This window comes from Paenibacillus aceris (assembly GCF_017874035.1).
GTDB lineage: Bacteria > Bacillota > Bacilli > Paenibacillales > NBRC-103111 > Paenibacillus_E > Paenibacillus_E aceris.
Map to the genome: position 1 here is coordinate 230,687 of NZ_JAGGKV010000001.1, position 230,686 is coordinate 461,372.

The 230,686-nt window shown below is 45.0% G+C and carries 244 protein-coding genes, 6 pseudogenes and 1 other annotated feature (2 of these 251 cut by a window edge); of the genes and pseudogenes, 23 read left to right on the plus strand and 227 right to left on the minus strand.

Annotated elements, in window-relative coordinates; translation table 11 throughout:
• Both J2Z65_RS01030 and J2Z65_RS01035 read right to left on the minus strand, forming a co-directional pair.
• On the minus strand, positions 1-214 hold the beginning of the coding sequence (locus J2Z65_RS01030; RefSeq protein ID WP_167056371.1) for a 2-oxoacid:acceptor oxidoreductase family protein. The gene continues 797 nt to the left of window position 1, outside the view; the window shows 214 of its 1,011 coding nt (coding positions 1-214); the start codon lies at positions 212-214; the stop codon falls past the left edge of the window.
• A 116-nt stretch (positions 215-330) separates the two neighbouring features.
• Positions 331-513: a hypothetical protein gene (locus J2Z65_RS01035; RefSeq protein WP_167056368.1), complete on the minus strand. Its 183-nt coding sequence runs from the start codon at positions 511-513 to the stop codon at positions 331-333.
• Between the two features lie 215 nt (positions 514-728).
• Here J2Z65_RS01035 and J2Z65_RS01040 point away from each other — a divergent pair, with 215 nt between their 5' ends.
• Both J2Z65_RS01040 and J2Z65_RS01045 read left to right on the plus strand, forming a co-directional pair.
• Positions 729-1,976: a sensor histidine kinase gene (locus tag J2Z65_RS01040; protein ID WP_167056365.1), complete on the plus strand. Its 1,248-nt coding sequence runs from the start codon at positions 729-731 to the stop codon at positions 1,974-1,976.
• An 89-nt stretch (positions 1,977-2,065) separates the two neighbouring features.
• Positions 2,066-2,464 (plus strand): hypothetical protein, encoded by a 399-nt coding sequence (locus tag J2Z65_RS01045; RefSeq protein ID WP_193580868.1) that lies wholly within the window; start codon positions 2,066-2,068, stop codon positions 2,462-2,464.
• Positions 2,465-2,524: 60 nt separating this feature from the next.
• On the opposite strand, the gene J2Z65_RS01050 is transcribed toward J2Z65_RS01045, so the two are convergent.
• The 106 genes and pseudogenes from J2Z65_RS01050 to J2Z65_RS01565 all read right to left on the minus strand — a co-directional run bounded on the left by J2Z65_RS01050 (position 2,525) and on the right by J2Z65_RS01565 (position 106,908).
• Positions 2,525-3,016 carry a low molecular weight protein-tyrosine-phosphatase gene (locus J2Z65_RS01050; protein ID WP_167056362.1) on the minus strand — a complete coding sequence of 164 codons (492 nt, stop codon included), beginning with the start codon at positions 3,014-3,016 and terminating at the stop codon, positions 2,525-2,527.
• Positions 3,013-3,747 carry a phosphonate ABC transporter ATP-binding protein gene (locus J2Z65_RS01055; protein ID WP_167056359.1) on the minus strand — a complete coding sequence of 245 codons (735 nt, stop codon included), beginning with the start codon at positions 3,745-3,747 and terminating at the stop codon, positions 3,013-3,015. Before J2Z65_RS01055 ends, J2Z65_RS01050 begins: the two co-directional genes overlap by 4 nt.
• 109 nt (positions 3,748-3,856) lie before the next feature.
• Complete coding sequence (locus J2Z65_RS01060; protein ID WP_167056893.1) at positions 3,857-4,246, minus strand: YlbF/YmcA family competence regulator; 390 nt, start codon at positions 4,244-4,246, stop codon at positions 3,857-3,859.
• 109 nt (positions 4,247-4,355) lie between these two features.
• Positions 4,356-5,837 (minus strand): tRNA (N6-isopentenyl adenosine(37)-C2)-methylthiotransferase MiaB, encoded by a 1,482-nt coding sequence (gene miaB / locus J2Z65_RS01065; RefSeq protein ID WP_209855650.1) that lies wholly within the window; start codon positions 5,835-5,837, stop codon positions 4,356-4,358.
• Between the two features lie 137 nt (positions 5,838-5,974).
• Positions 5,975-6,544 carry a phosphate propanoyltransferase gene (gene pduL, locus J2Z65_RS01070; RefSeq protein ID WP_209855652.1) on the minus strand — a complete coding sequence of 190 codons (570 nt, stop codon included), beginning with the start codon at positions 6,542-6,544 and terminating at the stop codon, positions 5,975-5,977.
• A 95-nt stretch (positions 6,545-6,639) separates the two neighbouring features.
• On the minus strand, positions 6,640-7,506 hold the full coding sequence (locus J2Z65_RS01075; protein WP_167056357.1) for a 2-oxoacid:ferredoxin oxidoreductase subunit beta: 867 nt from the start codon (positions 7,504-7,506) through the stop codon (positions 6,640-6,642).
• Positions 7,494-9,242, minus strand: a complete 1,749-nt coding sequence (locus J2Z65_RS01080) for a 2-oxoacid:acceptor oxidoreductase subunit alpha (RefSeq protein WP_167056354.1) — start codon at positions 9,240-9,242, stop codon at positions 7,494-7,496. The genes J2Z65_RS01075 and J2Z65_RS01080 overlap by 13 nt, the downstream gene beginning before the upstream one ends.
• A 206-nt stretch (positions 9,243-9,448) precedes the next feature.
• Positions 9,449-10,390 carry a dipeptidase gene (locus J2Z65_RS01085; protein ID WP_167056351.1) on the minus strand — a complete coding sequence of 314 codons (942 nt, stop codon included), beginning with the start codon at positions 10,388-10,390 and terminating at the stop codon, positions 9,449-9,451.
• 124 nt (positions 10,391-10,514) lie between these two features.
• Positions 10,515-10,775: a stage V sporulation protein S gene (locus tag J2Z65_RS01090; RefSeq protein WP_028558349.1), complete on the minus strand. Its 261-nt coding sequence runs from the start codon at positions 10,773-10,775 to the stop codon at positions 10,515-10,517.
• Positions 10,776-10,890: 115 nt separating this feature from the next.
• On the minus strand, positions 10,891-11,685 hold the full coding sequence (locus tag J2Z65_RS01095; protein WP_167056348.1) for a TIGR00282 family metallophosphoesterase: 795 nt from the start codon (positions 11,683-11,685) through the stop codon (positions 10,891-10,893).
• A 117-nt stretch (positions 11,686-11,802) separates the two neighbouring features.
• Positions 11,803-13,344: a ribonuclease Y gene (rny, locus tag J2Z65_RS01100; RefSeq protein WP_127450944.1), complete on the minus strand. Its 1,542-nt coding sequence runs from the start codon at positions 13,342-13,344 to the stop codon at positions 11,803-11,805.
• Positions 13,345-13,732: 388 nt separating this feature from the next.
• Positions 13,733-14,422 carry a regulatory protein RecX gene (locus tag J2Z65_RS01105; protein ID WP_209855654.1) on the minus strand — a complete coding sequence of 230 codons (690 nt, stop codon included), beginning with the start codon at positions 14,420-14,422 and terminating at the stop codon, positions 13,733-13,735.
• 78 nt (positions 14,423-14,500) lie between these two features.
• The gene (gene recA / locus J2Z65_RS01110) at positions 14,501-15,544 is read right to left on the minus strand and encodes a recombinase RecA (RefSeq protein ID WP_209855656.1); all 1,044 of its coding nucleotides are present in this window, start codon (positions 15,542-15,544) and stop codon (positions 14,501-14,503) included.
• Between the two features lie 171 nt (positions 15,545-15,715).
• The gene (locus J2Z65_RS01115) at positions 15,716-16,966 is read right to left on the minus strand and encodes a competence/damage-inducible protein A (protein WP_167056342.1); all 1,251 of its coding nucleotides are present in this window, start codon (positions 16,964-16,966) and stop codon (positions 15,716-15,718) included.
• A gap of 42 nt (positions 16,967-17,008) precedes the next feature.
• On the minus strand, positions 17,009-17,596 hold the full coding sequence (gene pgsA, locus J2Z65_RS01120) for a CDP-diacylglycerol--glycerol-3-phosphate 3-phosphatidyltransferase (RefSeq protein ID WP_167056339.1): 588 nt from the start codon (positions 17,594-17,596) through the stop codon (positions 17,009-17,011).
• On the minus strand, positions 17,593-18,921 hold the full coding sequence (gene rimO / locus J2Z65_RS01125; RefSeq protein ID WP_167056335.1) for a 30S ribosomal protein S12 methylthiotransferase RimO: 1,329 nt from the start codon (positions 18,919-18,921) through the stop codon (positions 17,593-17,595). The genes pgsA and rimO overlap by 4 nt, the downstream gene beginning before the upstream one ends.
• Positions 18,922-19,048: 127 nt before the next feature.
• The gene (locus J2Z65_RS01130) at positions 19,049-19,540 is read right to left on the minus strand and encodes a YajQ family cyclic di-GMP-binding protein (protein ID WP_167056332.1); all 492 of its coding nucleotides are present in this window, start codon (positions 19,538-19,540) and stop codon (positions 19,049-19,051) included.
• A gap of 144 nt (positions 19,541-19,684) precedes the next feature.
• Complete coding sequence (locus J2Z65_RS01135) at positions 19,685-20,569, minus strand: helix-turn-helix domain-containing protein (RefSeq protein WP_167056329.1); 885 nt, start codon at positions 20,567-20,569, stop codon at positions 19,685-19,687.
• Between the two features lie 49 nt (positions 20,570-20,618).
• Positions 20,619-21,362: a DUF3388 domain-containing protein gene (locus J2Z65_RS01140; protein WP_376768421.1), complete on the minus strand. Its 744-nt coding sequence runs from the start codon at positions 21,360-21,362 to the stop codon at positions 20,619-20,621.
• A gap of 120 nt (positions 21,363-21,482) precedes the next feature.
• The gene (locus J2Z65_RS01145) at positions 21,483-22,334 is read right to left on the minus strand and encodes a hypothetical protein (RefSeq protein WP_167056324.1); all 852 of its coding nucleotides are present in this window, start codon (positions 22,332-22,334) and stop codon (positions 21,483-21,485) included.
• A 91-nt stretch (positions 22,335-22,425) separates the two neighbouring features.
• Positions 22,426-22,677, minus strand: a complete 252-nt coding sequence (locus J2Z65_RS01150; protein ID WP_127450964.1) for a DUF3243 domain-containing protein — start codon at positions 22,675-22,677, stop codon at positions 22,426-22,428.
• Between the two features lie 96 nt (positions 22,678-22,773).
• Entirely contained in the window at positions 22,774-23,529 is a 756-nt protein-coding gene (ymfI, locus tag J2Z65_RS01155) for an elongation factor P 5-aminopentanone reductase (protein ID WP_167056321.1), read from the minus strand.
• A complete protein-coding gene (gene yfmH, locus J2Z65_RS01160; RefSeq protein ID WP_167056318.1) occupies positions 23,526-24,815 on the minus strand; it encodes an EF-P 5-aminopentanol modification-associated protein YfmH in 1,290 nt (429 codons plus the stop codon). Before yfmH ends, ymfI begins: the two co-directional genes overlap by 4 nt.
• A gap of 3 nt (positions 24,816-24,818) precedes the next feature.
• Positions 24,819-26,099, minus strand: coding sequence for an EF-P 5-aminopentanol modification-associated protein YfmF (gene yfmF / locus J2Z65_RS01165; protein ID WP_167056316.1), 1,281 nt, complete (start codon positions 26,097-26,099; stop codon positions 24,819-24,821).
• A gap of 99 nt (positions 26,100-26,198) precedes the next feature.
• Complete coding sequence (gene sleB, locus J2Z65_RS01170) at positions 26,199-26,999, minus strand: spore cortex-lytic enzyme (RefSeq protein WP_167056313.1); 801 nt, start codon at positions 26,997-26,999, stop codon at positions 26,199-26,201.
• Between the two features lie 134 nt (positions 27,000-27,133).
• Entirely contained in the window at positions 27,134-29,695 is a 2,562-nt protein-coding gene (locus J2Z65_RS01175; RefSeq protein ID WP_167056309.1) for a DNA translocase FtsK, read from the minus strand.
• Positions 29,696-29,759: 64 nt separating this feature from the next.
• Positions 29,760-29,996 carry a YlzJ-like family protein gene (locus J2Z65_RS01180; protein WP_167056306.1) on the minus strand — a complete coding sequence of 79 codons (237 nt, stop codon included), beginning with the start codon at positions 29,994-29,996 and terminating at the stop codon, positions 29,760-29,762.
• A complete protein-coding gene (locus J2Z65_RS01185; protein WP_167056303.1) occupies positions 29,993-30,727 on the minus strand; it encodes an ATP-dependent Clp protease proteolytic subunit in 735 nt (244 codons plus the stop codon). The genes J2Z65_RS01180 and J2Z65_RS01185 overlap by 4 nt, the downstream gene beginning before the upstream one ends.
• A gap of 181 nt (positions 30,728-30,908) precedes the next feature.
• A complete protein-coding gene (locus tag J2Z65_RS01190; RefSeq protein ID WP_167056299.1) occupies positions 30,909-32,585 on the minus strand; it encodes a ribonuclease J in 1,677 nt (558 codons plus the stop codon).
• Between the two features lie 168 nt (positions 32,586-32,753).
• On the minus strand, positions 32,754-33,617 hold the full coding sequence (gene dapA, locus J2Z65_RS01195) for a 4-hydroxy-tetrahydrodipicolinate synthase (RefSeq protein ID WP_167056297.1): 864 nt from the start codon (positions 33,615-33,617) through the stop codon (positions 32,754-32,756).
• Positions 33,618-33,642: 25 nt separating this feature from the next.
• Complete coding sequence (dapG, locus tag J2Z65_RS01200; RefSeq protein WP_167056295.1) at positions 33,643-34,860, minus strand: aspartate kinase; 1,218 nt, start codon at positions 34,858-34,860, stop codon at positions 33,643-33,645.
• A gap of 43 nt (positions 34,861-34,903) precedes the next feature.
• A complete protein-coding gene (locus J2Z65_RS01205) occupies positions 34,904-35,941 on the minus strand; it encodes an aspartate-semialdehyde dehydrogenase (protein ID WP_167056292.1) in 1,038 nt (345 codons plus the stop codon).
• A gap of 35 nt (positions 35,942-35,976) precedes the next feature.
• Entirely contained in the window at positions 35,977-36,570 is a 594-nt protein-coding gene (locus J2Z65_RS01210; RefSeq protein WP_167056290.1) for a dipicolinate synthase subunit B, read from the minus strand.
• Entirely contained in the window at positions 36,567-37,466 is a 900-nt protein-coding gene (gene dpsA / locus J2Z65_RS01215) for a dipicolinate synthase subunit DpsA (RefSeq protein WP_167056288.1), read from the minus strand. The genes J2Z65_RS01210 and dpsA overlap by 4 nt, the downstream gene beginning before the upstream one ends.
• A gap of 121 nt (positions 37,467-37,587) precedes the next feature.
• Positions 37,588-38,043: a dUTP diphosphatase gene (gene dut / locus J2Z65_RS01220; RefSeq protein ID WP_275691023.1), complete on the minus strand. Its 456-nt coding sequence runs from the start codon at positions 38,041-38,043 to the stop codon at positions 37,588-37,590.
• The gene (locus J2Z65_RS01225) at positions 38,030-39,286 is read right to left on the minus strand and encodes an insulinase family protein (protein WP_167056280.1); all 1,257 of its coding nucleotides are present in this window, start codon (positions 39,284-39,286) and stop codon (positions 38,030-38,032) included. The genes dut and J2Z65_RS01225 overlap by 14 nt, the downstream gene beginning before the upstream one ends.
• 105 nt (positions 39,287-39,391) lie before the next feature.
• Positions 39,392-40,444, minus strand: coding sequence for a polysaccharide deacetylase family protein (locus J2Z65_RS01230; protein WP_240159627.1), 1,053 nt, complete (start codon positions 40,442-40,444; stop codon positions 39,392-39,394).
• Positions 40,445-40,606: 162 nt separating this feature from the next.
• Entirely contained in the window at positions 40,607-42,709 is a 2,103-nt protein-coding gene (locus J2Z65_RS01235) for a polyribonucleotide nucleotidyltransferase (protein WP_167056277.1), read from the minus strand.
• Between the two features lie 262 nt (positions 42,710-42,971).
• A complete protein-coding gene (rpsO, locus tag J2Z65_RS01240) occupies positions 42,972-43,241 on the minus strand; it encodes a 30S ribosomal protein S15 (protein ID WP_029195252.1) in 270 nt (89 codons plus the stop codon).
• A gap of 163 nt (positions 43,242-43,404) precedes the next feature.
• Positions 43,405-44,343, minus strand: a complete 939-nt coding sequence (locus tag J2Z65_RS01245; protein ID WP_167056274.1) for a bifunctional riboflavin kinase/FAD synthetase — start codon at positions 44,341-44,343, stop codon at positions 43,405-43,407.
• 48 nt (positions 44,344-44,391) lie between these two features.
• Positions 44,392-45,306 carry a tRNA pseudouridine(55) synthase TruB gene (gene truB / locus J2Z65_RS01250; RefSeq protein WP_167056271.1) on the minus strand — a complete coding sequence of 305 codons (915 nt, stop codon included), beginning with the start codon at positions 45,304-45,306 and terminating at the stop codon, positions 44,392-44,394.
• Positions 45,303-46,304, minus strand: a complete 1,002-nt coding sequence (locus tag J2Z65_RS01255; RefSeq protein WP_240159626.1) for a DHH family phosphoesterase — start codon at positions 46,302-46,304, stop codon at positions 45,303-45,305. The genes truB and J2Z65_RS01255 overlap by 4 nt, the downstream gene beginning before the upstream one ends.
• Positions 46,301-46,660, minus strand: a complete 360-nt coding sequence (rbfA, locus tag J2Z65_RS01260; protein ID WP_167056268.1) for a 30S ribosome-binding factor RbfA — start codon at positions 46,658-46,660, stop codon at positions 46,301-46,303. Before rbfA ends, J2Z65_RS01255 begins: the two co-directional genes overlap by 4 nt.
• A 6-nt stretch (positions 46,661-46,666) precedes the next feature.
• Positions 46,667-49,621 carry a translation initiation factor IF-2 gene (infB, locus tag J2Z65_RS01265; protein ID WP_209855658.1) on the minus strand — a complete coding sequence of 985 codons (2,955 nt, stop codon included), beginning with the start codon at positions 49,619-49,621 and terminating at the stop codon, positions 46,667-46,669.
• Complete coding sequence (locus J2Z65_RS01270) at positions 49,611-49,940, minus strand: L7Ae/L30e/S12e/Gadd45 family ribosomal protein (RefSeq protein ID WP_167056265.1); 330 nt, start codon at positions 49,938-49,940, stop codon at positions 49,611-49,613. Before J2Z65_RS01270 ends, infB begins: the two co-directional genes overlap by 11 nt.
• A complete protein-coding gene (rnpM, locus tag J2Z65_RS01275) occupies positions 49,930-50,244 on the minus strand; it encodes an RNase P modulator RnpM (RefSeq protein WP_167056262.1) in 315 nt (104 codons plus the stop codon). The genes J2Z65_RS01270 and rnpM overlap by 11 nt, the downstream gene beginning before the upstream one ends.
• A 30-nt stretch (positions 50,245-50,274) precedes the next feature.
• Positions 50,275-51,372, minus strand: a complete 1,098-nt coding sequence (gene nusA / locus J2Z65_RS01280; protein ID WP_167056260.1) for a transcription termination factor NusA — start codon at positions 51,370-51,372, stop codon at positions 50,275-50,277.
• Between the two features lie 36 nt (positions 51,373-51,408).
• Complete coding sequence (gene rimP / locus J2Z65_RS01285; protein ID WP_338111645.1) at positions 51,409-51,873, minus strand: ribosome maturation factor RimP; 465 nt, start codon at positions 51,871-51,873, stop codon at positions 51,409-51,411.
• A 218-nt stretch (positions 51,874-52,091) separates the two neighbouring features.
• A complete protein-coding gene (locus J2Z65_RS01290) occupies positions 52,092-56,399 on the minus strand; it encodes a PolC-type DNA polymerase III (RefSeq protein ID WP_209855661.1) in 4,308 nt (1,435 codons plus the stop codon).
• A 68-nt stretch (positions 56,400-56,467) separates the two neighbouring features.
• Positions 56,468-57,916 carry a proline--tRNA ligase gene (gene proS, locus J2Z65_RS01295; RefSeq protein ID WP_167056257.1) on the minus strand — a complete coding sequence of 483 codons (1,449 nt, stop codon included), beginning with the start codon at positions 57,914-57,916 and terminating at the stop codon, positions 56,468-56,470.
• A gap of 22 nt (positions 57,917-57,938) precedes the next feature.
• On the minus strand, positions 57,939-59,198 hold the full coding sequence (rseP, locus tag J2Z65_RS01300) for an RIP metalloprotease RseP (RefSeq protein WP_209855664.1): 1,260 nt from the start codon (positions 59,196-59,198) through the stop codon (positions 57,939-57,941).
• Positions 59,199-59,370: 172 nt separating this feature from the next.
• Complete coding sequence (locus J2Z65_RS01305) at positions 59,371-60,516, minus strand: 1-deoxy-D-xylulose-5-phosphate reductoisomerase (protein WP_209855667.1); 1,146 nt, start codon at positions 60,514-60,516, stop codon at positions 59,371-59,373.
• A gap of 24 nt (positions 60,517-60,540) precedes the next feature.
• On the minus strand, positions 60,541-61,335 hold the full coding sequence (locus tag J2Z65_RS01310; protein WP_167056254.1) for a phosphatidate cytidylyltransferase: 795 nt from the start codon (positions 61,333-61,335) through the stop codon (positions 60,541-60,543).
• Between the two features lie 78 nt (positions 61,336-61,413).
• A complete protein-coding gene (locus tag J2Z65_RS01315) occupies positions 61,414-62,157 on the minus strand; it encodes an undecaprenyl pyrophosphate synthase (RefSeq protein WP_244999136.1) in 744 nt (247 codons plus the stop codon).
• 94 nt (positions 62,158-62,251) lie between these two features.
• A complete protein-coding gene (frr, locus tag J2Z65_RS01320; protein WP_127451018.1) occupies positions 62,252-62,806 on the minus strand; it encodes a ribosome recycling factor in 555 nt (184 codons plus the stop codon).
• 3 nt (positions 62,807-62,809) lie between these two features.
• A complete protein-coding gene (gene pyrH / locus J2Z65_RS01325) occupies positions 62,810-63,535 on the minus strand; it encodes a UMP kinase (protein ID WP_127451020.1) in 726 nt (241 codons plus the stop codon).
• Positions 63,536-63,576: 41 nt separating this feature from the next.
• Positions 63,577-63,660: pseudogene (locus tag J2Z65_RS36035) on the minus strand (hypothetical protein); the annotation flags it as partial.
• Positions 63,623-64,273: a translation elongation factor Ts gene (tsf, locus tag J2Z65_RS01330; protein ID WP_167056250.1), complete on the minus strand. Its 651-nt coding sequence runs from the start codon at positions 64,271-64,273 to the stop codon at positions 63,623-63,625. The gene tsf and the pseudogene J2Z65_RS36035, both read right to left, overlap by 38 nt.
• A 107-nt stretch (positions 64,274-64,380) precedes the next feature.
• Positions 64,381-65,079 (minus strand): 30S ribosomal protein S2, encoded by a 699-nt coding sequence (rpsB, locus tag J2Z65_RS01335; RefSeq protein ID WP_127451023.1) that lies wholly within the window; start codon positions 65,077-65,079, stop codon positions 64,381-64,383.
• Positions 65,080-65,328: 249 nt separating this feature from the next.
• A complete protein-coding gene (locus J2Z65_RS01340; protein ID WP_167056247.1) occupies positions 65,329-65,835 on the minus strand; it encodes an endolytic transglycosylase MltG in 507 nt (168 codons plus the stop codon).
• Positions 65,828-66,412: a hypothetical protein gene (locus J2Z65_RS01345; RefSeq protein WP_167056244.1), complete on the minus strand. Its 585-nt coding sequence runs from the start codon at positions 66,410-66,412 to the stop codon at positions 65,828-65,830. Before J2Z65_RS01345 ends, J2Z65_RS01340 begins: the two co-directional genes overlap by 8 nt.
• Positions 66,413-66,447: 35 nt before the next feature.
• A complete protein-coding gene (locus J2Z65_RS01350) occupies positions 66,448-66,771 on the minus strand; it encodes a hypothetical protein (protein ID WP_167056242.1) in 324 nt (107 codons plus the stop codon).
• An 18-nt stretch (positions 66,772-66,789) separates the two neighbouring features.
• Positions 66,790-68,199, minus strand: coding sequence for a flagellar assembly protein A (locus tag J2Z65_RS01355; RefSeq protein ID WP_209855670.1), 1,410 nt, complete (start codon positions 68,197-68,199; stop codon positions 66,790-66,792).
• A 33-nt stretch (positions 68,200-68,232) separates the two neighbouring features.
• On the minus strand, positions 68,233-69,021 hold the full coding sequence (locus J2Z65_RS01360) for a FliA/WhiG family RNA polymerase sigma factor (protein WP_209855673.1): 789 nt from the start codon (positions 69,019-69,021) through the stop codon (positions 68,233-68,235).
• A 19-nt stretch (positions 69,022-69,040) separates the two neighbouring features.
• Positions 69,041-69,475, minus strand: a complete 435-nt coding sequence (locus J2Z65_RS01365) for a hypothetical protein (RefSeq protein WP_167056239.1) — start codon at positions 69,473-69,475, stop codon at positions 69,041-69,043.
• Positions 69,475-69,969: a chemotaxis protein CheD gene (locus J2Z65_RS01370; RefSeq protein WP_167056232.1), complete on the minus strand. Its 495-nt coding sequence runs from the start codon at positions 69,967-69,969 to the stop codon at positions 69,475-69,477. Before J2Z65_RS01370 ends, J2Z65_RS01365 begins: the two co-directional genes overlap by 1 nt.
• Positions 69,966-70,553, minus strand: coding sequence for a chemotaxis protein CheC (locus J2Z65_RS01375; RefSeq protein ID WP_193580877.1), 588 nt, complete (start codon positions 70,551-70,553; stop codon positions 69,966-69,968). The genes J2Z65_RS01370 and J2Z65_RS01375 overlap by 4 nt, the downstream gene beginning before the upstream one ends.
• A 36-nt stretch (positions 70,554-70,589) precedes the next feature.
• Positions 70,590-71,051 (minus strand): chemotaxis protein CheW, encoded by a 462-nt coding sequence (locus tag J2Z65_RS01380; protein ID WP_167056226.1) that lies wholly within the window; start codon positions 71,049-71,051, stop codon positions 70,590-70,592.
• Positions 71,052-71,078: 27 nt separating this feature from the next.
• A complete protein-coding gene (locus J2Z65_RS01385; RefSeq protein WP_167056223.1) occupies positions 71,079-73,151 on the minus strand; it encodes a chemotaxis protein CheA in 2,073 nt (690 codons plus the stop codon).
• Positions 73,152-73,206: 55 nt separating this feature from the next.
• Positions 73,207-74,319 carry a protein-glutamate methylesterase/protein-glutamine glutaminase gene (locus J2Z65_RS01390; RefSeq protein WP_167056220.1) on the minus strand — a complete coding sequence of 371 codons (1,113 nt, stop codon included), beginning with the start codon at positions 74,317-74,319 and terminating at the stop codon, positions 73,207-73,209.
• 48 nt (positions 74,320-74,367) lie between these two features.
• A complete protein-coding gene (locus J2Z65_RS01395) occupies positions 74,368-75,237 on the minus strand; it encodes a MinD/ParA family protein (protein ID WP_209855676.1) in 870 nt (289 codons plus the stop codon).
• Positions 75,234-76,544, minus strand: a complete 1,311-nt coding sequence (flhF, locus tag J2Z65_RS01400) for a flagellar biosynthesis GTPase FlhF (RefSeq protein ID WP_209855679.1) — start codon at positions 76,542-76,544, stop codon at positions 75,234-75,236. Before flhF ends, J2Z65_RS01395 begins: the two co-directional genes overlap by 4 nt.
• A complete protein-coding gene (gene flhA / locus J2Z65_RS01405) occupies positions 76,541-78,574 on the minus strand; it encodes a flagellar biosynthesis protein FlhA (protein ID WP_167056208.1) in 2,034 nt (677 codons plus the stop codon). Before flhA ends, flhF begins: the two co-directional genes overlap by 4 nt.
• Before the next feature lie 21 nt (positions 78,575-78,595).
• Positions 78,596-79,690 carry a flagellar biosynthesis protein FlhB gene (gene flhB / locus J2Z65_RS01410; RefSeq protein WP_167056206.1) on the minus strand — a complete coding sequence of 365 codons (1,095 nt, stop codon included), beginning with the start codon at positions 79,688-79,690 and terminating at the stop codon, positions 78,596-78,598.
• A 14-nt stretch (positions 79,691-79,704) separates the two neighbouring features.
• Positions 79,705-80,502 (minus strand): flagellar biosynthetic protein FliR, encoded by a 798-nt coding sequence (gene fliR, locus J2Z65_RS01415; protein ID WP_209855682.1) that lies wholly within the window; start codon positions 80,500-80,502, stop codon positions 79,705-79,707.
• Between the two features lie 12 nt (positions 80,503-80,514).
• A complete protein-coding gene (fliQ, locus tag J2Z65_RS01420; protein ID WP_167056199.1) occupies positions 80,515-80,784 on the minus strand; it encodes a flagellar biosynthesis protein FliQ in 270 nt (89 codons plus the stop codon).
• Positions 80,785-80,810: 26 nt separating this feature from the next.
• Positions 80,811-81,584: a flagellar type III secretion system pore protein FliP gene (gene fliP / locus J2Z65_RS01425; protein ID WP_209855685.1), complete on the minus strand. Its 774-nt coding sequence runs from the start codon at positions 81,582-81,584 to the stop codon at positions 80,811-80,813.
• A complete protein-coding gene (locus tag J2Z65_RS01430) occupies positions 81,581-82,210 on the minus strand; it encodes a flagellar biosynthetic protein FliO (protein WP_167056196.1) in 630 nt (209 codons plus the stop codon). Before J2Z65_RS01430 ends, fliP begins: the two co-directional genes overlap by 4 nt.
• A gap of 47 nt (positions 82,211-82,257) precedes the next feature.
• Positions 82,258-82,620 carry a response regulator gene (locus J2Z65_RS01435; protein WP_126144987.1) on the minus strand — a complete coding sequence of 121 codons (363 nt, stop codon included), beginning with the start codon at positions 82,618-82,620 and terminating at the stop codon, positions 82,258-82,260.
• A 24-nt stretch (positions 82,621-82,644) separates the two neighbouring features.
• On the minus strand, positions 82,645-83,931 hold the full coding sequence (gene fliY / locus J2Z65_RS01440) for a flagellar motor switch phosphatase FliY (protein ID WP_167056193.1): 1,287 nt from the start codon (positions 83,929-83,931) through the stop codon (positions 82,645-82,647).
• Positions 83,921-84,919 (minus strand): flagellar motor switch protein FliM, encoded by a 999-nt coding sequence (gene fliM, locus J2Z65_RS01445; RefSeq protein ID WP_167056190.1) that lies wholly within the window; start codon positions 84,917-84,919, stop codon positions 83,921-83,923. Before fliM ends, fliY begins: the two co-directional genes overlap by 11 nt.
• Before the next feature lie 36 nt (positions 84,920-84,955).
• Entirely contained in the window at positions 84,956-85,441 is a 486-nt protein-coding gene (locus J2Z65_RS01450; protein ID WP_167056187.1) for a flagellar basal body-associated FliL family protein, read from the minus strand.
• On the minus strand, positions 85,442-85,663 hold the full coding sequence (locus J2Z65_RS01455; RefSeq protein WP_167056871.1) for a flagellar FlbD family protein: 222 nt from the start codon (positions 85,661-85,663) through the stop codon (positions 85,442-85,444).
• Between the two features lie 60 nt (positions 85,664-85,723).
• Positions 85,724-86,545: a flagellar basal body rod protein FlgG gene (flgG, locus tag J2Z65_RS01460; RefSeq protein ID WP_209855689.1), complete on the minus strand. Its 822-nt coding sequence runs from the start codon at positions 86,543-86,545 to the stop codon at positions 85,724-85,726.
• Positions 86,546-86,637: 92 nt separating this feature from the next.
• Positions 86,638-87,027 carry a TIGR02530 family flagellar biosynthesis protein gene (locus tag J2Z65_RS01465; RefSeq protein WP_167056180.1) on the minus strand — a complete coding sequence of 130 codons (390 nt, stop codon included), beginning with the start codon at positions 87,025-87,027 and terminating at the stop codon, positions 86,638-86,640.
• Positions 87,024-87,467 (minus strand): flagellar hook capping FlgD N-terminal domain-containing protein, encoded by a 444-nt coding sequence (locus J2Z65_RS01470; protein ID WP_167056178.1) that lies wholly within the window; start codon positions 87,465-87,467, stop codon positions 87,024-87,026. The genes J2Z65_RS01465 and J2Z65_RS01470 overlap by 4 nt, the downstream gene beginning before the upstream one ends.
• 35 nt (positions 87,468-87,502) lie before the next feature.
• Complete coding sequence (locus J2Z65_RS01475; protein ID WP_167056175.1) at positions 87,503-88,819, minus strand: flagellar hook-length control protein FliK; 1,317 nt, start codon at positions 88,817-88,819, stop codon at positions 87,503-87,505.
• A gap of 37 nt (positions 88,820-88,856) precedes the next feature.
• Positions 88,857-89,771, minus strand: coding sequence for a MotE family protein (locus J2Z65_RS01480; protein ID WP_167056172.1), 915 nt, complete (start codon positions 89,769-89,771; stop codon positions 88,857-88,859).
• 23 nt (positions 89,772-89,794) lie between these two features.
• Positions 89,795-90,238 carry a flagellar export protein FliJ gene (gene fliJ / locus J2Z65_RS01485; protein WP_167056169.1) on the minus strand — a complete coding sequence of 148 codons (444 nt, stop codon included), beginning with the start codon at positions 90,236-90,238 and terminating at the stop codon, positions 89,795-89,797.
• Between the two features lie 9 nt (positions 90,239-90,247).
• Positions 90,248-91,573 carry a flagellar protein export ATPase FliI gene (fliI, locus tag J2Z65_RS01490; RefSeq protein ID WP_167056166.1) on the minus strand — a complete coding sequence of 442 codons (1,326 nt, stop codon included), beginning with the start codon at positions 91,571-91,573 and terminating at the stop codon, positions 90,248-90,250.
• A complete protein-coding gene (locus tag J2Z65_RS01495; protein WP_167056163.1) occupies positions 91,570-92,394 on the minus strand; it encodes a FliH/SctL family protein in 825 nt (274 codons plus the stop codon). Before J2Z65_RS01495 ends, fliI begins: the two co-directional genes overlap by 4 nt.
• A complete protein-coding gene (fliG, locus tag J2Z65_RS01500) occupies positions 92,387-93,403 on the minus strand; it encodes a flagellar motor switch protein FliG (protein ID WP_167056160.1) in 1,017 nt (338 codons plus the stop codon). Before fliG ends, J2Z65_RS01495 begins: the two co-directional genes overlap by 8 nt.
• A gap of 12 nt (positions 93,404-93,415) precedes the next feature.
• The gene (locus tag J2Z65_RS35120; RefSeq protein WP_240159618.1) at positions 93,416-94,183 is read right to left on the minus strand and encodes a flagellar M-ring protein FliF C-terminal domain-containing protein; all 768 of its coding nucleotides are present in this window, start codon (positions 94,181-94,183) and stop codon (positions 93,416-93,418) included.
• Between the two features lie 116 nt (positions 94,184-94,299).
• Positions 94,300-95,001 carry a flagellar basal-body MS-ring/collar protein FliF gene (gene fliF, locus J2Z65_RS35125; protein ID WP_338111644.1) on the minus strand — a complete coding sequence of 234 codons (702 nt, stop codon included), beginning with the start codon at positions 94,999-95,001 and terminating at the stop codon, positions 94,300-94,302.
• Positions 95,002-95,044: 43 nt separating this feature from the next.
• Positions 95,045-95,353 (minus strand): flagellar hook-basal body complex protein FliE, encoded by a 309-nt coding sequence (fliE, locus tag J2Z65_RS01510; protein ID WP_167056158.1) that lies wholly within the window; start codon positions 95,351-95,353, stop codon positions 95,045-95,047.
• Between the two features lie 20 nt (positions 95,354-95,373).
• Positions 95,374-95,823 carry a flagellar basal body rod protein FlgC gene (gene flgC, locus J2Z65_RS01515; RefSeq protein ID WP_127451092.1) on the minus strand — a complete coding sequence of 150 codons (450 nt, stop codon included), beginning with the start codon at positions 95,821-95,823 and terminating at the stop codon, positions 95,374-95,376.
• Positions 95,824-95,829: 6 nt separating this feature from the next.
• Positions 95,830-96,237 carry a flagellar basal body rod protein FlgB gene (flgB, locus tag J2Z65_RS01520; RefSeq protein ID WP_167056155.1) on the minus strand — a complete coding sequence of 136 codons (408 nt, stop codon included), beginning with the start codon at positions 96,235-96,237 and terminating at the stop codon, positions 95,830-95,832.
• A gap of 226 nt (positions 96,238-96,463) precedes the next feature.
• Complete coding sequence (gene codY / locus J2Z65_RS01525; RefSeq protein ID WP_167056152.1) at positions 96,464-97,249, minus strand: GTP-sensing pleiotropic transcriptional regulator CodY; 786 nt, start codon at positions 97,247-97,249, stop codon at positions 96,464-96,466.
• A 38-nt stretch (positions 97,250-97,287) separates the two neighbouring features.
• A complete protein-coding gene (gene hslU, locus J2Z65_RS01530; protein WP_167056149.1) occupies positions 97,288-98,685 on the minus strand; it encodes an ATP-dependent protease ATPase subunit HslU in 1,398 nt (465 codons plus the stop codon).
• A gap of 39 nt (positions 98,686-98,724) precedes the next feature.
• Positions 98,725-99,279: an ATP-dependent protease subunit HslV gene (hslV, locus tag J2Z65_RS01535; RefSeq protein ID WP_167056147.1), complete on the minus strand. Its 555-nt coding sequence runs from the start codon at positions 99,277-99,279 to the stop codon at positions 98,725-98,727.
• Between the two features lie 198 nt (positions 99,280-99,477).
• On the minus strand, positions 99,478-100,794 hold the full coding sequence (trmFO, locus tag J2Z65_RS01540; RefSeq protein WP_167056144.1) for an FADH(2)-oxidizing methylenetetrahydrofolate--tRNA-(uracil(54)-C(5))-methyltransferase TrmFO: 1,317 nt from the start codon (positions 100,792-100,794) through the stop codon (positions 99,478-99,480).
• Positions 100,795-100,806: 12 nt separating this feature from the next.
• Positions 100,807-102,909, minus strand: a complete 2,103-nt coding sequence (topA, locus tag J2Z65_RS01545) for a type I DNA topoisomerase (protein ID WP_209855691.1) — start codon at positions 102,907-102,909, stop codon at positions 100,807-100,809.
• Positions 102,910-102,979: 70 nt separating this feature from the next.
• Positions 102,980-104,071 carry a DNA-processing protein DprA gene (dprA, locus tag J2Z65_RS01550; protein ID WP_167056138.1) on the minus strand — a complete coding sequence of 364 codons (1,092 nt, stop codon included), beginning with the start codon at positions 104,069-104,071 and terminating at the stop codon, positions 102,980-102,982.
• A gap of 114 nt (positions 104,072-104,185) precedes the next feature.
• Positions 104,186-105,118: a succinate--CoA ligase subunit alpha gene (gene sucD, locus J2Z65_RS01555; RefSeq protein WP_127451108.1), complete on the minus strand. Its 933-nt coding sequence runs from the start codon at positions 105,116-105,118 to the stop codon at positions 104,186-104,188.
• Positions 105,119-105,166: 48 nt separating this feature from the next.
• Positions 105,167-106,327 (minus strand): ADP-forming succinate--CoA ligase subunit beta, encoded by a 1,161-nt coding sequence (sucC, locus tag J2Z65_RS01560; RefSeq protein WP_167056135.1) that lies wholly within the window; start codon positions 106,325-106,327, stop codon positions 105,167-105,169.
• Positions 106,328-106,650: 323 nt separating this feature from the next.
• Positions 106,651-106,908 (minus strand): hypothetical protein, encoded by a 258-nt coding sequence (locus tag J2Z65_RS01565; protein ID WP_167056132.1) that lies wholly within the window; start codon positions 106,906-106,908, stop codon positions 106,651-106,653.
• Between the two features lie 187 nt (positions 106,909-107,095).
• Here J2Z65_RS01565 and J2Z65_RS01570 point away from each other — a divergent pair, with 187 nt between their 5' ends.
• A complete protein-coding gene (locus J2Z65_RS01570; RefSeq protein WP_167056129.1) occupies positions 107,096-108,667 on the plus strand; it encodes a YifB family Mg chelatase-like AAA ATPase in 1,572 nt (523 codons plus the stop codon).
• A gap of 47 nt (positions 108,668-108,714) precedes the next feature.
• On the opposite strand, the gene J2Z65_RS01575 is transcribed toward J2Z65_RS01570, so the two are convergent.
• The 26 genes from J2Z65_RS01575 to J2Z65_RS01700 all read right to left on the minus strand — a co-directional run bounded on the left by J2Z65_RS01575 (position 108,715) and on the right by J2Z65_RS01700 (position 131,399).
• A complete protein-coding gene (locus J2Z65_RS01575; protein ID WP_167056126.1) occupies positions 108,715-109,092 on the minus strand; it encodes a YraN family protein in 378 nt (125 codons plus the stop codon).
• Positions 109,089-109,406: an EscU/YscU/HrcU family type III secretion system export apparatus switch protein gene (locus tag J2Z65_RS01580; protein WP_167056123.1), complete on the minus strand. Its 318-nt coding sequence runs from the start codon at positions 109,404-109,406 to the stop codon at positions 109,089-109,091. Before J2Z65_RS01580 ends, J2Z65_RS01575 begins: the two co-directional genes overlap by 4 nt.
• Complete coding sequence (locus J2Z65_RS01585; RefSeq protein WP_167056121.1) at positions 109,403-111,073, minus strand: hypothetical protein; 1,671 nt, start codon at positions 111,071-111,073, stop codon at positions 109,403-109,405. The genes J2Z65_RS01580 and J2Z65_RS01585 overlap by 4 nt, the downstream gene beginning before the upstream one ends.
• A gap of 74 nt (positions 111,074-111,147) precedes the next feature.
• A complete protein-coding gene (locus tag J2Z65_RS01590) occupies positions 111,148-111,792 on the minus strand; it encodes a ribonuclease HII (protein WP_167056118.1) in 645 nt (214 codons plus the stop codon).
• Between the two features lie 141 nt (positions 111,793-111,933).
• A complete protein-coding gene (gene ylqF, locus J2Z65_RS01595) occupies positions 111,934-112,797 on the minus strand; it encodes a ribosome biogenesis GTPase YlqF (RefSeq protein ID WP_209855694.1) in 864 nt (287 codons plus the stop codon).
• An 11-nt stretch (positions 112,798-112,808) separates the two neighbouring features.
• A complete protein-coding gene (gene lepB / locus J2Z65_RS01600) occupies positions 112,809-113,426 on the minus strand; it encodes a signal peptidase I (RefSeq protein ID WP_193580866.1) in 618 nt (205 codons plus the stop codon).
• Between the two features lie 93 nt (positions 113,427-113,519).
• Positions 113,520-113,861, minus strand: a complete 342-nt coding sequence (gene rplS, locus J2Z65_RS01605) for a 50S ribosomal protein L19 (protein ID WP_127458434.1) — start codon at positions 113,859-113,861, stop codon at positions 113,520-113,522.
• 165 nt (positions 113,862-114,026) lie between these two features.
• Entirely contained in the window at positions 114,027-114,785 is a 759-nt protein-coding gene (trmD, locus tag J2Z65_RS01610) for a tRNA (guanosine(37)-N1)-methyltransferase TrmD (protein ID WP_167056115.1), read from the minus strand.
• A complete protein-coding gene (gene rimM / locus J2Z65_RS01615) occupies positions 114,782-115,297 on the minus strand; it encodes a ribosome maturation factor RimM (protein ID WP_167056868.1) in 516 nt (171 codons plus the stop codon). Before rimM ends, trmD begins: the two co-directional genes overlap by 4 nt.
• Positions 115,298-115,388: 91 nt before the next feature.
• The gene (locus J2Z65_RS01620) at positions 115,389-115,619 is read right to left on the minus strand and encodes a KH domain-containing protein (protein WP_047672782.1); all 231 of its coding nucleotides are present in this window, start codon (positions 115,617-115,619) and stop codon (positions 115,389-115,391) included.
• A gap of 26 nt (positions 115,620-115,645) precedes the next feature.
• Positions 115,646-115,918 carry a 30S ribosomal protein S16 gene (gene rpsP, locus J2Z65_RS01625; protein WP_127458431.1) on the minus strand — a complete coding sequence of 91 codons (273 nt, stop codon included), beginning with the start codon at positions 115,916-115,918 and terminating at the stop codon, positions 115,646-115,648.
• Between the two features lie 36 nt (positions 115,919-115,954).
• The gene (gene ffh, locus J2Z65_RS01630; protein WP_167056113.1) at positions 115,955-117,313 is read right to left on the minus strand and encodes a signal recognition particle protein; all 1,359 of its coding nucleotides are present in this window, start codon (positions 117,311-117,313) and stop codon (positions 115,955-115,957) included.
• A gap of 25 nt (positions 117,314-117,338) precedes the next feature.
• Positions 117,339-117,689 (minus strand): putative DNA-binding protein, encoded by a 351-nt coding sequence (locus tag J2Z65_RS01635; RefSeq protein WP_167056111.1) that lies wholly within the window; start codon positions 117,687-117,689, stop codon positions 117,339-117,341.
• Between the two features lie 153 nt (positions 117,690-117,842).
• The gene (gene ftsY / locus J2Z65_RS01640) at positions 117,843-118,829 is read right to left on the minus strand and encodes a signal recognition particle-docking protein FtsY (RefSeq protein WP_167056109.1); all 987 of its coding nucleotides are present in this window, start codon (positions 118,827-118,829) and stop codon (positions 117,843-117,845) included.
• A 118-nt stretch (positions 118,830-118,947) separates the two neighbouring features.
• A complete protein-coding gene (gene smc / locus J2Z65_RS01645; protein ID WP_167056107.1) occupies positions 118,948-122,523 on the minus strand; it encodes a chromosome segregation protein SMC in 3,576 nt (1,191 codons plus the stop codon).
• 94 nt (positions 122,524-122,617) lie between these two features.
• Positions 122,618-123,319 (minus strand): ribonuclease III, encoded by a 702-nt coding sequence (gene rnc / locus J2Z65_RS01650; RefSeq protein ID WP_167056105.1) that lies wholly within the window; start codon positions 123,317-123,319, stop codon positions 122,618-122,620.
• 60 nt (positions 123,320-123,379) lie between these two features.
• Complete coding sequence (gene fabF, locus J2Z65_RS01655) at positions 123,380-124,615, minus strand: beta-ketoacyl-ACP synthase II (RefSeq protein ID WP_167056103.1); 1,236 nt, start codon at positions 124,613-124,615, stop codon at positions 123,380-123,382.
• Between the two features lie 93 nt (positions 124,616-124,708).
• Positions 124,709-124,942, minus strand: coding sequence for an acyl carrier protein (gene acpP / locus J2Z65_RS01660; protein ID WP_028558238.1), 234 nt, complete (start codon positions 124,940-124,942; stop codon positions 124,709-124,711).
• An 84-nt stretch (positions 124,943-125,026) separates the two neighbouring features.
• Positions 125,027-125,767 (minus strand): 3-oxoacyl-[acyl-carrier-protein] reductase, encoded by a 741-nt coding sequence (fabG, locus tag J2Z65_RS01665; protein ID WP_167056100.1) that lies wholly within the window; start codon positions 125,765-125,767, stop codon positions 125,027-125,029.
• On the minus strand, positions 125,754-126,707 hold the full coding sequence (fabD, locus tag J2Z65_RS01670; protein ID WP_167056098.1) for an ACP S-malonyltransferase: 954 nt from the start codon (positions 126,705-126,707) through the stop codon (positions 125,754-125,756). The genes fabG and fabD overlap by 14 nt, the downstream gene beginning before the upstream one ends.
• 49 nt (positions 126,708-126,756) lie before the next feature.
• Complete coding sequence (locus J2Z65_RS01675) at positions 126,757-127,743, minus strand: beta-ketoacyl-ACP synthase III (RefSeq protein ID WP_167056096.1); 987 nt, start codon at positions 127,741-127,743, stop codon at positions 126,757-126,759.
• Positions 127,740-128,744 carry a phosphate acyltransferase PlsX gene (plsX, locus tag J2Z65_RS01680; protein WP_167056093.1) on the minus strand — a complete coding sequence of 335 codons (1,005 nt, stop codon included), beginning with the start codon at positions 128,742-128,744 and terminating at the stop codon, positions 127,740-127,742. The genes J2Z65_RS01675 and plsX overlap by 4 nt, the downstream gene beginning before the upstream one ends.
• Positions 128,728-129,342, minus strand: coding sequence for a transcription factor FapR (gene fapR, locus J2Z65_RS01685; protein ID WP_164819829.1), 615 nt, complete (start codon positions 129,340-129,342; stop codon positions 128,728-128,730). The genes plsX and fapR overlap by 17 nt, the downstream gene beginning before the upstream one ends.
• Positions 129,343-129,461: 119 nt before the next feature.
• The gene (gene rpmF, locus J2Z65_RS01690; RefSeq protein WP_029195321.1) at positions 129,462-129,635 is read right to left on the minus strand and encodes a 50S ribosomal protein L32; all 174 of its coding nucleotides are present in this window, start codon (positions 129,633-129,635) and stop codon (positions 129,462-129,464) included.
• 38 nt (positions 129,636-129,673) lie between these two features.
• A complete protein-coding gene (locus tag J2Z65_RS01695) occupies positions 129,674-130,183 on the minus strand; it encodes a YceD family protein (protein WP_167056091.1) in 510 nt (169 codons plus the stop codon).
• A 91-nt stretch (positions 130,184-130,274) separates the two neighbouring features.
• A complete protein-coding gene (locus J2Z65_RS01700; protein WP_167056090.1) occupies positions 130,275-131,399 on the minus strand; it encodes a SepM family pheromone-processing serine protease in 1,125 nt (374 codons plus the stop codon).
• Positions 131,400-131,524: 125 nt separating this feature from the next.
• Here J2Z65_RS01700 and J2Z65_RS01705 point away from each other — a divergent pair, with 125 nt between their 5' ends.
• Positions 131,525-132,796, plus strand: a complete 1,272-nt coding sequence (locus J2Z65_RS01705; RefSeq protein WP_167056088.1) for a nucleoside recognition domain-containing protein — start codon at positions 131,525-131,527, stop codon at positions 132,794-132,796.
• Positions 132,797-132,815: 19 nt separating this feature from the next.
• On the opposite strand, the gene coaD is transcribed toward J2Z65_RS01705, so the two are convergent.
• The 3 genes from coaD to J2Z65_RS01720 form a co-directional block, all read right to left on the minus strand.
• Positions 132,816-133,316, minus strand: coding sequence for a pantetheine-phosphate adenylyltransferase (coaD, locus tag J2Z65_RS01710; protein ID WP_167056087.1), 501 nt, complete (start codon positions 133,314-133,316; stop codon positions 132,816-132,818).
• A gap of 24 nt (positions 133,317-133,340) precedes the next feature.
• Positions 133,341-133,901, minus strand: coding sequence for a 16S rRNA (guanine(966)-N(2))-methyltransferase RsmD (gene rsmD / locus J2Z65_RS01715; protein WP_167056086.1), 561 nt, complete (start codon positions 133,899-133,901; stop codon positions 133,341-133,343).
• A 430-nt stretch (positions 133,902-134,331) separates the two neighbouring features.
• The gene (locus J2Z65_RS01720; protein WP_167056085.1) at positions 134,332-134,592 is read right to left on the minus strand and encodes a hypothetical protein; all 261 of its coding nucleotides are present in this window, start codon (positions 134,590-134,592) and stop codon (positions 134,332-134,334) included.
• A 428-nt stretch (positions 134,593-135,020) separates the two neighbouring features.
• Between J2Z65_RS01720 and J2Z65_RS01725 the strand changes: the two genes are divergently transcribed.
• Complete coding sequence (locus J2Z65_RS01725) at positions 135,021-135,239, plus strand: helix-turn-helix transcriptional regulator (protein ID WP_167056082.1); 219 nt, start codon at positions 135,021-135,023, stop codon at positions 135,237-135,239.
• 231 nt (positions 135,240-135,470) lie between these two features.
• Here the strand turns inward: J2Z65_RS01725 and J2Z65_RS01730 are convergent, their stop codons facing one another.
• The 11 genes and pseudogenes from J2Z65_RS01730 to J2Z65_RS01775 form a co-directional block, all read right to left on the minus strand.
• Complete coding sequence (locus J2Z65_RS01730; RefSeq protein WP_167056054.1) at positions 135,471-135,716, minus strand: hypothetical protein; 246 nt, start codon at positions 135,714-135,716, stop codon at positions 135,471-135,473.
• Positions 135,703-136,467, minus strand: coding sequence for a ParA family protein (locus J2Z65_RS01735; protein ID WP_209855697.1), 765 nt, complete (start codon positions 136,465-136,467; stop codon positions 135,703-135,705). The genes J2Z65_RS01730 and J2Z65_RS01735 overlap by 14 nt, the downstream gene beginning before the upstream one ends.
• A 265-nt stretch (positions 136,468-136,732) precedes the next feature.
• Positions 136,733-137,410 (minus strand): M15 family metallopeptidase, encoded by a 678-nt coding sequence (locus J2Z65_RS01740; protein WP_240159616.1) that lies wholly within the window; start codon positions 137,408-137,410, stop codon positions 136,733-136,735.
• Between the two features lie 22 nt (positions 137,411-137,432).
• Positions 137,433-138,266 (minus strand): phage terminase small subunit, encoded by an 834-nt coding sequence (gene terS / locus J2Z65_RS01745; protein WP_167056863.1) that lies wholly within the window; start codon positions 138,264-138,266, stop codon positions 137,433-137,435.
• Between the two features lie 197 nt (positions 138,267-138,463).
• Positions 138,464-138,847: a hypothetical protein gene (locus J2Z65_RS01750; RefSeq protein ID WP_167056076.1), complete on the minus strand. Its 384-nt coding sequence runs from the start codon at positions 138,845-138,847 to the stop codon at positions 138,464-138,466.
• A 221-nt stretch (positions 138,848-139,068) separates the two neighbouring features.
• Positions 139,069-139,256: pseudogene (locus tag J2Z65_RS35130) on the minus strand (hypothetical protein).
• Positions 139,257-139,577: 321 nt separating this feature from the next.
• Positions 139,578-139,688: a YjcZ family sporulation protein gene (locus J2Z65_RS01755; protein ID WP_167056074.1), complete on the minus strand. Its 111-nt coding sequence runs from the start codon at positions 139,686-139,688 to the stop codon at positions 139,578-139,580.
• A gap of 571 nt (positions 139,689-140,259) precedes the next feature.
• Positions 140,260-140,364 (minus strand): YjcZ family sporulation protein, encoded by a 105-nt coding sequence (locus J2Z65_RS01760; RefSeq protein ID WP_167056071.1) that lies wholly within the window; start codon positions 140,362-140,364, stop codon positions 140,260-140,262.
• Positions 140,365-140,659: 295 nt separating this feature from the next.
• Positions 140,660-140,926 (minus strand): DUF2634 domain-containing protein, encoded by a 267-nt coding sequence (locus J2Z65_RS01765; protein WP_167056068.1) that lies wholly within the window; start codon positions 140,924-140,926, stop codon positions 140,660-140,662.
• 29 nt (positions 140,927-140,955) lie between these two features.
• A complete protein-coding gene (locus J2Z65_RS01770) occupies positions 140,956-141,261 on the minus strand; it encodes a DUF2577 domain-containing protein (protein WP_167056065.1) in 306 nt (101 codons plus the stop codon).
• Positions 141,258-142,144 (minus strand): annotated as a pseudogene (locus tag J2Z65_RS01775) (XkdQ/YqbQ family protein). The gene J2Z65_RS01770 and the pseudogene J2Z65_RS01775 overlap by 4 nt, the downstream one beginning before the upstream one ends.
• 210 nt (positions 142,145-142,354) lie before the next feature.
• Between J2Z65_RS01775 and J2Z65_RS01785 the strand changes: the two are divergent.
• Positions 142,355-142,834, plus strand: a complete 480-nt coding sequence (locus J2Z65_RS01785) for a hypothetical protein (RefSeq protein WP_167056056.1) — start codon at positions 142,355-142,357, stop codon at positions 142,832-142,834.
• 135 nt (positions 142,835-142,969) lie between these two features.
• On the opposite strand, the gene J2Z65_RS01790 is transcribed toward J2Z65_RS01785, so the two are convergent.
• Both J2Z65_RS01790 and J2Z65_RS36040 read right to left on the minus strand, forming a co-directional pair.
• Entirely contained in the window at positions 142,970-143,332 is a 363-nt protein-coding gene (locus tag J2Z65_RS01790) for a hypothetical protein (RefSeq protein ID WP_205300933.1), read from the minus strand.
• Positions 143,319-143,477, minus strand: coding sequence for a phage terminase small subunit-related protein (locus J2Z65_RS36040; RefSeq protein ID WP_205300932.1), 159 nt, complete (start codon positions 143,475-143,477; stop codon positions 143,319-143,321). The genes J2Z65_RS01790 and J2Z65_RS36040 overlap by 14 nt, the downstream gene beginning before the upstream one ends.
• 123 nt (positions 143,478-143,600) lie before the next feature.
• On the opposite strand from J2Z65_RS36040, the gene J2Z65_RS01800 reads away from it, so the two are divergent.
• Positions 143,601-143,789, plus strand: a complete 189-nt coding sequence (locus J2Z65_RS01800) for a hypothetical protein (protein WP_209855699.1) — start codon at positions 143,601-143,603, stop codon at positions 143,787-143,789.
• Between the two features lie 108 nt (positions 143,790-143,897).
• Here the strand turns inward: J2Z65_RS01800 and J2Z65_RS01805 are convergent, their stop codons facing one another.
• From J2Z65_RS01805 to J2Z65_RS01835, 8 genes and pseudogenes are all read right to left on the minus strand, one after another.
• The gene (locus J2Z65_RS01805) at positions 143,898-144,089 is read right to left on the minus strand and encodes a hypothetical protein (protein WP_167067254.1); all 192 of its coding nucleotides are present in this window, start codon (positions 144,087-144,089) and stop codon (positions 143,898-143,900) included.
• Positions 144,090-144,228: 139 nt separating this feature from the next.
• Positions 144,229-145,461: a Ger(x)C family spore germination protein gene (locus J2Z65_RS01810; protein WP_167067251.1), complete on the minus strand. Its 1,233-nt coding sequence runs from the start codon at positions 145,459-145,461 to the stop codon at positions 144,229-144,231.
• Between the two features lie 240 nt (positions 145,462-145,701).
• Positions 145,702-146,051, minus strand: a pseudogene (locus tag J2Z65_RS36045) (DNA modification methylase); the annotation flags it as partial.
• 1 nt (position 146,052) lies between these two features.
• A pseudogene (locus J2Z65_RS36050) lies at positions 146,053-146,580 on the minus strand (transposase); the annotation flags it as partial.
• Between the two features lie 208 nt (positions 146,581-146,788).
• The gene (locus J2Z65_RS01820) at positions 146,789-147,898 is read right to left on the minus strand and encodes a Ger(x)C family spore germination protein (RefSeq protein ID WP_167067249.1); all 1,110 of its coding nucleotides are present in this window, start codon (positions 147,896-147,898) and stop codon (positions 146,789-146,791) included.
• Positions 147,895-149,280, minus strand: coding sequence for a spore germination protein (locus tag J2Z65_RS01825; RefSeq protein WP_167067246.1), 1,386 nt, complete (start codon positions 149,278-149,280; stop codon positions 147,895-147,897). The genes J2Z65_RS01820 and J2Z65_RS01825 overlap by 4 nt, the downstream gene beginning before the upstream one ends.
• Entirely contained in the window at positions 149,273-150,355 is a 1,083-nt protein-coding gene (locus J2Z65_RS01830; RefSeq protein WP_167067243.1) for a GerAB/ArcD/ProY family transporter, read from the minus strand. The genes J2Z65_RS01825 and J2Z65_RS01830 overlap by 8 nt, the downstream gene beginning before the upstream one ends.
• A gap of 210 nt (positions 150,356-150,565) precedes the next feature.
• Positions 150,566-150,736, minus strand: a pseudogene (locus J2Z65_RS01835) (phage terminase small subunit-related protein); the annotation flags it as partial.
• A gap of 153 nt (positions 150,737-150,889) precedes the next feature.
• On the opposite strand from J2Z65_RS01835, the gene J2Z65_RS01840 reads away from it, so the two are divergent.
• The gene (locus tag J2Z65_RS01840; protein WP_209855701.1) at positions 150,890-151,078 is read left to right on the plus strand and encodes a hypothetical protein; all 189 of its coding nucleotides are present in this window, start codon (positions 150,890-150,892) and stop codon (positions 151,076-151,078) included.
• A gap of 480 nt (positions 151,079-151,558) precedes the next feature.
• Here the strand turns inward: J2Z65_RS01840 and J2Z65_RS01845 are convergent, their stop codons facing one another.
• The 5 genes from J2Z65_RS01845 to J2Z65_RS01865 all read right to left on the minus strand — a co-directional run bounded on the left by J2Z65_RS01845 (position 151,559) and on the right by J2Z65_RS01865 (position 153,514).
• Positions 151,559-151,669: a hypothetical protein gene (locus J2Z65_RS01845; protein WP_161405885.1), complete on the minus strand. Its 111-nt coding sequence runs from the start codon at positions 151,667-151,669 to the stop codon at positions 151,559-151,561.
• A gap of 347 nt (positions 151,670-152,016) precedes the next feature.
• Positions 152,017-152,124, minus strand: a complete 108-nt coding sequence (locus tag J2Z65_RS01850; RefSeq protein WP_167064265.1) for a YjcZ family sporulation protein — start codon at positions 152,122-152,124, stop codon at positions 152,017-152,019.
• Between the two features lie 394 nt (positions 152,125-152,518).
• Complete coding sequence (locus J2Z65_RS01855) at positions 152,519-152,674, minus strand: ParB N-terminal domain-containing protein (RefSeq protein WP_167064262.1); 156 nt, start codon at positions 152,672-152,674, stop codon at positions 152,519-152,521.
• The gene (locus J2Z65_RS01860) at positions 152,658-152,894 is read right to left on the minus strand and encodes a hypothetical protein (RefSeq protein ID WP_167064259.1); all 237 of its coding nucleotides are present in this window, start codon (positions 152,892-152,894) and stop codon (positions 152,658-152,660) included. The genes J2Z65_RS01855 and J2Z65_RS01860 overlap by 17 nt, the downstream gene beginning before the upstream one ends.
• Before the next feature lie 137 nt (positions 152,895-153,031).
• Positions 153,032-153,514, minus strand: a complete 483-nt coding sequence (locus J2Z65_RS01865; RefSeq protein WP_167064256.1) for a YfbM family protein — start codon at positions 153,512-153,514, stop codon at positions 153,032-153,034.
• 236 nt (positions 153,515-153,750) lie between these two features.
• On the opposite strand from J2Z65_RS01865, the gene J2Z65_RS01870 reads away from it, so the two are divergent.
• Positions 153,751-154,239, plus strand: a complete 489-nt coding sequence (locus J2Z65_RS01870) for a hypothetical protein (protein WP_167064253.1) — start codon at positions 153,751-153,753, stop codon at positions 154,237-154,239.
• A gap of 101 nt (positions 154,240-154,340) precedes the next feature.
• Here the strand turns inward: J2Z65_RS01870 and J2Z65_RS01875 are convergent, their stop codons facing one another.
• Together J2Z65_RS01875 and J2Z65_RS01880 are read right to left on the minus strand one after the other, a co-directional pair.
• Entirely contained in the window at positions 154,341-154,478 is a 138-nt protein-coding gene (locus tag J2Z65_RS01875) for a hypothetical protein (RefSeq protein ID WP_167064250.1), read from the minus strand.
• A 16-nt stretch (positions 154,479-154,494) separates the two neighbouring features.
• Positions 154,495-155,028, minus strand: coding sequence for a hypothetical protein (locus tag J2Z65_RS01880; RefSeq protein ID WP_167064247.1), 534 nt, complete (start codon positions 155,026-155,028; stop codon positions 154,495-154,497).
• Positions 155,029-155,178: 150 nt separating this feature from the next.
• Here J2Z65_RS01880 and J2Z65_RS01885 point away from each other — a divergent pair, with 150 nt between their 5' ends.
• Positions 155,179-155,733: a hypothetical protein gene (locus tag J2Z65_RS01885; RefSeq protein WP_167064243.1), complete on the plus strand. Its 555-nt coding sequence runs from the start codon at positions 155,179-155,181 to the stop codon at positions 155,731-155,733.
• 402 nt (positions 155,734-156,135) lie between these two features.
• On the opposite strand, the gene J2Z65_RS01890 is transcribed toward J2Z65_RS01885, so the two are convergent.
• The 3 genes from J2Z65_RS01890 to J2Z65_RS01900 form a co-directional block, all read right to left on the minus strand.
• Positions 156,136-156,387 (minus strand): hypothetical protein, encoded by a 252-nt coding sequence (locus tag J2Z65_RS01890; protein ID WP_167064240.1) that lies wholly within the window; start codon positions 156,385-156,387, stop codon positions 156,136-156,138.
• Between the two features lie 294 nt (positions 156,388-156,681).
• Positions 156,682-157,044 carry a DUF1304 domain-containing protein gene (locus tag J2Z65_RS01895; RefSeq protein WP_167064237.1) on the minus strand — a complete coding sequence of 121 codons (363 nt, stop codon included), beginning with the start codon at positions 157,042-157,044 and terminating at the stop codon, positions 156,682-156,684.
• A 125-nt stretch (positions 157,045-157,169) separates the two neighbouring features.
• Positions 157,170-157,355 (minus strand): TetR-like C-terminal domain-containing protein, encoded by a 186-nt coding sequence (locus J2Z65_RS01900; RefSeq protein WP_167064234.1) that lies wholly within the window; start codon positions 157,353-157,355, stop codon positions 157,170-157,172.
• Positions 157,356-157,373: 18 nt separating this feature from the next.
• Between J2Z65_RS01900 and J2Z65_RS01905 the strand changes: the two genes are divergently transcribed.
• Positions 157,374-157,820 (plus strand): SDR family oxidoreductase, encoded by a 447-nt coding sequence (locus J2Z65_RS01905; protein ID WP_240159904.1) that lies wholly within the window; start codon positions 157,374-157,376, stop codon positions 157,818-157,820.
• 164 nt (positions 157,821-157,984) lie between these two features.
• On the opposite strand, the gene J2Z65_RS35625 is transcribed toward J2Z65_RS01905, so the two are convergent.
• Both J2Z65_RS35625 and J2Z65_RS01910 read right to left on the minus strand, forming a co-directional pair.
• On the minus strand, positions 157,985-158,116 hold the full coding sequence (locus tag J2Z65_RS35625) for a hypothetical protein (RefSeq protein ID WP_275691062.1): 132 nt from the start codon (positions 158,114-158,116) through the stop codon (positions 157,985-157,987).
• A gap of 417 nt (positions 158,117-158,533) precedes the next feature.
• Positions 158,534-158,686, minus strand: a complete 153-nt coding sequence (locus J2Z65_RS01910; protein WP_167064231.1) for a hypothetical protein — start codon at positions 158,684-158,686, stop codon at positions 158,534-158,536.
• 238 nt (positions 158,687-158,924) lie between these two features.
• Here J2Z65_RS01910 and J2Z65_RS01915 point away from each other — a divergent pair, with 238 nt between their 5' ends.
• Complete coding sequence (locus J2Z65_RS01915) at positions 158,925-159,068, plus strand: hypothetical protein (RefSeq protein ID WP_167064228.1); 144 nt, start codon at positions 158,925-158,927, stop codon at positions 159,066-159,068.
• Between the two features lie 108 nt (positions 159,069-159,176).
• Here the strand turns inward: J2Z65_RS01915 and J2Z65_RS01920 are convergent, their stop codons facing one another.
• Together J2Z65_RS01920 and J2Z65_RS01925 are read right to left on the minus strand one after the other, a co-directional pair.
• On the minus strand, positions 159,177-159,971 hold the full coding sequence (locus J2Z65_RS01920; RefSeq protein WP_209855703.1) for a stalk domain-containing protein: 795 nt from the start codon (positions 159,969-159,971) through the stop codon (positions 159,177-159,179).
• A 329-nt stretch (positions 159,972-160,300) separates the two neighbouring features.
• The gene (locus J2Z65_RS01925; RefSeq protein WP_209855705.1) at positions 160,301-160,564 is read right to left on the minus strand and encodes a hypothetical protein; all 264 of its coding nucleotides are present in this window, start codon (positions 160,562-160,564) and stop codon (positions 160,301-160,303) included.
• A 235-nt stretch (positions 160,565-160,799) separates the two neighbouring features.
• On the opposite strand from J2Z65_RS01925, the gene J2Z65_RS01930 reads away from it, so the two are divergent.
• Positions 160,800-160,970 (plus strand): hypothetical protein, encoded by a 171-nt coding sequence (locus J2Z65_RS01930; protein ID WP_167064216.1) that lies wholly within the window; start codon positions 160,800-160,802, stop codon positions 160,968-160,970.
• Positions 160,971-161,035: 65 nt separating this feature from the next.
• Here the strand turns inward: J2Z65_RS01930 and J2Z65_RS01935 are convergent, their stop codons facing one another.
• Entirely contained in the window at positions 161,036-161,320 is a 285-nt protein-coding gene (locus J2Z65_RS01935; protein WP_167064212.1) for a hypothetical protein, read from the minus strand.
• A 120-nt stretch (positions 161,321-161,440) separates the two neighbouring features.
• Here J2Z65_RS01935 and J2Z65_RS01940 point away from each other — a divergent pair, with 120 nt between their 5' ends.
• The gene (locus J2Z65_RS01940; RefSeq protein ID WP_167064209.1) at positions 161,441-161,935 is read left to right on the plus strand and encodes a GNAT family N-acetyltransferase; all 495 of its coding nucleotides are present in this window, start codon (positions 161,441-161,443) and stop codon (positions 161,933-161,935) included.
• A 4-nt stretch (positions 161,936-161,939) separates the two neighbouring features.
• Here J2Z65_RS01940 and J2Z65_RS01945 read toward each other — a convergent pair whose 3' ends face one another.
• Positions 161,940-162,998 (minus strand): WD40/YVTN/BNR-like repeat-containing protein, encoded by a 1,059-nt coding sequence (locus J2Z65_RS01945; RefSeq protein ID WP_167064206.1) that lies wholly within the window; start codon positions 162,996-162,998, stop codon positions 161,940-161,942.
• Between the two features lie 173 nt (positions 162,999-163,171).
• Between J2Z65_RS01945 and J2Z65_RS01950 the strand changes: the two genes are divergently transcribed.
• Positions 163,172-164,203, plus strand: a complete 1,032-nt coding sequence (locus tag J2Z65_RS01950; protein WP_240159903.1) for a polysaccharide deacetylase family protein — start codon at positions 163,172-163,174, stop codon at positions 164,201-164,203.
• 38 nt (positions 164,204-164,241) lie between these two features.
• On the opposite strand, the gene abc-f is transcribed toward J2Z65_RS01950, so the two are convergent.
• The 16 genes from abc-f to J2Z65_RS02030 all read right to left on the minus strand — a co-directional run bounded on the left by abc-f (position 164,242) and on the right by J2Z65_RS02030 (position 180,369).
• A complete protein-coding gene (gene abc-f, locus J2Z65_RS01955) occupies positions 164,242-165,924 on the minus strand; it encodes a ribosomal protection-like ABC-F family protein (protein ID WP_167064200.1) in 1,683 nt (560 codons plus the stop codon).
• A gap of 367 nt (positions 165,925-166,291) precedes the next feature.
• A complete protein-coding gene (locus J2Z65_RS01960; RefSeq protein WP_209855749.1) occupies positions 166,292-166,750 on the minus strand; it encodes a Fur family transcriptional regulator in 459 nt (152 codons plus the stop codon).
• Between the two features lie 316 nt (positions 166,751-167,066).
• Positions 167,067-168,104: a CobW family GTP-binding protein gene (locus tag J2Z65_RS01965; protein ID WP_209855707.1), complete on the minus strand. Its 1,038-nt coding sequence runs from the start codon at positions 168,102-168,104 to the stop codon at positions 167,067-167,069.
• Between the two features lie 7 nt (positions 168,105-168,111).
• Positions 168,112-168,660 carry a hypothetical protein gene (locus tag J2Z65_RS01970; protein ID WP_167064191.1) on the minus strand — a complete coding sequence of 183 codons (549 nt, stop codon included), beginning with the start codon at positions 168,658-168,660 and terminating at the stop codon, positions 168,112-168,114.
• A 5-nt stretch (positions 168,661-168,665) separates the two neighbouring features.
• A complete protein-coding gene (locus J2Z65_RS01975) occupies positions 168,666-169,829 on the minus strand; it encodes a metallophosphoesterase (RefSeq protein WP_167064188.1) in 1,164 nt (387 codons plus the stop codon).
• A 24-nt stretch (positions 169,830-169,853) separates the two neighbouring features.
• Positions 169,854-170,534, minus strand: coding sequence for an SOS response-associated peptidase (locus J2Z65_RS01980; RefSeq protein ID WP_167064185.1), 681 nt, complete (start codon positions 170,532-170,534; stop codon positions 169,854-169,856).
• A gap of 167 nt (positions 170,535-170,701) precedes the next feature.
• A complete protein-coding gene (locus tag J2Z65_RS01985; protein ID WP_167064182.1) occupies positions 170,702-171,199 on the minus strand; it encodes a YhjD family protein in 498 nt (165 codons plus the stop codon).
• Entirely contained in the window at positions 171,196-172,464 is a 1,269-nt protein-coding gene (locus J2Z65_RS01990; protein WP_167064179.1) for a DNA polymerase IV, read from the minus strand. The genes J2Z65_RS01985 and J2Z65_RS01990 overlap by 4 nt, the downstream gene beginning before the upstream one ends.
• The gene (locus tag J2Z65_RS01995) at positions 172,461-172,832 is read right to left on the minus strand and encodes a YhjD family protein (protein WP_167064176.1); all 372 of its coding nucleotides are present in this window, start codon (positions 172,830-172,832) and stop codon (positions 172,461-172,463) included. Before J2Z65_RS01995 ends, J2Z65_RS01990 begins: the two co-directional genes overlap by 4 nt.
• 146 nt (positions 172,833-172,978) lie before the next feature.
• Complete coding sequence (locus tag J2Z65_RS02000) at positions 172,979-173,266, minus strand: stage VI sporulation protein F (protein WP_167064173.1); 288 nt, start codon at positions 173,264-173,266, stop codon at positions 172,979-172,981.
• Positions 173,267-173,327: 61 nt separating this feature from the next.
• On the minus strand, positions 173,328-173,594 hold the full coding sequence (locus J2Z65_RS02005) for a DUF1294 domain-containing protein (RefSeq protein WP_145656647.1): 267 nt from the start codon (positions 173,592-173,594) through the stop codon (positions 173,328-173,330).
• Positions 173,595-173,681: 87 nt separating this feature from the next.
• Positions 173,682-175,001: an alpha-L-fucosidase gene (locus tag J2Z65_RS02010; protein WP_167064170.1), complete on the minus strand. Its 1,320-nt coding sequence runs from the start codon at positions 174,999-175,001 to the stop codon at positions 173,682-173,684.
• A gap of 288 nt (positions 175,002-175,289) precedes the next feature.
• Positions 175,290-177,335 carry an ATP-dependent DNA helicase RecG gene (gene recG, locus J2Z65_RS02015; protein ID WP_167064167.1) on the minus strand — a complete coding sequence of 682 codons (2,046 nt, stop codon included), beginning with the start codon at positions 177,333-177,335 and terminating at the stop codon, positions 175,290-175,292.
• A 3-nt stretch (positions 177,336-177,338) separates the two neighbouring features.
• Positions 177,339-178,196 (minus strand): DegV family protein, encoded by an 858-nt coding sequence (locus tag J2Z65_RS02020; protein ID WP_167064164.1) that lies wholly within the window; start codon positions 178,194-178,196, stop codon positions 177,339-177,341.
• A gap of 50 nt (positions 178,197-178,246) precedes the next feature.
• Positions 178,247-179,980: a DAK2 domain-containing protein gene (locus tag J2Z65_RS02025; RefSeq protein ID WP_167064162.1), complete on the minus strand. Its 1,734-nt coding sequence runs from the start codon at positions 179,978-179,980 to the stop codon at positions 178,247-178,249.
• Between the two features lie 29 nt (positions 179,981-180,009).
• Complete coding sequence (locus tag J2Z65_RS02030) at positions 180,010-180,369, minus strand: Asp23/Gls24 family envelope stress response protein (RefSeq protein WP_127452220.1); 360 nt, start codon at positions 180,367-180,369, stop codon at positions 180,010-180,012.
• A 341-nt stretch (positions 180,370-180,710) separates the two neighbouring features.
• On the opposite strand from J2Z65_RS02030, the gene rpmB reads away from it, so the two are divergent.
• On the plus strand, positions 180,711-180,899 hold the full coding sequence (gene rpmB, locus J2Z65_RS02035; protein ID WP_127452218.1) for a 50S ribosomal protein L28: 189 nt from the start codon (positions 180,711-180,713) through the stop codon (positions 180,897-180,899).
• A gap of 95 nt (positions 180,900-180,994) precedes the next feature.
• On the opposite strand, the gene spoVM is transcribed toward rpmB, so the two are convergent.
• From spoVM to J2Z65_RS02125, 18 genes are all read right to left on the minus strand, one after another.
• Complete coding sequence (gene spoVM, locus J2Z65_RS02040) at positions 180,995-181,075, minus strand: stage V sporulation protein SpoVM (protein WP_014652194.1); 81 nt, start codon at positions 181,073-181,075, stop codon at positions 180,995-180,997.
• A gap of 463 nt (positions 181,076-181,538) precedes the next feature.
• On the minus strand, positions 181,539-182,189 hold the full coding sequence (gene rpe, locus J2Z65_RS02045) for a ribulose-phosphate 3-epimerase (protein ID WP_167064159.1): 651 nt from the start codon (positions 182,187-182,189) through the stop codon (positions 181,539-181,541).
• Between the two features lie 6 nt (positions 182,190-182,195).
• On the minus strand, positions 182,196-183,125 hold the full coding sequence (gene rsgA / locus J2Z65_RS02050) for a ribosome small subunit-dependent GTPase A (RefSeq protein WP_167064156.1): 930 nt from the start codon (positions 183,123-183,125) through the stop codon (positions 182,196-182,198).
• A complete protein-coding gene (gene pknB / locus J2Z65_RS02055) occupies positions 183,125-185,242 on the minus strand; it encodes a Stk1 family PASTA domain-containing Ser/Thr kinase (RefSeq protein WP_167064153.1) in 2,118 nt (705 codons plus the stop codon). The genes rsgA and pknB overlap by 1 nt, the downstream gene beginning before the upstream one ends.
• A complete protein-coding gene (locus J2Z65_RS02060) occupies positions 185,239-186,003 on the minus strand; it encodes a Stp1/IreP family PP2C-type Ser/Thr phosphatase (RefSeq protein ID WP_167064150.1) in 765 nt (254 codons plus the stop codon). The genes pknB and J2Z65_RS02060 overlap by 4 nt, the downstream gene beginning before the upstream one ends.
• A gap of 12 nt (positions 186,004-186,015) precedes the next feature.
• The gene (gene rlmN, locus J2Z65_RS02065; protein WP_167064147.1) at positions 186,016-187,086 is read right to left on the minus strand and encodes a dual-specificity RNA methyltransferase RlmN; all 1,071 of its coding nucleotides are present in this window, start codon (positions 187,084-187,086) and stop codon (positions 186,016-186,018) included.
• A gap of 271 nt (positions 187,087-187,357) precedes the next feature.
• Entirely contained in the window at positions 187,358-188,815 is a 1,458-nt protein-coding gene (rsmB, locus tag J2Z65_RS02070) for a 16S rRNA (cytosine(967)-C(5))-methyltransferase RsmB (RefSeq protein ID WP_167064144.1), read from the minus strand.
• Positions 188,816-188,851: 36 nt separating this feature from the next.
• Positions 188,852-189,808 carry a methionyl-tRNA formyltransferase gene (gene fmt, locus J2Z65_RS02075; RefSeq protein WP_338111766.1) on the minus strand — a complete coding sequence of 319 codons (957 nt, stop codon included), beginning with the start codon at positions 189,806-189,808 and terminating at the stop codon, positions 188,852-188,854.
• Positions 189,805-190,287: a peptide deformylase gene (gene def, locus J2Z65_RS02080; protein WP_167064141.1), complete on the minus strand. Its 483-nt coding sequence runs from the start codon at positions 190,285-190,287 to the stop codon at positions 189,805-189,807. The genes fmt and def overlap by 4 nt, the downstream gene beginning before the upstream one ends.
• A 40-nt stretch (positions 190,288-190,327) precedes the next feature.
• Positions 190,328-192,841, minus strand: coding sequence for a primosomal protein N' (priA, locus tag J2Z65_RS02085; RefSeq protein ID WP_167064138.1), 2,514 nt, complete (start codon positions 192,839-192,841; stop codon positions 190,328-190,330).
• A complete protein-coding gene (gene coaBC, locus J2Z65_RS02090; protein WP_167064135.1) occupies positions 192,841-194,061 on the minus strand; it encodes a bifunctional phosphopantothenoylcysteine decarboxylase/phosphopantothenate--cysteine ligase CoaBC in 1,221 nt (406 codons plus the stop codon). The genes priA and coaBC overlap by 1 nt, the downstream gene beginning before the upstream one ends.
• 70 nt (positions 194,062-194,131) lie before the next feature.
• Positions 194,132-194,353 (minus strand): DNA-directed RNA polymerase subunit omega, encoded by a 222-nt coding sequence (rpoZ, locus tag J2Z65_RS02095; RefSeq protein ID WP_167064132.1) that lies wholly within the window; start codon positions 194,351-194,353, stop codon positions 194,132-194,134.
• The gene (gene gmk / locus J2Z65_RS02100; RefSeq protein WP_167064129.1) at positions 194,354-194,992 is read right to left on the minus strand and encodes a guanylate kinase; all 639 of its coding nucleotides are present in this window, start codon (positions 194,990-194,992) and stop codon (positions 194,354-194,356) included.
• Positions 194,982-195,242: an extracellular matrix/biofilm regulator RemA gene (gene remA, locus J2Z65_RS02105; RefSeq protein ID WP_009672664.1), complete on the minus strand. Its 261-nt coding sequence runs from the start codon at positions 195,240-195,242 to the stop codon at positions 194,982-194,984. The genes gmk and remA overlap by 11 nt, the downstream gene beginning before the upstream one ends.
• 34 nt (positions 195,243-195,276) lie before the next feature.
• A complete protein-coding gene (locus J2Z65_RS02110) occupies positions 195,277-196,149 on the minus strand; it encodes a YicC/YloC family endoribonuclease (protein ID WP_240159902.1) in 873 nt (290 codons plus the stop codon).
• Positions 196,150-196,190: 41 nt separating this feature from the next.
• The gene (locus J2Z65_RS02115; protein WP_167064121.1) at positions 196,191-198,065 is read right to left on the minus strand and encodes a bifunctional homocysteine S-methyltransferase/methylenetetrahydrofolate reductase; all 1,875 of its coding nucleotides are present in this window, start codon (positions 198,063-198,065) and stop codon (positions 196,191-196,193) included.
• 96 nt (positions 198,066-198,161) lie between these two features.
• Positions 198,162-198,995, minus strand: a complete 834-nt coding sequence (gene dapF / locus J2Z65_RS02120) for a diaminopimelate epimerase (protein ID WP_167064118.1) — start codon at positions 198,993-198,995, stop codon at positions 198,162-198,164.
• 823 nt (positions 198,996-199,818) lie between these two features.
• Positions 199,819-202,614: a calcium-translocating P-type ATPase, SERCA-type gene (locus tag J2Z65_RS02125; protein WP_167064115.1), complete on the minus strand. Its 2,796-nt coding sequence runs from the start codon at positions 202,612-202,614 to the stop codon at positions 199,819-199,821.
• Between the two features lie 183 nt (positions 202,615-202,797).
• Here J2Z65_RS02125 and J2Z65_RS02130 point away from each other — a divergent pair, with 183 nt between their 5' ends.
• Positions 202,798-204,561 carry an Rqc2 family fibronectin-binding protein gene (locus tag J2Z65_RS02130; RefSeq protein ID WP_167064112.1) on the plus strand — a complete coding sequence of 588 codons (1,764 nt, stop codon included), beginning with the start codon at positions 202,798-202,800 and terminating at the stop codon, positions 204,559-204,561.
• A gap of 48 nt (positions 204,562-204,609) precedes the next feature.
• On the opposite strand, the gene galU is transcribed toward J2Z65_RS02130, so the two are convergent.
• The 5 genes from galU to J2Z65_RS02155 form a co-directional block, all read right to left on the minus strand.
• The gene (gene galU, locus J2Z65_RS02135; RefSeq protein ID WP_167064109.1) at positions 204,610-205,491 is read right to left on the minus strand and encodes a UTP--glucose-1-phosphate uridylyltransferase GalU; all 882 of its coding nucleotides are present in this window, start codon (positions 205,489-205,491) and stop codon (positions 204,610-204,612) included.
• Positions 205,488-206,345: a PHP domain-containing protein gene (locus J2Z65_RS02140; RefSeq protein WP_240159901.1), complete on the minus strand. Its 858-nt coding sequence runs from the start codon at positions 206,343-206,345 to the stop codon at positions 205,488-205,490. The genes galU and J2Z65_RS02140 overlap by 4 nt, the downstream gene beginning before the upstream one ends.
• 36 nt (positions 206,346-206,381) lie before the next feature.
• Entirely contained in the window at positions 206,382-207,293 is a 912-nt protein-coding gene (locus tag J2Z65_RS02145) for a selenium metabolism-associated LysR family transcriptional regulator (protein ID WP_167064106.1), read from the minus strand.
• 113 nt (positions 207,294-207,406) lie between these two features.
• Complete coding sequence (locus J2Z65_RS02150) at positions 207,407-207,844, minus strand: hypothetical protein (protein ID WP_167064103.1); 438 nt, start codon at positions 207,842-207,844, stop codon at positions 207,407-207,409.
• A 211-nt stretch (positions 207,845-208,055) separates the two neighbouring features.
• Positions 208,056-208,319, minus strand: coding sequence for a YlbG family protein (locus J2Z65_RS02155; RefSeq protein WP_167064100.1), 264 nt, complete (start codon positions 208,317-208,319; stop codon positions 208,056-208,058).
• Positions 208,320-208,367: 48 nt separating this feature from the next.
• On the opposite strand from J2Z65_RS02155, the gene J2Z65_RS02160 reads away from it, so the two are divergent.
• Entirely contained in the window at positions 208,368-209,372 is a 1,005-nt protein-coding gene (locus tag J2Z65_RS02160; RefSeq protein WP_167064097.1) for an asparaginase, read from the plus strand.
• A 6-nt stretch (positions 209,373-209,378) separates the two neighbouring features.
• Here J2Z65_RS02160 and J2Z65_RS02165 read toward each other — a convergent pair whose 3' ends face one another.
• The 8 genes from J2Z65_RS02165 to J2Z65_RS02200 all read right to left on the minus strand — a co-directional run bounded on the left by J2Z65_RS02165 (position 209,379) and on the right by J2Z65_RS02200 (position 219,824).
• The gene (locus tag J2Z65_RS02165) at positions 209,379-209,828 is read right to left on the minus strand and encodes a YlbF/YmcA family competence regulator (RefSeq protein WP_167064094.1); all 450 of its coding nucleotides are present in this window, start codon (positions 209,826-209,828) and stop codon (positions 209,379-209,381) included.
• Between the two features lie 84 nt (positions 209,829-209,912).
• The gene (locus J2Z65_RS02170; RefSeq protein ID WP_167064091.1) at positions 209,913-211,964 is read right to left on the minus strand and encodes a helicase-associated domain-containing protein; all 2,052 of its coding nucleotides are present in this window, start codon (positions 211,962-211,964) and stop codon (positions 209,913-209,915) included.
• Positions 211,954-213,660 carry a DNA repair helicase XPB gene (locus J2Z65_RS02175; protein WP_167064088.1) on the minus strand — a complete coding sequence of 569 codons (1,707 nt, stop codon included), beginning with the start codon at positions 213,658-213,660 and terminating at the stop codon, positions 211,954-211,956. The genes J2Z65_RS02170 and J2Z65_RS02175 overlap by 11 nt, the downstream gene beginning before the upstream one ends.
• A gap of 138 nt (positions 213,661-213,798) precedes the next feature.
• Entirely contained in the window at positions 213,799-214,872 is a 1,074-nt protein-coding gene (locus J2Z65_RS02180; RefSeq protein ID WP_167064085.1) for a Gfo/Idh/MocA family protein, read from the minus strand.
• Between the two features lie 68 nt (positions 214,873-214,940).
• On the minus strand, positions 214,941-216,101 hold the full coding sequence (locus J2Z65_RS02185) for a Gfo/Idh/MocA family protein (protein ID WP_167064082.1): 1,161 nt from the start codon (positions 216,099-216,101) through the stop codon (positions 214,941-214,943).
• Between the two features lie 162 nt (positions 216,102-216,263).
• Positions 216,264-218,012, minus strand: a complete 1,749-nt coding sequence (locus tag J2Z65_RS02190; protein WP_167064079.1) for a PAS domain-containing sensor histidine kinase — start codon at positions 218,010-218,012, stop codon at positions 216,264-216,266.
• 139 nt (positions 218,013-218,151) lie between these two features.
• Positions 218,152-218,592 carry a CBS domain-containing protein gene (locus tag J2Z65_RS02195; RefSeq protein ID WP_167064076.1) on the minus strand — a complete coding sequence of 147 codons (441 nt, stop codon included), beginning with the start codon at positions 218,590-218,592 and terminating at the stop codon, positions 218,152-218,154.
• 62 nt (positions 218,593-218,654) lie between these two features.
• Positions 218,655-219,824, minus strand: a complete 1,170-nt coding sequence (locus J2Z65_RS02200) for an amidohydrolase (protein ID WP_209855709.1) — start codon at positions 219,822-219,824, stop codon at positions 218,655-218,657.
• Between the two features lie 203 nt (positions 219,825-220,027).
• Between J2Z65_RS02200 and J2Z65_RS02205 the strand changes: the two genes are divergently transcribed.
• Positions 220,028-220,375 carry a YugN family protein gene (locus tag J2Z65_RS02205; protein WP_167064073.1) on the plus strand — a complete coding sequence of 116 codons (348 nt, stop codon included), beginning with the start codon at positions 220,028-220,030 and terminating at the stop codon, positions 220,373-220,375.
• 13 nt (positions 220,376-220,388) lie between these two features.
• Positions 220,389-221,546 (plus strand): putative lipid II flippase FtsW, encoded by a 1,158-nt coding sequence (ftsW, locus tag J2Z65_RS02210; RefSeq protein WP_167064070.1) that lies wholly within the window; start codon positions 220,389-220,391, stop codon positions 221,544-221,546.
• Positions 221,547-221,575: 29 nt separating this feature from the next.
• Here the strand turns inward: ftsW and J2Z65_RS02215 are convergent, their stop codons facing one another.
• Entirely contained in the window at positions 221,576-221,953 is a 378-nt protein-coding gene (locus J2Z65_RS02215; RefSeq protein WP_167064067.1) for an Asp23/Gls24 family envelope stress response protein, read from the minus strand.
• A 199-nt stretch (positions 221,954-222,152) separates the two neighbouring features.
• Between J2Z65_RS02215 and cax the strand changes: the two genes are divergently transcribed.
• Positions 222,153-223,199: a calcium/proton exchanger gene (cax, locus tag J2Z65_RS02220; protein ID WP_167064064.1), complete on the plus strand. Its 1,047-nt coding sequence runs from the start codon at positions 222,153-222,155 to the stop codon at positions 223,197-223,199.
• 59 nt (positions 223,200-223,258) lie between these two features.
• On the opposite strand, the gene J2Z65_RS02225 is transcribed toward cax, so the two are convergent.
• The 4 genes from J2Z65_RS02225 to J2Z65_RS02240 form a co-directional block, all read right to left on the minus strand.
• Positions 223,259-223,546 carry an Fpa/YlaN family protein gene (locus J2Z65_RS02225; protein ID WP_167064061.1) on the minus strand — a complete coding sequence of 96 codons (288 nt, stop codon included), beginning with the start codon at positions 223,544-223,546 and terminating at the stop codon, positions 223,259-223,261.
• A gap of 122 nt (positions 223,547-223,668) precedes the next feature.
• The gene (locus tag J2Z65_RS02230) at positions 223,669-223,917 is read right to left on the minus strand and encodes an HPr family phosphocarrier protein (protein ID WP_127452161.1); all 249 of its coding nucleotides are present in this window, start codon (positions 223,915-223,917) and stop codon (positions 223,669-223,671) included.
• A 109-nt stretch (positions 223,918-224,026) separates the two neighbouring features.
• Complete coding sequence (locus J2Z65_RS02235) at positions 224,027-224,704, minus strand: VTT domain-containing protein (protein ID WP_205301042.1); 678 nt, start codon at positions 224,702-224,704, stop codon at positions 224,027-224,029.
• A gap of 174 nt (positions 224,705-224,878) precedes the next feature.
• Positions 224,879-226,867 (minus strand): sensor domain-containing diguanylate cyclase, encoded by a 1,989-nt coding sequence (locus J2Z65_RS02240; RefSeq protein ID WP_240159900.1) that lies wholly within the window; start codon positions 226,865-226,867, stop codon positions 224,879-224,881.
• 350 nt (positions 226,868-227,217) lie between these two features.
• On the opposite strand from J2Z65_RS02240, the gene rpsD reads away from it, so the two are divergent.
• On the plus strand, positions 227,218-227,817 hold the full coding sequence (gene rpsD / locus J2Z65_RS02245; RefSeq protein WP_127452159.1) for a 30S ribosomal protein S4: 600 nt from the start codon (positions 227,218-227,220) through the stop codon (positions 227,815-227,817).
• A gap of 47 nt (positions 227,818-227,864) precedes the next feature.
• On the opposite strand, the gene tyrS is transcribed toward rpsD, so the two are convergent.
• The gene (gene tyrS, locus J2Z65_RS02250; protein ID WP_167064055.1) at positions 227,865-229,124 is read right to left on the minus strand and encodes a tyrosine--tRNA ligase; all 1,260 of its coding nucleotides are present in this window, start codon (positions 229,122-229,124) and stop codon (positions 227,865-227,867) included.
• Positions 229,125-229,175: 51 nt separating this feature from the next.
• Positions 229,176-229,452, minus strand: a binding site (T-box leader).
• Positions 229,453-229,580: 128 nt separating this feature from the next.
• On the opposite strand from tyrS, the gene J2Z65_RS02255 reads away from it, so the two are divergent.
• Positions 229,581-230,686, plus strand: the beginning of a protein-coding gene (locus tag J2Z65_RS02255; RefSeq protein ID WP_167064052.1) for a transglycosylase domain-containing protein. It continues 1,993 nt past the right edge of the window; only the first 1,106 of its 3,099 coding nucleotides appear in the window; it begins with the start codon at positions 229,581-229,583; its stop codon lies off the right edge, out of view.

Sequence of the window (230,686 nt, forward strand, 5' to 3'; positions counted from 1 at the left end):
TATTCGTATCCATGTCACAAAACCTAATATGCGCTTTCACTGCTGATCCTTTCTTCTCTGAACCATAAGAAGAAAAACTAACTCCGTTCAATCCAACTCCAACAACTCCCGCTTCCGCCAGCATCTTACCTGCCAGATTGGCGCCGAGACCGCCGATGGATTCCAGTCTTATCTCGAAAAATCCGAGATCGTTCAATTTAGGTAAAGTTACCATGCAAGGTCTCCTTTCAAAAATGAACCGCATAAATATTGAATAGTATGAATAGTAAATCTACTATCATTGTAACAAGAAATCTCTGGTAATCAACCTTTTTTTAACTCGCGCCTTAATTACAACAAATAATCGATGATTAAGCCGCACTTTCCCAAATAATAGCTTGAAGTCTCTAATCGATCCTCAGCCTCATCTTCATGCCCATCTTTCCCGGCAACCTCGCACTCCTCGCATACGTTTACATAATCTTCGTCAATCGGATTAAAGACAACACCGCAAACTTGTGAGCACGCCCTCATCCTCATCTCTCCTCGTTTTCAAATCCCTAGAATTTGTAAACGCTTGCACACATGGTATCTCCTATTATACAGCGGTTTATAGCGATAACACCATAAGTCTTTATCAAATCTTTAGCATTCAAAATAAGCCTTTTCTATTGATTAGGTCTATTTCTGTGAGATAATGTAGAAATAACAAAGATAATGTCGTACATTTGGAAAGGATGGCACTTATTTTGCTCCATTCAATCATTTCCCATGAACTGCATGGTCTCTTCTACCTCTTCAGTGCTACATTAATCCATCTGGTTCTCACTCCTATATTCATTTACAAAGAGCAGCATCGCAATATACTGTTCGGAATTCTGCTCGTCATACTGCTTATCTTTTACTGGAACTTTGAAGATATCGATCCCTTCATCTATGCACTTCACTTTCTACCTTTAAGTTTAGTTACTGTCATTTTATTTGCTGGATTTATTCCTGCTGCCATGACTTGGATTAGTTTCAATCTTGGCTGCATGATTGTCCTTCATTATTATTGGCAACCGGCATTGCTAAGCAGTGCTTTCATCTTACTTGGCAGTTATTATATTCGAAATAAAGTTAATCAAATGAACCTTAAACTCAAATTATGTTATGCAGCGTGCTTGCTGGCCGTGTACGAAGTATTGTATGCTCTGCTTGCTTCTTACATACGAACTTACTTCTCTATGTATGTTTTATACACCATATTGTTTACTTTTATTTCGCTCTTGTTAACCATCACGGTAATCTTCTATGTAAAGAAGCATGAATATTATAGACAGCGACTCGTCGCTTTAGAAAAGGATCGTATGGTTGGCCAATTAGCCGCCACAATCTCTCATGAGATACGAAATCCCTTAACCTCTATCCGTGGCTTCCTACAGTTATTAGATCAGAAAGAACTCTCGCTCTATGATCAAAAACGATATATTGAGCTTGCCCTATCCGGCGTCGATCAAGCGAACACCATAATCAATGATTATTTGAACTATGCCAAACCGTCTACCGGCTTGCATGAACAACTCGATATTAAAGAGGAATTAGAAGGAACGATTCGATTCATCACTCCGTTTGCAACAAATCATCAGGTTGTGATCGAAATCACGCACCTAAGCGAAGAACCACTCTATATCCTAGGGGAATCCAAAAAACTTCGGCAATGCTTAATGAATCTGGTTAAAAATTCCATCGAATCCATGCCTACCGGCGGTCTCATTTCCCTTCGCACCTGCAAGCTGCCAAATGCTGTCCAAATTTCAATAACCGATACAGGAGTTGGAATGACCCAATCGCAAATAGATTCTCTGGGAATGCCATTCTATACGACCAAAGAACAAGGAACTGGGCTTGGGCTCGTCGTCGTAATGAGTATTATCAAAATGATGAATGGGAAAATTTCTTTCAGCAGCAGCTTAAATCACGGGACAGAATGCTCGATCCTTTTTCAGCAAAAGTAGTAACCAAGACCCTCCATTAACAAGCATGATGATCTGTGTTATTCTGTTATGACAAGCAATCATCATGAATCGTGAAGGAGGGCTTTGCCATGAACTCGGATTTCATTCAAATAAAATCGCTGGACGGCGACTTGAAAATGTCTCATAAGAAAAAGGACTACGGTCTGACGGTCACGACCAAAGAATTGATATTTCACAAGCCGCACGTTAATTATTATTTTAAACTAGACCATATAATCAGTATTGTTCCTTATGATAATTCTACACTTAAAGCTATCACTTTCGTGAATGCTCGATCAGCTAACCAAGAATCCACACATCTAGCGCCTGGTTCTGAGCACTTCCGCATTTATGTGAAAGGGGCTACGGTTCATAATCGAAGTGGCTTGTTTGAAATAGGGCCAACAGACGTAATCATCCCTATTTATCCAATCATGCGTAAAGCGATTTCTGATTGCTTGCAGCGTACGGGTCTGACCGTAATCTAATATGACAAAAAAAGCAAAGGTAGAGAATAATCACTCTCACCTTTGCTTTTTATTTTGCTTTTAATCCGTTGTAGGATGTTCTTTTTCAATAATAAAATCAAGTAATCTAGCGCAGCTCTCTTCCACCATCTCGTAAACTTCTTGAAAATTGCCGGTATAATACGGGTCTGGCACATCTTTATTCGTACGGGCTGGTGCAAAATCCAGCAACTTGTGAATCGAAGCTCGCTTCTCGCCATCCTTCGGCGGAGGAGCAAACGCAGCTAAATTCTTGACATTACTTTCATCCATGGCAATGATGTATGTGAACTGCACGAAATCATCTGATGTTACCTGGCGAGCTTGCATGCCCTTGTAGTCAATCAGATTTTTATCCAAAATATCCCTTGTTCCTTGATGAGGCGGATGACCAATATGCCAATCCCCTGTGCCAGCTGAGTCAATGGCAATTTTTTGGACAAGACCCGCCTGTTTAACCTGGTGACGAAAAACGGCTTCCGCCATGGGGGAGCGACAAATATTTCCTAAACAAACGAATAAGACCTGGATCATACTTCACCAAATATAAGCTTTTTCTCACGCATTGTTAACGATCTTGCAGGAATGTCGAGTACAATTTTCCCATCAGCTATTCCCCAAATGCGTGTTGCAAATCGCTCCGCTAACTCAACCTTGTGCAAAGTAGCGATTACACTCATATTCCTATCATTACATAAAGATTTCAAATCCTGAAGGATATATTCCGTCGACTTCGGATCTAACCCTGAAACTGGCTCATCGGCAACAAGCACTTTAGGTCCAAGAATTAAAGCTTTGGCAATAGCTACACGCTGCTGTTCACCACCGCTTAGTTGGCCAACCTTTTTGTCACCTTTATCAAGCAGGCCCACCTTCTCCAAGTAGTCCATGCTATCCACATGCTCGTCTCGGGATGTCATGCCTGTTAGAACTCGTAGAGGCGCTTGAAACACCCTGCCCATCGTCACATTTTTGACAGCGCTTTTATTTCTGTTCAGTGAAGGCTTTTCTTCAAGGAAAGCGAAATCCTTGCCTAATTTGAATCGCTCCCAAGGACCTGGCTTTGAGATATCATTCGAATTATAAATTAGCTGCCCGCTTGTCCACTTTTCTTGATGACTGATGCAGCGCAGTAAGGTTGTTTTCCCGCTCCCGCTGCTTCCAATAACTGCAATAAACTCGCCTTCATCCACTTGAAAGCTGATTTGAGAAAGTACCTGATTGTCTGGCGGATATACTTTACTTAGATTACGTACGGTAAGCATGACAACCCCTCCTTCGTATTTCCTATTCGTCCTTTTGGAAAAAATCGCCACTCACATCAAGCTGGAGCCTGAGTAGATGGCGATTCTTGAATTCCCGCAGGAAGTCATCTTAATCACAAGATGTCGGCGCTTCAGCAGATCCTGCTTCTACATTGATTTTATCGGAAATCGTATCACGAATGACCGACATTACAAGCTGCAATAAATAATTGATATCATCTTGTGTTTGTTTAAATTCACTAACAATTGGAATTCCATCTAGTTCATCTTGCAGAACTTCAATTTCATTCTCGATTTTTTGAACCATTTTCTCATTTTGGAATGTTTGGAACGCAACGATTTCTTTTTGCTTCTTTTTAATCGAACTAATTAATACTTGAATGTCCGGGTTGTTTGCAATTTGTTTTTCTGCCTTTTGATAAAATTGCACTTCATTCGAAGTCGTCAGCAAATTAGCCAGTTCCTTGGCTTTGTCTAAAATATCTTCACGAACGATCATTTCCGTATTCGTAAATTCCTCTACTTTGAATGCATGAGGCTGGTTATCGTTATGTTGATGATCACATTGGGACACTTACATACACACTCCTGTCTATATTAACAACGAATTAAATGGACAATTTCAAAGGTTCCTCTACGATCTCACCCTTTAAGATCCATGTTTGCGCATGCGTCACTTTCACATTGATCATTTGACCGATAAGCTCCTTAGATCCGGTAAAATGTATCAACTTATTCGTACGCGTGCGTCCTGCAAGTACATCGGCATTATTTTTACTTTCGCCTTCGACCAGTACTTCAACCGTTTCGCCCAGCAGCTTCTCGTTGCTTGCTTTACTGTGAGCATTCACAAGCTCATTCAAGCGGTACAAACGCTGCTTCTTCACTTCCATCGGAACATTATCTTCCATATCAGCAGCAGGCGTACCTTCTCGCGGCGAATAAATAAATGTAAACGCGAAATCGAATCCTACTTCCTCATAGAGCGACATTGTATCTTCGAATTGCTCGTCTGTTTCCCCAGGAAAACCTACAATAATGTCCGTAGTCAGAACGACATCCGGCATCGTTGCTTTAATCTTGCGAGCTAATTGTAAATAATGATCTCTGGAATATTTTCTGCTCATCCGTTTAAGCACTTCGGTATTACCCGCCTGAACAGGCAGATGGATGTGTTCAACCAAGTTACCGCCCTTGCCTAACACCTCAATCAATTCATCATCAAAATCCCGTGGATGCGAGGTTGTAAAACGAATTCTGGGTACATCGATTTTGCGAATGTCATCCATCAAATTAGCGAAAGAATACGTAATATCTTCAAAGTCTTTGCCATAGGCATTGACATTTTGTCCAAGCAGCGTAATTTCCTGAAATCCTTGACGGGCAAGATCTCTTACTTCGGCAAGCACATCCTGCGGTCTGCGACTTCTCTCTTTGCCGCGCGTATAGGGGACAATGCAGTATGTGCAGAACTTATCGCAACCGAACATAATGTTCACCCAAGCACGGATACCTTCCCGTTTCTTCGGTAAATTTTCAACAATGTCGCCTTCTTTAGACCAAACTTCAACAACCATTTCTTTATTATAAAAAGCATCTTTCAATAAAGCCGGCAGACGATGAATATTATGCGTACCAAAAATTAAATCAACAAAAGCATGCTTCTGCATGATCCGGTTCACAACCGCTTCTTCCTGGGACATACAACCGCATACGCCAAGTACAAGACCTGGCTTCTGCGCTTTGAGTGCCTTCAGGTGTCCAAGCTCACCGAACACTTTGTCCTCAGCATTTTCACGGATTGCACAAGTATTTAGCAAAATAACATCTGCTTGATATTTGTCCTCCGTTGTCTGATAACCCATTTGTTCAAGCAAGCCTCTCATAACTTCTGTATCATGCTCATTCATCTGGCATCCGTAAGTGCGAATTAAATAATATTTATCTTTGCCGAACCCCTGCATGTCCTCAGGGATATGAAAGTCATAGTGAACGGCGATTTCTTCTTTTCCGCGCTTCTTAGCATCTGTCAGTGAAGGAGGCTGAAAATATTGGGAATAATCCTTATCGGATTTCACTTGGTTAGCCACTTTCGTTCCTCCTACGAGTTTGCGTTGGTAAAACTTACGTAATACACAAATAATTACGCAACTTTTATTATAACATCACATGCCTATTCAGATCAAAAGGAAATTGGCATAACTGTGAATATAGCGCATTATTCGTACTATTCGAGAATCTCCGCCATATCACCTGTTTTTACCCCTGCGGCATTCCCTTCATCTGTGTCGATATGCATGTCCAAAGCAAACTGTTCCGATACACGGGCAATCACATTTTCAAAAATCAATGGTCGTTCGCCATTTACTCTTACACGAAGCAGTTCTTTATCCTGAATGCCCCATTTTGCTGCATCTGAAGTATGAAAATGAATATGTCTGGCAGCAACAATCACGCCTTGATCAAGGTCAACCTCACCCGCAGGTCCTATTACACGGAGACCCGGCGTTTGATCAATATGGCCTGATTCACGTACAGGCGGATTAATGCCAAGAGAAAAAGCATCCGTTCGCGATACTTCAATTTGTGTAAATGGACGTGCAGGTCCCAAAATTCTCACTTTTTCTATTTTGCTTTTCGGTCCAACAATCGTAACTGTTTCTTGAGCTGCAAATTGTCCAGGTTGCGAAAGATCCTTGAATTGGTTCAGTTTATAGCCTTGACCGAATAAAATCTCAATATGTGCCGGTGATAAATGAATATGTCTAGCGGAAACCCCTACAGGAACTGTTTTCATGTATGTATCATCCTTTAAATTGGTATAGTTGTCAGTATTGCCGCCCAGCAAAAAGGGCATACGGATTATCTCCATATGCCCTCAAGGTCGAACGATTATTTGAATTCAGTGAGCATTTTGTTGAAGTCTGCTTCTGAAATTTGAAGATTTTGTTTCGAGAGTCCTTCTTTTGCGAAGCTAGGAATAGAATCTTCATAGCTCTTTTTATCTTTGTTTTGGTAAATGATACCTGTCAGCATGGAGTTAGTTTCCATGATTTTGGTCATTGCCATTACGCGGTTCGTGTAGTCATAATCAGGAATTTCATCCAGATCAACAATGTTTTCTTTGAACCAGTCATATGTGTTCACTTTATTGAAAGTTACGCATGGGCTGAAAACGTTGATCAGGGAGAATCCTTTGTGGTTCAAACCAGCTTCGATAACAGCTGTTAACTGTTTCAAGTTACTGGAGAAAGATTGTGCTACAAATGTTGCACCCGCTGCCATAGCTACTTCTAATGGCGAGATAGCGGACTCGATTGTACCTTGCGGTGTGCTTTTCGTTTTGAAGCCTTCCGCACTACGTGGAGATGCTTGACCTTTTGTCAAACCGTAGATTTGGTTATCCATAACGATGTAAGTTACATCAATGTTACGACGGATTGCATGTACCGTATGACCCATACCGATTGCGAAACCATCTCCGTCACCGCCGGAAGCGATAACTGTTAAGTCGCGGTTTGCCATTTTCACACCTTGTGCGATTGGCAACGATCTGCCGTGAATACCGTGGAAACCATAAGCATTGATGTAACCGGAAATACGTCCGGAGCAACCAATACCCGATACGATTGCCAAACCTTCAGGCTCCAAACCAACATTAGCCGCCGCACGTTGAATAGCTGCTTGTACGGAGAAGTCTCCGCATCCTGGACACCAGTTTGGCTTTACATTGTTACGAAAATCTTTTAATGTTGCCATGCTAAAGTCAACTCCTTACATTTTTGTTCGATTTCTGCTGGAAGGAACGGATTACCGTTGTATTTCAAAACGTTTTTAATTTTATCTGCATGACCAACATGCAGTTTAATTTGATCAGCTAATTGACCCGTTGCATTGTTTTCAACAACGATCACTGTTTTTGCTTTCTCTACAAGCGGTCTCAGCTGTTCAGCTGGGAAAGGATGAATCAAGCGTACAGTCGCGTGATTCGTTTTGATGCCTTCTTTCTCAACGCGGCGTCTTGCTTCATCAATTGTACCGCCAGTGGATCCCATACCGATAATCAGAAGATCTGGGGTCTCATGAGGAGCATCTGCTTTGATGGCATCCGTTACTTGAATGTGTTTCAGCTTCTCAAGACGTTTATCCATCATTCTTTGACGATTCTCAGTGCTCTCCGAAGGACGACCCGTTTGGTCATGTTCTACCCCAGTTACGTGGTGAAGACCATGTTTAACGCCTGGAATCACACGTGGAGACACACCGTTCTCTGTGAACTCATAACGTTTGAACAATTCATTAGCAGGCAGTTCAGGAGCTTCTGTTACCAGGCTTCCGCGGTCGATCACGATGCGGTTGTAATCCAGCATTTCAGCGGATTGTTTACCTAGGGAAAGCTGAAGATCTGTCATCAGAATAACTGGGCACTGGTATTTCTCTGCCAAGTTAAAAGCTTCGATTGTATCGTAGAAGCATTCTTCAATTGTGCTAGGAGACAATACGATTTTCGGGATTTCACCGTGCGTACCGTAAACCATTGCGTTCAAGTCGGATTGTTCTTGTTTCGTTGGAAGACCTGTACTTGGACCGCCGCGTTGTGTATCAACGATAACGACCGGAGTTTCTGTCATACCAGCCAAACCGATAGCTTCCATCATCAGGGACAGACCAGGACCAGCAGATGCTGTCAAAGCACGCGCACCAGCGTAGTTAGCGCCGATAGCCATTGTGCAAGCTGCGATCTCATCTTCCGTTTGGATAACAGTACCGCCGAATTTAGGAAGTGCTTTGATCAAATATTCCATTACCTCGGAAGCAGGTGTAATCGGATATGCAGGCATGAAACGGCAGCCAGCAGCTACAGCTCCAAGCGCGATTGCATCGTTACCGATCATGAACAATTTTTGTTTGCCGTCAGCCGGCTCCAATTGGAAGTCAGCGATAGGGCCGCCTGCCAATTCCAGAACGGATTCAGCACCTTTACGAACAGCCTCGATGTTTTTCTCAACGACAGCCGCGCCTTTACGTCCGAATTCTTCTTCAACAGCTTTATTAAACACATCAAGCGGCAAACCGAGCAGCGCCCAAGATGCACCTGATGCGGCCATGTTCTTAAATAGGGATGTTCCTAGTTCTTCTGCAATTGCAGTAATTGGAACTGGAAACAGACGTGCTTTAATTCCTTCAGGTAAAACAGGGTTAAATTTGGCATCTGCAACGATTACACCGTTGTCACGAAGCTCGTGAGCATTGAAATCGATACTTTCCTGGTCAAACGCTACCAGAATGTCCAAATCATCTGAAATTGCGCGAATCGGCTTGGTGCTGATGCGAATCTTGTTATTTGTATGTCCCCCCTTAATCCGTGAAGAGAAATGACGGTACCCATACAAATAGTAACCGAGACGGTTCAATGCAGTAGAGAAGATTCGGTCAGTACTTTCGACCCCTTCACCCTGTTGACCTCCGATTTTCCAAGATAACTGACTAATCACCGTACGTCCACTCCTTTTGATTGTAGCTGCTCGAAGACATTAAAAGCTAAATTTTTAAGTAAAATAAGATAATGCAATAAAAAAAATCTTTCACTTGTCAACCAAATTCTATGCCTTTATGGAGCAAAATGCAAGGGGTACAAACGATTCTAACAGATAGAGTTTTTAGATCGAACCCATATCAATTTTAGATTGATTCTCAGTTTTCATTTCGGAAGATTTGCCAGCATGAAATTACGCCAATTTCCAAACAAAAACGCCTCTACTTGAGCCTCCCTATAGTTTTTACACAGCGCCTCTATTAAGTTTTCGTATTGTCCGGTATGCCTTAACCCTTTGATCCACTGCTCAATGCCGTCAAAATCTGATCCAAATCCAATATGTCTTTCTCCCTCCAATGAGCAGACGTGATCAATATGTTTGAGCAAGGCTGCTATAGGTACAGCCAGATTCACGCTATCCACAAAGTAAGGAACAAATGTGATGCCAATAAGTCCCTGACATTGAATGATAGCTTTTATTTGATCGTCTGATAAATTTCTTGGATGGGGACATATTTTCTGTGCATTTGAGTGGGAAGCAATAAAAGGTTTACGATACACTTCGACCATTTCCCAGAATGCCGTCTGCGATAAGTGAGACACATCTGCTATTATACCCATAGTTTCTAATTCTCTTAACATCAATTTCCCTTTTCTTGTGAAACCCCCTTTTCTAGGCTCCATAACACCGTCAGCAGCCCAATTCGCGTAGTTCCAAGTTAGCCCTATACTTCGTACCCCAAGGTGGTAAAGGATTCGTAAATGTGTAAAATTCCCTGCTAGCGCGTCCACACCTTCAAGTGTAAGAATAGCCCCTACTTGCTCTCCGGCCTCCATATCATGCCAGTCCTGCACATTTTGTATAAACCGCATGCCGGGATGACTAACAATTTTGCGGTGAAAAATATCAACCATCTGTAAAATATGATCAAATGTAGGCTGCTGGATCGTGTCCGATAAATAGATGGCAAAACATTGAACCCTAACTCCCGCATGCTTTAGTCTCGGATAACTGACATCCAGTTCCTGTTCTTCCTTGCCAAAATCGAGTTTGGGGTTAACAAACAGTTTTGTTAGCGCATCACAATGACCATCCATAATCTTCATTCATCCAGCCTCCTTATTAATCGGCTAAACAAGACAAAAACCTCTTATTCAGAGGTTTGGGTGTAGAATAAAAAACCTGTCTACTAGGTAAACAGGCTGCATGCATTATGTATGATACCGCTGGTTACCTCGGCTCTACAATTAGTTTGATGGCCGTCCGATCTTCCCCGTCAATCACGATATCTGTGAAGGCTGGTACACAAATTAAGTCAACTCCGCTGGGCGCCACAAATCCTCTTGCGATCGCTACTGCTTTAATGGCCTGGTTTAGGGCGCCTGCACCGATTGCTTGGAGCTCAGCTGCTCCGCGCTCACGCAAAACACCTGCCAATGCACCTGCAACGGAGTTTGGGTTGGATTTTGCTGAAACTTTTAATACATCCATGAATAGTACCTCCTCGGGAATGATGGATAGTTCCATTAACCATCATATTCTCGAGGTTGCACAAACATGACTTACCACCGAAATCAAATATTCATAATTTTCTGAATTATAAAAACTAATCCATGAATACTTGATCTTCATCGTAACGTATGAGCTGAATCCCTTTCGCCAGCCCCGTTTGATCATTCAATTCAATAACGACTGCGTGGAAATGCCATTTCCCTTCATCGGTCACGAATCTTACAGGAAGCTGTGTCTTAAACCTCTGCAGCACGGCATTTCGTTCTACCCCTAGAATTCCATCACGTGGACCTACCATCCCTACATCCGTCACATATGCCGTTCCTTGCGGCAATACCCGGTTGTCATTGGTCTGTACATGGGTGTGGGTACCGACTACCGCGGATACCTTCCCATCCAAATGCCACCCCATGGCAATTTTCTCAGAAGTCGCTTCCGCATGGAAATCAACAAAAACAAATTTGTGTTTCTTTCTATCTGCTTCGAGAATCTCATCAACTTTTCGGAATGGACAATCGATTGGCGGTAAGAACGTGCGTCCTTGTAAGTTGATTATGAGAAGCTCTTGATCTTTGACTTTAATAACCGTATGCCCCCTGCCCGGTGTTCCAGGTGGAAAGTTAGCCGGCCGAACCATTTTCTCATCCCGATCAATAAAATCAAATATTTCTTTCTGATCCCATGTATGATTGCCCATTGTAAGCGCCTGAATGCCCATCTCATAGATTTCTTTAGCTATAGCGGCAGTAATCCCTTTGCCAGCAGCAGCGTTCTCTCCATTGGCAATGAACACCGCGTGAGGATGTGCTTGCTTTAATCGAGGCATGATGTTCTTTAACGCTTTTCTTCCAACAGAACCAACAATATCACCAATAAATACAATTTTCATAACGAAATTATAGCTCCTTTATAAACATAGATGCGTGGACAGTTAAACTCCAAAAGAGCTTCCCTCCAGAAAATAAGGAAAAGTGGCTGTATCAGCCACTTTTCGCATTGGTTACTCTTATTTAGCGTATTCAACAGCTCGTGTTTCACGAATGACCGTAACCTTAATATGTCCTGGATAATCGAGTTCACCCTCGATTTTTTTGGTAATATCGCGGGCCAGACGGAACGCTTCGGTATCATCCACTTTCTCAGGTTGAACCATAACACGTACTTCGCGACCTGCTTGAATGGCGTATGATTTCTCAACACCCTCAAAAGATTCCGATATTTCTTCGAGCTTCTCCAAACGCTTAATATATGTTTCGAGCGTTTCCCTGCGTGCTCCAGGTCTCGCCGCGGATAATGCATCTGCTGCTCCGACTAACATCGCGATAACTGACGTTGCCTCCACATCGCCGTGATGCGAAGCAATACTGTTAATAACGACTGGATGCTCCTTGTACTTCTTACCAATCTCAACACCGATTTCGACATGAGATCCTTCAACCTCGTGGTCAAGCGCCTTACCGATGTCATGAAGCAGCCCGGCACGTTTCGCCAAAGTTACGTCTACCCCGAGCTCCCCGGCCATCAGACCAGCCAGATAAGCTACCTCCATGGAATGCTTCAACACGTTTTGACCATAACTTGTTCTAAATTTCAGTCGACCCAAAATTTTAATCAAGTCAGGATGCAATCCGTGAACGCCAACCTCAAACGTGGCTTGCTCCCCATATTCGCGGATACGCTCGTCCACTTCTTTACGGGATTTCTCAACCATCTCTTCAATGCGTGCCGGATGAATTCTTCCATCAGCAACAAGCTTTTCTAAAGATGTTCGTGCAATTTCACGTCGGATTGGATCAAATCCAGATAAAATAACTGCTTCCGGCGTATCATCAATAATAAGGTCAATCCCCGTTAATGTTTCCAGTGCACGGATATTACGTCCCTCACGACCAATGATGCGGCCTTTCATCTCTTCATTTGGCAATGAAACAACGGAAACGGTCGTTTCCGCAACATGGTCTGCTGCGCAACGCTGAATGGCAAGCGTGATGATTTCACGTGCTTTCTTATCGCCGTCTTCTTTGGCCTGTTGTTCGATTTCTTTAATAAGCTGTGCTGTTTCGTGACGTACTTCTTGTTCTACATTAGTAAGAATAATGCTCTTCGCTTCTTCCATAGTAAGACCTGAGATACGCTCTAACTCCGAAACTTGGCTTTTATAAAGCTGATCAATTTGATTTTGGGTATCCTCGATCCGCTTCTCTTTGTTGGCAACTTGCTCTTCTTTACGCTCGAGAGATTCTAATTTTTTATCCAGCGATTCCTCTTTTTGCAACAATCGTCTTTCTTGTCGTTGAATTTCATTCCGACGCTCACGAATGTCTTTTTCAGCTTCGGACCTAAGTTTATGCACTTCGTCCTTTGCTTCCAGAACCGTTTCTTTTTTCAGTGCTTCTGCTTCTTTCTTAGCAGCTTCTCTAATCTGCTCAGCGGCTGTTTCAGCACTGGAAATTTTCGCTTCTGCAAGAGATTTACGGATAAAATAACCAATCCCTAAGCATGCAGCTCCAACAATGAGAATGATCGCGATCCAGATGAAAGTCATCATCTTGTTCACCTCCTCGTTGGTTTCTCCAAGGTGTTAGCCTGGGATTCCGTTCGGTTTTTTAATCCGATTTTTAATTGTTTGACTAGTCATACATACCCTAAGATAAAAAAGAGTATGGCTTTTAAATGAATGCGCACTGTGCGTTAGAGGCACTATAGTGCTAATAATCCATAATCAACAGTGTAAAAATTGGCGGTTTTTACATCTGTCCTCTCAAAATCAATGAAATAAGTATGATTTTGAATACATTATGAAAATATACACTGTTATTTTATCTTTTGTCGAAGAAGCTTGTCAAGCGATCTTCCATGAGAAGATCATCTTGATCTGCCAAATGCCACCAAAACGGTTAATGACATGAATGAATTCCACCATTTAATTAACGATATTAATAATCAAAAGAATCGTCTAGGATTTCAAATTCGTCCTCGCTCGACTCACTGCTTAATTGACTTAGTACCTTAGTTACTACAGCCCCCGTATACCCTCTGCGCATAAGAAACGCTGCTGTCTTTCTTTTCTTCTCAAATGTTTCGCCTGAAGTTTGCTTCCATTTTGTTTGGGCAAGTTTCATGGCGCCTGCTATTTCATCTTCTGGATTAATATTGTCCATTGCATGCTTAACCAGCTCTTTGCGGATGCCTTTTTGCTGAAGCTCTTGGCGCACAAGATTGCGACCTTTTTTTTGAGAGATGATACGGCTATCTGTCCACATCTTTGCAAATTCCTCATCATTGAGGTAATTTTGCGAGGCTAATTTATCAATTACCCACTCGATAACTGGCGGCTCGTAACCCGTTTCTTTGAGCTTGCGCTTCAATTCGCTGGACGAATGCGGACGTCGACCGATGACACGCAAAGCTTTCATATAAGCGTTATTCTGCTCTTCATCTTGAATAATGCGTTCTATTTCATGAGAATTTACGAGTTCACCTTTGACTAATCGATGCTTAATTAAAATGTCTTCATGAACAGAAAAGGCATACTCTTCATTCAGAAATATATTATAGCGGTGCTTGCCCCGCTTCTGCTTTTCCACCATCGTGATCATGGACGGCTGCTGTTCTTCCTGCTCCAACCTCTCCAGCTCCTTTAATAAAACGAAAGCACCCTAACTCAAGGTTTAAGGTGCTTTCATGGTATGATATTTTCGACTTTATTCGATAGCCAGTTCTAACTCTTCATCTTCATCGTCAACATTTGGCCCAACCGCGACAATCAAGTTGCTGTTCTCACGGATTTTTTGTTCAATTGTTTCGGACATTGCTTTGTTCTCTTTCAAAAATTGCTTCGCATTTTCACGGCCCTGGCCAAGACGTTCGCCTTCATAGGAATACCAAGCTCCGCTTTTGTTCACGATATCCATCTCTGTCCCGATATCAATGATACTGCCTTCACGCGAAATCCCTTCGCCGTACATAATATCCACTTCCGCTTGTTTGAACGGCGGAGCTACCTTATTCTTAACGACCTTAATTCTCGTACGGTTACCCACCATATCATTGCCCTGCTTGATTGTTTCAACGCGTCGAACATCAAGTCGAACAGAGGAGTAGAATTTCAGCGCACGGCCACCTGGCGTTGTCTCTGGGTTTCCGAACATTACGCCGACTTTCTCACGCAATTGGTTAATGAAAATCGCAATAACTTTTGATTTATTGATCGCACCAGAAAGCTTACGAAGTGCTTGAGACATTAGTCGGGCTTGCAGACCCACGTGGGAATCCCCCATCTCGCCTTCGATCTCTGCTTTAGGCACTAGTGCTGCTACGGAGTCGATGACGATAATATCTACGGCACCGCTTCTTACAAGCGCTTCTGCGATCTCTAGAGCTTGCTCACCCGTATCTGGCTGGGAAAGCAACAACTCATCTATGTTAATGCCGAGCTTACTTGCATACGAAGGATCCAAAGCGTGCTCTGCATCGATAAATGCAGCTTGTCCGCCAACTTTTTGGACTTCAGCGATAGCATGTAAAGCTACTGTTGTTTTACCTGAGGATTCAGGTCCGTATACTTCAATAATTCTTCCGCGTGGGAATCCACCTATTCCAAGTGCAATATCAAGGGCTAGCGCTCCGCTTGAAATCGTTTCAACTTGCATATGAGTCGATTCGCCAAGCTTCATGATGGAGCCTTTTCCGAATTGCTTCTCAATTTGTCGTAATGCATTATCAAGTGCTGCGCGACGGTCTGTCAAAACACTCACTTCCTTCTATCATTATAGGTATATGATAACTTGTTTCGGGGTGTTTGCCAAGTACTTTTTCGAACATACATTCGACTTTTTCGCGAACAAACAAAAAACCGCAACAAAGTTATCGCTTTGTTACGGTTCTTCCGTTAACACTCATTTCATTATATGCGAACTCTAGATTTCTTTCAACTGTTTCCATAATTGATAGAGCGCACTCTTCGCTGACCTGTGTTTAATAGACTCCCTGTTTCCCGAAAGCTGTAAAGGAATCACTTTGGTTTCCGCGTTCTTTTGAGCAAATCCGATGTATACTAGCCCCACCGGTTTACCTTCAGACGTGCCTGGACCCGCCACTCCCGTAACGGAGATGCCAAAGTCACTACCGGTTGTAGTAATCAAGCTTTCAGCTAAAATAACCGCTGTCTCGCTGCTAACCGCACCTGGAGCACCTTCGCCTTCGAGTACTTCCATAGGAACACCAAGCAGCTTATGCTTTAGTGCATTCGAATAACAGATAATTCCCCCTAGAAAGGAATTCGAGCTCCCTGGGATGGAAGTAATTAAATCACTAAGCAAGCCCCCTGTACAGCTCTCAGCGACAGCTAGAGTCAACTTGCGCTCATCAAGCAATTGCAGCACTATCGTTTCAATCGGAACGTCTTGATCTGCATAAATATGTTGACCTAAGCGATTTCTAATCTCTTGCTCTGTCGCAAATATTTTGCTCTCGCCTTCTTCTACAGAGTGTGCACGCGTTGTTAAGCGAATCGTCACTTCGCCTTCTTTGGCATACGGTGCAAGGGTTGGATCAGACTGAGCTTGAATCAAATCAAGTAATTCATGCTCTAAATTAGATTCGCCGATACCTGCAAATTTGAGCATTTTGGAATACAGAGGAACTTCATCTTTCATAACCGCGCGCAGCCAAGGAACCGCATACTTCGTGAACATGGGTTTCATTTCTTTAGGTGGTCCGGGAAGAAGGATGAAATGTGTCCCTTCATAAGTCAAAGCGACACCAACTGCAAGCCCTGTTTCGTTATGTAACGGATCGCTGCCTTCAAGCATTAGCGCTTGACGTCTGTTGCTTTCTACCATATGTATGCCGCGAGATTGGAACATTTCTGTGATTGCTTTCATGGATGGCTCATGAATGAGCAACTGACGGCCCACATACGCCGCTAGGACATCTTTTGTCAGGTCGTCTTGGGTTGGACCAAGTCCGCCTGTACAAATGACGACATCCGCTCTGGAAGCGGCTAGTTTGAGGCTTTCTAATAATCTATGCTCATTATCGCCAACTACCGTCTGGAAATACATGTCCACGCCAATCGCCGCACATTCCCTAGAAAGGAATTGTGCATTCGTATTTACAATTTGGCCAAGTAAAAGCTCTGTTCCAACAGCAACAATTTCTGCTTTCATCCAAGCTTCCTCCTTAAAATAGAAAAAAACCAATAGGTCTCCCTATTGTGTCTTTTCTGAAAAATCTATGACATGTTTATTCTTTACAAAATATTCGATACCTGAATAGACCGTAATAATGGCCGCTGCCCAACTAGCTATTACATCAAAGGGAAAGTGCACAAACGTAAACGGAAAATTATTGATAAGTAGTGCAATGATGGCTGTGATCTGAGCTGCCGTCTTCGCTTTTCCCCATTTGCTAGCCGCCATCACTGTACCTTCCAAGAGAGCAATTTGGCGAAGACCTGTTACCGCCCATTCTCTGCTGATAATGACAATGACAATCCATGCATCTACTTTACCCATTTCCACTAACGAAACGAGCACAGCCGTAACAAGCAGCTTATCCGCCAACGGATCAAGCAGCTTGCCCAAATTGGTTACAAGATTGCGTTTTCTGGCAATGTAACCATCTAAACTATCTGTGCTCGCTGCAATAATGAAAATTAGAGCAGCAATAATTTGATTATACGTAATGCTAAATTCCTCGATCCGTATATGAGGGAATTTCACCTTAATCAACAGGAAAAACATGATGATCGGTACTAGTAAAATCCTCGCAACGGTGATGCGGTTGGCCAGGTTCATGCAATTACCTCCCCAGATAAATCAAACTCATAGGAGTGGGTAATACGAACTTTGGCGAGCTCACCAATCGTCAGCTTACCGTTCGACACGAATACTTCACCATCGATCTCTGGAGCATCAAATTGAGAACGCCCAATATAAACATCACTTCTGCCATCGTAACGCTCGATCAGCACATCAATTTCTTGACCGATACGGCGACCGCCGCGGATATTCGAAATTTCACGTTGAATTTCCATAATCGCGTTCGCGCGGTACTCTTTTACATCATCAGGAACTTGATTTGGCAGACGAGCAGCTGGTGTATCATCTTCCTTGGAATAGGCAAACACACCAAGACGATCAAACTGAACATCGCGAACAAACTGCTTCAAGTTTTCGAAATCTTCTTCCGTTTCACCTGGGAAACCAACAATTAGCGATGTACGCAGCGCGACATCCGGGATCGATTCACGAATTTTACGAACCAATTCACGCGTATCCTTTTGACGGCCAGGTCTGCGCATGCGTTTAAGAATCGAATCTTCGCTGTGTTGAAGCGGCATATCGATGTATTTGCACACTTTTGGGTTCGTTGCCATAACTTCAATTAACTCATCGCTAAAGAAACCAGGATAAGCATAGTGCAGGCGTACCCATTCAATGCCTTCTACCTCGCTCACTTTATTCAGAAGTGTAGGCAGCATGAAGCTATCATACAGATCAGTACCGTAGTTGGTAGAATCCTGTGCAATTAAGCTAATCTCTTTAACGCCTTGTGAAGCAAGATTAGTTACTTCCGCTACAATCGACTCCATGCTTCTGCTCTTGAAACTGCCGCGCATGATTGGAATGCTGCAGAAAGTGCATGCATTATCGCAGCCTTCGGCAATTTTCACATACGCCGTATAACGAGGTGTTGTAACAAGCCTTGGCAGATCCGCATCATAGTTAAATACCGGATTCCCAACAAGAACCGGTCTTTTTCCACGAAGAGCCTCATCTACGATGTGATTGATTTTATCAAAATCTCCAGTTCCCACGATTCCGTCAATCTCTGGCATTTCGTCCAACAGCTGCTTTTTGTAACGCTGGGTTAAGCAACCTGAAACGATAAGAGCCTTAAGATTCGCTGTTTCTTTCAGTTCTGCCATATCCAAAATTGTATTTACGGATTCTTCTTTCGCCGCATCAATGAACCCGCAAGTGTTCACGATAATGACAGTGGCATCTTCCTTGTTGTCTACAAGCTGAAAACCACGTCCATGTATTAGACCTGCCATAATCTCGGAATCGACCATATTCTTTTCGCATCCGAGGGTTACTACTTTAACCTTTTCTGTCATGAAAGAAACAACCTCCAATAGTCCTAAAAACGCTCCCTACAAGTATAATACAAGCCCTATAGGGTGTCAAAATGTAAAAACCCCCTAGATGTAGGGGGCTTGTCTTTCAATTACATCGTATGTATGCCTATTTCAGGTTTACAAATTGTAAATCTAGAGGGATGTCTGCCTTACGCAATAAAGCGATAACAGCTTGCAAATCATCTCTGCTCTTCCCGGTAACCCGAATTTGATCACCTTGAACCTGCGTTTTCACCTTAAGCTTGGAATCACGAATTAGGATATTAATCTTTTTGGAATTCTCTTGATCAACGCCTTGCTTCATGCTGATTTTCTGTCTGACGGTTGAGCCGGCAGCCGGTTCTACTTTGCTGTAGTCGAGATTTTTGATCGAGATTCCGCGTTTCGTCATCTTCGCATGCAGGATATCTAGCACATTCTGAAGTTTAAATTCATCATCTGAAGTGACGACCAATTGATCCTTGTCTAATTTAATGCTGCTTTTGCTGCCTTTAAAATCAAAGCGGGTCAATATCTCTTTTTCCGCCTGTTGAATGGCGTTATTTAATTCTTGCATATCCACCTTGGATACAATATCGAACGAACTTTCTGAACTCATCTTCGACCAAACACCCTTTCCATCAAATTACATAAGCATTATAGCAAGAAGTCGTATAAAAAGAAACATCCCGCAGCCCCTCGGCCTAGGATGTCTCTGAGGAAATTATTCATTACCCGGGAAAGCGCAGGAACTGCCAAAATGCTAGTTTTTCTGCAAATTCAACTGTACACGCTTAGGATTAGGCGTATCGCCAACAGGAACTACGGTGCCATTAACGGTAAGCTCTAAAGCACTCGCTGCACCAACATTCAGATAGGCTGAGCTCGTCAAATCGAAAGTGTCCGTATCGCCTTCTTTGTACAGCTTCTGTCTAAGCATATCCTTACCGCCCCCATCTGCAAGAGCATCAACTCGAATCCAGCAGGAGCCTGTAATTTTCATCTGAATATTCAAATTTGCAGTACCTGTAATCGTATAGTTATCTACACCTTTTTCATTACTGCTAAATTTAACTTGTACAGCCGGTGGCGTCGGTGTTGGTGCTGGCGTCGATGTTGGGGTCGGAAGAGGCACCACTTTACCATCACTGGACGCATTCGTTGATGTATTCGGAGTGGTGCCTGCCCCAGGATTCGTGGAATCCGTTATTCTCGGTGACTGCGTTTGAGAAGGCTTTTCTCCTGCCGGTGTTCCCTTGTAATTCTTATATGTATAATAGTACACGATGCCGAAAATGAGCAAAATGAAACATATAAACATAACGCTGGAAGCCCATCGGCTCATTTTCTCTGTATTACGAACACTCGTTCGATTCTTTCGAATCGTTTCTACAACTGGTTTTTCCACTACTGGAGAAGGATTCGTTGTTTCGTACATATTCAGCACTTCCGTTGGATCTAGTCCAACCGCTTCCGCATAGCTTTTGATAAAAGCTCGGACATAAAAGCTTCCTGGCAGTACTTTATAGTTTCCTTCTTCAATGGCTTCTAGATATCGTTTACGAATTTTTGTAACTTCCTGCAAATCGTCAAGCGAAATCTTTCTTTCTAATCGTGTCTTACGTAAAATGTATCCAAGATCAGACATTATGGTCACCTCCCCGCGGGAATCCTATTAGTTAATGACGTTACAAACCTTAAAAAGGTTCGGAAGTGTAAGTAAATGAATCGTAATTAATTTCCTCGTCCGGGCTGTTCCGAAGTTCAATAATATAATCAAAGTGATTATATGTGTATTCAGATTCGCGGATAAATATATCCGGATGCTCGATCACTTTTGTTGAAGGCATTGCCATGATATCCTGCAACAGACTGTGATGCTTCTCATTTGAACGAATCGTGGAAACGATTCCGTCAATAATGAACACATTATTAGGAGTCATTTCATCTTCGGATAATTGACTGCGGACCGTTTGTCTAAGTAAGGTTGAAGAGACAAATGTCCAACGCTTATTGGCGCATACACTACCAGCGATGATTGACTCTGTTTTACCCACGCGCGGCATGCCGCGAAGCCCAATAACATGGTTTCCGTCCCGCTTGAAAACCTCTCCAAGAAAGTCAACCAATAGACCTAACTCATCACGGGTAAAACGGAAAGTTTTGCGATCATCCGAATCACGTTCAATATAACGACCATGACGTACCGCCAAAATATCAACCAGCTTCGGTGGTCGCAATGCGGTAATAGTAATATTATCTACTTTTTTTAACATTTTACCCATTAAGTCAATTTTTTCTTCATCATTGGTTTGAAGCAGCATGCCACGTGTACGATCTTCAACACCGTTAATGGTTACAATGTTAATGTCCAGCATCCCCATCAAGGAAGCAATATCCCCTAATAACCCGGGGCGGTTTTTGTGAATCTTATACTCCATGTACCATTCTTTAACGTCCAATCCTTCCACCTCATCGCAATATCTGTAACGTTCAAATTATAAGCTCATCAATTAAATTCTACAATTTTCGCCAATTTCCTGCTCTAAAGAGTGCTAAATTTATTTCATTTTAAGTTCAGTGAGCTCTTTTTCATTGTAGTTTATGGGGCCTTTCTGCCATGAGTTACTTGTCATTGCAAGCAGCCGATCATCTAGAATTTGCGTCCAATTTAGCTCAGCCGATAAAGAGTTGGAGACATCCATGACGGATGCGCCAAGCGTTTTTGCTCTCTGCAATTGCGCCTCTGTTGCCGGTGAATAGAAAATGATCCATTTGGCAAAGTGCTGCCTGGTCTGGAACGATAATTGCTGAAACCACTGTTCATTATTATCAAGCAAAACAATATGATCCGCTTCCTCGGAAGGAGCCCAAGCAGAAGGAATCGGACGGTCACTTCGCGTTACCCACTCCACGGTCACATTCTGAGCCAACAGATCTTCAATCCACTTGTTTTTCAAGTTTTCAATCTGTTGAGAATCAATCTGCAGGAAAGCAGCTTGGTCAATCACCGTGCTTGCACTCCCGTTCACATCCAGCTGACTTTGTAATAAAGTCCATTTACCGGAATTTACCCCTTGCTGAATCACCCCGTTTGCCGATGGGAACAAATCGTTACCGATGACATATATGTAATCGTACGAACTTGCTTTCAACTTCGTGAGGACACGATCATCCAGTGCACTTAAATCGTTTATCCAATCATAAGCAATGAGATTGGCCTCTCTCCACTTTTGAAGAGCATTGCCCACGGATTGTTTCGCAGTATCCGACAAATTAACGCTCGAGAGCATCAAGACAGACAATTTCTTGTTCAATAACTCCTGCTTAATGACGGGTATACCTCGATTTCCACAACCTGATACAATGAAGGATAAGAGCAAAATTACTAGCATAAAACGTTTGATAATCATGAAATCTATTCCTTTCTACCTAAGAAAGCATGGAAAAGCCTCCGAAAGAGGAGGCTTTCACATAGTACACTATTGAATTGTAAAACGGTTATTATCCTTTGTCTACTAATTTTACCATGAGTCGGGCAAGCGTACGTTTGTCCTGCTCATCTCCTGCGTCCCACAGCTCTTTGAGCACACGCTCCTGCTCATTTTCCGGGTCAACTTTATCTGCTAAAAATTCACCGATTTGAAAAGCGAGCTTAGAGATGGTTTCATCACTCATCCCTGCGTGTCCAGCTTGACTGACGCGCTCAGCCAGAAACTCTTTCCACTTATCAAATACTTTAAGTACAGTAGCCATTGTAAGAAGCCTCCTTTGAGTTGTGAGAGATGGTCATTACATAAGTAATATTCGCTTCTCAGCTCAGAATTATGCGCGGAGTTCTTACAATAGCAATTAGGTCAACCAACCGCCGTTGGGGCTTATGATCTGACCCGTAATATAACCTGACTCAGGAAGCGCCAGAAAATAAACGAGCGAAGCCACTTCATAAGGCATAGCAAAACGGCCCACCGGAATTTCGCTGGCAATGGCATCCCGCTCCTCGGTTTGAAAGCCAGCCATCATGTCCGTTTCGACAGCGCCCGGCGCCACCGCATTCACAGTAACTCCAGAGGGGGCAAGCTCTTTCGCTAATGCTTTGGTAAAAGCATTCAGCCCTCCTTTAGCCGTTGAGTAAACGACTTCACAGGAAGCTCCCGAGATGCCCCAAATGGAGGAAACATTAATAATTCGCCCATATTTTTGGGAAATCATAGCTTTCATAAACGTTTGAGAACAAAGGAAAGCACCTTTGAGATTAACGTCCATGACAGAATCCCACTCTTCTTCACTCACATCTGACAGCAATCCGTAATGGGCAATACCCGCATTATTCACGATGATATCGGGAACCATCTCTTTTTGTTCCAGCTTTTCTTTCATCACCAAAATTTGTTCACGGGATTTGACATCTGCAGAAACCGTCAACACTTTAGCCCCATGCTTCATGCAGGATCTGGCGACTTCATTTGCCGCCTCATGGGAATCGCGGTAGTGAATGACTACTCTCATCCCTACCGCGGCAAAACGCTCAGCAATAGCTGCTCCTATTCCTCTGCTAGCTCCCGTAATGAGAACGGTTTGTTCACTGAATGGTTTGGAGAAAGTCACGACTTCTCACGACTTTGAACGATTGATATGGCAAGTTTGCTCCAATCAAAATGCTCCCTAAAGCGCTGATTGACATCTTGAAGGGAAATCTGCTCATATACCGGCAAAATATCAAATAAATCAATGCCTTTGAAACGATATTTCGTAAACTCATTTGCAATGGATTCCGGAGAGTTCATCATCCGTAAGAAATTACCGATTTTCTTTTTGCGGCTGCGTTCAAAGGTAACCTCATCGAGGCCCGCACTCTTCCGCTTTTCAACTTCTTCACGGATGCGTGCAACAAGTTGATCAGGGTCTTTGGTATCTCCGCCGAGGATAGAGAAGGCATATCCATCACTGCAGTTATATTCATGGCCAAAATTATCTGAAATTAACTGCTCATCATAAAGAGCTTGATAAATATCGGAACTCGAGCTGAACAAAACATCTAGCATTAGTTTCGTCGTCAATTCTCTGACTAACAGGTCTTTCCCTTTCACAGAAGGCGCTGGTTCCTTGAAGCCGATCAAACACTTCGGCATTGAAACGGGAAGAATCGTAACTCTTCGTGCTTCATTCACCTCTGACGGCTCTTCCGGGAAAAATCTTTTGATATCTCCTTGAGGAGCAAACGTCTTGCCAGCTTGATTTTCTTTGACAAGAGAGATGACTTCTTCGGCATCTACACCGCCTACAACAAACAAACTCATATTACTTGGATGGTAGAACGTGTTGTAGCATTCATACAAAGTTTCCTTCGTAATTTCTGAAATCGAAGCCACGGTCCCTGCGATATCAATATGAATCGGATGCTTAGCATACAAAGATTCAATTAATCCGTAATAGCTTCTCCAGTCCGCATTGTCTTCGTACATTTTAATCTCTTGACCGATTATTCCTTTTTCCTTTTCCACATTTTCATCTGTAAAATAAGGATTTTGCACGAAATTAATTAATGTCGTTAAATTTGTCAAATAGTTATCTGTGGACGAGAACAAATACGCAGTCCGGTCAAAGCTTGTAAAAGCGTTTGCTGAAGCCCCGTTTGAAGCAAATGTAGCGAAAATATCGCCTTCAGGCTCTTCAAACATCTTGTGCTCTAAGAAATGGGCGATGCCGTCGGGTACTCGAACAGCTTCTTTACCTTCAACTTGGAAATCGTTATCTATGGAACCATATTGTGTCGTGAACGTCGCATAGGTTTTCTGGAAACCTTCTTTGGGCAGAACAAACACATGAAGCCCATTATCAAGCACTTCGTGGTAAATCGTTTCACCCAGGTGAGGATATGGAATAACTTTCATGGCCTACTCTCCCTTCTGATCCCGCAAAAAGTAAATCGTATCCAGCTGCACTCGCTTAGCTGCTTCTGCAATCGCTGGAATATCGATCTGTTCCACAGACTCAATCAATCCTGTAACTGTACGCTCTTTGCCGGATAAGATCGCATTAAAATCAAACGAAATTAATTCAAAAGCGGAGTCCTGAATTTCACGCAACTGGTTCGCTATCATGGCTCGGGTTTGACTTAATTCAATCTCGTTGATATCTCCCTGTTCCATAGCAGTCAGCTGCTTTCGAATAATATCAACTGCTTTCTCATAATTAGCCATTTCAATACCGGATTGAATGGTTAAAATCCCTTTGTGGCCATCAAAGCGAGAAGAAGCATAATAGGCAAGGCTTGCTTTCTCACGAACGTTGATAAACAATTTGGAGTGCGGGTACCCGCCCAAAACCCCATTATACATAAGAGCTACTGGATATAGCTCATCTCTGTATGAAATGTTCGTGCGCAGTCCCATATTTAGTTTGCCTTGATTTACGTCCAGTCGCTCAACAACTGTCTTAACGTTGCCTGATGCTCCCCGCGGAGCTGTTGTAACATAACTAACATCTTTATTCCGTTCAATATTGAACGCCGTTGAAACAATTCCTTCAACTTCAGCCAGCGTCGTATTTCCAACGACATAGATATCTATGGGTTGTGATTGAAGCCACTGTCTATATTGTTCGTAAAGCTGCTCGGGATTGATGCGGTCAAGATCATCTATTTTACCCAATGGATGAAGCCGATACGGATCATCGCTGCACATTTCTTCAATACAGCGTTCAGCAGCATAACGGATTTTATCATTTATAACGGATTCTATCCGTTTCTGAAGTGTCTGCTTCTCGGAATCTACATATTTACTGCGAAAATGATTACCCTCAAGTGCCGGCCGCGTCAAAGTTTCTCCAACGAATTCAAGTCCTTGTTTCAAAAGCGATTGTGCTGACTTTACGAAACGGTCATTAATAATGTCCATACGCAGCTGCACAATTTGATAGTCGCCTCGTTTATAAATATCAAAACCGAAGCCCGCACCATATAAATCATCTAAATACTCTCGAAATTGCTTCGTTTCCGGCCGTAATTCAGTTCCTCTACGTAAAACAAATGGTGTTAGCGCAGTGTTCGTGACCGTATCCTCGTCTAAGGGACGGCCTATGTACACGGAAATAGCAAACGTTTTGAAACGGTCTGTCGGCAGCACATGCAAACGAATATGATTCAGTGTACTACGCTCAAATTGTATATGCTTCAAAGGTCTGTCTCCCTTCTAAGTCGTAATAGTTCCATTATATTCCTATACGAAGAGGAGAAGCAACCAATGCCGGTTCCTTCTCCTTGTCCCGCTCTAAATTTATTTGCAGAAGATATGCTTACCGATCGTTTTAACTTGCGTTCTGGACCAAATCCATTTGGATGTTGCTGTTTCCGGATTAAAGTAATAGATGCAGCCGCCTGATGGATCCCAGCCGCCGAGCGCATCTCGTACCGCTTTTTTCGTTGACTCGTCTGGAGTTAGCCAGATTTGACCGTCTGCTACAGCCGTAAACGCGCCAGGTTGAAAAATAACCCCTGAAACCGTGTTAGGAAAGCTCGGTGATTTGACGCGATTTAATATGACCGCAGCCACGGCAACTTGTCCAATATACGGTTCTCCGCGAGCTTCACCGTGCACCGCATTAGCCATCAGATTAATATCTTGTTCGGAGAGTCCAAGGTTATTAGATGGAACGAGATTAGCTGGTTTTTCGTTAGAAGTCGCATTCCCCGTACTGCCACTGCCACCGCCACCTCCTCCACCCGTGTTTCCACCAGTAGCAGGTGCAGTCGGTTTCCAATTCTTTGTGGCCTCCCAGAGCTTAAGCTTTGTCTTAGGCCCTACAATGCCATCAACAGTCATCCCAAACTCACCTTGGAAACGTTTCACGGCTGTGAGTGTCTTATACCCGTAATCGCCGTCAATATTGCCCCCATAAAAACCAATGAATTTCAAACGACCTTGCAGCTCATTGACGTCTGCGCCTGTTGCTCCATAACGTATTTCGTTTTTACTGAACGTTTCTGCTGCCGGCGGGTTGAACTTTCCTTTCAGTTGAAAGGCGACAACCAGCACAAAAACAATACAAAAGGTAAGTACAATTAGTCGTTTATTCATTCCCCTTCTCAACCTCACTTTTCAAATAAGAGCCTTTTCTTGCTTTTCTTGCTTATTATGAGAAAGGGGGTCTCTGTTTATACAAACAAAAACACTCTCCGTAAGGAGAGTGTTTAGGAGTCCGGTTAATTCGGTTATGAACTAATCCGGTTATGTTGATATTGTTCGATTGACATAAGCACTTCCCTTGGCTTGCTTCCTTCGTAAGGGCCGACAACGCCTTTGGCTTCCATAGAGTCAACCAGCCGCGCCGCACGCGTATAACCGACTCTCATGCGTCTTTGAAGCAATGAAACGGAAGCCTGCTTCGCTTCCAGAACGATTTGAACGGCTTGGTCGTAAAGCTCGTCCTCAATTTCATTCTGTTGTTCCGGCATCTCTTCCACATGAGGAACAAGTTCTTCTTGGTAATTGGCTTGCTCTTGCGTACGAACAAAGCCAACGACATGTTCAACCTCTTGGTCGGACAGAAAAGCTCCCTGCACACGTACCGGCTTGGATGCACCCACCGGCAAATAAAGCATATCGCCTCGGCCAAGCAGCTTCTCAGCCCCGACCATATCTAGAATCGTCCGTGAATCCACCTGCGAGGAAACACCGAATGCGATACGTGAAGGGATATTCGCTTTGATCACACCCGTGATAACATCAACGGAAGGACGCTGTGTTGCAATAATCAAGTGAATACCTGCTGCACGAGCCATCTGAGCCAATCGGCAGATCGAATCTTCGACATCGTTAGCCGCGACCATCATCAAATCGGCTAACTCGTCAACGATGACGACGTAGTAAGGCAGTGGAGCCGCTGTGCCGCTCTCAGTCAGCATCGCGTTATAGCCCTCAATATTGCGCGTCCCGCTCTTCGAGAAGAGCTCGTAGCGTTTCTCCATCTCTACGACGACTTTCTTCAGAGCTAGCGAAGCTCTGCGCGGATCTGTCACAACAGGCGCTAGCAGATGCGGTATCCCGTTGTAGACATTCAATTCAACCATTTTGGGGTCGATCATTAAGAACTTTACTTCGTTCGGCTTAGCTTTATACAAGATACTTGTAATAATCCCGTTGATACAGACGGATTTACCTGAACCCGTAGCTCCAGCAACAAGTAAATGCGGCATTCTGGCCAAATTCCCTACGATGGGTTGTCCAGAAATATCACGCCCCAACACGACAGACAGTCGAGAACTGGATTCTTGAAAAGCTGATGTCTCCATGACTTCTCGCATAGTAACCACTGAAACTTCAAGATTCGGCACCTCAATGCCGATCGCAGATTTACCTGGAATCGGCGCCTCCATCCGAATATCCTTAGCGGCAAGTGCCAAGGCAATATCATCGGTTAGTGATACGATTCTACTCACCTTCACCCCGACATCGGGCTGAATCTCGTAGCGTGTTACCGCTGGTCCCCTTACAACCTCGAGAACTTTGGCACGAACGCCAAAACTCTCTAAAGTAGCTTCCAGCTTTCTGGCGTTCGCTTTGTAATCAGACATCTCGCTGCCTTTGCCGACAGCCGGTTTTGCCAATAAATCAAGCGAAGGCATTTCGTATGGACGCGTTTGAACGATAGGTGCATTCTCTTGAAATTCTAGTGAAACAGCGTCATCCTCCGCTCCTGCGTCACCCGCCGGAGTGGGTTGTGTTTTAGGTGACAGGCTTGTAGGGTTGGCAGCAGTCGGTTTAATGGATTGTTGCGCTTCTTGAAACACTTGCTCTTGAAAATCCCGAATGATCGGAGTGATGGGAAGATCCTCATTAGCATGATCGGCTGCAGCTCGTGCATCATTCGTTTTATAAACAACTTGTTCTGAAACGTCTGTCTCATCTGCATTATGTAATAATTCATCTTCATTTTCATCATTTAAAGCAGTAGTTGCCTTCTTCCGGCCTTCTTTAATGGGTCTGAGCAATTCCATAATAAGCGGTGATTTCTTCCGATTCACAGGCTGGAATACTTCTTCATCGAATTCATCATCGATGGGTACATAGGCTGTTTTCTTCACCTTTTTGTCGTTAGAAACCGAAGCAGAAGCAGCTGGCTGCGGCTGCCGCCCTTCCCGGTCTTGCAGCCACTCTTTCATTCTATCCTTGAAATTTTGTCCAACATTGCTAAATCGGCCACGGATTACGTTTCCGATATCTACATAGGAAATGCCAGTAGCCAGAATAAAGCCTATTACAAATAAAGCGTACTGAATTAATCTGGCACCTAAATAGTCGAACAGAAAGTACAAGATACTATACAGCACGCCACCGATCATTCCGCCGCCTATACCGTGTTCGAGCGCTGCCCTTCCGGCATCCGTCGGATGCAGACCTTCCAACATAGCGTCCCATGTCGATGAGATGATTTTACCGGATGTGAATCCGCCATCTGGATATAACTGAGCAAACAGATCAATATGATTTTTTATCAGCAGTCCAAGAATAAACAGCAAAATGCCCGCTTTCTTAGGTGTCACCATCTGTGGCCAAGCACGTTTGATCATGGCATATAAGGCCACATATATGAAAATGAGAGGAACTAACGAATACCACGTTCCAACAAAAAATCGGAAAAGGTAAATCAGCGAGTTCCCGACATGTCCTTGGTGGGCAAGTGCAATCACGGAAAAAATCAAGATGAGAATCCCGTACAATTCGAATAACAAACTTGTTTTTAATGCTTTACTTTTCTTCTTTCGTTTCGCCATGTTTGTCACCCCCAAGTCCACATTATACCATATTTGGCTTGAGGGATGATACAGGAACAGCGCTTTATGTGAGTGAAGTCTCTACAACAGGACTGTACGAAATTATAGTTCCAGGGGCATATTGCTCTTTTAAATAATCCTGTGGATTACAGCTATAAAGCCTGACAATTCGGGCTTGAAAACCGCTAATAGGTTCAATCTGCATCTTTACTCCACCTTGATCAATATCCAAGAACTTCGGTTCATAAGTTTCTGCTCCTTCAAAGATCACATCCATCGGTACAACCGAATAATGTATCATTGTACGATTCCACCGCCTAGAGATGCCTTCTTAGATTCGATGCGCTTGTTAAGCTCCCGAATAGCGTCACCAATCCCGCCGACCTGATTGATTAAGCCATACTTCACAGCATCCTCCCCGATAACAGTTGTCCCAATATCCCTAGTCAATTCACCGGTTTTAAACATTAGCTCTTTAAATTTCTCTTCCGTAATATTTGAATGCTTCGTTACAAATCGAACGACGCGTTCCTGCATTTTATCCAGATATTCAAACGTTTGCGGAACACCAATAATTAATCCATTTAGTCGTATCGGATGAATGGTCATGGTTGCCGTTTCAGCAATAATCGAATAGTCCGCTGACACCGCGATAGGAACACCGATACTATGGCCGCCCCCAAGAACAAGCGCGATCGACGGCTTCGAAAGAGTCGACACCATCTCTGCGATGGCTAAACCCGCCTCAACGTCACCACCTACCGTGTTTAAAATGATCATGACGCCCTCAATCTTGGGGTTCTGTTCTGCTGCGACCAGCTGAGGAATCAAATGCTCATACTTCGTTGTTTTGTTCTGAGGAGGGAGTACGATATGACCTTCCACTTGTCCGATAATCGTGAGGCAAAAGATGTTCGATTCACCTGAAATGGTATTGGTTTGGCCTAACTGTTGAATATTTTCCACGACGGGATTTTTCTTTCCTTCCTCGATTGCTGGTTCCTGCTGTTTCGGATCTGTTGATGATGCCACAATAATTCCCCCTTCAATTTTGACTAGCAAACTTTACATGTACAGAGCATAATCTCCCATAGTATGAATTATCTTGGTTGCTTTCATGCATCCTTTCTTCTTGTAAATACAACTGAAAAAAGCTCCCTCCAGTAATGGAGAGAGCTTTGCTATTTGCATAGGTTCAAGTGACTGTTCGAGCCTAGACTTCCATAATGATAGGAAGGATCATTGGTCTTCTTCTGGTTTGTTCATATAAAAAGCGTCCGAGAACATCTTTTACATTAGTTTTTAAAGATGCCCATTCATTAACATTTTCATTCATTAACTTCGTTAACGTATTCGTAACGATTCGATTGGCTTCTTCCAAGAGGCCTTCAGATTCACGAACATAAACGAATCCGCGAGAAATGATATCCGGTCCGGATAAAATTTTGCCATCTTGTTTGCTGAGAGTAACAACGACTACAAGAATACCGTCCTGAGACAATAACTTACGGTCACGCAACACAATGTTGCCTACATCTCCAACGCCCAGTCCATCAATTAGAATATTGCCGCTTTGAACCTTAGATCCTTTGCGTGCAACACCATTTTGAATTTCTACCGTATCACCGATATCGCACATAAAAATATCTTCTTTCGCCATACCCACAGACTCCGCAAGGAGACCATGTTGACGCAGCATGCGATATTCACCATGAATAGGGATAAAATATTTCGGCTTCATTAAATTGAGCATTAGCTTCAATTCTTCTTGACTGCCGTGACCTGATACGTGAACACCCGTTACAGAACCTGGACCGTAAATTACGTTAGCTCCAATACGGAAGAGTTCATCGACAGTACGGCCTACATCACGTTCATTCCCCGGAATCGGCGTAGCTGCAATAATGACCGTATCACCTGGTAAAATATCTACTTTACGGTGGGTTGAACGCGCCATTCTTGTAAGAGCTGACATTGGCTCGCCTTGGCTTCCAGTGGACAGAATGACAACCCGATCAGCAGCAAGCTTGTTCACTTCCTCTGGCTCAATCAACATGCCATCCGGAATGTTCAAGTAACCTAATTCGCTTGCAATCGATACCACATTTACCATGCTTCGGCCAATGACGGTAACTTTACGATTCGTTGCTGCAGCTGCATCAAACACCTGTTGTACACGGTGAATGTTAGATGCAAAAGTCGCAATGACTACTCTCTGCTTAGCTTTACGGAACACTTCTTCAATCTCAATGCCGACACTGCGCTCCGAGCCTGTGTAACCAGGACGTTCTGCATTCGTACTGTCAGAAAGTAAGGCTAAAACGCCTTTCTTCCCGATCTCTGCCATACGGTGCAAATCTGCATATTGATCATTCACAGGCGTTTGATCAAATTTGAAATCTCCTGTATGAACAACGACGCCTTCTGGCGTATCCAGTGCTACACCGACAGAATCAGGGATACTGTGATTGGTTTTGAAGAATGATGCTGTAATAGAGCCTAAAGAAAGCACGGAATCCGCGTTAATAAGGATCCGGTTCGTTGTACCGAGCAAATTCGCTTCCTTCAGCTTCGCCTCGATTAGTCCCATTGTAAGCTTAGTTGCATATAGTGGAACATTAAGGTGCTTAAGCACATAAGGTAAGCCGCCGATATGATCTTCATGGCCGTGAGTAATGATGATGCCGCGTACTTTATCCCGATTCTCCGTTAAGTATCCGATATCAGGGATGACAATATCAATTCCGAGCATGTCCTGCTCAGGAAATTTCAAACCACTATCAATGACGATGATATCGTTCGCATACTGAACACAATACATATTTTTTCCGATTTCGCCCACGCCGCCAAGAGCGAAGATCAAAAGTTTATCAATATTTTTTTTGGACAAGAATATACCTCCTTCTAAGATTGGACGACGAATTTTAAATGAAAAACCGAACTAGTCACTTGCAACCATTATACATGAAAAAAAACAACAAATACAAGTTAATACCGATTACAATAGCTTCCCCAAAAAAAGAAAACCGATGCCGGAGCACCGATTCATTAGGCGTTATCATACAAAAAGTGATTGGATGAATTGTCCTTCTTGCTCGGATACGCGAACCAACGGAAGCCTTACGCCCCCTGTTTGAATGCCTTTCAGTGCAAGAGCATGCTTAATGGGTGCAGGGCTCGGTACACGGAAAATGCCAGTAAATACAGGGTGCAGCTTGCGATGAAGTTCTGCCGCTTGCTGAATGTTACCTTCTAAATAATACTTTACCATAGATTGCATTTCTTTTCCAATCACATGACTCGCAACGCTAATAATTCCATAACAACCAACAGCAAGAGCTGGAAGCGCACTGCTGTCATCCCCGCTATATACAAGGAATCCAGGGGCTGCATCATTAAGAATACGGGTCAGTTGATCCGTGTTCGCACAATCCTTGGTTGCCACGATATTCGAAATGTGGGAAAGACGAATCGTTGTCTCTGCATCCAGATTGACACCTGTACGTCCTGGTACATTGTAAAGCATGATAGCTACCTTAACGGATTCAGCAACAGCTTTAAAATGCTGGTACAACCCCTCTTGCGATGGGCGGTTATAGTAAGGAGAAACGATGAGCAAAGCGTCTACTCCGAGTTTCTCAACTTTTTGAGAAAAATGAATGGTGTGTGCAGTATCATTGCTTCCAGTACCTGCAATGATTTTGCAACGACCTCGTGCATAACGAACGGATAGTTCGATAAGCTTCAGCTTTTCCTCGTCTGTTAATGTAGGTGCCTCACCAGTGGTCCCACAAATTACGAGGCTATCGGACTGCTGCTCTTCGATCAAATAGTTGATTAGCGGTTCTACTTGGTCCCAGTTGACTTGTAATTGCTCGTCAAACGGAGTGACCATGGCTGTGATTACTCTTCCAAAATCCACCGTTTGCACCTCCTAAATCTCATATTCATTTATTTAAATTAAATTTATGATGTAACGCTTTAACCGATTTAATCATATCTTCACCATGAACAAGCACCCAAATCGTCGTATTCGAATCGGCGGATTGCAGGATCCGTATGTCTTCTACAGTTAAAGCTTCTACAATTTGCGCCATAATTCCCGGCACACCGTTCATTCCTCCCCCAATCACGGAAACTTTCGCACAACCACTCAAAGCTTGAGGCTCATAGCCTTGACTTCTTAGGAGTTTAACTGCGCGCTCTGCCTCGTGATCGAATACGGTATAAACAACTGCCGATGGATTCACACTGATGAAATCAACACTGATCTGATTCTGCGCCATCGTCTTGAAAACACGAAGCTGCAAATCAAACTGCCCTTCAACAGCAGCTACATGAATTTGCGTAATATTCGTAAAATGAGCAATACCTGTAACAAATCTGTCTTTCACCTGATTCATATCATGCGGAATACTGTCTGATGCCGTTACCAAAGTCCCGATTTCCTTCGTGAACGTTGAACGTACACGAATCGGAATATTGGCGTGCATCGCGACTTCAACTGCACGCGGATGAATAACTTTTGCTCCATTATGCGCCATATTGCAAATTTCGGCAAAGCTTACGCGAACAAGCGGTTTAGCGTCCTCCACAATTCTTGGATCCGCTGTCATTATCCCATTCACATCGGTAAAAATATCGACTATCTCTGCCTTTAAGGCTGCTCCTAACGCAGTTGCCGAAGTATCGCTGCCTCCGCGTCCAAGTGTCGTCAGCTCATCATCGCTTGTTTTACCTTGAAATCCGGTAACAATAACGACCATATCTTGTTCTAATAATTCTAAGATACGGTTGGGCTGCATGGCAACGATCTTAGCGTTACCATGAACGTCATTCGTAAGTATGCCAGCTTGCCCACCCGTTAACACTGTAGAGCGTATGCCTCTTGATTGCAATATGCTGCACAAATGCACCGCAGAAATTAACTCTCCGCAGCCCAAAAGCATATCGAGTTCCCGCGCCGGCAGCCCCTCCCCATTCTTACGAACGAGGTCAAGGAGCGTGTCAGTCGCATAGGGTTCCCCTTTACGTCCCATCGCAGAAACGACAACGACCAATTTGTAATCATCGATTAGTGCATCTTGAATATGTCCAATAACGTGTTCTCTAGCCTGTGCGGTGGAAAGCGAGGTACCTCCGAATTTTTGTACAAGGATTCGCATGAGTTTCCCCCATATTAACTGCAACTTGATCGCAGTATGCTGATTATTGTTCTATTGCAATATATTCAGCAATTTGCACAGCATTCCAAGCAGCACCTTTGAGCAGGTTGTCAGAAACAATCCACATATTCAGCGCTTTTGGATTGCTCAAATCGCGGCGAACGCGCCCAACGAATGTTTCAAGCTTACCTGCCGCGTCTGTAGCCAATGGATATTGTTGCTCAGCAGGATTGTCAACGAGCACGATCCCTGGAGCATTAGCAAGCAGAGTTTTCACTTCTTCTACATCGAAATCTTCCTTCAATTCCACATAGACTGACTCCGAATGCCCATAAACAACTGGAATACGTACGCAAGTTGCTGTCACTTCGATGGACTCGTCATCCATAATCTTTTTAGTTTCAAGAATCATTTTCATTTCTTCGTTTGTAAAACCATTGTCGAGAAACTTGTCGATTTGCGGTATGGCATTAAATGCAATTTGGTGTTTCACGGGTAAAGAGCCAACAGGCAAAATATCCGGATTCGCATCATTTCCTGCAAGAACATCTTTCGATTGTCTCAACATTTCATTAATTGCTTTGGCGCCCGCTCCAGAAACGGCTTGATACGTAGATACGATGATACGGGAAATGCCATATCGATCGTATAAAGGCTTCAAGGCTGCAACCATTTGGATCGTGGAGCAGTTCGGATTGGCAATAATTCCTTTGTGTTCGTTAATTTTGTCAACGTTCACTTCTGGAACAACCAACGGCGTATCTGCATCCATGCGGTATGCACTTGTGTTATCTATACAAATCGTACCAGCTTTAACTGCATGCGGAGCTAACGCTTTAGACACATCGCCACCAGCGCTAAACAAAGCAATATCAATACCTTCAAAGCTATCAGGTCCTGCTTCTTGAACCGTTATTTCTTGACCTTTGAAAGCAATCTTTGCACCCGCAGAACGAGCGGAAGAAAGTAATTTCAATTCCTTGATGGGGAAATTCCGTTCTTCTAAGAGACGGATAATTTGTTCACCTACTGCGCCTGTAGCACCGACGACTGCGACGTTAAAAAGCTTCTGGTTGGACATGAGCTGGTCTCTCCCCTTCAAGACTTATATATGAATTAGTATTGAAATCTCTCAATAATCATGGGCTGCAACTGTTTACCTTCCAGAGCAGATTCACAAGCTTCCATTATCAAGTCCATGCGAGCTACCAACGAATTTGGCTTAGCTCCAGGTGCATCTTGGCCAAAAGGTACAAAATAAATGTTCTTAGTAATCAGAAGCTTAGCGATATTCATTGCATTTAGACCCAGTCCATCATTGGTAGATATCGCCAAAACCAACGGACGTAAGTTCCTCATTTGCGCTTTTGCCGCCATGAGTACAGGACTTTCTGTCATTGCATTTGCTAGCTTGCTAGTCGTATTCCCCGTACAAGGTGCAATTACCATCACATCAAGCAGCTTGGATGGACCCAGCGGTTCTGCATCTACAATTGTCGAAATAATGTTGTTACCTGTTATGTCTTTAAGTTGTTGCTGCCAATCAGCCGATTTGCCGAATCGTGTGTCTGTTGTCATGATCGTATTAGATACAATCGGTATGACACGGGCACCTGCATCTACAAATCTCTTAATCTGAGGCATTACCTCTTCAAGCGTACAATGAGAACCGGTTAATGCGTAACCGACCGTTTTCCCTTGCCAATTCATTCCACATCGCTCCTGTCTCTAAAGTCTTCCTCGATCAGCTGACTTAATGTGTTCGCCATGATGCGGCCAGCTGTTTTGGGGGCGACGATGCCAGGTAAACCGGGCGCCAGCATCGCTTTAATGCCTCTTCTTTCGGCAAATCGGAAATCCGTTCCGCCGGGTTTAGAAGCCAAATCGATGATGAGCGCGCGATGTGGGATATTGGTAATAACTTGCGCTGTGACTATCATAGTCGGAATTGTGTTAAAAAGCAAGTCAATATTCCCCACTTCCGGGTACAGGTCCTTCGTGTAAAAAGGCTGAAAACCCATCTCCCACGCCCTTGCGAAATGCTCAGGTTTTCTTACCCCTACCTTTACGGTAGCCCCTAATCCTTGCAGTGTTTTGGCCATAGTAAAACCCGTACGCCCAAAACCTAAAACCATACATACAGAACCATGGATCGTAATATCAGTGTTCTGTATCGCCATCATCAGAGCGCCTTCAGCGGTTGGAATAGAATTGTATATCGCGACATCGTCCCGATCGAATAACTCCACAACCTCTATCCCGTGTGCAGCACAAAGTTTTTTCAAGTAGCTTTTGGCCATTCCTGTGTACACTTTGGCATGCTTCGGGAGCGAAGAAATATGAACGTCCGTCAGCCTCAACTCTTCACTTGAAAAGATAGATTCCACTTGTCCCGAATCATCCGTACCTACAGCCGGCAAAATAAGGACATCAACGGTTTGAAGCAGCACGGAATCTAGCTTAGCGTTAGAAACACCGCTAAACTGCCTGCCGAGATTGTCAAAGCCGATTAATGTCACCGTCGCATCAAGCTCGGTAAATTTCTGAATTACTTCAAGCTGCCGGGCATCTCCACCCATGAAAGCAACCGAAATCCCAGTAAGCATTCTTTGCTTACACCCCTTTCTCGGTCCGTTTCGATAAGTTATAGTATGCGTTCGCCTAAGGATGGGTGCCTCTCCTTTTAGAAACAAAAAAGAACCCCTTTTCAGAGGTTCTTCCTTCTTCTTATCGTCCTGTATGGCCGAAACCGCCGGTCCCCCGCTCAGTTTCCGTGAGTTCTTCTACTTCCTGTAATTCAATTTGCGGTACAAGTTGAAAAACCATCTGCGCAATGCGCTCATTTCGCTGAATCGTGAATGCTTCCTGCCCATGGTTAATCAACAATACTTTTACTTCTCCTCGGTAATCGGCATCAATCGTTCCAGGCGAATTCAGCGTGGTAATGCCATACTTATACGCTAACCCGCTTCGCGGCCGGATTTGCGCTTCCAACTCAGGCGGCATGCTCAGGGCAAAACCAGTCGGGATAAGCTGACGCTCTCCGGGAGCAAGAACGACAGGTTCGCTAACGGCAGCATGAAGATCAAAGCCGCTCGCGGCAGCTGACATTTTCTGAGGCAAGAGAATGTCCTCCTGCCCAGAGACACGTTTTATTTGGACATCAAACTTAAAGAGAGACAAGCTGATCCCTCCTGAAGCTGCTAATAACGTCATCTGAATTTCCTACCATAGATAGAGCGAATGGCTTCGAGAATAAGGATTTGGTTAGTGCTTGAATATGTTCCATTTGAACGCTGTCTATGCGTTCGAGCATTTCGTCCAAACTGTAATGCTTACCGGTCATCAGTTCATTTTTCCCAAAACGGTTCATACGGCTGCTCGTGCTCTCAAGGCTTAGAATCAGGCTCCCTTTCAGCTGTTCTTTCCCCTTCTTCAGCTCGGTCTCCAGCATACCTTTCACCGCAATATCACTCAGCAGCTCCATCGTAACTTTCAGAACTTCCTCTGTTTGCTTAGGGGCTGTACCTGTATAAATAGTAAACATGCCGCTATCAATGTGTGAAGAGTGATACGAATATACAGAGTATGCAAGGCCGCGCTTCTCGCGAATTTCCTGAAATAATCGGGAACTCATACCTCCGCCTATCGCGTTGTTTAGCAGCACCATTGGATAAAGATTTTCCTCTTGAAGCGACAGACCCGGCAGTGAGAGGCAAATGTGATTTTGCTCGGTTTTTTTGGCATGGAAAATAAGTTCTCCAAGGAAATCCGGTGCATCGTAGCTCGTTTCCACTCCCGCTTGAGCAAATCCGCCAAAATGCTTCTCGATCATTTCACGAACGCTATCATCAATATTGCCGGCAATGCTAAGCACTGTATTCTCCGTATTATAATGCTTCTTCATATAGTTACGAAGATCGTCGGATTTCATCTTGGATAAATTATCTTCTGTACCAAGAATCGTATAGCCTAGCGGATGAGTTCCATAAGAGGCTTTCGCCAATAAATCATGCACCAAGTCGTCAGGTGTATCCTCGTACATTGAGATTTCTTCATAGATAACTCCCTTTTCTTTCTCCAGCTCCCCTTCATCAAAGGATGAGTTGAAAAACATATCAGAGAGTACATCCATAGCGAGCGGCAAATGCTCATCGAGCACTTTAGCGTAGTAACAGGTATACTCTTTGGAGGTAAATGCATTGACATTTCCGCCAATCCCGTCAAATATCTCTGCAATATCTTTGGCTGAATGGCGCTCCGTTCCCTTGAACAACATGTGTTCAATAAAGTGCGAGATGCCGTTTTGTTCTTGAGACTCATTACGTGAGCCAGTCTTCACCCAAATCCCAAACGTAACCGATCGAAAAGTAGGGATTTGTTCCATAACCACTCTCAAGCCATTATGTAAGCGATATTTGATCACTAAGTTTCCTCCTCAAAATGAAGCCCGTAAAGTCCCATTTCCAAATTATACTTCCTCAGTCTAACAAAAATGTGCGAGCGACTCAACTTTATGGCATAACACCCGTTAGTTGACGATTTGGCCCGCCTCTGCAACCCGTTTCGACGAAAGCATCTCGGTCACCGTACCCATCGTTAACCCTTTATTCTTGATCATCCGGATCATCCCAGGCAAAGCATCTCTCGATGAAGGCGTAGGATGCATCAGAATGAGCGAACCTGGCTCCACATTTGCTGATAACCGCTGCAAAATTCGATCAGCACCCGGATTTTTCCAATCAATTGTATCAAAAGTCCAAAGCACTGTCTTTAATTTGAACTCGGCAGCTACTTGAACAGTTTCTTGCTTAAAATAACCCGATGGCGGCGCAAACAGCGTATTGTTTACACCCAACTGCTTCTTCAGCAGCTCTTCAGTTTTGGATATCTCCTCGACTGCTTTACTGCGGCTAACATTCCTCATATCTTTATGCGAATAAGCATGATTCGATAATTCATGTCCCTCGCTCTGAATTCTTTTAGCCATTTCAACGTTTTTGTTCAACCAGGACCCATCTAGAAAGAAAGTAGCATGTACGTTCTCTTTGCGAAGCGTCTCTAAAATACTCGGTAAATATTCATTTCCCCATGCCACGTTTATCATAAAAGATACCATCGGCTTCTTAGGATTGCCTTTATAGATCGGGTTTGGACCAAGATCATCTAACTGAATGCTAGGCGGCACTTCCTTCATGACATAATTAATTTTACCGGGAGTCAGCCTGTGTTCAGCAAGCTTAAGCGTTTCCGCAATGTCGACTTCAAGTCCGTTATATCCCGGGATCGCTTTCCAAACAGGATCTAATTTCGCATTGATCGGAGCAATTTTTCGTTTTTCTGCTTCTTCGGTAATGGTATCTAATAAACTATTGTTTTTGATTTGATTTTGTTGGTTAGAACTTACGGGTTCTGATGCGAAAACTGGAACTGCTTCCTCATCCTCCCAATCCGTCCCTAATACAAAGGGGCTTTGACCGTTTTTTACGGTTTGGATATAAGCTCCTACGTTAGGAATAGTATCTAAGGCAAGTAAAACCATAGCAAAAAAACTCCCTAGAAGAAGCCACTTCTTGTAGTGCATAGACAAGTCCCCCTTATCCTCATGTCCTGAGTGTATGCAGGAAGGGACAAGAGTAGAACGAGGCATGTCCGTTTTTCAGGAAAGCAAAAAAGAGACAGATTGATCTGACTCTTTATCCATGACTTACTTATATGAAAAAGGGACTTCACAAGTCACTCGGCCCTAAGTTTGAGCCGGGACTTGCGAAGTTAAAGTTGCTTTACGCGAAAGATTTACTCTGCCTTGTTGGTCAATCTCGGTTACTTTAACCGTGATTTGATCACCAACATTCACGACATCTTCGACTTTAGCTACACGTTCAGTGGAGATTTGAGAAATGTGAACCAGTCCTTCTTTACCTGGCAAAATCTCAACGAAAGCTCCGAATTTCTCAACGCGTTTTACTGTGCCGAGATACGTTTCACCGACAACAACTTCACGTACAATACCTTCAATAATAGAACGCGCTTTTTCGTTCATCGCTTGATTAGAGGAAGCAATGAAAACACGGCCATCTTGTTCGATATCAATTTTCACGCCGGTTTCTTCAATAATTTTGTTGATGATTTTACCGCCTGCTCCGATTACATCACGGATTTTATCAGGGTTTATGTTCATCGTCAAGATTTTTGGCGCGTATTCGGACAGCGTTTTATTAGGCTCAGCAATACGCGAAACCATTTTGCTTAAGATGTGCAAACGGCCTTCTTTGGCTTGCTGCAAGGATTGCTGCAAAATGCTGCGATCGATTCCATCGATTTTGATATCCATTTGAAGCGCTGTAATACCTTCTGCAGTCCCCGCTACTTTGAAGTCCATATCGCCAAGATGATCTTCCATCCCTTGAATATCGGACAAAATGGAGAAGTGGTCTCCGTCTTTAATCAATCCCATCGCAATACCCGCAACAGGCGCTTTGATTGGAACGCCGGCATCCATAAGCGCTAATGTGCTTGCACAAATACTCGCTTGGGAAGTGGAACCGTTGGATTCCAAAACTTCTGAAACTAGACGAATGGTATATGGGAAATCAGTTTCATTAGGAATAATCGGCTCTAGAGCTCTCTCTCCTAGCGCACCATGTCCGATTTCACGGCGACCCGGCGGACGAAGCGGTCTTGCTTCACCTACGGAGAACGGCGGGAAATTATAGTGATGCATGAAACGTTTTGTTTCTGTAAGATCCAAGCCATCCAAGATTTGAACATCACCAAGTGCGCCTAATGTACAAACGCTCAACGCTTGAGTCTGACCACGTGTGAACAAGCCAGAACCGTGAGTGCGCGGCAGCAAATCAATATCGCAGTCAATTGCGCGGATTTCTTCTAACTTACGTCCATCCGGTCTTACTTTATCATGCGTAATCAAACGGCGGACTTCTTCTTTAACGATATCATAAAGTGTTTCTTTTACATCGCCTAACAATACTGGTGTTTCAGCATACAAAGCTGTAAAATGCTCAACAGCCTCTGCATTCACAACATCAATTGCTTCTTGTCTCGCGTGTTTCTCGGAAATTTTGATCGCATCGACTAATCTTGCTTGTGCGAAATCACGAACTGCCTTACTTACATCAGCGTCAACCGCATGGAGTTTAACTTCCATCTTCGGTTTGCCTGCGATTTCAACCAGTTCTTCAATAACAGCAACGATTTTACGAATTTCATCATGTCCGTACATAATGGCTTCCAGCACAACGTCCTCAGAAACTTCATTGGCGCCTGCTTCAACCATCATGATTGCGTCTTTCGTTCCAGCAACAGTTAAGTGAAGATCACTTTTTTCTGCTGTTTCACCCGTTGGGTTGATAACAAATTGACCATCTACACGTCCAACAATAACTCCGCCAACCGGGCCGTTAAAAGGGACATCAGAAATTGCAAGAGCCGCGGAAGTCCCGATCATTGCTGCAATTTCTGGCGGGCACTCCTGATCCACACTCATGACCATGGAAACAATTTGTACATCGTTACGGAATCCTTCCGGGAAAAGCGGACGAATCGGACGATCCGTCAAACGGCTCGCAAGAATCGCCTTTTCACTCGGACGGCCTTCACGCTTAATAAATCCGCCTGGAATTTTACCTACTGAATATAGTCTTTCTTCATAATTGACCGTTAACGGAAAGAAATCCAAATCTTTCGGTCCGCTGGATGCTGTAACTGTACTTAGCACAACAGTGTCGCCGTAACGGACGGTTACTGCAGCATTGGCTTGTTTGGCCAGCCTACCCGTTTCAAGAATGAACGGTTTGCCGCCAAGTTCCATTTGTACCCTTTTCTCCATAAAATCCTCCTAAGGAATTTTCTTATTCATTATGTGACATGATACGCATACACAAAAGGAAGGTCATTGACCTCAACAAGCAGACTCCGTATGTATTCAAAAAATGCCTTGTGCTGGAGTCATCCTCTAATTCTGCGTAGTGTCTAGTATTTCCTTCTTTTTCCGTTTTAAAAATACAAGAAAAAGCAACCTCGTTGCCACTCTCTGCGCAAGCTTTATCAAGCCCAGCAAAGGAGCAACAGGTTGCTTCTCATTGTCGGTTTTATCGACGCAAACCAAGCTTCTCGATCAAAGCACTGTAACGGCTCACATCTTTGTTCTTCACGTATGCTAGCAGCTTACGGCGTTGTCCAACCATTTTAAGCAAACCACGACGGGAGTGGTGATCTTTCTTGTGCGTACGCAGGTGGTTCGTAAGGTTAACAATGTTTTCTGTAAGGATTGCTACTTGTACCTCAGGTGAACCCGTATCGGTATCATGTACCTTGTGAGTTTGAATCAGTTGTGTTTTACGCTCTTGAGTTAATGCCATGAATGTTCATCTCCTAAATTCTATTGTATCCCCGTAAGCCTAGAAATCGCCGATGATAGCGTCTATCCAAGCTTAGGTTCATGCCAAAAGTATTGTCCTTTGGGCAACGTTAATTAGTATACCATAATCGCGCAGCAGAAGTAAATGCTTGTTTCGATCTGCGCTATCCTAATTTATTTTTTGCCGTTTCTGCATCCACCTTAATTTGTGCGATTAGTTCATCGATGGACGAGAACTTTCGCTCAGGGCGCAGAAAAGCAATGATTTCTACTTTCATATGCTCGCCATAGATTTGCTCGGAGAAATCAAATAGATGTGCTTCAAACGAAGGTTTCAACTCCCCGGTAGCGAACGTCGGCTTAACGCCAATATTCATCACACCTTTATACGTTTCCCCTTTGACCGAGGCTTTAATCGCATAAACACCATTTGTTGGGATGACATAGGTCTCATCTAATTGAAGATTAGCTGTTGGGAACCCTAACAATCTTCCCCGCTTTTCGCCATCCACTACGATGCCGCTGATGCTATAGGGACGACCGAGAAGTCTTGTAACTGTGTCAATATTCCCTTGTTGCAATGATTCACGAATGAGTGTGGAGCTTACTTTTTCGCCGTCCATTTGAAAGGGTCTCACCACTTCTACAGAAAATTTCCCATGACTCAGTTCACAAAGAGAATCCGGATTTCCTTTACCTTGATAACCGAATGTAAAATCAAAACCGCATATTACGCTGTTTACGCCAAGCTGATCCAATACTTGATCCACGAATAGTTCCGGGGAAAGTCGCATGAGCGAAGCATCAAAGGTAACAATATAGGTATGACTGACACCCAAAGAGGCAAATATTTCCATCTTTTCTTTCATTGGCGTCAAGAGATCCATGTATTTATCCTGTCCCATTACAGCTCTAGGATGAGGGTGAAAGGTCATGATCGCCGTCGGGAGCCCAAGCTTCTTAGCCGTAAGCAAAGCTCGTCCGATGACCTCCTGGTGTCCCAAATGTACACCATCAAAATCACCAATGGCCACTACCTGCTCGCCTACAAAAACTTGCGCAGAATCAAAATCAATGGGATATGAAATTGGTATTATTTGCATATAAGTTCGTTCACCTATCCATTTCAACCTGTCCCTGAATGTAATGAGTTAAAGAAATACTTTTGATGGGATCAGGATTTGGCTAGCGCTTTTCCATTCAAATAGACCAAGAAACCGTTGATCCGGTGAATAAGCACGGAGCAAGGTTTGCGAACCCGTCACACCGGCTATTCGACCCGCAGACAGCGGAATCCGTTTTCCTTGTTGAGCATTTACCGCTTCTTGCTCGGTAAGATCAACGTAAGGAATATGGGAAATCGCCTGATCCATTGGAATCATACGGTCTTGCAGCGCGCCAAGCGCCTTCAATTCTTTAATTTGATCAAAGGTTAAACACTGTTCTTGCCGGATACTGCCAGTTGAAGTCCGTATCAAACTTTTCATAACCGCGGGATATCCTAAAGCTTTACCAATATCAACACATAAGGTTCTAATATAGGTCCCCTTTGAGCAAGAAGCACGAAAATGAATTTCCGGATGCTTCTGCTGTAAGTCCATATGAAGAATCTCTAGCTGATGAATGGTCACTTTTCGGGATTTACGCTCAACTTCTTTTCCCTCTCGGGCTAGTTCGTAGAGACGCTTCCCATCGACTTTAACAGCGGAAAACATTGGGGGAATCTGTTCAATTTCGCCCACAAAACGAGACAATACTTCGCGGACTATTGCTTCATCCAATTGAACCTCCGAAACTTCCTCCAATACGTTACCAGTCATGTCCTCCGTATCTGTTGAAAGACCGATTGTAAGCTTAGCTTCATACTCCTTAGGCAGTTCCTGAATATATTCAACCATTCGAGTAGCTCTACCGATGCAAAGGGGCAGAACTCCTGTCACCTGTGGATCTAATGTACCCGTATGGCCAATACGTTTAATTCCAAGTATCCCTCTGACTTTGGCTACCACATCATGAGAAGTGAAGCCTTCCGGTTTCCAAACAGGCAAAATGCCTTCTAGCGTCATATCAGCTTGCTCCCTACTTCCTGAACCATTGTTGCTACTGCTTCTTCAAGTGTTCCTTGGATGGTACAGCCGGATGCACGCACATGACCGCCACCTCCAAGGGATTGCGCAATCGCTGCAACGTCGACAAGTCCTGAAGAGCGAAGACTTACTTTAATTACACCGGGCGCTTTCTCTTTAAATAACATTCCCACCTCAACGCCTTCTACATTGCGCGGATAGTTGACGAGTCCATCCAGATCCTCACTAGAAGCACCTGTAGACTCTAAATCAGCTAGCGATACCGCGAGCCACGCAAGTTTACGTTCATTGGCAAATGAGAGTGTCGACAGCGCCTTTTGAAGGAGAACAATTTGCGAATACGTAACTCTTTCTAAAACTTGCTCAGCAATAACGGAACCTTGTACTCCTAGTGCAAGCAAATTCGCTCCGATCTGCATAACTTCCGGAGATGTATTCGAATAGCGAAAACCGCCAGTGTCTGTAAGCAAGCCTGTGTATATACAGTCACCAAACGACAGGTCTAGCTTGATATTCATATGTATGGCTAAATCATACAAAATCTGAACAGTCGCAGCCGCATCATGCTTGATCAAATGATACAAACCGAATTTATCATTTGTCGGATGATGATCAACATTGAGCAGCTGGGCTTGTCCATCAAAAAGAGTGCTGACCCTACCTATTCTGGAGAAATCAGCACAATCAACACTTATTATGGTCTGGTACAGCCTGCTTGGCATAACTTTGCTTAAATCAAGCACCCGATCGCTTCCCCATAAATAGGAAAACTTAGAAGGCATCGCGCCTTCATTGATCATGGTATAAGTCTTCCCAAGTCGGGTCAGAAGCCAACCCATAGCGTATGTAGAGCTGGCGGCATCCCCATCCGGTTGGATGTGAGATACCACCAAGAAATCATCATGCTGCTCGATAAACTTAGCGGCTGCTTCCAGCTGCTGGCTATATTCGGTGGCATGGATCATTCTACTGCTCATATGCTTGGATTTCCTTCCTGGTTAAGCTTATGGAGCAAGTTTTCGATATGACTGCCATAATCGATAGACGCATCGAATTTAAACTGCAGCTCCGGAATTTTACGCAATCGGATACGTTTGCCCAACTCGGAACGAATATATCCTGAACCTGCAGAGAGAGCCTTCAAAGTGGCTTCCTTCTGCTCGTCGGTACCCATCACGCTAAGAAACACACGCGCTAAGGAAAGATCATTCGTTACTTCAACACCCGTAACCGTTAAGAAACCAATACGCGGATCTTTCAATTCAGATTGAACGATCTGGCTTAATTCTTTCTTAATTTGCTCGCTAACGCGACCTACACGCACTCTAGCCATTAGTTATCACCTCTCAACGGACTCCATGATGAAGGCTTCAATAATGTCGCCCTCTTTAATATCATGATAACGCTCCAGAGATATACCACATTCATAACCTTGTGCCACTTCTTTTTGGTCATCTTTAAATCGTTTCAAGGAGTCAATTTTACCTTCATGGACAACAATACCGCTGCGGATCAAACGAGTTTGTGCGTTACGCGCAATCTTGCCCGAAATAACCATACAACCGGCAATTGTTCCTGAACCCGTAATTTTGAACACATTACGTACTTCAGCTTGACCCAGAACAACTTCTTTGAAGATAGGATCCAGCATGCCTTTCATCGCTTGCTCAATTTCTTCAATGACGTTGTAAATAATGTTATGCAGACGAATATCAACTTTCTCTTGATCTGCTGTAGCTTTAGCAGCAGGCTCTGGACGAACGTTGAAACCGATAATAATCGCGTTGGACGCCGAAGCAAGAATAATATCCGACTCCGTAATGGCCCCTACACCATTATGCAAGATTTTGACACGAACGCCTTCCACTTCAATCTTCTCGAGCGAGCTTTTCAGAGCTTCAACAGATCCTTGAACGTCCCCTTTGATGATGACATTCAGATCCTTGATTTCGCCTTCTTTGATATGTTTAAAGAGGTCATCAAGCGTTACGCGTGAATTAGCCGTCATCTCCGATTGACGCAACGCAATGGAACGACGATCTGCGATGTCTCTCGCTTTACGCTCATCCTCATACACTAAGAATGGATCTCCAGCTTGCGGAACATCGGTCAATCCTGTAATTTCGACCGGTGTTGAAGGACCTGCTTCTTTCAAGCGTTTGCCCTTATCATTTACCATCGCGCGGATACGGCCAAAGTGAACGCCTGCAACGAAGCTGTCTCCTACTTTAAGCGTACCGTGTTGAATTAGGACGCGAGCCACAGGGCCTCTTCCTTTATCCAACTCTGCTTCAATGACAGTTCCTCTTGCACGTTTGTTCGGGTTAGCTTTGTACTCTTGAACTTCCGCCACGAGCAAGATCATCTCTAGGAGATTTTCAAGTCCAATACGCTGTTTTGCGGAAATTTCACAGAAAATCGTATCGCCGCCCCACTCCTCCGGAACCAATTCATAAGCGGTAAGTGCCTGCTTGATTTGGTCAGGATTTGCGCCTTCTTTATCAATCTTGTTCACAGCTACGATGATAGGAACGCCAGCAGCTTTAGCATGGTTAATCGCTTCTACGGTTTGTGGCATTACACCGTCATCAGCAGCAACGACAATAATCGTAATATCCGTAACTTGTGCACCGCGGGCACGCATCGTTGTAAATGCTTCGTGACCTGGCGTATCCAAGAACGTGATTTTTTTATGGTTAACTTCGACTTGATACGCCCCGATGTGCTGTGTGATTCCGCCAGCTTCCCCTTCGGTAACGCTTGTTTTACGAATGGCGTCAAGAAGTGTTGTTTTACCATGGTCAACGTGACCCATAATCGTCACAACAGGTGGGCGTTCAAGCAGATCTGCCTCATCATCCACTTCTTCAATCGTTTCGAAATTATCTTCTTCAACTTTAATCTTAATCTCAACTTCAACACCGAATTCAGTAGCAATCAATTGAATTGCATCCAAATCAAGTTCTTGGTTGATCGTTGCCATTGTTCCCAAGAATAATAATTTCTTGATCACTTCAGAAGCATCTTTGTGGAGTAATTTGGCTGTTTCACCAACCGTCATACTGCCCCGAACGATGATTTTCTTAGGTGTATTGTCAATTTTCTCTTTCTTAACCGTTTCCTGCTGATATCTGCCTCGGTTGTTACCACGTTGATTGCCACGGTTGTTACCAGCTGGCCCGCGGTTTCCGCCAGAGCGGTTATCATCGAAACGTTTAGGCGTTGGCTTGGATTTCTTGGTTGTAATCACGCCAGCCTTTGCTGCTGCATCATCCAATTCAGCTGCTGTTGCACCAACGTGGAACTGCGGCTTAGCTTCTTGAATAACAGGTCTTCCGCTTTGATTATTGTTACGGTTGTCAAACGGCTTGTTTTGACGATTTGGTCCTGTGCTACGGTTCGGACTTGATCCTTGCGGGCGGCCGCTATTCGCGCTTTGCCCACCACCTGCTGAAGCACCTTGATTAGGACGGGATCCCGCATAGTTGCTGTTGCTGCGCGGAGCTCCGCCTTGACCTTGACCCTGACCCTGGTAGGAGCCTTGACCGCTCGGACGTTGGCTGTTATAGCCGCCTGAAGAGCCGCCGGGACGTCCATCGTTGGAACGGAACGGAGGTCTGTCACCTGAGCCCGAGCGTTGCCCGCCTTGTGAAGAACCTTGGCCTTGATAACCTTGACCGCTCGGACGTTGTCCGCCTTGGTTTGACCCTTGATAACCGGAACGTTGTCCGCCGCCTTGGCTGGAACCTTGACCGCTAGGGCGACCGCCACCTTGGCCTTGGTACCCCGTGCGCTGACCCTGACTGTTTGGACGTTGTCCGCCTTGACTGGAACCTTGCCCACTTGGGCGTCCATCACGTTGTGGCTGGGAAGGACGACTCGTACTTGTGTTACTAGGCGTAGATGGTGTTTGTTGTGGTGTCACTGCACCACTAGGTGTACTGTTTGTACTGTTGGCTGATTGTTCTGAAGAAGCAACAGGCTTAGAAGCTTGTGTTGCTGCACCTTTATTCTCTTGTGCTGGAGCCTGCGTTGCAGGATTCTGATTCGTCGTTGATGAACTCACATTTCCTCCGTCCGTAGCTGCTCGTTTGGCAGCCGCATTAGCTTTTATATCACGGAAAAATTTTTCGACGGAACTAACCGCGTCATTTTCCATTACACTCATATGATTGTTAACTGGGATATTTAATCGTTTAAGAATTGTAATTATCTCTTTACTGCTCATATTGAGCTGTTTTGCGTATTCGTATACGCGCGTCTTATCTTTATTATCTTGTTGTTTATTGGTCAATATGTTCCACCTCCGCAGGATTTTCTTGACTTTTCTGCAGCATCTGCGCGAAGCCTCCGTCCAATACACCTATGGTGACACGCATCTCTTTACCAATGCTGCGGCCCAATTCATACTTCGATCCGATTTCCATGAGAGTCACCCCATAAAATTGGCATTTGTCCTGAAATTTCTTACGTGTATTAGCCGAAGCATCCTCCGCCATAATGACAAGTTTAGCCTCTCCCGCACGAATCGCTTTAAAAACGCCTTCGTCACCGGTAACAAGCTTCCCTGCCCGCATCGCCAATCCCAACTGGTTCAAAAATTTAGGATTCATCCTCCGATTCCTCCTCTTTCGAGGTTAGAAATTCATCTTCAACCCGAATGAAATCTTGTTCCAGTTGGTCATAAATATCAGCGCTTACGGCATGCTTAAGTGCTCGATCCAAGGCTTTGCTTTTTTTTGCCAATTTAAAACAAGAAACTTTACCGCATAAGTAGGCACCGCGCCCGGATTTTTTCCCTTTAAGATCAATGAGAATGTCATCTTCAGGCGTTTTGACGACGCGGATCAATTCCCTCTTCGGCATCATTTCCTGGCAGGCCACGCATTTTCTCAGAGGGACTTTTCTCTGCTTCATTCCGATCACCCCTTGCTTCCAAACAAAAACTTAATCGATACTGACTGAATCCTGATGCATTTCTTCCGTATAAGTTTTTACTCGGCCAAATTCTTGTTCAGCTTGCGTTTCACTCTTAATGTCAATTTTCCAACCTGTCAGCTTGGCTGCGAGGCGGGCATTTTGCCCTTTGATACCGATAGCCAAAGAAAGCTGATAATCCGGAACAATGACGCGTGCCATTTTTTCATTTTCATGAATTTGCACTTCAAGAACTTTAGAAGGGCTTAGCGCATTCGCTACATACTCTTCCACGCTCTCCATCCAGCGTACGATGTCAATTTTCTCGCCGCGCAGCTCCGTTACAATCGTCTGAACGCGTAAGCCTTTTGGCCCAACGCAGGAACCTACAGGATCCACTTCAGGGTTGCGTGAGTGAACAGCGATTTTGGAACGGAAACCCGCTTCACGAGCTACCGAACGAATTTCAACGACACCGTCAAAAATTTCCGGTACTTCCAGCTCAAATAGACGCTTAAGCAGTCCTGGATGCGTTCTGGATAAAATAATTTGCGGTCCCTTGGTCGTATTCTCCACTTTGGTGATATACGCCTTAATCCGATCGCCTTGTTTGAATTTATCCGTTGGCATGAGTTCAGTCAAAGGCAGCACGGCCTCCACTTTACCCAAATCGACATAAATATTACGCTGATCTTGACGCTGAAGAATGCCCGTCACAATATCCTCTTCTTTGTCAATAAAAGCATTGTAAATTAAGCCTCGCTCAGCTTCACGAATACGCTGTGTTACTACCTGTTTCGCTGTTTGCGCAGCAATTCGCCCAAAATCACGAGGAGTCACTTCAATTTCAACAATATCGTCCAGTTGGTAATTCGGATTAATTTCACGTGATGCGTGAACAGAAATTTCCAATCTTGGATCAAGTACTTCCTCAGTTACGGTTTTGCGGGCAAACACCTTGATGAGGCCAGTATGACGATTGATATCTACGCGCACATTTTGTGCGGTGTTGAAATTACGTTTATAGCTTGAAATCATCGCTGCTTCAATTGCATCGATAAGTAACTCTTTAGAGATACCCTTCTCACGTTCAATTTCCGACAGCGCTTCGATGAAATCCGTGTTCATTTGAACTGAGTCCCCCCTTTCAATAAGTAACGGTCACTAAAATACGATAGCCAGACGAGCGCTTGCTACCTTCGTGAACGGAATAGTAACTTTCTTCTTGCCAATTTCAATGACGAGATCTTGTTCGTCAAAGGATACCAGTAATCCTTCAAACTCCTTGGAGCCCTCGATCTGCTCATAGGTCGTAACAAATACGTGACTGTTCACAGCCTTGTAATAATCTTGTGTTTTCTTCAGTGGACGTTCTGCGCCCGGAGAAGAAACTTCCAAGAAATATGCATCAGCGATCGGATCTTTCTCATCCAATTGAACACTTAAGTATTCACTGATACGGCCGCAATCATCTATATCAATTCCGCCTTCTTTGTCAGCGTAGACACGAAGGAACCAATTGCTGCCCTCTTTGACATATTCAATATCCACGAGTTCAAATCCATTTTGTTCAATGAAATCCTTCAGCATGTCCTCAATGACGGATTTGATGTGTGCTTGTGTAACCACAGATAAATGTACCTCCTAAATTGACTTTCCCTAGTCTTAAACCGAAAAGTCCTATATCAAAATGTAAAGAGTGGGTTTCCCCACTCTTTAATCACAAGATGATATCCTCATTATTGCCAATAAAAATTATACCATAACCAATCTTTGCATTACAATAGCAAACTTGTTAATGTTTTTCACTTGACAGCTACTATTTTTTCTATGATATGCAATGAAATCTAGAAGAGTGACAACTGATTCGATTCCGGCAAACCGCGGAAACAACCCATTGAGTTAAGCAGCTCGATTACTGTTTTGGAAGCTTTCGAACGATTCTGGAAATCCTCGATGGAGAGGAAGTCGCCTTCGTCCTTGGCAGCCGCAATATTCTTAGCTGCGTTCTCTCCAATGCCTGACATGGCGGCAAATGGAGGTATCAGCGAATTCCCATCGATCGTAAAGCGAGTTGCATGCGAACGATAGATGTCAATCGGCTTGAAGCTGAAGCCGCGTGACGTCATTTCCAGCGACATCTCCAGAATGGAAACCATCGCTTTCTCTTTTGGCAGCGCTTGGAAGCCCTTTTCTTCAATTTCTATCAATCGTTTCAGGATGGCGTCATAACCTTGACATAGCAGTTCAAGATCAAAATCGGCCGCACGAACACTAAAGTATGTCGCATAGTAGGCAATTGGGTGATATACCTTGAAGTAGGCTGTACGAACAGCAGAGATAACATAAGCAGCAGCATGCGCTTTTGGAAACATATATTCAATCCGTTCACAAGATTCAATATACCAGGCAGGCACGTTACAGCGTTTCATCTCTTCTTTCCATTCATCCGTGAGACCTTTACCTTTACGTACACTCTCAGTAATTTTAAACGCGAGACCCGCATCCATTCCTGCTTTATAAATTAAGAATAGCATAATATCATCCCGACAGCCGATAACGGTTTTAATATTGCATATGCCTTTCTTAATCAGTTCCTGTGCGTTCCCTAACCAAACACCAGTTCCGTGAGAGAGTCCGGAAATTTGCAATAAGTCGGCGAAAGAGCTCGGCTGCGTTTCCTGAAGCATTTGTCGAACGAATTTCGTCCCCATCTCCGGAACGCCGTACGTAGCAACTGGAGAACGGATCTGATCAGGTGTTACCCCAAGCGCTTCCGTAGAGTTGAAAATGCTCATTGCTTTAGGATCATTCATGGGAATGCTCGTTGGATCGATTTCAGTCAAATCCTGCAGCATCCGCATCATCGTCGGATCGTCGTGCCCGAGAATATCGAGCTTGAGCAAGTTGGCATCAAAGGCATGATAATCAAAATGAGTTGTTTTCCAATCTGAGTTTTTATCATCTGCCGGATATTGGACCGGTGTAATGTCATCAACTTCCATGTAATCAGGTACGACGACGATTCCCCCTGGATGCTGACCCGTACTTCGCTTAACTCCTGTGCAGCCTGCGGCCAAACGATTCAACTCTGCCCCTCGCCATTTCTGGCCTTGCTCTTCTTCATATTTCTTGACGAAGCCGAAGGCCGTCTTCTCTGCGACTGTACCAATGGTACCCGCACGGAAAACGCATTTCTCACCGAAAATTTCCTTCGTGTAGTTATGGGCTACAGGTTGATACTCCCCAGAGAAGTTCAAATCAATATCTGGGACCTTGTCCCCTTTAAAGCCAAGGAATGTTTCGAAAGGAATGTCATGACCGTCACCTTTCAGGTCAGAGCCGCATGACGGACATATTTTATTCGGAAGATCGAATCCGCTTGGGACACTTCCGTCCATGAACCACTCACTATGCTGACAAGAATAACAAATATAATGCGGAGGAAGTGGATTAACCTCGGAAATCCCAAGCATCATCGCTACAACAGAAGATCCGACAGATCCCCTTGAACCTACGAGATAACCATCTTGATTGGACTTTTTAACCAGACGCTCGGAGATCAAGTAGTTCGCAGAGAAACCGAATTTAATGATTGGAACAAGTTCTTTTTCCAACCGGGCAACGATAACCTCTGGTAGCTCTTCGCCGTAGATACTTTTCGCAGTAGAGTAACAGGTATTTCGAATTTCTTCGTCTGCGCCTTCAATAATTGGCGTGAACAGCTTATCGGGAAAGAGCTCAATCGATTCGAACCGATCAGCCAGTTCATTAGTGCTGCGAATAACAACCTCAATCGCTTTCTCTTCACCTAGAAATTTGAATTCTTCCAACATTTCTTTTGTAGTGCGGAGATGAGCGTCAGGCTTTTTCATAGCTTTAAGAGGACTAAACCCGGTAATCCCGTTTATTGTGATGTCCCGGCATACTTTCTCTCTTGGATGAAGATAATGAACGTTTCCTGTCGCAATGACCGGTTTGCCTGTCTTATAACCGATTTCACAAACGCGGCGTACGGCATTCTCGAGATCTTCAACACTGCCCACGAGCCCCTTTTCTACTAGGTGCATGTTATAGCTAACTGGCTGAATTTCCAGAATGTCATAAAACTCTGAAACTTGCTCGGCTTCTTCAATCGTTTTATTAAGAACCGCTTCGAAAAACTCCCCTTTTTCGCAACCTGAAGTAATGAGCAGCCCTTCTCTTAATTCGACTAATACACTCTTTGGAATCGTAGCGCCCCGCTGCAAGTAAGTTGTGTGGGATAAGGATATGAGTTTAAATAAATTCTTTTTGCCAACAGCATTAAGCGCATATACACAACAGTGGAAAGGACGCTGATTCGACAGATCTTTACCAACGTAATCATTTAGCTTAGCCAGACTCGTAATTTGTCGATCATTAGCCTCATTAATTAAATGATAGAGCACAAATCCTAACGCAATGGAGTCATCGATCGCACGGTGATGGTTATCTAAGCTAACTTTGAATTTATCCGATAAAGTGTTCAAGCGATGATTTTTCATAGATGGAAACAGAAATCTGGCAAGCTCCAATGTATCCAGCACTGAGTTCGTAACGTCGGGCAAACCCATACGTTTCAGATTGGCTTGAAGAAATCCCATATCGAAACGCGCATTGTGGGCTACGAGAACGGAATCGCCAATGAATTCCACAAACTTCGGAAGTTCGTCTTCTATATCAGGCGCATCGACGACCATTTCATCGGTAATATTCGTTAACTGCTGAATGTTATACGGAATTTTCTCATGCGGATTGATGAACGTTGCGAACCGATCGATTTCTTTGCCATCCTGCATTTTGACACCGGCAAGCTCGATAATGCGGTTATTCGTAACGGATAAACCAGTCGTCTCAACGTCGAAGATAACATAAGTCGCCTGCTTCAAATCAATATCCCGGCCATTCATGACAATAGGCACAGAATCATTGACTACGTTGGCTTCAACGCCATAAATCACTTTAATGCCGTGTTTTTTGGCGGCTTTTCCGGCATCCGGAAAACATTGAATATTGCTGTGATCCGTAACTGCAATAGCTTTATGGCCCCACTTTGCAGCCATTTTCACATATTGATCAATAGGTGTTAAAGCATCCATCGTACTCATTGTAGTATGCAAATGGAACTCAACGCGCTTCTCAGCTGCGTCATCCATCCGATCCTTAGGCGCCATCACTTCGTTCAAATCGTTTGGAATCATAACAAGTTCAGGAATTTGCATGAACCGGTCATACTCAACCTTCCCTCTAGCTCTGATCCAAGTCCCATTCTGAAGCAGACTCATAATCTTCACGTCATCTTTGGTTTTTGCAAAAACTTTCATCGCCATTGAGTCCGTAAAATCGGTCAAGTTAAATGTAAACAGCGTATTCCCGTTTCTTAATTCCTTGACTTCCAAGCCAAATACAGTTCCTTGAACCGTAATTTTCTTCTCTTCTTCTTGAATATCCTTCAGCGGCGTCGGCACTTCCTTGATATCGTACCCCATGACAAGCTTCAGATCATCCGGTAAAGAGGATTCTTCTTCCTCCATATCGATCGACATCATGATTTCTTGCGTAATCGTCTTCTCGCTCTGCTCCCGCTGCTTGGCAAACTTTTCATACTCTGTTTCAATATCAGCTGAATCGCTAATCGCATATTTAACGGATAATTCCGTTTGGAAAAAATTATGAAAGAAGTCCCGAATAAACGTATCCATATTCTTTTTCTTAGCAAGCTCTAGTCCGATCGCATCAAGCATGATGAGGGAAAGAGATTGACCTTGTACTTCAAACCTTGCTTTGGCCATCCAGCCATTGATGGAAGGTACTTCACGCTGCAGCCACTCCATAAAGAGGCTCCAATATTCATCCACCAAAGCTGCCGGCTCCGCCCCTTCAAATTTCCAAATAAAACGAATCTTCGCGATTTGCGCGAATTTCTCTTGAATCATTTTACAAAAAGAGCGGTAAATGTTCTGAGGCACCAATTCATTTTTCACCAAATAAAAAGTCCAGTCGCGATTCTTCCGACTTATTTCTACTTGATCGATATAGCCTTCTGTAAAAAATGATCGCACGATATCGGCTGGAATCTCCGCTTGCTGCATCAAAAGCTCAAAGCGATTCCGTTTATCAGCCAAATTACTCATGAACAGCCTCCCCATAAAAATACGAAGGGCAATGGAATACTTGCCTCCATTTGCCCTTTTGATTGTGATTAATAGCTGCGGCCAAAAACGACCGTATGTTTAGCAGCATCGCCGCAAACCAGACATGTTGATTTCGTTTCGGTAGGTGTGAAAGGAATATTCCGGCTTGTCGCACCTGTTTCTTGCTTCACTTGCTCTTCACAAGCATTAGAACCGCACCATCCGGCTAAAGCAAAACCGCGTTTTGTCTCCAGGAAGGTTTTGAATTCATCAATGGTATCCACGGCAATATAATGCTCATCTCGGAACTGCTTTGCTTTATCATACATCTGCTGATGGATCTCAGCAAGTAAATTTTGAACTTCTTCGACAAAATTCGATTGTTGGACTGTTTTCTTTTCGCCGCTTACGCGAGAAACCAGAACAACTTGTCCATTTTCCATGTCACGAGGCCCTAATTCAACCCGGATCGGCACGCCGCGCATCTCATATTCATTAAATTTCCAGCCAGGGCTTTGGTCTGCACGATCGTCCACTTTCACACGGATACCGGCTTTCTTAAGCTCCGCATACAACTCGTCTACTTTCGCAATGACTTGGTCACGCGTTTTTGGAGGGCCAATTGGAATCATAATCACTTGTGTCGGAGCCACTTTAGGTGGCAGAACCAATCCGCGGTCATCGCCATGAACCATGATGAGGGCACCAATCAAACGAGTGCTTACGCCCCATGATGTCGTGTGTGCAAACTGATGCTGGTTCTCGCGATCCAAGAATTTGATATCGAAAGCCACTGCAAAGTTTGTCCCCAAATAGTGAGAAGTTCCCGCTTGCACAGCTTTGCCATCCTTCATCATTGCCTCAATCGAGAAGGTGTCAATCGCTCCAGCAAATTTCTCGGAAGGCGTTTTTTGCCCAACGATAACAGGGATAGCCAAGAAGTCTTCCGCAAATTGACGATAAACGTCTAACATTTGCATCGTTTCACGGCGTGCATCCTCTTCATCCTCATGAGCCGTATGACCTTCTTGCCATAAGAACTCAGTCGTACGAAGGAAAGGCAACGTGCGCTTCTCCCAGCGAACAACATTCGCCCATTGGTTAATCAACAGCGGCAGATCACGGTAGGAGTTAATCCACTCGGAGTACATATGCCCAATCATGGTTTCGGAGGTTGGACGAATCGCCAAACGTTCTTCCAGCTTTTCTCCGCCTGCTTCTGTAACCCAAGGCAGTTCTGGATTAAAGCCCTCTACGTGCTCTTTTTCTTTTTGGAAAAAGCTTTCTGGGATAAATAGAGGGAAATAAGCATTTCGGTGACCCGTTTCTTTGAATTTGCTGTCCAGCTCGCGTTGAATGTTTTCCCAAATTTCATAGCCGTCCGGCTTGAACACAATACAACCGCGAACCGGAGAATAGCTCATAAGATCCGCTTTTTTGATCACATCTATGTACCAACGGGAGAAATCTTCTCCCTGTGGCGTAATTTCTTTAACAAACTGCTTATCGTTTGACATATACCCTCCTAGATCATTAGAACTATCCCTTTATTAGACGCAAAATATCATTATAAGTTACTGCCACCATGAGCAGCATGAGCAGTGCAAACCCAACGAAATGAACCATACTCTCCCGGTTCGGGTCAATCGGTTTGCCGCGGAGCGCTTCCAGCCCCATGAATAAAAGTCGGCTACCATCCAACGCTGGAATCGGCAGGAGGTTAAATATCCCAAGATATAAGCTCAATGTAGCCATCCAAGAGAGAAAAACTGTTATTCCCATTTGGGCAAATTGGGCAGATACTTGAGCTGTTCTTACGGGTCCGCCTAAATCATCCAGTTTAAATTGAAGCGTGACGAGCTTTTGTAGTCCCGTTATGATTCCGATTGTTGTTCCAACAACTTGTTCGTAAGTACCGCTTATCACTTCACCAAAAGAAGCGCTTCGACGATCCCCTGAAATCACAACCCCCAACTTACCGGAGCCAGCTTCCATCTCTGGTGTTACTTGAAGCGTCAGCGGATTCCCCGCGCGATCAACAACCCACGTCATAGGTTTGCCAGCAGATGATTGAATGGTGTTCACCAGCTTCTCACGATCATCGCCAATCGGCTGATTATCAATCGAAATGATGATATCCCCTTTATGTAGACCCGCCTTCTCTCCTGCCTTACCGGCAAGTACGGAATCCAGCTTAACATTCGTTAAAACGCCAGACATAATCACAACGATCAGAAACAACACTATGGCTAGAATGAAATTCATTACAGGCCCCATCACAATAGCGAGAGCTCGTTGTCCTACCGTTTTGGAACCGAATTGCCGATCATAAGGCGCAATTTGTGTCTCGGTTCCTTTAGTTACCATCATCGCTTCACGATTAATGGGATAAGTCACTCTCTCTCCGTCTACATCAAGAGATACTTGAAGCGTTTTTTCTAAATCGATTTGTTCCACGACACCCAATATCACATTGGAACGACGGTCTAATTGATCGAGAAAAAGAGAGGCTACTTCATTTTGTTTGTTTAATTTAATGGCAACGGTTTGTCCAGGATTTACTTGAACAATTTCCGGATCTTCGCCAGCCATCCGAACAAAACCACCGATGGGCAGTAAGCGAAGCGTATAGCGAGTTTCCCCTTTTTTATATGAGAAAATCTTAGGTCCAAAACCGATGGCAAATTCTCTAACCAAGATGCCTGCGCGTTTTGCAAAGTAAAAATGACCCCATTCATGAATCGAGACAAGAATGAAAAACAACAAAATAACCTTCAATCCAACTTCTATGGCTGACAAGTCGTATTTCCTCCTTCATGGACAGCATGTTCTTAGATTACCATTATTGAACCGCTGAATACAAGCTGTGTCCGTTTAGCACAGTATACGGGCTGGGAGATTGAATTAGACGTACCTGTAACCAGAGAAAAAAAGAGCCGAGCCACTCTCGCTGACTTAAGCTCTCAACATGTTAAAATCGAATAGACTCCGCAAAAGATCTCGCCCATAAATCCTGTTCATGAATGACTTCCAGCTCAGGATTGGAGAAGGACTGGTGCTTCAATAAAACGGATTCTATCACTTGCTCAATTTGTAGAAACGTAATTTCACCTTTGAGAAAACGAGCAACTGCTATTTCATTGGCAGCATTATATACCGTCGGCGTTGTTCCGCCTTGTTTGCCGCTCTCAAAAGCCATTCGCAAACACGGATACCGATTATAATCCATCTCTCTGAAATGCAGCTTACCAATGGAAGCCAAATCAAGCCGCTTCGTCGGAGTCGAATACCGGTCAGGATACGTTAAAGCATATTGGATTGGGACACGCATATCCGGGTTGCCTAACTGAGCAATAATGCTGTTGTCAACAAATTCAACATAGGAATGAATCACACTTTCCGGATGAATCAGGACATCAATTTGATCATAAGAAAGATTGAACAGCCAATGAGCCTCGATGACCTCAAGCCCTTTGTTCACCATCGTCGCTGAATCGATTGTAATCTTAGCTCCCATCGACCAATTCGGATGCTGCAAAGCTTGTTCAACCGTTACTCCTTCCAACTCTTCCCGTGAGCGGTCACGGAAGGAACCGCCTGATGCCGTTAACGTAATTTTCGAAACTTGCGAAGCGTTTTCACCGTTGAGGCATTGAAAAATGGCTGAATGCTCGCTATCGATCGGCAGTAAAGAGACGCCTCTTTTGCGAATAGCATCCGTTACGATGTGTCCCGCACTAACCAGTGTTTCTTTATTCGCCAGACCGATGTGCTTACCAGCTTCGATTGCTGCAAGTGTAGGCTTTAGTCCTTGACTGCCTACCAAGGCAGTTACAACTAAATCAGCTTCTGTTGCAGCTGCAACCTCAACCAGCCCTTCTTGGCCATATAAAACCTTCGTAGCTGACGATACGTTCTTAAGAACCTCGTCAGCCAACTCCTTCGTAGCAACTGATACGAGTTTCGGATTAAACTGTTTAATTTGTTCGATTAATAACTTTGTATTATACCCGCCAGATAAAGCTTCAACTTGAAATTTCTCCGGGGCATGTTGAACGATATCTAAGGTTTGTGTACCAATAGACCCCGTTGACCCTAAGATAGCAATCCGTTTCATTATTTTCCACCTCGCCTGCGGCAATTACATGGGAAGAATTCCGATCAAATAAATAAATGGAAACACAATTAACCAACTATCCATCCGATCCAAAACACCGCCATGACCGGGCAGTAATGTTCCCGTATCTTTGATACCTTTAACACGTTTGTATGCAGACTGAATCAAGTCGCCAACTTGTCCGACAACAGCGATAATGAAACCGAGCGCCAATGCTTTCCCAATTCCTAACAAATCCGGAGCACACCAAGCGAATACAAGTGCTGCGAACATTGAGATAACAACGCCGCCAATAGCTCCTTCAATTGATTTCTTAGGGCTAATTTGCGGCCAAAGCGGATGTTTGCCAAGCTTGGAGCCTACGAAATAAGCACCTGAATCCGAAGCCCATATACAAACAAATACTAGGATTGTCCAGAACAAGCCGTGATCTGCTAAACGTGCAGCAATCATATAATAGAAACCAAATGCAATGTATACAACGCCTAACAAAATGACCGAAACTTGGTCAATTGTAATTTTATTTTTCGAAGCTACCGTTATAAATAGAAGTACGAACATAGCTAACCAAATGATTGCACTTGTAGATATAAGAGGTGTTATCCCGATAAATTCCCAAGGTACCGTAATGTACAATAGTGCAACTAGTCCAACAAAGCTTGTTAATTTATACTTCGTGTAGCCGTTCATTTGAAGATATTCTCTGTAACCAAGAATCGAGAGCAATACGATTAAACCTGCGTACCAATAACCGCCTAATACTAATAACGTAATAAAAACAAGCCCAGCAATGACCCCTGTGACGATCCTTTGTTTCAAGTTGAATCCTCCTAGATGTACAACTTCAAATCCTGCAGCAATTCGTTCCATCACCGTTCGAGAAAGCAGAAGGAATACTTACAGTCCTCCGTACCTTCTCCCGCGGCGCTGATATTCAGAGATGGCCTGCAAAAATAAAGATTCCGTGAATTCCGGCCAATAAGCTTCAGTAAACCATAGCTCTGAATAAGCTAATTGCCAAAGCAAAAAGTTGCTCAGTCTCAACTCGCCACTCGTACGAATTAATAAATCAGGATCTGGCAGATCAGAAGTAAGCAAGTACGATGAAAAACGGGTTTCATCCAAATCCTCGGTCTGCAGTTTGCCGCTTTGAACATCTCGAATCATATCCTGCACACCAGCAATCATTTCCTTACGTCCACCATAATTTAAGGCAAAGTTCAGAATGAGTCCTGTATTATTTTTGGTCCGTTCGATGGCACCCTCAATCGCATTTAACGTATAGTCAGGCAGGCCTTCTTTCCAACCCGTCATTCGAATGCGGACATTATTCTCGATAAGCTCTTCAATTTCCAAAGGAAAAAACTCTTGCGGAAGCTTCATCAAAAACTCGACTTCTTCCTTGGGTCTTTTCCAATTTTCCGTAGAAAAAGCATACATCGTCAAAACTTTAACACCGATCTCATTAGCTGCCATCGTAATTTTCTTTACGTTCTTCATACCGGAATGATGCCCAGCTACACGAGGTAAACCTCTTTGTTTAGCCCAACGGCCATTCCCGTCCATGATGATAGCGACATGCGCAGGCACTTTGTCTAATTCAATTTCCGGACTGACTCCAGAAGTTGGTTGATCCTTCATTCCAAACAACATCTTTAATCGCTTGAGCACTGTTGTTCCTCCCAACTAGGGAAAGATGAAAAACCCCCAGCGACTACCCGGGGGCATATCTATCTTATACTTCCATGATTTCTTTTTCTTTAGCAGCCAAAACTTTTTCAACTTCAGCTACGAATTTATCCGTAAACTTCTGGATGTCTTCCTGATGTTTACGAGACTCATCTTCAGAGATCCCTGCTTTTTCAAGCTTTTTGATCTCATCGTTAGCATCGCGGCGAATATTGCGAATCGCCACTTTGGCTTCTTCGCCGAACTTTTTCGTCATTTTAACGAGATCAGTACGACGCTCTTCGGTTAGAGCTGGAATGACTATACGAATAACGGTTCCATCATTGGATGGTGTCAGTCCCAAGTCAGACTTCATAATTGCTTTCTCTATTGAGGACATGGAGCTTTTGTCCCATGGTTGAATAAGCAAAGTACGTGAATCAGGCGTTGTTAAATTCGCAAGCTGATTCACCGGTGTCATTGCTCCGTAATATTCCACTTGAATACGATCCAATAAAGAAGGCGTAGCACGACCTGCACGAAGCGTAGTCAAGTCTCTTTTAAGTGCGCCGATGGCTTTATCCATACGGTCTTCTGCGTTCTTTTTCACTGCCTGTGGCATCGATTAGACACTCCCTTTAACTGTAGTCCCAATTTTCTCGCCAAGGACCACTCGTTTAATATTCCCTTTTTCTGTAATGTTGAACACCACCAACGGGATGTTGTTATCCATACATAGGGAAGAAGCGGTGGAGTCCATGACACCTAAATTGTTGCTGATGACTTCCATATAGGTCAACGTTTCAAATTTCTTAGCTGTCGGATCTTTGAATGGATCTGCAGAGTAGACGCCGTCCACTTTATTTTTGGCCATGAGAATAACTTCCGCTTCAATTTCAGCAGCTCTTAAAGCCGCAGTTGTATCCGTGGAGAAGTATGGATTCCCTGTACCTGCTGCGAAAATGACAACTCTCGCCTTTTCCAGGTGACGAATTGCTTTTCTACGAATATAAGGTTCAGCCACTTGCTGCATCGTAATGGAGGACTGTACTCTTGTAGGCACATCGATATTTTCCAATGCATCCTGTAGAGCCAATGAATTCATAACAGTTGCAAGCATTCCCATATAGTCCGCTGTCGCACGATCCATGCCCTTCTCACTGCCGGCAATTCCGCGCCAAATGTTACCGCCACCTACAACGATAGCGACTTCCACATTTAATTCCACAACGTCTTTCACTTGTTGGGCGATAGAGGTAATGACTTCTGAATCAATGCCATACCCTTGCTGTCCTGCCAGAGCTTCGCCGCTCAATTTGAGCACTATTCTTTTATAAAAAGGTTGACCCAACTTGTATAACCTCCGTTTCCATGCATGAACAAACTTATTGGCTAAAAAAGAAGGAACACCAAGTGTTCCATCTTTTTGAAATAGCTATTATAGTTTAACTTGTGACATAACTTCTTCTGCAAAGTTCTCTTGTTTTTTCTCAAGGCCTTCACCAAGACCAAAACGTACGAAACGGCGAATGGAGATGTTCTCGCCGATTGCAGCGATTTTCTCATTCAACAATTGGTCGATTGTTTTGTCTGGATCTTTAACGAATTGTTGCTCCATCAAGCAGAACTCTTCGTAGTATTTACCGATACGTCCTTCAACCATTTTTTCAATGATTTTCTCTGGTTTGCCTTCGTTAAGAGCTTGGTTGCGAAGAATTTCTTTTTCTTTCTCCAAAGCTTCTGTTGGCACTTCTTCACGACGAACATAAGTTGGGTTTGCCGCTGCGATGTGCATAGCGATATCTTTACAGAAAGTTCTGAATTGCTCTGTTTTACCTACGAAGTCAGTTTCACAGTTGATCTCAACAAGAACACCAACTTTACCTCCAGCGTGAATGTAAGATTCTACTGCGCCTTCAGTTGCGATACGACCCGCTTTGTTAGCTGCCGCGGAAAGACCTTTCTCGCGAAGCAATTCACCAGCTTTTGTGATATCACCATTTGCTTCTTCAAGCGCTTTTTTGCAATCTAACATTCCTGCGCCTGTTTTTTCACGTAATTCTTTCACTTGTGCTGCTGTAACTGCCATTGAAAGAAACCTCCCGTTTGTCGTTTAATATGTAACGCCCTTGCTTTAAAAAAAGGGTGGTGACAGGCTGTTACACCTTCCAACCACCCTTTTCACGTTCCTATAAATTAAGCTGTTGTTTGTTCGCCTTGGTGTGCTTCGATAACTGCATCAGCAATTTTCGCTGTAAGCAATTTAACGGCACGAATAGCATCATCGTTACCAGGGATCACGTAGTCGATCTCGTCTGGATCACAGTTAGTATCAACGATACCAACGATTGGGATACCCAATTTGCGAGCTTCTGCAACAGCAATACGCTCTTTACGTGGATCGATAATGAAAAGTGCGCTAGGCAAAGATTTCATGTTTTTGATTCCGCCCAAGAATTTCTCAAGACGTTCTTTCTCTTTACGGAGAATAATAACTTCTTTCTTAGGAAGAACTTCGAATGTACCGTCTTCTTCCCATCTTTCAAGGGTTTTCAAACGGTCAATACGTTTTTGAATTGTTTGGAAGTTAGTAAGTGTACCACCCAACCAACGTTGGTTGATGAAGTACATTCCGCAACGCTCTGCTTCTTCAGCAACGGAATCTTGTGCTTGTTTTTTTGTTCCAACGAAAAGGATTGTACCATTATCTTCCGATACGGATTTAACAAAGTTGTATGCTTCCTCAACTTTTTTAACCGTTTTTTGTAGATCGATAATGTAAATTCCGTTTCTTTCTGTGAAAATGTACTTGTCCATTTTCGGGTTCCAACGACGTGTTTGGTGACCGAAATGTACGCCAGCTTCTAAAAGCTGTTTCATGGAGATAACTGCCATCCCCAATCCCTCCTCTAAAATGGTTTATTTGGTATCCGCCGCCTGTCGCATCTTTGTATAAAACTTACCAATGTAAGCACCATTATACAAATTGACTGGCGTGAGTTTTTAACACCGTGAATAAATATACCACAACTCAAATGCCTATGCAACCTTTTGTCGAGATAGTCATTTAGCCCTACAAATGTACGCCTAGATAAGAAGAAAAAATAAAATAGACCTCAAAATAAGATCCATTTGAGCGCCTATTTACTGCGAAGTTATTAAATTGGTGACGACTTTCTCCATATCCATTTGACCTTCAAAAACATGAAAGCCAACTTGTAATTTGGTGTTACCGCCCTGCTTCACAAGCTCGGATGCGAACGCCTTGCGATCGGTAATCAACCCGGATTTCACGAGCAGCTCTGCAACAGCTGTCGCGTCAAGATTTGGCTGAACATAAATAACCGTTCTATGGACGGTTTCAACTTTAGTCGGCTCTTGTGACTTAGCAGCGGCCAACTTGTCTGTTTCTTCTTGCACCTTTTTTTGAACAGTCGTATCTAATTCAGCTTGCGTATACATTTTAGTGTTTATATCGAACACTTGATAATACTTTGCGGCTTCCTCTTTCAATTTCTTAGGATCCATTTCATCCAGAGCTAATCTGGATTGACCAGGTGCGCTTGCCCGGACTAACATAATTTGCAGCAGTAATGCCCCAACAATAATGCCTGTTCCAATACCTAACACATACGAACGGTTTTTAAGCACGGGGCCGCTCCTCCTGTCGGGAAAGCTGAAGGATCAAGCTAACCTCACCTTTATTCATTCCTAATTTCTTGGCGATAGCCTCAACACCTTTTCCCTGATCATGCAAAGAAAAAAGCTCGGCATACCTGCTTTTCATGCTTAAGCCCGTATAAATTGGCTCTTGTTCTGCGACAGGTTCGACCAACGTACCAATGCCCAGTGAAGAGGACGCAGCCGCGGCAACTTGTTGACCTGACACTTGATAAATAGAAGAAACAGAAGCAGGATCCTCTTGCTCTTTCACATGCACTTTCGTTAACTCTTGAGAAAGCTCATGTTTTTGCTTTTCCAAGGTTTCAAGTCTTCCCGCAAGCTTGGCAAGCTCAACTTCATAATCTTGTTTAGTCTTCGAAAACAAATTCAACAGCGATTGATTCTGCTCATCCATCTCAGCGGCGAAGTGTTCAATCGTTTCCTCAATCTCCTGGACGACATTCATCGTCCCGGAGGCTGCTCCTTGTTCCTTTGGCAGGAATCGCGCATAGACTATCATGACCAAGCCTAAAAGCACGACATACATCCACGGCTGCATAGCCACCTACATTCACCTTTTTCTATAAATGAAATAACGCATTATAAAGATAGATCAATATGATGCCCTTTGTATGGGTGAAACGGCTGATGATCGGGTTCAGTAGAGTCTGATAGTGATAATCTTTTATTTTTGGACTTCTTCTTCGTCATCTGTTGCTTCTGACCGTTATGATCTTTAATTTCGGCACGTATGCTCTCTTCGAGCTTACTGCTGCGGTGCCGATCCTTTTCTGTTGATTGAGACGCTTGATTTTCTAAGATGGTTTCATCCTGACGCGGTTTCTGCATCAGTTGATTTTGCCGAATCCCAGCCTCATCATTCTTGTGAACAGCGAACTGTAAATCGATGGCTTTCAAACTCATCGCTTACCTCTCCTTCACTCACACATTCGTACTCATCGAAATATCGCCTTCGCTTAACCGGAAAGTCATCCGGCTTGTTGGATCTTTGATAAATTTTGTATATCGGCCAATAACGATTTTGGTACCCCCGTAAATGGTAGACAAGACCTCGACCTTAGCCTTTTCAGAGTCTTCTAATGATTTTTCAATTTCAAAGATGCGTTCCTTGATCGTATTTTGCTCTTCGATTGATTGCTTTTTCGTATGATTCAACTTGATGCGCATCGCTACTTTATCTGGGGTAAGATGTCCCGAAGCAGCTAATGAATCTAATAACGTTAGCGCCTTATCTGTTTTGTCCATATTTTCCATATAGACTCTCAGCTGACCTCGCAAATGAATCATTTCATTACGCAGTTCCGGCAGAACACCAACTTCAACGACGGTTGTGGTTGACATGGAGTTCCCTATCGTGCGCGCAGTCACACGCTCCCCAGCTTGTATAGTTCCACCTACAATGAGTCCTTTAGCCCCATTACAATTTACGGCTTTGCCAGCTCGAATCGTAGAATGCATAATGCTCTGTGATACTTTTAATTCTCCAGCGACATCAACCGTAGCATCCTGAATAAAGGAGCTCTTCACATTTTTACCGGCTTTAATGTGAGCTTTATTCTGACCTACGATGCCAGCATTAATCTCAATTGAGCCATCTGCTTCAAGTTCTGCCGCTTCAACGCCGCCAGTCACACGAATATCACCGGCAGCACGAATTTTAAATCCAGGCAACACATTTCCACGAACAACAACTGTGCCAATAAAATCGATATTTCCGATATTATAATCTACATCTCCATTCACTTCATAAACAGGAAACACGTTAATTTTGTCACGGTCTGTTCTTACAACCATCCCGTCAATCAATGAGTAAAGCCCCATTTGCTCAGCGTCTGCAATCACATTCTTGCCTATTTTGAAACGCGTTTCTTTCCCTGCTTTTGTAAAAATCGTCTCACCGGTTACTGCACGACCAGGAGTGCCTTCGGTAGCCATAAACCGCTGACCGATCAATTGGCCCTTTTTTACATTATGAAGGGAAATCACTTCTTTATAATTCACCCTGCCGTCATCCAGCTCAAGAGGTTTTTTGTCATTCTCATCAAAGTCAAAAATATATGTAATATAGCCGTTTACACCTGGCTCCGCCTTGGTACCTTCAGCGATAAGCAGCTTTTGATGATAAAAAGATTTCGGATTAGCTGCAATTTGAGCAAGCAATTGCCGATTTAAGCCATGAACGATACGATTTTTCTGAGCTAATTCTTCTAATTGAGCTGCGGTTATTTTAAAGCTGTCATCAACATTGGTAATTAACAAATATGCAGACAATTTATCATCCGAGATGGAAATACTGATGTAAAAATCTAAAGGCATGTTCCTCTCAAGCATGGAATTCCACCCTTCAACTTTAGCGAATTTATGTTATGTATCTTGAAATAACTGATTCTTAAATCGACCTAGTACACCTTTGAGGCGAAGAATCGCTTTGGAGTGTAATTGCGAGATGCGTGAAGGCGATAAACTCATGACCTCTGCTATTTCACTTAGAGACAATTCCTCAAAATAAAACAGTGATACCACAATTCGTTCTTTCTCCGTTAAGCGCTCAATCGCTTTTGCCAGCGAATCTTTCAAAAAAAACTCATTCACTTGAAATTCAGGGTTTTTAGCTTTTTCATCAACAAGTAAAGAGAGCCGTGTTTCCGAATCTTCTTCCCGAATCGGATCATCAATTGAGCATACCGTGGTAATGGAAATATCCTGAAGCATTTGTTGAAAATCCTGCTCGCTAACTTGCAAGTACTCGCTGATTTCGGTATCCGTAACGGAACGCAAAAATTGTTGTTCAAGCTTTTGATAAGCGTCTTCAACCTTTTTCGCCTTTTCTCTTACGGATCGTGGAACCCAATCCCCTTGTCTTAAGCCATCGATGATAGAGCCGCGGATACGCCATGATGCATAAGTTTCGAATTGCAGACCTCGGACGTGATCAAATTTCTCTACGGCATCAATAAGACCCATCACGCCATAGCTGGACAGGTCCTCTTTCGAGACACTTTTGGGTAGTCCAATGGCAAGACGGCCGGAAACATAATCGACTAAAGGCAAGTAAGTCTCAATCAGTGCCTGTTTAGCGGGAATCCAGCCATGTTCCTTCCACTGTATCCATAAGTCATAATTCGCTAGTTGCGATTGCTTTTGTTCGATCATGATCTACGTATCACCATCCTTAGTCTTCAGACATTCGCCGTAAGGCACCCGCCAGTTGTTCAGGGTCCAGATTATTCTTGGTGACTAGCTTAGGTGGATTCAGTGGTGAAAATTGCATCTCGGCTGCTGCCGCCGCATTGTTATTCCCCAAATTTATCTTCAATAACTCACGTGTTTCTTCATCTTCGACCGGTGTCATCATATCTAATGTTTGACCAACGGATGAATCTGAAGCCATATTCTCATGTTGGGTTCGAGCTGCCGCATGTTCAGCCCCAATCATTAGACCTAGCACCCATCGAAAACCAAAGGTTAGAACAAATAAAATGAGAAAGCTGTATATACTTTTGAGACAGGAAGTTAGAAATAAATTATTGCCAATCGATAAGCCAAAAGTAAATATACACGCCAACCCTGCTACAATGACATTAATTCGAATGGTTCCGATCATCATTAAATTTCCTTCACTCCTAATTGCACGCTTCGAATAACCAGAATTCCGGTTTTGCTATTAAACTCTATTGTTCGACCGTAATTAGCTCCTGTATCCTCTGCGCGAATTGGAATTTTATATTTATTCAACATTTCCTTACAGGATTCAACATTTCTAGGGCCAATCCTCATCGTATCATTATTTCCAGCAAAGGCAAACATTTGTGCCCCTCCGGCTAGCTTGGCCTCAAGTCTGCTAACGACTGCTCCTAGTTTCTCCATTCGGGAGATTAGCTCAGGAATTGCGGTGTCCGCGTATTTGGCAATGTTCAAGGATCCTTCACGGGCAATCTCAGAGGAAGGGAGCATGACGTGCGCCATACCAGCTACTTTAACACGGCTATCAAATAGAGTGACACCAACGCATGATCCCAAGCCCGTCGTCTTCAACACACCTGTAAGGTGAGCAACATTCAGATCAGCCATGCCAACTTTAATCAAATTATCCTGCGTCATGAAGAATCTACTCCTAATGCCGAAAATATTTTGCCGAACGATTCCGGATCAGGAATTAGGAAGAAATGTCCTTGTACTTCATTATCCCCTTCCAAAAATTTGGTATCTATGAGGAGCGCTTGATCGCCCATTTGACCAAATTGCAATAACCCATAACTTAATATGGCGCCTGCCATATCAATCGCCAAAGCTGGGACAGTCGGCTGCATGTTCAAGTTAGTAAAATCAGCAAGAGAAGATAGATATGAACCGGCAAGAATGTTACCAATTTCGTTTAAGGCGGATAACTCTAGCTCTGAGTACTCTTCTTGATCTTCAATTTCAAACCCAATCAGATCCCGAAGCATATTCTTGGCGGCATCTAAATTCAGGATAAAAAACATATTTCCAGGAGCGTCTCCTTCTACTCGTAAGAAAATAGCGAGAACAACTGTTTCAGCGCCGCCTACACTATCACAAATTTCTTCAAAAGGAAGCATTCTTACCTTAGGTACAAGCATATCAATCGGTTTATCTAATAGAGTAGATAGGGCAGTAGCAGCATGCCCCGCGCCTATGTTACCAACCTCTTTGAGAACATCCATTTGAAAATCCGCCAACTGATTAAAAACGTCCACAAGCTAATCCTCTAGTCTTTCTAACTGTTGAATTTCGTTACGGTCCAACACCTGCTCTAAATTAAGCAAAACAAGCAATCTTTGCTCACCGACGCGCGCAATTCCATCAAGGTATTTCGCTCTAATGCCGCCAACAATCTCTGGTGGATTGTCAATGCTGTCCGTATCCAGATCAATAACATCATTTGCTGAATCAACGATTAGCCCAACTTCAAATTCGCCGGCAGAAACGATGATGATGCGGGTCGCATCCGTAGTAGCTTGCTCTTCCAGTCCAAAGCGTGAGCGAAGATCGATAATTGGAATCACTACGCCGCGAAGATTGATCACGCCTTTAATAAATACCGGTGCTTTCGGAACGCGCGTCATCGGCTGCATTCTTTCAATCGTTCTAACTTTCTCGACTTCCACGCCATACTCTTCCGTTCCAAGTGCGAAGACGATTACCTTTTTTTCTTCTCCCATTGCAATATCCTCCTTAGAATTATGTAGTTATTTAATTAGTGCGTTCGGATCAATAATCAATGCCACTTGTCCATCGCCAAGAATCGTTGCACCTGAGATGGCAAAAAGACCTGTTAAATACTTGCCTAATGTTTTAAGTACAATTTCTTGCTGGCCAATGAATTCATCCACCATTAATGCAACTTGTTTGTCCCCTTTACGGACGACGACAATTTCGGTTTCTTCTTCAAGATCCTCGTTGAAATCCGGCACTTCGAATAGCGTGCTCAACGAGACCAACGGAATTACGGACTTGCGGTAATCCACCATTTTGTTGCCATGGATGTTGCGAATTTGGCTCTTCTGGATCGCTGAAGTTTCTACAATAGAGGATAACGGAATCGCATATTTCTCGCTGCCAAGACGCACTAGCATAGCTGAAATAATTGAGAGCGTTAGCGGCAGCTGAACAGAGAACTTGCTTCCGATGCCAGGTTTTGAGTCAACTTGAACATGTCCGCCTAACATTTGAATCTTCGTTTTAACTACATCAAGACCAACACCACGTCCAGAAATGTCTGATATTTTCTCTGCAGTACTGAAGCCTGAAGCAAACAGTAAGTTATAAACTTCTTTGTCACTCAGCTTTGCAGCTTGCTCAGCTGTGACAAGTCCATTTTTAAGAGCCGTTTTCAATACTTTTTCTCTATAAATTCCTCTGCCATCTTCTTCGATCTCAATAAATACATGATTACCGCTATGGAAGGCCCGAAGTTGAATAGTACCATGTTCACTTTTACCAGCAGCCACACGGTCGCTGATCGATTCAATTCCATGATCCACAGCATTTCGAAGTAAATGGACGAGCGGGTCGCCAATTTCATCAATTACCGTGCGGTCTAATTCGGTTTCCGCGCCTGTAATCACTAAATCTACTTTCTTATCGAGTGATTTCGCCAAATCTCTAATCATCCGTGGGAAACGGTTGAAAACTGAATCCACAGGCACCATGCGAAGCTTCAAAACAATATTTTGCAAATCGCTGCTGACTCTGGACATATGCTCAACCGTTTCCGTTAAGTCATTACGCTTAACTTCGCTAGCCAGCTGTTCTAAACGTACTCGGTCAATCAGCAATTCACTGAAAAGATTCATAAGTGCGTCCAGCCGCTCAATATCAACACGAATCGTGCGGCTAGCCACCGGTGCTCCACCAGCGGTAGGCTTAGTTGCAGCAGGAGGTTCCACTGCTTTTGGTGCGCTTTCTGCAGCAACGACTGGAGTTGGCACTTCAACAGCAGAAACAGCAGCTGCGATTTCTTGTCTAGCAGCCTCAACTTCGTTTTGAGGATGAGATAACTCTTCCAATGACTCAGAATCAACCGTAATAATTATCGCGGATTCGATCTCGGAAACATTAAGAATCTCTTTTTCTAGCGTAGCTTGATCAACTTGTGAAATAAAGTAGAGCGAGAAGGAACGATCGAATTTCTCTTGCTCGATCTCTTGTACGGTCGGAGTCGCTTTGATGATCTCGCCCATTCTTTCAAGTGCATCGAAAACCATATAAGCACGCGCGGCTTTCAGTACACAGTTCTCATTCACGTTTACTTCTATGTAGAAAACAAGGAAGCCTGCATCAATAGACTGTTGTAGGATGGAGAATTGAAATTCATCAACTTCAATACCTTTAACAGGTTCCTTTACTGCAGTCACTGCAGGAGCTTGAGCAATTTTGTATTCGCCGGTCACAATGGACCGAAGCGATGCGACGATTGAGGAAACGTCAGCTTTTCCTGTTCCACCTTGGATAATGTCTTCAACCATCGATTCTAGTGAATCCAAACTTTTAAATATGCAGTCAAAAATAAAAGAGTTCATTTCAATTTTACTATTACGAACCATATCCAGAACGTTTTCCATCTCATGCGTCAAGGATGCGATGTCCTCAAACCCCATGGTTGCAGACATTCCCTTCAACGTATGAGCAGAACGGAAAATATTATGTACAATGCTAATATCTTGAGGGTTGCTTTCTAAACTTAGTAAGTTCTCATTCAAAGATTGCAAGTGTTCTTTCGACTCATCGATAAACATGGATAAATATTGACTAAGTTCCAAAACCATACACCTCCAATAGAATCTTTCAAGTAACTTGCTTGCATCTTTCGATCAATTATTGAAGTACACATTGCGCTAAGCGTGCAGCAATATTTTGCTGAGGAAGCACATGCATGGCAGCCTGCATTTCAACAGCAGCTCTTGGCATACCATAAACAACACAAGATTCTTCTGACTCAGCAATGGTTGTCTGTACACCTGATTTTCTTAAAGAAAGCATACCTCTGGCGCCATCGCTCCCCATCCCCGTCATAAGAACAATGTGCCTCTTTAATTCGCTCAGGCCAAGCAAGGACTCAAACATGACATCCACCGAGGGACGGTGACCAGAACGAGGATCTTCTTTAGTCAATCTGATTTTGTAAGTTTTGTTTATATCTTTATGTACAATCATATGCCAACCTCCAGGCGCTACATAAGCAGTTGCCGTTTTGAGCATATCCCCCTCCGCTGCTTCTACAACTTGGATCTGAGAGATATCATTCAAACGCTGCGCTAATGATTTCGTGAAATTAGGCGGCATGTGTTGAACAATAAGGATCGGAGCAGGAAAACCTGCAGGGATATTGGAGATCACCTGATGCAATGCTCTTGGACCTCCTGTGGAAGTACCAATTGCGACAAGATGTTCAAAATACGATGAGCCTTCAGTTCCCGATTTCGTCATATCCGATTGGCTCAATATACTTGATTTATTCATCTGAAGCGTCGGTTGATTCGGTTTCGTTAGCAAAGTTGGCTTTTGAATGGGCTGAAATGATCTCAACTTGGTTCGAACAGCCATATGCAGCTTTTCATGAAGAAGCTGCTTTACTTTATATAAGTCCAAAGAAATGGAACCCGATGGCTTTCGAATAAAGTCGACAGCACCCCATTCAAGCGCTTTAATCGTTTCAGATGCCCCTTCCTCGGTTAAAGAACTGAGCATGATTACCGGGGTTGGCTGCTCAGCCATAATGCGCTGCAGTGCATCCAAACCGTTCATGATAGGCATCTCAACGTCCATTGTGACGGCGTCCGGTCGTAGAAGCTTCACTTGCTCAATGGCTTCTTGACCGTTTTTAGCCGTACCAATTATGTTATACTGAGGATTTTCTGAAATCAGATCGCTTATTATTCTTCGCATAAAGACGGAGTCGTCTACAACTAGTATGTTATATAGTGCCATGCTGTTCCCCTCCCTTTATGTGCTAATTCGACATAACTCGCGAAAATCCTATTTTAAGAGTTTCAACATTTTATTCAAAAAGCCCTTAACACCGGATGAAGGTGTACCCATGACTCGATAGCCTTTGATATAGTCGTCCACAAGTGACTGTAAACTTTTGGCGGCCGCTGAGTTAGGAAAAGCAATGGTAAAAGGGACTTGCTTTTTGACTGCTTTGGAAACCGATGAATCGTCTTCTACAAAACCTAGTGCAGGAATCTGTATACCTAGGAATTGATTCGCAACTAAGGCTATTTTGTCAGCAGTCTGCTTGCCTTCTTTCCAATCCGTTACCCGGTTAATGATTAATTTAAAGGAAACATCATGTCCCATGGAATTAACCATTTTGATGATTGCATAAGCATCCGTAATCGAAGTCGGCTCAGGCGTCGTTACAACGAACGTTTCCTCAGCAGCAAGAATGAATTTCATTGTTTCTTTAGAAAGTCCGGCACCTGTGTCGAAAATGATGAAATCCACGTAACCGTTGAGCTGCATAACCTGCTCGGCAAAATAATCTAATTCTTCCTCTGTTAAACGAATCAAATCGTTAAAACCAGAGCCACCTGCGATGAAATCCAAATTATTCGAGCCTTTCTGAATAATCTCCCAGATGGTCTTTTCCTTTTTCAATAAGTGGTACAAATTATATTTAGATGACACGCCCATGAGCACATCAATATTAGCAAGCCCGATATCAGCATCAAAGACAAGAACCTTATAACCTTGGGATTGAAGCGCTAAAGCAAAGTTCAGCGTAACATTCGATTTGCCAACGCCGCCCTTCCCGCTAGTCACGGTGATAATCCTGGTAGATTTTGTGCCTTTATCATTCTGAATTTGAACCAGGTTCCGTAACCCTTCTGCTTGATCCTTCATGTTCTAGGTTCCTCCAATAACAAATCAATGATCTGCCACTCATTCAATTCCGTAATGTCATCAGGCACATTTTGACCATTGGTCACATACGAAATCTGGAGAGAGAATTCGTGAACAATATTAACAATAGCGCCGTAAGATTCCGTTTCATCCATCTTGGTGAAAATGACCTTATCCAATTTAAATTTGTTAAAATTGTTCGTTATTGCTTTCATATCTCTATATTTCGTAGTTAAGCTAAGAACAAGAATCGTCTCGCTGCTACCTTGTGTCTTAAGCAATGAATTCAGCTCTGAGACATACATTTCATTCCGGAAATTGCGCCCGGCAGTATCCATGAAAATAACGTCACAATCTTCTAAGTTTTGAAATGCTTTCGCTAAGTCTTGTGGTGAAAACACCACTTCGAGCGGAACGTTTAAAATGGTGGCATATGTTTTTAATTGTTCGATAGCTGCAATTCGATAAGTGTCCGAAGTTATAAAACCAACCTTGCGTTGATACTTAAGCACTTGTTCCGCGGCCAACTTCGCAATTGTTGTCGTTTTACCGACTCCGGTTGGACCCACAAAGTGAACCACTCGTGTTTCAGCTGAGATTTTTTTGCTGTGATCAGAATGAAAGATCTGCCCAAGCTTAGCTCTTAGCAGCTGAACAGCACTCTCATCCGTAACCGTTTCATCAGCGAGTTTAAAGTCCGCAACAGTCTCATCCATAAATTGACGTACCAGCTTAGGATCAACCTCGTGATCAAGTAAGCGCTGCTCAAGTTTTTGCAATGGCTCAGGAAGCGTGAACTCGTCCGACGCTTGTGTTAGCTTTCTCATCATCTCTTTCATCTGCTTTAGTTCCTCGATGAGGTGCTCATCCTTCTGATAGTTGTACCTGCCTACTGCATTGACGGATGCTGGCGTATATGTCTGCTGCGGTTGGCTGTAAGTTGGCTGCGCTTCAGGACCGGACTTTACAGCGACAGGTTCTTTCACTATCGAAACAGGCGCCAGTACATCAGGGACTTCCGGAAAATCAGAAAAATGCGCTTGTGACTTTGCAGTTAGAACTTGAGACAGCATTGGCTGCTTCTGGGGTTGAAACTGAGGGGCTGCTTTTGGCACCGTTGGAGTTGGATTTATGTTCGTGTTATCAATCGCAGCAATAACCTCAATTTTTTTCTTACCAAACATGCCAAGAAAGCCGCCTGTGCGAATTTCTTTCGTATTAAGAATAACCGCATCCTTACCTAAATCAGTTCGAATCTTTTGTAACGCATCCGGCATGGAATCGACAACATATCTTTTTACTCTCATAAATTGACTACCCCCATGCTCTGAATTTCTACACTAGGCTCTAATTCGCTGTACGATAAAACAGGAATATCTTGCAGCGTTCTTTCAAGAAGTTGTCTCAAATACATCCGAATCGTTGGCGATGTCAAAATTACAGGCTGTTGACCGGATTGAATCAATTTGGAAACTTGTTCACTCACGCGGTGATAAATAATTTGCGATGATGACGGATCAAGCGCTAGATAGCTGCCTTGATCGGACTGCTGCACAGAATCGGCAATTTTTTTCTCCACGGATGGACCTACCGTAATTACTTTCAAAGAATCTCCTAGCGAAGTATATTGCTGCGTGATCTGTCTGGACAACGATTGTCTGACATATTCCGTCAAAATTTCCGGATCCTTCGTATAAGCACCGTAATCGGCAAGTGTCTCAAGAATGGTAACTAGGTCGCGTACAGATATTTTCTCTTTTAAAAGCTTAGCCAATACCTTCTGAACGTCACCAATCGAAAGTACGGATGGTATAAGATCGTCAACAAGCGCTGGGTATGCCTCTCGTACATTGTCGATGAGAGCTTTCGTTTCTTGACGTCCAAGTAGCTCATGCGTATGTTTCTTAATAACTTCCGTTAAATGCGTCGCAACAACAGACGGAGGATCAACAACCGTGTAACCTGATAACTCCGCTCTCTCTTTGGTCACTTCATCAATCCATATAGCAGGCAAACCAAATGCAGGTTCTGTGGTTTCAATACCTGCAATCGAGTCATCATCAATCCCAGGGCTCATGGCCAGATAGTGATTAAGGAGGAGTTCGCCACGTGCTACGGTATTGCCTTTAATTTTGATGATATACTCATTCGGACGAAGTTGAATATTGTCGCGAATCCGGATCACAGGTACGACAACTCCCAATTCAAGCGCACATTGGCGACGAATTAGAATAATTCGGTCGAGCAAATCTCCGCCTTGCTGTGTATCTGCTAGAGGAATCAAACCATAACCAAACTCAAACTCGATGGGATCCACTTGCAGTAACGAGATCACGCTTTCTGGACTGCGCACTTCCTCGATTTGCTGTTCTTCCACCAATTGTTCTTCCTTGATAGCTTCCCGTTCCAAATTTTTTTGCATTTTGTAACCTGCGAAAACCAGTAATCCAGCAATGGGGAACGTAGTAAACCAGTGAATCGGTGTGAAAATGCCTAACATCACTAAAGTGCCTGCGACGATATACAAAAGCTTAGGCTGCGAGGTCAGTTGTTTAGTTACATCATGCCCTAGGTTCCCCTCTGACGAGGCCCTTGTCACGATAATACCAGCAGCTGTTGAAATAAGGAGCGCTGGAATTTGCGAAACGAGACCATCCCCAATCGTCAAGATTGAAAATGTTTGTAGGGCTTCCGAGAAATCCATGCCTTTCATTGTCATCCCAATAATAAAACCACCAATTAGATTGATGACAAGAATGACAATACCTGCAATCGCATCTCCTTTTACGAATTTGCTCGCACCATCCATAGCCCCATAGAAATCTGCTTCTCGTTCAATCTTTTGCCTGCGTTCCCGAGCTTGCACTTCATTAATTAAGCCGGCATTTAAATCGGCATCGATACTCATCTGTTTCCCCGGCATCGCATCGAGTGTAAATCTAGCTGCAACTTCGGCCACGCGCTCAGAACCTTTGGTAATTACGATGAATTGAACTAACACTAGGATGAGAAACACGACAAATCCCACAACGATATTACCTTGAGCTACGAAAGAACCAAAAGTTCTGACCACGTCGCCTGCTTCTGCATGAGACAAGATGTTTCGTGTTGTGGACACGTTCAGGGCCAATCGAAACAAAGTTGTGATCAGCAGCAAAGATGGAAAAATCGAGAATTGCAGCGCTTCTTGCGTGTTCATGGCAACCAAGATAATCATTAATGCAATAGAAATATTAATAATTAAAAGAAAGTCCAACAAAGGGATTGGAATTGGTACAATCATCATTAATACGATACCGATAATACCTATAAGAACGAACAAATCCTTGACCTTCACAAGATTGTACCTCCCTTCTTATTAATTCGTCTTGCCCTTCATTTTATATACATACGCCAATACTTCTGCGACAGCCTGGAACAGCTCAGCCGGAATCGAGTCTCCTATTTCCACCTGGGCAAAGATCGCTCGAGCAAGTGGTTTATTTTCCATCGTCATGACACCGTTTTTCTTGGCAACTTCTTTAATTTTCAGAGCAACGTAGTCGGCGCCTTTCGCAATAACGGTTGGAGCCTGCATATTCGCGGAATCATACTTCAAAGCAACGGCAAAGTGCGTTGGATTTGTAATGATGACATCCGCCTTGGGAACTTCTTGCATCATCCGCTGCATCGCCATCTGACGCTGCTTCGCTCGGATCTTCCCTTTGATGAGTGGATCCCCTTCACTCTTTTTATATTCATCTTTAATGTCCTGCTTTGACATTTTGAGACTCTTCTCGTATTCATACTTTTGATACATATAGTCAAAAATGGCAAGCACGATGAGAACCGCGCCTATTTTAATTCCCAACTTTAATGTGACCGAAGCGATAAAAGAGAACGTGCTTTCCAAGGGGGTATGACCTAAACCCAGCAATTTGGCCTTTTCTCCCATTAAAGTTGTGTATACCACATAGCCGATAATCGTCATTTTTAAAGTAGACTTCAAAAAATCCATGACCGTCCGTAAGGAAAAAATCCGCTTAAACCCTTCTAGAGGGTTAATCTTGTTGAATTTCATCATTAAAGGCTCGCCGATGAACAAAAATCCAATCTGCGCATAGTTCCCGATAAAAGCAATGATAACAACAAGGATAAAAATCGGCCCTAAAATAAACAACCCTTGCTTGAGTAAATCTACGTAAAGGCCTTGAACATTGCCTGCGGTAACATCCATCGTCAGTTGATTCTCATATATGTTCCGAAACATGTTGACTATCTTCTCTTTCATGTAGCCGCCAAACATGAGGAAGGACAAGAACGAAAAGAGTAAAATGAGTGCCGCGGGCAAGTCCATGCTTTTCGCAACCTGACCTTTTTTGCGTGCTTCCTGCCTTTTCTTCGCCGTAGCAGGTTCCGTCTTTTCCCCTGCAAACCATTGCAAATCAAGCTTTAAACGAAGTTGTTGGGACACGGCTTTCCTCCTACTTAGGGAGATGGTTGCTGTGTTCCGCTAATGAGCCCAAGCAGCTTCTCCATGCTATCGAAAATAGTTGAGAATAAATATTGAAATTGCGATATTAATTCCGGGAATAAGACAACAAGCAAGAAAAAGCCCAGAATCATTTTGAGCGGTGCTCCAATGACGAAAATATTAAATTGCGGAGCCACCCTCGTTAAAAGTCCTAAGCCTAAATCCGTCAAAAAAAGGGCTGCTATAACGGGAGCAGCGAGTTGGAAGGAAAGATAAAACATTTTTCCAAACGAGTGAAACAAAAAATCTGAAATTTGACCGTTATAAATCCGGGTAAACAACTGATTGTCCAGTGGCACCCATTTATAGCTATCCATAATGGCCCTAATGAGATAATGATGACCGTCAAAAGAAAGAAACAACAGAACGGCAATCATATATTTGAGGTTACCTAGCATAGGCGAAGAAGTCCCTGTCAAAGGGTCAATCACGCTTGCCATACTAAAGCCGATTTGCATATCCATAAAAGAGCCGGCAATTTGAACGGCCGTAAAAAAGATATAGGCAAGAAATCCAAGTAAAATGCCGATCAGCATTTCACGAATGATCAAAAGAACATATTCACCATCCATGGGAATGGGTTTATCCAGCCCCATGCTCGCAAATATAAGGAATGAGATGAATACGGAGAGACCGATTTTGAACATCATGGGAACATTTTTGGAAGATAAAATCGGTACCACGACAAAGAATGATGTTATTCGACAAAAGATAAGCAAAAAAATAGGGATAGCCTGAAAAACTAATGTCATCGCGCTCACAACCTATCCAACGAATTTGTAAAGGTTGTTGAGTAAATTAAACGTAAAATCAACCAGTGTGTTCATGATCCATGGTCCGAAGATGAGGATGGAAAGCAACACAGCCAAGATTTTGGGAACAAAAGCTAATGTTTGTTCTTGAATCTGGGTTGTTGCTTGAAAAATACTTACGATCAAACCCACAACTAGCCCGACAACTAACATAGGGGCACTTGCTTTAAGCACCGTGTAAACAGCTTCACCGGCAATTCGAATGACAAATTCCGAACCCATTTAGGAAACCTCCGATATCTTGATCGTCAACCATAGCTTAGGAGTAATGATCTCACCACAAGATACCAACCATCTACCAAAATAAAAAGTAGAATCTTAAACGGTAATGAAATCATAACAGGCGGTAACATCATCATCCCCATCGCCATCAAGGTACTGGATACTACCATGTCGATGACTAAGAACGGAATGAATATCATAAATCCCATTTGGAAAGCAGATTTTAACTCACTTATCGCATAAGCTGGAACTAATGAAGTAATCGGAATATCTTCTACGCCTGTTGGTGCCTTTGCTTTGGTGTAATCTAAAAATAACTTTAAATCCTTCTGACGCGTATGTTTGAACATAAACTTCTTCATGGGCAGAGATGCCTTATCAAAAGCCTGGGTCTGACTAATTTCACCCTTTAAATATGGCTGAAGTGCCGTCTGATTAACCTCCCCTAGAGTTGGAGACATGATAAAGAAGGTTAAAAACAGAGCGAGTCCGATTAGAACCTGATTAGGTGGCATCTGCTGAGTTCCAAGTGAAGTACGAACGAAACCTAACACAATGACAATACGTGTAAAACTTGTCATAAGGATAAGAAAAGATGGCGCAAGGCTTAGAACAGTTAATAACAATAAAAGTGTTACTGTATTGGAAGACCCTCCGGTAGTACTACCGGTTCCAATATTTACATTCAATCCTGGAATCGGATTATTAGGGTCGGTCTCGGCTGCTGATGCTGACAAAGATAGAAGGAAAACAGAAATCAGCACAATCAAAATGGTAAGAACTAATTTATTTCGTTTCATTCATCATTCAACCGATCTTTTTGTTTTTGATCAGAAAGCCACTCTTCTACATTTCGGTTACGGTTTGTCACCTTTTGCAGCTTATCATGAAATACTTGCTGAAACGTGGACGTAATTTCTACTTCTTCTTCGATGTCTTTCTTTTTCATCGGCAGCTTACTAATCCACTTGCTAACAGTTCCGAACCCCATTCGATCATCCTGAGAAGCTAGCAGCAACTCAGTGATGTAGGCTACTTCATCGGCGTCATTGATTTTATCCAGCAGTTGAATGTTGTCTCCGACGCCAACCACGAAGAGCGAATGGCCAATTTCAACGATTTGGATCGATTTATTTTGGCCTAAGGGAACTCCACCTAAAGAACGAATCGAGTTCCCGAACATTGTTCCCTTATTTTTCTTAGCCACATACCTAATAAGTACGTAGAAAAGAAGAATAATTAAAATCAAGAAAAATATGACCTTAAAAATCATACCAAACGTACCCGTTGGATCGGTAGCCGGGTAATCCGATGTTGGAAGACCTTGTCCGGGTTCTGTTTCGGCATAGCTTACGGACTTTGTGTACAACAAAACCGATAAACTAAGTAAACCTGCTAGCAATCGTTTCGAGTGGAGTCTTCTCATAGACACATCCCTTTCGGCTTATGTAAGACTCGACCGAATAAGACGGCTTAACCCAGAGTCTTTTTAATGGCTTCGATAACACGGTCTGCCTGAAATGGCTTCACGATGAAGTCTTTTGCACCAGCTTGAATGGCATCGATAACCATAGCTTGCTGTCCCATCGCCGAACACATAATCACTTTCGCGTTTGGTTCGATTTTTTTAATTTCTTTTAATGCTTGAATTCCGTCCATCTCAGGCATTGTAATATCCATCGTGATCAGATCCGGTTTCAACTCTTTGTATTTTTCGATAGCTTGTGCACCATCATTCGCTTCTCCGCAAACCTCGTAACCATTTTTAGTTAAAATATCACGAATCATCATTCTCATAAATGCAGCATCATCAACAATCAGAATACGGTTAGCCATGAATAAAGTCCCCCTAAAATTAAATTATTGTAACTTCTGAATCCGTTCCCATTGGTTCACAATGTCCGTTACACGAACTCCAAAGTTTTCATCGATGACAACGACTTCGCCCTTGGCAATCAGCTTATTATTCACTAAGATGTCTACCGGCTCACCTGCAAGCTTATCCAATTCGATAATCGATCCTTGGGACAATTCCAAGATGTCTTTAATCACCTTGTGCGTTCTACCTAATTCTACAGTTACCTTAAGAGGTATATCCAACAGTAAATTTAGGTTCGTATCATCCGCATGACCTAATGCACCCGTCTGTAAATTTCCAAACTGAACAGGTTGTACATTCACATTGCGATTAGGCATCCCACCGTACGCAGCTGGTGGCTGCTGATACATTGGCTGTTGCGGCGGGTACATTGGCTGCCCCATCGGCGGTTGCATAGGTGGTTGCATAGGCTGTTGATACATCGGCTGTTCATACACAGGCTGCTGTTGTTGTTGTTGATACATAGGTTGCTCATACATAGGTTGAGCAGCAGCAGGGGGCGGTGTATGTACTTCTTGCATAGGCACAGGTGAAGGAGCCGGTGCTTGAGCAGCAGGAGCAACTTCCATCGAAGAATCAGAGTCACCGCCCATAAGGATCGATACCATTTCTTTGGCGAAAGGAACAGGTAATAATTGCATGATATTAGAATCAATAAGGTCGCCAATGATTAGTCGGAACGATATCTTTATAAATACGTCCTCGTCGGGTAGTTTTCCTTCTCCTTTCGACAAATTTAATATGTCGATTCCCGGGGGAGAAATGTTGACAAATCGATTAAATATGGTAGACATCGACGTTGCCGAAGACCCCATCATTTGATTCATCGCTTCTTGCACGGCGCTAATGTGAATTTCGCTAAGATTTTCATCTCCGCCAGTTCCGTCACCACCCATCATTAAATCAGCAATGACTTGGGCATCGCGCGTTTTGATAACTAGCAAGTTAATGCCATCGAAGCCATCCACGTAGTTGACATGCACTGCAACATGCGGTCTTGGAAACTGCTCTTGCAATTGATCTTTACTGATAATTGATACCTTAGGCGTCGTGATATCTACTTTTTTACCTAGCAAGGTAGAAAGTGCAGTAGCTGCGCTTCCGAATGTGATGTTACCAATTTCACCAAGTGCATCTTGTTCTAATGAAGATAAAAAATCTTCAACTTGAGGAGGCCCTTGAAAAGAAGAGGCTGAACTATCGTCCGAAGACTGTCTCAGCAAAGCATCAATCTCTTCCTGGGACAAATAATCTCTGTTATTCGTCATAATCTTCTTCTCCTTCATTTACGATATCTGTAATTTGTACAGCCATCTTTCCTTTTAAGGTACCAGGGCTTCCGAGATATTTCAGCTTCTCGCCCACTTTGACTTGAAGCGAATCTTCGACGGATTTTTGCAGAGGGATAACATCGCCGACTGTTAAGCCAAGGAAATCTCGAATGGAAATTTCCGACGAACCCAATTCTGCAATGAGAGGAAGCTTGGTTTTTTCCAAGCGGGATTGAAGTGCTTCCACTTCTTCAGGAGCTCTCGTCTTTTTCTGTGAAACAAACCAATGATGCACAGAAAGTCGAGGCATAATCGGTTCGATGACTACGTGTGGAATACATAGATTAATCATCCCTGTCGTATCACCAATTTTGGTACTTAATGAGATTAGTGCGATCGTTTCATTAGGAGAAACAATCTGCATAAACTGTGGATTCGTTTCAAGTGCCTCTAATCTAGGCTGAATATCGATAACTGTTTTCCAAGCCTCTTGCAGGCTGTCGAATGCACGACTAAAAATCCGTTCCATCACAATGGTTTCAATCTCAGTTAAAGCATTAATCTTCGTAGGCGTTGTCCCAGCCCCGCCTAACAAACGGTCTAACATCGCAAATGCAACATTGGGATGAACCTCAAGCACCATTCGACCCTCTAAAGGCTCCGCTTCAAAGATGTTCAAAATGGTCATTTTCGGGATCGAACGAATAAATTCATCGTAAGGCAGTTGTTCAACCTGAACTACACTAATCTGTACGAACGTACGAAGCTGAGCCGAGAAATAAGTGGTTAAAAATCGTGCAAAGTTCTCGTGAATCCTAGTTAAACTACGAATATGGTCCTTAGAGAAGCGAACTGCTCTCTTAAAATCATAAGCCCTTACTTTCTTCTGTGTCTCTTCTTTTTTAAGTTCATCCGCATCCATTTCGCCAGAGGACAATGCCGCTAACAAAGCATCGATCTCATTTTGCGACAAAACATCAACCATTAGAGTCACCTCCTTTTAGCAAAATCAATAGCGAGTTTATTGAAGCACTTTATCAGTTATCCAAATTTGTTTAATTTTACCCGCGTGAAGCAGTGGGTTTAGCTTGTTCATTAGCGTAGAAGTCAAATTGTCGGACCCCTTACTTCCTTCAATTTGTTCCTTTGTGAGATCTCCCAGTGTTTGTACGATTGTGCCTTTCACTGCAGAGTCCAATAAGCTGTCGAATTCCGTCTTACCCTTAGAGTTCTCTAATTCAAAAGCGAAACTAATTTTAATGAAGTTTTGACTGCCTGATAAATTTGTCAAAATATCTTTGATGATAGCCGTGTTTGCTTTCACCGCTTCGGCGGAAGGTGCTTTCGTCGGCTTTACACTTGCAGCAGCATCCTGAGCTTGTACCGAGGGATCCTTGGATTCATTGTTCTTCTCCATAAAATTCCACAAAACAAAAGCTGCTGTCAAAATCAACGTGATTGCAATTAAAATAGAAACAATGAGTATGAAAATTTTGTTCTTAAACAATTACGAACCCTCCGCATCCCTTGACATAATTGTCGATCGCACCGAGCCAATTTCCTGCATGTAGGTCCGCACTAAACTTACCACAACCTCTGCCTTTTCAAGAACCGTGATTTTCTTGCCCGTGGTCAACGTAATCATGGTGTCTGGCGTTTCTTCAATCAATTCAATCAAAATAGCATTAAGGATTATGGCTTTACCATTTAAACGAGTGAGAGAAATCATCATTCTCCTCCTGCATCAGGATAAGGGGAGACTAGCCCCCCTCTGTCTTTTTAACCAAAATTATCGTTTAAGATTTACAACTTCTTGAAGCACTTCATCTGAAGTTGTGATGATGCGAGAGTTAGCTTGGAAGCCACGCTGCGCAATAATCATCTCAGTGAATTCACCTGTTAAATCTACATTGGACATTTCCAGTTGACCAGAAATCAATGTTCCTGTTCCCGTTTCTGTATTGCCTGGAGCTCCAACTTCAAGCGCACCCTCAGGATTAGCATTCGCCGTCATACGATACAAATTGCCGCCAATTTTCTCAAGGCCCGAAGGGTTAACGACTTTGACTACACCGACTTTTTGACCTGTCGTAACCGTTGCACCCGTAGAATCAATCCCGATAATGTCACCGTTTTGTGCGATTGAGAATGAGACGATATCATCCGGGATAACGATCGGCCCTGCGCCATCCGCACCCATGACATGAAGTCCGTCAGCATTAACAAGGTTTCTAGAAGCATCTAAGGTGAAGTTTCCTGATCTAGTCAAGTAAGGCGCATCTGTTTGCTCGGTAGTTCCAACTGCGAAAAACCCATCACCGTTAATACGTAAATCCGTAACAACGTTCGTAGTCATCGCACTTCCTGCTGTATGTACGGTGTCGATTGAAGCCAAACTCACGCCTAAACCAACTTGTTGAGCATTCACACCACCACGGTTCTCATCAGCTGCACTTACGCCAGATACCGTTTGGCTAAGAACGTCTTTAAACATAACGCGGCTGCCTTTAAATCCGATAGTGTTTACATTTGCGATATTATTACCGATAACATCTAATTTAGTTTGGAAACCACGCATACCTGAAACACCAGAGTATAAAGATCTTAACATCTTACTAGCCTCCTAATCGGATTAAAATACTTACTTCATGAGCTGCTTCCATCGTTCCACAGCTCCAGGCTTCCGAAAGCGGTCGAGCCTGATTAAGAAGAAATAATCATTGCACTGTCGATCTGTGTGAAAACATGATCACTCATGGCATTTCCGTCAAGTGCCGTCACAACGGTTCGGTTTGGAACATTGACGATTAATGCATTTCCGCCAATAACCATTAGGGCATCTTTAGCTCCCTTAGCTGCAACCTTATCGATTGCTTTGCTAAGCTTATCTAATTGATCGGGCTTTAACTGAATGCCTCTCTCCTTCAGCCGAACTTCCGCATGGTGACTGAAACGAACAAATTGCTCCTGAAGAAGTTTTTGAAACATAGGATTACCGGATGTGGTTGCCGGCTGCTGTACAGGTGTTCGTCTCGTAGACGCAGGAGAAACCGCATTAGGATAAAGCTGCCCTATGGATATTCTCTCTGTCATTGGCTTTCTCCGACATCCTCAATTTTCTTGAGCTTGTCCAAAGAAATTTCCACTCCCTTCACATTGGCAAATTGATTGCCGTCTTTGAACGAGATGGAATCTACAACGCCTGACTTTTCAACGCTAGCTCCGGAAGAATCCGTTTCATCCCAAGTGATCGATTTACCGATCAATCCTGAAACAAATCCAAGTGATTGACGCATCAGCTTCATTTCTCCAGCCATATTCGTCAACTGCTCTACGGAAGTAAATTGCGCCATCTGGGCAATAAACTCTTTGTCTTGTAAAGGCTGTGTTGGATCCTGATTTTGCAATTGTGTGATCAAGATCTTAAGGAAATCATCTTTCCCCAATGTATTGTTGTCTTTTTCTTTTGTCTTGGCATTTTTCCCAGTATTGATTATATCCGAAACATTACCTACGATCGGACTAGTAGCCATACTTTCACCTCCAACTGCATCACATGGGCTAGTTATTAGGCAGTTACGTCAAAGGAATTTCCATGAATCGCCGGTCTGGCTTGTACCGAAGTATCCATTTCTTGATCAAAATCTACTGATTCAACGTCATAGCTGTTGCCGGAAGAACTATTCTTATTTTGGCGTTGGGATTGACCAAAAGCTTGCTGTTGGCGTTGTTCCTGGAACAAACTGGATTGCATATTTTGATTTTGAGTTACTTCAAGCTTTTCAACTTGCAAACCTTGTAATTGAAGCGCTTGTCTCAGCTGTGGCAGCTGATTTTCTAACATTTGTTTAGCGGCTAAAGAATCGGCAGCGAACTGGGCAATTAATTGGCCATCATGCATCGAAATTCTCACATCAACGTGCCCTAAATTCTTAGGGAACAAGGAAAGCTTAGCTTCAGAAAAACCGTCAGCCAAAGTAATTTTCATGTTCTTCAGCACATGCGTAGTCATTTCTTCAGCAAAATTAGATGCATTAACTGTCGAAATTGTTGTTTTATCAACAACAGTCGGAGCTTGCTGCGCTCTCTGCATATCCGCAATCGTGACTACTGTGTTAGGAGCCGCTTCAGCTTCAGTCGGCAAATCGACTAAATTTAGCAATGAATCCCCAGAAGGAGAAATTGGATCAACATTAGGCGCGAGGTGAACATTCTTCATAGCAAGAAGCTCGAGCTTTGACTTTGTAGGTTGTACCATTGTCGCCGCGTTCATGCTTTCAAAATTCTGTTGAGTTGCTTTTCGGCTTCCCACCATCAACTCTGGCAGCAATGGTTGGGTGACATTCTGTAAACCTTGATTCAAAAACTTCATAATTGGATTGTCTGGTTGCTGCTTGGACAGAGATACTAGTGAAAGCAGCGTATTCTGCGCTTGTAAACTAGAAACCTCAGTTGATTGAAGCTTTAATGAACTTGAAAAGGCAGCAGCAGGAATTGATTGAGCTCCACCAAGTGTTTGTAGTAGCTGCTGTGCTTCTTCAAACCACTTCTGGACTTTAGGATCCTGCAATAACTGCTCAGCTAGTCCTGGATTGCTGTTCATTGCCTCCAGAACTACTTCAGGAAGAGTCTGCTCCTCCGGCTTTGCATCTTGAACCGTTGCTCCTTGCACAGGCGCTACTAAACTCTGAAGCATTTGGAGCAGCATGCTTAAGGAAAGTGCCGGGTCAGATGCATTCGTACTTTCGTCTGAAGAAGTATCTTGCGACTTCTGGCTCAATACGTCAGTAAAACCGTCCTTTGAAGTTGTTCCTGAGGCAACCGCCTTATTGTTTGAAGATGAAACTGGATTTGCAGTAGGCACTGTCTGGATTTGTATATCCATTATTTATTTCACCTCCTTCCATGACATCCGTCAAACGTTACTGAACAAGTTTAGCTGAAATCGATGCAGCAATTTCCTTATTCGCATCCGATAATGCCGACATCACTTTGGATCGGGAAGCGTTATCCATGCCACTGAGGATAGATAACACTTTCTCAGGATTAGATTTGTTCATCTCGATTAGCACGTTCGAAGCACTTTTGGGAGTCATATTAGCAAAAGTTTGACCTAAATCGGATTTACTGACCGAGGTCGTTGCTTTCGCCGTATTAGCTCCGTTCGTAGCTAATCTTTCTTGCAATGCGGCAATTTCTTTATCCCGAACAGGAACAATGTCTTTAAGCCCCATGGAAGCTTCCGCCGCTTTAGCAGCGCTCATTTTTTCAAGAATAGCTCCTCGGCTATCCGCCTTCATCATTGAGAATATAAGCACCATTTCTTTCGGTGTTAATGCCTCCATGATAGGAGCAGCTTTGCTTGGTGTCATTTTTGCATACATATTGGCAAGCTGCGTTATCTGATTCGCATACTCTTCTTCTGTTTGCATCTTGTCTTTCAGTTTTTCTTCAAGCTCTGTGATTTTCGCTTCTGAATCTTTGAGAGATTGGTCCTTTTGCTCTGTTGTTGATTCTGCTTTCTGCAAAGCGGATTGAAGTTCTGCCAATTTAGCATTCAACTTCGTTATCTCTTCGTCTTTGGTTTTGATGCTTTGTTCAGGAGTTGCCTCTTTACCTGAGCCGCTTACAACACTTTTTTCCTTGGGTGCAGGCACGATTGCTCCGATTACCGGTGTGTTATGTAATGCTTTCTGAATACTGCTCTTGATATCATAATCAAAGATTGACAGCAACACGAAGAGCAGGACAGCCGTAAACACAAAGGGGATGACAAACCATATCAGAAACCGCTCCAGCGCACTATAAGATACACCTTCCATGCTTGTATCGGCCATCTCCTTGTACCTCCTTTACCTTCTCAATACGAGAGTCGTTTGAACCGGTTTGTTGCCATCTCATCCAGAGCATCTTGCTCCTTTTTTGCAACAAAGGATTGAAATTGGCTGAATGCCTTCTCTCTAGCCTTCGTCCAAACCTTTTCATCAATCATTCTTTCCGACAGATGCTCCTGTTTTTTGAGCACGACATGTTTCGCTTGCTGCACATCCTGATGCTTACGTGCAATTTGTTGATCTACATGATTCATATAGGTCTGCAGCATCAACATCTTTGCAATGGAAACCGAATCGCCAGATACAGTCACCATTTCCTCGTGTAGCTTCTCTTTTTGCTCAAACAATCCATGCAAACTCGTTTCTTCATTCCTGAGTTGACCCATTGCCTCAGATAAAACCCACTCTGCCTGAGTTCGTTCATTATTTTTCAAATTGACAATTTGCTGAAACGAATACCGAAAATGCATTCAGGACCCTCATCCCATATAAAATTCTTGAATCAAACGTTCTTGGGCTTCTTCATAGGTTAGCTTTTCGCTTGTTTTTTGCTTCGTGAAGTCCCAAATAGCTTCAATATGATCCATGGCAACATCAATATTTGGATTAGAACCTTTTTGGTACGCCCCGATATTAATAAGGTCTTCCGAATCTTTATATATAGAGAGAAGTCGCTTTAAGTAATCAGCAGCTTCCATATGTTCAGTAGGAACAATTTCCTTCATCACACGACTTACACTGGACAATACATCGATGGCCGGGTAATGACCTTTGTTTGCAATGTTGCGGTTCAGGACAATGTGTCCATCCAAAATCCCCCGCACCGCATCAGCGATCGGCTCATTCATGTCGTCACCATCTACTAACACCGTGTAAAAGGCAGTTATGGATCCTTTTGGCCCTGTACCAGAACGCTCCAACAATCGCGGAAGCAAGGCAAAAACCGAAGGCGTATAACCGCGCGTTGCTGGCGGCTCCCCAACGGCAAGGCCAACTTCACGCTGCGCCATCGCGAACCGGGTAACGGAATCCATCATCATCATCACATTTAGACCGCGATCTCGAAAGTACTCGGCAATGCTTGTTGCAATCATGGCGCCTTTAATACGAATGAGTGCAGGCTGATCTGACGTAGCCACGATGACTACAGATCTTGCAAGTCCTTCTGGACCTAAATCTCTTTCGATGAAGTCTAAGACTTCTCTGCCCCGCTCACCAATGAGAGCAATCACGTTTACATCTGCAGATGTATTACGAGCAATCATTCCCATCAGCGTACTCTTTCCGACACCAGATCCGGCAAAAATACCGACGCGCTGGCCTTTACCGATCGTCAACAAACCATCGATACAGCGGACACCTACGGAGATTGGATTCAACACGCGCGGGCGGGAAAGCGGGTTACCCGGCGCATTATTCGTTGAATATTGAGCCATTCTGGAAGGCAGGAAAGAACCATCCAACGGTTGACCTAATCCATCTAACACTTTACCAAGCAGTTCATGTCCTACTTGTACAGTTAGTGGTTTTCCGGTTCCAACGACATCACATCCAGGTCCAATGGAATCCAAATCGCCAAGCGGCATCAAGACCACTTTATTGCTGCGAAATCCAACAACCTCAGCTTTCAAAGGCTTGTTCGATTTGTGCGGGTATATATAACATAGATCGCCAATACTCACATCTGGACCTTCTGATTCAACGGTCAAGCCGATTACTTGCGTTACTTTTCCGTTAACACGAATCGGGTCAATGGTATTCAGATGCTCTTTGTACTTATCAGCTTTAGGCAGCGCGTTGTTCATCTTCTCAGTCCCTCACTTTGAGTGGCCAACTGCTGTAGTGCAGATTTAATCTCTTTCAACTGCGTATCAATTCTGGCATCAATGCTCCCAAAAGAAGAACGTATCACACATCCGCGATCTTGCACTGTGGAATCCGGAATAATTTGCAGCTCAGCCTGTGAATCTATGGAGGTTAGCAGTTCTTCTCGTGCATCTTGTATGTAAGCGAATTGTGAAGGTGCAACACATAATGCAATGATTCCTTTTTCTCGTCTCCGCGATAGTACAGTTTGAATTAATTCGATAACCCATTCTGGATTCAAAGTTAATTGTCGACCAATCACTTTCTCAGCGATGGATGTACTTAGCTCAATCAAAAATGGCTCGGATTCTTGGATGATCTGCTGCTTAAGTTGATAAGCTTGATCAAGAACATCTTGAGCTTCCGTAAGCATTTCACTGTACTCCTGTCTAAGCACTTCTTCAGCATGAACAATTCCTTGTTGGTAACCTTCATCAAAGCCAGACTGTCTCGATAAGGCGACATGCTCCTCATCCTCGGCACGGCGAGTTTGCCACCAGGCATTGATTTCTTCTTGCGTCTGATCGCGAAGTGCCGTGCATTCCTGCATAGCTTGTTGAATCTGCTCATTTGCAAAAGATTCAGCGTCTTGAAGAATTTGATCCTTCAAATTCGTTGCTTCTGTTAGTTCCTGCTGTTGTTCAGGAGTAAGCTGTTGGCTAGCATCATGATCATTAAGAAATTGAAACTGCGTACTCGTTTCAACTAATTTCTTATCATCCAAGGCGTAATAAGCGAATGATTTAATGACATTAGACAATGATATCGTCTCCCCCACCACGTGCAATGATGATTTCACCTGATTCCTCTAAGCGGCGGATTGTAGCAACAATTCTGGTTTGGGCTTCTTCAACGTCACGCAAACGAACTGGACCCATGAATTCCATTTCTTCCTTGAACGTTTCAGCCATACGTTTAGACATGTTTTTAAATAAAACATCACGAACTTCTTCACTCGCAACTTTAAGTGCAAGCTGCAAATCGGCATTTTCAATATCACGAATAATTCGCTGGATGGAACGATTGTCAATATTGACAATGTCTTCGAATACAAACATCCGTTTCTTAATTTCTTCAGCAAGTTCAGGATCTTGAATTTCGAGAGAATCGAGAATGGTACGCTCCGTCCCTCTATCAACACCGTTCAAAATTTGAACGATAGAAGCAATGCCTCCAGCATTTGTATAGTCCTGAGTAACCGTAGAGGAAAGCTTTTGTTCAAGAACACGTTCAACTTGACTAATCACTTCTGGTGAAGTGCTATCCATCAGCGCGATACGTTTCGCAACGTCCGCTTGCTTCTCTTGAGGCAATGAAGACAAAATGATTGAAGCTTGATCGGCTTGTAAATAAGATAAGACTAGAGCGATGGTTTGCGAATTCTCATTTTGAATAAAGTTAAGAATTTGAGCAGGATCTGCTTTTCGTGCAAAGTCGAACGGTCTTACTTGCAGTGTGGCTGTCAAGCGATTAATAATATCGAGCGCTTTCTGTGATCCAAGAGCCTTCTCCAAAATATCTTTGGCGTAGGCAATACCGCCTTGAGAAATGAATTCTTGTGCAAGGCAGATTTGATGGAATTCAGACAGGATAGATTCTTTTTCGTATGAATCTACTTTTCGAACATTCGCAATTTCTAGTGTTAACTGCTCAATTTCTTCTTCTCGCAAGTGTTTGAATATTTGAGCAGATACCTCAGGGCCTAAACTGATCAAAAGAATGGCTGCCTTTTGTCGTCCGGTTAACCCGTTTAGAGCAGCTTTGGCCATACAAGCGCACCTCTATTCGTCTACTAACCAAGTACGAAGCAGATTGACAAAGTCTTCTGGTCGCTTTTTCGCAAGAGTTTCTAACTGCTTACGTACTTGATTGTCATTAGTTACATTTTCAATATCAATCGTTGGAAGTTCCGCTTTGCTAGCAGCAATGTTCAGATCTTGCTCCATCAATTTTTGCTGTGCCGCTTTTTTGCGTCTTCTAATTGCAAATCCTGCAATCGCCCCAATAGCTAGTGCCGCTAATGCCAATCCAGCATAAGTCATGTACGTTGTAGTCTTGGAAGCAAATGTATCCGCAGGTCTTGCAAAAGAATGTGCTAGAACCGTAACTTTTTTCTGCAGCTCATCGTCCGTATATGTAACCTTATTATCTGCAAGTGCTGTTCTTACGATATTAACTAATGCGTTTTGCACCGCAGTTTTAGTTTCAGCTGTCAATGAAGTTGGATCATCTTTGACCGGCGGTTCAATTCCTACATTAATACTTAAATCTTTCACAACATAGGGCGTAGAAACGATGTCGTTCGTAATTCGATTTACTTCGTAATTTACGGTCTTACTGTTCTTCTCGGTGTTTGACTTGCCGGAATTGGATGAACCTGGATATCCTGGGACGTCTGTCGTACCAGTACCGGGAACACCGCCCGTATCCGTTCCGTTATTTTGATAAGATTCGCTGGCTTCTTGTAAAGAAATTTCCAGACCTTTTTGGTCCACTTGATTTGGCGCAGAGACAAGCTGTTCTTTGCTCTTCTTTTGATCAAAGTTCATGGTAGAGAATACACTTACATTTACTTTGTCACGGCCAAACATTGTACCCAGCATATTCGTAATATTTTTCTGCAGATCCTTTTGAAACTTATCGTTAATATCGGACTGACTTGTTACTAAGCTTGAGGATGATTGCCCCCAGCCTTGGAAGAAACTAAGCTTTGCCCGTACTGGTCTGAGATGGTGATGTTTTCAACGGGAAGATTTTTAATGCTGTGTGAAACCAAGTTATAGATCGTATCAATTTTCCCTTGATCAAGGTTGTACCCTTGTTTCATTTGAAGAACAACAGAAGCCGTTGCTTTCTCTTCCTGCTGTTGTAAGAATGGACCTTCTTCCGGCAGGGAGATCAGAACCTTTGAACCCGCAATTGCCTGGTTTGAATTAATCAACTGCTGTAGTTCACCCTGAATCGCGTTCAAATATTTCACTTTAAATTCGTTATCTGTAATACCAAATGAACTACTGTTGCTAAAAGCACCGAAACCTAGCGAACCATTTTTATTTAATCCTTGTGATTCCACGCCCAGTTTCACGTTTGCAACTTCACTTGTCGGTACTTCGATGCTTTTACCATCAGCACTAAGCTTGTACGGAATCTTAGCTGTATCCAGATAACCTTTGATTGCAGCCGCATCGCTTGGCTGTAGTTCAGTAAACGCTAAGGAATACTCCGTTTTAGATAAATTAACACTGATAATTGCAGCAGTAAGAACTAAAAGGACTACTGTTGCAATAAAAGTGATTTTTGTTGTTCTACTATATCGATTCCAATACTGTTTAACTTTTTCCCAGTACTGGAGGAGATTCTCGTTCACTCTGTCACCCCATCGAACCAAAGTTTTAGCAGCACCTCATTATTTACAGCTGCATTCTCATCATTTCTTGGTAAGCTTCAAGGACTTTATTTCTAACTTGTACCGTAAGCTCCAGTCCTAACGACGCTTTCTCAGAGGCAATTGTCAGTTGATGAACGTCGGAAAGTTCTCCTTTTATGAAACTTTGATTCAATTGATCAACTTGTTGTTGTTGGGCATTTAAATTCGTCATTGCGTCATTCAGAAAAGATCCGAATCGTTTTCCTAGGTCTGCAGCCCCTTCGCCAGAGTTGTCTTTGGGCTGGACCGAACTCATGATATTTAAGGGACTATAGTTAATTTTGTCAATCATGCTGCAACCTCCTGTTAGGATTATCTACCGATCTCTAATGCTTTCGTAATCATTGATTTACTTGCATTTAACGCGGTAACGTTCGCTTCATAAGATCTTGTGGCAGAGATCATATCAACCATCTCTTTGAGCACATCAACATTGGGCATATAAACAAATCCATTAGCATCTGCATCAGGATGTGTCGGGTTGTACACTTGTTTAAGCGGTGACTGATCCTCGAAGATTTTGTTGACGCGCACTCCCTCTCCAGTACCGTCTGCCATAGCTGATTGCAAGGACTGTGCAAAACTCGGTTGTGACTTCGTCTCAAAAGCAACTAACTTTCTTGTATAAGGAACCCACTTGCCATCTACAAATTTAGCACGTGTTGTATCTGCGTTAGCTATGTTAGAAGAGACGACATCCATTCTTAAGCGTTGTGCAGTGAGTGCAGATGAACTGATGTCAAATCCGTTTGTAAGCCTCATTAGTTATTACTTCCCTCCTAATACTGTCCGCATTTTTTTGAATTCACTGTTCATCTGTTGAATCATCGTATTGTATTTCAATTGATTTTTAGCCATTAATGACATTTCGTAATCCATATCGACATTGTTCATATTATTGTTAATCGCTGTCGATTCATCGGTTTTTATTTCTGAATTCGGTAAAGTTGTCGATTTGCCTATAAAGAAATGCTTAGGGTTTGTCCGATAACCTTCTATAGAGGGCGTTGATGAATTCATCTCTCCTTGCAAAAGATCTTCAAACAATACATCTGAACGCTTGAAGTAAGGTGTATCCACATTGGCGACGTTGTTTGCTACCACTTTTTGTCTAAGTGTCGAGGCATCGAGCGATCGCTCCATCAAGTTCCAACTTGGTTTATCTAACAAAGACATACACGTTACCCCCTTTCAATAAAGTATTCGACAGTATACTTCCACAAAGTAAATAAGTATTCCTTCTTAATTCGACATTATTTTCATAAAAGGATTTGATATAATTCCTTATTGTAGAATTATGTAAATCCTTAATCACTTTCTAATCATCTAGGATATTAGCTTAAGTTACAATAAGAAAAAAGCCCTATCTTTTTTACAAGATAGGACTTTTCCATATGTGCAACTATAGTTTTGTCTTTAGTTGTTCGATGCTTTGTATTAATTGTTCATTTAAAATTCGGATATAAGTGCCTTTCATACCAAGTGATCGCGTTTCAATAACTCCGGCACTTTCCAGTTTGCGAAGGGCATTCACAATAACTGAACGGGTGATTCCTACTCTGTCAGCAATTTTGCTCGCGACTAAAAGACCTTCTTTACCGTCCAATTCCTCGAAAATATGTTCCACAGCTTCCATCTCACTAAATGATAAAGAACCAATGGCCACTTGAACGACTGCTTTGCTTCTTGCCTCTTCTTCAATTTCTTCAGCGCGTTCTCTTAATATTTCCATGGCGATTACGGTCGAACCATATTCAGCCAAAATGAGATCATCATCAATGAAGATGCCTTCATTACGGCTTAAAATTAGAGTCCCTAAGCGATCGCCTCCACCGATAATTGGAACCAACGTTGTATGGGTATACGGAAACATATCTTTCATTTGCTCCGTGTAGTAAAAATATGGACTATTTGGCTCCGAGGCCGATGTCGTTTCCTCTATTTTTAGTAGAAGATTGTTGGACTCCGATGGAAATCTGCGTTCAAGTAAGATCGCCTGATTCATTTCGGGCGAAATGGGATCATTCGTTGTAGCATAGCCTAGAATCTTCCCTTTTCGGCTTACAACATAAATATTCGCAATAACGATATCACGAAGCACTTCTGCCATATCCATAAAGCTAACAGCATTCCCTGCTTCCTTCTGCAGTAACCGATTTAGCCTTCTCGTTTTGTTTAGTAAACTCATCTAACTGCCTCCTACTTACGTTACCCTGCAATCATTCATTATAAAATGTATTGACTTAAATCTCTATTTTGAACAATACCGCTTAACTTTTCGCGCACATACTCCGGATTAATAATGAAGGATTCCAATGTAATTTCAGGTGCTTCAAAGGAAAGATCCTCAAGTAATTTCTCCAAAATGGTATGCAAGCGACGAGCTCCGATATTTTCCGTATTCTGATTAACTTCAACCGCGATTCGCGCTATTTCATGAATAGCTTCCTCAGCGAACTCGACTGTTATACCTTCGGTTTGCAACAAAGCCGTATATTGCTTCGTCAGAGCATTCTTGGGTTCCTGCAAGATAGAAACAAAGTCTTCCAACGTTAAATCACTCAGCTCAACACGAATCGGAAAACGTCCCTGAAGCTCTGGGATTAAATCTGAAGGCTTTGCGATATGGAAAGCTCCGGCACCAATGAATAACACATAGTCCGTCTTCACAGGTCCATATTTCGTTACAACGGTTGAGCCTTCAACGATCGGCAGGATATCCCGTTGTACACCCTCTCTAGAAACATCTGGTCCTCCACCGCCGCGGGAACTGCTTGCAACTTTGTCGATTTCATCTATAAAAATAATACCGGATTGTTCGGCGCGATTTATGGACTCTTGGATAACATCATCCATATCAATCAATTTTTGTGCTTCTTCTTGTGTCAGTACTTTTCTTGCTTCCTTCACGGGCAGCTTGCGTTTTTTCATTTTTTTGGGCATCAAATTCCCGAACATTTCTTGCATATTCATGCCTGCTTGCTCGTTGCCTTGCCCAGCCAGCATATCCAACATAGAAGGCGATGAATCTTCTACTTCGATTTCAACAATTTCGCCCTCTAATTTACCACTAGTCAATTGTTCGGCGATTTGAGTCCTTTTCGTCGCGAGATTGGGATCAGGCGCAGTTTCTTCTTGTTCGGTCTGATTCTGACCTCCAAACAACATCTCAAACGGATTACGCTGCGTTTTGGACCGCGAAGGACTCGGAGCAATCAAAGAAACAATTCGCTCATTCGCCAACTTCTCAGCGCGATCTTTTACGGCTTCCATCCGCTCTGACTTAACCATACGTATAGAGGTTTCAATCAAATCTCTGACCATCGACTCAACGTCGCGGCCAACGTAACCTACTTCAGTAAATTTGGTTGCTTCCACTTTGATAAACGGTGCTCCGACCAGCTTAGCCAGTCTGCGTGCAATTTCCGTTTTCCCTACGCCTGTAGGCCCTATCATCAAAATATTTTTGGGAACAATCTCATCCCTCATGGCTTCATCCACTAAATTTCTACGATAGCGATTCCGCAAAGCAATAGCGACTGATTTCTTTGCTTTCTTCTGACCTACAATGTATCGATCCAGTTCCTGGACAATTTGTTTAGGTGTTAGGGAGCTGTTTGCCATTCGGGTACCCTCCTAAAAAAGTGCGAAATAGTATACCGTTTATTCGATCTCTTCGACAATAATGTTATGATTCGTGAAAACGCAGATTTCAGCAGCCGTCGTTAGTGCAGCATGAGCAATCTCTTTAGCGCTTAGTGATGGAGCATGGCGATGCAATGCTCTTCCAGCCGCCAACGCAAAACTGCCGCCAGAACCAATAGCCAAGATGCCGTCGTCCGGCTCAATCACTTCCCCATTACCCGAAAGCAGCAATAACCCAGTAGTATCCATAACGATCATCATAGCTTCCAAACGTCGCAATACACGATCTTGACGCCAATCCTTCGTAAGCTCTACGGCAGCACGCTGCAAGTTTCCGTGGTGTTCTTCCAGCTTACCTTCAAATTTCTCAAAAAGGGTAATCGCGTCGGCTACAGAACCTGCGAAACCTGCGATGACTTTCCCTCTATGTAAACGCCTAACTTTTTTGGCACTGTTTTTCATAATCATGCTGTTGCCAAAGGTTACTTGCCCATCTCCAGCAATTGCGCCTTTACCTTCATGACGTATGGCAAAAATAGTTGTCGCATGAAACTGCGCTTGACTAGCATCCATCTCTTCTCACTCCTCCAATGGAATCATACACCGTATGAACATCTCTTTGTGTTGGTTTCGGTCTAATAAAAAGAGATAAACCTCTAGCGAGGTCAATATCGAAATAAAGACCGCATCTAGAGGTAAATGTATGAGGAAACGAATGAATAATGATTCAAAACATAATTATAGTAACACAGTGAATAGTGTCTTTACAACCTATTCCGTCTGTGTTTTCGAAAAATTCTGAATACTCTCTATTGCTCGATTAGCCAACTTCTCGTATTTCTCTTTTTTATTCCTAATTCTTTCCGGAAGCTGTGGAAGTAATCCGAAATTCGCATTCATCGGTTGAAAATGTTTAAAATCCGCTGTCGTAATGTAATGAGCCATGCTGCCTAATGTAGTTTCCTCTGGAAGCACCAGGCAAGGCTGCCCCTTCGCTAACCGTCCTGCATTAAGACCAGCAATCAATCCGGAAGCCGCGGATTCCACATAGCCCTCCACGCCCGTCATTTGACCTGCAAAAAACAGATTCTCACGACGTTTGTACTGGTACGTCGGTTCAAGAAGCTTTGGCGAATTGATAAACGTGTTGCGATGCATAACTCCGTAACGGACGAATTCTGCTTGTTCCAGCCCTGGAATCAATGACAGAACGCGTTTTTGTTCGCCCCATTTCAAATGGGTCTGGAACCCAACCAAGTTATACAAGGTTCCTGCAGCATTATCTTGACGAAGCTGCACAACAGCGTGTGGCAGCTTTCCGGTGTGCGGGTTAATCAAACCAACCGGCTTCATCGGCCCGAACAAGACAGTCTGCTTACCGCGCTTTGCCATAACCTCTAATGGCATACAACCTTCGAAGTAGATCTCTTTTTCGAATTCCTTAAGCTCTGCAACTTCTGCAGTAATCAAGGCTTCATAGAAAACATTGAACTCTTCTTCCGTCATTGGGCAATTAAGGTATGCTGCCTCGCCTTTGTCGTAACGGGAAGCCAGATAAACTTTATTCATATCGATAGAATCTTTTTCCACGATCGGGGCAGCCGCATCGTAGAAGTACAAGTATTCCTCGCCCATGAGTTCTTTCAACTGTGCTGATAAATCCGGTGAAGTCAGTGGCCCTGAAGCGACAACCGTAATACCTTCGGGCAATACTTGAACTTCCTCATTAATAACTTCAATGAGCGGATGGTTCCGCAGCGTTTGTGTCACGGCTTGAGAGAAGCCATCACGGTCAACGGCTAAAGCCCCTCCTGCCGGAACTGCATGCCGGTCAGCGCAGGAGAGAATTAATGAGTCCATGTGTCTCATTTCTTCTTTCAATACACCAACGGCATTAGTCAAACCATTTGAGCGTAGCGAGTTGCTGCAAACAAGTTCCGCGAATTGATCCGTAATGTGAGCAGGCGTTTTACGGACATTTCGCATTTCGTATAAAGTAACAGGCACACCTTGACGTGCAATCTGCCAGGCTGCTTCACTTCCAGCGAGTCCTGCACCGATGACTGTTACTCTTGGGTATTCTGGCAAAATCGGACACCTCTAATCTTTCATATCTTCGTTTTGATCTTCGTTTACTTCTTCTTTATGATCGCATTTTGTACATTGAATGTTTAAGCCATTCTTGCTTCGTTTCTCTATCATCATCGAGCTGCAAACCGGACAAGGCTTGTTAACCGGCTTATCCCATGAGACAAAGTCACAAGTTGGATATTGATCACAGCCGTAGAAGACCCGGCCCTTCTTGCTTCTGCGTTCTACAATTTTCCCTGTATGGCAGCTTGGGCATGTGACACCAATATCTTTAATGATCGGCTTCGTATTGCGGCACTCAGGGAAGCCGGAACAAGCCAGGAACTTGCCGAAACGACCCATTTTATAAACAAGATGCTTCCCGCATTTCTCGCAGATCTCATCGGATACTTCATCTTGAATCTCGATTTCCTTCATTTCCTCTTCAGCAAATTCAAGCCGCTTCTCAAAGGATGTATAGAAAGTATCCAAGACTCTGACCCAATCCTCTTTCCCCTCTTCCACAAAGTCAAGCTCCTCTTCCATATGAGCGGTAAACTCAATATCGAGGATTTCAGGGAAAAATTCTTGCATCAATTGAATTACCAACTCGCCTAACTCGGTAGGTATAAACTTCTTCTCTTCGATTGCCACGTAGCCGCGCTTCTGAATCGTCTCCAGCGTCGGTGCATACGTACTTGGCCGGCCAATCCCCATTTCCTCAAGCGCTCTGACTAAGCGGGCTTCTGTATACCGCGGAGGCGGTTGAGTAAAGTGCTGTTTAGGATCAACGCTTTGTTTATCCAAAGCATCTCCTTTGGATAATGGCGGAAGCAACTTATCCTCTTCTGTCGTCCCGTCATCATTACTCTCAACATACACCTTCATAAATCCCGGGAATTTCATTTTTGACCCATTTGCCCGGAATACGGTGTCACCTGCTGTCAAATCAATGGTCATTGTATCCAAAATAGCGGATGACATCTGACTGGCAACAAAACGATCCCATACTAACTTGTAGAGTCGAAATTGATCTCGGCTGAGGAACTCTTTCAATTGTTCCGGCTCGCGAAGTACAGAAGTTGGACGGATACCCTCATGCGCATCTTGTGCGTTAGCATTTTTCTTCGTATAAATACGGGGCGTTTCTGGATAGAAAGCTGGACCATATTTCGTCAAAATGTACTCTTTCGCTTCTTCTTGGGCTACAGGTGAGATTCGCGTGGAATCCGTACGCATGTACGTAATTAAACCAACGGTTCCCTCTTTGCCTAAGTCTATTCCTTCATATAATTGTTGCGCCACAGACATCGTCTTGGATGCCCGGAAATTTAATTTACGCGCAGCCTCTTGCTGCATGGAGCTCGTAATGAAAGGAGGAGACGGGTTACGCCCTCGCTCTTTCTCTTTCACTTCTTTCACCGTAAACTTCCCGCTACCCATTGCGGCTAGAATCTGGTCTACATCCTCCTGCGAATGCAGTTCCCTCTTCTCACCATTAATGCTGTGGTATTTGGCTTCAAACACCGTTTTGCCTGAGTCCAAAAGGGCCGTAATCGACCAGTATTCTTCAGGTTCAAATGCTTTAATCTCATTCTCACGATCATAGATCAGCTTAACTGCAACTGACTGCACACGCCCTGCCGATAAACCTTTTTTTACTTTTTTCCAAAGTAATGGGCTAATTTTATAACCAACAAGTCGATCCAATATCCGACGTGCTTGCTGCGCATTAACAAGATCCTGATTGATTCGGCGAGGCGTCTTGAAAGCGTCCTTCACCGCGTCCTTCGTAATTTCATTAAAAACAACACGGCAAAGCTCATCAGAACCAACGTCCAAATAATGTGCTAAGTGCCAGGCAATCGCTTCACCTTCACGATCCGGGTCAGCCGCCAGATATATTTTTTTAACTTTTTTACTCGCATCTTTTAACTCTTTTAATATAGAACCCTTACCACGGATAGTTATGTATTTAGGCTCAAAGTTACGATCTACTTCTACGCCAATTTGGCTTTTCGGAAGGTCGCGAATATGACCCATCGAGGCTTTTACGATAAATTTGCTGCCTAAATACTTGCCGATGGTTTTTGCTTTTGCTGGTGACTCAACAATGACTAAAGAATCCGCCATGGATCGTCCTTCCTCCCCTCTTAATTTCAAGGTTAAGTCTATTGGCGAGAAGAAAAACTTCTTGAATAGCCTATGCTTGGATGTAGGTAGAACCTGGAAGCTGTTTAATCGCCTTTTTCACTAGTAAAGATAACAGAACTGCATGCAAATGTCCAAACGTAAATTGTCCGCCCTCCAATAAGGCATCAATCGAAACCGGTTCACTCGACAGTTTTCGGAAAATTTCGTCTTCCTCCTCCGTCAATATAAATGATGGAAGAGGCTTCTTTATGGCATGCATTTCATCTGAACTTATCATATAGTTGTAGTCGTCTACAATCTCTTCTACACGTGTTACTAATTTGGCGCCATCTTTCAGGAGCTTATGAACACCGCTGCTTTGACGGGAATTAATCGGTCCCGGAACAGCGAAAACGTCCCGTGATTCCTCGAGCGCAAACTCAACCGTAATCAGCGATCCGCTGTCCTCAGCAGCTTCCACAACAGTGACACCAAGCGACAATCCCGCTATGATACGGTTTCGCTGCGGAAACATGCCAGGCCTCATCCCAGTACCAATAGGGTATTCAGAAATGATAACACCTTCTTGCTCAATATGTCGAAATAATAAAGCATTCTCACGCGGGTAAATTTGATTGATAGCGCAACCAAGAACAGCTACCGTCTTCGATTTTCCCTGTAAGGCGCCGATATGGGCTTTGCTGTCGATTCCTCTGGCAAGGCCGCTGACAATGCCGAATCCTGCTCTCGAAAGAGCGGCAGCCCATTCCTCAGCAATCTTTTTGCCATAAATGGTCGGCGTTCGGGTTCCAACGATTCCTAGAAGCCGTCCATTCAAAAAAGATGGACTTCCCTTCACATAAAGCACCCAAGGAGGCTGCGCAATTTCTTTCAAAATCTGAGGGTACTCGTCGTCCAAAATTGTTACAATTTGAATGGATTGCTTCATATATATTTGCAGTCTTTCCTCGACAAATGAACGAGTAAACCGCGAGGCAATTAGTTCAGCCACAGAGCCTCGGATACCTTTTGAGGAAATTTCTGCTGCAGAGAGCTCAAACAATACTTGGGGCTCCGGAAAACGGCTTATGAGCTGAAGCATTGTTTTCCAGCCAACGCCGTCAAGCTCGTGGAGGCCAAATAAAATGATTCGATTATCCATTAGTATATACACTCCTTACTCGAATGACAAATCTTTGCAAAGCTAGAAAAAGAAAAAACCTCCCAAATCCCTAAATTAGGGAAATGGAAGGTTGCTTACCTTCGACAGAAAACACTATTTTTTTGTGATAACTTTGTCGAGCATTCCTTTTTCTTCAAGTACGCTAACAAGTGTTGAACCCATTTCAGATGGCGTAGCCGCTACGCGGATTCCGCATCTTTCCATAGTTGCAACTTTCTCAGCTGCTGTACCTTTACCACCGGAAATAATCGCACCGGCATGGCCCATACGTTTTCCTGGAGGCGCAGTTTTACCGCCGATGAAACCAACAACTGGTTTCGTCATGTTGGCAGCAACCCATTCAGCCGCTTCTTCTTCTGCTGTTCCACCGATCTCACCGATCATAATAACAGCATAAGTGTCAGGATCTTCATTGAAACGTTTGAGGATATCGATAAACTCGGAACCTTTAACAGGGTCTCCACCGATACCAACTGCGGAGGATTGTCCGATTCCGCGCGTTGTCAATTGGTGAACTGCTTCGTAAGTTAGTGTTCCGGAACGGGAAACAACACCTACGTGACCTGGCGTGTGGATGTAACCAGGCATGATACCGATTTTGCACTCGCCTGGTGTAATAACACCTGGGCAGTTTGGTCCGATTAGAACGGTTCTCTTGCCTTCCATGTAACGTTTCACGTTAACCATGTCAAGGACAGGAATACCTTCTGTAATACAGATAACGAGATCAAGATCAGCGTCAACTGCTTCAATAATGGATTCTGCTGCAAATGCAGGTGGTACATAAATAACGGATGCTGTTGCACCAGTTGCATTTTTAGCTTCGATTACTGTGTTAAAAACCGGAAGTTGAACGAGTTCACCGTTTTCCAGTGTGATGTCTACTTTTGTTCCGCCTTTACCTGGGGTTACGCCACCAACCATTTGTGTGCCGTATTCTAGACCGCCTTTGGTATGAAACAAACCCGTAGCGCCGGTAATCCCTTGAGTAATGACTTTTGTATGTTTATTGACCAAAATACTCATGATCTTTTGTTCACATCCCCTATATTATTTAAAACCGCACGGGTTTAATTATTTCACAAGTGCAACGATTTTTTGAGCGCCGTCTGCCATGGAATCAGCAGCAACAATGTTCAAGCCGGATTCGTTAAGAATCTTTTTACCAAGTTCCACGTTTGTCCCTTCAAGACGAACAACAAGCGGACGGGATAGACCCAGTTCTCTAGCCGCGGCAACAACACCGTCAGCAATAACGTCACAACGCATGATACCGCCGAAGATGTTAACGAAAATCCCTTTAACTTGCTCATCGGACAGAATGATTTTGAATGCTTCTGTAACTTTCTCTTTCGTAGCACCGCCCCCTACGTCAAGGAAGTTAGCAGGGTCTCCGCCGTAGTGCTTGATGATGTCCATAGTAGCCATCGCAAGTCCTGCGCCGTTAACCATACAACCGATATTACCGTCAAGAGCAATGTAGCTCAGGTCATACTTGGAAGCTTGGATTTCTTTGGCATCTTCCTCTTCAAGGTCGCGAAGAGCAACGATATCCTTGTGACGGAATAGAGCGTTAGAATCAAAGTTCAATTTGGCATCAAGAGCCATAACGTCACCAGAACCAGTAACAACCAATGGGTTGATCTCAGCAATGGAGCAATCTTTCTCTACGAAAGCTTTATAAAGAGCAAGCATGAATTTAACTGCTTTGTTTACAAGTTCGTTAGGAATGTTGATGGAGTATGCAAGTCTACGAGCTTGGAAAGCTTGAAGACCGATAGCAGGATCTACAACTTCTTTGAAAATTTTCTCAGGAGAATGCTCAGCAACCTCTTCGATTTCCGTACCGCCCTCTTCAGACGCCATCAAAACGACGCTGCCTGTAGCGCGATCAACAACAACACCTACATAATATTCTTTCTTAATGTCACACCCTTCTTCGATCAAAAGGCGTTTAACTTCTTTACCTTCTGGACCTGTTTGGTGAGTGACAAGCACTTTGCCAAGAATTTCGTTTGCATATGTACGAACTTCATCGAGGTTTTTGGCTACCTTAACGCCGCCTGCTTTACCGCGACCTCCGGCATGAATTTGCGCCTTTACAACGACGACGGATGTTCCAAGTTCTTTCGCTGCTTCAACAGCTTCATCTACGGTGAAAGCAACTTTCCCGTTAGGAACGCTGACTCCGTACTGTCTCAGGACTTCTTTGCCTTGGTACTCATGGATATTCATTTCCTAAAATCCTCCTATCAGTATGGACTTTCTATACGTGCTATACAGGGGAAAAGTGTAATTTCCTATTTGTGTTGTGCACGAAATAAATCTTGCTGCCGGAATTAGTATCACACTTCTTCGCAAGCCCTAACCATTGTATCACTAATTTTCGACAGTTTCCTTATTTTTTTCGTTAATTCATTCAAATTTTCCTTTCACACTGAAAAACTTTAGCTATCACACCCAGGCCAAAAACCATTTTTATGCCTAAAAATTACGAAAACTGTCATTAAAAAGGACGTATTTTCCAAAAATGAAAAATACGTCCTGCTTTTCATTTGTCAGTAATGCGGGGTAGTAGGTGTATTCATTCGCGGTTCGCGCTCAGCTTGCTTAATAAATCGAAGCTCGTTGCCTGTGAAGCTGCACACAAGACATTGAATCATCGGTTCTTCTTCAGGTATAGCGTCAGGATCGCTGAACTCCGTTATGTTTCCGGACAGGGCATCCTTTAAAAATGACTGCGCATAACTGGTAATTACGCTGAATTTAATACGATTAGAACGGCAGTTTGGACAAAAATACGGCTTCTCCTGCATATCATCACCTCATCTTCCAGTATGTGCATGTTGTCTTTTTTTAAAACGTTCGCAGCTGTTTTAAGGATTGCGTAAATTTTCCATTTTCTATACAATAGAGGGAAATATGCGGATCAATAAGGAAGCACCTTTAATCCTGATGCCCAGCAGTTCTGCTGCTCAATTAAGGAGAGGAAGGTGTTTTTTTATGTACGGAAAAGTTTGGAGTGCCTGCTTGCAGGGAATAGAAGGGCGAACGATTGAAGTTGAAGTAGATATATCAAGCGGTTTACCGCAAGTGAATTTGGTTGGGCTTCCCGATTCCGCCATTCGAGAATCTGTCGAAAGAGTTCGTGCCTCCATCAAGAATTGCGGATACAGTTTCCCGATGGATCGAATTACCGTGAATCTGGCACCGGCAGACTTGCGCAAGGAGGGTTCCTCTTTCGATTTAGCTATTGCTGTTGCCATTCTAATTACGACTGGTCAGGTAATGAATGAATCCTTGCAGATGACCTTATTTCTAGGAGAACTTGCACTTGATGGCTCTCTTAGACCTGTTCCAGGAGTGTTATCTATGGCCCATGCAGCGAAACAGTTAGGCATCAAACGAGTGTGCGTACCGCACTTAAATGCCGCAGAAGCCTCTCTCATTGAGGGCATCGAGGTATGTGGAATTACAAATCTTTCTGATTTTAGAAATTGGAATTCACAAACCCATCATGAATTTATTTTTCATGCGGTAAATAACAACCACGATGGAATTTCGACAAATTGTTCAGCAAAAAGCTTTGATTTCGACGATTACGCTGATGTCAATGGGCAGCATCAAGTCAAACGAGCTATGATGATAGCGGCAGCCGGCATGCACAACATTCTGTTAATCGGGCCTCCGGGGACTGGAAAAACGATGTTGGTCAAGCGCATGCCTACCATTCTACCGCCTATGTCTGATCATGAGGCACTAGAGGTCACCAAAATATTCAGCGCCTCAGGCAAGCTTACAGACCGCTCATCACTCATGCGTACCCGGTCCTTTCGAGCCCCGCACCATACGATTTCCGCAGCCGGACTAGTCGGCGGTGGGACGATTCCAAAACCGGGGGAGGTCAGTTTAGCGCATAGGGGAATTTTGTTTTTGGACGAGCTACCTGAATTTACAAGAAACGCACTGGAAGTGCTTAGACAGCCTCTTGAAGATCGATCCGTAACCATTGCCAGAGCAAGAGCGGTTTACACATTCCCTTCGCAATTTATATTAGCTGCTGCAATGAATCCGTGCCCCTGCGGTTATTATGGAACTGTAACCGAAGCAAATGCGTGCGTATGTTCATCTGCCAAAATCATTCAATATCGTTCCAAAATATCCGGCCCCCTTCTCGATCGCATCGACCTGCATGTCGAGGTTCCTAAGCCTAGCTACGCCCAGTTGAACGAACATATTCACTCTAATCCTCTCTCTTCCAAAGAAATGCTGGCGAAAGTATTAATTGCCCACAAGAGGCAGCAGAAACGCTATGCGGATACGGGTATTCAGCATAATAATGAATTAACCGGTAGCCGAATGAAGCAAGCTTGCCATCTAACAACCGAAGGAGATCAACTCCTTCGTGCTTCTTTCGAAGCTCTTGGACTTAGCGCAAGAGCTCATGACCGCATTCTGCGCCTGGCCTTAACGATAGCAGATTTGGAGGAAAGCAATCATATCCTCCCGCACCATTTGGCTGAAGCTATCCAGTACCGGAACCTCGATAAACAGCAAAAAGAAAATGAATGTTAACGCAAAACAAGAGCCTTCTGCCCTGTTAGTCTTATCGACCAAAAGGCTCAAAAGGCTCCTTCTATATGTTCAATATGAGGCGCTGCTCCTTCTGTGGATATTTCGACGGCAATCACGTCAAAACGCACGGGCAGCTCATATTTTTGAAAACGATGCAAGTAATATTGGGCGGTTTCTTTAACTTTCAATTGCTTACGAATATCAACGGATTCTTTGGCTAGCCCAAATCGGCCAGAAGAACGTCTTGTTCTGACTTCAACAAATACGAGAGTTCCTGCTTGCTCAGCAATGATATCCAACTCACCCGTGCGGCAGCGCCAATTCCTTGCAACAATCCGATAATTCTGTTTGCTCAAAAATGCTTCTGCCGCATCTTCGCCAAGCTTTCCAAGCTGTTTTCTGTTATCTATGCCATGCCCCTTCATCCATTGTTCCTCTGCGAACGCATTCGGTTATCCGAGCGGTAGATAAAACTCAGCACTTCCGCCACGAGCTGATATAACTCAGAAGGTATCTCCTGATCTAAATCCAGTTTGGATAACACTTCAACCAAAGAAGAATCCTCTTGAACGGGAATTCCGTTTTCTTTGGCTTTTTGCAAAATGGCTTCCGCCATTTGGCCCTTGCCTTTAGCGATTAGAGTTGGTGCTTTCTGTGTTTCTGGCGAGTAGCGAAGTGCCACAGCTTTTTTGATCGGAGTGGGTTCAGGTGTCCCTGTTGAATTTCTCTGCTTAGTCATGCCCGGAAGTCTACCCCCTTGTACGTTTGAGGAAGATAGAGCGAGCGTAAATCAGCGCGACCATCAGAAACTGCTTTCCCATCATTATCATTTACGATTGGCTGCGGATAAGGTGAACATTTCAAAGAAATAAACTGATACCCAGCCTTATTCATCGCCGCCGATATTTCTTCCTTGGACTCCTCCATCATAGGAGCCAGTGCCGGATGATCATTATGTATCGTCAAAGAAACGATCTTATTCACGACATGTACATCAACTAGCGTATTTCCCATGACTTTCATTTGAAGATCGAACAACAATCGGCAGTTGCTCGAATCCACTTCCCCACGCTTGCCTTTGCGGGATTGAATATGAATTGCGGCAGATTGCTGACCGGTTCCATCCATAAAAGGAACAAATAATGTCATATGGGCAAACATGGCGGATTTGTCACCTGTCAGCATCAACTGCTGGCCTGTAATCTGCCCAACGACTTGCTGCGCCGCCTCTTTGAGCGGCGCCGGCGTGTCATCAGAGGCTGTGAGCTGCAGCAGCAGACTCTTTAATGTCTCCGCAGCAGCAGGCTTGGCCGTATCGTCCTGTTGGGACGCCGTGGAGGCCAGACTAGGCAGCTGATCGTCCGTTTGCAGCCGTCCACGCAGCAATGCTTCGCCGCGCTCATCCAGCTTCGCTACCAGATGAGCCTCATGCTCAACGCCGACGGCTTTGAGCATCCTGCTGATCCAGTTAGGCTCTGGATCAGACTCAGGCCCCTGAGGCGCACTGCTGCGCGCCTCCATCGGCTCTGCCGCCTTCTGCTTCGCAGGCGGCTGCTGCACGAGCGAACCCGCCACAGGCGGTTCGCCTTCAGGCACAGGCTCAGCGCTTCGCGCCTGAGCCTCTGGCGCGGCCGCCGCCGGCTGCGCCGGAGCGGCGGCGAGTGGAGCGCCCGCTGCAGCGCCAGCTGGCGGAGCCGCTGCCGCGGCCGACGCCTCCGGCGGCCGCGCGGGCCATACAGCTGCGGCGGAAGCACGCAGCTCCTTCAGCAGCGCGACCACCTGCTTCGCGGTGTCCGCTGCCGGATGCTGCGGCTCCTGCTCCAGCAATGCCGCAGCCTGTTGTTCAAGCTGTTCCAGCAGCTTCCCAACGGGGGGCCCTGAAGTGACCTGCCTCAATGCCCCTACCGTTTCTTGCGTAAGGGGCAATCCTTTTTTATAGGCCAGAATAGCGGCTTGAGCCCATTCTTCCTTATTTACGCCTTCAGGCAAATTACTCATCAAAGCTTCAAATGCTTTTACATTTTCCTTGGATACCGGAACGCCTTCCTGCTGCATCTGCTGTACCAATTGCCGGTTTCCAGCTGTATCCTTTACTGTGAAAGCCTTAAGAAGGTCACCAAGGGAATCTTCCGCAATCTGTACATCGGATTCCGTCAGCGGCTTTAACAGAATTTGACCGCCATTGGATTCCGGTTGAACTTGCAAATACGTTACGTCTCCTTGCTTAAGCGGAGTTTCCAGTTTGGCCCGAACCTGTACCCCGCCAATATTAAGCAAAGCATCTTGATCGCTAAGCAGCTGAAGTACAACACCTTTCACAACTTGCCCTACTTTTAGTTCGAGCACTTTGCTTTCAGAGGCTGTCAGGTCTCCAACCAAGCTGCGAATTAATCCACTAATGTTCATCCCGTTCACCTCAAGTCTTTCTTAATCTTATGTATATTATCGGCGGCTTCTTGCCATTTCTTAATAAGACGAAGTCATATGAAGTCCAGTTCCAACTGTTCGGATTGCTGCGGAGCTTTTTCTTCCAACTGTGCCATGACTTTGCGTATAAATAATTTACGGTGAAGCGGTGTTGGACCATAACGCAAAAGCATCTCCCTATGGTGCTTTGTCGCATAGCCTTTATGTACGGCAAGTCCATATTCGGGATATTGCTCATCCCACTCTGCGCACATCCGGTCCCTCGTTACCTTCGCAATAATTGACGCGGCCGCAATGGATTGACTCAGCGCATCCCCGTGTATAATGGCGGTTTGCGGAATATCCAAATCCACGCTCTCCGCATCAACCAGCAAAAAGTCAGGCATTTGGCTTAACTCCTCTACCGCCTGCTTCATAGCCAATCTTGCAGCTTGCTTAATATTAATCGATTCAATTTTATCAACATCAACGATGCCAACTCCAACAGTTACAGCTTCCTTCATGATCAGGTCAAAGAGAACATCCCGTTTCTTCTCAGAGAGCTTCTTTGAATCATTTACTCCATCAAGCACAAAGCCTTTTGGAAGGATCACAGCAGCTGCAACGACATCACCGAATAAACAACCTCTTCCTACCTCGTCGATCCCGGCAACAAGACTGAAGCCTTGCTCCCATACTTCTTTTTCGTGCTCCAGCAAAGACGCTCGCCCCTTTCCATCTCACCATTATAAGGGATTGCCGCTTCGTCAAGCCATACCCATTTTTTTCTGCAAGAAAGTAAAAAAACCACAATCGGCCCGCTTGTCAGCTTAGTCCGAAAGTGGTTTTATGTGAATTGTTTACTGAGGCTTTTCCAAAGAAATACGTCCCATTTTGCCTGCACGAAGATCACGAATAATGATTAAGGATGCTTTATCCAAATCCACTTTACCACCGCTTACAATGGCTCCGCGTTTTCGACCGATTGCTTCCATTACCTTGACCACTTCCTGCACGTTCTCCATATCCTCTGGAAGGTCGGTTACTCCGAATCGCTCTTGAAGAGCTGCACCATAATGTTCAACCATGTAGCGAACAACAAAAAGCGCAATATCATCCAAATGCAGCAATTCTTCTTTAATCGCACCAGTCGCTGCAAGTCGTTGACCTACCAATTGATCCTCGAATTTCGGCCACAAAATACCTGGCGTATCCAGCAAGTCCATTTCAGTTCCGACTTTAATCCACTGTTGACCTTTAGTAACACCTGGCTTATCGCCCGTTGCTGCGATTTTCTTACCCGCCAACTGATTGATGAGCGTTGATTTCCCAACGTTAGGAATGCCGACGATGAGTGCCCTTACAGCACGAGGATTAATTCCTCTGCTGATTTGACGTTCAATTTTATGTGCCCACAGCTGTTTTACGCGCGGTAAAATTTCTTTGGTCGCAGTTCCAGTTGCCGCATCGATCGGCAAAGCAGGCAATCCTTGATCAGCAAAATACTTAACCCACTGCGAAGTTACTTGGGGATCAGCCAAATCGTTTTTATTCAGAAGGACCAGGCGAGGCTTTCCCTTCAAAATTTCATCTACCATCGGGTTCCGGCTGGATAGTGGTACGCGCGCATCCAAGAGCTCAATGACGACATCAATCAGCTTCAGCTTGTCTTCAATCTGCCTTCGAGCTTTGGTCATATGACCGGGAAACCATTGAATGGTCATTCTTCTTCACCTCAAAAATGTATAAAACTAATTTTGTTTAGCGGCCAAAAGATAACTTCTGCGCGCCCAACGACTTTATTGTACGGAACGAAGCCTACACTTTTTGCTCGGCTATCTTTTGAATTCGGACGGTTATCCCCCATTGCGAACAGCTCTCCATCCGGCACTTTCGTTTCCGGGAAGTCTGACAATGTATTATAAGCATGTCCTTCTTTATTGGCTTGTTCAATAGCTTCTTTGATGAAAGGCTGATCAATTTCTTGACCATTAATGAACACCTTATCACCTGTTACTTTCACCGTTTCCCCTGGGAGAGCGATAACGCGCTTAATGTAATCTTTCCCTTCCGGTGCGTGGAAAACGATAACTTCTCCCCTTTTGGGAGCGCGAATGTCATAGACAATTTTATTCACAATCAATCGTTCGCCGGTTAAGAAATTCGGACGCATGGAATCACCATCAACGATGAAAGGTGAGAACAAGAACCAGCGAATGATAATAACGAGCACACCCGCGATGACTAGTGCTTTGATCCATTCCCATGTTTCGCTTTTTGCTGTTTTTGCCGGTACTGCCTCTGCAGTCGTAACTGAGCTTACTTTAGGCTGATCTTGCTCATTCTGTTCCATCACTGATTGCCTCTTTTCCAGTTTTGGTTTTATGTATATAGTTTGCCCTGTAAAAATGAAAAGGAGACTTGCCTAAACAAGCCCCCCGTTTTCTTATCGAATTTCTTTGATTCTTGCTGCTTTTCCACGAAGACCACGCAGATAATAAAGTTTCGCACGACGAACTTTACCACGGCGAGCCACTTCAATCTTCTCAATCTTCGGAGAATGGAATGGGAAAGTTCTTTCCACACCCACACCGTAAGAAATTTTACGAACTGTAAACGTTTCGCTGATTCCACCGCCGTGGCGTTTAATAACAACACCTTCGAACAGCTGAATACGCTCACGTGTACCCTCGATAACTTTTACGTGTACTTTAAGTGTGTCTCCTGGACGGAAATTAGGAATATCCGTACGGAGTTGCTCTTTCGTAATCTCTTGAATAAGATTCATAGTTGACTCCCTCCTTCCACACAGGTGTTCATTCCGCTTATCTAATAGTAATTCTTAGCTGTTATGCGTAGAGGACCACCAGACTCGAACTGTTGAAAAATTCACAACAGAATATATATTATCATAGATGGAGAAGAAATTCAATAGAGAAGTTTTCGGGGGAGATTACTTCGTCTGTTTCCTCTCTTGCCATTCCATGATCCATGCTTTTTCCTCTTTGGAAAACTCTCTTCCTTCAAGCAAATCAGGCCTGCGGTCTAATGTGCGGAATAAAGATTCCTTACGCCGCCAACGCTTCACATTTTCATGATGACCTGATAAAAGCATCTCAGGCACTTCCCACTCTCTAAACTTAGCAGGCCTTGTATAATGCGGGTACTCCAAAAGACCTGTAGAGAACGAATCCGTCACCGCCGACATCTCATTGCCCAGCACACCTGGCAGGAGCCTCACTACGCTGTCAATTACGACCATAGCGGGTAATTCGCCGCCGGTTAACACGTAATCGCCAATGGACAGCTCATCGGTCACCAGATACTGTCTAATACGCTCATCATAACCCTCATAATGACCGCAAATAAAAACAAGATGCTCTTCATTTGAGAGTTCTTCCGCGATCTTCTGTGAAAAAGGCGTCCCTTGTGGGCACATAAGAATGACCCGAGGCTTGACAGGATCTTGATCGGCACTTTGATGCTTAGGCAGGTCTTCCACAGCGGCAAATATCGGCTCCGGCTTTAAAACCATTCCGCCGCCACCGCCATAGGGATAATCATCGACCGTATTGTGCTTATTATTGGAGTAATCACGAAAATTTACGGTGTTTAGACTAACAATCCCCTTGTCACGAGCTTTCCCCAAAATGCTCGACGAAAATACCCCATCAAACATTTCCGGAAACAAGGTCAATACATCGATTCTCATTCCATTAACCCTTCCATCAAATGAATCCGTATTGTTTTAGCAGCAATATCTACCTTCAAGATCACATCATCAATGACAGGAAGCAGCAGTTGTTTGCCTTTTGGCAAGTCCACAACCCAAACGTCATTCGCACCAGGTGTCAACACTTCAGAAACAAGCCCTAATTCTTGGCCATCCTCCGTTACGACCTTACAGCCAATTATCTGATGATAATAGTACTCTCCCTCTTCCAAAGGCTGTTGATTCTTTGCTTCAATCTTAAGCAGCGATCCTTTGAATTTCTCAACCTCATTGATGTTGCTGAACTGTGCAAATTGCACGATAAACAGATTTTTATGTAAGCGGGAGGTTTGAACCGTCACCGGCGTTTGCTTATTTTGAGAATCAACAATAATTAACGAATTACCCTTATCAAAACGTTCTGGAAAATCAGTTTCCGGTACGATTTTCAATTCTCCGCGAATCCCGTGGGTATTTGCGATTTTACCAACAGTAATTAGTTTTTCGGTCATTTGCGCTTGCCCAACCTCCATCTTCATTTACCTCATACCTATTAAAGACCATATAAGAAAAAGGCTAGGAACTGAATCCTAACCTAATTTCTTATGAAACGATTTCAACGGCTACCCGCTTCGTTTCTTTCACTGCTGCTGACGTGACTACCGTGCGGAGCGATTTCGCAATCTTGCCCTGCTTGCCGATCACTTTGCCGACATCATCGGGGTGAACAGACAGCCTGTACTCAATTTTGTCATCCTTCTCCACAACAGCGACACGTACTTCTTCCGGATGATCAACAAGAGCCTTAGCAATAACGGTGATAAGATCCTTCATGAACCCACCCTCCGAAAGATAACAGATTACTTCTGCAATTTCAGCTCGTGAAACTTTGTCATCAGACCTGCTTTGGAGAACAGGCTGCGAACTGTATCGGACGGTTGAGCGCCAGTTTGAAGCCATTTCAGCGCTTTTTCCTCATCAAGGTTTACAGCTGCTGGTTCTGCAATCGGGTTATAAGTTCCGATTTCTTCGATAAAACGACCATCACGCGGGGAACGGGAATCCGATACCACCACACGGTAGAAAGGAGCTTTATGAGCGCCTACACGTTTAAGACGAATACGTACTGCCATGAAAAATCACCTCCTACTTAGAATAAAAAGCCTTATTTAAAAGGGAAATTTAAATCCCTTGCCTAACTTCTTCATGCCTTTTGGACCTTTCGGTCCCATCATGCCGGAAAACTGCTTCATCATTTTGCGCATGTCATCAAACTGCTTAATGAAACGGTTAACCTCTTGCACCGTATTACCGCTGCCGAGTGCAATCCGCTTGCGACGGCTTGCATTCAGAAGCTCCGGCTTACGCTTCTCTTCTTTCGTCATCGACTTCACAATCGCCTCAACTCTAGCCATTTGCTTGTCGTCGACCTTCATATCTTTCATGCCTTTGATCTTGTTCGCCCCTGGCAGCATCTCCAGTATCTGATCAAGCGGCCCCATCTTCTTCACTTGCTCCATTTGATCCAAGAAATCCTCGAAAGTGAACTCGGCGTTGCGCATTTTGCGCTCCATTTCTTTCGCTTTGTCCATATCGATACCGGCTTGCGCCTTCTCAATCAAAGTAAGCATATCGCCCATGCCAAGAATTCTTGACGCCATCCGATCAGGGAAGAAAGGTTCCAACGCATCCATCTTCTCGCCGCTTGCGACGAACTTGATCGGACAACCTGTAACGGCTTTGACAGATAACGCCGCACCACCGCGTGTATCGCCATCCAGTTTGGTTAGTACAACACCCGTGAGTTCCAATTGTTGATGGAAACTCTCGGCGACATTGACAGCATCCTGCCCCGTCATCGCATCGACAACAAGCAAAATTTCATCGGGCTCAACTGCGGTTCGAACATTTTTCAGTTCGTCCATCAGATTCTCATCAATGTGCAAACGCCCCGCGGTATCAATGATCACATAATCATTGCCGTTATCTTTCGCATGTTGAAGACCGGCTTTGGCAATATCTACAGGATTAACTTTATCCCCTAGAGCAAAAACTGGAACCTTCAATTGCTCACCAAGTACCTCTAATTGCTTGATTGCCGCGGGACGATAAATGTCACACGCAACAAGCAGTGGTCTATGGTTTTGTTTAAGAAGCATCTTCGCCAGTTTACCGGACGTCGTTGTCTTACCTGCCCCTTGCAAACCTGCCATCATAATGACAGTCGGCGGCCGATTGGAACGCGCCAGCTTGCTTTGCGTGCCACCCATAAGCGCTGTGAGCTCTTTGTTAACGATATCGATAACGACCATGCCCGGTGTAAAGGACTTCAGCACTTCTTGTCCGATAGCTTGTTCTTTCACCTTAGCAATAAAGTCTTTCACCACTTTAAAGTTAACGTCCGCTTCAAGCAGAGCGAGCCTAACCTCGCGAAGCGCTTCGCCTACATCTTCTTCCGTCAGCTTACCTTTGCTTCTCAGCTTGCCGAACACGTTCTGTAATCGGTTTGCTAATCCTTCAAATGCCATGCGCTTCACCTCCTGCTTGGACTTTTTAATCGATCCCTATTATTGTATCAAAAAGCTCCGACGTTTTCCTCTTTAGCTCCGGGTCACAGCTTTCCAGCATATGATCGAGCTCTGTGCGCAGCTTCATCCGTTGTTCATGCTTATGTAACAAGTGCAGTTTAGCTTCATATTCCTGTAAAGTTAATTCTGCGCGTTTTATATGTTCATACACCGCTTGGCGGCTTATTTCGAAATTCTCGGCAATCTCTCCGAGCGAGTAATCATCATGAAAATACAGTTGAAGGAATGTTCTCTGCTTCTCGGTTAAAAGTGGTTCATAGAAGTCAAACAGCAGATTGATGCGATTCGTCTTCGCAAGCATTTGATCGACAGTCATGAATCCACCTCCGTAAAGGTTGCACCCTTGACAGCAGCACAACAGAACCTATCATACTGAATTCCGAAGTGAATGTCAAGCGTTTTACCTTGTCAGTTCACAAACAAAAAATCCTCCTCCAACCGACACACGGAAGAGGAGAATATTTGCGGATCATGCTTCTTTATCTTCGCCGATCCATTTGCCAAATAAGGCATGAACGAACTGCTCGGAATCGAATGGCTGAAGATCATCCATTTTTTCACCGAGGCCGACGAATTTCACTGGCAGCGATAACTCTTGACGGATCGCCACAACGATCCCGCCCTTTGCTGTTCCGTCAAGCTTCGAGAGCACTAAACCGGTGAGACCGGTTTTGTCACCGAAAAGTTTGGCTTGGCTAAGCGCATTTTGCCCTGTTGTCGCATCAAGGACAAGAATAACCTCATGAGGGGCATCTGGAACTTCGCGCTGGATGACGCGGTAAATTTTGTTCAGCTCTTCCATGAGATTGACTTTGTTTTGCAAACGGCCTGCCGTATCGCACAACAAAATATCTACGCCGCGGGTTTTGGCAGCTTGCACAGCATCGAACATGACAGCGGCAGGGTCTGCTCCCGATTGCTGCTTAATCACGTCAACCCCTACGCGTTCGCCCCAAGTCTCCAACTGCTCAATCGCCCCGGCACGGAACGTATCGCCAGCAGCCATGAGCACCTTCTTCCCTTGAGATTTGAACATGTGCGCCATTTTGCCGATGGTTGTCGTCTTCCCAACCCCATTGACCCCGACGAATAAGATAACCGATAAACCGTTCGGATTTAAATTCAAACCTGCATCTGCGTCACCTTTCAGCAGCTCGATCAACTTTTCGGAAAGAATCGGCTGCAGCTCTGCAGGATCTTCAATCTTCCGCTTCTTCACTTCCGCACGAAGCTGCTCAATAAGCTTAAGCACTGTATTAACGCCTACATCGGCGCCAATCAGAATTTCTTCCAGCTCCTCATAAAAGTCTTCGTCAATCTTTTTGCGTCGGCTAAATAAGTCATCTACCCGTTCAACGAACACGTCTCTTGTTTTCGTTAGTCCCTCTTTGAACTTATTCGTTACCGCTTCGGCCTTACTCGAAATGCTCTCTTTTAACCGTTTAAAAAAACTCATAGTTCCTCCCAAGGATAAACAACTTCGTCGTCCCATTGGAACGATCGCGTTTGTCAAGATTGATGCGAAGCTAAAGTATAAAACTTATACTTTCTTATCTTTTTAAAAAACAAAAACTTTAAGATGCGGACATTTCCGCTTCCTCATCTTCCAATCGAACAGAAACGAGCTTGGAAACGCCGCCCTCCTGCATCGTTACTCCGTATAGCACATCTGCTTCTTCCATCGTTCCTTTCCGGTGCGTAACAACGATAAATTGGGTCATCTCCGAGAACTCACGCAAATATTCCGCAAAACGCGATACGTTTGCCTCGTCCAAAGCAGCTTCGACTTCATCCAGTACGCAGAATGGAACCGGCTTAACCCGAATGATCGAGAACAACAGTGCAATTGCTGTAAGTGCTCGTTCTCCCCCCGATAGGAGCTGAAGATTTTGCAGCTTTTTCCCCGGTGGCTGGGCTACGATTTCAATCCCCGTATCCAGCATATTGTCTGGCTCCGACAAAATCAAATCCGCACGGCCGCCGCCGAATAATTTGGAGAAAACAACGCCAAAATGCGATCGAATCGCATCGAAGGTCGTTTTAAAACGCTTGGACATTTCTTGATCCATTTCCCGAATAACCTGATAAAGCGTTGTTTTGGCTTCAATCAAATCATTTTTCTGCGTGTCCAAAAACTCATAACGCTCTGATACCCTTGCGTACTCCTCGATTGCGCCTAGATTGACATCGCCGAGTGAAGCAATTTCGCGCTTAAGTTCACGCACTTTGCTTTGCGTACCCTGGATATCCTCTGGAACCGGATACCGCTCTTTGGCAAGCTCGTAGCTGAGCTCGTATTCTTCGCCGAGTTTTTTCAGCAAGTTTTCCAGTTCGACATCCAGCCTGGTTACCCGCACTTCAGTTTGATGCAAGCTCTCTTCAACCTGCTTCAATTGTGAGCGCTGTTCACGCGTTTCATTCTCTTCGCGTTCAAGCTTTTGTAACCATTCGGTTCGCTCTGCACGTTTGAAATCGATGCTTTCTGTACACTGCTGTTTCTTCAGCTTAAGATCATTGAGCAGTTCTACTTGCAGGACGGTTTCCTGTTCAAGAGCGCTCATATCCAGTTCCAGCTGCTGCAGCAGCCCTCGGTTCATCTCCATCTCTCGATCGGACTCGCCAAGATCCTGCTGCAATCGCCGCTGTTGATCCTGAAGGGACTGCTTCTCTTGCGAAATGGAAGCAACTTTCACTTTGAGATCCGTCAGTTGGCTTTGCAGCTCTTCTTTCTCCGATTCGCTCGCTTTCCGCGAACTCTCGGCATCGCGAATAGCTTGCTGCAACGAAGCTTCTTCTTGCTGCAGCTCCGCCAGCGCGGCTTCGGACGCGGTTTTCCGGCGTCCAAGATCCGCTTGCTCTTCAAGCAAGGTTCCTCTGTCTTGACTGTCCAGGGAAAGCTGTTCTTCCACTGTCCGGCTCTCCGCTTCAAGTGGATTTAACTCCGCGCGGATTTGCTGCTCCTCGATACGCTTTTGCTCGCCTTTTTGGCGAAGCTGCTCGAGGGTCATCATTTCATCTGTAATTTCGCGCTTCATTACGCTAGACTGAGTGCGCAATCCGCTGAGCTGCCCCTCGGAATGTTTGATTTCGCTATCCAACTCTTCAATTTGACGTTGACGGCCTAACAGATTCGTTGTTTTCTTCTGTAAACTTCCCCCCGTCATAGATCCACCGGGATTTACAACATCCCCTTCTAGCGTCACAACCCGATAGCGATACTGCGCTTTTGCCGCAATATGATTCGCATCTTCTAAGGTTTGTGCAACAACCACATTCCCAAGAAGACTGGAGAAAATGTTTTGATACGTCTTGTCAAACGAAACGAGATCGACCGCAATACCGATAAAGCCTTTCGCAGAACGCAGCGAACTGATTTCGTTATCCGAAATTGACCGTCCTCGAATAACATTCATCGGGAGGAACGTAGCACGTCCCATTTGCCGGCGCTTCAAGAAGGCAATCGCCTCGCGGCCATCCGCTTCCGTTTCGACCACGATATTTTGCAAAGCGCCGCCGAGAGCGGTCTCAATGGCAGTCTCAACATCTGCCGGCACATTTACAAGCTCGGCAACAGCGCCGCGAATCCCCCGCAAATCCTTGCGGCTTTTCGCTTTAAGCACCTCTTTAACACCCTGCATAAAACCATCGTAATCGTTGGCCATCTCTTTCATCGTGTCACGGCGGGAGATCAGAGCATCAAGCTTCTGCTCCCATTTGCGCACCATGCCTTGGGCGTCATCGAGATGACCCTGTTTGGTTTTTAAGCTCTGTGTCAGTTGGACATACTTCTGTCTGTCGTCTTCAATTTCTTTGACCGTTTTTTCAAGTTTCGCCGTTAATTCTTGCTTGCGAAGAGTAATTTTCTCACGCTGTTCTGCCCATTTTTGCCGCTCATCATCCAGTCGTTCTAACCTACGGCCAATACTTTCGGTTTGCTGCTCCGCGTAGCGAATTTCGTTACGCGCTTGCGCCATGCGGTTCAACGTTTCTAATAGCTCGCCTTTTAATTGATCCTCTGGCGAAGAACTAATTCCTCCGTTAACCCCAAGCAACCGCTGTTCTTCAGCCGTCAGCTTGGCTTGAAACTCAAACAACTGAGCTCCGATCTGGATGATTTTCTCACGCTGTTCGCTAAGTTCCGCTTCCTTGTCGATTTTCCGCTGCTCTTGCATGGCAATCGTGCTGCTGAGCTGCTGATGGTTAGCCACGTAATTCTTTTTGCGCTCTTTGAGAACCTCGCCATGCCCTTCGCACTTCTCGAACTCCTCGCTCAGTCCCAGCAAGCTCTCTTGGAGTCTTTCCAGCTCCTCTTCCAGCCTGCGCGTCTCCCAGCGATGCTTCTCCAAATGAGCATCATGCTGATTCACAATGGTCGAAAGCTCCGTTTGCTCTTTTACCAACTTCTCCAGCCTTTGCGTCGCTTCATTCCATGACAAATAAATCTGATCAATCTGATGGACATACATCGCGATTTCACTGCTCTTGAGCGTTTCGCGCAGCTCTTTGTAACGAATCGCTTTCTCAGACTGCTCTCGGAGAGGTTCAATCTGATCTTCAAGCTCTGAAACCAAATCATGAATCCTGAGCAAATTCTGCTCTGTATCACTTAATTTCTTCTCAGCTTCCCGTTTACGCGATTTATATTTAACAATCCCCGAAGCCTCTTCAAAAATGCCCCGGCGATCTTCCGATTTCGTACTTAAAATTTCTTCAATACGTCCTTGTCCGATAATGGAATAGGCCTCTTTCCCGATTCCCGTATCCATGAACAATTCCGTAATATCTTTCAGGCGGCAGGGTTGTTTATTGATTAAATATTCGCTCTCCCCACTCCTATGTACTCGGCGAGTAACCGTTACTTCATTAAAATCAAGCGGAAGCGATTGCGAAGTGTTATCCAGCGTCAGCGATACTTCGCCATAATTGACCGCTCGGCGTGCATCACTACCCGCAAAAATGACATCTTCCATTTTACCGCCGCGCAAAGACTTCGCGCTTTGTTCCCCCAGCACCCAGCGGATACCATCGGAAATATTACTTTTTCCGCTACCATTCGGACCTACAACCGCGGTAATACCGCGCACAAATTCCAGCTCCGTTCGGTCAGCGAAAGACTTAAACCCGGATAATTCAATCCGTTTTAAAAACATGGTCTCACCTCAGAAATTATTGTAACATATCCCTTCTAAAAATAAGAGAAAAAAACAAAAAGGCAGCCTCAGCTGCCTCTTTATGCTATATGACTTACCGCTGTACGGTCACATTCAATTTCAACAAAGCTTGAGCAGCAGCTTGCTGCTCGGCTTCTTTCTTGGAACGTCCCGCTCCGGTTCCTAGAAGGTCGGCATCCATGTGTACTTCAGCAACAAACTCACGCTCATGAGCAGGTCCCCGCTCGTTCACGATGCGGTATTCCAGAGAACCCATACCGTGATGTTGGATATGCTCTTGCAGCTGAGTCTTGTAATCAATAACTAGCAACTTGCCTTCACTGGAGATATTCGCAAATACGTGCTTCTTCAGAAAGCCTTTTACAACATCTATACCTTGATCCAGATACAGTGCGCCAATGAAGGATTCGAATACGTCCGCAAGGAGAGCCGGCCGATGACGACCACCGGTCAATTCTTCTCCTTTTCCAAGCAGGACGAATGCACCGAAATCCAAATCTTCAGCAAACGTAACAAGTGACGGCTCGCAAACAATCGATGCGCGGAGCTTCGTCAACTCGCCTTCCGAACGCCCGGGATAAGTATCATATAAAAATTCCGAAACGGTTAGCTCCAGCACGGCATCTCCGAGAAATTCCAGACGCTCGTTATCTTTGTGTCCCGCAATACGGTGTTCATTGACGTAAGAAGAATGGGTAAAAGCTTGCTTCAGCAGCTCCGATTTCCGAAAAGTAATCCCAATCCGCTGCTGCAGTTCCTTAATGTTGCGGTTCATTGCTTGATTCACCACCCAGAGAGAATGCTATTTCGTTATCTTTCTTCACAGGCAGGCAAATTATGCTTGGAACCTTTTCATGATAATCGTTGCATTGTGACCGCCAAAACCAAATGAATTGGACATCGCAATGTCTACCTTTGCTTGACGAGCTTGATTCGGCACATAATCCAAATCACATTCCGGATCTTGATTAACCAGGTTAATCGTTGGTGCAATCACACTGTTTGAGATCGTAAGACCGCAGATAACAGCTTCAACGCCTCCGGCAGCGCCAAGCAAATGTCCAGTCATCGATTTCGTGGAACTAACGGCTACTTTGTACGCATGATCGCCAAGCGCTTTCTTGATTGCCGTCGTTTCTGATTTATCACCAACTGGCGTTGATGTTCCGTGAGCATTGATATATGAAATGGTATCTGGCGCAATGCCAGCATCTTTAATCGCTTTGACCATGCAACGTGCTGCTCCGTCCGGATCTGGATCTGTCATGTGGTAAGCGTCTCCGCTCATCCCGTAACCGATCACTTCCGCATAAATGCGTGCCCCACGCGCTTGTGCATGCTCAAGCGACTCCAAAATCAGCACGCCCGAGCCTTCGCCCATGACGAAACCATCACGGTCTGTATCAAAAGGACGGCTGGCCAAGTGAGGCTCCTCGTTGCGAGTAGACATCGCCCGAAGTGCGCAGAATCCTGCCACGCCAATCGGCGTAATCGTCGCCTCGGCTCCGCCGCAGATCATGACGTCCGCATCGCCGCGTTGAATCATTTTAAAAGAATCTCCGATGGAATGCGTCCCTGTTGCACAAGCCGTTACAGCTGTGGAATTGGGCCCTTTTGCCCCTGTAACCATCGAGATATGACCAGAGGCCATATTCGCGATCATCATTGGGATAAAGAACGGAGAAACACGTTTGGGACCTTTCTCCAAAAGTATTCTATGTTGTTCTTCCCACGTGTTCAAACCGCCGATTCCAGAACCGACCGAAACACCCACCCGTTCAGGATCCGTATCTTCGTTCACGTTCAAATTCGCGTCTTTCAGAGCGTTTAACGCACCGGCAACAGCGAATTGAACGAAACGGTCCATCCGGCGGGATTCTTTGCGGTCAACATAGTTCTCAATATTAAAATCTTTTACTTCTGCTGCAATGCGCGTTGGGTATTCGCTTACATCAAAATTCTCGATCAAGCTGACACCAGACTTGCCTGACGTCAAATTACCCCAAAACGTATTCAAATCTTGACCAAGGGCAGTAACTACGCCCATACCTGTAATTACAACTCTTTTCATTTGTACCACCTTCTATGTAGTAAATCTTCATTGTGAATTGATTGAGAATGGAGAGAAGTCCCGTCTTGATTAGAAACGGGACTCTGTAGACTATTACGTATGAGATTTTATGTAATTCGTAACTTCTCCTACTGTCGTAATCTTCTCAGCATCTTCATCGGAAATTTCTAAATCGAACTCATCTTCTAATTCCATTACTAATTCAACTACATCGAGAGAATCAGCACCAAGATCTTCTTTGAAAGATGCTTCGAGGGTGACTTCAGCTTCATCAACCCCTAGACGATCGACTACAATTCGTTTAACACGATCCAATACGTCGGACATCCGGTTCACCTCCTCTTTGGTATTATACGAGAATCTTTAACAGATTGCCAGTAGGCAATTTTGAGATTCTCTTTTTGGCGAATCTTACATGTACATACCGCCATCCACATGGAGTGTTTGGCCTGTCATGTAGGATGCATCGTCGGATGCCAGGAAACGAACAACCTTCGCAATTTCCTCCGGTTGACCAAGGCGTTCCAACGGAATTTGCTTCAACATTTGCTCACGCGTCTCGCCTGACAATTTGTCGGTCATATCGGTTTCGATAAAACCAGGCGCCACCGCATTCACGGTAATGCCCCGAGAGGAAAGCTCCTTTGCCGTTGCTTTGGTTAATCCAATAACGCCGGCTTTTGCTGCAACATAGTTGGCTTGACCCGGGTTCCCGAGCACACCGACTACAGAAGATATATTAATTATCCGACCGAATCTTTGCTTCATCATAGGACGAGTAACAGCTTTCACACAGTTAAATACACCCTTTAGATTCGTAGCAATGACTTGATCGAACTCTTCTTCCTTCATTCGCATGATTAGATTGTCTCTTGTTATACCTGCGTTATTCACAAGAATATCAATCTTACCAAATTTTTCAATGGTTTGCTTAACTAAATCTTCAGCTTCTTGATAGCTGCTTACATCTGCGCGCAGTTTAATAGCTTTGCGCCCCATTGCTTCAATCGCTGCTACTACTTCTCCAGCAGCCGCTTCACTTCCTGCATAGTTCACAGCAACATCCGCGCCATGCTCAGCCAAATGCAAAGCAATCGCCCTGCCGATCCCCCGGGATGCTCCGGTTACCAGTGCCACTTTACCTGTTAGCATGTTCGTCATCAGTCTCCTTCAAGTACTTCTCCAAAGCTTCCCCGCTGCCAATCGACACGGTTTTTACCGTTTTGTCGACCTTCTTGATAAGACCGGCAAGCACCGTTCCTGATCCCAGCTCAAAAAACGTATCCACGCCTTCGCTGATCAAGTAGGCAATTGTGTCCTCCCACAGTACCGGGGAGTATACCTGCTCTACAAGCAAGCCGCGGATATCGGCTGGCGAAGTAACAGGACGAGCCGTTACGTTTGCAACAACGGGCACGGCTGCCTCGCTCATCTCAATGGAAGCGAGCACCTCTGCGAGACGCTCCGAAGCCGGCTTCATGAGCGAAGAGTGGAAAGGCCCGCTCACCTCGAGCGGAATGGCACGCTTCGCGCCAGCTTCCTTGCAGCGTTCAACAACGGCTGCAACGCCTTCTTTACTGCCCGAGACGACGATCTGTCCCGGGCAGTTCACATTGGCGAGCTCCACAACGGAGCCGCCGCTTGTGATGGCCTTGCACAGCTCCGCAAGCGCTTCGCGCTCGGCTCCGAGCACGGCCGCCATTGCCCCCAGGCCGCCAGGGACGGCCTGTTCCATGAACTCGCCGCGGGCCCGCACTGTGCGGACCGCGTCTTCGAACGAGAGCACGCCCGCTGCGACGAGCGCGCTGTATTCGCCCAGACTATGTCCTGCGACATAGTCTGGGGTGATGCCTGCAGCCTTAAACGCCTCTAGACAAGCTATGCTTGTAGTCAGTAGTGCAGGCTGCGTGTGATACGTGATCTTCAGTTGGTCTTCTGGACCTTGGAAGATCAGTTCAGACAAGGCAAAGCCCAGCGCTTCGTCTGCGCGGTCAAAATAAGCTTTGGCAGCCGGATGATTCGTGTATAAATCATGACCCATCCCCACTGACTGCGAGCCTTGGCCAGGAAAAACAAAAGCAATTTTACCCATACGAGAATAGGATCCCCTTTGGCTATAGATTTTAAATATAAAGAATGGGCTACCAAACCAGAGCGGTCGCGCCCCAAGTCAGACCTCCGCCGAAGCCGACAAGCACTAACCGGTCGCCTTCCGTCAATCTGCCTTGCTCGGCAGCTTCTGCAAGCGCTACTGGTATGGAAGCTGCAGACATATTTCCGTATTTATCTAGATTGACCATGCATTTATCTTCTGTCATTTCCAATCGGTTCAAAGAGGCTTGAATAATCCTCATGTTTGCTTGATGCGGGACTAGCAAGTCAATATCCTTTTTGTCCCAACCCGCTTTGCGAAGAGCTTCATCCGCTGCATTCCCCATAATCCGTACGGCGAATTTGAAAACTTCAGCGCCAGCCATGTAAATGTAGTGCATACGCTGATCGATGGATGTTTGTGACGCAGGATTACGCGACCCACCGCCTTCAATTTTGAGCAGCGGTCCGCCCGTTCCATCGGCACCAAGTTCGAAAGATTTGAATCCTCTCTCTTCAGGCACTTCCCCGATCACGACAGCTCCTGCGCCATCACCGAACAGAATGCATGTATTCCGGTCTGTATAATCCGTAATCTTGGATAAACAGTCTGCGCCAATCACGAGCGCATATTTATAAGTTCCGGTTGCAATGAAATTAGACGCATTAGCTAGTCCATACACGAAGCCTGAGCAAGCTGCGGATAAATCAAATGCTGCCGCCTTCTTGGCTCCTAACTTCTCTTGGAGTATGCATGCCGTTGACGGGAATGCCATATCCGGTGTGATGGTAGAAACAATAATTAAATCAAGTTGGTCCGCTTTAATTCCAGCGTTGGCAAGTGCGATCAACGAAGCTTCGTAACAAAGATCAGAGGTGGCTTGTCCTTCTGCCGCGATTCTTCTTTCGCGGATACCTGTTCTGGTTACAATCCATTCATCGTTCGTCTCAACCATTGTTTCCAATTCTTGATTCGTCAATATACGATCAGGTACATATTTACCTGTACCAAGTACCCCAACTGGTATTAGGTTCATGTTGTTGTATCTCTCTTCCCATGGCTAATTTCGGCAGATATTGTGCCAACCAAATCATTTTGCAAAGCAATTCTGGCTTGCCGAACTGCATTTTTGATGGCATTTGCATCAGAGGAACCATGACTCTTCAGAACCAATCCATCTATACCCAAGAATGGTGCCGCCCCATGCTCGTTATAATCCAGCTTCTTGCGGAATTGGGTAAGACCCGGCTTCAAGACGGCCGCAGCAAGCTTGGTGAATATTGATTTCGTGAACTCTTGTTTCAAAGCTGAAAAAATGGTTGAGGCAGCTCCCTCCAAAGATTTCAGCATAATATTACCGGCAAAACCATCACAAACGATAACATCGCATTTGGCGCGGAGCACTTGCGAAGATTCGACATTCCCTACAAAATGAATCGGCCCTTGCTCCATTAAAGGATATGCTGTTTTCGTTAATTCATTCCCTTTGGCCGCCTCGGTGCCAACGTTGAGCAAGCCTACACGGGGCTTAGAAATACCGTGAACTTTGGCGCGATAAATACTGCCCATAATCGCATATTGAAGCAATTGCTCCGGCGTAGCGTCCATATTAGCTCCCAAGTCCAATGCCAACACACCGTTGCCATCCATTGTCGGAATCATGGGCGCTAGTGCCGGACGCTCAATGCCCGGTATTCTCCCAACGACGAGCAAGCCTGTCGTCATCAATGCGCCTGTATTTCCTGCGGAAATCATGGCTTCCGCTTCTTTCTCTCGTACTAGTTTACCCGCCACAACCATGGAGGCGTCTTTTTTGCGTCGGACTGCTTTCACAGGTTCATCTTCCGCTTCAATGACTTCTTCCGTATGATGTATGCTTATATTTGCCGGCCTCTCTGTGAGGTGGGCTTCAATCGCGGCGCTGTTGCCGACCAGAATGATATGTACATCTTTCCACTCTTTGGCCGCTGCAAGTGCACCCTCCACTACGATCTTAGGGGCATTATCGCCGCCCATGGCATCAATCGCGATCCGCATGCAGCTTGTCCTCCCTCTCTAGATGTTGCTCTTTCTTCGAATGAAAGATCACGAAATTACCTCGGAACACAGCCTCATCGCCAACATAGGAAGACACTTCAACTCTTGCTTTCCCTTTGGAAACGGAACGCACATAGGCTTTGGCGATACATTTCTCTCCTAGCTTTACAGAACGTATAAACCGGATATCTGCTGAGGCTGTCAAGGCGATTGGATCGTCGATAACGGCAACGGCGAGGGAGTTTGCTTGTGAGAATATATGATGTCCTCTTGCAATTTTGGTTCTTGAGAAAACATGATCTTCTTTGATTTCAAAAATCGAAATGCCGCTTTGATCCAGCTGCAAATCGATCACTTCACCAATGACTTCATCAATGGACAGTGAACGTACTTGATCGTACGTTTTGACCGCCATGTGCTTCATGCGTTCCCGCAGCTCAGGAATACCTAGCTCCAATCGGTCTAACCGGACGGTTTGGATGCTAACCTGAAACGTTCGCATCAGTTCCTCGTCAGTCATAAAAGGATTTGCTTCAATCGCTTGAAGCAATTGCTGCTGCCTTTGTCGTTTAGGAAGGCGTTCGATGGCTAGCACCACCTTATCTCGTGAGATCTCATCTTATTACCAGATACTAAACTGTAGTATATTAAATTTAGAACCAAAAAGAAAGCAAAAAAAATAGCACCTCACACTAGGATGAAGTACTATGTTTAATCTTATGCTTTTACGATCTCTCTACCTTTGTAAGTTCCGCAAGACTTGCACACGCGGTGTGCCAGTTTCAGCTCTCCACATTGTTCACATTTCACCATGCCTGGAACTTCCAATTTAAAGTGAGTACGGCGCTTGTCGCGACGAGTTTTGGATGTTCTCCGTTGAGGTACTGCCATATTCAAAACACCTCCTTCATCAAATTTCGGGATCTGCCTTATTCTTTGTTAAAAAAGTCCGCGAGACCTGCAAGTCTAGGATCAATCTTCTCCTGCTTACAGCCGCAATCCTTGAGATTGCGATTTTCTCCACACACGGGACAGAGACCTTTGCACGCTTCGTCACAAAGTGGTATGTACGGTAATCCGACCACTACATTTTCTACAACGTAAGGCTCTAAATCGACTTTATCTCCAACGACCAAATGAATGTCCTCGTCAAGATCTGGATCTTCTTCCTCTGGCTTTTGCATGAAGACTTCCTCGAAAGGAAGCTCGATTGTTTGATTAGTGTGCGTTAAGCATCGTGAACAGCTTAACTCCAAGTCTAGCGTTAACGTTCCGTTAACTTTTGCTACTCCATCTTCATGCGTTGCAAGAAGATCGACACGTATTGGCCCATGACTAAGAACATCTTGACGTCCTTCAAAAGGAGTCGTCAAATCCATTTCTTCCGTCATATGGACCGGGTGCCCTTTAAGAGCAAGCTCTCTAAAACGAATTTGCATGTTTTTTCACCCCAAACAAACAAAGATTATTATATCCAGTTTGATTACCTTTTGTCAATTATAAATCTATTTACTTATCTTCCTAGAAAGCTTACTTTGGAGGTAGCGCCGCTAGAAACTTTAGAGCATCATCCATCGTGCCGATCTCAACAATTTTCATCTTCGTCTTGATTTGTTCGGCTCTTTGGAGAGCGTCTGAATAATTCGTGATTTTGGTCCCGTCTTTGTAAGTCACATCTTTGGGCGCAAAGAAAAAGTCCGCCTTCTCTCGATCCGCGGCAATAATCTTATGCTGTATGCCTCCAATTGGACCCACAGTCCCGTCTGTCTCGATGGTCCCTGTTCCTGCAATACGATACCCCTTCGTAATATCCTCTGGAACAAGTTGATTATAGATTTCTAAGGAAAACATAAGCCCAGCTGAAGGTCCTCCAATCTCCCCGGCCTTAATGGAGACCTGCTTATCGTCTTGATCTGCTTTGACTGACTGCATGTCAGCCGGAACGACGCCAATACCTGCACGAGGCTCGCCCTTATCCCCTTCCTGCTGAGGAAGGGCTCCAAGCGCTAGTGTCGCTTGCTGCTCCACCTTTTTCCTGGCATATGTAATAGTGATGGATTCCCCGGCCTTCTTCCCTTTTAGCGCATCAAGTAAATCCTGTGCTACTTTCACATCTTTCGTGTCAGCCTTCAACAGCACATCGCCCGGCTTGAGCACCTTCTCACCAGATAGCCCCGGAAGAGTCTGCAGCACCATTACACCCTCATGATTGATGTGAAATGGAACCTTCGCATGCGTATATGCCGCTTGAATCGCACTCGCTTGGGAGGTAAGCATAACATATTCTTGACGCTGTGAATATTCTTGCTCCGACTCGCCTTTGCGCAAAACGCTCGTTTTGGGCTGAATCTCTTCATAAGGATGAACAAGACCAATTAAATAATTGATCATATTGGCATCAGCGACACGAACCGTCGTGAGCATCAGCGTGCCTTTTTCCGGATCCGAGCCTTTGGGTATTGTCACCATCGGTTTAATTTCTTCCGCAGTTCCCGGCATGAAAATAAAGAAAGGTAGACGCACAAAAAACAACAAATAAACAATGACAATTCCTACAAGCGCAGAAGCTAAATAACGCCTGGTTGACGATTTTCTCGGGTATTGATAAGAATCATTGGACCACTCACGAATCCGATTCTCTTCTTCATTTTCCATACAGGTTCCCCTTCCTGATGCCTACTTCAAGTGATGACTTTCCTTTCGCCGAACAAATGAAAGCTTGGTCTAAACCTCTGTCTTTTCGCGTACAAATGAAGCATGTTAAAGGATGAGGTGAACCCATGCAGCCTTCCCAAGTAAACGCCAAGCTCAAAATGACGACGCTGGTACTGGGGGCTCTTACCGCCCTTGTAGTAGTGTCTATCATACTCTTTCCAGACAAAGCCTTTCAGTCTTCTCTCGAAGGACTCACGATTTGGTGGAAACTCGTATTTCCGGCGTTGCTGCCTTTTCTCATTATGACCGAGCTGTTGATCGGATTCGGCGTCATCCAAGGAACAGGAGTACTGCTAGATCCTTTAATGAGAATTATATTTCGCTTGCCCGGAGTAAGCGGTTGGGCGTTGGCCTCTGGCTTTCTTGTAGGTTTTCCTAGCGGGGCCAAAATTACAGCAACTCTCCATGAAAAAAAACTCATCTCGCGGGAAGAGACTGAACGGTTAACATCGATCTCCCATCTATGCAGTCCATTATTCTTGGTTATGGTTGTAGGTATCGGTTTCCTGCACAGCGCAAAGCTTGGCATAGTCCTTGCCATCGTCCATTACATCACTGCCGTAATCACCGGCATTTTGATGAGATTTTCGAAAGCGCCTCAACAGCCTTTAGATGCTACTCCCGCTTCTCCCTCTAAATCATCAGGTTCCATTTGGAAGATTGCGATCTCTACCATGCGACAAGCCTACCTGCACGATGGCCGTGCTTTTGGCAAGCTCCTTGGCGACGCTGTCCTATCCTCGGTTCAATCCTTAATGCTGATCGGCGGATATATGATGATCTTTTCGGTATTGATTAATGTTGTTACAATTACCCATTTTACAGATACTCTCAAACCTGTGACTTCCTTCTTCTTGCACTTTATGAATGTCCATACGGATACTTCTCCACAATGGGTTAAGGGGTTGATGGAGATTCATCTCGGCGCCTATTCCTGGAGTCAAGTCCAGGGGCTCTCCTTGCTTCCACAAATGGCGCTCATCAGCGCGTTTCTTGCATGGGGAGGCTTATCCGCCCATGCACAGGTTGCTGGATTTCATCAAAAAACAGAAGCACGCTACCGATATTTCTTCCAATCTCGCCTCTTGCACGCTGCACTTGCCTTCGTTTGTACCATTTTGCTCTGGAAACCGCTGCAATTTCTTATGATGGAAACAGAACCAAGCTTTCTCTGGTTGGACAAAACACCAAACACAAACACGCTATTCGCATCTGCGCTGAACGGCGGTTCGGTATGGGGGTTATGGGGCATTACCTTTGTTCAATTCCTTCTTCTGCTCCTAAGCATGCTGATCATTTCCACCTTCGTAGGCACTTTTCGAAAAAAAGCTAATTAGGCGGACTTTATGCATAATTTTAAGTGATTGGGAATTTTTTTTGCAGCGCTTCCTCCACCTCAGGGGGAACTAAATCTACTACCGGCCCATGAAACCGAGCAATTTCCTTGACAATACTTGAGCTCAAGTAGGAATACTTGGGCTTCGATGTCATGAAAAAAGTCTCCACATCCGAGTTAAGCTTATGATTCGTGGAAGCCATCTGCAGTTCGTATTCAAAATCAGAAACAGCCCGAAGACCGCGCACAATCAGACGCACATTTCGGGACTTCATATAATTCACCATTAAATCTCTAAACCCGTCTACTTCTACATTCGGCAGATCCTTCGTAACTTTGCGGATCAGCTCCATTCTTTCTTCCAAAGTAAACAGAGGGTTCTTGGACGTGTTGTTAAGTACTGCAACAATGAGCTTATCGAACACCTTCGCTGCTCTATGTATAATATCAAGGTGGCCATGTGTCACCGGGTCAAAACTTCCCGGATATACGGCTACTGTAATGCCGTGTTCTTGTTTCATCCTGCTGTCCTCTCCTTTCATAGCCTATTCATCCACGGATTGCTTATAAATCGTTACAGCCGTATCTCCGTAGTCAGCCCTTCTTTGTTGGTTGAATCCTCCAATAACATCATCCAGAACATCCTTCGCATCGTGTTCCACAACAATCGTGCTGTTTAGATCAACGATGGCCTGAGTCTCCATAGCGCTTATCAGTTCCGCGATCACTTTCATTTTATAGGGCGGATCGAGAAATACAAGTTGGAATTGCTGCTGTCTTTTCGCTAACGCTTTCAGTGCCCTGGCGGCATCTGTTCTGTAAATCTCGGCCTGATCCTTGAGACCGGCTGTTTGTAAATTATGCTGGATCGTGTCAATGCTTTTCTTCTCGATATCAATGAAGACCGCTTTATCCATCCCGCGGCTCAGAGCCTCGATGCCCAGTCCGCCAGTTCCAGCGAACAGATCGAGAACCTGTCCCCCGTCAAAATACGGTCCGATCATACTGAAGATCGCTTCTTTCACTTTATCCGTTGTCGGTCGCGTGCTGATACCGGGTACCGCCTTTAGCGACCTGCCTTTGGCAGTGCCTGAAATCACTCTCATCTTGCTCTTTTCCCCTTCTGACTGGCTGATTCTTTTGCTATCGTACCACAAGCACTATTCTGACACAAAAATTTTGTGTCTGCCATGTATAAATTTCCTGTAAAACGGTCATCCTTGAACTATCGACATCAGAGAATGTCGTAGACAACCGCGGAGAAGACTTACGTTTCCCCATAAGCTCTTCGTCCGGTTTCTCCTCTCCCATGAGACGGCCTGTAAAAGGGCCGTCGTATTAATTTTATAGGACAGTTTTCTGAAACCCTTATGAAATAAGGGTTTCTTTGTGTATAACAGAGTAAATAATTCGTATAGTACAGAGAGTATTTTTGACACTTGGTGACCAATTGGTGACCAAATTTAATTATATAGAATAAATAACCTCATAGTGAAACCCGATAAACCACAAAATGAAATTTACAAATACAATTATTTAACCTTGGCCGATAAAGCTCTGATTTGGTATATTTAACGGCTCATCTTCCCATCCTCGAATAATATTTATGGTATCAGTATTCCATCCATCCCAAATGAAATAGTTCTGTTCTGCCAGTTTACTAAGAACAAATTTAATCTCTTTTTCATATTTACCAGTTTTTGTACTCAGTTCATTGAAGGATGGCATATATCCGCGATGTTTGTGGGAATAGTTCCAAAGAATACGCAAAATCTTTCGTTCGATATCTCGAAGCAAAATGATCACCTCGCTGTTATTGTATGCAAACAAAATGCGAACAACATTAAAAAGCCTAAGGATATTCCCTCAACCTGCATTTTATCATGACAATTTGGGCACAAGACGACTTAAGAGACCTGCTCATACCTCCTTTATTTAATTTGTTGTTCTGATTTTCAAAACTAACAAACTATGTCCATGGGAATTTACCCTTGGGCCTCTGTTTTGTTTCTTCATTAATAAGACAGTTAATAAAATTATGATACAGTACTTCCTACTCCCACTAAATCCTCATCGGATGATGTCTCGGAATATTCCCCCGAAGCTTCTGACTTTTGTTTAATGCATATTGTTATGGCTTGTCTACTTATGTCTTTCCACTTAAATTAATTTATATTTGCAGGAATATTATTAAAAGGAGTGGAATTATTTGGTGAGGTGATTTTATGGGAATTCAATCCCGTTTAAAGGTTATTTTCGCGGAAAGAAATATTCGTCAAAACGAGTTTGCTCTAAAAGTGAATATAAGCCAAACAACCCTCAGTAAACTAGTGAATAATAAGTCATTGCCTACGCTTGATGTCGCTTATCGGATCGCCGTAGAGTTGGATCTTAATGTAATGGAAATATGGATTTTAATACAAAACGAGTCTGCCGCCGAATAATGAGACGGCGGCCTGTAAAAGGGCCGTCGTTATTATTTTATGGAACAGTTCATGAAAACCCTTATAAAATAAGGGTTTTCTTTTTATACAGGACAAAATTAGCTTATAATTCAGATCATGATTATTATCTCTGTGGACGGTTTGGGGACGAAAAATCTTATGTAAGGATCAGTCCGATATCCATTGCAACGGTGTCCGCGTATACTGTAAAATGAACGAATCCCCACTGGCCTATTCGACCGGTGGGGTATTTTTATGTCTTCGCATATACTCTTTCACTGCCTCTACCACAACATCAACCATCTTCCTATTCTGTTTCGCGGCGAATATCTTTAATTCAGTATGGAAATGATCGTCGAAATCAAATGTTGCTTTTTTCTTATTTACAGGTTTCTGTATACCTGTATTTACAGTTTCCTGTATTCCTTGGCTCCGCCGTTTTCCTAATAACTGCTCAATCGCATCACGCTTGGACACGCTGCTCCAGCTCCTCGACAAAATTTCTATAATTTCTTAGTGCCGATGTATCCGTATTACTGTATTCCTGTATTCCTGTAATAGAAAACTCCTTGATTCTATTTCTACGCTTTATTTCTGTTTGAAACACAACTCCCTCGTATTCTCTCCTTACCCTATCAACGATTGTTTTATCAATGATTGTTCTAGAATCGATCATTGTTGGCAATATGCCGCATAAAACAAGGTCCAGCTTTTTAACCTCTTTGATGTGAATCATTGTTGCGATGTATCTGTCCAGCGCGTCATAACACATTGGTTCGCATTGTAACATGACGATAGCATAGTCTGAAGCCACTAAACCATTAATAGTGTGCTCTCCGAGATTTGGAGGTAAATCAATAAGTATGAAGTCGTATCTGGCCTTTACTTTATGTAGTGTGTCTCTCAAAATGGTCGAACTCATTGAAGGATTTTGATGGATAAGCATGGGCAGAGTTGCAAGCATTTCATCAGCCGGAATGAAGTGAAGGTTGTAGGTTAACTTGCGGATGTAGGGGGTGGGATTCATGTTTTTACATGCCTCAAAAATAGTCATTTTGGAGTAATCGTGTATATCTCGTTGAGTAAGAAACTGAGTCAAATTGCCTTGGCTATCGAAGTCCACACAGAGAACTTTGTACTTCTTAGAGAGAAGATACCCCGTAATGGCTGTGGTTGTCGTTTTGCCAACGCCACCTTTTTGATTACCGATTGAAATAATGGCTCCCATTACCCATTCCTCCTTATTTCTGTAATCCTTTATTCCTGTATATAGTTCTACTATAGATCTATTTAATAGGGGGTCATGCACGGTCAAGTCGAGAGTGAATTCCGCACGAGGTTTTTTTCTTTTGTCCCTAAAGAAGAAAAAAGCCGTGATTCTTTTCCTCATCAATTTCGTCAAGAATGGCTTAAAGTTCTTGTCATTTGCTCGTGACAAGAACTTTATCCCATAAACATAAACTCAGGCCGTACAATTAGTATCGAGGGCTTTTTTAGATAATTCCTTTGCGGTGGAACACAGTCAGAAGGCTGTAAAAATCGTGGCTTCGACCGTCAGGCGAATCAATTAAGTTGCATCTTACAGCGGCATCAACGGCAGGATTTGCCCACTCCGGAACCGCCATGCTTGCTTTCATTTCTAGCGCATTGATCTTCTCGATATGCGCCTCTGCGGTGTTCAGTAGTGTTTGAATTTGTCCCTTTAACTCCTCAATTTCTTTCATTGTTTCTTCATCCCCCTCATTTTCTTCTGCTGGTCGTTTACCCATCAGTAAGTCATTTATGCTCAGATCAAAAGTAAACTCCAAATGCGGATAGTCAACAAAACCAGTCCAGTCTCTACCCCATGCAAATCCTAAGGTTTTACCGATCTCAGCAACTCGCCGCCATCTGGCATCCACGTTCCAGTTGAAGCTCCCATCCGGATTAATTAAGCTAATCAAACGCCAGTCCGTAGTTGTGATAGCTGTATCCCCCCTTGCATTAGTAACGATTGGGCCCGGTTTTGTTCTCCCTTGAGCATAAAGTTCATTCTGTTCAGCAATGCTGCGTAAACCTTGAGTAATAAGAATAGATATGCCTTCGGATTCTACTCGTCTAATTAACTCACGCGCCTTCTGAGCTACAATTGAGTTAAGCAGAGCTATTCGTTGCTCATTGACTTGGCTCATTTCCGTTCCTCGCCCTTCTGTTTCAATTGTCCCAAGGCATTTTGAATTGCAGGCGGCCGCAATTGCGACTTGTGCATCTACATATTTTTTTGTTGCTAAATCTTGAGTTATTAAGATTATTAACCTCTGCTTGCAGCTTTTGAATCCTAAGATCACGCTCAGCGTCTACAAAACGATTTTTTAATTCAATGGCTTTCAACTTCTTATCCTGGACCCGGGTCAATGCTTCCTCCAGACGCAGCAGATCATCAATCACTCTAATATCTGATTCCTCAATCTTCGTCTTAACCAGCTTATCCATCGGTACAACCACACTTCTGGTTTGGCCCATCTTTTCATAGTGAACGGTCTGGACATCCTTAATAGTGATTCTCTCCTGTAGGACCTTTCGTTGCTTTTCAGAAAGCGCACACCGAAGATTCTGGATCCGCTGCAGCATTCGCCTTTCCCTTATTGAAAGAAGTGTGATTGCCTTGTCCGCTTGCCGGACCGGATCAGTCTCAACTTGACGAACCAGTTCTTGCTCATCTTCCTCGAGCGTATCCATCCAGATGGATTGGAACTCTCCGGTAGTGACTGCTTTTTTGTTGCCTGGTGGGCCACCATGGCCACCTCGGTTACCAAGAGCATTTTTACTCCCTTTCGGAGCTCCTCCTTTATTACCGACAGCATTCTTATTACCTAAAGGAGCTCCAATTCGTTTAGTAACGTTACCTTTCACTTCATTAGTAACGTTACCTTTTAATGAAGCATCCCATTTATCCTGGCTCTTCCATTTCCGAATCTGGGTTTCCCCAAGTCCGAGCTCAGCAGCAAGGTCCTTGAGTTTCATCTTACCTGCGCTGCCGAGCCATATTTCTTAGGCTTTGTCCCTGTCAGGGCTGCGTTCTCTTGGCATTACATATCACTCACCTCCGAAATACAAGGTAAAAATAAAAAAGAGAGTCGGACCTGGCAACGAGTGTGAAAGAGGCCACGAACCATTGTCGTATAATGCCAATAGACCAACCTTTGAAAAGGCTGGCCTGCTGGCTTAAATTTTATTATAACCAATTATTTCTTGATTTTTTTCATTGCTGTATTGAACTTTTGATTCACTTTTTTCGAGCTTGTTGAGACGCGAGTCCATTTGGAACCGCCGAAGCCGCCTGTTACGAAGGTACGGTCCAATACGACAGTATCATTAGCTGTACCTTTAAGTGTTAATCTTCCAGAGCCTAAGTTCTCGCCTTTCGGTACGTCAGCCCAAGTACCTGTAATCGTGTTCGTTGTTTGGTTGATAATGCCACGATAAACGTTGGTGAAACCTGCATTATCATCTTCACCAAACCACCATAAGATCCTACCAACCTGGCGAAGGTAGTACGTACCTCCATCGTTACAATCATACACACCTGTTAAATTCGGCAAAGCTTTGATGACGTTCTTCTTCAACATATGAAACACTCCTTTCAAAGTTTATACGATAGATTATGATAAAACTTTGATAGAGGAGTGTACTGAAAGAGTTGTAGATTCGTATATTTTCAATAACTGATTATTAATAAAGGCGTTACCCCCGCAGCGAAGGCCGGTGACATGGAATACCATTTTGACATCAATATAATCATGAAGATATAACTCCTTTATTTCTATTCCTAACGATAATTAAAAGTCCTCTAAAGTTCATATTTCTGCAACTCCAGATCAATCTCAATCAGCTTCTTCAGATCCTCAACTGTCTTGATCTCGATCCGTCCATCCTGGAAGTCTTTAACCCAGCGAGCAATGCCTGCTTGAATGATTTTACGGTAAACTTGGATTCGAGTATCCCTTCGATTAGAGCGAGTTCATGCTTAAGTAACAACTCTTCATTATCTTCGTTCGTATTTTCATCTTTCAATTGCGAACACTCCCAACATTCGTTAGAATAGATGTGAGATCATGCGTTCGCATAACCGTGGCAAACATGATCTCACTGGGAGTGTTCCGGTGCATGAGAAGGACGTTCGAGCGTCCTTCTTTTTATAAGTCTAATAGTTCTGTGCAACAAACAAGGATGTCAGCCAATACCTCAGCATCCCGGTAAGATTAAGGATTATTTTTTTATGAAGAGATCAACGAAAAAAACGGTCTGTATTCGCTTCTATTTCGCTATAAGACCGTTTTTGTTTTTTATGATGTTGGTTTAAAATGCAAATGTCATTAAGATAATAACCAGAAGAATAAAAAGAACCAATACAGCTGCTGCGTTGTTACCATAACCTGCACAACTTCCACCATAACCTACTTCTCCCATGCTTACTCATTCCCCTCTGGTGTTTTGTCACTACGGTATAAAGTATGTTCGTTAAGTAGTGTTTGATTGGACGTATGTACCAAATTGAGTATTGGAATAGCCGGCATTCATAATAAAGAATTCGGATGGTCCCTGCAGGTGAGTGACAACAGCTATGTTGGTGCTTGTGAATTTGTACCACTCGAAGCACAATCTACATTTTTCAAAATAGCCGAGCAATTAAATCGAACAGAAACTGAGAATTAGTATTATCTTGATCCGCTCCTTCAGTGCCGGGTTAACTACCTTTTTATAACACCCAGTAAAAATAACCGCAAATTCCCGCTATGTGCCCACGCATTATTTTTAAACTTGAATCTTATATATTAACCAGCCACAGTCACTCATCTCATATTTTAACCTTCATTTACCATAAAAAAGTCACCCTGAGAAGGGTGACCTTTTTATGATAAGAACAACGAGAAAAAACGGCCCGTGTTCGCATCTGTTTCGCGATAGGACCGCTTTTGTTTTTCTCGATATTAGTGTTTGATTAAAGAATTTTAGAACACACAAGCTGCTGATAAGATGATTACCAAACACAAGTTACTGATAAGATGATAACCAAAAGAATAAAAAGAACCAAAACAGCTGCTACGTTGTTACCATAACCTGCACAACTTGCACCATAACCCATATTTACTCATTCCCCTCAAGTAAATTTTAATTACGATATAAAGTATACGCTCAGTACTTATTGCTTGCTTGGACGTATACCATTGAGGGTAAACGCTGAGGACCACTGAACGATGATTGATGCCGTGCTAAACTGCCCGTTTAGTTCAATATTTTGCAAGAAATTACGTAGCCTCAGCCCGATTTAAAAGTACCGCTCAATACCCGTAAACTCATAAAAACGTTTCTTAATAACATCACAAAACACAGGATCTAATTCAAGAGTTACAGATGGTGGTAGGATAGTAGGAGACTTTTTATTGTAATCGATCGTCTTGCATTAAGGCTTCTTGAATGCGTCTATTCAACTCTACACGAACATAAGTATCACTCTTCCCAATGACGGAGCTAAGCTCACTACCATAATCAGAACCATAAATAGTATGTTCGAAGCGTTCTGTTTGGAGGATCTTATATACAGCTTGCTTTACTGCCTCTAGGCGATCTACGATTCCCACAATTCGGTTGGAGACCGGATCAAGTTGGTAGGTTTTGCTAGCCTGTTTAGCTTGTAGTAATTGCATGGTGGTTACTCCGCCCTGAGGGATCATTCCTACACCGCCCTATCCAAAATGATGTACTGTTGACTACCTTGCATCCGAAGGAGGATTAGCGAATCGCCGATTTCAAGGCCGCGCCGAATGACCACTACTTGAATACCTATCGTAACCTCATAGTGTGTGAGCTGTTCCGGAATAATTAAAAAATCCTCAACGAGTGAAAACCGCTGATCAACGGACACTTCGAGAGGATTTGTGTTTGTTACTGTTCCTAATAGTACAGATACAGGTGAGGTTGCATCAACAGCACCGACTCCGGCTTGCTTTATTAAATTTGCTAGTTCAGCTATCTTTTTCATCCATACACCTTCAATTCCAATGACATGGAATGAACTGCATCTTCGAACTTATGCGTGCATTCTTCAACAAGGAAATAATTATTCACATCGATATCCCCAATATTAATAGAAATAGAGCAGCCTGCACGCACTCTGATATCACCGATAGCATCAATAGTGAACGTACGCGTCTCGCGACTCTTTAACACCATGAGTTTGTTCAGAATTTCATTTACCTGTGCTCGGTTTAACTTATCATCAACTTTTTGATAGAGCTGCAGTCTGCCCCACTTGGCTATGTTTGCACTATCCTGAACAACGAATGCATCACACCCAACCACTTTAGAAGTTTGACCCTCTTCCTTGCTCTTCACGTCCTGGACCAATTTAATACGGTTATAAGTATCGGTATCAATAGAGCGAGTCATTTTGTAATCATAGGCTAAGCTTATATCGCCGATAGAAATATCTAATTTCCAGTCGACAAAATCTCGTAAGGCAAGTTCTCCGAAGTTATCGTAAAAGACATAGGTACGACCGGTTGCAACAGTTGTATCCGCCAATGCCGTACAAATGATATCAAGAAGTTTAGTCCCATCTTCTACCTTCCTTCGGTAGCCTGTATCAGCAAGTGAGCCTATCTTTAATTCGGTGTCACTGGCTATTTTTTTAAAAACTTCCGTAGCTGTCGAATTTTTGAACACATAAGTGTCGCTGCCCATTAAATAGCTGAGCTGATCAAATGCGGTGATCTTAATAGCTTCATCGGACCATCGTTGATCGTAAAGATGTAACCGTAGAACACAGGCTGCTGCTCATCAAGTATGACTCGAACCACGTCACCGGTGTTATAACGGAAACTTGTATCCTCATAGATACCTCCTTCGATGATCGTAAATTCCATACTCGAAGCTTTCCCAACTCTGCTTTCACCTCAAAGTGTAAATGGATTGATAAATAAATTGTTAGACTGATAACGGCGTACGAACGGGAAGTTAGTTTAACAACACAGGTCCTTATCTCAACATTTTTTTTGATTGTATTAATCTTTAAGAATAATACCTGAAGAGAAACAAATAATAAAAATAAAAAACGTTAAAGGGGATTAACTATTTTGTTAAATAAAATAGTATTATGGACTGTATTAATTGGTCCATGGTTCACATTATTTTTAATTAAAAAGGAAAATATAAAACGTTTTATGCCTGCAGCCATTTTCGCTTCATATTTAATGATAATTTATAACGTAGTCGCCATGAATCAAAAACATTGGGTAATTAATGAAACGCTTATTCCGTGGTTAAAACCCTTATTTGTTTCTGGTGTTTTTGGTGCTTTTCCAGTAATAACTTTATGGGTTTTCTATTTTACATACGGGAAATTTTGGAAATATATTATAGCTAACATCATCATGGATTTCATGTTTGCTGTTTTTCCTATACATTATTTGTTTCAAGAAGTATTAGGGATCTATAAGTTAGTTAACATTACTCCATGGGGTCGGTTTTTCCTATTTGTATTTTTTTCCATAGTTATTTATGGTTATTATAAGTGGCAAGAAGATTTGTTCCATTCTAAACCTAAAAGAACGTAAAATTTATACCGCTGCTTTATTTTGTCTTCTTTTCAATCTCCTCGTAAAATCAAGCAATCAGGTATAAAAAGACTTAATTATCAATTACCTTGACAGCTTAATAGCTTGTCCAATACAACTGGATCCATAATGCTGCTATTGTTCAAAGTGTTCACTTCTAGCTTGGAGCTTTTGAAACCGAAGATCACGCTCTGCATCTACAAACTGGTCCTTTAATTCGATAGCTTTTAATTTCTTATCCTGGACCCTTGTCAACGCATCTTCCAGGGGTAGCAGATCATCTATTACCCTAATATCTGATTCCTCAATCTTCGTGGACAGCAGCTTATCTATAGGAACAACGACACCCAGCTCTTGCTCCTCTTCCTCGAGAGTGTCCATCCAAATGGATCCAAACTCTCCAGTAGTGACGGCTTTCTTGTTACCAATAGGAGCTCCAATTCGTTTAGTACCGTTACTTTTCACTTCATTAAGTAATGTTACCTTATAATAAAGCATCCCATTTGTCCTGGCTCTCCCATTTCAGGATCTGAGTTTCCTCAAGTCCGAGCTCTGCTCCAAGGTCTTTGAGTTTCAACTTCCCTGCGCTACCGAGCCATATTACTTTAGCTTTATCCCTGTCAGGACTGCGTTCTCTTGGCATTACAAATAAAAAAGAGAGTCAATTTGACTCTCACAATTAATCGCTACTACTACTACTACTACTACTCCCTCCACTGTCACTCCCACCTCCACTATCACTTCCGCCTCCGCTGGGAGAATCATTGTGATTGTGATCGTGGTGATGGTGGTGGTCATGATGAATATGACTATGGTTGTTATGATGATTATGATGTTGGTGATGGTGATTAATATCATGATCAGAAGTGTTATTGATAAAGAGATTAGAGCTATTATTGTGATGATGGGTAGAATTACTTCTTCTATACCTGCCTTTGCTGAATATACCAATTAAACAAAAAACAACGAACATAATGAAAATAATAACCATTAAATTCATCAAATCAGTCCTCTCAATTATTTGTTACAAATATTTCTATTCTTCACAATAATTAAAAGTCCTCTAAAATTCATCCTTTTGTAATTCCAGATCAATCTCAATCCTGTCATCCTGAAAGTCCTTCACCCAGCGAGCGATGCCGGCTTGAATGATTTTACGATACTTTGATTTGAATTCCAGGATACCTTCTAGCAGTACGAGCTCATGCTTGAACAAGAGCTCTTCATTAACTTTGTTCGTATTTTCATCTTTCAATTGCGAACACTCCCAACATTCGTTAGAATAGATGTGAGATCATGCGTTCGTATATCCGTGGCCACGGCAAGCTAACGTTTATCGTTAGTTGAATATCAATTCAACCCTCCCTACATTAATGACACAAATCTCCCTATTGTCACCCAAAAATTCTTGATCGGTTCTTTGTTCCGATCCGCCTGATCTTGACGAACATTTTAACATCGACGTTTATGTCTTCATACTGACGCTGCCACTCTTCTTTGGTCTTGACCTGCTTGTTCCAATAAACGGGCTGTGTAGCACGTACATATTCCCCGAAGCCGAAAATGTCGCTGCCATCCTTTTGGGTTTGCTGAATGAAATCTTCAAACGCCTGCTTGGCGTCCTTTTCGATTTTATCTTCTATCTTTTTTAGATTTTCTTCTGTAATGTGGAAATTCTCGTTCGATTTTTCTTCCACATTCCCCTCCACCTGGCAATTTACTTTGATGTAAACTTTTCCATTTTTAATCGTTGACGTGATTCTCGACTTCCTATGCGTTGTTTTAAAAATAACCGATGTATTCGTATTCGGCATTTGATGGAGCGTGCTATACCCGCCAGGGTTAATCTCTTTAATCGCCATATAATGGCCGATCTGTACGGCTTTCGACGTGCCCACCATTTTATCGTCTCGAAAATAAGCCAATCCAGAGATTTCAATGTTCGACGCTTTCTTTAGCTCCAAGTATGGAACCGATCCTTCCTGTCCTTTGGCCGAGGATTGACTGAAAAATACGCCCAAGAAATTGTTGGGCAGCTTGCCCATTTCCCTAGCATGCTCCAATGTGGCAAGCAAATATAACGTCGGCACTCTTTCCAATTCAGGGTTGGCATTCATAATATCCGCTGCCGGCCCTTTAGAAACGACCATCCAAACGGTTCTACGGACTTGCGGTTGACGGCGAAAGAAATCATTCTCATTTGCAATTCCTTTCCTCGCAATCGCGTCCGAAATCACGATTACCCGCAAATGTCCGTAAAATAATTGATTTGCCAGCTGCTGCTGCAAGTTCATCAAGGAATCATCGATTGTATGGCCGACGCTAGTCAGCACCCACACCGGCTTCTGCCCGGGAGGGTTGCCCGATCCGCCCGCTGTACCGAGCGGAATCCTTCCGGGAACGGCAATCTGGACCGTGATCCGAATCAAATTCTTGTTCGATTCCGACTGGTTATTTATATTATGTGTAGCGTTGCTGCTTTCTTTCTCATCACCGGGTTTAGCTACATCAATGCCAATCGCTAGCACGGCGGCGCGGTCTTCAATTTCCAGCCGGTCCCAGCATCCCGAAAGCAAAGGAGCAATCAACAGGAATACAAGAATCTGTTTAATCAGATTTATCCACAAGTTGATCACCCCGACTTTTTTTCGAATCATCGCTACGACCAATAAAGAAATGGGACGACAGGCGGTTCATTTCACACAATCAACAGAGGCTTCTGACTTTGCTGGGATACTGGTCGATACTGGTCGTGACCACCGCTTATACCATTGCCATCTGGCCAAGCTACTCAACTTCCCCCTGTCGACTTATGTTTTAGTTTCCCATTCATTCCCTTGCCCGTATTTTTATCCAAATTTGAGATTCTATGCATATGCAGCCCGATTCAATAGTACATGCTCTATTCCTGTCCACTCAGTGAACCGCTTTTTTAATTACATCACAGAAGACTGGGTCCAGCTCTAATGTCCTGCATGTTCGGTCCATCTGCTCACATGTCATCGGTGTAGATCCGCTGCCGCCAAAGAAGTCTAAAGCTCTGGCAGATCCTGGGCAAGCCGGCTTTCCATATGGTCGACTGCTTCCGGTCCCCGTACCATGCCGGCGACTTACCTTTCAAATGGGCATAGAACACTGGCTCATACTTGTATCTATATTGAGACCAACCAAAGGAAGCGGCGTTCTTTGACCAAGTGCACTGTGACCTGACAACGATAACCGTATTTCACGATGGCATCGATTTCGTTTTGCTCTAAATAGTCGTAGTTTTCTTCGCCACCATAGCCCGCGTCGGCAATGACGCTGCTTGGCAGCTTGCTGAGCTGCGACTTTACTTTTTCAAGATGAGGAATGAGGCAACGTGTATCGGTAGGCATTTGGTGTACGCTGTAACCAAGGATGAATTGATTTTCGGTGCCAATCTGCATATTGTAACCCGGCTTGAGATGACCGTTTTGCATGTGATCTTCTTTCATCCGCATAAATTTGGCGTCGTGATCGGTTTTACTGTAACTGTTGCGCGTGCCTAAAATATCTTCATGAGCCTCGTACTTTTGGAGGCGAGGTAGCAAGTCCTCACGAAGCGCGCGAACCGCCTTCTTAAGGAACTTTTCCTTTGGGTTTTCCAGCAGACGTTCTTCTAGTTGCTTAACGGCCTTTTCCAGTTTGTCGCTTGTGATTTGTGAAGATTCGCCAAGCTCGTGAAGATCTTGACCGCCGTGGGTTCGTTCTTCTTGAGTTTCCGCTTCGAAAAACCTTGACAAGATATTAGTTGGTTTAGCTTAATTACATGATTTTGCTAAATGAAAAGCAGCTTTGACTAGCCTGCCGCGGTGTCTTTATTCAACTCCACGTTAGATTAATCTCCTTGCTTTAAACTATAGGCTTAACCCTTTCATAGACCTTGAGGACGTATTCTTCGTAGTAGGCCTTAGTGGAGGCGTTTCATAAGAGCTAGTCCCGCAACTCGAACATGTTGGTAGCCAAGAGATTGACTTTGATATGGAGCTCAAGATCCGGAATATCTTCATTGACGGTCAGACCTTTGCGATACCAGACTTCGTTCAAGGAGTAAATGTCAACGAAGCGTTTCTTCCCAACTTCATAGGTTTCTGTAATTTCATCCACGACGTTCTTCTTAATCAACATATTCATTTCATTTAGCCCAAGCGGTTTCTTCTGCTCTCGAATGGAGGCGTCCATGCTAATTTCTAGTTTAACGATTCGTTTACCGTTCTTATATGCGGCTGATTTCTTTACCTTATTGTTCTTTAGCGCTGCGGTTCCAACGAATGTGCCTTGATCGTCCTTGATGGGGAGAATACCGCGGAAGGTTCTCTCATTTAACCATTTCACTCCGCTTGCTTCTTTACGGTTGAATCTGGCTTCGCTCTTTCCGTTCTTCAAAGCGACAAGGCCATTCACGATTGGCAGTGTAAATGGCTTACCATCTTTGTCCCAGCTCTCGGAGAGTTTTAAATGATCCAGCAGCATGGTTTCGAACGGTTCCCTTGAAGATCGAATGAACTTCTGATAATTCACTGGCACAAAGGAGGATTGTATCTGCTTATATAAGAGATTAGGCTGGTAGTACAATGTGTTAATAGAGGAGCTGCCGGTGATCGGTTTTGTGCTTAGAATCTTGCTGAGGTCTTCATTAGTTGCAAATACCCAGGGTGTATAGCGTTGATCGCGCGTTCGCATCAAGTCGTCATGGATATCGAAGACCCCCTTGGCAAGCAGGCGATCGCTAAATATAAACGCTTTAGTCTGTGTCAAATCCATTCGCATCTGGCTTTCCTTCAGCAGATCGAACATCGCCATCCCGATACTTTCGCCTTCACCTGTTCCAACAACGATCGGATTCGGAGTGTTTCCGCCTCCTTCTTGCTTCGCCATGGACGCGAGATCATTGATTTGCGCATAGATTTTATATTTTCCGTTGATGTAATCGATGCCGATCATATTAACGAAATTGAAGTATTGAATGTTCTTTACGTCCCAGCATCCACAAAGGGACAACATGATGCAGCCGACTAAAGCCGATTTCCAGGCCCTCTTCATGATTTTCCGTCCTTCATCCTCGTATCGTCCTGCAAATGTAGGTTCTGTGCACGCTTTTTCATTTTATTCGCCGGTTTCTTAAGCAGAGCCCCTGTGATATCTGCCCAAGATGGCGGTGAAATCGGAGAGAGATACGGGAGCCCGAACGATTTGAGATCGGATAAATAGGCGATGACGAAGAAGATAGACAAGAAGAACCCGAACATCCCGAGAATAGAGGCGATGATCATGATGACGATGCGTGCGATCGATACGATGCCGCTCAGCGTCGGATTCACCAGCGTGTAGCCGGATATTACCGTGGTCGCAGCCACGACAGTTACGGTAGGGGACGTAATGCCGGCTCTTATAGCTGCATCACCTATGATGATACCGCCGACGACGGTTACCGTTGGGCCTACTGACTTGGGTAGCCGCAATCCTGCTTCTTTAAACAACTCAAACATGATGAGCACGATAATCGCCTCGAATGGAAGTGAGACCGGAAGTCCGATGCGATTTGTTGCAATTGTAGCTAACAAAGGCAGTGGAACCTGCTCGAAATTGAATCCGATCAGCGCGATGTAGAATCCGGGCAGGAACAACGCCAAATACCAGCCAACTAGTCGGATCAGCCGTTGAAAAGAACTGATCACCGAACGGTAATAGCCGTCTTCTGGTGATTTCATAAGCGATGTAAGCGTAACTGGGGCGATAATGGCGAGTGGCGAACCGTTAAGCAAAACTACGAATCGGCCGCCGATCAAGTACTCAGCGGCAAAATCGGGCCGCCCGGTATTGTCGATAAGCGGTACCACCGACATGGTCTTATCCGATATGGCTTCTTCCAGCTGAGAGCTCGTAATTAGCGCATCGATGTAGATATTCTGCAATCTTGCTCGAGCCTCATCGACAGCCTCCTTATTCGCAATATCTTGGATGTAGAGCAAACATATCTCGGTCTGGCTCCGGACACCAATTGTAAAAGATTCCACTTTGAGTGTCGGAGTTAGCAGTCGCTTGCGGATTAGCGCTACATTGGTCTTGATGCTTTCGGTAAATCCGTCGCGCGCTCCCTTGGAGGACGTTTCCATGACGGACTCTTCCGGGTCTCTTTGGGGCGGGTCTGCAACATAGTGCAGGTAACAGCAAACCGTTTCCATATCGAAGAGAAGTAAGTTGCCACTAAACACATAGGACGATAGCTCGTTCTTCCAATTCGATGTTAAAGTAACGGGGTGCTGCCGCCAAATGTCTGTGCTGCATGTGCTTACTTCATTGATTTGCTCCCGATTGGACATGCCTTGGCAGAAAATGAACAGAAAGCCGCCGATTGGTTCGAGGCTAACATCGCCGCAGTCCTCAAATAACTGCCGTATGTCACTTTCGCATATATTAGCCATTTTGCCTCACCGCCTTCTTGTTCTTTCCTGCCCAAATACAAATTAAGAGCACGAAGCTAGTGACACCGCAAAACAGACTGGAACTCGTATAATAGGTTTTTACATGATCGTGGAACTTTATATCCGACAGCTTGAGCTGATTGATTACAAAAAGAAACAAGGAAATCAGAATGAGCAATATTTCTGGATGCCTCCATTTTTTCACCCACAGGGTGTGAATGATATAGATCGCCAGCGAAATTCGTATAAACGCACCGGCTAACCATTGATAAATGGACAAAAAGTCGGTTTGACTTAGCATGCTTCCGATGGACGCCATGCGCCACTGCTCGTACGCCGGGTATCGAAGTTTCTCGGCTTCGATTGGACCGAACATGGCGATTATGCCTGACAATGGTCCAAATGTCAGCTCAATCAACATAAGCACAACCAGCATCATATTCATGCGAGACAGCTTGCCCTTAACATTGTCCTTCAGGAAGAACACGAGAAAGATCTCCGTAATACCCGATGTTGTGTACCAAGCGCCATGTGTGATAGATAGCGCTGGATTTTTGAAGATTGGAAACAAGTAGCTGTAATCTTTATATTGAAAGTTTACTGCCATGATATAAAAGCCAAATAGAACGATCCAGGGTAGCAGAATGCCATTGGTGATTGCAATTGCGGCCAGTCCCTTCCTTGCCGTGTAATAACTGATGCTGATGAGACATATACCGACTACCCATGTTGGGGTATATGTCAAGTATGATGTATTTGACCAAACGATCGTATCCCGTATGCTGATGCTAGCCTGAATTAAGAAGTATAAGGTGAACAGAACCGTGAAAATAAGCCACACCAGTGAATTTGTTTTCTCTTTTACCCAGGTGGAAAGCGAAGAAGGGATATGTTTGTACATATATACATACAGCAGGCCAAGAAGTAAGGAAGGTACAACGGCGGCCAAGACAGAGATCCATGCGTCGCGGTTCGCGGTATCTAGCAATATTGGAATCAGGATGACATGGTTGGAGATTCCGATATATGTAATCAGCAGCATAGACAACTGAAATGGGGTGATTTTTCCGTTCAAACCAATCAGATCCTCCTTACGATGGCAGTATACTTAAATTTTCCAATTACACATATTTTTATGCATATATATAGACTCCCATATGGTAAACATAGGTAATTACAAGGCCAGAGAAGATGATATGAAATTGGGAATACGTACATCTAAGTTTAAAATAAGTTTGTAGCAGGAAGTACTAGTATAAAAAAGTAACTGTTCACTGGCTAGGGATTAAAATGCCTTACCAGAATGAGGGGTAAGAAACCCTAGAAAAGCTTTTGTCATTTTTAGTCTAATAAATAAAATGTTTAAATAAAGAAACCCAAGTCCGAGCTCTGCAGCAAGGTCTTTGAGTTTCATCTTACCTGCGCTGCCGAGCCATATTTCTTTGGCTTTATCCCTGTCAGGACTGCGTAATACAAGGAAAAATAAAAAAGAGAGTCAATTTGACTCTCGCAATTAATCGCTACTACTACTACTACTACTACTACTACTGCTCCCTCCGCTGTCACTCCCACCTCCACTATCACTTCCGCCTCCGCTGGGAGAATCATTGTGATTGTGATCGTGGCGATGGTGGTGGTCATGATGAATATGACTATGGTTGTTATGATGATTATGATGTTGGTGATGGTGATTAATATCATGATCAGAAGTGTTATTGATAAAGAGATTAGAGCTATTATTGTGATGATGGGTAGAATTACTTCTTCTATACCTGCCTTTGCTGAATATACCAATTAAACAAAAAACAACGAACATAATGAAAATAATAACCATTAAATTCATCAAATCAGTCCTTTCAATTATTTGTTACAAATATTCCTATTCTTCACAATAATTAAAAGTCCTCTAAAATTCATCCTTTTGTAGCTCTAGATCAACCTCAATCAGCTTCTTCAGATCCTCAACCGTCTTGATCTCAATCCGACCATCCTGGAAGTCCTTCACCCAGCGAGCAATGCCGACTTGGATGATTTTTCGATACTTTGACTCGGCTCACCGGGAGTATTCCGGTGCACGAGAAGGACGATCGAGCGTCCTTCTTTTTATAGGTTATAGGTCTATTAGTTCTACGCAACAAACAAGGAAGTCAGCCCAATACCTCAGCATCTCGGTAAGATTAAGGATTACTTTTTTCTTTGAAGAGATCAACGAAAAAAACGGTCTGTATTCGCATCTATTTTGCGAAAAGACCGTTTTTGTTTTTTTTATGATGTTGGTTTAAATTGCAAAAGTCATTAAGATAATAACCAAAAGAATAAAAAGAACCAAAACAGCTGCTGCGTTGTTACCATAACCTGCACAACTTCCACCATAACCTACTGCGCCCATGTTTACTCATTCCCCTCTGGTGTTTTGTCACTACGGTATAAAGTATGTTTGTTAACTAGTCATTGATTGGACGTTTGAACTAAATTGAGTGTTGGAATAGCCGGCACTCGTAAAAAATAATAACCACAAATTCCCGCTATGTGCCCACGCATTATTTTAATATTTGAATCTTATATATTAAGCCACCACAGCCCACTCATTTCATATTTCACCCTTCATTTACCATAAAAGGTCACCCTGAGATAAGATTAAGGGTGACCTTTTTATGATAAGAACAACGAAAAAACGGCCCGCATTATATTTCGCGGCCGTTTTTTCTCATTGTTTCTTTGTGTTAGATTAAGAAATTACCATACAAAAGCTGATGTGATGATAACCAAAAGAATAAAAAGAACCAAAATAGCTGCTACGTTGTTGCCATAACCTGCACAACTTCCACCATACCCTGCTCCCATGTTTACTCATTCCCCTCTGGTGTTTTGTCACTACGGTATAAAGTATGTTTGTTAAATAGTGATTGATTGGACGTATACCATTGAAGGTAAATGCTGAGGACCAATGAACGATGATTAATACTGTGTTAAACTACCCGTTTAGTTTAATATTTTGCAAGAAATTACGTAGCCTCAGCCCGATTTAAAAGCACCGGCTCAATTGTACATCGAACTCATCTTCCTAGACCGGGGTAATGAGCTCGGTGTCCGAATTTAATCCTGGAAGCAACTGATTGAGCTCTTTCATTTGAAAGCCGGTCTGAATAGATATTTCTTCGATCGAGTAATGAGCAGATAGCTCCTCCAAAAGCGAAGCTAGCAGCTCCTCGTTAGTCCGGCCACGCAATGACTTTGGCTAACCGTTAAGCTTAGACTCCTCATCGCTTGACTCCACAACTACGCAAATAAGTTCTGTAAGGCCTGCCTCTTGTGCTGCTCGCCACCGCTTCTCCCCTTTAACAAAAAAAGCTCCATTCTTAGCTAATCCGAACGTTTCACCAGAGATATTCATTCCACTCGCTCCAATTTTCTTTAATTCTTCGAATTAATAATTCTCCTCCAAAAGTTATTGAATTCTCATGAGAACAATATATAATCCAGTTCATTTCATCTGTAAACCAGAATCCTTCCCCATCTCCATCATAGTTAGGTTCGAAAAACTCAAATTTAACTTGATGGCCCAAATTACTCCATTCACGTATTTCATAAATATTTTCTGAGTCAATCATCATCTCTCTTAATCTCACAAATCCAAAATTTGTCTCGAAAAATAAGTTCCTTTTAAATCTCCAATATTCATATCCTTACTTTCAATAATTTTTGAATATTTACTAATTTCATCTCTTTTCATTGAAATAATATCTTGAGCTTAAGATATGTACAGAAGCATTGCACTGTTTTTCTCTGAAGCCTCTATGTAGTATTTCTTTAATTCTTCGTAATAGGAAAAAACATACTCCAGGTCACCTTGTTCAGCCCAATCAATCGAGGGATATATATCTAATTCCTTCATTTTCTCAGGACTAAATCTATTTTTAAGCTCATTCTCGTTAAGGTTGGACAAACTCAGAGCTACCTCTTTGACTTCTTCACTTGTTAAATATCTTGCTGGTCCATAACCTAAATCATCACCCAATTCTATGCCACCCAAAATGACATTATAAAATGGGTGCTGCCCTTCCCAAGCACTTTCATTCAAAAGAAAATGAATTGCATGCCAAGCTTTATCAAGATCCAATGAATTACTTTCGCTTTCGTTGCTATAAATGAATTCAGCAATGTTCATATTTCCTGCAATAATTCCTTCAAGTGATTCAGTAGAGATTTGTTTTAGGTACCCTATCATTCCCATATTTTTTTCTCCTCAGTATATTTATTGTTTTTCTAAAACACGCTGGACTATATTAACTGTAATTTTAATCGTACCATAAATTTATAAGTAATTAGACGGGGATCTTTTATTTTTCCCTTGAACTGACCTTAAAGATCGCAACAAATGTTGAATATTCAGCCGATGTTCATTCATAACAATTCCACTTAATGGACAAACTAACGACCATCCCCAGTATGTGAGGTGTATGGTCTTTTATGAAACAATTCATTCAAAATATGGATTTTAGTACCGGTTGGTGGTACTCAGCTATTCTTGGTGTTTTTCTATTGTTGTTCATCGTTTTTATGCCCAAAAGATTAAACATGCCAGAAATATATCTTACTTTCGGTCTAATCGCCGGACTTGTTTGGGTTGTCGACACAATATTTGCCGTGTGGATTGATTTATTTGACGTTGGTAGCCCCAATAAACGCGGTATCCCCGAGTTCTTCATGTACACTATTATTCCTTCGAGTTTTGCCGTTATCTATCTAAACGTTTATCAAGAACCAAAAAAACTTCTCTACACAATATTTTTTACAGCTGTATCTGAGCTTGCCGAGTGGCTAGCTGTAGCTGTTGGGGTAATGACACTAAAGCATTGGAACCCCTTGTACTCGATACCTGTTTATTTGGTTGTATACTATTTCTATTTACCGTTTCATTTGCGTATTATGAAACGAACTTCGAAATCTGAGCATTAATCGTTGATGTATTTCAATATTCAATTAAGTTAGATAGATGAATCAGCTGTAATCCTCTGCGATCCCGGAAATGTTACGCGCAGAGGATTTTCATTATTGATTTACATTTGTCCGATCAACTTCCACCGAGCCACTCTCGATCTCATCTTCCGGAACACCCGCTGGCCGCTCTTCCTCAACACGTAGTGCCACGCCTTGTTCATATCATTTAACCCTAAAAGCTCTTGTTTCCATTTCATTTCTTATCCCTCCTTTTTATGCGGCACCATTTTCTCCATCTAAAACAGCTTTAATCCGTTTTATGTACTCACTCCAATCAGCAGATAACTTACTTGAACTTATTTTCAATGACTGTGCTATTTCCATCCACGTCTCTCCTTTTCGCTTACGGCTGAGGAGCTCCGTGAAGTCATAAGGTAAATCTTCATACGATGGACCATAGCCTCCTAAAATAAAGTTTTCCAGCTCATCTTTACCGATTTGAGTGCCCTTCTCTTCCTTATCAGTAACATAATATTGTTTCTCTTCGTTCCCTGGTTCAGTAAACTCAACTACTTCACCGATTGGAGCATCCGCAGTCTTATCCTCAGACTTCTCACTTACAGCTGTATCCTGCTCTCGCCTCCAGTCATCCCACTTCTTAGCCAGTGGAGCAACTCTCTTCCGATACTCATCCAACATTACTGAGAGCTCGCCTAGGGTAATATTCAAATCAGCAGCAATCTTGGCATATCCTGTACCGTCATAAAAGCGTTTAAGAATCGCTTTAAAATCAAAGGGTAGATCCAATGGAAATAGTCCTCTCTATTCTCCAAATCCTCACTGCCGGATCCTACGAAATTGTAAAATGAATAGTTATTCTCATCCCAGCTAGTTTCCACATTGTTACATTTTAGTTCTAATGATACAATAAAAAATATTATTTTAGGGGGAAAGACATTGTCAAATTTTGCACCAAAATCTAATGAAGAAGAAATAATGCAATATTCATACGATCGACCAATTGGAGTTAGTTTACTAGCTATTTGGATCGCAATTGCAGGGGTAATAGTTTTAATTGCTCAGGTTTCATTTTTTAGCAAGCTTAGTGACGTATCTTCATTAATTGGAGTATCGAGCTATTTCTTTCAAGCAGCAGTTACATTATTAGGAGTCCTTAGTCTTGCAACCGCAGTTGGAATGTTTCTTGGTAAGAAGTGGGGTTGGTGGCTTGCGTTATTTTATTTTGCTTATGAAATTACACGAAATATGAATGCAATGTTATCTATACCCATACTTGTTGAACAATACGGAGATATAAGTTCACAGAAAATAACAAGTTATTATCTTAAATCCGGTGTACGATCTGCATTTGATGGTTTCCTAATTTTTTATCTATGCCGTGAATCAGTTACTTCATATTTCCAAACAACAGAAACAAAAAAGTGGAAGGTACTTCTTATCCTTTTCGGAGTATGCATAGCCATAATCTTAATCTCCTCCTTATTACAATAACGTTTATATATTGAGAAATGGCCTATCCCACAAGGAATAGGTTCTTTTATTAATCTCCAATATCTTAATGATTAGGATCAAAAGACATCCATTACGAACTTTTATTTGTTAATCTCACAAATGAGCTAGGCTTGTTTAATGATTGAAATAAAAAAGCCGCATTTTTAGCGGCTTTTTATTTATTTAGAACCAGTTCGTGTTCTTGCCTGGCAGGATTCTAAATAACTTTACCTTCCAGCCTTTTCATATTATAAATGATTTTCAATCATGACACTTCAGATTTACTAAATGTGACATCATAAGCAAACTCATAGAATAAGTACTCATTTATCTCTTCAAAATTTAGCAATTAATCTTAACCTCCATGAAAAAGACACCGCTACGGTGTCTTTGCAAAGTAAATTATCCCTCTTCATTTTGCTCATTGAACTCATAATAGATCCTAGTTGCTTCATATGGAGGCATTGAATAAACGTCAGTTAGACGAACAAGCGTCTCTGCAATCTTTTCACGCTCTATCCCGGCCCGTTTCATTGCCTCAATGAAATAACCAACCGCCGCTTGATCACTCATTACATCATCAACAAGCGGGTCCTCATCATCAAGCAGAAATGGAAGGTCAATTAGCTCTTTCTTAGGTTCACGTTCATTCATTTGTACGACCTCCTATGTTATGCAAACTTAGATCCACAAAAATCTAATGCCACTTTTATACATTTATAAATTCGTCAAAGACCATTGATTCCCCTCTCCCCTCAAACGTTTTCTTTGTTTACCTCCGCTGCTCTCCATAATAAGATGTCTATTTTCTTAACTCTTCCTGCTTAGGGCCCATCAAGATAAGATGGTCTTTAAAACAGCTTGCAAAACAATAATCGAATCAAAAAAAAGGAGCATTCTGCCCGCAGCAGCCGCTCCTTTTTTTAAGCTAAATGACGCCTATCCCTATTACATCACGAACCAAATGACAACCAGCACCACGAACGCCGGAACCGATTGCACAAACAGGATCGAACGTTTGGCCGTCAAGCTTCCGTATAGGCCGGCGACCAGCACACATAACAAGAAGAAGATCAAAATATGCTTGCTCACGGTTTGATCGGGATATAATAGCCCCCAGAAAATCCCCGCAGCTAGAAAACCATTATATAAGCCTTGATTGCCAGCCAACGAGCGGGAAGCAATCGCGAATTCCTGCGTCAGGCCGAATGCCTTGAGCCCTCTCGGTTTGGTCCACAAAAACATCTCAAGGCACAAAATATACACATGCAGCAGCCCGATTAATCCAGCCCCTATGTAAACGGCGATCATCAGATGTCCACCTTTCCCGCTTCACAACTATCATTCAGAATTTAGGATAATAACCTATCTATTATACTAATTTTGAGGACTACGATCAAATGTGGACAAACCTCATATCCCCCAAACAATCAATGTTATTTCGGGTAAACTTGATTCTTTTCAAATAAATTCCTAACCTGATCGGCCATAAATTGTGTGGAATGCGGCATTTGATGACGCATCCACCACTCCACAATGCCAATAAAAGCAAAGGCCATGAATTGGGCTTTTAACTCATAGTCGATAATGGGCTCATCGTCCGCCCTTTCCATTTTAACCATAAGATGCCGAGTTCCAGGATGAGTGAATTACGAGTAGATGAGTGGGATCAAATGATCGATGTGAACATCAAAGGAGTTTTATACGGTATCGCAGCGGTATTACCTACCATGCGTGAGCAGCAGTCAGGTCATGTCATTAACCTATCTTCTACTTCCGGTTATCAGGTGTCCCCGACATCAGCCATATATGCAGCAACAAAGTTCGCTGTTAGAGCCATTTCGGAAGGTTTACGCCTGGAAGAGTCTTCGACTTCTCATATAAAAGCTACGGTGATTGCTCCAGATCTGAGGCAGACCGAACTTTTTGAGAGCATTACCAGCCCCGAAGTGCAGTCGATAGCCAATCAACTAAGCGGCAAAGGGATTTCTCCTTATAGTATTGCCAGAGCTATCGCGTTTGCCATTAATGAACCTGATGACACTCTAGTCAGCGAGATTATGGTTAGGCCGACCGCGTTGCCTTGAGCGTTTCCAAATTAGATGAGCGGAACTTTTCTTTATGGCTAAAAGGCTTGTTTATACAGATATGACAAAAAAGCGCTGACGCAGAGGTCGGTGCTTCTTTGTCTGTTAATTAAGTTGTAAGGGATGGATAGGACTTTGAGTATTGGGGATGACAATAAATTGTATTACTCGGGGATTTGCCCCGCTTCATGATCGGAATCCATACGTGGATCTATAATAAATGCGGTATCAGTCGCCGTTACATGCCAATCATCCTGCGATTCGAGGATTTCTGCCAACAAAATATCAATGTCCATAATAGTCCCCCCTCAGATTTTAATGAGTCCACATAAGAATAGCCGTGGCTGCTTAAATTACCCTTAAATCAAAATAAAATTCTGTTATACGCTTATTATCGGTGATGAAGATAATGTTTATTCTTCCAGTTCTTCTCCACTGCCGTTATTTGAGGAGTTCATTGTATAGACGCACCCTTTACATGCACACAATATTAGTGCTTCAAAATGACAACAAGGGTGGGCTACTATTATGTCAACAAACAACCAACAGCAAGAAAATCACTTGAAAGATCAAAAAGATAACAAACCAAATCATGGCAGCAGAAAAAAGAAGAAATAGAAGTAATGGCATTTATGGTGTTATTTTAGATGGTTAACAAAAGCATATTAAAAGCCCCGCGGGATTTTCCCAGCGAGGCTCTTTGTTTTTATAGACTACTCGTGTACATCATCGAGCAAATAATACGCCTCCAAATTTGTATCGAATACAATGATACGTTCATCAGCGTTATATGCCATGTCATTAACTTCCGAATGAGTCAGTGTTCTCTCTTCACCTGTCTCCTTATGTGCTACTCGATATTCCATCCTGTCATCCCTCCCGACTGATACAACGAATTCCTTACCACTTAAGCTCTACGTGCATAAAAAGCCTTTCAATTAATTCAATGTTTTTACAGTAATGATGTAGCAATGGATGAATAAACATTTTCTGCAATACCCATAATAATGGTACACCTTAGATAATAAGCTGGCTATTGGAATTTGAAGGGAAGGGACTCCTCTCTCTTTCCTTCAAACCATAATGTAAAGGAAGTGTAAAATTATGGATGAGAAAAACGAAAATATCGAATCTGACTACAAGCCAGACATTACAAATTATGATTATGTTTGGGGTAGTGATCAAAGCGAGTATGTGAAGGAAAATGCGACAACAGCGGACAAATCAGATGAGGACTTAACTAATTAACTTTTGATCCACAGAAAAAAGCCCGAGCAGTATTCCCGCACTTTTGCGATCACATTTGCGATAGAAAAAAGGATCCTGTTAATTACAGGATCTTTTTTAAATTAACAATTATTTCATCTCTCTAAATGAACTAACTATTTTTGACAAATCCCCTCTTGAACTAATCATTTGCTTGGCTGTTGTCCAAAAAATAACCTGATAGAATCTGTCTTTCGTCTCAATAAATGTAATTTGATAGGCAGCATTTATGCTTTTATTAATAACACTGTGTATTTCTGTTTGTTTTGCTGCAAATCCGTTTACTGTTAAATCTTCTTCTGATGTTACTTTGAAGTCTGTAATTGTATCATTACTCTTCATTTGATCAATTATTATTTCTTGGTAATCATCCAGCTTCATTGTTTCTACATATGTACTTTTTGACTCTGAGATGACTCCCATAAAAATTGGTGCATCTAACTTCGTATTTATTGCTCCATAATCTATTTCCGGATTAACTTTATTAATGCCTTTATCATTTCTAGTCCATGTTCCTGGTAAAGTGAGCTCAAAGGTTCTGTCTAAGGAAATTTCTTCATGACTCTCAGATTCTTGGTTCCACAAAGCTCCTAAGGTTGCAGTTCTTGTTGCATCATCCCATTTTACACTCATTCCTGTCACTTCAGCTACACTTCTCAATGGTAAATACGTATTGCCTTCATAATTGATCGGAGTAAGAATTTTGCCATCAGAATCTTTTGCAGTGAACGGAAGTCCATCAACAACTAGGCGTATACCACTGTCCAAATAAGCCGTTATTTCCTTAAGAGTCGTGCTGGCGGACACCCCTGATACATTCCCCAGTGTAAAAATGATTACAGCTCCGAGAAGCATTGCTTTCTTGCTTTTAAATAAGGTAGGCATTGTATTTCTCCTTGTTATGGTTGTAATATCTCAAAGACAAATTCTTCAAAAAGTCTAGATTCCCTCTTTCTAACAACTATTAATACTGGCTTCTTTATATGAAAATGAAACATCCATTCTTTGAGTAATCTGAATATTTCCATAGAAATAATATTTTCTTCTATTTTCCGAGCAGTTTGCTCGCTAATAGACGTTTCTTGTCATTCCGTGTATTTTACGTCCATATCGTTTAATCCCAATAATATTTAACCACTATAACTCACACAGATTAAGACGTTCAATTGCCTCAAAAAAATAACCACCTCTCGGTGGTTTAAATAGTGCTCAAGCTAATGATTACGCTGTAACAATACTACACCGCTAATTCTTGATGTGTTTTTCTGAAATACCACTCTAAAACCGATATCTGCATCCAACAAGCAGTTAAAGGCATTAATGAGCAGTCTGCCAGGAGCTAACGTAAACGTACAAGGTGAAGCATTTCCGATCACACGAGAGGAGGTAATTCTGCGCGCAGAACCTGGACGAAGGGGATCTCTTGTCCAAGTAATCAAAACGAAATCAGGCTGACGCACTGCTTTTACTCGAGCCATTGTCATCACCTCAATTTTTTAAGATTCTTTACATTTAATGCGGATATCTGAGATTTGGATCTAACCGCTTACCTAATAAAGGAATATCGCTAAAAAATAAAAAAAACTCCGCGGGATAATTTTTCCTCGGAGCCTGTTGACTTCAATCTCTAAAATTCATATACTATTAAAGAAAATAAGAACGTATATTCTCTTTATTTCGCATTCATCTTACAGTCAGAAAAGAAGGTATCCCATGCAAGATCCTACGATTTTTGAGCGTCTACGAGGCAAATACGCCGATGAAGACAGGGCGAAGCTTGTTATGCTGCAGCTAAGAACGTTACTGGAACAAAAGAAAAAGAAGAAATGGTACCAGAAGCTGAAATCGCCAACGAAAACACAACCAGCAAGCTGGAATGAGTAATCCTCATAAAAAAAGAGACTTTCCTTCAGTAGCAGGACTACTTAGGAAAGCCTCAACTTCGCTTTTTATTTCCCTCTTTTTTTCGTATAATACAGTACACCTAGGTAATGCGCACCTGTAAAAAGTGTAAGTATTCCAAAGAATAGCAAGAATCCGCCCTGACGATCACGGAAGAATAACTGCAGAACGAAAAGCGCCAGTGATATTTCACTCCAGAGAAGCGTTCTTTTTTTGAGTTGAGTCAAGTCCGCGGTGGACTTACTAATTTTGCGAAGATTCATGAATGTAAGACCTGCAAGTACGATGACCCCAACGATAATCACGAGAATGTAACCTGAATTGCCCGACATGCGACTCCCCCTATTTGCGATGTTTCAGCTTTATCTTCTATTATATAGTAAGATATTATATCTAAGATACATGGAATGATTCTATATGTCTATTTGAAAAAGAGGATAAGGAGTCGCAGCATGTCTACAATTAAGTTTAAACCATTAGAAACGTCCGATATACCCCCATTAATGGAAATTTACAACCATTTCGTGATGAATTCTACCGCCTCTTTTCATACGGAGCCCGTTGACATCACGGAGTTCACTGAAAGTGTTGTTCATCCGAATCCCAAGTACAGGACTTATGTGATTACACTCGATGAAAACCTCCAAGGCTATGTTCAAGTTATGCCCCACAAGAAAAAGCAAGCCTATGCCACTACAGGAGAAGTAACCATCTATTTACGTCCTGAGTGCGTTGGTAAAGGGATTGGTTCAGCGGCTATTCAGCATATTGAAGCATTCGCAAAAGAGAGTGGTTTTCACACCTTAATCTCTACGATTTGCGCTGATAACAAGCCTAGTATTCATATGTTTACGAAAAATGGCTACACGCAGTGCGCCTATTTCCGTGAGGTCGGCTTCAAATGGGGCAAGTTTCTCGATATCGCGACCTATCAGAAGATCATTTAAGCCTCTACGACAAGAGCAGCTTCCAATTCAAACCTCCGTCATTCGTTCTCCACAAATTTCGGGTATCCCAGAGCCAGCCACTGTTTGATGTAAGGAAGCTTAGTTGTAAACTAGCATCAGCCGGATGAAAAGTGGTTGGAAATGTATGCTGGCTCCATGTTTTGCCACCATCACTGGTCCGAAGCAGCTGCCGCACCTGCTCTTGTTCGCGGTTTTGCTGATTCGACTGCAGAAGCACGAACCCATGGCCTGCATCAGCAAATGATAGGGCCAGTGGCATAAGGGAAGTCGAGACCTTCCCTGCTTCTTCCCATCTTTCCCCGTCTGTCATGTGATAAAGCGTCACAGCTTCCCTTCCCTTTTCACTTATACCTGAGCTCGAGGTTGCACCTGTCCCCATAAACCAGCCCTCCCTGGATGAGAGGAATGTAACCACGCCCGTGCCTGGTAAGGGAATGCGATTTGACGCCAACCAAGTGATTCCCCCATCCTGTGTACGAAGGAGCATCAAATCCTTGTCATTGCGAACGGCAATCAATCCGGTCTGTCGATCAAAAAACCGGAAAAAAGCAACTTCTTTTCTCCCCTCAAATCCTGGCAAGTCCTGCGCAATGACTTCCCACGTTTGACCGCCGTCCGCGGTTAAGCGAAGCTCCGATTTTTGGCCATAAGATACATTACTCAGCACCCAGCCTATTCGAGAATCTAGAAATGAAAGCGAGCCTGGCGACATGAGGGGAGTCAACCCTTTTTGAACTTTCCAAGTGATCCCGCCATCAGCGGTTTGCATGAGCGAAGCCTTCTCATTACCGGAAGTAAGTCCGAAACCATGGAGCTCATCCACAAACGTAATTGCTTTGGTAGGGACATCGTGTTTAGATGCACGATCATCTTGAACGAAGATACTCACACCTGGAACAATAGAAAGCTCTGCATTTCGCTTTTCTTTTACGGTTGAATGGATACGTGGCGATGGAGGTGAGGCTTTTTCATGAAAGCAGCCTGCACATAACACAAAAATAAACAAAATCATTAATTTTTTATTGTTCATCAGGGCTATCATGTCCTCTCCTCACTCCTTTCACGATTTCCGTTTAGGTATATGTAATGACGGGCTACGGCTGCAAATAGTTCATGTCCCTCGTTTCCAATACGTGTTATTCCTTTATTTCACAGGATAGGATGTCCCTTCTTTACAAAAACTAGAGCATATTCATAATGCTCGGAGGGATTGCCATGACCACCAAATGGGTTTGGTCCGCCGCCATCGTCTGCTTGCTAGCCGCAAGCTGCGGTGTGCCTAGAAGCAAGCCGTATCACGACCAAAGATCCGCTCAAAATGCGCATGCAACAACAGAGTCCAGTCTCGATAACGGCGTGTTTGATTTTGAACCTTTGCCAAGCCCAAGGAGTTTTGCAACACCAGCTCCAGCTCCTGCACTTACACCACTGGCAACCGTACAACCTAAATCAGCGCCAACGGCTGTAACGCCTAGTCCATCACCCAAAACAAACTCAAAAAAAGCTGGACATCCTGAAGGTTCTGGCTCCAAAAAGCCTTCCGTTCCCGTTCAAAAAAATCAAGGCCAAGTTCGTATTTCTCAGAAAAAACTAACGCTTTCACAACTGGTTGTGAAATACCCGGACACCTTCAAATTGCGTGGATCCAGTCAAGAGAAGAAAGTGGCGTTAACTTTCGACGATGGACCTGACACGCGATTTACTCCTAAAGTGCTTGATGCTCTTCATGCTAACCAAGTGAAAGCAACCTTTTTCGTTCTTGGCTCTCAGGCAAGCACTCACCCTGATATCATTAAACGGATTGTTCGTGAAGGCCATGTCATTGGCAATCATTCCTACAGTCATGCCAATCTACCGACGCTATCGGTAGACAAATTTCAAAACCAGATTATAAACACGGAAAGTGTGCTTCAAGGTTTAATCGGCTATGCACCTAAGCTCATCCGCCCGCCTTATGGCGCAATTAATGAAGAACAAGTCAGGTGGATTGCTGACCATCATTATTTGATCGTGAATTGGAACGTCGATTCCCTTGACTGGAAATCGCTGAGTTCGGAACAAGTGCTAAACAATATCATGCAGCAAACGAAGCCTGGCTCCATTATCCTACAGCACTCTGGAGGAGCTGAAAGCCAGGATTTATCAGGAACTGTCCAGGCCATCGGACCGCTGATTGCCAAATTGAAAGCCGCAGGCTACACCTTCGTCACCGTACCTGAGCTGCTTCATGTAGCTAAAAGCAAATAAGCCGGGAAGCGCACTTGAGGTGCGCCTCCGGCTTATTTTTATTCATTAGCTTCCGTGTACTCATCGTAAGTGCCGGCAAATGCGATTGGGCGGCGCTCCGCGTTCAACCATAACAGCTTCGTCGCCAGCTTACGAATGAAAAAGCGATCGTGCGAGACGATGACCATCGCACCTGGATAGTGAAGCAGCGCCTGTTCGATTCTCTCCCGCGAATCAATATCCAAATAATTCGTCGGTTCATCCAGCACCAGCAAATTCGCACCGCTGAAAAGCAGCTTGAGAAAAGCGAGCCTACAGCGTTCGCCCATACTCAGTTCGCTGATGCGCTTACGCACCTCTTCACCCGAGAAGAGGAAGCAGCCCAGAATCGTGCGGGCCTGGGTTTGGGTCATGGCAGGCAGTGTCAACAGACTGTCCAGCAAGGTTTCACCGTCGTCGAGATGCTCGAGTTCCTGCGAGAAGTAGCCGATCGACGCTTGCGGGTGCTGCCGCACCGTACCCGCAGCAGGCTGTAGTTGGCCGACGAGTAGCTTCAGCAGCGTCGTTTTGCCTGTACCGTTGGACCCGAGAACGGCCAACCGGTCACCACGGTCCACGCTGAGACTTAGCTCAGCGAACAGCTCGCGGTTGCCGTAACGGAACGAAGCCCGCTCCATACGTACCAGCGAGTGTGCCGCGAATTCGCTTGCTCCCAGCTTTACCTTCAAATGCGCGGCATCCCGCGGCTTTTCCACGCGGTCCGCTTCCAGGCGCTCCAACTCTTTCCTTTTCGCATTCATCCGCGAAACATGCGTGCCGGCTCGCGCCTGAAAGTATCCGCGCTGTATCGGCACTTCTGCCGTCCGGGCGGACTTTTCGCCCTGGCGGAACCACTGCCGATACGTGCGAATGCTCTCTTCCAGCTGCTCCCGCTGAAGCTGCTGCTTGCGGTAGAGCTGCTCTTGCGTTCGCAGCTCCAGTTCTTTCTGGCGGGTGTACGCCGTATACCCGCCTCGATATTTACGGCTCCCTGTTGGAGTTAGCTCAACAAGGCAGGTCGCCACACGATCCATAAAATGACGATCGTGAGAGACGAAGACAACCGTGCCCGAATAGGCGCGGATCCATGCTTCGAGCCATTCGAGCGACGCCGCATCGAGATGATTGGTCGGCTCGTCTAGCAGCAGCAGCTTCGGCTCAAGTACCATTAGCCTCGCTAACTGGGCGCGCGTTTTCTGTCCGCCGCTCAGCTTGCCCAGTGGCAGCTCCCACAACTCGCTGCTGAGGCCTAGCTGCAGCAGCCTTCGCTCCACTTGAAGTTCCCAGTGGTAGCCGTCTAGCTGTTGGTATCGCTCTGCCGCTTTCTCATAGTCAGCCAGCAAGCTCTCCATACAAGAAGCCGACGCATCCTGCATGCGCGTTTCCAACTCCTTCAAGCTCCGCTTCGCTGCGCAGTGGTCCGGACAGCCTCCCTCGACATAGGCATGTGTAGGCATCGTCTCATCACTATCGATCAGTTGCCCCATCCAGCCCCACTGCCCGAGCGGAAGCCGTCGTTCTATGCCGCCTTTATCCGTCCCCAGCCTATCGGCTAGTAGACGAAGCAGCGTTGTCTTGCCTACGCCGTTACGACCATAAATTCCGATCCGCTCACCTTCATACACGTCCAAATTCACATGTTCAAAAAGTGTTTTACCTGCGAATTCCTTCGCCACGTTCATCGCTTTTATAAGTAATGTCATAGACTCATTTCTCCTTTGTATTCAAATACAAAAAACCGCAAGCAAGCGCCACGGTCAGGAAGAACAAGTTATGAATAATGCATGCACAAAGAAGCCCCCGGAAGGAGTGATCCCCTTTAGACATACGTATCCCACTCGCTCTACCCGCATAACGTAGAGACTGCCATTCAACGAATATTTTCGTTTTAGCAGAAAGAGTTAGGCTACATACTTCATCGTCTAAAGGTACCTCCGAATTCTTCAAGATGGTTTCTATTATAGCATACCCACTTTCCAGTCAAAGGGGAACAATAAGTAAAAGAATTTTATCCCGATACGATATGTCCGCCTCAACAAAAAAAGCCGCGGAACGAAGTTCCGTGACTTGTTAATGCTCGATTGGCGCAGTGGATGCGGTCGATTTGCAGTCTGCGCAATAACCAAATATTTCGAAACGGTGGCTCTGTATTTCAAAGCTCTCCGGCAGATCTTGCACTAGCTTCATCGGACAAAACTCGAACGTCACCGTCTTCTCGCAGCTCACACAAATCATATGGTGATGATGGTGGGATAAACAGCTTGCTTTAAACTTTAAGCCGTCAGCCAAATGAAACTGCTCCAGCACTCCCATTTCACTTAGCAACCGAAGATTACGATACACGGTATCGAAACTCACACCAGGATATTTGATTTTCATGTATTCATAAACGTCTTTAGGCGATAAATAACTTCCTGATTCCGCGAATAATGTTGCCAAACTCCTGCGCTGCTCTGTAATTCTCCAGCCTTGCTGGGCCATGGCCTTTAGCATCTCGTCAATCGTGTGTGTATGAGTGCCCACTTGCATTACCCCTCTGTCATGAAATGTTCTACTAACATAGTGCAGCAAATGGACCTCCTGCGTCAAGTAGCTGATCAGCTCTTGACAGACTTGTCCTACTTGCCTCTTATTTATTATAACATATAATTGTAATTTTTATCATTAAGACGTGCTTACGCATCACCAAAAATGGAGATTATTCCCCAAAAAAACTTGAATTAAGAACATATATTCGCTATAATAAAAAAGAACAAATGTTCCCTATTTTTATTAATAATCTCCCGCTCCGCTTAAAACAAAAAGAATCCGCAGCCTGCATGCTGGGATTCTAGTTTAACTGCATTTATGAATTGGCAGCCATGCCGGATATGGATTCCAACTTCAGCAATGCCGACCGAACGGCGTCTTTGGAGAAATTTTCCCCAATAAATACGGCAACGTCAGGCACATTGCCTTTGGGCGTAATCTTGACGAAATCCATTTCTCTGTATGCATATTGAAATAGGAAACGGCTTGAAGTGTCAGAAAAGCTGAGAATTCCTTTAGCACGGTACACCTCTTGGGGAAGCTTGCTGACTAATTCTTCAAAAGCATTACTGTCAACTGCTCGCTCAAAAAAGTGCGTATAGGCCATCACGTGACTATGAGAATGATGGTGGTGACGATCATTATCGTGAGCGTGGTCATGATTGTGGTCATGGTCATGCTCACCCTCATCGTGTGATGCATGCGCATGTGAAGCCTGCTCAGCATTCCGTGCTTGCCCCTCTTCTTCCAACACTTCAATGAGTCTCATATCAATTTGACTAAAGACTGTAAAAAGCACTGAGGCATAAGGATTCCAATCGCGCACTAGAGCGTCCACTTCCTGAAGCGCCACTTCCTCCAAAAGGTCTGTCTTGTTCAGCAGAAGCAAGTTAGCACATCTTATTTGTTCTTTCATGAGGCGGTACGTTTTGCCCCGGCTTGTCCGGTTTAGCTCCAGCAGTTGCGGAGCATCGACAACCGTGATGACCGCCTTAAGCTCCACTGGAATGATAAGCGAAGCATCTGTTACTTCATCGATAATTTCCAACGGATTAGCAATTCCCGTCGATTCAATGAAAATCAAGTCAGGCTGCTCTCCGGTTACAAGCTCGTTTAGGGCTGTCGCCAAATCGCCTCGGCTCGAACAACAGATACAGCCGCCCAGCAGCTCGGACATCGGTACTTCATTCGCTACCAGCTGCCCATCCAAATTCACTTCACCTATCTCATTCATGATGACGGCCGGTTTACGCCCCGCTTCGGTAAAATGATCAATCGCTTTTGTTAATAAGGTCGTTTTACCGCTCCCAAGGAAACCGGATAGTATATAAACCGTAACTCTTTTCTGTGACATACCTTTTCTACCCCCGCTCTGCTATAACTTCGAAGTTAGTGGATAGAATCGGCCATTTCCCTACGTGCTGAACGAGAAACGGAAATAACTTGACCCACAACAAGCTGTTAGTCGGGTCAGCTGGCTTGAGCGGAAGCTCTAAGCGGTCATATAGGATACTCGCAGCCTCTTGTGCAAGTGCCAAGGCCTTATCCGAGGGAGTAGCGGAGTCCACTGTTCCCAACCGAGGAAGATAGTGCTGACTAATGGATTCCGACAATCGATGCTCAGACAAATTGCTGGAAGCCATCACTTCCCCCATTCCCGAGCTGACAAGGCGGGCAATTTCTGCATCAAAGGCATAAGGAATACAGTAAATTTCCAGCGCCAGAGCCGCTATGTAGATCTCCTTTATTAGTTCATCTTCTTTTTCTTGGGTTAATACAGGATCGTTTAAATAAGCGGCAACTGCCGGTTTCATGGCTTCCCAACTATTTTCAATACTTTTCATTGTAAACTGCAGCATCGCTGCAGCTAGTTCTGCCGGTGTAATTTGTTTTTTTTCTGCTTCTTGCATGTAGGCTACTCCTCTTTTCTCTCGTTGCTTTTAAATTGAATGATAAGCTCAATAATTTCCGACCGGCTCCCTATACGAATCGGCGGCCCCCATGTACCGAAGCCTGAAGAAACAATCGCGTGCAGATTTCCCTTTCGCAAATACCCCCAATCAAGCTCAAAGAGCCTTCTTGTAATGAGGTGGTTCGGACTGATTTGACCTCTGTGCGTATGTCCTGAAAGCATGACATCAGCACCCGCTTCTTCTGCTTTATCTAGGTGGTATGGTTGATGGTCCATGACAATAATAGGCTGACCGAGATCTGTTCCCTCCAGCAGAGCCGTAAGTCCTTTTCGCCCTTCAGCCGTTCGTTCGGAAGCCTTGTCTTTTCGCCCTACGATGTACAACCGTTCTTGGATATGCACGGTTTCGTCCATGAGTACACGAATACCAATTTTGTCCATCTGTTCCACGAAGGCAGGGATATGACCGCCTATGTATTCATGATTGCCTAGTACGGCATAAATCCCAAGGGGAGCTTGCAATTCTCGCATTGTGCTACCCATATCATAACGGATAAACGGTTTAATATCATCGTCAATAACGTCTCCTGGCAAAAGAATCAAATCCGGCTTTAATTGATTAACACGCTTCACCAGCTTTCGCAGATGACGATTACCCACTATGGAACCTAAGTGAATGTCAGAGGCGACGGCGATGCGCAGCTGCTCCCAGTCGCCTGCTTTTTTCGGAATCGTAATCTCATACTTTCTTAGAATCGGACTTCTTGCATTATAGGAGCCAAGAATCATGACAATAGCGATAATCCCTGTATCTATCCACCCAAGAAGCGGAATGTACGTACTTGCAGATACGGATGCCAGATGAAGAACGCCTACGATCAGGTCTGTCAGCGGCAGCAGCAAAAAACCGAACTGCATGATGGCTAACCAGTAAGAACCAATAATTTTTAATACTCTGGACACCCCTGCCGGCAGTACTTTAGAACCGGCCCATGCTAATAGATAAGACAAGGCGATAATCCAGAAGACAACCCAATATATACCTGGCTGAAACCAAGAACCTAGCTGGTTTGACAAAAAAACCTGACCATGCCAGCCAATGTAACCGTTCAGACCAAAAATAATGGCAAATATGAGGGTGATGCTTAGAACCGTGCGTGTTTTCATTTTACCTCTCCTATTCTTTCTACCCTACAGCAACAAGCTTAAAGGCTCTATGCATAACTCATCATCATTGCGCACATTCCCCACTCGGCTAGACACGGGGTACGCATACATGCCATCCGATGGATAGGGTTTCAGCAGCGGGCGGAGTATATCCGTGTTCGTAATGCTGCGATTGAGCCAAACCTCTTCCGCTTCCCGCTGTAAGATAACCGGCATGCGTTCATGAATATCGGCCATCAATTCGTTCGCTTCTGTTGTAATTACGGTGCAGGTAGATATGCGCGTGCCATCCGGAGATGTCCAAGTGTCATACAAGCCTGCCATACTAAAGATCTCTTTGCTGCGAAGCATAATTCGCATAGGCTGCTTCTGTTTCCCAGTCCCCTTCCAATCATAGAAGGAATCCGCCGGAATCAAGCACCGTTTACGCTCAAACGGCTTGCGGAATGCAGGCTTGTCCGCAAGCGTTTCTGCCCGCGCATTGAGCATCTGAAAGCCTAGCTTCTCATCTTTCGCCCATTCCGGAACGAGTCCCCACCGCAGCTCGCCAAGTTTATTTTTCTCGCCGTCATGCACAATTGCCATGACTTGCTGCCCCGGCGCCACATTATATTTTGGGCTGTATCTCGCAGGATATTTGTAGTAGATGTCATACCGCAGCATAAGTTCCTCTAATGTCACGGTAATTGTGTAGCGTCCGCACATGGCTGCACATCCTTTGCCTGATATTTCCTAATTGGATTTTCCCGCTGTCCGAGTTGCTGTTCCTCTTCTCCATTATGTGAAAAAGAGATACGCACGTCAATTCGCACAGCCCGAGGAGTCATTCTCCATCGGGCTGCGATTGCGCTTTATGTGTGTTTTGCCGTGGCCTACGTTCTGTGTTCATCAGATTTTCTGTACATACTTGCCAGCAACTGATCAATGTATCTGGCTGTTCGCACGCTCATTTCGGCACGCATGTAGTCTTTGGCAATGATGAGCGAATCCTCATGTCCGCGGCAAACATAACGATAATGAATGCCTCGGTCATTCTTTTCTTCTTCGATTAATTGAATGCTTCTGTTCATCATTTTCGTTTTCGTTTCACTTATATCGACTTGAATTTGGGCGGCAAGCGCGTGAGCGACGCGTGAATAGAGTTGTCGAAGCGTTTCGGCGGATCTTTCTATTTCAACGGCCTTTCTTTTGATCATCCCATGCATCAGGGGCAGCAGCACGTAATCCCTCATAATCCCAATGTCCTCCGCTGTAGGACGATTTGCCGGGACAGGCTTACCGCTGCGCAGATTTTGCAGCGCTTCCCGATGCTGAGGAAGCATCATCCTACTGGATTCCCACAGACCGTTTTTTTCCAGTTTCTTGCTCATTTATAGTGCCCCCCGATTTTGAGCGCCCTGTTCTGTGCTTGACCGGCTGTCGTGAGCGAGGAAGCCCGCACAATCGCTGCGTTGCCGAATCGGTTCTTGATGCTGTCCGTGACTTTCTCAAGCGCCCTCGCCTTGACCTGATCCTCAAAAAGCGTAAGCTGGTATGTGTCATCGTCAACAAACTGGCTTAGCATCACACCAGCGCGGCGGACGGGCATCGTGTCCCAAAACTTGTAGAACAGCCTTTTGACGGCTTGAAATACTGTTCCAGTATGATTCGTAGGGTCCGGCATCTTCATTTGGCGAGAAAAGCCTGTGGGGGCGTCAAAGGGACTGCACATACAGCTAACGGTAACAATGGATGCCATATACCCCTTGCGCCGGCAATCGCGGCACACCTCCTCGGTAAGCTCGAGCAGGATCGTATCCACCTCAGAAGACTCCGCATAATCTCTAGGGAGAGTCATCATATGGCCAATAGACTTCGGAGGCGTATCGAACGTACCGGGGGTAACCGGACTATCATCCAACCCATTGGCCGTTCGCCACATCACTTCCGCGTGAATATCCGATTGTTTGCCAAAGCGTGCCCGGAATTTGTCCTTAAGCACCGGCAGCGGCGTTTTTGCCACATCACCGATTGTATACATGCCCAGCCTGGCAAAATGCGCGGTCATGCGCGAGCCGACACCAAACATTTTACTTACAGGCTCCTTCCATAAGTTCTCCTCTACGGCTGATGGAAGCAGCGTGAAGATGCCGCTGGCATTCTTTTTAGCCCAAATGTCAGTTGCGATCTTCGCCAAAATTTTATTGGAGCTAATGCCTATGCGGACCTTAACTCCCGTTTGCTGCAGCACCTTTTGCTGGATTGTCATCGCAATCGTATCCGGGTCTCCGAAAATAGGCAAGCTTGCCGTAACATCCAGAAACTGCTCATCAATACTGAAAACCTCAACAAGATCGGTAAATTCTTCATATATTTTGGTGATCATAAGTGAAACATCAATGTAATGCTGCATCCGCGGACGCATAACGACCAGATCAGGGCATTTCTTGAGCGCTTCACCCAGCCGCTCGGCCGTTGAAACACCATACTTTTTGGCAATGGGACAAGCAGCAAGAATAATGCCAGATCTCATGGCAGGGTCCCCTGCTACCGCTACCGGTTTATCCCTACAGCCCGGATGATCCGCTTTCTCCACGCTTGCGTAGAAGCTCTGACAGTCCGCTAGGAATATCGTCCGCTCCTTTCCTTTGCTCACCGTAATCCCCCCCGCATATTCATCAGCGTAGTCATCAGTTCTGCCTTGACTAAGCTGCGAAGCATCGTGAAATGATGGATATAGCCTCGGACTTTGTACTCTACGTTAATACCTAATGAATTCATTTCGGTATGAATCACTTTAATATCCCTTTTCTTCATAACTCTTTTAATGCTCTGTAATTGAGGATAAATGGCGGTTTCCACCTCTCTAAGATAAAAAAGAATATGATTGTACACAATTTTATCCTTATAAACCTTGAGTTCCTCCATATCTCTTGCCAACATATCGAGCAAAATAGGCAGCAACGTGTATTCCTTAATAATTTGAACATCCTCTTCTGTCTCAATTCTTGCATGAATACTCATATTTCCCACCACCATATGCGAACATATATTCGTGTTACTTATTATATACCGAACACGTATTCGTTATGCAAGTGATTTTTTTAGGAAGTAAAAAAATACCACCTGACAGGTCGTTTGGACCTTACAGGCGGTATTTGGGGTCTGGCTTATCGAAACATGGACCATAGTTTGATCAAGTGAAAGGTATTGGAAGGATCGATTTTTTGGGCAAGAATAAACTCCAGCATTTGATTCGCTTGGCTTCCAGTCAGCTTCTCGCCAAGAATTCCGGTGGCAAGTCCGATAAGGCGCGTGACCTTCGTACGATTTTGCAAATCAGCCTTCGTAACACCTTGGAGCAGCATTTTTATGCGCTCTTTGATCTCTGGATTTCTTAATTTGAACTTGACTCGCTCAATCAACGCAGGATCGATGCCGTACTGTTGATAACTCATGTTCGTACCTCCGATATCCCGTCATGCTTCTATACATATGAGGGAACGAACACAAACTTGACTACATATAAATGGCGATCAGAATGACGCATATGCAATTTAGCGCAACAAGCAGCGGCATGCCTATTACGAAAGAGGTATGCTTGGTCTTATGCCGCCAAACCCGCATGCCGAGCCAGCCGCCGATCCCGCCACCAAGCGCAGCGAACATAAAAAGCCGTTTCTCAGGGACTCTGCGTCCGCCTTTTTTGGCTTGTCCCTTGTCGTGTCCCATTTCTATGAAGGTAATGATATTCATCAGCAGTAAATATACAAGAAAATAAGTCAAATTCGGTGCACCTTCGTTTCCAAAATAATAATAAGACTACTATTATCTTAAAATCGAATGCGGGCGCGGTCAATTCTTTATTTTAAATTACAATAACTCCAACTCTATAACCGTTGTTCTCTTATCCGGCATCGGATAGCTGAAATGCTCCGGTCTGGCGAAACTTACGAACGCGTCGTTCGGATACTGAGCAGCGCTCCAAGGGCGGCCTAGGAAGAGCTCGGAACCATCGGATAGCAGCCTTGCTTTCTTCACCTTACCTGCCAACCCATTCAGGTTAATGGGGCCTACGCTTTCCTCAAATAAGTGGGCATACAGCAAATTTCCCTTTTGCGTATATCTGCCCCATTCAGGCTTCGGCCAATCGGATTGCCCGCAGCCGTAAATGCTGTTCCCATTTTTCTGAATCCAGTCACCGATCTCCGTCAAAATGTCCAGTGTCTCCTTCGGAATCTCGCCGAGCGTGTTAGGACCCACATTCAAGAGCAGATTCCCATTTTTACTGACACACTCCACCAGCTTCCTGATAACGGTAGTTGGGGATTTATATTGGAAATCCTGGGCTGCGTACCCCCAATTATTATTCAGCGTGATACAAGCCTCCCATGGTATCGGATTGCCCTCGTGATCCGTCACGCCTTGGGGTGGAATGATTTGTTCCGGCGAGGCAAAGTCACCCGAATAGCTCAGCGGATTGTTCGTGAAAATACTTCCGCCTTCTTCGCCGCTTGCGTCCAATCGGTTGTCTACAATGATATGGGGCTGCAAAGATCGGATCGTCGTCATCAGCTCTGTGGCTTTCCATGTCTCCCCTTTCATCTGATCATAGGAGAAGTCAAACCACATAATATCCAGCTTGCCATAGTTCGTCAGCAGTTCTTTGACTTGCCCGTGCATATACTGCAGATATCGATCGAAAGTCTCCGGATTTCGTGTGTAGCTCTCATTATCCCGCATTGGATGAATGCGATCGCCATAGGCCGGATAATCTTCATGATGCCAATCGATTAACGAATAATAGAGCCCCACCTTCAAGCCCTCCGCCCGGAACGCTTCAAGAAATTCGCGCACCAAGTCTCGTCCGGCCCGTGTATTCGTCGATTTATAGGCCGTGAGAGCGCTATCGAACAAACAAAAACCGTCATGATGTTTAGCCGTCAATACCGCATATTTCATACCCGCTTGCTTCGCCGCACGCGCCCATGCCTTAGGATCATAACGCACTGGATCAAATTCATCATAATACGTCTGATAGTCCTCTACCGAAATACGCTCAACGCTTCGCACCCACTCCCCTCTAGCCGGAATTGCATACAGTCCCCAATGAATAAACATACCGAATCGATCTTGCAGAAACCACTGCGTACGTTCTGTTCGTTCTTGAATAATCGGATGATGGTTGGTCATTTCTTACACACCTTTCGCCATTATAATGAAATGCGTGCTCCAAGTCCTCTTTCGAACTGTGAGTCTACTTAACCTCTACGTTTTATTCTACTAAGCCTGTACCGTAATAAACAGGTACGAAACTAACCTCAATTAGGATATAATTAACATTCTGCCTACGACACGACATGTAGGGATAAATCTGCGTGAGTATAAAAAAAATACGCAGCAAAAAACGCTAGGATCAACGACTGATAGTTGTCATCAGTCCATCCTAGCGTTTTGTTCGTTATCAGTCGTCCGATTCGATTAATCCAGCACTTCGCTATCGAAAATATGAGCACGCTCTAAGTAAGCTCTCAGCGGCATGAAGGAAGCCCCGGTCCAAAACGAGGAATCGCCGACGAGTTCGGCGGCATCATCGCGCGCCTGCTCCATGACCTCGAAATCCGCCATCATGTCAGCAACGCGGAACTCCGGAAGCCCGCTCTGCTTCGTGCCGAAGAAGTCCCCCGGCCCGCGCAGCTCCAGATCGCGCCGAGCGATCTCAAAGCCGTCCGAGGTGTCGGTCATCGCCTTCATGCGCTCTTTGCCGACCTCCGTCTTCGGGTCGGCGATGAGCACGCAGAAGGACTGGTGCTCGCCGCGTCCAACCCGCCCGCGCAGCTGATGCAGCTGCGACAGGCCGAAACGGTCCGCATCGTAGATCACCATCAGCGTGGCGTTCGGTACGTCCACGCCAACCTCGATAACCGTGGTCGACACCAGCGTCTCCACGGCCCCTTCCTTGAATGCGCGCATGATCGCTTCCTTCTCCTGCGCGCTCATCCGCCCGTGCAGCAGACCGATCCGCATATGCGGGAAGTGCTGCTGCAGCTGAATTTGGACGTCGATGGCATTCTGCACGTCCAGCTTGTCCGACTCTTCGATGAGCGGACAAATCACATAAGCCTGCCGTCCTGCCGCCACCTCACGCTGGATGAAACCAAGCACACGCTCCAGCATAGCATGCTGGACGGCATACGTCTTGATCGGCTTACGCCCTTTCGGCAGCTCGCGCAGCGTCGACACATCCATGTCGCCGAAAGCTGTAATCGCCAGCGTTCGCGGTATTGGTGTTGCCGTCATCGTCAGCACGTCGGGGTTCATCCCCTTGCGCCGCAAAATGCTGCGCTGATTCACCCCGAAGCGGTGCTGCTCGTCCGTCACGACCAGCCCCAGCTGGCGGAAGTAAACATCCTCTTGAATGAGTGCGTGCGTACCGACCAACACGTCAATCATGCCCATCTGCAAGGATGCGAGCAGATCCCGCCGCTGGCGGTCCGTCGAGCTGCCCGTAAGCAGCGCAACCTGCAGCCCGTAGGGCTCGAACAAGCGGTCGAGCGAGCTCTTGTGCTGCTCGGCTAGGATCTCAGTCGGCACCATCAACGCGCCTTGGTAGCCAGCCTTGACTGTCGCGTAGAGGCCTATGGCCGCGACGATCGTCTTCCCAGCACCGACATCGCCTTGCAGCAGTCGGTTCATGCTGTACGGCTCCTGCATATCGTGCAGGATCTCGCCCACGACCTTCTTCTGCGACTCCGTCAGCTGGAAGGGAAGTGCGCGCACGAAGGCGCGAACAGCAGGCAGATCCACCTGCTGCTTCACCCCGTCCGCGCGGCTGCGCGTCACGGCGCGGTAAGCCTGCAGCTTGAGCTGGAATAGGAACAGCTCCTCATACACCATGCGCCTGCGCGCCTGCTTGCCTTCCTCCACGCCGCTCGGCGTGTGGATGACTGCCAGCGCCTTGCTGCGCGGCATAAACCCGTACCTGCCGGTAAGTCCGGCCGGCAGCACTTCACTGACCATAGCGCTGTATTGCGTCAGCGCTTGCTGAATAGCCTTACGCATCCACTTTTGCGTAATGGAGCCAGCAACCGAGTAGACCGGCTGTATGGTGCCGGTATTCGAATCGCCTTGTCCGGGAAACTCCGAATCGGACACGCTCATTTGCCTGCGCTTGCCATCCCATTTACCCGTCAGAATAATCTCCTGCTGCGGCCGCAAGCGGTCCTTCAAAAAGTGGCGGTTAAACCATACCGCCGTCAGCAGAAAATCATCGACCATCACCTTGCAGGATAGTCGCGATTTGCCGCTGTAACGCTGAAGCACCGGCTCCCCGATGATATATCCTTTCACTGTGACACGGTCGCCGTCCTTTACACTGGCGATATCGCGCACTGTGTAATCCTCATACCGGAATGGCACATACTCCAGTAAATCCATAACCGTAAAAATGCCCATGGCGTTCAGCTCAAGTGCCTTTTGAGCGCCGACTCCATGGACTTCGCGTACTACAACTTGATTTAATTCCATCGTTTACACCGTACTGACGAATGCTGCGATAGTACCGGGCCCGGCGTGTGCGCCAATGACAGGTCCCAGTGTGATATAGTCCACTTGCTGCACCCCAAATTGCTGCATAATGGCTTCTCGCAGCAGCTCCGCACCTTCCAAATTGTTTGCATGGGCAATATGTAATTGGGGAATGCTGCGATCCGGCACATCGGCCGCGAGCAGTTCCAGAATGCGCGCTATCGCTTTCTTTTGACCCCGAACCTTATCGATAGCCGCTACTTCACCCTCTCGATCTATGGAGAGAATAGGCTTAATATTCAGCAAAGAACCGAATAGCGCGGACGCTTTGCCGATTCTTCCGCCTTTTTGCAGAAATTCAAGCGTATCTACTAGGAAGTATATGTAAAAGTTCTCTCTCATTGTTTGTACGAGGTCGATAATCTCAGCCGCGCTTTTCCCTGTCTTGGCTGCTTTAGCGGCAGCTGCAACCAGTGCACCTATACCGTAGGAAGCAGAGCGGGAATCGTACACATGAACCTTGTCCGCATGCTCCTCCAGCATTGTGGAGGCCAGTAAAGCTGATTGGTAAGTCCCGCTCAGAGCGGAAGATAAATGAATGGAAATAATTTCGGTATCCGGCTCTTCCAGCAATTCCTGATATAAGTCCAGAAACTCCGCAGGAGACGGTTGTGAAGTTCTGGGAAAATGAGGTGACGAGATCAGCTTAGGATAAAATTCCTCCGAGCTCAGCGTCACCGTATCTAAATATTGCTCGTCTCCAAAATGAATTTTGAGCGGCACCATCTCAATGTTAAGTTCTTTCCTAAGTGCCAATGGTATATCGGCCGTGCTGTCCGTTACAATACGAATCGTTGTCAACAGGACTCACTCCATTTCCCGAAATTAATCACCCTCTCGGGGATGATCATTTACTCTACAGAGAACAGGTACGCGTACAAAGGCTGTCCGCCAGGATGAAGCTCGACTTCAATCTCCGGATAAACCGCCTCAATGAAAGCCTCCAGCTCATCTGTCTCATCTTCTACGGCATCTTCGCCGGTGAGGATTGTCACGATCTCGCTGCCTTCATCAATCATTTCTTCGAGCAGCTTTTTACAAGCATCCATCAGACTTGGCTGTGAAGACACAATCCGGCCATCTTGAATACCGATGAAATGCCCTTGCTTGATGTCAATGCCGTCCATATTCGTATCACGCACAGCGTAAGTCACTTGCCCGGACTTAACGCGGCGAAGAGATTCTTGCATCGCTTCCGTGTTCGTCTTGGCATCGGCTTTCTCTTGAAACGCCAGAATAGCTGCAAGACCTTGTGGAATCGATTTCGATGGAATGACAATCAAGGTTTTGTCGACCAAATCAGCAGCTTGCTGCGCCGCCAGAATAATGTTGGAGTTGTTCGGCAGCACATAGATTGTTTCCGCATCAATGCTGTTAACCGCATTCACGATATCCTCTGTGCTTGGATTCATCGTCTGTCCGCCGGACAACACGACATCGACGCCTACGCTCGACAAAATTTCCGTAATGCCCTCTCCCAAAGCAACCGCAACGAAACCATACGGTTTGGCAGGTGCTGCCGCCGCAACAGTTGTCAGCACAGGAGTTTCGTACCCTTCCGTGGTCATGTCTTCCAATATATGTGAATGCTGATCGCGCATATTTTCAATTTTGATGCGGCTCAAAGCGCCGTAATTCATCGCTTGATTCATGACTTCCCCGGGATATTCGGCGTGGATATGCACTTTCACCAGTTCGTCATCGGCGACCACGAGCAAAGAATCCCCGAGTTTGCCGAGCTGCTCGCGAAACTTATCTTCGTCGAAAACAAGTCCCTTCACCTTGCCAGGTGCGATCGTCAGCATAAATTCTGTGCAATATCCAAATTCGATATCTTCTGTAGCGATGTGTGCTTGCGCTGGAAGATGGGCGTGTACTTCTTTCGCGAGATTCAGGCCTGGAACAACGGAAACCGTATCTAACCTTGTATCCATCATCGCATAGTCTTCCTCCACTTGAACCAGACCGCCGTTTAACGCGGTGACAAAGCCTTCATACACGCAGACAAGCCCTTGACCGCCTGCATCTACTACCCCAACCTGCTTGAGCACAGCGAGCTGCTCAGGCGTTCTGGCGAGGGCTTCCTTCGCCTTGCTCAAAACCTCCAGCATAAGATCGAGTAAATCGCCTCCGCGTCTATACTGCGTGGCATGTTTAGCTGCTTCTTTGGATACCGTCAAAATCGTGCCTTCTACCGGCTTTACAACAGCCTTGTAAGCTGTCTCTACCCCTTGCTGCAACGCAGCCGCGAATTGCTGTGCATTCACATTCTCGAGATCGTGCACATGCTTCGCGAATCCGCGAAACAGCTGTGACAGAATAACCCCTGAGTTTCCTCTGGCGCCCATCAGTAACCCTTTGGACAATGCATCAGCTGCTTTCCCAATATGAGAGGATGGCTTCTTTTTTAGTTCCTCACAACCTGCGGTGAGTGTTAAATTCATGTTGGTGCCGGTATCTCCGTCGGGTACAGGGAAAACATTCAATCCATTAACCTTGTCTACATTTCTGCGAAGGTTATCCGCACCCGCCAAGACCATGGCAGTGAAGTCATTTCCATTTATTGAAATAAAGCGCTTACTCAAAGTGATTCCCCTTCCTGGTTATCGGGCTTTTATTTAGCTACACGAACGCCTTGAACAAAAATGTTCACATCATCCACATGAAGCCCTACGACATCGTTCAAAATATATTTGACTTTCGTTTGGACATTGCCGGCAACTACGGATATTTTGGTTCCATAGCTGACAATAATATAAAGATCAATTTCGAGTCGCCCGTTCTCCCGACGAACTTCGACACCGCGGCTTAAATTGTCCCGGCCTAACAACTCTGCTATTCCGTCTTTCAATTGCTTTCTGGTTGCCATGCCAACAAGTCCATAACAATCTAACGCAGCGGATCCCGCCAGAGTTGAAATCACTTCATTGGTAATATACACTTTTCCAAACTCGGTTGTGAGTTCAATTGGCATTATTTAACAACTCCTTCATGTTTCACTTTAGCAAGATCTAACTTTGTAAGTATTCCCTTTTCTGCTTTGCTTTAGCAAAATCGACTTCAATCGTAAACCATTATGTATTCGAAAAGGTGGGCTAATCTTCATTGTACTATAACATACTTCATAAATAAACGGCAAAAATGAAGGTAATTCGTTGACTCTCCTCCTTTTGCTATGCTATTATGTTTAAGTATGTTTTTGCTGGTTATTATAAGAATCGCAACAAGCAAAGTCTAAATTTGAGGAAAGCTGTCATGTCAAGCTTAGGCTTGCCACCCAGGCTGCTTTGTATACTGCCGAAGGAGGTGTCAAACATGTCCCGCAAATGTTTCGTTACAGGTAAAAGTCCTAAATCAGGAAACCACGTGTCCCACGCTAACAATAAAAACAAGCGTACTTGGGGAGTTAACGTTCAAAAGGTTCGCATCCTCGTTGATGGTAAACCAAAACGGGTTTACGTAAGTGCTCGTGCGTTGAAATCCGGTAAAGTGGCTCGCGTTTAATTTTCGGATACTTATACTTATGTAAAAGACAAAAAGCACCTTATCGGTGCTTTTTTTGCATTTCTGGGAATTGGACTTCGTATGGGTCAGCCTACTTAGTTTTTGCTAAACGTATTAAGTACAGCTTTCACGAATCCACCCAAAAATTTCGGTAGTTTGATTGTGTAGAACTTCATTCTCTACCCCTCCTTAGAGTTTCGCCAGTATACGGACGCATGCCCGAAGACTGACTTCGACTTCGTGAGCACTAACATCATTACAACAGTATATGCCCCGGCCGTGAAAAAGTACCTTCTATTTTACTTTCTCCGATCTGTTCGCTTCCAGAAAGCAAAAAAAGCTACAAGAGCGCGTCGCTCTTGTAACTATATGTATGCAGCTATGGTGCAGTTATACCCATCTGCGTGTATAGCGCATAAATTAAGCTGAACAGGAAATATAAGACCACTGCAATCACAATAAACCAAATCCGAAACCCAAGCCCCTCAAACCGGCGGAAAAATCGCATCCCTAAATACAAGGCCCCAAGTGAAAAAATATACTTCGTGAAATCGTGTATGTTGGAAAAGCAGGCTAGAAGCACAGCACAAACCAGACTGTACAAAAACAGCCAGAGAAATCTCATTGTCCCGCTCCCCTCTACCCGCGAATCCGTCTGATTGCGTCGGCGCGGTCGGCCTGTCCGAATACGGCATTGCCAGCTACGAGCACGTCGGCCCCCGCTTCGGTCACCTGACGGGCCGTCACTTCGTTAATACCGCCGTCAACCTCGATGTGAAGCCCGCTCAGCCCCTTGGCGTTCGCTTGCTCGCGCAGAGCGCGAATTTTGCTTAGCATGCCGGGAATGAACGCTTGTCCGCCGAAGCCTGGATTGACGGTCATAATGAGGACCAGATCCAGATGCTCATCGAGCACATGTTCAATAAGCGAAATCGGGGTTGCAGGATTAAGCACAACCCCCGCTTTGATGCCGCTTTGCTTAATCAAATGGAGCGTCCGGTGCAGATGCGTACAGGCCTCCACATGGACAGATATCAGGTCAGCGCCCGCTTTAATAAAGTCAGGAATATAACGGTCAGGCTGCTCAATCATCAAATGGACGTCGAGCGGCAGTTTCGTCACTGGACGAATCGCGTCAACAACAAGTGGGCCAATCGTGATATTCGGCACGAAATGGCCGTCCATGACATCTACATGGATCCAATCTGCCCCGCCAAGCTCGACATCTTTAATCTCTTCACCAAGCTTAGCGAAGTTGGCTGATAAAATAGAAGGTGCTACATGTACCATCCGTTCCTAATACCTCCTCTTCCGATCCTTGATTTCCCCTAAAAATAACAAGTAATGATCATAACGCGAAGTGGCAATCGTTCCTTCGGCTGCCGCATCACGAACCTTACAATCCGGCTCATGAAGATGTAGGCAGCCCCTAAACCGGCAGCCCTCCGCTACCTCCGCGAACTCCTTGAAGCAGCTGCCCAAACTTTCTGCGTCGACTTCCATGAAATCCAACTGACTGAACCCCGGCGTATCAGCGACAAGGCCGCCATTGTTTAATGGAAGCAGCTCAACATGGCGGGTTGTATGCTTCCCTCTGCCCAATCGCTGGGAGATCTCGTTCGTCTCCAGATTACGGCCGCTTATCATTTCATTAAGCAAGGATGACTTGCCGACACCGGATTGACCAGCAAAAACGCTGACCGCGCCTTCCAGATGATGCAGAATCGCTTCCACACCCTCCTTCAGCCTAGAGCTTGTCTTCAGCACGGTATAGCCGATTCCCTCATACAGCTTCGTAATTCGCTCCAGCTCCGAAACCGTCATTTCCTTAGGAGCGGAGGCATCGCCATTCCCTGTCAGTAGATCACTTTTGGTGAAGCAAAGTACAACTTCAATGCCAGTGTGTTCAATATGAACAAGAAATTTATCTAGCAGCTGTAAATTCAGGACAGGCTCTGTGACCGAAAAGACAAGTACGACCACGTTCACATTGGCAATCGGAGGACGGATAAGCTCCGAGGTGCGGGGCAGGATTTCGGTAACGGTCCCTTCCCCATTCTCCGTCTCCTCGAACATTACCCGATCTCCGACGAGAGGAGTTATCTTCCTGTTCTTAAACACACCTCTGCCGCGGCAGGTAATCATATTGGATTCCTGAAGCTCCGCCCCTTCGGGCAGCACATAGTAATAACCGCTCAAAGCTTTAACAATCGTTCCATGCGGCATTAATTTGTGCCTCCAGTAGGCGGCTTAGAGGCTGCGCCGCCTGTTTGGCCTTGCCCGTTGCCATTGCCGCCAACCGGGATAGCCGGCCCGTTGTTTTGCTGTTTGGGCGATGCTCCAGGCGATGCGGAAGGGCTCGGTGTTGCGGTCTTACCGCTCTTTTGATCCAAATAATCTTGATACGTACGCGTTATAGAGTTAACCAAGTTGTCCCCTTCTTTAATCAAGATGACGGCTTTCTTATCCGGAGAAACAATGACTTTTACATCCAAATTTTGCGGCTTCGAAACTTTTTCCGTTTTGTATTCAAAGTTCTCATACTGCGCATCGCTGACGATGATCTTAAACTCGGAATCCGTGCCCTCCGTCGTCGGTTTTACAGGGACACTAACCGTCAATTGACCAGCATCCTCCGGCAATCCGTCACTGATGATCAAAGAAATTTCGGAGCCGACAGAGACATCCGTGTTTTTATCAAACGGGAATTGCTTGACTACCTTCCCTTTGGCCACCTTGTAGCTTTTCTCGCGCGTAATGCCGTTCGCAGGAAGCTTAAGGTTCAGCTTGGTGATTTGCGCCTTCGCTTCAGCCTCCGTCATGCCGACGAGATCCGGCATTTTGAAGGTTTCCTTTGCTTTGCTTACGACGAAGGTAATCGCTGCTTTATCCAGCTCAAATTCCTCCCCGACTAGAGGCGTTTGCTTCAGGATTGTGTCGGGCGGATCATCCGTCGTCGTTTGCGTGAACGTAATCTGATCATCGTTAATCCCGAGCGCTTCCAGCTTCAGCTTGGCGTCTTTGAGCTGCTGGCCGATGTAGCTTTCCATCTTGATTTTGGGCGCGCCTTTGCTGACGTACAGCGTCACCTTCGTACCTACGTTCATTCGCATGCCGCTAGGATTTTGACGGATGACCGTATCCTTAGCCGCTTTGCTTTCCACATCATACTCCACCGTGTAACCCAGTTTGGCTGTGGTCAGTTCTGCTTGCGCCTCAGTCAGCGGCTTATTCACCACGTCCGGAACCTCCACCGTTTCAATGGCGAACATTCCTTTCACATAACCGACCGCGTACCACATAGCGCCAAGAATAATTAACAAAATAACGATCCATACAACCGGCTTAACCCAACCCTTGCTTTTCGCAGGAGAAGGTTCTTCGCGCCAAGCGGGCTTCTCCGGTTCATCGTCGTCGTCATCGAACTTCACAAGTTGATCCGCGCGAATGGCCGGCATAACCAAGGTGCGCTCCTCATCCATTCCATCGGCATCCCAGAAGACCACTTTGGCTTCATTCCGGCGATCCGGGTGCAAGCACGTATCCAGATCCGCCATCATTTGCTTCGCAGACTGGTAGCGTTCTTCGGGCTTTTTGCGCATGGCTTTCAAAATGATGTTTTCCACGCTTTGCGGAATGAGAGGGTTAACTTTGCGAGGATCTTCCACTTCTTCCTGCAAATGCTTCAAAGCCACGGAAATCGGACTTTCTCCAAGGAAAGGAAGCCGAGCCGTCAGCATTTGATACATCACGATACCGAGAGAATACAAATCGGATTTCTCGCCGGTATTCGTACCTTTCGCATGCTCCGGTGAGAAATAATGCACGGAACCGACAACCGCGCCCGTTTGCGTAATCGTGGAGGACGTAGCAGCCCGAGCGATACCGAAATCCGTCACTTTGACGCGGCCGTTTTTTCCGATCAAAATATTGTGCGGCTTAATGTCCCTGTGAATAATTTCGTTATGGTGGGCATGGTCAAGCGCATCTGCTATTTGGCTGGCGTAATGAACAGCGTCTTCCACCTGCAGCGGCGCTCTCTCCTTGATTAAATCATTCAAGGTGGTGCCTTCTATGTATTCCATGACGATGTAATGCACATCTTCTTCTTGTCCCACGTCATAAATACTGACGACATTAGGATGAGAAAGGGAAGCGGCTGCTTGAGCTTCTCTGCGGAAACGACGAATAAACTCTTCGTCATGCACATACTGCTGACGCAGTACTTTTACAGCCACTTTACGATTTAATAAAAGATCATGCCCTTTGTAGACTAAAGCCATCCCGCCTCCGCCAATGCGATCTAAAATTTCATAGCGGCCACCAAGCTTTCTACCGATCAATTCCCATCACCCCTTTTTTCGTCCGAATCTGCATCGTGCGCAAGTAAAACAACCGTTACGTTATCGTCTCCACCTTCATCTAATGCGCTTTGAATTAATTGTTCCGCAGCAGCATCCAACTGCTCCTGCGATTTCACAATTCGTAAGATGTCGCCGGAATCCACTAAACCGCTTAAACCATCGGTGCAGATCAGAATTGTATCTCCCGGACGCCACGAATACTCGTATAAATCCACCTCGACACCCGGTTCAGTACCTAGCGCACGCGTAATCCAATTGCGTCGTGGATGATGATCGGCTTCTTCAACGGTAATCTGACCAGACTTCACAAGCTCATACACCAAAGAATGGTCTTCCGTTAGTTGTGTGATCGACTCACCGGCAATTTTGTAAGCACGGCTGTCGCCGATATGGCCGATAATCAGCAGCTCATGCGAAGCAATCACAGCAACGACAGTAGTCCCCATGCCATGATAATTTTCTTGTCCAGAGGCAAACTCATAAATTTGCTCATTCGCCTTCTCGATCGCTTCCTTCAGCACTTGTTTACAAGCGTCAACGGGCATTCCCCAGTGAATGGATTGCAGTTCATTTCTGATCTTATCAATTGCCATTTGGCTGGCAATATCACCAGCCTGGTGTCCCCCCATACCATCAGCGACAATAGCCAAAGAAAGGCCATTCAGCTCATGCTGTATGGCGGCGCGGTCCTCATTCACTAAACGGACTTTACCAATATCGGTACGGCTTACCATCTTCATCCGGATTTCACCTCATGACTTGCTCTCCATATGCTTCGCGCGCAGTTGTCCGCAGGCAGCAGCGATGTCACTACCTTGTTCACGGCGTATGGTGGCATTAATTTTGGCCTTCTCAAGAATACGTTGGAAGGTGAAAATATCGTCTCTAGGCGTACGTTTGAAATCCCGTTCGGCCACGAAATTCACAGGAATCAGGTTCACGTGGCTAAGCGGCATTTCTTTCAGCACTTGCGCCAGCTCTTCAGCATGTTCCGCCTGGTCATTCACTTCCCCCATGAGGGCATATTCAAATGTGATGCGTCTGCCGGTTTTGGCAATGTAGTACTTGCAAGCTTCAATCAAATCAACGAAAGGAAACCTGCGATTGACCGGCATCAACTTAGAGCGAAGCGTATCATTCGGAGCATGAATGGAAATCGCCAAGTTGACTTGTAAATTCTCATCTGCAAACTTATAAATGTTTGGCACAATTCCGCTGGTCGATACCGTGATATGACGCTGTCCGATGTTCAGACCTTTCGGGTGAATCATAACACGCAGAAAATTCATCGTTGATTCATAGTTCTCAAAAGGCTCGCCAATTCCCATAATTACGATGGAAGAAATGCGCTCCCCGGTTTCGTCCAGCAGCTTCTGTGCTTTAACAACCTGAGCCACAATTTCTCCGGGTCTCAAATCCCGTTTAAGACCACCAAGCGTGGAGGCGCAAAACGTACAACCGACCCGGCAGCCTACCTGCGTAGTAACGCAAATGCTGTTGCCGTAGTTGTGCTTCATGACGACCGTTTCAATCGCATTCTTATCTTCCAGTTCAAATAAGAATTTTACCGTACCATCCTGCGACTGGTACTTCGCGATCTCGGACAGCGTAACAAACTCAAATTGATCCTTTAGTTTGTCACGCAGCGTCTTCGGCAAGTTGGACATTTCATCGAAGCTGAATACACGCTTGATATACAGCCAGTCAAAAATTTGCCCGGCCCGAAACGAGGACTCGCCGTTTTCTTTTACCCAGCTCTGCCACTCATCCCAATTCAAATCATATACAAATGGTTTTTCTTTCAAATACGGTTTATTAGACACTATTATCACAACCTGTTGTTATTTGTTCAGCTCTATTTCATTGCTAATCTTAGCTATTTTATCACAAAGCGGGGACGAACACACATCCCCCTCTTGAAGTTGTCCAGGGAAACGATAAGTTCGTAAATTCCTATTTCCATCCTAAAAAGTAACAAATAACGTCATCTTAGTCGGTTAGACTCGGAAATGAATAGTTACTTCTCCACAGCAAGCAGTGCTGCCAAACTGCAAGCACTTGCTTAGGACTTGCTTAGCACTTGCACAGGACTTGCTAAGCACGCTTGCGCAGCCTCGCAATAAAAAAGCCGTCCGAGTGAAACTGCTGCGGCAGGATTTGCACCATCCCAGAGGCAGCTGCAGCAGGATCAACGCTCGCAAAAGAGTCTGCCGGCAGCGGCTCGAGCTCAAAATCGCCATTCTCCGCGAGGAAACGCTCGACCATGCCGGCGTTCTCCGCGTGCTCAATCGTGCATGTGCTGTAAACCAGCACGCCGCCTGGCCTCAGCAGCTTGTGTACACGGCTTAGAATTACGTACTGCAAGTCGCTTATCGCATCGATCTCAGCTTCCTGCTTCGCCCATTTCAAATCGGGCTTGCGGCGGATAACGCCTAAGCCCGAGCAGGGAGCATCGAGAAGGATGCGGTCAAATGACTCCGCCGCAAAATGCTCGTCCAGCTTCGCAGCATCCATCACGAGCGTCTGTATGGACGACAGCCCCAGACGCTCCGCCTGATCTGCGATCAACTTCTGCTTATGCTCGTGCAGATCACAAGCCCAAATCTTGCCGCTATCATCCATCTTCTCAGCGATGTGAGCGGTCTTGCCGCCAGGGGCGGCGCAGCAGTCCAGCACCGTCATGCCTGGACGCGGCTCCAGAGCTTCTGCGACGAGCATCGAGCTCTCGTCTTGAATCGAGAAGTCCCCCATCAGGAAGCCGGGGGACAAAGCCATGTTCCCGGCCCCCTGCACAAGGATGCCAGCCGGGGCCAGCTTGGACGCTTCCGCGCTGAGGCCGCTGCCCTGGAGCTGCTCCAGCAGCTCCAGACGGCTGCGGTGCCTCGCGTTCGCGCGAATGCTCACGTGCGGCGGCTCATTGTTGGCCGCACAGATCTGTTCCGTCAGCTCTGGGCCCAGCTGGCGAATCCATCTGCGCACGAGCCACTCCGGATGGGAGTGGCCCAGCGCGATGCGCTTCACGTCGCCGAGCGCAGCCGGAAGCTGCAGCTCCGATTTGCTGCGGATGATCGCGCGCAGCACGCCGTTGACCATGCCCGAGATGCCCTGATGGCCTCGGCGCTTCGCGATATTGACCGCTTCGCTCACGACCGCATGGTCGGGAATGCGGTCCAAATAATACAGCTGGTAGAAGCTCAGCCTCAGCAAGCATCTGACCCAAGGCTCCAGCTTTTCGAGCCCTTTGCTGACAAAACGCTCTAAGAAAAAATCAATCGTATTTTTACGTCCAATGGTCCCATACACAAGTTCTGTCGCTAGACCCGCATCAGCCCGTTCAAGCGCGTGCTTCTGCAAAACCTGATTGAGCAGCAGATTGCTGTACGATTGATTCTCTTCAACACGAATCAATACATCCAGCGCCGCATCACGGGCAGAACGCTTAACAGCGCTGCTCTTCGCAGCGCCCCCGGATAGTTTAGATGACGGGGGCTTGACAGCCCCCTGCGATTGGGTATGTCCATGGTGCGGACGGTTTGGTTTTTGCGTTGACAAATCGAATACCTCATTTTTGTTAAGTAATGGCCGGTCTTAGTTCACACTGCCGAGTATCGTACCGGGTGCGATTTGGACGCCTCGAATGAATTCGGACACAGGCATCGCCTTCTTGCCGGCAGGTTGAATATCTGTCAGCCACAGCGTTCCTTCGCCAGTCATCACTTCGATGCCTTGCTCACTGCTGCCAAGAACCTTCCCAGGAACTGGTGTTGTCTCGAAGATACGGCTTTTAGTTCCCTTTGGGTTCGCACTGCCCCAAACCTTCATGACTTCTCCATTCCAAAGCGTGTAGGCGCCAGGGAAAGGATTCAAACCGCGCACTTGATTCCAAATATCCACCGCCGAACGAGACCAGTCGATCAGCTCGTCCTCTCTGCGGATATTCGGGGAATAGATCGCATCAGCCTCATTTTGCGGGACAGCCTGAATACGTCCTGCCAGTAAATCCGGCAAGGTGCGTTTCAACAGCTCGCTACCGGCAATGCTTAGCTTTTCAAACAAACTCCCCGTCGTGTCTGTATCCTCAATTGGAAGTTCTACACGGGAAATCATATCGCCCGTATCCAGCCCAACGGCCATATACATGATGGTGACGCCTGTCGTTGCTTCGCCGCGCAGCACAGCATGATGAATCGGTGCTCCGCCGCGATACTTAGGCAGCAATGACGCATGAATGTTAATGCATCCGTGCTTCGGCAGATCCAGAACCGCCTTGGGCAGTATTTGACCGTATGCGGCTGTCACAATCAGATCAGGCTTCAATTGGCGCAGAAGCTCCACCGAATCCGCTTGACGCAGCTTCTCGGGCTGCAGCACGGGAATGCCGTGCTTCTCTGCTTCTACCTTTACCGGCGGCGGCGTCAGGACGCGTTTGCGTCCTTTTGGCCGATCCGGTTGCGTGACCACCGTCGTCACGTTATAGCCTTCCTCCAGGAGAGCCTGTAAAGAAGGTACTGCAAAATCCGGTGTCCCCATAAAAATGATGTTCACTCAGAATCTTCCTCTTCATCGCTAGTGTATGTTTTGGTTGCCAGATCCGTAAACAGAATCCCGTTCAAGTGATCAATTTCATGGAAAATGCAGCGAGCGAGCAGCTCTGTGCCATTGACTTCAATTGGATTTCCATTGCGGTCTTGGCCTTTGGCTGTTACATTCATTGCACGCGTAACATCGCCGCGAAGCCCAGGAATACTTAAGCAGCCTTCCGGCCCGATTTGTTCGCCGCTGGAAGAAACGATTTCCGGATTGACCATTTCGATCAAACCGCCGTGCTCTTCTCCGCAATCCATGACAATCACGCGTTTAAGAATGCCGATTTGCGGAGCAGCAAGGCCTACGCCTTCCGCCTCATACATCGTGTCTGCCATATCGTCGAGCAATTTATGCAGATTGGAATTAAATTTGGTAACTGTGATCGCCTTTTCCCGCAGCACAGGATCTGGATCTTTGACAATAATACGAATAGCCATAACGTGCACCTACCTTTGAGTCTTCTCTATTTGGGATTTCTTACATCAAATATTGCGGGTCAACATCTACACTGATCAGCAGCTTTTCCTTCGATGAGCGCTCTTCAAACCAGGCCACCGTCCGGCCAACAATCTCTGCCGCCTGATCTTCCCCACGATATTTTACCACGCATTGGAATCGATATCTATCTTTGATTCGGGAAATAGGCGATGCAACTGGGCCCAGCACGTCCATTTGGAATGAGTTGTCATGGGAAACCGCGTCTGAAAACAGGTCCATTTGTTTCGCCTGATACTCACGCGCGATCTCTTTAAGCCTCGTCACAAAAGCTTCCGCGAAGCGCACCAAGAGCGGCACCTGTTCATGTGAAAAAGTGACCAAAATCAATCGTTGGTAAGGCGGATAGCCTAAATTAGCACGAACATCCAGCTCATGGTTTGCAAATGCAATGAAGTCATGCTGACTAGCATATTGCACACTGTAGTGCTCAGGCGTGTAGGTCTGAACGAACACTTCCCCTTGCTTCTCATGACGGCCTGCCCGACCGGCCACTTGCGTTAAAAGCTGAAAAGTCCGCTCCGCCGAACGAAAATCCGGTATATTCAGCACGGTATCCGCTGCGATTACCCCAACAAGGGTCACATCGGGAAAATCAAGCCCCTTGGCAACCATCTGTGTTCCTAACAGCACATCGGCCTGCTTCTCCCGAAACATCGTCAGCCACTTTTCATGTGAACCCTTCTCTGTCGTCGTATCCACATCCATCCGGATGACGCGAATGCCAGGGAAGATTTTGCCAAGCTCCTCTTCCACGCGCTGAGTTCCCGTGCCGAAATGGCGAATATGCTTAGACTGACAGCTGGGGCACTCCGTAACCTCGCGTTCCGCATAGCCGCAGTAATGGCAGCGCAGCATGCGTGAACTCTGATGATACGTAAGGGAAATATCGCAATGCGGACATGTCGAAACGTATCCGCAGGTACGGCACATGACGAAAGTCGCATATCCTCGCCGGTTCAGCAGTAAAACAATCTGTTCCTTCTTGTGTAACCGATCTTCAATCGCTTTATACAGCGCCGTGCTGAACATCGAACGATTTCCGCTTTTCAGTTCCTCCCGCATATCGATAATCGCCACAGGCGGCATCGGCCTGCTGGCCACCCGTTCTTTCATCGTGAGCAGTCTGTAAGGAGGCTTGTCCCGATCCCGTCGCCGCCTCGTCTTCTCCAAACTCTCGAGCGAAGGTGTTGCTGAACCGAGTACAACGGCTGCTCCTTGCATGCTTGCACGCTTAACCGCCACATCCCGGGTATGATATTTGGGGCTCTCCTCCTGTTTGTAGGAAGATTCGTGCTCCTCATCAATAATAATAAGTCCAATTTTCGTAAAAGGAGCAAAAATCGCGGAACGGGCGCCTATGACGACTTTCACTTGCTTGCGAGTTATTTTACGCCATTCGTCATACCTTTCCCCATTCGATAACCGGCTGTGCATGACAGCAACCAGATCGCCGAATCGCCCTTTAAACCGTTCAACCATTTGCGGCGTCAGCGAAATTTCGGGAACGAGCACAATCGCTTCTTTCCCCATATCCAAGCATTGCTGGATGGATTGCAAATAAACTTCGGTTTTCCCGCTTCCCGTAACGCCATGCAGAAGAAAGACCTCATGGCGCTCCTCAGCAACAGCATCCCGAATTTCCACGAAAACACGGCTTTGCTCCTCCGTTAACGGAAGTGGCTTCGTCCTCACAAAAGAACGACCCGCATAGGGGTCGCGCATCACTTCGACTTCGCGCAGCTCGATCCATCCGCGATCGGCCAAGCTTTTGACCGTAGAAGCTCCCACCTCCACCGTTTCCATCAACTCGGTTAGCCGAATGGCATGGGGATGTTCCATCAAATAGCGCAGCACTTCCTGCTGCTTGTTCGCTCTCGCCGGAAGCTCGGATAAAGCCATCTCTAACCCGCTGCCGCCGGCCGGGGGAAAGACCGTGAGCGCCTTCTTGGTGCTCATGCGGTCTTTAACCACCTGTACTTCCGTCAAAATGCCTGCGCCAAGCAATTGCTTGATGAGGGCACCGTCCTCAGCGAAGCGTTCCATCAACGCGTCCATCGGAACGGACCCTTTGGATCTCACAAAGGCGACGATCGCTTGCAAATCCGGCATGTCCAGCAGCGACTGCTCTGCGGACTCATCTCCAACCTCAATCGCCCGCTCATACTTCGCTTTGAGGGCAGCGGGCAGCATGGCTTGAAGCGCTGTGACTTCATGACATAAATACATGTGGCTAATCCACCTGCCAAGCATAACAAGCTCGTCGGTCAAAGGGGGCACCAGATCCAAGACGTTCTGTATAGGCTTAATCCGCTTCACATCGAGCTTCGTTTCCTCATGTAATTCAACGACAAAGCCCTGAAGCACTCGAGGCCCGAAAGGTACGCCAACGCGACTTCCTACTTCAACCCACTTCCGTAAAGCTGAAGGGACTTCATAGTCGAAAGCCCGGTTTGTTTGCTTCGCAGGGACATCGACAATGACCTTGGCATACATCAGGATTCCCTCGCTTTAGCCGGCAGACGATCGGCAGCCAGCTCTAGCAGTCTGCGCGCCACAGCCTTCTTACTCTGAATAGGCAGAGCCTCTACGAGTCCGTTTCGATCAAAAATCCGCACCACGTTCGTATCACCGCTAAAGCCTGCACCTTCTTGAGACACATCGTTCCCGACGATGAGATCGCAATTTTTGCGGCTAAGTTTGTCCATCGCATGCTCATCCAAACGCTCCGTTTCCGCTGCAAAGCCGATGACGAATTGATGCTTTTTCAGCGTGCCCAGCTCCTGCAAAATATCCGGATTCTTAACCATTTCCAGCGTGAGGGAATCGGACTTTTTCTTGATCTTTTGATCAGCGATAACAGCAGAACGATAATCTGCAACAGCAGCCGCTTTGATCACCAAATGACTTTCCTCAAAACGGACCAAAACCGCCTCACGCATATCTAACGCGGATTGGATAGGAACAAGCTCTACGCCGGCAGGCACAGGCAATGCGCTTGGTCCTGAAACCAAGGTCACCTTAGCTCCCATGCGCACAGCTTCTTCTGCGATAGCGTAGCCCATTTTGCCCGAAGAATCGTTCGTAATATAACGGACAGGGTCAATGCGCTCTACGGTGCCTCCGGCAGTCACGAGCACCCTCCGTCCTTCAAGACGGCGATCTTCTCCCTTAAAATGCCGCTCAACCGCAGCAAAAATCTCCTCCGGCTCCGCCAACCGGCCTTTTCCGACATATCCGCACGCAAGCTGCCCCTCGCCCGGTTCAATGAACCGCACGCCACGACTTAACAATGTCTGCATGTTCATCTGCACGGCCGGATTTGCGTACATATGTACGTTCATGGCAGGCGCAACCCAGATCGGTGCGGTTGTTGCCAGCAGCGTGGTGCTTAGCATATCATCGCCAAGTCCTAGCGCCAATTTGCCGATCGTATTGGCCGTTGCCGGTGCAATCAGCACGAGATCTGCGCTATCCGCTAAGTTGATATGGGAAACAACGGAAGGATCTTTCTCATCAAAGGTATCCACAAATACATGATGACGAGACAGTGTTTGAAACGTTAGCGGCGCCACGAACTGAACAGCGGATGCTGTCATGATGACACGCACCAATGCTCCCGCCTGAGTCAGCTTGCTCGTGAGCGCAGCAGCTTTATAAGCAGCAATACCCCCGCATACGCCAAGTACAATCGTTTTACCCTGTAAAGCACTCATGGGTATCCCCCTTTCTATCTGCTATGCTGAGAAAAAAATAACAACCACGAAGGGTTGTTGGGTAAGCGATTTATTTCTCTTTCTCATTCTCTGTCGGCTCGATTTTCTCATAGCCAATGTAATGGCCGTAAAGCTCTTCAAGCGCCAGACCAACATGCTTATGGGCTTTGTGGCCTTTCAAGTCCGATTTTGCACCGTCACGCAGGGATCTTGCTCTTTTGGAAGCAGCAACAACCAGCGAATACTTGCTGTCGACGATATCAAGCAGTTTATCAATTGAAGGATATAACATTTAATTCACCTCATCTATCCATTGTACGATTTTGGGATACATGCGCTCTTTTTTGCAATGTTCAGCAGTAAGAATCGCTTGTATTTTGGAGCAAGCTGTTTCCACGTGATCATTTACAATAGCATAGTCGTAGTGTTCCATCAAGCGGATTTCGTCAACGGCCACTGACATGCGGCTGCGGATTACCTCATCCGTTTCCGTACCACGCGTTACGATGCGATTCTCAAGCTCATCAAGCGAAGGCGGCAGCAAGAAAATAAACACACCTTCGGAAAACTTTTGTTTCACTTGCAAAGCACCCTGCACTTCAATCTCCAAGATAACATCTTGGCCGGAGCGCAGCGTTTCTTCCACAAAACGTCTAGGCGTACCGTAGAAATTACCTACATATTCCGCCCATTCCAACACTTCATCCGCATCAATCATCTGTTGAAATTGCTCACGCGTTTTGAAGAAATAGTTGACACCGTCGACTTCCCCTTGTCTTGGAGAACGGGTTGTAGCGGATACAGAATACACGATATCCGGCGAGCACTTGCGCAGCGCGGCGCACACGGTTCCTTTCCCGACACCGGAAGGGCCGGATAAAACAATCAGAATACCTCTTTCACGCTCAAGAGTGTTCGTATTACTCGTCATGATCATCGTCCTTGTTGGAAAGTCTATGTGCTACCGTCTCTGGTTGTACTGCCGATAAAATCACATGATCGCTGTCCGTGATAATAACGGCACGGGTTCTTCTACCATATGTAGCGTCAATCAGCATGTGACGATCACGCGCCTCTTGAATGATCCTCTTGATTGGAGCCGATTCAGGACTCACAATCGAGATAATACGGTTCGCCGATACGATGTTGCCGAACCCGATATTGATTAATTTGATAGCCATTTAGGGCTTCCTCCTCGCGAAGCTCCATGCCGCTTCACTCGATATTCTGTATTTGTTCGCGCATCTTTTCAAGCTCTGCTTTCATCGCAATGACTCTAGCCGTAGGCTCCGAGTGATTGGATTTGGATCCGATCGTGTTCACTTCCCGATTCATTTCTTGAATCAGAAAGTCAAGCTTTCGTCCAACAGGCTCTTTCTCTGTAAGCAATTGATCACATTGCCCAAAATGACTCTTCAGACGAGTCAATTCCTCATCCACATTTGAACGATCTGCGAAAATCGCAATTTCTGTCGCCAGCCGCTGTTCATCCACAGGAGACTGATCCTGCAGAAGTGACTGAATTCTGCTCGTGAGCTTAGCCGCATAATCATGTACGACCCCAGGCGCTAAAGCTTCCAGCTCCATATGGATTCGTTTCAACTCAGCCAGGCGCTCACGAATATCCTGCTCCAGAAAAGCTCCTTCCCGCATCCGCATATCGGATAGTTTAGCAACGGCCTCCTGCAAGCAGGCGCACAGTTCCTGTTCGATCTCTTCGTCAGGCACCTTACGCAGCTCTTTCATCTGAACGAGATCAGGAAGTCTTAATAAATCTTTGAGCCCGACCTGCTCGGCGTACCCGTAGCGTCCCTTCAACTGCTCAGCAGCCTGCAAGTAAGCATCTGCCAGAGCAAAGTCAACGGTCACACTCTTGGTGGAAGCCGCTTCACGTTCCGCTGTGATGAAGACGTCGACGCGCCCTCTCCTCACAGCTTGCAGCACCGTTTTCTTCAAAGCGTCTTCAAAGACTGCCCATTCCTTAGGCATTCGAATCGACACTTCACTATACCTATGATTGACCGATTTCACATCGATAAACACGTTGTATCCCGCAAAAGAACGATTCGCTTGTCCGAATCCGGTCATACTGCAAATCATCCTCATCACATCCATTACCCTATTTTAATTCATTTTGAAAGTGGGTACAAGTGGAAATCATGACGATTCGACTTTTCCCATACATACTTTGTCAGGTCAACACACATCTCATACGCCAGAAAAGGAGTCATCAGATAGATGCCATTGAAGTAAGGCATCGCCGCATCCAGCAGCTCTTTGGCAATCTCCACGCCCATTGCCCGGCCTTCCGGCCCCTTGAGTCCGCTCATCCGCGCTCTAACATCGTCGGACAATCGGATACCCGGCACTTCGTTATGCAAATATTCCGCATTCCCTCCGCTTGCCAGCGGTGCAATTCCGATGAAGATCGGTATGTTCAGATGCTTGGTCGCTTCATAAATTTGTTCGATGAGCTTAGCGTCGTAAACCGGCTGCGTCATGATGTAATCGGCACCGGCCTCGATTTTGCGTTCCAAACGCTGAACCGCTTTATCCAAATGCTTGACATTCGGGTTAAACGCAGCTCCGACCACGAAGTTAGCCTTCTGCTTCAACGGTTTGCCGGAGAATGCAATTCCTTCGTTCAGCTGTTTAATCATCCGAATGATCTCAAAGGAGGTCAGATCGTATACGGAGCTGGACCCGGGAAGATCGCCAAACTTGGCGGGATCGCCGGTCACGGCCAGCACGTGGTCGATGCCCAGCGCGTGAAGCCCCATGAGATGGGACTGCGTCCCAATCATGTTGCGGTCGCGGCACGCGATATGAATCAGCGGACGCGCGCCAAGCTTATCCTGCACGAGATAGCCGAGTGCCAGGTTGCTCATGCGCGTCACCGCGAGGGAATTGTCGGCCATTGTAATGGCGTCGACATGTGCGTCCTGCAGGGCCTTAGAGCCCTGCATAAATTTCTCGATGTCGAGATCCCGCGGGGGATCCAGCTCGACGATGACGGTTTTGCGCTGCTTCACGATCTCCAGCAGCGAGGGCTTGCCTGCCGGCGGCGCAGGCTTCGCCGGTGCCGGCTCTAACACGCGCACGCTCCGCGCGGGGGCCGCCTTGCCCGGCGCAGCCGGCACGTAACCCTGCAGCGCCTTGGCGACTGCGGCGATATGCTCCGGCGTAGTGCCGCAGCAGCCGCCGATGATGCGCGCGCCGAGATCGGCGAAGCGCAGTGCGCTTTCGGCGAAGTATTGCGGCGTCGCCGCATATGTGTACTGGCCGTCGACGTAGTCGGGCAGCCCCGCGTTCGGGAACGCGGAGAACGGCACGCCAGCCAGCGGGATGAGTTTCTCCATCGAGCGGAGAATCCCGTTGGGTCCGACGCGGCAGTTGAAGCCGATGACGTCGGCGCCGTCATCCTGCAGCCGCAGGAAAGCTTCCTGCAGCGGAACGCCGTCCTGCGTGCTGCCTGTTCCTTCATTCGCGAACTGGCAAATAACCGGCAGGTCGCTCATGCTGCGGATGATCCGCAGCGCAAGCTGCAGCTCTTCCAAATCGTAGAAGGTTTCCAGCAGGAGCCCGTCCACCGGCGAATCCAGAAGAATGGAAATCTGCTCCCGCAGCGATTCTTCGACATCAGCCGTACGGACGTTTTTGCGCTTGCCAGCACGGATCGAGCCAATGGCTCCGACGACATAAGCGTTATCTCCGACAGCTTTTCTCGCAAGCTCTACGCCTGCGCGGTTAATCGCTTCAACATCGCTTTCCAATCCGTATTTGGATAGCTTTTCGCGGTTGGCCGAGAACGTATTCGTTTCAATAAGACGAGCACCTGCCTCAAAATAACGGCGGTGCACATCAGCAACCGTTTCCGGTCTGAGCAGATTCAGTTCTTCATACGAAATGCCTACCGGAAATCCCATTTGATATAAATAAGTCCCCATAGCGCCATCACCGGTCAAAATTTCCCGCTGCAATGCCGCTCGAAGATCCAGTTTCATAATAATCTCCCCGCTTACTAAAAAAATGTAGTTATAATGTATCACAAATGATGGGAGATATTAAGTTAATCGTTTATCAATAATTCTGATAGATGGCTACTCCAATGTCCCCTGATACACTTCTTCTGCAGGTCCCGTCATATAAACGTGATTATCTTCTTCATTCCACTCTATGAACAGCTCTCCGCCTTTTAGTGAAACCGTAGCCTGACGGTCGGTAAGCCCATTTAGCACGGAAGACACAAGAGTCGCACAAGCACCGGTCCCGCAAGCAAGCGTAGGACCTGCGCCCCGCTCCCAAACGCGCATATCGGTGTAAGCACGATTTCTCACGCTAACGAATTCAACATTGACTTTGCGAGGGAACATAGGGTGTACTTCCAGCTTCGGCCCCCATACGGCAAGATCGAAATTGACCGCATCCTCCACATAAATCACGCAGTGCGGGTTGCCCATAGACACAGCCGTGAACCGAAACTCTCTGCCGTCCACTTCGATCGGATGATTAATGACTTTTGCCTCATTTACCGTAGTAGGAACTTCAAGTCCTTGCAAAATCGGCTGCCCCATGTCTACGCGAACGGTAGCCACTTTTCCCTCTTGCACATTCAGTTGGACCTTTTGCACGCCTGCGCCCAATGTTTCAACAGTAATCTCTGTCGAATCAGTAAGCTTGTGATCGTAAACATATTTAGACACACAGCGAATCGCATTGCCGCACTGCTCAGCTTCGGACCCGTCGGAGTTAATAATGCGCATTTTAAAATCTGCCGTATCAGAAGGAAGAATATATACTAAACCGTCGGCGCCAATTCCAAAGAAACGATTGCACAACCGGATCGCAAGTTGATCCACTTCGGCAGGCAGTTCTTTTTCACCAGCAATGACAATAAAATCATTGCCTAAACCATGCAATTTTGTAAATTTCATTGTGTTCAGCACTCCAAATGTGTGTTTTAGCCAATATCATAGCGTAAAAATGCGCGAATGCATAGCCCTTTCTCCCGTTTTTTGCGTCGATCTTCGATTTTCGCGGTTTCTGAGACTTCTTCACAGGAATTCAGGACGGAGTATTGGAGGAATCTTCCGAGGTCATTTGGAGAACATTTGAAGCGGTATGCGAGGAGTTAAAAGAACTGCCTGCCTTGGTGAGGAGCTAATTAATGTATTGATGAAGAGCTGAGCAAGGAAATGATATGAGTTGCTTATGGCACTGGATGAGGAGCTGGATAAGGCCCCGGTAGCGGGCTGATTGACTGGGTGAGGCACTAGTTGAGGCACTGATTGAGGACTGGGTGAGGCACTAGTTGAGACACCGGGTGAGCGACCTGGTCGAGGTACTGCTTGAGGCACTTGTTGAGAAGAGCTAGGTGAGGTACTCGTTTAGACTCTAGTTTAGACATTGAGAGAGACACTTGATAAGGCATTGATCGAGGATCCCTGAGTCAATGGGATAGTGTCCATTGAATCGCATGAGATGATTTAGCCCCCTCCTACGACCCTTTCCAAATAAAGAAACTAGAGGGTGCTATTTAGGCCAAATTATCACTTTAGAGAGCCAAACGGAACTACAGGACCCTATTTCCACACTCAAGCCATCATTTCTGCTAAAATCGGCAAAATAGAAGACCGAGGTTCCCATAAATCCCCCAAACAGCAGTTTTGGAGTTGAATAGCGGATCCTAGATTCCGCATGACAAAAGGCTGACCCACAGATCTGAAATGACCTAGTGAGACAGCCCCGCATCTAAGCTTATCGGAAACTTGCTTTGGACGATGAATTATAAGCTGCCGGACGTGACCCTTTCGTACGCTTCGGCGACAGCACGCTGCCCAGTCCCATGAAAAAGGTCGGGATACCGGCGGCGATCAGAACGAGAATCCAGTCCTTCCAGCCGAGAGGAACCGTTTTGAAGATCGGTTGAAGAGCTTCCACATACATAACGGCCAGCATCAACACGAGTGAGGATAACACAGCAAGCACAAGGTAACGATTTTGCAGCGGATTGCGGTGAAAAATCGAACGGGAGCTGCGGCAATCGAACACATGGATCAGTTGAGCCATAACCAGCGTTGCGAATGCGACGCTTTGTGCTTTCAGTAAGGTAGCAGCATCCGAAGGATCGGTCCGCAGTACGAGCCAGAAAGCCGCCAATGTACAAACGCCGATGAGAATACCGCGGGAAATAATTTTCCACCCAAGCCGTCTCGCAAAAATATTTTCCTTCGCCGATCGCGGCTTATGCTGCATCAAGTCCTTCTCTGCTTGGTCAACGCCGAGCGCCATAGCAGGGAGCCCGTCCGTTACCAGGTTCACCCACAAAATTTGAATCGGAACAAGCGGTAAAGGCAGCCCCGCCATCATTGCGATAAACATCGTCATAATTTCGCCTACATTGGAGGCGAGCAAATACCGGATGAATTTGCGAATATTTTCGTAAATCCCACGACCCTCTTCAATCGCTGCAACAATTGTGGAAAAGTTGTCATCGCTGAGAATCAAGGAAGAAGCTTCTTTCGAAACATCCGTCCCCGTAATCCCCATGGCGATCCCGATATCGGCAGCTTTAATCGCCGGCGCATCATTCACACCGTCCCCCGTCATGGCGACAACATGTCCTTTGCGCTGCAAGGCTTTGACGATGCGCAGCTTATGCTCTGGCGATACCCTTGCATACACGTAAGTATCATTAACCTTGGCTTCCAAGTCCTCGTCCGACATGGACGCAAGCTGCTGCCCGCTCAAGCTCACTCCGTTGCCTTGAATCATGCCGAGCTGTTTGGCAATCGCCTCTGCCGTCGTTTGATGGTCACCGGTAATCATGACCGTTTTAATGCCTGCTTTGCGACATTTGGAAATGGCTTCGCGCACTTCTTTACGAGGAGGATCAATCATGCCGGTTAACCCGATGAAGACCAAGCCATTTTCCACAGCTTCATAGTCATCGTAGCGGTCGGTGCTTTTAAGTTCTTTATATGCGATGCCAAGCACCCGCAGGGCGGATCTTGCCATTCCTTCGTTAGCCGCCATTACTTTTTGCTTAAGTGTGGACGTAAACGGAATCACTTTGCCATCCCACAGAATGTAGCTGCAATGCTGGAGCAGAACGTCAGGAGCTCCCTTCGTACAGGCCATGCGGCCATTTTCAGAAGACACGAGAACAGACATCCGTTTGCGTTCAGAGTCAAAAGGGAATTCAGCGATCCGTTTGTATTTATCGCTAAGCGATTCGTGTGTAATCCCACTCTTCGCACTCAAAACAACTAACGCTCCTTCGGTCGGATCTCCTTTGATATTCCAAACAGAAACGCTAGTTTCTTTGGCATCCTTGCCTTTCTTCCGCTTCAGCTCCTGCTTTTCCTCATATAACGTTGCGTTATTACAAAGCACGGACACATGAAGCAATCTGCTTAACGAAGGGTTTTTGAGCAGATCAGCGTTTTGTCCGCCAATTTGAATATCCCCGACCGGCGCATAGCCGTCTCCTGTTACTTCCAGCACATCACCGCCAACCCATAGGTGTGTAACAGTCATTTTGTTCTGTGTGAGCGTTCCTGTTTTATCAGAACAAATGACCGAAGCGCAACCTAGTGTTTCAACAGAAGGCAGTTTTCTTACAATCGCTTTGCGTTTTATCATTCGCTGTACGCCAAGAGCTAGAGCTATTGTTACAATGGCCGGCAACCCTTCGGGGATCGCAGCGACCGCTAAGCTAACACCTGCGAGGAACATCGCATAAGGCTGTTGTCCATGCATAATGCCTGCAACGACTACAAGAATGGTCAGCGCGATGGCGACAATAATCAAAATCTTCCCAAGCTGCTCTAAGCGATGCTGCAGTGGTGTTTCCATCGATTCCGTATTTTGAATCAAATCGGCAATTTTTCCCATTTCGGTATTCATTCCGATCCGAACGACAACAGCTTTGGCTGTGCCTCGTGAAACCATCGTTCCCATGAAGCCCAGATTTCGCTGATCCCCGAGCGGTACTTCATCATGCGGTATAGCCGCCGTCTGCTTGCTGACTGCGACAGACTCCCCTGTCAGCGCGGACTCCTCGATGTAGACGCCATTCGTCTCAAGGAATCGCACGTCTGCCGGAACCCGGTCACCGCTTTCAAGTAAAATAATATCGCCCGGCACCAGATCACGCGCAGGTATTTGATGAACGGCCCCCTCTCTCCAAACATTTGCATTAGGGGCTGATAATTCTTTCAGTGCGCGTAACGAACGCTCGGCTCGAAATTCCTGGGAAAAGCCAAGGATGCCATTCATCACAATGATGATAACGATCGTGATAGCATCTAAATATTCGCCGAGCAAGCCGGATATCAAGGTCGCCCCCAATAAGACCAGCACCATGAAATCTTTGAATTGATTCAAAAGCAGCGTAATCGGAGAGACGCGATGCCCTTCAGAAAGCTCATTGCGACCTGCTTCTCCCTGCCGCTTCCAAGCCTCTTCCCAGGGCAATCCTTGCTGCGTGTCCACCTGCTGTAGCTGCAGGACTTCTTCCGATGTCAACTGGTACCACTTATTCTGACTCATTCGCCCTTCTCCCTCCCACTTCCCACTTGATCTTGCCTCTCACTCATACGTAAATGTATTCAGACAAGCCGGAAAATATCCCTGAAATCATCTTTCCCGGTGACTAATGCTTAAGTTTTTGTGAAAAGTATGGCATCATAGAGGATAGCAAAGTTTTCAACCTAGAATGGAGTTGTATGTATCATGGCATTAGACGGACTAGTCTTGCATGCGATTGTTCATGAATTACAAACGTGTGTAGGTGGCCGCATTAATAAAATTCATCAGCCCAGCGAGAATGACATCATTCTGCAAATCCGGGCTCAGGGGCAAAATGTAAAGCTTCTCCTTTCAGCGAATCCCACCTATCCAAGGGTCCAGCTCACGGAGCAAACTTCTTTAAATCCCCTGGATGCACCGATGTTCTGCATGCTTCTTCGCAAACATTGTGAGAACGGGGTTATTGAAGCTGTAGAACAAATCGGCATGGAACGCGTCATCCGTTTGCAAATTCGACACCGTGATGAATTAGGCGATATGAGCACCAAACAGATCCTTGTGGAAATTATGGGTCGGCACAGCAATATCATTCTTCTGGATCCGGCGACAGACACGATTCTGGACGGCATTCATCATGTAACCCCTGCTATCTCCTCCTATCGAATTGTTATGCCGGGTAGCAAGTATGTCACACCGCCTGCTCAGGATAAGCAAAACCCGCTTGAGGTGGATGAACGAACCTTCCGTCAAGTGATGGATCCAGCCGTTGGGGAGGAGTCCTCGAACTCGGATAAACCCGAACAAAGGCTTGTCGCTGCATTCAGCGGGCTAAGTCCTTTGATTGCCAAGGAGATCGTATATCGCAGCCGCCAAGGCGGGGGAAGCGAGGAAGCGACCGATTTGAAGGCTTTGTGGCAATCTTTTGACAGCGTCATGACGGCTGCGCGTGAACATCGCGACGAGCCCGTCATTACTGAGCAGAAAAGTACCGGCAAATTTTTCTTTGCCATGACGCCGCTCACGCATATTGAGGGCGAGTCCACGGCATACATGGCGCCAAGCGCTTGCTTAGAGGCATTTTACGGGGACAAAGCAGAAAGAGATACGGTCAAGCAGCGCGTGGCGGATTTGCTCCGTTTTTTGCATAATGAATCCAACAAAAATGTAAAAAAACTGGAAAAACTCCAAGGAACCGTCGATGACTCTAAGGACGCCGATAAACATCGGGTTCTGGGCGAGCTCCTGACCGCCTCCTTGCATGACATTAAAAAGGGAGATCGGGAGATTGAAACGATCAACTACTATGATGAAGATCAAGCCCTGATCAAGATTCCTTTGGATCCGCTGCTGAGCCCGTCGGAAAATGCGCAGCGCTATTTTAAAAAATACACAAAAATGAAAAACAGCACGGCCATCGTTGAGGAGCAAATTGAACAAACCCACCAGGAGATTGCGTATTTGAACTCCCTGCTGCAGCAGCTAAGTGTCGCTTCTTTAACAGATATCGAAGAAATCCGAGATGAGCTCATGGAACAGGGCTACATCCGCGACCGCAACAAAAAGCAGCGTAAAAAGAAGAAGAAAGATAAACCGGCTCTGGCCTGCTACATGTCCAGTGAGCAAATTCCGATCTATGTCGGTAAAAACAATACACAGAATGAATTTTTAACGAACCGGCTTGCCGCTTCCTCCGATACATGGCTGCATACGAAGGATATTCCAGGCTCCCATGTTGTGATCCGGGGCGATAATTATTCCGAGACTACGCTGAGAGAGGCCGCTCAGCTAGCCGCCTATTTTAGTCAAGCCAAACACTCAAGCCAAGTCCCGGTTGACTACACAACGATCAAACATGTTCATAAACCAAATGGTTCCAAGCCCGGTTTTGTCATCTATGTCAATCAAAAAACGCTGTTCGTGACGCCGGATGAACATGAAATCAAGCAGATGAAAGTAACTATAAAATAGAGAAAGAACCTAGCGCAGCTTTACTGCACTAGGTTCTTTTGCTTGTCCCTACTCGGATTCCAGTTTTTTAGTCAAATTTAGAAGATATGCTTTCACTTGGTTCTGCAAATCCGGGCGCTGCAGAGCAAGCTCGATGGTCGCTTCAATGTATCCCAGCTTGTCGCCAACGTCGTAGCGGTTCGCTTTCATCAAATAAGCAGCCATTTGCTGCTCTCTATTGAGAACACGGAGGGCATCCGTCAATTGAATTTCCCCGCCTCGTCCAGGCTCCTGCCGCTCCAAAATCCCAAATATTTCAGGCATGATGAGGTAACGGCCGATTACGGCTAAATTCGAAGGTGCTTGATCACGGTCAGGCTTCTCAACAAGATCTTCAATCAAGCGATAGCTGCCGAAGTTCATCGCCGGAGAAACGATCCCGTATTTACTCACATCTTCCCATGGCACTTCTTGTACAGCAATAACGGATGTTTCGGTCTGTTCGTAAATGTCCATCATTTGTTTAAGTCCTGGCCGAGAAGACTGGAGAATATCATCCCCCAACAGAACTGCAAACGGCTCATCTCCAATAAATTTGCGTGCGCACAAGATGGCATGTCCGAGCCCTAAAGGTTGCTTTTGCCGGATGTAATGGACATCGGCCAGGTTGGAAACGGACTGCACAATGTTTAGCAATTGTGTGCTGCCTTTTTCCTCAAGCATCATTTCCAGCTCAACGGATTTGTCAAAATGATCCTCAATCGCACGCTTGTTGCGGCCGGTTACGATAATAATATCCTCAATCCCGGATTCAATCGCTTCTTCCACGATATATTGAATAGCAGGCTTATCCACGATCGGCAGCATCTCTTTCGGCTGCGCTTTGGTGGCTGGCAGGAATCGCGTCCCTAGTCCAGCTGCAGGAATAATGGCTTTGCGTATCTTCTTCAAGGGCGCTGCTCCTTCGCTTTTTGTAGGCTTTGTAACACGTCGATTCCTATTCGTTTCGAACCGATAGGTGCGTGAAACACAACGCCCCCCCGTTCGCCATGGAAATCGGAACCTGCCGTGATAAGCAGTCCTGTACGCTGAGCGAGCTCAAGATATTTAGCCTCATCTTCCGGCGTGTGATCGGAATGGTAGACCTCAATGCCGTCTAACCCTTGCAGCGTAATAGCCTCAACAAGCGCATCATCATGGTAAATGCCGGGATGAGCGAGCACGGCCTTTCCGCCTGCCTCATGAATCCATTGAATGGCCGTCTCTGGTTGAATGCGAGGCGGGTTGGCATAAGCGGCAGCTCCCGTGCCCAGATACTTGTCAAATGCCTCGCTGATGGACGAGACGTAGCCTTTACTCAAGAGTACCGCAGCGATATGAGGTCTTCCAACGGTGTCGCCTTTGCGTTTAATATTCGCGACTTCCTTCCGTACGTCATCCATCGTAATGTCCATACCGAGCTGCTGCAGTTTATCAATGATCATGTCATTACGAGTATTTCGGGTGTCGCGTAGTAACGCCAATCTCTGCAGAAACTGCTCGTCATCAATTTGTATGTAATAACCCAGCACATGTATATCTTGTCCGCCAAGAACCGTTGAAATCTCAACCCCGGGCACGACTTCAATCCCGAGCTTGAGACCTTCCTCAAGCGCTTCAGCAACCCCTGAAACGGTATCATGATCCGTAATGGCAATAGCCCCTAGTCCTGCATCGTAGGCCATTTGAACGTTAGCAGCAGGCCGCTGCGTCCCATCTGAAGCTGTTGTATGTGTATGCAAATCCGCTTCCATTTTTGCTGTCATTTCTGATCCCCCTTGTCTTCACTACAATCACTCTTTTCAAAGGAAACGGCTCAAATCTTCTTGCCGCAAGAATGTCATAAAGCTTACCGCGGAAATAGGAAGCAGCGTAGAATTCAAATAAATAGCATAGAAGCTGCGTTCAAACCTAATGTTCTCAATCGTCTTCACTTTAAACAGTCCTAACGTCACTTCATGCTTGACGGAAGACTGCGATAGGATGGATATGCCCAGCCCCGCTTCAACGGCCGATTTGATAGCACCTGTGCTGCCAAGCTCCATGACAATCTTCATAGAGGAACAATCCATGTTGCAGCGGGCAAACTCCTCTTCCATCACTCTTCTTGTCCCAGAGCCTTGCTCACGAAGAACAAACGGATATTTCAGCACCTCTTCGAGCGTGACGACGTCCATGTCCGCCAGCGGATGATCGGCCGGGACAATAAGCTTAAGCTCGTCGCTTAGAATAGCTTCCGTATGAACATCCGGATGATGAATCGGCGCTTCGACTAATCCGAAGTTCAACTGATGGCCAAGAACCTCATCGAGAATCTGTGTTGTGTTCATCACCTTCATGGACACCGAAATGTTAGGGTAGTCCTTGCTAAATGGACCCAGAAGGCGTGGCAATATGTATTCACCCATCGTTAAGCTCGCACCCAGCTGCAGCCGTCCTTCAATCATTTTGGTGAATTTGGACATTGCAACATCCGTTTCACGGATAAGCTCTATGCTGTTCTTAGCAAACGGCATCAGTGCCCGTCCCGCTTCGGAGAGCTCAATCTTCTTCGTGCTGCGGTGAAATAGCTTCACGCCGAAATAATCCTCAAGGGATTGAACCTGCATCGTAACGGCTGGCTGCGTCATATGTAGGGCTCCTGCTGCATGTGAGAAGCTGCCTTTCTCCGCAACGGTATAAAAAATATGGAGTTGATGAAAATTAAGTGCCATGAAAACCCGCCTCTCTTTGCTACCATTATATGAAATTGAACGCAGACAGTCCATTCAGACATAAAAAAGAGCATGCCACGATGGACACGCTCTTTACCTAGCCCATTATTCGGTTAGCGACGCTTACGGCTGTTCTTGATCAACGTCATGCGCCGCGAGTGTCTAAGCCAAGAATAATATGATTTCAAATCGCGGAGTTCCATCGTTTCGGACATTCGCCCGAGGAAGGTGACGATGATCATTTTGTGCAGCGGATTGCCCACGAGATCGGTTTCATGCTCCAATTGAGAAAACTCGGCAACGACAACGAGGTCGTCATCGATCAGATAGACGTCTTCTTCATTGCGATAATAAGGGACGATGCTATCATTTTTAAGCTTTTCCCATAGAAAAGCACAAATCTCTTCAAGTGAATTGTTTTCGCTGGAAACACGATCACTCCATCTCAGCTTAGCATGATTCGTGATCACGACATCCGCCACTTTCTTATCACCCAGCTGCACGAAGAATGGTTCATAAGTACTCCATCTCCCCATTACCTTGTCTTTCATGATCACAACCCCTTTCCTACTAAAATGAGACCGTGTACCTATTCCATACTTGTATGTAAGTTATAGTTTACTTGATTATAACTTTTTTTCCCATGGAAGAATATATAAAATTATTAATAAATATTTGTGAAATCTTGAAAAAATGCTTATTATCTAAAAATTCAAAAAATAAAAAAAGCTTCTTGCGAAGCTTTCGTTTTGCACTGCAGCCTCAAAGGGTGTAAAATCTAGTTTTGTCCGGCACATCACTACTGTATTCGGTTTTGATTTCGTTGCGGTAGGACTTCTCGACTTTTTTGACATACGGCAGCTTAAGTAAGCTGCGAGTCGTCTCCTCAACTTTATTGGCATGTATATAAAGAACTGCATAATTCATTTTCTTGGATATGTAATGAAGTGATCCGAACCGTTCCAAATTTCTGGCGGCTTTGATATCGTTGACCCAAATGATTAACCCGCTGCGCTCAATCATCATGATTGCTACCTCTTTTCAATAATACTAGTTATGGAGTGATACCACTACATGAAGCCTTCTAACACCATTGTCCGCGTGTACCGCGGAAGCATAACGGAAAGTATCCACCGCGTTCACCTTGCGGTTGTTAACACCCAAGGGGCGCTGTTGCACGGAGCAGGCGACCCGCAATTCCTTACCTTCGCCCGTTCGACGGCGAAGCTCATTCAAGCGCTGCCGGTAATTGAATCCGGCGCGGCTGATCATTTCGGCCTCGGAGATGCCGAAATTGCTTTGTGCTGCGCTTCCCACAATGGGGAAGCTGAGCACGTGAGCGCTGCCCGAGGCATTCTCGGCAAGCTCGGGTTCCATCATGAGCACCTGCAGTGCGGTGCGCATGAACCGTATCACGCGCCGACCGCGCAAGCGATGCGCGAAAGGGGTGAAGCGCCGACCACGCTGCACAACAACTGCTCGGGCAAGCATTCCGGCATGCTGGCGCTTTGTGCGCATCTCGGCGCGTCGCCAGATACGTACATGAGCCTTCAGCATCCTGTGCAGCAGCTCATGCTGGACGCGGTGTGCGCCATGTCCGACATCCCAAAATCGCAAATGGAACTCGGCATCGACGGCTGCGGAGTGCCTGTGTTCGGCATGCCGATTCCTCATTTGGCTCTTGCTTTCGCACGATTGGGAAGCCCGGAAGGACTCCCAACGGTCCGTGCAAACGCTTGCCAGAGAATCGTCGCCGCGGTGCAAAAATATCCTCAATTCCTTGCAGGCAACGATCGCTTTGACACGCAATTAATCAAAGTGACACAAGGCCGGATTATCGGCAAGATGGGAGCTGAAGGTATTTTCGCATTAACAGTCCCAGATAAGGGATTAGGCTTCGTACTGAAGATTGAAGACGGAAATCAGCGAGCGCTGTATCCCGCTGTAATCGAAGCGCTGAAACAACTTAATCTGCTTACGGCAGCCGAAGTGGGCGAGCTTGCCGCTTTTCATACGCCAACCGTTCATAACTGGCAAGGAACCGAGGTCGGAATCATCCGCCCCGATTTCCAGTTGTAGCATGAATTAACCGCAATTGCCGCTGCAGCTCCCGCCGGAGGAACATCCTTTACCGGTTGGGAGCGGGTTATTGCTTGGAACTTTAATAGATTCAGAAACAGCGTGAGCGATCGTTGTGGATACCGTGAATAGCAAGTCGTCCAACCGATCCTCCGCCTCTTTAAATTTGCGCACCGCCTCAACGCTATGCAGCTTGTCCTGAATGTCGTTCACTGCAGCCAGAGCTTCATGATAGCTTGGATGATAGTGCCCAAAGCGCTCGCATTCCTCGAAAGCATCTTTCTTTCGGGCGAAGACGGCTTTCAGCTCTTTCACTTCCGCACTGTTCTCTACAGCGTTCTTCCAATATAAATAATCTGCCACTTCAGCAGAGGAATTAATCATGTCACCCATGTCATAGGCCTGCATAAGAACGGCCGACATATCAATCGTTTCTGCTTCCATTGTCTGTAACATACCTATGTTCAACTTCCTTCCTCTTAAAGAGTATTCAACATCTCTACTATACCACAGTTCCTCCAGAGTTTCTTCCTTTTCTCTTCAGACCGATTTGTAGACACCCTCGTCATTAATGCCCGGCAAAATGAGTTTCATTTCCTCCCAGTCCTCACCGGACAACGAAATCTCCTGATGCTCTTCCAAGCCTTCCAGGATCCAACCAGACCGTTCTTCCCGCAAATTTCGAGGAATAATAACGCGGCTCTGCCCTTCTTTGCGCAGCTGCAGGCAGCTTTTCCATTCAATCGCCTTACGAATCATTTCTTTGCGCGTAGAGCCGTGATATGACCGGAAATCTTGAAGCCAGCTTATCGGAATAGTTCCCATATCCGGATACAAATCCCCCTGCTCAGGCAGCCCCGCATCCATCTCATAAAGCTGAATAGAATCCCTGGAATAACATAAGCCAGGTGTCTGATATTCCAAAGTGCTCCCGGAATTGGCAGCGGGATCAGGCACGTTTTTACGGCTGCTTTTGGGGCTATAGCCCATATTCTCTAAACACTTCGTAAGGGGAATCAGCTGAACTTTGGGTACGATAAAATCCGCGTCGCCGACACGATCCCTAAGAAATGGCTGGCATTTTTCGTTTCTGAGCAAGGCGTCCGCAATTTCGCTGGATCGGCAGCGAAGCAGCGTTACCTCTTCAAAATGCACCTTTCCCGCCTGCTCTCCCCATTGACGCAAAGTCAGAATTACAGGCTCAGGAACGTCATAATACGCATTCTCTTGCAGCATCCGGATGATCTCTTCACTACTATTCCCCGCTTCCCAGGCACGATAAAAGCTTTCTTTCGTTACGTGATAGGTGCGCACATGATCCGTCTGCTTAAGGTCAGCGAATGAAGCGATGTCCCATTCCGTACGAAGCGCTGCATCCGGAAGCAAAAGTATTTCAAAATCAGGCTGCACATAAAGCGAAGGAACCTTTGCTTGCTGTTCCATTGAGTTTGCGCGGCCCGCGCTGAGCTCGCTCTCCGAATATGTACCGTTTTCGCCTCGCGGTGAAACTAGCCACCGAAACCAGACGCCGCCATGTTCATCGGCGGCGAGCTCCGCAAACCGGAAAATTGACAGCGGGAGAATCCAGGCCGACAGCAATGACTCACGAAGCGACTCCGCTTCATTCACCTGACTTTTTAGAGAGCAGCATTCCAAAATCCCCTTCGTAATATCGTCTACCTGATACCACTGCCCCGTCTGAGCCCTCTCCGTCCACGCTAAGCCATGCTGAAGCCACACAGGTGCCGGAAGCAGCAGCTGACGCCAAACGCGGTATAACTGCCCCTGCTGCCAGTCGTAGGGACCTTGAAGCCACGACATCCAAGCTTCCTTGTTGAAGATGAGCTCTTCGCCATTCCCCGAAAGGAAGCCCATCCGAATTGCCAATTCGAGCATGAATACAGTCCCGTCATCATATTGATCTCTGAAAGCATACGTAATCCCCGAGGAGCGCAGCAAATCCCCCGGCATTGAGAGGTGCTGGGTTAGCTTTGAGAGCTGCTTTTTATGTAAAGTCCCTTTATTCGTTAAAGGAAGTGAAGGCTGCTGCGAACATGCCACAAGAAAATGAAATAGCTGCTGTGCGAGACCTCTCGCATGAACCTGAGCGGTTTCCTGATCTGTGCCGTTCATGGCGGTAGCTCCAGCAGGCAGCAGTTCTAGCGAACTTTCCTTTTCAACGGCCGTCATTCGTGTAACGGAGGGGAAAAGAAGGGCTTGCCAGCTGTCAAAAGCATCCTCAGGCAGCACAAAAAGCTGCTCTCCCCATGCTTTTCGAAAAGCGGCAATAATGCCTGCCCTTCTAAGGCCTATGAGGCCTATAGCAACTTGTGCACCGGCCATGCGAAGGCCTGCTTGCTTTTCAAGCGCATCGCTCGTGAACGATTCGCAGCCGAATGCAGAAAGAATAAGTCGAAGTGTATTTTTTTCATCAACAGACAGATGAGATAGCAGTCTTATGAGATATTTTCGATTCGTCAGCAGATCAGGCAAGGAAACCCCCTCTTTGATATAAGGGGAGCACCAAGCTTGGTTAGAAATAAGCTTCTTTAAAGGTTCAGGCATTCTATTAATTACGTGTTCATACCTCATGCTTTTCTCCTTTTCGTTCTTTCGCCTCAGGACTCCACCTTGTAATGCAGTATTCATAGCCTTGTTCCACCAAAAACAGCTGGCGCTTCATGGCAAAATCCTGCTCCTTCGTATCCTCGCTGATGATCGAATAAAATACGGCAGCGTTGGAGCCGCTGCTCTTCGGGCGAAGAATACGCCCCAGCCGCTGCGCTTCTTCTTGACGTGAGCCGTAGCTGCCCGACACCTGGATAGCTACCGCGGCATCCGGCAAATCCACTGCAAAATTGGCCACTTTGGAGACGATTAGCAGCGGTAATTGCCCTTTTTTGAATCGTTCATACAAGTCCTCCCGCAGTTCATACGCCATCGAACCGCTAATCATCGGTGCACCGGTATGGGCTGCAATTCGTTCCAACTGATCAATATATTGACCGATAATAAGTGTTGGTTCATGGGGATGAAGCCGCAGCAGGTGGTCAATCACTTCTTGTTTGGCTGTATTTTCGCCGGCAATCCTGAACTGCGCTCTGGCCCCAGAGGCTCCATAGCGGTCGCGATCGCTCTCAGAGAGATGAACCCGCACTTCTTGGCAGGTTACCTTTGCTATCCAGCCTTTCGACTCCAGTTCCTTCCAAGCCATATCGAATTTCTTCGGCCCAACCAAGGAGAACACATCTTCCTCTCGGCCGTCTTCCCTTATTAACGTAGCGGTTAAACCAAGTCTGCGAGTCGCTTGAATGTCCGCCGTTGCCCGAAAAACGGGAGCAGGCAGCAGATGCACCTCATCATAAATGATGAGTCCCCATTCTCTTTCGCTGAACAACCGCATATGAGCGAAATCGTCTCCCTTTTTCCCGCGATGCGTTAGGATTTGGTACGTTGCGATTGTGATTGGCCGGACTTCCTTGCTTGTCCCGTTATATTCGCCAACTTGATCTTCTCCCAGGCCTGTTTTGCTTAAAATTTCACGCTTCCACTGCTTCACAGATGTGACATTCGACGTAAGAATCAACGTAGCGCAGCTGCACCTTGCCATCGCGGCGATGCCAATCACTGTTTTTCCGGCTCCGCACGGAAGCACAAGCACACCGCTTCCTCCTTCTCCGATGCGATGAAACGCATCAACGGCACTCTTTTGATAGTCGCGCAATTGAAAAGGCTCTTCTACCGTTTCTTCGCTCCGCAGTTGGATCGGGAGAAATTCACCGCTGCGGTAGGCAGCTAAATCTTCAACCGGATAACCCAGCTTGATCAGTTCCTGCTTCAACAAGCCGCGAAATGCCGGTGAAATGGCAATAGCCCGCTCGCCGCGGGTGTCTTCTAAATATTTTTTTAGTGAATCATACGCACGAATTTCTTTCAATATCACTGTGTCGTCGCTGACAAGGTAGAGCTCTTTTCCGACGTTTTCCATGCGCAGAATCCCGTATCGGTTCGCATATTTCCGAATGCTGCTGAGTACGGAGGAAGGAACACCGAATTTCGCATGTTGCTGCAAGCAAGCGGACATTTGTTCCACGGGCATGCCGGCTGCTGTTGCATTCCAAAGCGAGAGCGGCGTAATTCGATACGTGTGGAGATGCTCAGGGCTTTTGATAAGATCCGCAAAACGGGATAAAGTCCCACGAACGGACTCAAATTTAGGATGATGCGTTTCCAACAAGACAGACAAATCACTCTGAACAATCAGAGGACGGGTAGGATCTCCATTCATTGGCGTGCCACCTCCTTTCTCTCTAGTATGAAAGGAAAGCATGGGATTTAAACCTAGTTGCCCCGTCCGTTTTATTCATGAAAACGCAAAAACGGGCAGCCTGGCGACGATCGCCAGACTACCCGAATGATGAAAATTTTATTCAACGCGAATTGCTTTTTCCTGAGCAAGCAAGCAAAGCTCTGCTGCTTTGAACGTATGTGCCTGTGTCATGGCATTCTCTGTCCGATGGATACAATCAAGGATCAACTGGCCAAAGAAAGGAAATCCTACTTGACCATGAAGGCTGTAGTGCTTCTCACCTTGTTGATTGACCAAATACAACTGATCTCCTTGCGGATCGCGTGCGATGTCAATATATTTACGGAGTTCGATATATCCTTCCGTCCCAAGGATCAGCGTGCGTCCGTCGCCCCATGTTCCCAGACCGCTCGGTGTCAGCCAGTCCACACGGAAATAGTTGGTTGCCCCATTGTCCCCAACCAAAGTAGCGTCACCGAAATCCTCCAGCTCTGGATAATCCTTCGCATGATAGTTCGCTACTTTACTGCTTACAACGGTTGCGTCCTTACATCCTGCGTAATGCAGAAATTGTTCGATCTGATGGGAGCCGATATCGCACAAAATGCCGCCATACTTATCTTTTTTGAAAAACCAATCCGGTCTGCCAGATGCCCCAAGACGGTGCGGTCCAAGACCAATCACCTGAACAACCCGGCCGATAGCACCCTCTTCAATCAATTGTCCGGCAAACACAGCGCTCTCTACATGCAAACGTTCACTGAAGTAAACGGCATATTTGCGGCCCGTCTCTTCCACCTTCGCTTTGGCAGCGGCTAGCTGATCCAACGAGGTGAATGGTGTTTTGTCCGTAAAGTAGTCTTTGCCGTTCTCCATCGCCCGGATGCCTAACGCTCCGCGCTCTGACGGAACTGCAGCTGCAGCGATAAGTTTGACTTCCGCGTCGTCAAAAATTTCTTGCTCCGAAGAAGCCGCTTTCGCCTGTGGATATTTCGCAATGAAAGCCGCAACCTTCGCCGGATCTTGGTCATAGACCCATTTCAGCTCCGCGCCAGCTTCCAGGAGGCCATTGCACATCCCGTAGATATGACCATGATCTAGAGCAATAGCTGCGAAAACGAACTCACCTTTTTGAACGACAATATTCGGCTTTCCTTTTGGTGCATAATTCATTCCATCGCTTTTTTGCATATCCGAATTCCTCCACGATTTCCCCATTATATGGAAGGGTCAATTAGTCTATATGGATCGATAATGAACTATCTTGAGGCGGAAACATCAAATGTCGTAAATCCAGCTTCTTTGTTAACGGTGGAATTTTTGATTTTATCTTGCAAATGCTGTTCGAAAAGCTCTTCGTCAATCGGCAGATCAACCCAGTTGTCCGTCCATGTGGATAACAGCATCGCATTGGAAAGCATTAAGCCTTTGATGCCTTCTTCCCCTGGTGCAACGAGCGGAGTTCCATGCAGGATCGCATCTACAAAGTTTTGAGTAATCCCCTTGTGGCTTGTTTCCTTGCCTTCGATAGGGATATCGATTTTCCAGCATTCCGGTTGACCAAATCCGCCTTTAAATGTTTCGTTAAATTCTCTTTCGGAAACACGTAAACGCCAGAATGTCAGCTTGCCATCTTCAATCACAATTTTGCCGCGATCCCCGGAAATCTCAAAGCGGTTCGTTCCAGGAGCTTCGCCTGTCGTTGTAACGAACAGCCCTGTCGCGCCGTTCTCGTACTCAACGAATGCTGTAACATCATCCTCAACTTCGATATTGCGGTGTTTACCGAAATAACAGAACGCACGAACGCGTTTCGGCATCATATCGATCGTCCACTGCCACAAGTCAAGTTGATGCGGATCCTGATTAATAAGAACGCCTCCGCCTTCACCAGCCCAAGTTGCACGCCAGCCGCCTGAATCGTAATAGCTTTGGGATCTGTACCAGTTTGTAATAATCCAGTTCGTTCTACGGATTTCGCCAAGCTCACCGGAGGAAACCAGATCTTTCAACTTTTTATATAAAGGATTAGTACGCTGATTGTACATCATGCTGAATACTTTGCCTGATGCTTGTGCAGCTTCATTCATTTGTCGAACTTGTTTCGTGTATACACCCGCCGGCTTCTCGCACAATACATGGAGTCCAGCTTTAAATGCTTTGATCGCTACTTCAGGATGGTCATAGTGCGGAGTTGCAATCAGTACACTATCAATAACGCCTGAGTTCAGGAATGTATCAAGATTGTCGAATAATTGGATGCCTTCACCCAAGTTTTCTTTCGCCCATTCCAAACGATCCGCTCTGAACTCGCATATAGCCGTTAACTCGGCGCCTTTTACCTCGTTGTTCACCAAATATTTGGCATGTCCGGTTCCCATGTTGCCCAGACCAATAATACCAATCCTAACCTTCTCCATATGTACTCACCTTTTTCCTGTCAGATTCACAATGATTGAACACGTTACCAATGTAGCATATTTAGCGTTCCGCATCTTGTCGCAGATTGACTACCTTATTGCGAACTTTGACAGATGCGCAATTCACCCATGTAAAAAGGACCGGTTTTCCGGTCCGATGACTCAGGAGCAGGCTGGCAGTTCAATTAGCACCGTTGTGCCCACTCCAACCTTGCTTTGATATTCAATATGCCCTTGATGTTCATCAATTATTGCAAAACTAACCATCAAACCGAGACCTGTTCCTTTCTCCTTCGTTGTGTAAAAGGGTTCCCCGATGCGCGGCAGCCGCTCCTCAGAAATGCCAAGCCCCTGATCGACGAAAACGTAAGCTACGCCATTCGTCATCATTCGTGCCGAGACTTGCAAGCTTCCTCCCGCAGGCATCGCTTCAATGGCATTTTTGATGACGTTGACGAAGACCTGCTTCAATTGATTTCGCTCGCATTTTACGTAAGGCAAACCGGATTCAAATTCAATTTCGATCAATACATTGTTCATAATGGCTTGGGTATTCAGCAGTTCTATCACTTCGTTCAAGATCGCTATCGTATCATAGGGACGGTAATCTACGACCTGCGGTTTAGCAAGGATAAGGAGCTCGCCCAGAATCAACTCGATCCGGTTAAACTCTTCCTTCATGATCTGATAGTAGCGTTGCTTGCTTTCTTCGTTCGCATGACACATGAGCTTGGCAAATCCCTTGAGCGCTGTGAGCGGGTTGCGAATCTCATGAGCAATGCCTGCAGCCAGCTGTCCGGCAACCTTCAATTTTTCTGTTTTACGGAGAAGTTCCTCCGTTTGTTTCTGTAGCGTGATGTCCTGCACGATTCCGAAGACGCGCAGCGGTCTCCCCCATTGATCATAGGTTGTTTTCGCCAATGTATGAATAATATGCACATCCTGCTCGCCAACAACCATCCGGAATGTCAGATCCAACGATCCTATCTGAAGCACATCACGAACGCTTTGTTTCACTCTCTCAATTTCATCGGGATGCACGTATTGCATGAATCCCTCGATTCGATTATTAAACGATTCCCGCGGGAGTTGCAGCTTGGTAAACAATTCGTCGGACCAGAACAGCTCATCTCGGATCACATCCCAATCGTAATGAGCAAGTCCCGCGATTTCTTGCGCAATTTCCAGATTCGCTTTACTTCTCTTGAGTTCGGCTTCGATTTGCTTGCGTTCCGTAATATCACGCCATATACAAATTTTGCGGCTTCGCTCGCCCTCTTCAGTGAGCATCCATTTGTAGCTTTTCTCAAACCAAATATACCCACCCCTTTTATGAAGGAAACGGCAAGTGAGCATGCCTTGCGCTGTTTCGGAGGAAAGCTCCTCCGTAAATGTCTTTCGCATTGCTTCTATATCCTCAGGATGGCAGTAGGTCATAATGTTGATACCGATAAATTCTTCTACCTCATACCCTAAAAGGCGTGTTACGGCAGGGGATACAAATCGAAAAATACCAGCTTTCGACGTCAGTGTGATCAGATCTTGCGTATGTTCAATAAATTTATAATAGTAATTATAGTCCTCAAAAAAACTTATTTCCGCAAACTCCAGTTTTCGCAAAGCAATTTGTAAATTTCCTCCAAAAGGAAAAGCACTTACGCTTAACCATTGATTCGTTGACTTTACGTATTCCTCAAAATGAACTTCTTCTCCGCTTCGAACTGCTTTGTGAAACTGTTCATAACAGGCATTGCGCATGGCTGCCGGGAATTCGACCCAAACGTTTTTACCTACTAAAGCTTCCGGGGTTCTATTTAATATTTCTGCAGCGAAATCGTTTACATAAATGCACTGCCAACTTTCACTCAGGATAAACAAACCAAATTTATCAACGTCTTCCATTCTGTCCATTCTAAGATGATAACCCCTCTCTTGCCTGCTTCGCTCCCATTATCGCTTATCGCATATGGCTAGTAAAGATCGTTTTTAGTATTGGAAATAAAAAGAAATCTTTCCCCTTTAATAGGAGAAAGATTTCGCTATACGCCTTTTATCTTGCGCCGACCGGCGTTTTATCCGATGAGATTTTGCTGAGTGCCTGACCGGCTTCATCTTCGAAGCTTCCACGCACGGCCAGATCGCCAATGGCTACGATTCCGACAAGATCGCCGTTTTCAACAACCGGCAGCCGCCTGATTTGATTTTTGGCCATTATTTTGGCCGCCTCATCAATCGAAGTATTGGGATCTATAGTAGCAATATCTTTCGTTATGACCTTATCAACAGCCGTAGAACCTGAATGTTTTTCCGCGTAACCTCGAACAACCAGGTCTCGGTCGGTCACAACGCCTATGAGTTTATTACCGTCAACGACGGCAACGAATCCGATATCGTGCTGTTTCATTTTCAGAGCGATTTCGTATACATTATCCTGCAAAGTAACAGTCACGCAATCTTTACTCATAATATCTCTAACCGTTTTACCTGCCATGTCCACTATCCCTCCTCAGAGTTGTCTTACAGACATAGCATTCTCCAAAGGAAGGATGACATTCATGCCATATAATCCAAAGCCATTCCTAGCAGCAAATTGGCTGCATTCAACATTGACTTCTCGTCGATATCAAATTTGGGATGGTGATGCGGATGAATAATGCCCGCCTCCACATTGCCGGCCCCTACGAACATGTAACATCCTGGTCGATGGTGCAAATAATAAGAGAAGTCCTCTCCGGCCATAATAAGCGGAGATTCATGAGTAGCTTCTGCACCGAATAAGGCTGCGCCTATTTTAAAGAATCTCTGAGCTTCATTAACGTCATTTACAACGGTTGGATAGCCCATCTTATATTCAATTTCACAGGCAGCTCCGAACATCTCGCAGGTGGATTGAACCATTCGCTCGATGCGCTGCTTCACCTCTTGTCTGAGTTCCGCGTTAAAAGTCCGTACTGTGCCGTTAAGGACGCTCGTTTCTGCAATAACATTAAAGCTGGTTCCTCCGTGGAAAGAGCCAACGCTGACGACACAAGGTTCAATCGGATCTACCTGGCGGCTTACAATCGATTGTAGATTCACAACTAACTGCGAGGCGACGTAGATGCTGTCGATCGTTTGATGAGGCAGTCCGCCGTGTCCGCCCTTTCCTTGAATCTGGATGGTAAATTCGTCCGGCGCTGCCATTAAGGGACCCGCTTTGGAGTATACATGACCTACAGGGAAGGGGGTCCATAAATGAACGCCAAATACGGCGTCAACACCATCGAGAGCCCCGTCTTGAATCATGGAATCCGCGCCTCCAGGGGTGATTTCTTCAGCATGCTGGAACAGGAAAACCAGATTTCCTTTCAATTCAGCCCGATGTTGACTTGCTACCTTCGCTATTCCAAGCAGCGTTGATGTGTGGGCATCGTGGCCGCAAGCATGCATAACCCCTGATGTAAGCGAAGCATACGCACAATTCTTCTCGTCTTGGATAGGAAGGGCATCCATATCAGCCCGTAGAGCAACCGTAGGTCCCTCTCCGCTCCCGCGAAGCAGTCCAACGACTCCGCCTCCCCCGACGCCTTGACGAACTTCAATATCCCAACTGTGAAGATGATTCGCTATAAATTCAGCCGTCCGATATTCATGAAAAGAGAGCTCAGGGTTTTGATGCAAGTAGCGCCTCCAGGTAACCATTTCTTCATAAATGGCTTGCAAGTCCTCTTTAAATTCGAACATAGAATAATCCTCCGCTCATCCTTATATCTTGGTATTTCTCATTAAGCATTGTTATTGAACCTATTCTACCAAAATAATGCTGTAGTTTCATCTCCAAGTGCCATCAAATATTAGAAATTAGACTCAGCTATCGACTTGCAGAACCTTTGGAAACATACTATCATGAATAAAGAATGCATACGTACAATATGGAGGCGTTATTAGTGATTATTGAAGCAACTGGCCTAAAAGGCTTAAAAAGCGATCTGGCTCATCTGGATGAAGTAACGACGAAACTTGGTTTCGTGCGCTGGCAGTGGGAATACACTCGTGCTACTTACGATTTCAAAATGGAAGATAAAGCAAGTAAATCCGTGTACTTTTTACGTGTTAATGCACGCGTAGAATCCGGCAAACTGGAATCTCCTTATGCCATTTTGTTTCTAGAAGATGCATACATAGGCAGAGAAACATTCCCTCACGGCTTGGATTACGATTCACCTATTCCTGATTCGGTGCTTAAACTTTCCAAGCAAAAATTGGATCAGTTGAAGCAATTGTTAGCAGATTAGGCGAGGATACAGCATGAATCCACCTCGAAGAGGAACGCCGGATTTTCTGCTGCTATTTTTAACCTTTCTACTGGTGTGCTTCGGTTTGGCGATGGTGTTCAGTGCAAGCTCGATGACGAGCGCATATCGATGGGACGACCCTTGGCTTTTTACGCGTAAACAGTTAATTGCTGTTGGTATCGGTGTTGTAGGCATGCTGTTCTGCATGAATGTCCACTACACGAAGCTGAAAAAACTGGTCATCCCCGCGTTCTTTTGCGTTGTATTAGGTTTGATATTTGTTATCTTTACAAGTAAAGCTAACGGTGCTAGCAGTTGGTATACGCTTGGACGATACGGAATTCAACCGACAGAATTCGCCAAATTGATCGTTATCCTTTATTTAGCATCGCTAATAAGCAACAAGGATGAAAAGTTCCGAAGTTTCAAAAAAGGCCTTCTCCCTGCCATTGTGGTTGTAGCTTTTGTTTGTGGGTTAATCCTCATGCAACCCGATTTTGGCTCATGTATGATCCTTCTCGTCTGTTCCGTGATTGTCATCATGGTCGGAGGCTCCAATTTAAAGCACATTTTCGCTATTGGGACTGTCACCGCAGTCCTTGCTTGTTTGGGGCTAGCCTTATATTTGCTGCTAGGGAATACCGACGGTAATTATCGGATTCACCGGTTAACTTCATTCATGGATCCATTCGCAGATCCGCAAGGCACGGGCTTGCAGGTCGTACAATCCTTGTATGCTTTTGGCCATGGCGGATTCGCCGGTGCTGGGTTCGGACAAGGCATTCAGAAACTGCACTATTTGCCGGAAGCGCACAACGATTTCATTTTTGCCATTATTGGCGAAGAACTTGGATTTATTGGGAGCGCTCTTTTCCTTCTTATTTATCTGATTTTCATTTGGCGAGGTCTCCTGATTGCCGTTCGCTGTCCTGACATATTTGGCATGTTATGCGGCGTTGGAATCATGGTCATGTTCGCCATTCAAGCCTTCATTAATATCGGCGGCGTCACCGGAACAATTCCACTTACGGGGGTAACGCTCCCTTTCATCTCAGCAGGCGGATCATCCATGATGGTCTCGCTGATAAGTATGGGTATCGTACTTGGAATTTCCCGGGAACAATCACATAAGGAACCATCCACTGCTTCTACGCAGAAAAAAAGACCCTAATCGACTGCAAACTCGATTGGGTCTTCTTTTTATTTGACACGATGAGGATCGTCGATATCTTCTTCTCTAAAAGCGACACCTTCTACTTTAACGTTCACTTCAACTACAGTTAAGCCTGTCATATTTTCAACAGCTTCCCTTACATTCTCCTGGAGATCCCTGCATACATCCTGAATACGGGAACCGTAATTGACGATAACGCGTAAATCGATGGCTGCTTCCACTTGACCTACCTCTACCGATACGCCTCGCTGTACATTCTTGCCGCTTAGACGCTTAGCTAAGCCTTCCGAAATGCCACCTGACATTCCTGCTATGCCAGCTGTTTCAAGAGCCGCGAGACCTGCAATAGTGGATACAACATCATCAGAAATACGAATTAAACCGGTTTGATTGTCTTCGGACATATGGATCAACTCCTAATATAATGATCTTTGAGCGGAGATCTAAATCTTTCCACTCTGGTATAAATCTATTGTAATAAGTTCAATAGATGAAAGCAAGAACTGCCGCAAATGTCCAAACTAAATTTACTTTAACTGTTAAAGTGGGTATAGTAAAAAGAAGTAAAAAAGTACCAATAAATTAGGAGTCGGAGGGTGTACATTGAAAGGTAAATTGTTTAATGCAGGTTTAATCATTTCTTTTGTATTAACAGGAATTGCACACTATATGCATCTGAACTCAACGCTGCAGTTCGTTATTGCCTGTATCGCCATTATTTTTGTCGCCGGTTTCTTGGGGAAAGCAACGGAAAGTGTTGCCCACTACGCTGGCGAACGGGTAGGCGGATTTCTTAACGCCACATTCGGCAACGCAGCCGAGTTAATTATTGCCATCTTCCTTGTGAAGGACGGCTTGTACGATATCGTCAAGGCCAGTCTCACCGGGGCCATCATTGGTAATCTATTGCTTGTGCTGGGGCTCAGCATTTTTGCCGGAGGACTCAAATTCAAAGAGCAAACGTTTAATGTAAAATTGGCTTCCCACAATTCATCCTTGATGATTCTGGGAGTTGTGGCGCTGTTCATTCCAGCGATTTTCACAGGAGGCTTAACAACCAAAGAGACATCCACAATGAGCATGATTGTTGCGATTTTACTCATTGCCGCTTACCTGCTCTGGCTTTTATTTTCCATGGTTACTCACAAAAATGTGCTTGCCGATGAAGCCATTGAGCATGGCGAAGCTGCCTGGTCCAAGTCAACTTCCATCCTCTTCTTAGTGCTTTCCACTGTCATGGTTGCATTCACCAGTGAATGGTTGGTTGGTACATTAGAAGAAGTTACCCATAAGTTCGGATTCTCCGAGCTGTTTGTAGGTGCCTTCCTCGTAGCGATTATCGGTAATGCTGCGGAGCATAGCGCCGCCGTCATGATGGCGATGAAAAACAAAATGGGCGCAGCTGTCGAAATCGCAATTGGCAGCTCCTTGCAAATTGCCCTTTTCGTAGCGCCGGTACTGGTGTTGATCAGCTTCTTCATAAGCGGAACGCCAATGAATATCGTGTTCACGACCTATGAGATTGCCGCTATCGGGGTCGCGGTCTTTATTACCAAGTCAATCACACAAGATGGCTCAACCAATTGGTTTGAGGGTCTCCTGCTTCTAGTGGTCTACATCATCTTAGGTGTTGTATTCTTCTTAGTCTAGTGTCGATTAAGCCTCAACAACTACATAGGAATAACAAAAAAAGTAACCCAGTTAACGGGTTACTTTTTGTTATTCAGCGCTTCATATAGCTGAGCAAGGTTACGTTCAAGCTTACTGAGAATTTGTTTGCCCGGCAATTCCGAAATAAGTCCCGCACGAATAGCAAAATCAATTTCTCTAGACAGACCGTACATTTGCGTATCTAGAACCTCTTCATACAAAGGACATTGACGCGTTGTCAAATTTTCCATTTGTACTTCGATCAGCTTTTCGATTTTATCTGCATCTTCTTGAAGAAGATTGAGCGCTTTTTGATTCATGTCCAACAACAGATCAGATGAAGACATTCCACTTCCCCCTATACGCATAGTCATCCGTCCTTATATGTATCTATATTAAGCGAAATTGCTCCAATATACAAGAGAAGGTACCCTCAGAGATTCTGAGAGTACCTTCTTTAGGCATTAAACTAGTCTTCTACGACATTAACTCCTAGATCGTGCTTAGCGAAAACTTCCGCCATAGCGACTTTCGCTTCTTGCTCATCTGGACCATGAACATGCAAATCATACTTGCTGGAGCTAAGTAGAGTTGTGAACAACCCCAAAATACTTTTCACATCGATATACTTATTATCATATTGGAGAACGATGGATGATCTAAATTTATTAGCTGTTTGTGAAATTTCAACAATTGCGGCGTTATTAGCACTTGGCATATTTCATTCCTCCATTTGTTTGCATATGAATTGGTCGCCTTGCTTTCTATATGATAACTTGGATAGGTGACAAAGCGCAACTAGAAAATTTCCTTCATTCTCCAACAAATTACTTCGCTTTGGCGGCCAGCATCCGCTTTACACCATTTCCAATAAAAATCAAAACGATTAAAATACCGAGCAGAAAGAGTAGTCTTCCTTTATATTTGTGAAAATGAAATAAATCGTGGGCAATCATCGATTCTAGAAAAACGATTGGCAGTTTCCCAAGCAGGGTTCCCCATAGAAAATGAGTAAAGCGTATTCTTGTCAGCCCTGCAGCAAAATTAACCGCCGATGACGGTAAAATCGGAATTAATCTGCCTAAAAACACATACAAAAATCCACGCTGCTCCATGCGGCGGCTGAACTGAGTAACAAGCGGAAATCGTTCTAGCTTCTTCTCGACCCAAGCATGTCCATAATAACGAGCAAAATAAAAAGAGGCGATTGCTCCTAAGCAAGACATGACATAGTTCACGAGAAATCCAACTTTAATCCCAAAAATAGCAACATTCGTCCCGGCCACAAGCACAAACGGAATAAAAGGAAAAAAGGTTTGAGCAAATATCAAGGCCATGCCAATGATTTTGCCCGGCCAACCAAGATCCTTCAAATGATCAGATAGCTGCCGCATATTGCTGTGAGCAAGTTTAATGCCTATGGGGTTAAAGAAGAAAAAGTAAATCAAGCAAACGAGTAAAATCAAAATAACAAGAATTGAAAGTATCCGCTTTCTGTTAGCCACTGACAAATTTCGACCATCCTTCCCTTAACCAAACCATTGTAACATGTAACCGTTGGTTCAGGAAGAGAAAAGTAGGGCAAATCTATGCCCTTCTAGAAGCTATTCTGCCCTTTATTCTTAATTGTATGAAAAAGAAAAACCACCTGTCGATGGACAAGTGATTTGCGTTAAGAACTAGCCAATTTTAATTTGGTTGCGCCCGCTGTTTTTAGCTTGATATAACGCCATATCCGCCCGATAGAACAAGGACTCGACGCTAATCTTATCCTCTTCCCAATTCCAATCCGAAACACCGCATGAAACGGTAACTTGCGGACTTGTTTCACTAAGTACTCTCGTACGTATGCGTTCGGCAATGCGAATTGTCTGATCTTTGGCAACTTGAGGCAAGTACACGGCCAGCTCTTCCCCACCCCATCTTGCCGCGATGTCGCTTTCCCGAATACAGGACTTAATAATTTGACTGACTTGAATCAATATTTTATCGCCAATTTGATGGCCATGCGTATCATTAATTCGCTTGAAATTATCGATATCTACAACAATCAGCGAGCCGCAGAAATCTTTCTTTTGTAACAAATTTGCTTGTTCATCCAAATAATGACGGGCATATAGGCCGGTTAAATTGTCCGTGATGACCATTCGTTTCACTTCAGCATGCAGCGAGGCATTCGTCATGGCAAGGCCAATATGCCCGGAAAGCACCTGCAGCAATTTATAGTTATCATACGAAAAGAAATTAGGTTTGCTATGCACGACCAAAATGACGCCTTCTACACGACCGTTCACAAGAATTGGCGAACCGATTAGCGATCTGGCATTAGTCAACTGCATCAACCTCGAGGTAACCTTATTGTTTGTCAAGTAGTCGGAGATAATAATAGGTTCTTTAGTCTTATATATAAGACCGGAAAACCCTTGACCGGTAATAAAAGTCTCATTAAACAGAGATGCCAAATTCGTAGCTCGCACAATTAACTTGTCTGAAACTGGATCCTTTTGCAAAATGCAACTGTAATCGGCACCAAAAATACTTAAAAGCTCCCTTGATGCCGCATTGAAAATTTCATTCAACCGCAAACTCTGATTGAGCTGTTTGGTGATTTCATTAATCAGACGAAGCTCATTAATCATGAGGTTGGACTGCTCATACAATTTCGCATTTTCAAATGCTGAACCCGCTGTATCCGCCAGCAGCGAAATAAATTGCAAATCTGAAGCATGAATCAAATCATGCTCAAACTGCATATATAAAACTCCGTAAACGCCCTGCTTGCCGGATAACGGTGCCGCAACTTTCCCCGTGCTTGGCCCTTCACTGCCTTTTGTCGGTTCAAAAACGACGGTACTTTCCATAAATGCACGCGTACAGATGTCATTCTCAATTCGTTGAAAATTCAGAGGCTTCACCGACAAATTCGTTGAATCATTATCTTGCGAAAGCAATAAATCCACTTGAATATGCGGATATACCCTGTACATACATTCAATAGCTTCAGTCAACACCGAATCCACATCAATCTTCGCATGAAGTTTCTTAGACGCCTCAAACAAAATATCATGTTTCTTAAAATCAAGCTCCCTTTGTTGATGTTGCAGGAGCAAATGATCATATCTACGGCGGTCTTCAATACTTTGCACACAACTATGAAATGAAATAGATAATGTGTAGAGCAGCTGGATAAGCATGTCTGTCTCTCTATGTAATTGGGAAAATAGTCCCAAATATGCAACTGGTTGTTCCTTCGGATCTAAGACCGGAATTGCAACAGCTGTCGTAGGCTTCCATCCCGAAATGTTCATTTCTCCGCCTGTCATCACATGCAATTTCGGAAATTCTGCACACCTGGCCAGAGGGTTGTCCTCTCGATCCGCTTGACTCCAAGACACACCTATTTGGGAGAGTTCTTTAATAAAAGGAGCCTTATTCAAGCAGCCATTGATGACTCGAAGATCCGTATTTACGCATAGCAGCGCGGTTTGAGGCGGTAGCATCGCTTGTCCAAATTGATAAACCCAATACTCAAAAGCATCCTGAAGCGCTTGATGAGAATCGAACTTCTCATAGGAAAAGTTGCTAGAAAGAACAAGTCCTTGCCGAAGAAACTCTTCGAAGTGCTCTGCCGGGCTGTGTTGTTTCATACTACGAAGTGATTCACTCATAGGCTCTCCTCACTAACAAACTATAGTCCTATTGATCCATGCTAAATGTTACCTTCATTATCATACTATTTTTCCGCCTTTATTGCACGACATTTTCAATCCCTCCCGCTGGATTGAGACTTGACACATGCTCTGCTTTTTAATAAAATTAGAAGTCGAGTAACACCATGATTTCGGTGAATGCCATTTGTGATCACCCTCACTGCTTTTGCTCCTGCCAAGACAGCGGCTGAACTACTCTTGTCAGGGAATCACATTATGATTCGCAAGCAAAACCAGGCACTTGTCTTCACCCTGACATCTAGATGCTATCTACTAAACTATTTGTTAAAAGAAGGAGTTTTTCCTAAATGTCACGTTATACAGGACCTAAGTTTAAATTAAGCCGCCGCGTAGGTATTTCTTTGAGCGGTAACGGCAAAGACATGAAACGCCCATTCCCTCCAGGTCAACATGGCCCAGGACAACGTAAAAAAATGAGCGGCTACGGCGTTCAATTAAATGAAAAACAAAAACTTCGTCACATGTACGGCTTGAACGAGAAGCAATTCCGCAACTTGTTCGACAAAGCTTCCAAACTTAAAGGTATCGCCGGTGAGAACTTCATGATCTTGCTTGAGAGCCGTTTGGACAACTTGGTTTACCGTCTTGGTCTTTCCAACTCCCGTGCAGGCGCGCGTCAACTCGTTTCTCACGGTCACGTAACTGTAAATGGCAAAAAAGTAGATATCGCTTCTTACATCGTATCTACAGGTGACGTTATCGCCCTTCGCGAAAGAAGCAAAGGTCTTTCCGCTGTGAAAGAAGCTCTTGCTAACCGTAACCACCTGCCAACTTACCTTGAGTTCAATGATGCAGCAGTAGAAGGCAAATACATCCGTTTGCCAGAGCGCGCTGAGCTTCCTCAAGAAATTGACGAGAAACAAATCGTCGAGTTCTACAGCCGTTAATAAAAGCAAACCCCTTAGGGAATTCCCTAAGGGGTTTATTTTTATGTTTATTTAAACTGCGCCAGGTAGTAGTTCTTTTTACCGCGGCGAATAACGAGGTATGATTCACCGAGCCTGCCTAAATCTTTGGCAATGGCATCAAGGTCCGTTACTTTAACGCCGTTAACCGTCACTGCCCCGCTTTCAATATCTTGACGAGCTTGGCGTTTGGACGGTGCCGCACCTACCGAGATTAGCAGATCGATCAAAGCCATATCCTCTTGTTCTAATGTCGATGACGGAACATCCTTAAAGGCTTCTTCAATCTCCTTGCGCGTAAGCTCCTGAATGTTGCCGCTGAATAAAGCCGCTGTAATGTTAAGGGCGCTTTCCAAAGCTTCTCCCCCATGTACTAGCTTGGTCACTTCGCGGGCAAGCAATTTCTGTGCTTCTCGCTTCTCAGGCTGCGTTTGGACTTCGACTTCAAGACGTTCGATTTCCTCGTGGCTGATAAACGTGAAATACTTCAAGAAACGGATAACATCGTTATCGGCTGTACCTAGCCAAAATTGGTAGAACTGATAAGGAGACGTTTTATTTGCATCCAGCCAAATGGCTCCGCCTTCTGTTTTCCCGAACTTTTGTCCGTCACTTTTGGTCACAAGCGGTAAAGTTACGCCGTAGGCTCTGCTTTCAGTTGTTTTTCCAATAAGCTCAAGACCGGCTGTAATATTCCCCCATTGGTCGCTACCGCCAATTTGTAAGGAACAATTTTTGGTCTCGTTCAGCTTTAAGAAATCATAGGATTGCAGGATCATGTAACTGAATTCAGTAAAAGAAATTCCTTTTGTGATCCTCGAATCGACGGAATCCTTCGCAAGCATGTAGTTAACCGTAAAGTTTTTACCTACATCTCGCAGGAATTCGATGACATTCAGCGATCCGAGCCAGTCATAGTTGTTGACAAGCTCTGCACTATTTTCAATATTCGTTGAAAAGTCCAAAAACCTGGACAACTGCCCTTTAATGCTTTGAGACCATGCTTCCACCGTTTCTGGCCCATTGAGCGTTCTCTCGTTGGCTTTACCGCTAGGGTCACCAATCAACCCTGTGCCTCCCCCTACGAGCGCAAGAGGAATGTGACCAGCCAATTGGAAGCGTCTCAATGTTAAAATAGGCAGCAAGCTGCCGATGTGCAAGCTGTCCGCAGTCGGATCAAACCCGCAATACAGCACGACCCGCTCTTCGCTTAGCTTCTTGTCCAAGCCCTCGCGGTCTGTAATTTGATGAAGCAACCCACGAAACTCCAAATCCTTCAAAATCGACATGTTCATCCATCTCCTTTTTCATGTGAGCATACAAAAAAAGCCTTCTTATCCACAAGGGACGAGAAGACTTAACTCGCGGTACCACCCTAATTAAAACAGCAGATACGTACATCTATATCAGGAATCATCCGTGTACGGCTAGCTATTTTCACTCAAGAACCTGTAACGGGGTTTAGTCGGTAGATGCTACTAATGCAGCTTATACTGCAAATTCCCATTTACTGCTCCAGACCGTAATTCACTAACCTGCAGGTACCGGTTCGCACCCACCACCGGCTCTCTGAAAGCATCCACAAGCTACCTACTGCTGATCCATCAACGCATTTGATACAATTTATATCATAGATTTCCGGCAATTGTCAAACCATGCTGTCACCTTTTATCGCTTCATCATTACCGCATGAAGGGCAATTATGGTATACTATTAGCGTTCATGTAAGGAGGATATCGGAACTTATGCGCAATTTTTTCGCCAAATGGAATCGCCCTTGGGTAAGAACTACATTCAAAGTAACATGGATTACATTAAAATGGGCTCTCATTTCTGCATTTTTAGCAGGAATCGTGGGTGGCTCCGCCGCTTTTGGATATGTCAGTGCACTGGTTAAAAAAGATCCCGTCCGCAGCGAAGAAGCCATTCGCCAGCAAATGCAGGAAAATGCAGTAACCGGCTTTGCTTACTTCAATGATGACACCGTCATCGGACAACTGCGGACCGAAGAAGACAGGCGCCTCGCCCAATTGGATGACATTCCGCAAGTCGTCTTAGATGCCGTTCTGTCTATTGAGGACAAGGACTTCAACAGCCATCACGGGATCGATTTCCGTGGACTTTATCGGGCAGTCACGCAGAAGCTCTTGAATGAAGAAGTTCAAACCGGAGGCAGTACGATTACACAGCAGCTCGCCAGACGTGTCTTCCTGACGCTGGATCGCGATGACGGCCGTAAGGCAAGAGAACTGCTGCTCGCTCTGCGGATGGAACGACTCATGTCCAAAGATGAGATTTTGCTCGCCTATCTGAACAAAATTCCTTATGGCAACGGCGCTACAGGTTATAACCTGTATGGCATTAAAGCCGCAGCCAAGGGACTGTTCGACATTGATGACTTGAGCAAATTGAACGTTGCCCAAGCTGCCTATTTGGCCGGTCTGCCACAGTCTCCTTCACAATACTCGGCTTTTACAAGCAAGCCGGCGTTTGACGAGGATGGCTTCAAAAAAGCCGTTACACGCCAACAGCTCGTTCTGAAACGTATGCTGGAGGAACAAAAAATAACGAATGAACAATATCAAGATGCACTCAAATTTGATCTGAAGGCATCCATGCCGCCTGCGGCTCAGAAAGCCTACACGACCTATCCGTATCTGATGATTGAAACGGAACAGGAAGCTGCTGAAATCCTGCTCAAAATTCAGAAGCCAGACCTTGATCCCGTGAAAAATCAAGCCGCTTATAATGAGGCATTGAAAGGGATACATACACAGCTCTTACGCGGCGGTTATCAAATCTACACGACCATCGACAAAACCATTTATGATTCGATGCATGAGATTTCAAG

Coding starts and splice junctions, on each gene's coding strand:
- J2Z65_RS02110 (WP_240159902.1), bottom strand. CDS start 196,149: ATGACCGGATTCGGACAAGCGAATCGTTCTTTTGCGGGATACAACGTG.
- J2Z65_RS01700 (WP_167056090.1), bottom strand. CDS start 131,399: ATGGAAAATGAAGAAGAGAATCGGATTCGTGAGTGGTCCAATGATTCT.
- J2Z65_RS01890 (WP_167064240.1), bottom strand. CDS start 156,387: ATGAATGAACGTGAACCTAAGAAAGAGCTAATTGACCTTCCATTTCTG.
- J2Z65_RS02165 (WP_167064094.1), bottom strand. CDS start 209,828: ATGTTACAGACAATGGAAGCAGAAACGATTGATATGTCGGCCGTTCTT.
- ylqF (WP_209855694.1), bottom strand. CDS start 112,797: ATGACCATTCAATGGTTTCCCGGTCATATGACCAAAGCTCGAAGGCAG.
- J2Z65_RS01970 (WP_167064191.1), bottom strand. CDS start 168,660: ATGCAAGAAGCAGAAAAAAAACAAATTACACCGGCAGAACTAGCTGCA.
- acpP (WP_028558238.1), bottom strand. CDS start 124,942: ATGTCCGACGTATTGGATCGTGTTAAACGAATTGTAGTCGATCGTCTA.
- J2Z65_RS01380 (WP_167056226.1), bottom strand. CDS start 71,051: ATGGGAGAAGAAAAAAAGGTAATCGTCTTCGCACTTGGAACGGAAGAG.
- rnpM (WP_167056262.1), bottom strand. CDS start 50,244: ATGAAGCAGAGAAAAGTCCCTCTGAGAAAATGCGTGGCCTGCCAGGAA.
- J2Z65_RS02150 (WP_167064103.1), bottom strand. CDS start 207,844: ATGAAAGACAAGGTAATGGGGAGATGGAGTACTTATGAACCATTCTTC.
- rpsO (WP_029195252.1), bottom strand. CDS start 43,241: ATGGCATTAACTCAAGAGCGTAAAACACAACTGATTCAAACTCACAAG.
- J2Z65_RS01570 (WP_167056129.1), top strand. CDS start 107,096: ATGTACGGAAAAGTTTGGAGTGCCTGCTTGCAGGGAATAGAAGGGCGA.
- rpsB (WP_127451023.1), bottom strand. CDS start 65,079: ATGGCAGTTATCTCCATGAAACAGCTTTTAGAAGCTGGCGTACATTTC.
- J2Z65_RS01845 (WP_161405885.1), bottom strand. CDS start 151,669: ATGGGCGCAGTAGGTTATGGTGGAAGTTGTGCAGGTTATGGTAACAAC.
- fliP (WP_209855685.1), bottom strand. CDS start 81,584: ATGAAACGAAATAAATTAGTTCTTACCATTTTGATTGTGCTGATTTCT.
- J2Z65_RS01035 (WP_167056368.1), bottom strand. CDS start 513: ATGAGGGCGTGCTCACAAGTTTGCGGTGTTGTCTTTAATCCGATTGAC.
- def (WP_167064141.1), bottom strand. CDS start 190,287: ATGGCTATTCGTATTATTGTCAAAGATCCAGATCCTGTGCTGCGGGAA.
- J2Z65_RS01855 (WP_167064262.1), bottom strand. CDS start 152,674: ATGAATATCTCTGGTGAAACGTTCGGATTAGCTAAGAATGGAGCTTTT.
- J2Z65_RS01820 (WP_167067249.1), bottom strand. CDS start 147,898: ATGAAGAGGGCCTGGAAATCGGCTTTAGTCGGCTGCATCATGTTGTCC.
- nusA (WP_167056260.1), bottom strand. CDS start 51,372: ATGAACACGGATTTCATCGAAGCGCTGTCGGAAATTGAACGTGAGAAG.
- priA (WP_167064138.1), bottom strand. CDS start 192,841: ATGTATGCCAAGGTCATTGTCGATGTCCCTGCGAAGCAAACAAACCGG.
- topA (WP_209855691.1), bottom strand. CDS start 102,909: ATGGCGGATTCTTTAGTCATTGTTGAGTCACCAGCAAAAGCAAAAACC.
- J2Z65_RS01850 (WP_167064265.1), bottom strand. CDS start 152,124: ATGGGAGCAGGGTATGGTGGAAGTTGTGCAGGTTATGGCAACAACGTA.
- J2Z65_RS01455 (WP_167056871.1), bottom strand. CDS start 85,663: ATGATTTCTCTCACTCGTTTAAATGGTAAAGCCATAATCCTTAATGCT.
- flgB (WP_167056155.1), bottom strand. CDS start 96,237: ATGTCTTTGTTAGATAAACCAAGTTGGAACTTGATGGAGCGATCGCTC.
- J2Z65_RS01760 (WP_167056071.1), bottom strand. CDS start 140,364: ATGGGTTATGGTGCAAGTTGTGCAGGTTATGGTAACAACGTAGCAGCT.
- J2Z65_RS01475 (WP_167056175.1), bottom strand. CDS start 88,819: ATGGATATACAAATCCAGACAGTGCCTACTGCAAATCCAGTTTCATCT.
- J2Z65_RS01620 (WP_047672782.1), bottom strand. CDS start 115,619: ATGAAGGATCTTATCACCGTTATTGCTAAGGCTCTTGTTGATCATCCG.
- J2Z65_RS01045 (WP_193580868.1), top strand. CDS start 2,066: ATGAACTCGGATTTCATTCAAATAAAATCGCTGGACGGCGACTTGAAA.
- J2Z65_RS01860 (WP_167064259.1), bottom strand. CDS start 152,894: ATGATGATTGACTCAGAAAATATTTATGAAATACGTGAATGGAGTAAT.
- J2Z65_RS01910 (WP_167064231.1), bottom strand. CDS start 158,686: ATGGAATATCGAGTAGCACATAAGGAGACAGGTGAAGAGAGAACACTG.
- fliI (WP_167056166.1), bottom strand. CDS start 91,573: ATGAACAACGCGCTGCCTAAAGCTGATAAGTACAAAGAGCATCTGAAT.
- remA (WP_009672664.1), bottom strand. CDS start 195,242: ATGGCTATCAAATTAATCAATATCGGGTTCGGCAACATCGTATCGGCG.
- rimO (WP_167056335.1), bottom strand. CDS start 18,921: ATGACAGAAAAGGTTAAAGTAGTAACCCTCGGATGCGAAAAGAATATG.
- J2Z65_RS01765 (WP_167056068.1), bottom strand. CDS start 140,926: ATGCAATTACTACAAGCTAAACAGGCTAGCAAAACCTACCAACTTGAT.
- J2Z65_RS01145 (WP_167056324.1), bottom strand. CDS start 22,334: ATGATTATCAAACGTTTTATGCTAGTAATTTTGCTCTTATCCTTCATT.
- J2Z65_RS01750 (WP_167056076.1), bottom strand. CDS start 138,847: ATGTTGAAGAAGAACGTCATCAAAGCTTTGCCGAATTTAACAGGTGTG.
- J2Z65_RS01470 (WP_167056178.1), bottom strand. CDS start 87,467: ATGGCTACTAGTCCGATCGTAGGTAATGTTTCGGATATAATCAATACT.
- dpsA (WP_167056288.1), bottom strand. CDS start 37,466: ATGCTTACTGGGATTTCGGTTGCTTTCATGGGTGGAGATGCCCGGCAG.
- ftsY (WP_167056109.1), bottom strand. CDS start 118,829: ATGAGTTTTTTTAAACGGTTAAAAGAGAGCATTTCGAGTAAGGCCGAA.
- J2Z65_RS01675 (WP_167056096.1), bottom strand. CDS start 127,743: ATGAACCTAATACCAGTTGGGGTACTTGGTACAGGTAAATATGTACCT.
- J2Z65_RS35625 (WP_275691062.1), bottom strand. CDS start 158,116: ATGGACATTGATATTTTGTTGGCAGAAATCCTCGAATCGCAGGATGAT.
- flgC (WP_127451092.1), bottom strand. CDS start 95,823: ATGAGGCTTACAAACGGATTTGACATCAGTTCATCTGCACTCACTGCA.
- trmD (WP_167056115.1), bottom strand. CDS start 114,785: ATGAGAATCGATGTATTGACCTTGTTTCCGGAAATGTTTGATGGGGTA.
- J2Z65_RS01270 (WP_167056265.1), bottom strand. CDS start 49,940: ATGAATCCTAAATTTTTGAACCAGTTGGGATTGGCGATGCGGGCAGGG.
- J2Z65_RS01085 (WP_167056351.1), bottom strand. CDS start 10,390: ATGAAGATTATGGATGGTCATTGTGATGCGCTAACAAAACTGTTTGTT.
- fliQ (WP_167056199.1), bottom strand. CDS start 80,784: ATGGGTTCGGAATTTGTCATTCGAATTGCCGGTGAAGCTGTTTACACG.
- J2Z65_RS01150 (WP_127450964.1), bottom strand. CDS start 22,677: ATGGCTACTGTACTTAAAGTATTTGATAAGTGGAAAGAGTTTCTGGCT.
- J2Z65_RS01915 (WP_167064228.1), top strand. CDS start 158,925: ATGGATGAGAAAAACGAAAATATCGAATCTGACTACAAGCCAGACATT.
- dprA (WP_167056138.1), bottom strand. CDS start 104,071: ATGGATAATCGAATCATTTTATTTGGCCTCCACGAGCTTGACGGCGTT.
- J2Z65_RS02185 (WP_167064082.1), bottom strand. CDS start 216,101: ATGGAGAAGGTTAGGATTGGTATTATTGGTCTGGGCAACATGGGAACC.
- hslV (WP_167056147.1), bottom strand. CDS start 99,279: ATGGATGCTAGTCAAGCGCAGTTTCATGCGACAACTATTTTTGCCATA.
- J2Z65_RS01095 (WP_167056348.1), bottom strand. CDS start 11,685: ATGAAAATTGTATTTATTGGTGATATTGTTGGTTCTGTTGGAAGAAAA.
- proS (WP_167056257.1), bottom strand. CDS start 57,916: ATGTCAAACGATAAGCAGTTTGTTAAAGAAATTACGCCACAGGGAGAA.
- J2Z65_RS01865 (WP_167064256.1), bottom strand. CDS start 153,514: ATGGGAATGATAGGGTACCTAAAACAAATCTCTACTGAATCACTTGAA.
- flgG (WP_209855689.1), bottom strand. CDS start 86,545: ATGTTAAGATCTTTATACTCTGGTGTTTCAGGTATGCGTGGTTTCCAA.
- J2Z65_RS01465 (WP_167056180.1), bottom strand. CDS start 87,027: ATGACAGAGAGAATATCCATAGGGCAGCTTTATCCTAATGCGGTTTCT.
- J2Z65_RS01945 (WP_167064206.1), bottom strand. CDS start 162,998: ATGATAGCCCTGATGAACAATAAAAAATTAATGATTTTGTTTATTTTT.
- J2Z65_RS01635 (WP_167056111.1), bottom strand. CDS start 117,689: ATGACTGTCGATCAAATGCTTGCGAAGACGAATCGCATCAATCTGCTG.
- codY (WP_167056152.1), bottom strand. CDS start 97,249: ATGAGTTTACTAAACAAAACGAGAAGGCTAAATCGGTTACTGCAGAAG.
- truB (WP_167056271.1), bottom strand. CDS start 45,306: ATGACGCTAGAAGGCATTTTGCCTGTTTGGAAACCGGAAGGCTTCACT.
- rpmF (WP_029195321.1), bottom strand. CDS start 129,635: ATGGCAGTACCTCAACGGAGAACATCCAAAACTCGTCGCGACAAGCGC.
- rpsD (WP_127452159.1), top strand. CDS start 227,218: ATGTCACGTTATACAGGACCTAAGTTTAAATTAAGCCGCCGCGTAGGT.
- rpoZ (WP_167064132.1), bottom strand. CDS start 194,353: ATGTTATATCCTTCAATTGATAAACTGCTTGATATCGTCGACAGCAAG.
- J2Z65_RS02010 (WP_167064170.1), bottom strand. CDS start 175,001: ATGACCAACCATCATCCGATTATTCAAGAACGAACAGAACGTACGCAG.
- coaD (WP_167056087.1), bottom strand. CDS start 133,316: ATGAAACAAGAACACGGCATTACAGTAGCCGTATATCCGGGAAGTTTT.
- J2Z65_RS01375 (WP_193580877.1), bottom strand. CDS start 70,553: ATGGATGTTCTCAAAGAGGTTGGTAACATAGGCGCGGGGCATGCTGCT.
- J2Z65_RS02225 (WP_167064061.1), bottom strand. CDS start 223,546: ATGTCTTCATCTGATCTGTTGTTGGACATGAATCAAAAAGCGCTCAAT.
- J2Z65_RS02215 (WP_167064067.1), bottom strand. CDS start 221,953: ATGTCCGAAGACAATCAAACCGGTTTAATTCGTATTTCTGATGATGTT.
- J2Z65_RS02240 (WP_240159900.1), bottom strand. CDS start 226,867: ATGAGTGAATCACTTCGTAGTATGAAACAACACAGCCCGGCAGAGCAC.
- J2Z65_RS02195 (WP_167064076.1), bottom strand. CDS start 218,592: ATGGCAGGTAAAACGGTTAGAGATATTATGAGTAAAGATTGCGTGACT.
- J2Z65_RS01985 (WP_167064182.1), bottom strand. CDS start 171,199: ATGAGCAAGAAACTGGAAAAAAACGGTCTGTGGGAATCCAGTAGGATG.
- J2Z65_RS01115 (WP_167056342.1), bottom strand. CDS start 16,966: ATGAAAGCAGAAATTGTTGCTGTTGGAACAGAGCTTTTACTTGGCCAA.
- J2Z65_RS01255 (WP_240159626.1), bottom strand. CDS start 46,304: ATGAGCAGTAGAATGATCCATGCCACCGAATATAGCCAGCAGCTGGAA.
- fliM (WP_167056190.1), bottom strand. CDS start 84,919: ATGGTTGATGTTTTGTCGCAAAATGAGATCGATGCTTTGTTAGCGGCA.
- recG (WP_167064167.1), bottom strand. CDS start 177,335: ATGGAATTAAATCAAGTTGTAGTACGCGAAGTCCATGGAGTCGGCGCT.
- ftsW (WP_167064070.1), top strand. CDS start 220,389: ATGAATCCACCTCGAAGAGGAACGCCGGATTTTCTGCTGCTATTTTTA.
- J2Z65_RS02145 (WP_167064106.1), bottom strand. CDS start 207,293: ATGGCACTTAATTTTCATCAACTCCATATTTTTTATACCGTTGCGGAG.
- J2Z65_RS01705 (WP_167056088.1), top strand. CDS start 131,525: ATGCAGCCTTCCCAAGTAAACGCCAAGCTCAAAATGACGACGCTGGTA.
- J2Z65_RS01920 (WP_209855703.1), bottom strand. CDS start 159,971: ATGCCTACCTTATTTAAAAGCAAGAAAGCAATGCTTCTCGGAGCTGTA.
- rsgA (WP_167064156.1), bottom strand. CDS start 183,125: ATGCCGCATGGAACGATTGTTAAAGCTTTGAGCGGTTATTACTATGTG.
- fliR (WP_209855682.1), bottom strand. CDS start 80,502: ATGACATTAGTTTTTCAGGCTATCCCTATTTTTTTGCTTATCTTTTGT.
- J2Z65_RS01950 (WP_240159903.1), top strand. CDS start 163,172: ATGACCACCAAATGGGTTTGGTCCGCCGCCATCGTCTGCTTGCTAGCC.
- J2Z65_RS01355 (WP_209855670.1), bottom strand. CDS start 68,199: ATGCTTGAGAGGAACATGCCTTTAGATTTTTACATCAGTATTTCCATC.
- pduL (WP_209855652.1), bottom strand. CDS start 6,544: ATGAAAACAGTTCCTGTAGGGGTTTCCGCTAGACATATTCATTTATCA.
- J2Z65_RS01305 (WP_209855667.1), bottom strand. CDS start 60,516: ATGAAACGGATTGCTATCTTAGGGTCAACGGGGTCTATTGGTACACAA.
- rimM (WP_167056868.1), bottom strand. CDS start 115,297: ATGACCGAAAAACTAATTACTGTTGGTAAAATCGCAAATACCCACGGG.
- J2Z65_RS01870 (WP_167064253.1), top strand. CDS start 153,751: ATGAAACAATTCATTCAAAATATGGATTTTAGTACCGGTTGGTGGTAC.
- J2Z65_RS01395 (WP_209855676.1), bottom strand. CDS start 75,237: ATGAAGGATCAAGCAGAAGGGTTACGGAACCTGGTTCAAATTCAGAAT.
- J2Z65_RS01075 (WP_167056357.1), bottom strand. CDS start 7,506: ATGGCAACATTAAAAGATTTTCGTAACAATGTAAAGCCAAACTGGTGT.
- J2Z65_RS02060 (WP_167064150.1), bottom strand. CDS start 186,003: ATGAAGATGGTAAGCCGTACCGATATTGGTAAAGTCCGTTTAGTGAAT.
- dapF (WP_167064118.1), bottom strand. CDS start 198,995: ATGAAATTTACAAAATTGCATGGTTTAGGCAATGATTTTATTGTCATT.
- plsX (WP_167056093.1), bottom strand. CDS start 128,744: ATGCGGATCGCGATTGATGCCATGGGCGGCGATAATGCCCCTAAGATC.
- J2Z65_RS02170 (WP_167064091.1), bottom strand. CDS start 211,964: ATGAGGTATGAACACGTAATTAATAGAATGCCTGAACCTTTAAAGAAG.
- J2Z65_RS02030 (WP_127452220.1), bottom strand. CDS start 180,369: ATGCCAATTGAACTCACAACCGAGTTTGGAAAAGTGTATATTACCAAT.
- spoVM (WP_014652194.1), bottom strand. CDS start 181,075: ATGAAGTTCTACACAATCAAACTACCGAAATTTTTGGGTGGATTCGTG.
- J2Z65_RS01430 (WP_167056196.1), bottom strand. CDS start 82,210: ATGAGAAGACTCCACTCGAAACGATTGCTAGCAGGTTTACTTAGTTTA.
- gmk (WP_167064129.1), bottom strand. CDS start 194,992: ATGACGAGTAATACGAACACTCTTGAGCGTGAAAGAGGTATTCTGATT.
- J2Z65_RS01905 (WP_240159904.1), top strand. CDS start 157,374: ATGAGTGAATTACGAGTAGATGAGTGGGATCAAATGATCGATGTGAAC.
- J2Z65_RS01770 (WP_167056065.1), bottom strand. CDS start 141,261: ATGAAAAAGATAGCTGAACTAGCAAATTTAATAAAGCAAGCCGGAGTC.
- J2Z65_RS01135 (WP_167056329.1), bottom strand. CDS start 20,569: ATGTCTGATCTTGGATACATTTTACGTAAGACACGATTAGAAAGAAAG.
- J2Z65_RS01995 (WP_167064176.1), bottom strand. CDS start 172,832: ATGAGTATTCATGCAAGAATTGAGACAGAAGAGGATGTTCAAATTATT.
- J2Z65_RS01875 (WP_167064250.1), bottom strand. CDS start 154,478: ATGAAATGGAAACAAGAGCTTTTAGGGTTAAATGATATGAACAAGGCG.
- flhF (WP_209855679.1), bottom strand. CDS start 76,544: ATGAGAGTAAAAAGATATGTTGTCGATTCCATGCCGGATGCGTTACAA.
- yfmH (WP_167056318.1), bottom strand. CDS start 24,815: ATGAAAGTTATTCCATATCCTCACCTGGGTGAAACGATTTACCACGAA.
- hslU (WP_167056149.1), bottom strand. CDS start 98,685: ATGGCAAACAGCTCCCTAACACCTAAACAAATTGTCCAGGAACTGGAT.
- abc-f (WP_167064200.1), bottom strand. CDS start 165,924: ATGACATTACTTATAAAAGCGATGAACGTGGCGAAGGAATTCGCAGGT.
- J2Z65_RS01245 (WP_167056274.1), bottom strand. CDS start 44,343: ATGCAAATAATACCAATTTCATATCCCATTGATTTTGATTCTGCGCAA.
- J2Z65_RS01315 (WP_244999136.1), bottom strand. CDS start 62,157: ATGAAGGATCAACCAACTTCTGGAGTCAGTCCGGAAATTGAATTAGAC.
- J2Z65_RS01210 (WP_167056290.1), bottom strand. CDS start 36,570: ATGAATTGGCAAGGGAAAACGGTCGGTTACGCATTAACCGGTTCTCAT.
- J2Z65_RS01925 (WP_209855705.1), bottom strand. CDS start 160,564: ATGGCTCGAGTAAAAGCAGTGCGTCAGCCTGATTTCGTTTTGATTACT.
- J2Z65_RS02160 (WP_167064097.1), top strand. CDS start 208,368: ATGAAGCCTTCTAACACCATTGTCCGCGTGTACCGCGGAAGCATAACG.
- sucD (WP_127451108.1), bottom strand. CDS start 105,118: ATGAGTATTTTGGTCAATAAACATACAAAAGTCATTACTCAAGGGATT.
- J2Z65_RS02180 (WP_167064085.1), bottom strand. CDS start 214,872: ATGCAAAAAAGCGATGGAATGAATTATGCACCAAAAGGAAAGCCGAAT.
- J2Z65_RS02140 (WP_240159901.1), bottom strand. CDS start 206,345: ATGACAGCAAAAATGGAAGCGGATTTGCATACACATACAACAGCTTCA.
- J2Z65_RS01895 (WP_167064237.1), bottom strand. CDS start 157,044: ATGATCGCCGTTTACATAGGGGCTGGATTAATCGGGCTGCTGCATGTG.
- rpmB (WP_127452218.1), top strand. CDS start 180,711: ATGTCCCGCAAATGTTTCGTTACAGGTAAAAGTCCTAAATCAGGAAAC.
- dapG (WP_167056295.1), bottom strand. CDS start 34,860: ATGCGAATCCTTGTACAAAAATTCGGAGGTACCTCGCTTTCCACCGCA.
- J2Z65_RS01055 (WP_167056359.1), bottom strand. CDS start 3,747: ATGCTTACCGTACGTAATCTAAGTAAAGTATATCCGCCAGACAATCAG.
- ffh (WP_167056113.1), bottom strand. CDS start 117,313: ATGGCATTTGAAGGATTAGCAAACCGATTACAGAACGTGTTCGGCAAG.
- J2Z65_RS35120 (WP_240159618.1), bottom strand. CDS start 94,183: ATGAACTTTGATCAAAAGAAGAGCAAAGAACAGCTTGTCTCTGCGCCA.
- rpsP (WP_127458431.1), bottom strand. CDS start 115,918: ATGGCAGTACGTATTCGTCTTAAACGTGTAGGCGCTCATAAAGCTCCT.
- J2Z65_RS02125 (WP_167064115.1), bottom strand. CDS start 202,614: ATGAGTCAGAATAAGTGGTACCAGTTGACATCGGAAGAAGTCCTGCAG.
- J2Z65_RS01090 (WP_028558349.1), bottom strand. CDS start 10,775: ATGGATGTATTAAAAGTTTCAGCAAAATCCAACCCAAACTCCGTTGCA.
- J2Z65_RS01130 (WP_167056332.1), bottom strand. CDS start 19,540: ATGAGTTCAGAAAGTTCGTTCGATATTGTATCCAAGGTGGATATGCAA.
- J2Z65_RS01350 (WP_167056242.1), bottom strand. CDS start 66,771: ATGAGTTTGAAAGCCATCGATTTACAGTTCGCTGTTCACAAGAATGAT.
- J2Z65_RS36040 (WP_205300932.1), bottom strand. CDS start 143,477: ATGCCAAGAGAACGCAGTCCTGACAGGGATAAAGCTAAAGTAATATGG.
- J2Z65_RS01435 (WP_126144987.1), bottom strand. CDS start 82,620: ATGGCTAACCGTATTCTGATTGTTGATGATGCTGCATTTATGAGAATG.
- rbfA (WP_167056268.1), bottom strand. CDS start 46,660: ATGGCTAGAGTGCGTGTAGGTCGCGTTAGCGAGCAAATTAAGAAAGAA.
- J2Z65_RS01060 (WP_167056893.1), bottom strand. CDS start 4,246: ATGATCGTTCGTGAAGATATTTTAGACAAAGCCAAGGAACTGGCTAAT.
- sleB (WP_167056313.1), bottom strand. CDS start 26,999: ATGAATAAACGACTAATTGTACTTACCTTTTGTATTGTTTTTGTGCTG.
- J2Z65_RS02130 (WP_167064112.1), top strand. CDS start 202,798: ATGGCATTAGACGGACTAGTCTTGCATGCGATTGTTCATGAATTACAA.
- J2Z65_RS01740 (WP_240159616.1), bottom strand. CDS start 137,410: ATGAGCCAAGTCAATGAGCAACGAATAGCTCTGCTTAACTCAATTGTA.
- fabG (WP_167056100.1), bottom strand. CDS start 125,767: ATGCTAACAGGTAAAGTGGCACTGGTAACCGGAGCATCCCGGGGGATC.
- fabF (WP_167056103.1), bottom strand. CDS start 124,615: ATGAAAAGAGTTGTAATTACAGGTATGGGCGTAGTTACTGCCCTTGGT.
- J2Z65_RS01755 (WP_167056074.1), bottom strand. CDS start 139,688: ATGGGAGAAGTAGGTTATGGTGGAAGTTGTGCAGGTTATGGTAACAAC.
- J2Z65_RS01930 (WP_167064216.1), top strand. CDS start 160,800: ATGCAAGATCCTACGATTTTTGAGCGTCTACGAGGCAAATACGCCGAT.
- sucC (WP_167056135.1), bottom strand. CDS start 106,327: ATGAATATCCATGAGTACCAAGGCAAAGAAGTCCTGAGACAGTACGGA.
- J2Z65_RS01940 (WP_167064209.1), top strand. CDS start 161,441: ATGTCTACAATTAAGTTTAAACCATTAGAAACGTCCGATATACCCCCA.
- rsmD (WP_167056086.1), bottom strand. CDS start 133,901: ATGAGAGTGATTTCAGGCACTGCCAAAGGCAGGTCGCTAAAGGCGGTA.
- J2Z65_RS01900 (WP_167064234.1), bottom strand. CDS start 157,355: ATGGTTAAAATGGAAAGGGCGGACGATGAGCCCATTATCGACTATGAG.
- J2Z65_RS01290 (WP_209855661.1), bottom strand. CDS start 56,399: ATGAGTAATTTGGCTGATAAACGGAATCGCTTTGAGCTTTTGATGCAG.
- J2Z65_RS01585 (WP_167056121.1), bottom strand. CDS start 111,073: ATGAACATTAGTGGATTAATTCGCAGCTTGGTTGGAGACCTGACAGCC.
- J2Z65_RS01175 (WP_167056309.1), bottom strand. CDS start 29,695: ATGGCGAAACGAAAGAAGAAAAGTAAAGCATTAAAAACAAGTTTGTTA.
- rny (WP_127450944.1), bottom strand. CDS start 13,344: ATGATGACTTTCATCTGGATCGCGATCATTCTCATTGTTGGAGCTGCA.
- J2Z65_RS01825 (WP_167067246.1), bottom strand. CDS start 149,280: ATGGCTAATATATGCGAAAGTGACATACGGCAGTTATTTGAGGACTGC.
- J2Z65_RS01965 (WP_209855707.1), bottom strand. CDS start 168,104: ATGTCACAGAAAAGAGTTACGGTTTATATACTATCCGGTTTCCTTGGG.
- rplS (WP_127458434.1), bottom strand. CDS start 113,861: ATGAATCTTATTCAAGAGATTACGAAAGAGCAACTCCGTACGGATATT.
- J2Z65_RS01205 (WP_167056292.1), bottom strand. CDS start 35,941: ATGTCCAACCAGAAGCTTTTTAACGTCGCAGTCGTCGGTGCTACAGGC.
- J2Z65_RS01790 (WP_205300933.1), bottom strand. CDS start 143,332: ATGCTTTATTATAAGGTAACATTACTTAATGAAGTGAAAAGTAACGGT.
- fliE (WP_167056158.1), bottom strand. CDS start 95,353: ATGATTGACAAAATTAACTATAGTCCCTTAAATATCATGAGTTCGGTC.
- J2Z65_RS01565 (WP_167056132.1), bottom strand. CDS start 106,908: ATGCAGGAGAAGCCGTATTTTTGTCCAAACTGCCGTTCTAATCGTATT.
- smc (WP_167056107.1), bottom strand. CDS start 122,523: ATGTTTTTAAAACGGATTGAATTATCCGGGTTTAAGTCTTTCGCTGAC.
- J2Z65_RS01390 (WP_167056220.1), bottom strand. CDS start 74,319: ATGGCACTATATAACATACTAGTTGTAGACGACTCCGTCTTTATGCGA.
- frr (WP_127451018.1), bottom strand. CDS start 62,806: ATGCCACAGGCAGTGAAAAAGAACGCAGAAGACCGTATGGATAAAGCC.
- J2Z65_RS01735 (WP_209855697.1), bottom strand. CDS start 136,467: ATGGGAGCCATTATTTCAATCGGTAATCAAAAAGGTGGCGTTGGCAAA.
- J2Z65_RS02155 (WP_167064100.1), bottom strand. CDS start 208,319: ATGATGATTGAGCGCAGCGGGTTAATCATTTGGGTCAACGATATCAAA.
- J2Z65_RS01975 (WP_167064188.1), bottom strand. CDS start 169,829: ATGAAAACACGCACGGTTCTAAGCATCACCCTCATATTTGCCATTATT.
- J2Z65_RS02200 (WP_209855709.1), bottom strand. CDS start 219,824: ATGTTCGAATTTAAAGAGGACTTGCAAGCCATTTATGAAGAAATGGTT.
- J2Z65_RS02190 (WP_167064079.1), bottom strand. CDS start 218,012: ATGGACAGAATGGAAGACGTTGATAAATTTGGTTTGTTTATCCTGAGT.
- pgsA (WP_167056339.1), bottom strand. CDS start 17,596: ATGAACCTGGCCAACCGCATCACCGTTGCGAGGATTTTACTAGTACCG.
- J2Z65_RS01050 (WP_167056362.1), bottom strand. CDS start 3,016: ATGATCCAGGTCTTATTCGTTTGTTTAGGAAATATTTGTCGCTCCCCC.
- J2Z65_RS01980 (WP_167064185.1), bottom strand. CDS start 170,534: ATGTGCGGACGCTACACAATTACCGTGACATTAGAGGAACTTATGCTG.
- J2Z65_RS01230 (WP_240159627.1), bottom strand. CDS start 40,444: ATGCACTACAAGAAGTGGCTTCTTCTAGGGAGTTTTTTTGCTATGGTT.
- fliG (WP_167056160.1), bottom strand. CDS start 93,403: ATGGCCAAAGCTGCTCTAAACGGGTTAACCGGACGACAAAAGGCAGCC.
- J2Z65_RS02000 (WP_167064173.1), bottom strand. CDS start 173,266: ATGAGTTATCAACAGTACGGCATCGATCCTGCGTTGATTGAGCGAGTC.
- J2Z65_RS01365 (WP_167056239.1), bottom strand. CDS start 69,475: ATGATGATCGGAACCATTCGAATTAATGTCATTGTAGCAGGGTTGGCG.
- J2Z65_RS02230 (WP_127452161.1), bottom strand. CDS start 223,917: ATGCCAAGTGCTAATAACGCCGCAATTGTTGAAATTTCACAAACAGCT.
- tsf (WP_167056250.1), bottom strand. CDS start 64,273: ATGGCAGTTACAGCAGCACAAGTGAAAGAATTACGTGAAAAAACAGGC.
- J2Z65_RS01140 (WP_376768421.1), bottom strand. CDS start 21,362: ATGGAGTATAAGATTCACAAAAACCGCCCCGGGTTATTAGGGGATATT.
- J2Z65_RS01480 (WP_167056172.1), bottom strand. CDS start 89,771: ATGGCCGATACAAGCATGGAAGGTGTATCTTATAGTGCGCTGGAGCGG.
- J2Z65_RS01370 (WP_167056232.1), bottom strand. CDS start 69,969: ATGACGCAGGATAATTTGATTAAAGTTGGCATGGCTGATCTGAATGTT.
- fabD (WP_167056098.1), bottom strand. CDS start 126,707: ATGGGTAAAATTGCTTTTGTTTTTCCTGGCCAAGGCTCGCAGTCAGTG.
- fliY (WP_167056193.1), bottom strand. CDS start 83,931: ATGACGAATAACAGAGATTATTTGTCCCAGGAAGAGATTGATGCTTTG.
- J2Z65_RS01360 (WP_209855673.1), bottom strand. CDS start 69,021: ATGATCGAACAAAAGCAATCGCAACTAGCGAATTATGACTTATGGATA.
- J2Z65_RS01960 (WP_209855749.1), bottom strand. CDS start 166,750: ATGCAAGTGGGCACTCATACACACACGATTGACGAGATGCTAAAGGCC.
- rpe (WP_167064159.1), bottom strand. CDS start 182,189: ATGGTACATGTAGCACCTTCTATTTTATCAGCCAACTTCGCTAAGCTT.
- J2Z65_RS01180 (WP_167056306.1), bottom strand. CDS start 29,996: ATGATACATTATTCGGTTGTACCGATGGATGTGATCTTTGAAGGAGCA.
- J2Z65_RS02175 (WP_167064088.1), bottom strand. CDS start 213,660: ATGAATGGAGATCCTACCCGTCCTCTGATTGTTCAGAGTGATTTGTCT.
- rnc (WP_167056105.1), bottom strand. CDS start 123,319: ATGAACCGCAACATTAAGGAACTGCAGCAGCGGATTGGGATTACTTTT.
- J2Z65_RS02115 (WP_167064121.1), bottom strand. CDS start 198,065: ATGAAACTGGATCTTCGAGCGGCATTGCAGCGGGAAATTTTGACCGGT.
- J2Z65_RS01575 (WP_167056126.1), bottom strand. CDS start 109,092: ATGAAGGGGCATGGCATAGATAACAGAAAACAGCTTGGAAAGCTTGGC.
- coaBC (WP_167064135.1), bottom strand. CDS start 194,061: ATGAGTGCTTTACAGGGTAAAACGATTGTACTTGGCGTATGCGGGGGT.
- J2Z65_RS01935 (WP_167064212.1), bottom strand. CDS start 161,320: ATGTCGGGCAATTCAGGTTACATTCTCGTGATTATCGTTGGGGTCATC.
- J2Z65_RS01580 (WP_167056123.1), bottom strand. CDS start 109,406: ATGACTAAGCAGAGAAATTCAACAGGGACACCTGAACCCACTCCGATC.
- J2Z65_RS01695 (WP_167056091.1), bottom strand. CDS start 130,183: ATGCAAATTCGTTTTAGAGAGCTTGCTCTTAAAGGGCACCCGGTCCAT.
- J2Z65_RS01235 (WP_167056277.1), bottom strand. CDS start 42,709: ATGGAGAAAAGGGTACAAATGGAACTTGGCGGCAAACCGTTCATTCTT.
- J2Z65_RS01725 (WP_167056082.1), top strand. CDS start 135,021: ATGGGAATTCAATCCCGTTTAAAGGTTATTTTCGCGGAAAGAAATATT.
- fliJ (WP_167056169.1), bottom strand. CDS start 90,238: ATGCATTTTCGGTATTCGTTTCAGCAAATTGTCAATTTGAAAAATAAT.
- tyrS (WP_167064055.1), bottom strand. CDS start 229,124: ATGTCGATTTTGAAGGATTTGGAGTTTCGTGGGTTGCTTCATCAAATT.
- lepB (WP_193580866.1), bottom strand. CDS start 113,426: ATGGAACAGAATGAGCAAGATCAGCCTAAAGTAAGCTCAGTTACGACT.